The following is a 229,805-nucleotide window of genomic DNA, read 5'->3' as shown; positions in this document are numbered from 1 at the left end:
GGTCGACACCTCCCTGCGGGCCGAACCCGACGCCGAAGCGGTCCGCCTCACCCCGGCCGACGTACCGGAGATCCTCGACCTGATCGCCCGTACCGAACCGGGTCCCTTCCTGCCCCGTACCGTCGAACTCGGCACCTACCTCGGCATCCGGCGCGAGGGCCGGCTCATCGCCATGGCGGGCGAGCGGCTCCACCCGCCCGGGTGGCGGGAGATCAGCGCGGTCTGCACCGACCCCGCCCACCGGGGCCAGGGCCTCGCCACCCGGCTGGTCCGCGCGGTCGCGGCGGGCATCCGCGAGCGCGGCGAGACACCGTTCATGCACGCGTCCGCCGCCAACACCAACGCCATCCGGCTCTACGAGTCCATCGGCTTCACCCTGCGCCGCCGGTCCGCGTTCCTCCTGGTCCGCACCCCGGCGGGGGTGGCAGGTCCCGCCGCCTCGCCGGCACCCGTGCGGCCGGCGGAATGACCCGGGGCCGGGCTCCGGCCTTCCCACACTCGTGAGGCCGTCACGCGTGACCGTTGTCCGACGTGCTCTCCACGGAGAGGTTGGGCACGATACGGCTGAGGCGGGCGGGGAGCGCCCAGTTGACGGGGCCGATCACGTGCATGAGGGCGGGGACCAGCAGGCCGCGGATGACCAAGGCGTCCACGAGGACCGCGAAGCCCAGCCCGAACCCGAATTCCTTGAGGACGAAGCTGTCGCCGATGAGGAAGGATCCGAAGACCAGGATCATGATGCCGGCGGCCGCCGCGATGATCCGCCCGCTCTTGGCCTGACCGAGGGTCACCGCCTCGTGGTTGTGGCGCACGGCACCCGGCTTGAGTTCCGCCGCGTCCCCGTGCGCGGTGCGGCGCTGGTGGTGCCACTCCTCCTGCATCCGGCTCACCAGATAGACCTCGTAGTCCATCGAGAGTCCGAACAGCACCGAGAACAGCAGGACGGGGATGAAGGCGTCGATGGGTCCGGTGGTCGGCAGGCCGAAGGCCGAACCGCCCCATCCCCAGGTGAACACCGCGGTCAGGGCGCCGAGCGCGGCCCCCACGGAGAGGAGGTTCATGATGGCGGCCACCAGCGGGATCAGCAGACTGCGGAAGACCATCACCAGGAGCAGGAACGCCAGGATGACGACCACGGCGATGAAGAGCGGCAGTTTGTCGCTCAGCACGCGCGAGAAGTCGATGTTGCTGGGGGTGGCGCCGCCGACATGCACAGCGGGGTGGCCGGGGCCTTCGGCCTTGGGCGCCAGGTGCCGGACGGTGGAGACCAGGGTGACGGTCGCCTTGTCGCCCGGAGCGGTCGTCGGATAGAGGATCGCCAGGGCGGCCTCGCCGTTCGGGGAGGTCACCGGAGGTGTCACCCGGGCCACTCCGGGGGTGTGGGCGGCGTCGGCCAGGAAGCGTTCGAACGCCTTCTTGTCGTCCGGCGACGAGACCGCGCTGACGAGCTGGAAGGGACCGTTGAACCCTGGCCCGAAGCCCCTCGCGAGAGCGTTGAACGCCTGGTGTGTGGTGGAGGAAGTCGGATCGGCGGCGGCGCCGGACGATCCGAGGCGGAGGCTGAAGAGCGGCAGGGCAACCACGATCACGACCGCCAGGGAGGTCGCGGCCACGAGCCATCGGCGGACCTCGATGAACCTCGCCCACCGCAGCCAGAAACCAGTGGCGTCGGTGGAGAGGGGACCTTTCTCCTCAAGAGCGGCACGCTCCCGGCGGGAAAGGACCTTCTCTCCGAGGAACCCGAGCATCGCGGGCAGGAACGTCAGCGAAGTCGCCATGGTCAGCGCGACCGTGATCGCCGAGGCGGCGGACAGCCCGTAGAGGAAGTCGACCCCCAGCGCGAACTGACCCAGCAGCGCGATGCACACCGTGATGCCCGCGAACAGCACCGTACGCCCGGAGGTGTTCACGGCCTGCTCGGCCGCCGCCCGGTAGCCGAGCCCCGATTTCACCGCGCTGCGGTGCCGGCTGATGATGAACAGGCCGTAGTCGATGCCCACGCCGAGGCCGATGAGGATCGCGAGGTCGCTGGAGACGCTCGGGGTGTCCATCGCGTGGGACAGCAGGCTGATGATCGCGTGGCCGATGAACAGGGCGACGATCGCGGTGATCAGCGGCATCAGGGAGGAGAAGAGCGCTCCCCCGAAGACGATCAGCAGGATGACCAGCGCGGCGACCACGCCGACGGCGATGGACAGGCCGGGGCCCGATGCCTCCTCGTTGGAGATGGACTGGCCACCGAGCGAGATGTGGACGTCAGGACCGTCGGCGGTCTTCGCGGCGTCGATCAGATGCCTGGCGTCCGTCTTGGTGACGTCGGCGGCCACCTTCGACCAGGTCACCCGGGCGAACGCCACGGTGCCGTCCCGGCTGATCTGCCCCGCGCCCTGCTTGCCGTACGGGCTGATGACCGATGCCACGCCGGGGACACCGGCCACCTTGGCGAGCGCGGCGGTCACCGGGTCCTTGACCGAGGCGGACCGTACGGTGGTGCCGTTCCGCGCCTCGATGACCACCTGGTCGTTCTCACCCGACGCCGTCGGGAAGCTCTTCTTGAGGAGCGACACCGCCGCCTGGGAGTCCGTACCCGGCAGGCTGACACTCTCGTTGTACGAACTGCCGATCGACTGGCTGATCCCGAGGAGGACCACCAGGGCCAGCAGCCAGGCACCCACCACTCTGCGGCGGTTCTTGAAGCACCAATTGGCCAATTGATTCACGGGAGCAAGGTCTACTCGTCCGGAGGACCCCGGCTCGGGAGGTCACCCCAATGAGGGCGCGTCGTACGGCTGACGGGTAAGTTCCGCCGCCGCGGGATTCCCACCCCAGGTCAGCGGGGCTCCGTCGCGGCCAACGGATAGGTTGGAGACGCGGCTTGGGAGCGGGGCGAAGGGGGTGGGGCCGGTGGCGGAACGCTCGCGGGAGTGGGTACGGGTGCCGGTGGGGGACGAAGCGAGCCGATGGGCCACTCGGGGGCGCTGCCGGCGTGTGCTGCTGGTCGTGCACAACGTCACGGCCGCGACCCGCCTCCTCGACGTGCTCCCCCTCTTCCGGGACGATCTGCGTGTTCAGCTGCTCGCGACGTGCACGGGTTCGTCGCCCTTCCAGAGCGGCGTAACGGAACTGCTCGACTCGGTCGGCGTGCCGGTGCTGCCCTGGGAACAAGCCGTGAGTACGCCGGTGGACCTCGCCATCTCGGCGAGTCTCGGTGGTCAACTTGCCGAGATCCGTGGGCAGTTAGTCATCGTTTCACATGGAATTGGATACAATAAGACGCTCCGGCCGACGACCGGGAGTCCCTCGCTCGGCGATCCGCTGTTCGGGCTGGCTCCGGAATGGGTGTTGGCCGACGGCGTGCCGCTGGCGGACGCGATGGTGTTCTCGCATCCCGAGCAGATCGAGCGGTTGGGCGCCGCCTGTCCTGAGGCCGTTCCGGCGGCGGTGCTCGGTGGCGACCCGTGCTTCGACCGGATTCTGGCGGCCCGGCACCACCGGGAGCGGTACCGCAGGGCGCTGGGGGTGCGGCCGGGCCAGCGTCTGGTGCTGCTGAACTCCACCTGGAATCCCGACTCGTTGTTCGGGGACCGTGGATCCGACGACGTACTGCCCCTGCTGCTGCGAAAGTTGGCGTCGGACCTGCCCGTGGACGAGTACCGGACCGCGGCCGTGCTCCACCCGAACATCTGGGCCGCGCACGGCCCCGGGCAGGTGCGGCTGTGGCTGGACCGGGCCGCACGGGCGGGTCTGGCGCTGGTGGATCCGCTGGACGGCTGGCGGCAGGCCCTGATCGCGGCGGATCTGGTGATCGGTGACTTCGGCTCGGTCAGTTACTACGCCGCGGCCCAAGGCACCCCCGTCCTGCTCGGGTCAGCGTCCCTGGACGGCCTCGGGCCCACCTCGCCCGTCGCCGAGTTCGTCCGTACCGCTCCCCGGCTCGACCCGTACGCGCCGCTGCTTCCGCAGGTGGAACACCAACTGGCCACTCACCGGCCGCTCACAGCACCGGCCGAGATGACCACGTCGGCGCCGGGCCGGTCGGCGGCGCTGCTGAGGGAGCTGTTCTACGGCCTGATCGGCATCCCGCAACCCCCCGGGCCCGCGCTGCTCGACCCGCTGCCCCTGCCTCCCTACGCACCCGCCCCGCACACTGCGCCCCTACGCGTCATCACCCGGGTCCGCGACGACGGCGTGATCGAGGTCCGCCGCTTCTCCGAGCCCGTCGCCGAGCCCGGCGGCCCGGGTGACGGCCATCTGGCCGTGCACGAGGACACCCTCGATCCCGGCATGCTGGATCTCGCCGACGTCATCTGGCGCCACGGCGACCCGTACGACCCCCGCCTCGGCACACCGCAGCAGTGGGCGGCCGAGGTCCTCGACCGATACCCGGGCTGCTCACTGGCCGCGTACGTCATGGGTCCCGATGCCTGTACGGTCCGGCACCGCGACGGTCCGACGGGCGAACTCACCGCCCGTCCCGACGCCGATCCGGCCCTGTACGCGTCAGCGTTCCTCGCCCACCTGGCCACCGGCGCGTCCGACGCGACGGGCGGCATCATCGTCCGCACGGGGGCGGCCGAACACCGGATCCGATCACGCCTGACCGGCCAGGCACTCCCGGCGGATCAGGTCGAGGGAGTCCAGGTGACCGGTGGCCTTCTGGGCGCCGAGGATCGCGGCAGCCTCCTCGACCAGCCGTAGGGCGGCGGCGTAGTCGCCCGCGTCGCGCTCGGTCTCCGCCTGATCGGTCAGCACCCGGGCCTCGTTGTACGGCTCGGCGGTGGCCGGGGCGCGGAAGAACTCCAGCGCGGCAGCGAGCCGTTGCCTGGCCGGCGCGAACCGGCCGAGACCGCGCAGGGCCCGACCACGGTGGCGTTCCAGCAGGGCACGCGCCCGGGGCAGGTGCTTCGCGTCCCGGTCCGTGGCGGCGATGCCGTCCAGCAACCGGCCCGCGGCGTCGAACGACTCCAGGGCGGCGGCGAACCGCCATTGACGCAGCCGCAGCAGACCCAGCGACTCGATCACGGTGGCCTGGCCCCTGAGGTGGCCGGCCCGTTCCTCCGCTGCGGCCGCCGCCTCCAGTTCCCGTTCGGCCTCGCCGTACCAACTCGGTGTCTCCATCAGCGCGAAAGCCAGTTGGGTGTGCATCCGGCCCGCCATCTCCGTGCCGGGGAAACGCGCTTCGGCGGCGCGGGTCCCGGCGCGCAGCGCGGGCAGCACGGCCTCGTGGCGGCCGGCCTTGAGCTGTACGGCCCACAACGCCTCGGTTCCGCGGCAGGCGGTGCCGAAGTCCCCGAACTCCTCGGCCGCCAGCACGCTTTCCACCAGGTTGCCCAACTCGGCGGTCAACGCGGCGATCGCGGCGCCCTCGTCCTCGTACTCGCCCGGACCCAGTTCGTCGAAGAGCGGGTCGACGTGCGGGCGTTCGCGCAGCGCCGCGAAGTCGACCCGGACGGCGAGGCGTACGTAGTACTCCACGGTCCTGGCCACCGCGGCGGCGCATCGCGCGAGCCCGTCCTCCCGGGCGGCGGCTTCGAGCGCGTGCGCGCGAATGGCGGGGCGGAAGCGGTATCTGACGTCGGCGAGTTCCTCCAGCAGCTGCCGCTCGGCCAGCTCCGCCAGCATGCGGGCCGCCTCCTGCTCACTCACCCCCGCCGCGGCGGCGACCGGCGCGGCGGTCATGGCGGGCCAGGGCCGTAGCGAGGCCATGCGGTACAGGCGGGCCAGCTCGGGCGACAACTGCCGGTACAACTGCTCGGTGACCGACCGGAGCGGATCCCCGTCGGCAGCCGCGTCGGCGACAGGCACGGGAGGCGGAGCCGCGAGATACGGGGCCATGGCGCGGAGCGCGAACGGCGACCCGGCGCACCGTTCCAGCACCGCCGGAAGCGTGGCACGGGCGGCCGCCAACGTCTGCTTGCTCACCAGCTCGCCGAGCAGCAGCCGCGCGTCCCGGTCCGCCAACGGCCCCACCGGGACCGGCACCGCGTCCAGACCGGTCAGCGGACGTGCGGCCACCACGATCGTGAACACGCCGGGGGCTCCGGTGATCAGAGGTCGGACCTGGGCGGCGGACTGGGCATGGTCGAGGACCACGAGTAAGCGCCGAGAGCCCAGGAGCGTACGGAAGTATTCGGCCCGGTCCTCCGTGGCGGGTGGGATGTGCTCCGCCGCCACGTGCAGTTTCAGGAGGAAGTCCCGCAACAGGACCGACGCGGTCGGGGCCGTACCGGCCGACGCGCCACGCAGATCGGCGTACAACGTGCCGTCGGGGTAGAGCTTGGACTCCTGGGCGCCGAAGTAGGCGGGGATCTCACTGCTGCCGTAGCCCGGGGCACCGAACACGACCGCCACACGCGGCCGGCCGTCCGCCTTCCGCTCCGCCTCCTTGCGCAACCGCGCCAGCGCTTCCCTGCGGTCGGTGAAGAACCGGACCGGTGCCCGCAGCGACTGAGGGGCCGGCCCTTGCGCGGTACGGGGATCCGGCAGCCCGCTCATCAACGACCCCAGCAGCCGGGCCTGCCCCGGATCGCGCCGGGCCTCCGCCACCAGGACCCGGGCAACGGCCTCCCGATCCGCCGGCCCGCCCGGAGCCGTGACCTCCCGCCCCGCGACCCGGGCCACCATCCCGCCGACAGCCTCGTTCAGCCGCCGCCCGTACTCGTTCGCCATCCCCGCGCCGACCGCCCCGAGAAACGCCACTACCGCCGACACCGACAGCGGATCAATCACGCCACAACCCCCGACTCCTCCGACAACTCCGGACCACGGTAGCCCGCGACGACCCTCGACGACCCTCGACGCGGGAAGATGCCCGCCCAAAGCCACGGGCGCCGCGCCCAGTTGCCAAGGCGCAAGGTCCACCCAATCAACCCAACAACCCAACAACCCAACAACCCAACCCAACCCAACCCGGCTCGACGCGACGCAACGCGTTCGACCTGACCCGGTTCGTGATCACCAGCATCGGCAGATACGGCACCGACAACGAGCACCGAGCACCACCCGGCACTTACGGGAATCCGTCCGCACGGGAATCAAGAGCGGATCGCCCGTGATCGCCACCACCCCGCCAAGACCTCCGAAGCCGAGCTCGGCACTGAACGCCGCGAACATCCGCCCCCGGCCCAAGCGGCCTCACGACAGCGCTCCACAGGCCGCGTCTCCGCAACCACCACAGCAAACGAGCGGACACGCGGGTCCCGCCCCTCGCCAAAGACCCTGGGCAGCATCTGAACTGATCAGGGGCCCACAGAGCCCCAGGGGCCCGCCTGCCGAACACCAACTACCCAAGACGGGAGTGGTGCGCGCTGAGGTCTGACACGATGTCCTGATGCGAACAAACCTAAGCAAAGAAATGGCAAAGCCCTCCTGAAGCCACAGGTCAAGAAGGGTTCTTCCCGCGCGAGCGGGGGTGTTCCGATCTCTGCCAGGAGGAGCCCCAGCAGGTACTTGTTCTTCCCGCGCGAGCGGGGGTGTTCCGCCCTCCCCGCCGACGAGGAGTCCGCGTAATGAGTTCTTCCCGCGCGAGCGGGGGTGTTCCGGCCACCCACTCGGTGGTGACCTTCTCCAGGCCGTTCTTCCCGCGCGAGCGGGGGTGTTCCGTCGCCACGGTGACCGGCCAGCCGTACGCCACCGTTCTTCCCGCGCGAGCGGGGGTGTTCCGCAGCTGGGCGCCTCGGTGGCCGCGACGGAGAAGTTCTTCCCGCGCGAGCGGGGGTGTTCCGCGCGCTACCTCGATCCTCGGGAAGTTCGCGGAGTTCTTCCCGCGCGAGCGGGGGTGTTCCGCGGGAAGGCGCACCGCGCGGGGTCAGCCTGGAGCTCTTCCCGCGCGAGCGGGGGTGTTCCAGTGCCCGTCGGCGAGGGACTTGGCGAGGAGCCGTTCTTCCCGCGCGAGCGGGGGTGTTCCGAACGCGAGCATCCCGGGGTTTCGGCAGATGATGTTCTTCCCGCGCGAGCGGGGGTGTTCCGCCGGCCGGCGGGGGCTACTTCGGCAAGCGCGCGTTCTTCCCGCGCGAGCGGGGGTGTTCCGCTCCTCAACCAACACTCCTGACCACAGATCCCGTTCTTCCCGCGCGAGCGGGGGTGTTCCGTCGGCGGTGATGAGCGAGTACCCCGGCATGACGTTCTTCCCGCGCGAGCGGGGGTGTTCCGCTCGCGAGCATGGTCGACCTCACCGAGCGGGAGTTCTTCCCGCGCGAGCGGGGGTGTTCCGGCCACCGCCCCGGCCGCTTCCGGGGAGCCGGTGTTCTTCCCGCGCGAGCGGGGGTGTTCCGGCGAGGCTCTTCACGGTCGGGGTCGACGTGGGGTTCTTCCCGCGCGAGCGGGGGTGTTCCGCATTCGCACCCGCCGAACTTCGGCCGCCACGTGTTCTTCCCGCGCGAGCGGGGGTGTTCCGGGTGGGCTGCTCATCCTTGACTGGCCCGTCTCGTTCTTCCCGCGCGAGCGGGGGTGTTCCGGCCGCCGCCGACCTCGCCTGTGGCCACCGCCCGTTCTTCCCGCGCGAGCGGGGGTGTTCCGTCGAAGCCGGGCGCGTGGTCCAGGGCGAAGGCGTTCTTCCCGCGCGAGCGGGGGTGTTCCGTGATGCACTGTGTAGGACGACCGGTACAGGCCGTTCTTCCCGCGCGAGCGGGGGTGTTCCGCAGCCCGCGTTCACTCTGACCAACGCGATGGAGCTCTTCCCGCGCGAGCGGGGGTGTTCCGCCACCATCGCAGACGACGCGTTCCTGACCCCGGTTCTTCCCGCGCGAGCGGGGGTGTTCCGACGTCCGGCTTCCGCGACAACCCTCGCCGTCTGTTCTTCCCGCGCGAGCGGGGGTGTTCCGTGGATCACCTTGAAGACGAATCTTATCGGGCGGTTCTTCCCGCGCGAGCGGGGGTGTTCCGCCGCACTGGAGCGCTTCCGCCGCATGGCCGCCGTTCTTCCCGCGCGAGCGGGGGTGTTCCGGAGTCCCCTTCGTTGAAGTACGCGGCGCGCACGTTCTTCCCGCGCGAGCGGGGGTGTTCCGCGTACCCGGGGTTTCCCCCCGTCAGACAGTGGGTTCTTCCCGCGCGAGCGGGGGGTGTTCCGGAGCACCACATGTTCCGCGAGACCGTGACCGCGTTCTTCCCGCGCGAGCGGGGGTGTTCCGACCGGTGGCCAATGAGCGGGGCAGCAGTTCTGGTTCTTCCCGCGCGAGCGGGGGTGTTCCGGACCCCGCCCAGTGGCCCTGCAACCCTACGACGTTCTTCCCGCGCGAGCGGGGGTGTTCCGGCGCTGACCCTGACCGGATTCCACTACGCCTCGTTCTTCCCGCGCGAGCGGGGGTGTTCCGATGGCCGACTCCACCGCCATCCCGCGCGTCGAGTTCTTCCCGCGCGAGCGGGGGTGTTCCAGTCCCAGACGACGACAGCCGTCCCGTTCGGGGTTCTTCCCGTGCGAGCGGGGGTGTTCCGTCCACATTGATGGCGCCCCGGGGGCACATGCGTACTCCCCCGCCCGAGAGCGGGGGCTGCCGGTTCCGAGGTCGCCCAGGCGAAGTCACGCGGTTCCGGGAGGCGACACCAAGGGGCGGGACGGTGGTTCGTTGGTTCCAGGTCGTGCCGTACGGGGGCGTTGGATCGATAATGGTTGAGCCGCGTCATCACCGGGTGCGGTGTCTGCGGTGGCAGCAGGAGTGCCTGGGACCGCCAAGATCGAAATACTGGGCTTGTGGGGTGTGACCTGCAAGTATTCCGGTCAGAGAAACAGCCGCTCACCTTGGTAGGAGGATCACATGAAGATGTTGATCAACGTGCCCGAGACCGTGGTCGCCGATGCTCTTCGCGGGATGGCGGCGGCGCATCCCGAGCTGACCGTGGATGTCGAGAATCGCGTCATCGTGCGGGGAGACGCGCCCGTCGCCGGGAAGGTGGGGCTGGTGTCCGGCGGAGGGTCCGGGCATGAGCCCCTGCACGGGGGATTCGTCGGGCCGGGAATGCTGTCCGCCGCCTGTCCCGGTGAGGTCTTCACCTCCCCCGTGCCCGACCAGATGGTCCGGGCGGCCGCGGCCGTCGACAGCGGGGCCGGGGTGCTGTTCATCGTGAAGAACTACACCGGTGACGTGCTGAACTTCGACATGGCCGCCGAGCTGGCCGAAGAAGAGGGCATCAGGATCGCGAAAGTCCTGGTCAACGACGACGTGGCGGTGACCGACAGCCTCTTCACCGCGGGGCGGCGCGGTACGGGCGCCACGCTGTTCGTCGAGAAGCTGGCCGGCGCCGCCGCCGAGGAGGGGGCGCCCCTGGACCGGGTCGAGGCGATCGCCCGGCAGGTGAACGAGAGCGCGCGTACCTTCGGCGTCGCCCTGAGCGCGGTCACCACGCCCGCCAAGGGCACCCCCACCTTCGACCTGCCCGACGGCGAGCTGGAGCTCGGCATCGGCATCCACGGAGAGCCTGGGCGCGAGCGGCGCGCGATGATGACGTCCCGCGAGATCGCCGACTTCGCCGTGGACGCGGTCCTGGAGGACCTGCGGCCCAAGGGGCCCGTACTGGCCCTGGTGAACGGCATGGGCGCAACCCCGCTGCTGGAGCTGTACGGCTTCAACGCGGAGGTCCAGCGGGTGCTCGCCGAGCGGAACGTCACCGTGGCCCGCACCCTCGTCGGGAACTACGTGACCTCGCTGGACATGGCCGGCTGCTCCGTGACCCTCTGCCAGGTCGACGGCGAGCTGCTGCGCCTGTACGACGCGCCGGTCGAGACCGCCGGCCTCCGCTGGGGCCGGTGAGGGAGGAGTGAGAGGTGGCCCGGGCCGTCCGCCGGGGACTTTCCGGCAGGCCGATAGGTTCGGGGCAAGGCGTTCACGGACGCGACGCGCGCGCGAGGAGTTCACATGTCCGATCAGGAATCCGGCCGCACCCTCGACGGCGACTTCTTCCGCCGCTGGCTGACGACCGCGGGCGCGGCGGTGGAGCGCGAGGCCGACCGGCTCACCGAGCTGGACTCGGCCATCGGTGACGCCGACCACGGCGCGAACCTCCAGCGCGGTTTCCGGGCCGTCACGGCCACCCTGGAGAAGGAGGGGCCGCTGGCGCCCGGCGCCGTGCTGACTCTGGCGGGACGGCAGCTGATCTCCACGGTGGGCGGCGCCTCGGGGCCGCTGTACGGCACGCTGCTGCGCCGTACGGGCAAGGCGCTGGGCGACGCGGCCGAGGTCACGCCCGCGCAGTTCACCGAGGCGCTGGCCGCCGGGGTGGCGGCGGTGGCGCAGCTGGGCGGGGCGAAGGCCGGGGACAAGACGATGCTGGACGCGCTGGAGCCCGCGGTGGAGGCACTCGGTACGTCGTTCGCCGCGGGCGCGGAGGCGGCGGAGGCCGGAGCGCTGGCGACCGTGCCGCTCCAGGCGCGCAAGGGCCGGGCGAGTTACCTGGGCGAACGGAGCGTCGGCCACCAGGACCCGGGGGCCACGTCCTCCGCCCTGCTCCTCGCGGCCCTCGCCGAGACGCTGGAGGCGACGGCATGAGCATCGAGAAGCCGGTGGGGATCGTGCTGGTGTCGCACAGCGCGAGCGTCGCCGATTCCGTCGCGGAACTGGCCCGGGGCCTGGCGGGCGGCGGCCCCCTCGCCCCGGTCGCCGGTGCGGGCGGCACTCCGGGCGGCGAGCTGGGCACCAGCTCGGAGCTCATATCCGCGGCGGCGGCGCGGGTGGACCGGGGCTCCGGCGTCGCGATCCTGGCGGACCTCGGCAGCTCCGTACTGACCGTGAAGGCGCTGCTCGCCGAGGGTGACGAGCTGCCCGAAGGGACACGGCTCCTGGACGCGCCGTTCGTGGAGGGCGCGGTGGCCGCCGTGGTCACCTCGTCCGCGGGCGGGGACCTGGACGCGGTGGAGGCGGCCGCCGCCGAGGCGTACTCGTACCGGAAGGTGTGACGGCGCGGAAGGGGGAGGGGGCCGGTGACGGCGCGGAAGGATGCGCGGAAGGATGAGGGGGCCGGCCACCGCCGGTCGGCGCACGCCGCGTTGCTGATCGCCGCTTCGGGGCACACGCTCACCCTATGAGGGACGTATCTGATCAGGACGAGAACCAGGGACCGGCGGCGCCAGGCCTGCGCTGCCTCGTGACCGGCGCCACCGGCTACATCGGCGGCCGGCTGGTCCCCGAGCTGCTCGGCGCCGGACACACGGTGCGCTGCCTGGCCCGGACCCCGGACAAGCTGCGCGACCACCCCTGGGCGGGGCGGGCGGAGATCGTACGGGGCGATGTCACCGACCCCGAGTCCCTCGGGGCGGCCCTCCGGGGCATCGACGTCGCGTACTACCTCGTGCACGCGCTCGGCACCGGCCGGGACTTCGCCGCCACCGACCGCCGCGCCGCCCGCACGTTCGCCGACCGGGCGAAGGCCGCGGGCGTGCGGCGGATCGTCTATCTGGGCGGGCTCACCCCCGCCGGCGTGCCCGAGGGCGAGCTGTCGCCGCACCTGCGCTCGCGCGCCGAGGTCGGCCGTATCCTGCTGGACTCCGGGGTGCCGACCGCCGTCCTGCGCGCCGCGGTCATCATCGGCTCGGGCTCGGCCTCGTTCGAGATGCTCCGCTACCTCACGGAGCGGCTGCCCGTGATGGTGACGCCGAGCTGGGTGCGGACGTCCCTCCAGCCCATCGCCGTACGGGACGTGCTGCGCTACCTCGTCGGGTGCGCGCGCCTGCCCGACGACGTCAGCCGGGCGTTCGACATCGGCGGCGCCGACGTCCTCACGTACCGGGACATGATGCAGCGCTACGCGGCCGTCGCCGGACTCCCCCGGCGCCTCATCGTGCCCGTACCGGTGCTGACCCCGCGCCTGTCGAGCCACTGGGTCGGCCTGGTGACCCCGGTCCCGGCGTCCATCGCCCGGCCCCTGGCCGAGTCGCTGCGGCACGAAGTCGTGTGCCACGAGAGGGACATCGCGCGGTACGTCCCCGATCCGCCCGGCGGACCACTCACCTTCGACCGGTCCGCCGAGCTGGCGCTGCGCCGCATCCAGGAGGCGCAGGTGTCCACCCGCTGGACGTCCGCCTCGGTGGCCGGCGCCCCGAGCGACCCGCTGCCCACCGACCCGGACTGGGCCGGCGGCAGCCTCTACACGGACGAGCGCGAGCTGACCGTGGACGCGCCCCGGGAGTCGCTGTGGCGGGTCATCGAGGGCATCGGCGGGGAGAACGGGTGGTACTCGTTCCCCCTGGCCTGGGCGGTACGGGGCCGCCTCGACCGGCTCGTCGGCGGGGTGGGGCTGCGCCGGGGCCGGCGGGACGCGCAGCACCTGCGGGTGGGTGACTCGCTGGACTTCTGGCGCGTGGAGGAGATCGAGCCGGGGCGGCTGCTGCGGCTGCGGGCCGAGATGCGGCTGCCGGGGCTGGCCTGGCTCGAACTGCGCGCGGACCGCGACGAGAAGGGCGTGACGGTGTACCGGCAGCGGGCGCTGTTCCATCCGCAGGGGCTGCTGGGGCACGCGTACTGGTGGAGCATCTCGCCCTTCCACGCCACGGTGTTCGGCGGGATGGCGCGCAACATCACGCGGACGGCGGGTGGTTCGGCCACGGGCCGGCGGGAGCCGACCCGGGTCGGCCGCGGTTGATACGTGAGCCGTGGTGACACGTGACGCGGGCCGACCGGATCGGGCCGGCCCGCCATGAGGCTCCCCAATGTTTCTACACTGTTGTAGATTTTCGCTACGGCACCAACACGGCTCAGGAACAGCTCAGGAGGAGCAGCGTGGGAGTTTCCCTGTCCAAAGGCGGCAATGTCTCGCTCAGCAAGGAGGCGCCGGGGCTGACAGCCGTCCTGGTCGGCCTCGGCTGGGACGTACGGACGACCACCGGCACCGACTACGACCTGGACGCCAGCGCCATTCTGGTCGGCGACTCGGGCAAGGTCGGCTCGGACCAGCAGTTCGTCTTCTACAACAACCTCACCAGCCCCGACGGGTCCGTGGAGCACACCGGGGACAACCTCACCGGTGAGGGCGAGGGCGACGACGAGGCCATCAAGGTGAATCTGGCGGCCGTGCCCGCCGACGTCACCAAGATCGTCTTCCCGGTGTCGATCCATGACGCCGAGAACCGCGGGCAGAGCTTCGGCCAGGTCCGCAACGCGTTCATCCGGGTGGTCAACCAGGCGGGCGGCGCGGAGCTGGCCCGCTACGACCTCAGCGAGGACGCGGCCACCGAAACCGCCATGATCTTCGGTGAGTTGTACCGCAACGGCGCGGAGTGGAAGTTCCGCGCGGTCGGCCAGGGGTACGCCAGCGGCCTCGCCGGGATCGCGTCGGACTTCGGCGTCGGGGTCTGAGGACGGGTGTGACGGACGCGGTGGGGTACGGGGGGCCAGGGCCTGTCCGGCGGATCTTCGCGGGCCCTGACAGGCCCTAGGGTCTGTCAGGCCCCTAGGCCGCGCCCCGTACCCCGCCGCTCTCCTCCGGTGCCTCGGGTGCCGTGACGGCCCCCGGCACCCGCGCCGCGTCCTTCGGCTTGCGCCCCCGGGTCACCCGGCGTACCAGCGGTTCCGTCCAACGGGCCGCCAGCGGGCCGAGGATCACCAGGATGAGGACGTAGGCCGTCGCCAGCGGACCGATGCGGGGCTCCGCGCCGACCGCGAGCCCGGCGATGACGATGGAGAACTCGCCGCGCGCCACCAGCGTGCCGCCGGTGCGCCAGCGGCCCGCCGTCCGCACCCCGGCGCGGCGTGCCGCGTACCAGCCGGTGCCGATCTTCGTCGCGGTGGTGACCAGCGCCAGGACGAGGGCCGTGAGCAGTACGGGCGGGATGGCGGCCGGGTCGGTGTTCAGGCCGAAGAAGACGAAGAAGACCGCGGCGAACAGGTCGCGCAGCGGCGCCAGCAGGTGGTGCGCGCCCTTCGCGACCTCTCCGGACAGGGCGATCCCGACGAGGAACGCCCCCACGGCGGCGGAGACTTGAAGCTCCTGGGCGATCCCGGCGACCAGGACGGTCAGGCCGAGGACCACGAGGAGCAGCATCTCCGGGTTGTCGGAGGAGACGGCCCGGCTGATCAATCGGCCGTGGCGCAGGGCCAGATAGAGGACCGCGCCGACCGTGCCGAGCGAGATCAGCAGGGTGACGGAGCCACTCGCCAGGCTCAGTCCGGCCAACAGGGCCGTCAGCAGGGGGAGATAGACGGCCATCGCGAGGTCCTCGATGACCAGCACGCCGAGGATGACGGGTGTCTCACGGTTGCCGAGCCTGCCGAGGTCACCGAGGACCTTGGCGATGACGCCCGAGGACGAGATCCAGGTGACGCCGGCCAGCGCGACGGCGGCGACCGGGCCCCAGCCGAGGAGCAGCGCGGCGACGGCGCCGGGCACGGCGTTCAGGACCAGGTCGACGATCCCCGAGGGGTACTGGGTCTTGAGGTTGGTGACCAGTTCCGAGGCGCTGTACTCCAGGCCCAGCAGGAGCAGCAGCAGGATGACGCCGATCTCCGCGCCCGTGGCGACGAACTCCTCGCTCGCGTCGAGCGGGATCAGGCCGCCGTGGCCGAAGGCGAGCCCGGCGAGCAGGTAGAGCGGGATGGGTGAGAACCCGATCCGTCCGGCGAGCCGGCCGAGGATGCCCAACCCCAGGATGATGGAGCCGAGTTCGATGAGCAGCGGGGTGGTGTCGTGCACGGCTGGCTATCCTCCGGTGATCAGTTCGGCCACGGCGTCGACGCCTTCGCGCGTCCCGACGACGACGAGCGTGTCGCCGAGGGCGAAGCGGAAGTCGGGGGCGGGTGAGGGGAAGGCGTCGGTACGGCGCAGGACGGCGACGATCGAGGCGCCGGTGCGGGTGCGGGCCTGGGTGGCGCCGAGGGTGCGGCCCGCGTACGGGGACCTCTTGCCGACCGGGATGTGCTCCGTGACCAGGTCGATCTCCAGGTGCTGGTGGAGATGGGCGACGGGGTCGGGCGTCAGGAGCGCGGAGAGCGCGGTCGCCTCGGACGGCGCGAGAGCGGCCGCGTCCTTGCAGGCGTCGTCGTCCTCCGGGTCGTGGAAGGAGATGATGCGCCGGCCGTCCTGGTGCACGACGACCGAGAGGTGCGCGCCCGCCTCGGTGTTGAGGTCGTAGCGGGTACCGACGCCGGGCAGGGCGGTTTTGCGGACATGAGCGGCGGGTTTCATCGGAACGCTCCCTGGGGACGGGTCGGCGGGCGTACGGGCGGCGGCTGCTCCCGCCGCCACCCGAACACACATTCTCCCTCATGGGGCGCGGGGGCCGCCGGACGCCGCGGCCGCCCCGGCCTGCCGGGCACGTGCCCGGGGCCGCGACGGGGGCGGAGCCGTGACGCGGGCGGGCACGGCGGGAGTCCGCGGGCTCCCGGATGGGCAGAGAGTGGGTGGCGACCGCACACACATCCGTACGGACGTCCTGTACCGAACATCGCACCGACACGAGCGGAACGAGGCGAGGCATGGACTCGAGCAACAGCTGGGAGTTCACGGACGACCGTGGCCATCTGACCGTGACGCCCGGTCACCCTGCGCGGGTGGCCGCGTACATACAGGCCGGCGCGACGCTGTGGGACCACGGGCTGCGTCCGCTGGGCATCTTCGGCTCCCATCACGACGGCGGGGCGCCCGACCCCGCGAAGGCGGGCGACCTGCCGCTCGCCGGGCTGCTCTCCTTCGGCGCGGGCAGCGCCGTCGATCTGGACGCGCTGGTCGCGGCGGAGCCCGATCTGGTGGTCGCCGTCAGCTACGGGGGCGGTCAGGTGTACGGCATCGACCCCGAGGCGGCCAAACACCTGGAGGAGCAGATCCCGGTGGTGGTCCTGGACGTGGGCAAGGACCGCTCCCTCGGCGGGATCAGGGACCGGTTCACGGAACTGGCCCGCGCGCTGCGCGCCCCGCACGGCCCCGCCGAGGCGGAGTTGGCGCGCGCGGAGGCCGCCGTACGTACGCTGACGGGCCGGGCCGACGGCCCCCGGGTGCTGGCCCTGTCCGCGGCGGGACCCGAGACGGCCTACCTGGCGCGGCCGTCGACCTGGCCCGATCTGCGCGACCTCACCGAGCTGGGCGTGTCGCTGATCGATCCGGCGGAGGGCGCGGGCACCAACTGGCGCACGGTCGAGTGGGCGGAGGCGGCCGCTCTGGAGCCGGATGTCGTCCTGGTCGACATACGGGTGAACGCGGCGCCGCGCGAAAGTCTGCGGTCCCATCCGGCCTGGCGTGCCCTGGAGGAGCGGGCGCGGATCGTGGCGTGGAACCCGGAAGCGCCGTGCAGCCACCGCGCGCACGCGCGGTTCCTCGACGCGGTCGCGGCCGCCCTGTAGCCACGGGGGCGCACCGGGGGCACCGGCCCGGCGTCGGCGGGCTGTCGGAGGCGTGTCGGCGCGGGCTGCCAGCGTGACCCGTATGACAGAGAACGCAGACAGGCCGCCCGCCACCGGGCCCCGGGCACTGCCCGTACGGACCGTCGAGGTCACCGGTGTCGTACGGCTCTCCCCGCACATGGTCCGGGTCACCTTCGGTGGCCCCGACCTCGCCGATTTCGCCCCGGCCGGCCCCGACCAGCAGGTGAAGCTGTACTTCCCGAGGGCCGGGCAGCGGGTCCCCCGGCTGCCCGCGAGCGGGGCGGCGGGCCCGGAGCAGGACGTGATGCGGTGGTACGGGGCCTTCCAGGCGATCCCGGAGGCCGAGCGGCCCTGGGCGCGCAGCTACACGATCCGCTCGCACGACCCGTCCCGGGGCACGATCTGCGTCGATTTTGTGCTGCATGGGGACGGTGGCGACGGCGACGGGACCGAGGGCGGAAGCGGGGGCGGGCCCGGGGAGGCAGGCCCGGCGACGCGGTGGGCCCGGTCGGCCGCACCGGGCGACGTGCTCGGGATGTTCGGCCCCTCCGCGTACTTCGCGACGCCCCTGCCGCTGGGAACGGCGGACTGGATGCTGCTGGCCGGGGACGAGTCGGCGCTCCCCGCGATCGGCACGATCGTGGAGGCGCTGCCCGCCGGGGCCCGCGCGGTCGTCTTCGTCGAGGTCGTGGACGCGGCGGAGGAGCAGCGGTTCGAGACGGCGGGGGACGTGACCGCGCACTGGCCGCATCGCGGCCGGGCGCCGTCCGGGCCACGGGGGCCGTTGGTACGGGCGGTACGTGACGCGGTGTTCCCGGAGGGCTCGGTGCACGGCTGGCTCGGCGGTGAGGCCGGTGCCGTACGGGCGCTTCGGCGCCATCTGGTCGAGGAGCGCGGGTTCGACCGGCGGGCGGTCGACTTCACCGGGTACTGGCGGCGCAGCCTCTCGCAGGACGACGCCCCGACGGAGGCGGATCTCGCCGAGGCGCGCGAGCGGCCGGCCGACGCGGGGGTCGCCGCCGGGCCCCCCATCTCGGAGGAACCGCAAGGTTCCTGACGAACCGTCAGTTCATGTCGTCGTCAGAGCCGTCAGATGAGGGCCGCGGCCTCCTCCACCGTGAGGTCCCGGCCCTCGGCGTGGGCGCGGGCGTAGGCGGGCCCGTCCAGTGCCGCCCGTACGACCGCCTCCGCGTGCTGCTGGATCTCGGTGTCGGAGGCCGGCGGGAAGGGGTGCAGGCCGATGCCCTCGGGCAGTTCGGTGTGGCGTGCGTGGGCGCCCAGCAGGCGCGCCCCGGCCTCCGCCTCGCCCAGCCGCGTCTTGGCCCAGGCGGCGCTGGGGAGCTGACTGACGATCAGGTGCGGCGCGACGAGGAACACCAGCCGGTCAAAGCGCGCCACGGCCAGCCGCAGATGGTCCAGGGCCCGGTCGAACTCCCCTTCCAGGCAGTCCAGCCAGCCGTGCAGACCGGCGACCATGCCGCCGAAGAGGGCCCGGCCCGCGTGCGGGTTCTCCGCTTCCAGGGTGCGGAGCTGCGCGCGTGCCAGGTCGGTCCGTCCGGTGCGTCCGTAGCGTCTGGCCAGCAGCAGCCGGGACGTGCCGGCGGTCTGGCCGAAGTACTCCGCGTTCTCGCCGACCGCTTCGACCAGCAGTTCCTCGGCGCGCCGCTCGGCGTCCCGGTCACCGGCGGCGCCGGCCGAGTCGAGCCGTACCGACGCCAACCGCGCCTTGAAGAGCGGGATCTGGGCGTGGGCCCCGATGCGTGCGCAGCAGTCCATCGCGCGTTCGAGGTCGGCGGCGGCCTCCCCGTACCGGCCCTGGCGTTCGTGGGTCTCGGCGCGCGCCGACAGCGATTCGGCGATGGCGTACAGATCGCCGGCCCGCTCGAAGAGGGCGAGTGCCTCGTCGGCGTCGAGGCCGGACCGGATCAACCCTTCCGTACGGTCGTTGAGGAGTTTCGCGCGCAGCATCAGCGCCAAACCGAGATGCCAGCTGTCGCCCTGGGCCCGGGAGGCCAGGACCAGTTCCTCCATCGTCTCCGTGATGCCGGGGAGGTCTCCCGTCATCAGCCGGGCGAAGAACCAGGTCGTGCCGGGCTGGCGGCAGTTCTGCGGCAGTCCGGGGCCGTAGGCCGACACGATCGCGCGCAGCCGTGACCGGACGCTGGGCCGGTCCGGGGTGAGGGCGCCGTCGTCGGAGCCCGCGAGGAAGATCAGCCGTATCCCCCGGCGGCCTTCCCACAGTTGTTCCTCCGACCAGGGCGGTGGCAGGGCCGTGCACGGCTCGGCCAGCGGCACGGCGGGCCGTACGGGCTCCTCGAAGGGATCGGGGCCGAGGGCGGCGACGGCGGAGGACCAGGCGAGGGCGTCGCCGCGGTGGTTGCGCAGCTGCCAGAACCAGCTCATGGCGAGGACGAGGCAGAGCGCCTCCTGCTCCTCCTTGTGGTCCACGGCGGTGCGCAACGCGGCCCGTACGTTGTCGTGTTCGCGCTCGAAGACACCCAGCCAGTGGGTCTGTCCGCGCCCCCGCAGCTCCGGGTCCCCGACCCGGACCAGTTCGCGGAACGCGGCGAGGTGGCGGCGCTCCACGGCCGCCCGCTCGCCCGACTCGGCGAGGCGTTCGGCGGCGTACTCGCCGACGGTCTCCAGGAGGCGGTAGCGCATCCCGGCGGGGGCCGGGCCGGTCCGGGATCCGGGGGCGGCGACGACGAGGGACTTGTCCACGAGAGAGGCCAGCAGGGACAGTGTGTCGGGGGTGTCGCACACCGCCTCGGCCTCGGCGAGGGCGCAGCCGCCGGAGAAGACGGACAGGCGGCGCAGGACCGCCCGCTCGTCCTCGGCGAGCAGGTCCCAGGACCAGTCGACGACAGCCCGCAGGGTCTGCTGCCGGGGCAGGACGGTCCTGCTCCCGGTGCCGGTGCCGAGCAGGCGGAACCGGTCGTCCAGGCGGTCGGCGATCTGCCGGGGGCCGAGCACGCGCAGGCGGGCGGCGGCCAGTTCGAGGGCGAGGGGCAGGCCGTCGAGCCTGCGGCAGATCTCGGCGCAGGCGTCGGGGTCGTCGGTGACGCGGAAGCCGGGGCGGCCGGCGGCGCCCCGTTCGGCGAGCAGCCGCAGGGCTACGTCCTGGGGCAGTGGCTCCACGGGGCGTACGGACTCGCCCGGCACGCCGAGCGGTTCGCGGCTGGTGGCGAGGACGGTGACGCCGGGGCAGCGGGTGAGCAGGGCCTCGACCAGTTCGGCGGCGGCGCCGATGACGTGCTCGCAGTTGTCCAGCAGGAGGAGCATCCGGCGGTGCCCGCAGTGCTCGGCCAGCTGGCCGAGGGGGCCCGCCGGGGGCGCCCCGGCGGCCGTGCCCCGTACCCCGGGCGACCCCTGTACGACGGTTTCGCGGGCGCCCAGCACGGTCAGCACGGCTTCGGGTACGGCCGAGGCCTCGCGTACGGGCGCCAGCTCGACGACCCACACCCCGTCGGGCCACGCCTTCCCGGCCCACGCCGCTTCGGGCCGGCCGCCGTCGGGCCACGCCGTGCCGGCCCGTGTCACGTCGGGCCGGCCGCCGTGAGGCCTGTCACCGTCGGGCCTACCGCTGTCGGGCCTACCGCCGGCCGGGCCCGGGACGGGCCGCGTTCGGGTGGCGGCCGCGCGGGCGGCCTCCAGGGACAGCCGGGTCTTCCCCGCGCCGCCCGCGCCGATCAGGGTGACCAGCCGCGCGGTGGCCAACTCGGCTTCGAGGGCGGCCAGTTCGCCTTCCCGGCCGAGGAAGGAGGTGAGCCCGGCCCGGAGATTGCCGACCGGGGTGGTGCGGGGGGCGGGGGTCGGGCGCGGAGGTGCGTCGTCTCCCGCCAGCAACTCGGCGTGCAGGGAGCGCAGTTCGGGGCCCGGGTCGGTGCCGAGCCGGGCGGCGAGAACGGTCCGTACCTCGTCGTACGCCTGGAGCGCCTCGGCGGGCCGGCCCGCCGCGCGCAGTGCCCGGATCCGCAGGCCGTGCAGGGGCTCGTCCAGCGGCGCCCCGGCGGCGAGGGCCGCGAGACCGGCCAGTGCCCGCTCCGGCCGGCCCCGGGCCACCTCGGCGGCCAGCCGGTCGCGGCGGGCCGCGGCACGGCGCTGTTCGGCCCGTACGGCCAGGGGGTCGGCCACCCGGCCCGGGAGGTCCGCGAGGGCCGGCCCGTCCCAGAGCGCGAGGCCCTCGTCCAGCAGCGCCAGGGCGCGTTCGGGGTTGTCCTCCCGCAGGGCGGCGGCGCCGTCGGCGGCGAGCCGCTCGAAGCGGAAGAGGTCGACGCTGTCGCGCCCGGCGACGAGCTGGTAGCCGCCCGGCACGGAGGCCACGGCCTCGCCGCCCAGGGCCCGCCTGAGCCGCCCGACCAGGGCTTGCAGCGCGCCCGGCGCGTCGGCGGGCGGCTCCTCGTCCTCTCCCCACACCTGGGCGACCAGCTCACCGGTGCCGACCGGGCGCCCGCCGGCTCCGGCGAGGGCGGCGAGCAGCGCGCGCAGCCGCGCCCCGCTGAGCCGTACCTCCGTCCCGTCGGGACGCAGGGCCCGGGTGGCGCCGAGGACGCGATAGCGGTAGGTCACCCGCCCATTGTCCCCGCTCCGGGGCGGCCGGCGGCGGGACGGGGCCACGGGCGGGGAACCGCCGGCCTACCGACCGCCGTGGTGGGCCAGGCCCAGAGCCAGGACGGCGGCCGCGGTGGCGAGGAACACGATCCCGCCCACGATGTTGCGGGAGCCCACCCGCAGGTGCGCGATGATCGCGCCGATGAAGTACAGCACGAGGCCGGAGGCGGCGAGGGTGCCCAGGAGCGGCACGGCGAGCCCGGCCAGCAGCCCCGCGGTGCCCGCCGCCAGCAGCCCGCCCAGCGCCGGCACCCACTTCCGGGGTATGCCCTTCATGTCCGCCTGGGTCTTGGGGTATTCGTGGCCGATCAGATAGGTGACGGCGGCGGCACCGTTGAAGACCGCGCCGAGGATGGTGACCGTTACGTAGGCGGCGAACACGATTTATCCGTTTCTGCGGGGAGCGGTGTTGCTCGGCACTCCCTCGTGGGATGCCGTTCCCCTGAACGACGAACCGGAGACTCGGTTTTGTGACATCGGCCGGCGGCCGGGCGTGCCGGTGGTGTCGGTGGTGTCGGTGGTGTCGGTGGTGTCGGTGGTGTCGGTGGTGTCGGACATCTGTTGGCCATGGAGCGACCCCGCGCGGGGCGGCACCGGCGCCGGCCCTGGCGCTGTCCCGCGTCAGCAGGCGAGAAGGACCGCCTGTACGGTCTTGCCGCCGCCCGGGGTGCCCAGGATCGAGAGGCGGCGGGAGAGTTCGCGTACCAGCGTCATTCCCCTGCCTCCCTCGGCCATCGTGTCCGCCGTGGAGAACCGGGGGCGCAGGGGGCTGTTGTCGTGGACCTCGACCGTGACCTGCCCCCGGTCGACGCTGAGTTGGAGCCGGCAACCGCTCCGGCCGTGCCGGGTGGCGTTCGTGACGAGTTCGGAGACGACCAGTGTCGCGTCGTCCACCTGGTCGCGTGAGACCTTCTCGCCGCAGCCGTGGTTCAGATAGGCGGCCGTCAGGTGCCGCGCCCAGCGGGCGGACGAGTCCGACAGCGGCAGGCTGTACGTGGCGCGTGCGGCACGCCGTCGGGCATGCCCGTACGCACGCATCGAAACCACTCCCTTCGTGAGGGACCGGCGCCTGCCCCTCACGGGACGGCGGGCCGCTGCGTCTGCGCGGCGACCGGTCTGTCACCTTCTGATTCCCGGACACCGTGATCGGCAATCACCGCCCGGTCGGCCGGTCCCGCGCGGCGTGAGAAACGCGCGGGTGTGGTGCAGGTGTTCCTCGACCAGGCCCCGCATGAACGCGCGGTCCGGGAAGTCGCCCCGGAGGATCCGCAAGGGGCCCGCCACGAGCGAGAGGTGCTGGGCGAACCGGTAGAAGCGGAGCCGGTCCTCGTCCAGCCCCGGCCGGTGCAGGGCGGGGTAGCTGTCGCCGAAGCGGATGCGCAGGAAGACGTGCTCCCACTCGACGTCGAAGTACATGAGGCCCTCGATGTCGATGAGCACCGGCCGCCCGCTCGGGTCGATCAGCACGTGGTCGGGGCCCAGTTCGCCGTGGATGAGACCGTACGTGCCACGGGGCCCGACGGCCCCGGCGAGCTCCGCCGCGACCTCGGTGAGGGGCTCGCGCAGCTCCGCGAGTCGGGGGTCCAGGGCGGCGCCCTCGGCGAGGTCGCGCACCACCCGGTCCAGGACGGTCCGTTCGGCCGTACGGTCCCCGGGGGCGACGCCGTCCCCGGCCGCGACCACCGCGACCTTCCCGAGCACGGGGCTCGGGCTGCCGTGCAGCACGGTGAGCATCTCGCCGAGCCGCGCCATCACGGCACCGGCCGCGTCGCGGTCCCGGTCGAGGAGGTCGTCCAGCGTCTCGCCCCGGAGGTCCTCCACCACCACGAAGTCCGCCGGGAACAACTCCCGGCTGTCATCGGCCAGCCGGACCCGGGGAGCACGTACCCCGAGGCCGGTCAGGGTCCGGTGCGCCGCCACGAACAGGTCGTAACCGGTGGCGTCGGAGAACGGATCCTCGCGTTCGTCCGGCGAACCGGCCCGCGCCGGCCAGTAGTTCTCGCTCGCGGCCCAGCTGTACAGCACCGCGCTGGAGGCGTCGCCGAAGGTGAGCCGGTACACGCCCTTCTTGCTGCCGCCCCGCAGCCGGTCCACCCGGACAGGACCGCGCCCGGACCCGAACGCGGCCCGTACGACGCCGGCCACGTCCTCCGGGGTGACCTCCCCACGCGTTGTCCCTGTCATCTTGTCTCTGCATCCCGTGTTCCGCCGAACCGAAGAGGTCGGCGTCAACCTAGCCGCGTAGCGACTTCTGCGCCCAGCCATTAGCGTCGTTACGCCCGGATTGATAGCATCCTTCCATGACCACGCGTACCCGCATCCTGGAAGTGGCCGCCGAGCTGCTGGCGAAATCGCCCAACGGCGACATCTCCACCCGCGCGGTCTGTGAGGCCGCGCAGATCGGCGCCCCGGTGCTCTACCGGCAGTTCGGCGACAAGAACGGGCTGCTCTCGGCGGTCGTCGACCACGGCTTCGACACGTATCTGGCGGCCAAGCGGGAGCACGTGCCGGGGGCCGACCCGGTCCAGGACCTGCGGGAGGGCTGGGACAGCCACGTCGCCTTCGCCCGCGCCCACCCGAACCTGTACCGGCTGATGAACTCCCCCGCCATGCGGGAGCCTCCCGCCTCGGCCCTGGAGGCGCACCGGATCCTCACCCGCGACCTGGAGCGGGCGGCCGCCGCGGGGAAGCTGCGGATCTCGCCCGACCTGGCCGCGCAGATGGTCATGTCGGCCAATGTCGGCGTGGCCCTGATGCTGGTCGCCCGGCCCGCCACGTTCACCGATCCCGGCATGTCGCGGCGGGTACGGGACGCGGTGCACGCCTCGGTCCTCACCCACGGGGCGATGTACGGCGATCCGGACGCCGGCGGGACGGACGGGACGGTGGAGGGCGGGTCCGACGACGGTTCCGGCACGGCTCCCGCCGTCGCCGCCCGGCTGGGGGCGCTGCTGCGACGGTCGCCGCCCGAGGCGCTCAGCGGCGCCGAGGGCGCGCTGCTGACGGAGTGGCTGGAGCGGGTGTCGGACGCGCCGGGGGCGGCGTCGTCGTTCTGAGGGCCGTGAGGGCCGTGGCCCGGGTGTCACGCGGCATGGGGGCGCAGGAGGTCCGCCAGGCCGATCCGCCCGAGGAACTGCGCGCGGACGCGGTCCGCGACGTCGCTGACCTCTTCCGAGCCGTCGTCCGCCGGGTCGACGTGGACCCTGAACGGCCGTTCCCCGTACGGCGCTTCGACCACCCGGACGATGGCGTCGGCGACCTGGCCCACGTCGGCGCCGGCGGGGGCCAGCGCGGCGAGGCGGGCGGACACCTGGTCCGTCAGGCCCGCGTACCGCCGCTCGTACGCCGTCACCACACCCTGGTCGGCGGGGTGTCCGCCGGTCACGAAGTGGTTGGTCCCGGTGGTGAAGGAGCCGGGCACGACGATGGACGTCTCGACGCCGAAGCGCGCCAGCTCCGCCGCGTAGCTGACCGCGAGAGAGTCCATGGCGGCCTTCGCCGCGAAGTACGGGGCGAGGTACGGCGGGGCGCCGCCCCTGGTGCTGGTCGAGCCGATCCAGATCACCAGCCCGCGGCGCCGGTCCCGCAGGTGCGGCAGGGCGGCCCGGTTGACCCGCTGGGTCCCCAGGACGTTGGTGTCGTACACGGCGGCGATCTCTTCGGGGGTGAACGCCTCGGCCGGCCCCGTGACCATGTGCCCGGCGTTGTGTATCAGGACGTCGAGCGTCGGCCGCTCGGCCAGCACGGTGGCGATCGCCGCGTCCGCCGACTCCTGGGACAGCACGTCCAGTTCGACGGTCCTGAGGTCCACGCCGTGCTCGGCGGCGTACGCGGCGGCCTCGGCGACACGGGGCGCGTTGCGTCCCTCCGTGTCCCGCAGGGCCGCGTAGACGGTGTGGCCGGTACGGGCCAGGGCGCGGGCCGCGAGCGCTCCGAAGCCGGAACCGGCGCCGGTGATGAGAACGGTACTGCCCATGAGGGGGCTCCTTCTGACGGTCCGTGAGGGGTGACGGGCGGTACGAGAGGTACGGCCCCGGTCAGATGACCCCGCCGTTGACCCGCAGCACCTGCCCGTTGACCCAGCGGGCCGGTCCCGCCAGGAAGGACACCACCTCGGAGACGTCCTCCGGGGTGCCGAGGCGCTCCAGCGGCGACTGGCCCCTGAACCAGGCGAGGGTGTCCTCGTCCTTGCCGTCCAGGAACAGCGCGGTCGCGGTCGGCCCCGGCGCCACCGCGTTGACGGTGATGTCACGTCCCCGCAGCTCGCGGGCGAGGATCAGGGTCATCCCCTCGACGGCGCCCTTGGTCGCGGCGTAGGCCGTGTAGCCGGGCAGGGCGAGGCCCAGCACGGAGGACGAGAAGTTGACGATCGCGCCGCCGTTCCTGAGCCGGCGCGCGGCCTGCTGGTCGACCACGTACGCGCCGCGGATGTTCGTACGGACCATGCGGTCGAAGGCGGCCAGCTCCGTCTCGGCGATCGGGGACACACTCATGACGCCCGCGGCGTGGACGACCACGTCGACCCCGCCGTAGGTCTCCGTGGCGGTGTCGAAGAGCGCGGCCACGGCCTCCTCGTCCGCCACGTCGGCCCGGACGGCGGTGGCCCGGCCGCCCGTGGCGGTGATCGCGGCGACGGTCGCGTCGGCCTCCGCCTTGTTCCCCGCGTAGTTGACGACCACCGCCAGGCCGTCCGCCGCCAGCCGCTCGGCGCTCCGCCGGCCGATGCCGCGGGATCCGCCGGTGACGATGGCCACCCGGCGGGTCGTGTTCTCCGTCATGCCGTCACTCCGTCTTCCGGTTCGGGACACGCTCTCCGCGACCCACTGGAGCAACGTTAACACTTTTACGTTAGTGGCGATACGGCCGCCTCCGTAACGCTGTTTCGCGCACCCTCCCCCTGCCGTCAGATTCTGAATCGACCCCTCCCCAACTCGCCCCGGACAGCGCGCAGATGCCCACAATCGGCGCGTCCTGCCGGTTATTTGTTGATGACACGAGAACCCGGAGCGGACGGTTCGCGCACAACTCTTGACGTGTACGAAACACGGGGGAAGCATCTGCTCTACCCAGAGAGCGCTCTCCGACTATCTGCCCCCCACGCACGCACCCACGCACGCACCCGTGCTTGCCCTTTTCTGATGACTCAGGAGACATGCCCATGCACGCTCCTCCGCTCGCTTCGCCGGTACCGGCGTTCCGGAGATCCACGCCGGACCGACGGCGGGGACTCGCCGTCTCCGTCGCCGCCACCCTGATCGCCTCCTTGTTGCTCCTCATCCCCAGCACGAAGGCGGACGCCGCCCCGACCCTGCTCTCCCAGGGCAAGCCGGTGACGGCTTCCAGCGTGGAGAACGCCGGCACCCCCGCCACGGGCGCCAACGACGGCAATACCGGAACCCGTTGGTCGAGCGCCGCCTCCGACCCGCAGTGGATCCAGGTCGACCTCGGCTCCACCGTCGCGGTCAACTCGGTGGTCCTGAACTGGGAGGCGGCGTACGCGAAGGCGTACAAGATCGAGCTCTCCACCAACGGCACGAGCTGGACGCAGGCCTACGCCACCACCACGAGCACCGGTGGCGTGCAGACCCTCACCGTCTCGGGCAACGCCCGCTACGTCCGGGTGACCGGCACCGTCCGGGCGACCCAATGGGGCTACTCCCTCTGGGAGTTCCAGGTCTTCGGCGGCACCGACGGCGGCACGGGCAACCCGCTGCCGGGCGGTGGCGACCTCGGTCCGAACGTGATCGTCTTCGATCCGTCGACGCCCAACATCCAGGGCAGGCTCGACCAGGTCTTCCAGCAGCAGGAGTCGGACCAGTTCGGCTCGGGCCGCTACCAGTTCCTGTTCAAGCCGGGCACGTACAACGGCCTCAACGCCCAACTGGGCTTCTACACCTCGATCTCCGGTCTTGGCCTGTCGCCCGACGACACCAACATCAACGGTGACATCACCGTGGACGCCGGCTGGTTCAACGGGAACGCCACGCAGAACTTCTGGCGCTCCGCCGAGAACCTCGCCGTCAACCCGGTCAACGGCACCAACCGCTGGGCCGTCGCGCAGGCCGCGCCGTTCCGCCGGATGCACATCAAGGGCGGGCTCAACCTGGCGCCCAACGGATTCGGCTGGGCCAGTGGCGGCTACATCGCCGACAGCAAGATCGACGGCACCGTCGGCCCGTACTCCCAGCAGCAGTGGTACACCCGCGACAGCTCCGTCGGCGGCTGGACCAATGGCGTCTGGAACATGGTGTTCTCCGGCGTCGAGGGCGCGCCCGCACAGGGCTTCCCGAACCCGCCGTACACCACGCTGAACAACACCCCGACCTCGCGGGAGAAGCCGTTCCTGTACCTGGACGGCAACACCTACAAGGTCTTCGCCCCGGCCAAGCGCACCAACGCCCGCGGCACCACGTGGGGCAACGGCGCGCCGCAGGGTACGTCCGTGCCGCTCGACCAGTTCTACGTCGTCAAGCCGGGCGCGACCGCCGCGACGATCAACCAGGCGCTCGCGCAGGGGCTCAACCTCCTGTTCACGCCCGGCGTGTACCACATCAACCAGACCATCAACGTGAACCGCGCCAACACGATCGTCCTCGGTCTCGGCCTCGCCACGATCATCCCGGACAACGGGGTGACCGCGATGAAGGTCGCTGACGTGGACGGCGTGAAGCTCGCCGGCTTCCTGATCGACGCCGGTCCCGTCAACTCCCCGACCCTGCTCGAGGTCGGACCCCAGGGCGCGTCCGCGGACCACTCCGCGAACCCGACCACCGTCCAGGACGTGTTCATCCGCATCGGTGGCGCGGGCCCGGGCAAGGCCACCACCAGCATGGTGATCAACAGCGATGACACGATCATCGACCACACCTGGATCTGGCGGGCCGACCACGGCGCCGGCGTCGGGTGGGAGACCAACCGCGCCGACTACGGTCTACGGGTCAACGGCGACGACGTCCTCGCCACCGGCCTGTTCGTCGAACACTTCAACAAGTACGACGTGGAGTGGTACGGCGAGAACGGCAAGACGATCTTCTTCCAGAACGAGAAGGCGTACGACGCGCCGAACCAGGCCGCCATCCAGAACGGTTCCACCCGGGGGTACGCCGCCTACAAGGTGGCCGACTCGGTGAACAACCACGAGGGTTGGGGTCTGGGCAGTTACTGCAACTACACGTCGGATCCGAACATCATCCAGGAGCACGGCTTCCAGGCGCCGGTCAAACCCGGTGTGAAGTTCCACGACCTATTGGTCGTGTCCCTCGGTGGGATGGGTCAGTACAACCACGTGATCAACGGTCTGGGGTCGGCCACGTCCGGCACCAGCACGGTCCCGTCGACGATCACCTCGTTCCCGTAGTCCGGGGAACCACTGATCCGGTGATCTGACAGCGGGTACACAGAGCAGGGCCCCTCCTCGATCCGAGGAGGGGCCCTGTTCGCCGTGGGACGTACCGGCGGGGACGTTCCGGCGGACGTACCGGCGCGTCAGCGCCGTCCGCGCAGCTTGCCGAACAGCTTGCGCGCCTGCTCCCGCTTGCGCGGGTCGGCCGAGGCACGCCGTACCTGCTCCGTGACGCGCTGCCCCTGCGGGCTGCGGGTGAACTGCTTGATGCGGTCGAGCATGCCGGCCATGTTGTCTCCTGTGGACGCGGGAACCATGGCTTCCGAAGCCGTGGGCGGGTCGATCTGCCGTGCGCCTACCCCGTGACGGGCCGTCCACGCCTCGGACCGTCCACGCGTCGGACCGTCCGGACGCCGGACCGTCCTGGAAGCCGGACCGTCCCGGACGCCGGCCGTGCCCCGCACGGCTCATCAGTTCGGGCGGAGTGACACGGGAGCGCGCAGACTTGACGGCATGCCGGGCAAGCGCAGCGCGGGACTTCTCGTCCACCGGGTCACCGACACCGGTGTCGCCGTGCTGCTCGGGCACATGGGCGGCCCGTTCTGGGCGGGGCGCGAGGACTCCGCCTGGTCGATCCCCAAGGGGGAGTACGGACCGGAGGAGCCCGCCGAGGCCGCCGCGCGCCGGGAATTCCAGGAGGAGCTGGGCCTGCCGCCGCCCGAGGGGCCCTGGACGCCGCTGGGCGAGTCACGCCAGCGCGGCGGCAAGATCGTCACGATCTGGGCGGTCGAAGGGGATCTGGACCCGGCGCTCGCCGTGCCCGGCACGTTCACCATGGAGTGGCCGCGGGGCAGTGGTGTCCTGCGGGAGTTCCCCGAGATCGACCGGGTGGCCTGGTTCGCCCTGCCGGAGGCGGCGCGGCGCCTGGTGGCGGGTCAGCGGGTGTTCCTGGACCGGCTGGCGGACCGGCTGGCGGGACAGATAGCGAACGACGACCGTCCGCTTCCCCCTCCGCCGGGCGAGTAAGGCCTCGCCGCCGGAAACCCGCCGCCAGGAAAAGGATCGGCCCATGGCTCGTCGTCCCCGTGTTCTCGGCACGGTCGGTACCGCCCTGCTGGCCGCGGCCCTGCCCGCGACCGTGCTTCCCGCCGAGGCGATGTCCCTCGTCCCCGCCGGCCCCCCGGCGGGGACGGGCGGGCCGCCCGGCGAGCGGCGGGCGCCGGACCAGGAGGGCTCGGTGGAGGCGGCGGACCTGCTGGCCGCGACCGGCGCCTGCGCCCCCGTGTCGAAGGGGAAGTACCGCACCGACGAGGGCGCGGCGGCCACGGTTCCGGTCTGCGGCGCGACGGGCGCGGTGTTCTGGAAGGCCGACATGGACATCGACTGCGACGGTCAGGTCACGGCGCACTGCAACACGACGACCGACCCCTGGTTCCAGGACACCACCGCGTTCTCCCAGTCCGACGGCAAGCCGCTGAACTCGGAGAAGCTGCCGTTCGTCGTCGTTCCCGCACCGAGCGACCGGTGGAACCACACGGCGTCCGGCATCCGCGGGGGCGGCGTCGTCGCCGTCGTCCACGGCGGGCGGGTGCAGTACGCGGTGGTCGGCGACACCGGCCCGGTGGGCATCATCGGGGAGGCGTCGTACGCGACGGCGGACGGCCTGGGCATTCCGGCGCATCCCCAGCGGGGCGGCGTGGCCTCGGGGGTGACGTACATCCTCTTCAAGAACACCCGGGTCTCCCCCATCGAGAACCACGAGGAGGCGGTCCGGCTCGGGGACACGCTGGCGAGGAAGTTCGTACGGGAGAACGGGAGGACGGGAGCGAAGTAGGCGGCCCCGCCCCTGTCCCGGGACGGGGCCGCCTTCCTGCCGGTCCTGCCGGTCCTGCCGGTCCTGCCGGTCCTGCTAGACGATCCCCTCGGAGATCTCCGACTGCTCGCGCGCGTTCCCGTACGACTGCGGGGTGCTGTACGAGCCACGGGCCACGTACCACCACACCGTGGCGAGCACGAGCACGACGGCGAGCGCGACCACGGCGTAGTTCATGGAGTCGACGGTCACCGGGCTCGCCTGCGGGAGGCAGAAGAGGACGGTCACCCCGGCCACCCACGTCACCGCGATCCAGCCGACCGGCTTGCTCCAGCGGCCGAGGTTCCAGGGGCCCGGCTCAAAGCGCTTGCCCGCGCGCAGCCGCAGGTAGATCGGGATGGCGTACGCGGGGGTGATGCCGATGACGTTGATGGCGACGACGGCGTTGTACGCGGTCGCGGAGTACAGCGAGGGCAGGGCGAGCAGGCAGGCGACGACGACCGACAGCCATACGGCATTGACGGGGGTCTGCGTACGGCTGCTGACGCGCCGCCACAGCGCCGAGCCGGGCAGCGCGTTGTCGCGGCTGAACGCGAACACCATCCGGCTGGCGGCGGCGACCTCCGCGTTGCCGCAGAACAGCTGCGCGACGATCACGACCAGCAGCATCGCGGTGGCGCCGTTCGTGCCGAGCGCGTCGATGAGGATCTGTGCGGGCGGCACGCCGGTGGAGCTGTTCAGGGCGCCGGTGTAGTCCTGGATGGCGAAGGTGAGGCCGGCCAGCAGCGCGAAGCCGGCGATCCAGGAGACCCAGATGGCGCGCACGATGCCGCGCGCCGCCGTGACGGAGGCGTTCGAGGTCTCCTCCGAGAGGTGGGCGGAGGCGTCGTAACCGCAGAAGGTGTACTGCGCCAGGAGGAGCCCGACGGCCGCCACGTACAACGAATTGTGCCAGCCGGTGTTATTGACGAACTCGGTGAAGACATAGCTCGGCGACTGGTGGTGGGAGGGCACGATCGCGAGGGCGCCGACGATGACGGCGACACCGCCCAGGTGCCACCACACACTGACCGAGTTCAGCACACTGACCAGCCGTACGCCGAACAGGTTGAGCACGGCGTGCAAGAGCAGGATGCACATGAAGATGACCATGGTCCAGCCCGGGGTGGGCTCGAACCCGAAGCGCAGGTTGAGGAAGGCGCCGGTGAACAGCGCGGCGCCGTAGTCGATTCCGGCGATCGCGCCCAGCAGCCCGAGCAGGTTCAACCAGCCCGTGTACCAGCCCCACTTGCGGCCGCCCAGCCGGTCCGCCATGTAGTAGAGGGCGCCGGAGGTCGGGTAGGCGCTGGTCACCTCGGCGAGCGCCATGCCGACGCAGAGCACGAACAGGCCGACGCCCGCCCAGCCCCAGAGCATCACCGCCGGACCGCCGGTCTTCATGCCGAAGCCGTACAGGGTCATGCATCCGGAGAGGATGGAGATGACCGAGAAGCTGATGGCGAAGTTGCCGAACCCGCCCATCCGGCGGGCGAGGACGGGCTGGTAGCCCAGCTCCCGCAGCCGTTGCTCTTCGTCCTTCTGCGGACCGAGGCCGGAGTTCGACCAGGCCGGCGGGGAAAGGGACACGGGATACCTCCGGGGTTGGGGGGACGCGGGGACCGCTGCGGACATGCGGAGTGGGGCGGGGCGGGGCGGGGTGCGGACGCGGGTGCGGAAGTACGGAGCCGGCGTGCCGGAGTCGCGCCGCCGGACCCGGCGGACCGGCCGGGGGCCCGGCTCAGCCCGGCGGGTCGCCCCGGGCCTCGCGCGCACCGGCGAGTGAGCGGCTCCGGGCGCGGAGGAACATCTCCTCCGCCTGCGCGGGGTCCCGGGCGCGGTAGGCCCACGGCAGGGTGGCGTAGAACGGCCCGAGCGCCTCGAACACCCGTGCCGCCGACTCGAATTGGAGCGATCCCCAGAGGGCGTGCGCGAGATGGCTGAGGTCGAGCAGCGAGGCCTCGGCCAGGACCGCCCGGTCGAACCACAGGTCCAGCGCCCGCGCCGCGTCCCGGGTGGCGTCCTCCGTGACCCAGTGCAGGTCGAGGGCCTTCTCCTGCCCGTTCTCGCGGCGGTAGCGCTCCACCCGTACGTACAGCGGCAGTACGTGCAGCGCCGAGCCCGCCGGCGCCGTGGAGGCCGCCCACTGGGCGAAGTTGACGGCCTCGGCGAGCGAGCGGGAGCCCCTGCGCGCGTACACGAACTGGAGCATGCGGTGGTACGCCTCGCGGTTGTACGGGTCGCGCCGGTCGGCCTCGGACAGCAGTTCCCAGGGGCCCGGGAACAGCATCGGGCCCGGCGGCGCGAGCCGGTGCTCCTCCAGCCTCTGGCGGGAGTCGAGTTGGGACAGCGCGAGCAGGCACACCCACGGCACGGGGTCGTCGGGGGCGATCCTGGCCGCGGCGCCGCACGCCTCCCACCCCAGCTGCCACAGCTCCTTGGTGCGCGGATGCCCTTCCCGGTGTGCCCGCAGGGCGCGTTCGACCACGACGCGGGTGTGCATCACCGTCGCGGCGACATTCGAGGGTTCCTCCGCGCGCCAGGTCTGGACGGCGTCCGAACCGGCGGCGACGGCCGCGAGCACCTGCGTCCGCTGGGTCCACAGGCCCCAACCGGGCGTGTCGGCCAGCAGGTTGCGCATCGACACCCAGCGCCCGGCCTTCAGGTCCTGTACGGCGGCGCGCAACTCGCTGTCGTGGCCGGCCGGGTGGTAGACGGGGCGTATGTGGTCGCCCGCCATCAGCCCGGCCCTGGTGGACCCGGAAGGCGCGTGCGCCGGGTGTGCGGGGTGCGGCGGAAGCGACACCCGGATAGGCATGTGGTCGTCATGGATCCTCTGGCGCTGTGGGGGGTGCGAAGCGATCCGCCGCTGTTCGGGCGATTCGAGGGCGCCCTGCCGGTGCTCGGCGATCATTGTAGGTCTCACCCTGTTGAAATCCGGTCGCTCAGCCGACTTTTTGCAACTCGTCACACGCGCCACGGGAGTTTCGTACGGATCCGCCCGGCGCGCGGGGTCATTCCCGTGCTCCCCGGTCCGCCGTTCCGCCCTTGACGCCGTCTCCAGCCTGCTCCACCCTTTCGCAGAGCGATCACGACCTCCTGCGAGCGAAGAACGGGGACATGCAACCGGCCCAGCACTCCCTCCCCGGCATTCCCGGGCCCGCCTCCCGGCCGGTGCTCGCCGTCGACCAGGGCACGTCGTCCACCAAGGCGCTGGTCATCTGTCCCGAACGGGGCGTGATCGGCACGGGATCGGCCCCGGCGGCCCCCCGCTACGGCCCCGGGGGCACGGTCGAGGTGAACCCGGCCCTGCTGCTCTCCTCCGTCGTCGACGCGGGCCGCCAGGCCCTCGCGGACGCGGGTGAGCCCGTCGCGGCCGTCGGACTGGCCAACCAGGGCGAGACGGTCCTGGCCTGGGATCCGGAGACGGGCGCCCCGCTGACCGACGCGATCGTCTGGCAGGACCGGCGGGCGGAGTCGCTCTGTGCCGAACTGGGCCCGCACGGGGCCCGGTTGACGGAGCTGACCGGTCTGCCCGTCGACCCGTACTTCGCCGCGCCCAAGATGGCCTGGATCCGGCGCCGGCTGACCCGCGAGGGAGTGGTCACCACCAGCGACTCCTGGCTGGTCCACCGGCTGACCGGCGCGTTCGTCACCGACGCCGCGACCGCGGGACGGACCCAACTCCTCGACCTGGACCGCGTGGAGTGGTCGCGGGAGGCCCAGGCGCTGTACGGACTGGCCGACGAGGCGATGCCCGGGATCGTCGACGCGGCGGGACCCGTCGGCATGACCACCGCGTTCGGGCCCGAGATCCCGCTCACCGGCCTGCTGGTCGACCAGCAGGCGGCGCTGCTCGCGCAGGACGTGACGGAGCCGGGCACCGCCAAGTGCACGTACGGCACGGGGGCGTTCCTGCTCGCGCAGACCGGGCACCGGCCGCGCAGGGGCACCTCGGGCCTGGTCAGCTGTGTCGCCTGGCGGCTCGGCGGACGGACGAGTTACTGCCTGGACGGGCAGGTCTACACCGCCGCCTCCGCCGTGCGCTGGCTCACCGATCTCGGGGTGATCTCCGGTGCCGGTGACCTGGATCCGGTCGGCCTGTCCGTACCGGACAGCGGCGGGGTCACGTTTGTCCCGGCGCTCGCCGGGCTGGCCGCGCCGTGGTGGCGGGGCGACCTGCGGGGCTCGGTGACCGGACTGGGGCTCGACACCGGCGCGGGGCATCTGGTCCGCGCCCTGTGCGAGGGGATCGCCGCCCAGGTGGTGGAGCTGGCCGACGCGGTGGCCGCCGATCTCGGGGTGCCGCTGACCGTGCTGCGGGTCGACGGCGGTCTGACCCGGTCGGCGCTGCTGATGCAGACCCAGGCGGACCTGCTGCAACGGCCCGTAGAGGTGTCCGCGCTGCCGGACGCCACGGCCCTGGGCGTGGGCGCCCTGGCGCGGCTGGGACTCGACCCGGGCCTCTCGCTGCCCCAGGTGGTGCCGCCGTGGAAGCCCGCGGCCGTCTACGAACCACGGATCGGCCCGGCCGAGGCCGCCGGCCGGCTCGGGGTCTTCCGCGCGGCGGTGGCCGCGCTGGTGGACCGTACTCCCCCACCCGTCGCGGCCCCCTGAGCCTGGAGCACCATGACTGTCACCACATCGGGGGTTCTGCCGGACGACGTGTACGACGTCGTGGTCGTCGGCGCCGGGGTGGTCGGCGCGGCCATCGCCCGTGAACTGACGCGGTACGACGCGCGGATCGCCTTCGTGGACGCGGCCGACGACGTCGGGGACGGCACGTCGAAGGCCAACACGGGCATTCTGCACACCGGTTTCGACGCCGTGCCGGGATCGCTGGAGTCCCGGCTGGTCCGTGAGGGACAGCGGCGGCTGGCCGCGTACGCCGAGGAGAGCGGCATTCCCGTCGAGCCGCTCGGCGCCCTGCTCGTGGCGTGGGACGAGGAGCAACTGGCCGTGCTGCCACGGCTCATGGAGAAGGCCGAGCGCAACGACTGCCACGACACGCGCATCATCGGCCCCGAGGAGGTCTACCGGCGCGAGCCGGCCCTGGGCCCCGGGGCGCTCGGCGCGCTCACCGTGCCGGGCGAGAGCGTCATCTGCCCGTGGACGACCACGCTCGCGTACGCCACCCAGGCGGTGCGCGGCGGAGCCGACCTGCACCTCAACTGCCGGGTGGAGGGGGTCAGCAGCGGCTCCCCGCACGAACTGACCACCGGCCGGGGCCGGTTGCGTACCCACGTACTGATCAACGCCGCCGGGCTGTACGCGGACGACCTCGACCGGCAGCTCGGCCACACCGACTTCACCGTGACCCCGCGCCGGGGCCAGCTGATGGTCTTCGACAAGTTCGCGCGGGACCTGGTCCGGCACATCCTGCTGCCGGTGCCCACCGCCCTCGGCAAGGGGGTGCTGGTGGCGCCGACGGTGTACGGCAACGTCCTGCTCGGCCCCACCGCCGAGGACCTCACCGACCGGACCGCCACCCACTCCTCGGCCGGGGGACTCGACTTCCTGCGGGCGAAGGGCCGGCGGATCGTGCCCGCGCTCCTCGACGAGGAGGTGACGGCCGTGTACGCGGGGCTGCGCGCCGCGACCGAGGAGGACGACTACCGGATCCGCTGCCACCCGGGGCAGCGGTACGTGACGGTGGGCGGGATCCGTTCCACCGGACTGACCGCGTCGATGGCGATCGCCGCTCACGTGGTCGAGCTGCTGACGGACGCGGGCGAGGAGCTGGGCGAACCCCGCGCGCTCGAACCGGTGACCATGCCCCACCTCGGTGAGACCTCCCCGCGCCCGTACGAACGTCCCGGGCTGATCGCGGCCGATCCTGAGTACGGCAGGCTCGTCTGCCACTGCGAGCGGGTCTCGCGCGGCGAGATCCGCGACGCGCTCACCGCCACGGTGCCGGCCCGCTCGCTCGAAGGACTGCGGCGGCGCACCCGGGCGCGGGGCGGCCGGTGCCAGGGATTCCACTGCGGCGCCGCCGTGCGCGCGCTGCTCACCGCCGACCGCCCCGTCGGCCCCAGCCCCAGCGCCCACGTCATGTCCGACGGCGGCGGACCCCCTCTGCGGCCGGAGGCCGGACCATGAACGCGACAGCTGACAGCGGCGGGCTGCCCGGCGCCGCCCGCCGGGAGCGCTCGGTCGACGTGCTGGTGGTCGGCGCGGGCCCGGCGGGTCTCGCGGCGGCGGCCCGGCTGGCCGCGACGGGCGCCGGCACGGTCGAGGTCGTGGACCGTGAGGAGCAGGCAGGCGGGGTCCCCCGGCACTGCTACCACGCGGGGTTCGGCCTGCGGGACCTGCGGCGCCCGATGAGCGGCCCCGCGTACGCCCGCCACTGGTCCGACACGGCCGCGGGGGCCGGGGCCCTGGTCCGTACGGGCGTCTCCGTGACCGGCTGGGCCGGTCCGCTGACCGTGGACACCACCAGCCGCGACGGACTGGAGCGGCTGACGGCCGGGGCGGTCGTCCTGGCGACGGGCGCGCGCGAACGGCCGCGCGCCGCGCGGCTGGTGCCCGGCACCCGGCCGGCGGGCGTGTTCACCACGGGCGAGCTCCAGCAGGCCGTCCATCTCCATCACCAGCCGGTCGGTGCCCGCGCCGTCGTCGTCGGGGCCGAGCCCGTCAGCTACTCCGCGGTGCGCACGCTGCGCGGCGCCGGGGTGGAGGTCGCCGCCATGGTCACCGACCAGCCGCGCCATCAGTCGTCGTGGCCGGCGGGGTTCGGGGCCCGGCTGCACCGGCGCGTACCGCTCCTCACGGGCACGACGGTGACCGAACTGTTCGGCCGGGGCCGGCTGACCGGGGTCGCGCTCCGGCACACCGACGGCAGGACGGTCACCCTCGGCTGCGACACGGTCGTCTTCACCGGCGACTGGATCCCCGACCACGAGCTGGTCCGCCTGGGCGGCATCACGCTGGACCGGGGCACCCGGGGCCCCGCCGTCGACACCGCGTTCCGTACCGGCACGGCGGGGGTCTTCGCCGTCGGCAACCTGCTGCACGCCGTCGAGCCGGCGGGCACCGCCGCCCGGGAGGGCCGGCTCGTCGCGGGCCCGGTGCTGCGGTATCTCTCCGACGGGCGGTGGCCGGACGGGCAGCTGGCGGTGGAGGTCGACGCGCCCCTGCGGTGGGTGGCGCCGAACCGTATCGACCCCAGGGGGCCGCGCCCGCCGCTCGGCCGCTTCGCTCTCCGTACGGCACGGCCCGCGGGCCGGTTGTCGGCGCTGGTCGTCAGCCAGGACGGCCGGGTGCTGCACCGCGAGCGCCTGCGGCGCGGCGCGCTGCCGAACCGCCCGCTGTACGTCTCCGCCGACTGGATCGACCGGGCGGATCCGGGCGGGGGCCCGGTCGTGATCACGGGCCAGGGCGACTGAATCCCGTCCCGGGGGGGGCGGATCCGTGGGGGCGGAGGCGTGAGGCGGCATGAAGCGGCCCCACCGGCAAGGGGGGGTAGCCGGTGGGGCCGGGGCACGCACCGGCAAGGGGGTGGCCGGTGGGCCGAGGACCTCGGCGGCCCGGGGGGACGGGCCGCGAACTCGGGTCGAAGATGCGTGTGCCCGGTGTCCCACGGCATATGCGTACGGACCGAAAAGTTTTTTCGGCGGACCTGTCGATCCTGTCGTGCGAGGCGCGTCGTACTGATGTAGGACGACCCAGAGGCACCATCCGCCCCAGGAGGAACCATGAAATATCTGCTGCTGATCTGCACGGACGACTCCGTCACCATCGACAACCCGGCGGAACTCGACGCCCAGGCCTGGGTGGACGAGATGGACGGCCGGGGCGCGCGCCTGATGGGTGACCGGGTGCGGCCCGCCGAGGACGTCACGACCGTACGGGTGCGGGAGGGCTCGCTGCTCCTCACGGACGGTCCCTTCGCCGACTCGAAGGAGCACATGGCCGGCTTCGACGTCATCGAGTGCGCGGACCTGGACGAAGCGGTCGAGATCGCGTCGAAGCACCCGATGGCCCGGTTCGGCATGGTCGAGGTGTGGCCGTTCTGGACGGAGTGAACGACGGGGTGAGCAGCGCGGTGAGCGACGCGGTCGCCGCCGCGTACGCCGAGGAGTGGGGCCGGATCGTGGCGTCCCTGATCCGGTTCACCGGCGACTGGGACCTGGCGGAGGAATGCGCGCAGGACGCCTTCGCCCGGGCGGTGGAACGCTGGCCGCGCGACGGAGTGCCGCGCCGCCCCGGCGCCTGGCTCACCACCACCGCCCGCAACCGGGCGCTGGACCGGCTGCGCCGCGCGCGGACCGAGGCCAGGGCCGTACAGGAGGTGGCCGGCCTGGCGGACCGCGCGCCGACGGCCGCACCGACGGGACAGGAGGACGGGATGGACGGCGACGGCGCCCTGCCCGACGACCGCCTGCGGCTGATCTTCACCTGCTGCCACCCCGCGCTCGTGCCCGAGGCACGCGTCGCCCTCACCCTGCGCTCGCTCGCCGGGCTGAGCACGGCGGAGATCGCCCATGCGTTCCTGGTCTCCGAGTCCACGATGGCCCAGCGCCTGGTCCGGGCGAAGAACAAGATCCGGCACGCGCGGATCCCCTTCCGGGTGCCGTCGGCCGCCCAGCTGCCGGAGCGGACGGCGGAGGTGCTGAGTGTGCTGTACCTGCTCTACAACGAGGGATACGGCGCCTCGGCCGGCGCGGTGCCCGTACGCCGTGAACTGACCGCCGAGGCCATCCGGTTGACCCGCGTGCTGGCCGGACTGCTGCCGGACGACACGGAGGTACGGGGCCTGCTCGCGCTCATGCTGCTGCACGACTCCCGGCGTGCCGCGCGGGTCGACGCCTCCGGGGAGCTGGTGCCGCTGGAGCGGCAGGACCGCGCGCTCTGGGACCGTGACCGGATCGCCGAGGGACTGTCCGTCCTGGAGGACGCGCTGCTGCGGCGCAGGCCGGGGCCGTACCAGGTGCAGGCGGCCGTCGCGGCCTGCCACGCGACGGCGTTCGACGCGGCGGAGACGGACTGGCCCCAGATCGCCCTGCTCTACCGCGAGTTGGCCAGGTGGTCGCCGGGGCCCGTGGTGGAGCTGAACCGCGCGGTGGCGGTTGCCATGGCCGAGGGGCCCGAGCGCGGTCTCGCGCTGGTGGAGAGCCTCGCCTCGGCGGGGGAACTGGCCGGCTACTTCCCGCTGTACGCCACCCGCGCCGATCTCCTGCGCCGGCTCGGGCGCTGGGACCGGGCGGTGGACGCCTACCGCGAGGCGGTCGCGCTGGCGCCGACGGACGCGGAGCGGCGCCATCTCGCCCGGCGCCTCGCGGAGGCGGAAGCACAGGGTGAGCAAGGGCCGGAGCGGTGAGGTGCGGTCGCACGCCCGGCCCCTGCCGGCCGGGCGTGCGGGGCGCGCTACTTCTTCGCGGCCTTGGGCACGAACATCTTGATGTCGGTCAGGCTCGCGCTGCCCTCGTACACATTGGTGTACAGGTCCCCGATGACAAAGGAGTCCGGGTACGCGGATCCCGCCGGCCACTGGTTCGGCCAGGTGGCGCTTCCGTTGTTGTCGTTCTGTGTGAGCGTGTTGTTGAAGCGGCCGTCGTACTCACTGGGCTTGACGTTGTAGTGCCAGATGGGCTTGTTGTCGACGATGAAGGGCCGGTGGAACCGCAGCGTCTTCTGCCCGGCGCGGGCGAAGTTGCCGCTGGCCTCCAGCGTGTAGCCGGTCGCGTCACGCTCGATGGCGAAGACGTAGTCCTGGTTCGGCATCAGCTCGGGCTGGAGCTCGGCGGCGGAGGACAGCTGCTGCTCGGCGACGCCGCCGGAGCAACTGGTCATGAACCACTGCGAATTGCCCGCCAGACCGCCCTTGCCCGGGTTCCAGTTGGGCAGGCCGCTGATCCACATGTTGACCGTGTTGAAGCTGCTGTCCTTGTAGTCGTAGTACGTGTTCGTCGCGGAGTTGCAGACCCGGCCGCCGGTGCCGGTGCCCACCCGGTCGGGGTGCTGGGCGAAGGAGTCCATCAGGACCTTGCGGCGGTAGTGCCAGAAGTGGTTATTGCGCGGGGCGGGGTTCGCGAAGTCGACGATCGACAGGTAGTGGAAGCCGTTGTAGCCGTACTTTCCGGCCCGGACGTCCTGCCACTCGCAGTACGGCGCCGACGCGTCACCCTCCCAGCCGGGGCTGTTGGAGCCCTCGCCCCAGGGGTGCTGCGTCTTGCAGCCGTCCTTGCTGTAGCCGTTGACGCGGTTGCCGTAGTCGATGGTGCCGTTGCGCTTCCCGCCGAAGTCCAGCGTCTTCAGGCGGTATTCGATGCGGTACTGGTCGGGCAGCGCCTGGGTCGGGCGGAAGATGGCGCCGCCGGTGTGGTCGGGCACCTTGAGCTGGGCGACGGTCTTGCCGGCCGCCCTGCCGTTGGTGATGGAGGGCGCCTTCTCGATCTGCCCGTCCTTGTTCCAGTCGCGGGCCGACAGCGAGGCGGTGAGCCAGCCGCCGTCGCCGACCTTGAACTCCTTGCGGTAGGTGGCGAAGGAGTTGAACGCGGTGTCCCAGGCGGGTCCGTAGTCGTTGCGGTACCACTGGCCATTGTCTTCCATGATGGTGTCGAACGGCTGGTTGTAGGTCTCGCGGGTCCAGGGGGTGCGGTTCGGGTCGAGCGGCTTGCTGAAGTTCTCCGAGTGCAGTAATTGCCAGGCCGGTGCCTTGGGCGCGGCGGCCGCGGGCGCGGCGGCCGGGGTGGCCGCCGTCGCCCGCGTGCTCCCGTCCTCGTCCGGCGCGGCCGAGGCCGTACCGAGCGTGAGGGGAACGACGAGTGCGCCGCAGACCAGGCCCGCCAGCGCGTAACGATGAGTGCGGGTCATCAGAAATTGCCTCCCGGATCGTAGTAGTTCTGGGCGTTCTCCTTGGTGACACGAGGGGACGGGACGACCGTGTCCTTCTCGGTCTTCTTTCCGTCGAGGATGTCCACGGTCCTGTCGAGACCGAGGCCGCCGATGACGTCGGCGTCGTTGAGTCCGGTGACCAGGTAGTTGGTGCCGTCGAGGATGGCCTTGAGCGCTTCCGCCTGGCCGTCCACTCCGGCCAGCACGATCTCCTTGTCGCGGCCGGCGTCCTTGATGGCCCGCTGGGCGCCCAGGCACATGGCGTCGTTCTCGCAGAAGACGGCGTCGAGGTCGCTGTGCGAGGCGAGCAGGCTCTCCATGACGGTCAGGCCGCCGTCCGAGCTCCAGTTGCCGAAGTCGGGCGCCTCGACGATCTTGATGCCGGGGGCGCCCTCCAGCGCCGACTTCACCCCGTTCGTACGGGCCTGGCCGATGCTGTTGTCGGCGGGACCGCCCTTGACGAGGGCGACGGTGCCGCCCTTGGTGAGCCGCTCCACGAGGAACTGGCCGTTCTGCTTGCCGATGGCCTCGTTGTCGGGGCCGATCCAGCTGCTGTACGTGCCGGTGCGGAACTTGCGGTCGACCAGGACGGCGGGCTTGCCCGCGGCCTTGATGGAGTTGAGGACCGCGGGCGCCGACTCCAGCGGGCCGCCCGAGACGATCACGGCGTCGACGTCCTTGCTCAGCAGGTCCTCCACGTTGGAGGCGAGCTTCGCCGCGTCGCCGCCGGCGTCGGTGCTGACGGTTTCGACGCCCTTCTTCTTCGCCTGCGCCTTGATGGCCCGGTCCATCCCGTTGAAGTAGGGACCGCTGAGCGTGAAGTTGGCGATGCCGACGGTGTAGGAACCGTCGCCCTTGCCTCCCGTACCGCCGTCGGAGGAGCAGCCGGCGAGGGACGCGGCGAGCGCTCCGGCCACCAGGACCCCGGACGCTTTTTTCGTGATCATGAGGTTCGTGCCTTTCCGCTGCGCTGGACGAGGATGACGGCGACGATGATCAGGCCCTTGAGCACCTGCTGCCAGAAGCTCTGCACGTCGTAGAGGTTGAGGAGGTTGTTGATCAGCGCGAGGACGAGGACACCGGCGAAGGTGGCCCGTACGGAGCCCTTGCCGCCGGCCAGGCTCGCGCCGCCGATCACGCAGGCGGCGATCGCGTCGAGTTCGAAGGCGGTGCCGACACTGGGCTGGGCGATGCCGACGCGGCTGGCGAGGATGACCCCGGCGAGGCCCGCGCAGGCGCCGCTGATGGTGTAGGCGAGGACGATGTGGCGGCGTACGCCGATGCCGGCCAGCCGGACGGTCTCCGCGCTGCCGCCGATCGCCACGAGGGAGCGGCCCGCCGGGGTGCGGCTGAGGAAGATCCCGCCGAACAGGAAGACGCCGAGCATGATCAGGGTGGAGACGGGGATCGGGCCGAGGACGGCGGACCCCAGCTCGAAGAAACCCTCCTTCTCGGGCGCCACGGGCGTCTCCGAGTAGACGAACGCGAGTCCTCTGATGGTGGTGAGCGCGGCGAGTGTCACCACGAACGGCGCGAGCTGGAAGCGGGCCACCAAGGTCCCGTTGACCAGCCCGAAGGCCATCCCGGAGACGATGCCGACCAGCATGGCGAGGGGGACGGGGAGCCCGGACGACAGTCCGGCGGCGACGATGCCGGAGAAGGCGACCACCGAGCCGACGGAGAGGTCGATGCCGCCGGTGAGGATGACGGTGAGCATGCCGTAGGCCAGCAGGCCGGTGGTGACCATCTGCTTGAGCAGATTGGTGATGTTGCCCTCGGTGAGGAAGGCGTCGGTGGTGGAGCCCGCGACCGCGATGAACGCGATCAGCAGCACGGCGAGCCCGGCCTCCAGGGTGAGGTCGCGCCCGGCGACGATCAGCCTCGGCGTCCGCCGCGCGGGCGTCGCGTCCCCGGCCGGCCGCGTCGGCTCGCCGGGACCGTTCGACTCGGGGGGCTTGGTCAGTTGGTCGGTCATGCGGCGTGTCCGATCGCGTGGGCGAGGACGGTGTCCTCGGTCGTACGGTCCGAAGGGAGGTCCGCGGCGATCCGGCCCTCGTGCATCACCAGCACCCGGTCGGTGGCGCCCAGCACCTCGGTGAGGTCGGAGGAGATCAGCAGGACGGCGAGCCCGTCCCTGGCGAGCCGGTCGAGCATCCGGTAGATCTCGGCGCGGGTGGCCATGTCCACGCCCCGGGTGGGCTCGTCCAGCAGCAGCACCCGGGGTCCGGTGAGCAGCCATTTGGCGAGGACGGCCTTCTGCTGGTTGCCGCCGCTGAGCGCGCGGACGGGGAGTTTCGCGGAGTGCGCGGGCCGGATGTCCAGCTGCCGCACCATCGACTCGACCTGGCGCCCGCGTTCACCGGTGTCGAGCAGCGGGCCCTTGGTGAAGGCGCGCAGGGTGGTGAGGCCGATGTTCTCGGCGGTGGACAGGCCGAGGACCAGGCCGGTGCGTTTGCGGTCCTCGGTGACCAGGGCGAGGCCGGCGGCGATCGCCTCACGCGGGGTACGGAAGCGGTCGGCGGTGCCGCCGGCCGTTCTGACGGTCCCGGAGCGGGCGGGTTCGGCGCCGAAGACACAGCGGGCCAGTTCGCTGCGCCCGGAGCCGACCAGGCCGAACAGTCCGGTGATCTCGCCCGCCCGCAGGGTGAAGGAGATGTCGGCGAACTCCCCCGGGCGGTGCAGTCCGGAGACGGTGAGCAGCGGTGCGCCCGGGTCGTGGCGGCGGTCCGGGTAGAGCTGTCCCGGCCGGCGGCCTGCCATCAGGCGGATGAGTTCGTTCTCGTCGGTGCGGTCGGGCGTGGTGGTGGCGACGGCCCGGCCGTCCTTGATCACCACGATGGAGGTGGCGAGTTCGGTCACCTCGGCGAGGCGGTGGGAGACGTACACGATGAGGACGCCGCGCTCCTGTAAGCGGCGGATGAGCGCGAAGAGCGCCTCCAGGTCGTTGCCCGCCAGCACGGCGGAGGGCTCGTCGAGGACCAGCACCCGGGGCTCGCCGCCTTCGCTGACCAGCGCTTTGGCGATCTCGACCATCTGTTGTCTGGCGACCGTGAGGCGGCCCGCCCGGGTGCGGGGGTCGATGGCTCCGTAGCCGATGGACTCCAGCAGGTCCCGGGCGCGGGCATGGGCGGCCCGCCAGTCGATGAAGCCGCCCAGCTTGCGGGGGAAGTGCCCCATGAGGAGGTTCTCGGTGACGGACAGTTCGGGTACGAGGGTCAGTTCCTGGTGGACCGTACGGATGCCGTGGAGGTGTGCGTCGTGCGGGGAGCGCAGGTCGACGTGGACGCCGTCGAGCAGGAGTTCACCGGCGCTCATCCGCTCGGCGCCGGCCAGGATCTTGATCAGGGTGGACTTGCCGGCCCCGTTGGCGCCGACCACCGCGAGGACCTCACCGGCGTGCCCGGTCAGGTCGACGCCGTGCAGCACCTCGGTGGCGCCGTACGCCTTGCGCACCCCGCGGATCTCCAGGGCGGGCGGGGCGGACGGCCGGGGGGCCGGGGGTGTACGGGTCGTGCTGGTCACCCGAGGGCCTCCATCACCACGATGGTCTTCTGGCGGGTGAACTCCAGCGCCGTGTCGTGCAGGCCCTCGGCGGAGCCTCCGGTGTCCTTGGGGCCGCCGAAGGGCAGGTTCTCGGCGCGCAGCGCGGTGGAGCCGTTGATGACGACCCCGCCGACGTCGAGCCGGTGGGCGAGCTGGAAGGCGCGCCGGATGTCCTGGGTGAAGACGGCGGCCTGGAGTCCGTACGGCGATTCGTTGGCCATCCGTACGGCGTCGAAGGGGTCGGTGAACCGGGCGACGGGCGCGACCGGGCCGAAGATCTCGGCGGCGAGCGCCGGGCTGTCCGCGGGGACGTCGACGAGCACGGTGGGATCGCTGAACGCGCCCCGGCGGCCGCCTCCGGCGGCCTTGCGCGCGCCGTCGGAGACGAGCGCGGCGACGGCGGCCTCGACACGTTCGGCCGCTTCCTCGCTGATCAGCGGTCCGACGTCGGTGCCGTCGGCCAGCTGGTCGCCGACGGTGAGTTTGGCGGCGCCCGCGAGGAGGGCGTCCACAAACGCGTCGTGGATGCCGTCCTGGACGTACACCCGCTTGACCGCGCAGCAGATCTGGCCGTTGCCCCGGGCCAGCCGGCCGAGGACGACGGCTTCCGCGGCGGCCTCCACGTCGGCGTCGTCGCAGACGATCAGGGCGTCGTTGCCGCCGAGTTCGAGGTGGACCTTCTTGAGGGTGTCGGCGGCGCGGCGGGCGATCTCGCGGCCGGCGTGGGTGCTGCCGGTGAGGCTGACGGCGGCGGCGCCGGGCCGGGAGGCCAGTTCCTGGGAGACGTGGACGCCTCCGGTGAGGAGCTGGTGGGCGCCTTCGGGAGCGCCGGCGCGGGCGACCAGTTCGGCGATGCGCACCAGGGCGAGCGGGCAGCGTACGGGCGGGTGGACGAGCACGGCGTTGCCCGCGGCGAGCGCGGCGGCGGCCTTGTGCGCGTAAAGCTCGACCGGGTAGTTGAACGGCACCAGGGCGGCGACGGGGCCCAGGGGTTCGCGGACGGTCACGGCGAGGTGGCGCTCCAGCCCGGGCACGGCGTCGAGGGGGATCTGCCGGCCGAAGAGCCGGGTCGCCTCGCCGGCGTACCCGCGGAAGATCCGGATCGCCGCCTTGACCTCCTCGGTCGTCTGGAAGAGGGGCTTGCCGTTCTCCGCGGCGAGCAGCCGGGCCAGGCCGGCGGCCTCGGACTCGATCAAGTCGGCGATACGGAGGAGCAGTTGGGCCCGCTCGTGGGCGGGCAGGGCGGCCATGGCGCGCTGGCCGCGTTCCGCGGTGGCGAGGGCGGCGGTGAGCTGTTCCGGAGTGCTGTCCTCGATCTCGCCGAGGAGCTCGCCTGTTCCTGGATTGTGCACGGGCAGCGGTGCGGTACGGGTCGACATGCGTCGCTCTCCCTGTACTGGCTTTGGCAGTTGGTCATTTCTGCGGAAAGTCGCTGCGATGCTGGCGCACCCTCCGTAATTCGTCAACAGATAAAACAAAATGGCTGGACCACAGGGGTCGTGATCGTTCGGGCACGGACGGGGGTCCGATCGGCGGGGCGGGAGTCCCGCGCGCGGCGCGTCTTCCCCCGGCGATGAACGGGGAGTGACCGGCTCCGGTACAGCGCGGGAGGGCCCGGCGACGGTTCGCCGCCGCCGGTGATCCCTGTGCGGTGATGGGTGTCGAGCGTTGGAACGTCGTTCACGCGCAGGCCACACCCGGTGCCAACCATCAAGGAGTAGCCAGGGGGCCGACCCCCGGCACGCTTGCTGATGCGTTCGCACTCGGGGAGACCGCACCATGACACGCATACGCTCCGCAGTCACCGCTGTCGACCGCCGGTCCTTCCTCACCGCCACCGGGGCGGTCGGCGTCTCGGCGGGAATCGGACTCGCGCTCGGCGCGGGCGGCGGCTCGGGCGAGGCCTCGGCGGCGGCCGCGCCGACCGCCCCGGCCGTCCCCGCGACCCGCCCGCCGGCCTCCCCCGTTCCCGTTCGCCCGCGGCCCCTCCCCGCCCGCACCACCCTCGACACGGTGGCCTCGCCGCGCGGCGCGGCCGTACCGTACCGCCGCCTGGGCGACGGGCCCGGCTGGCGCAGGGTCGTACGGGACGATCTGGCCGCTCCCCGGTCGGGCCGCGAGGGACGGCGTACCGTTCTCAGCTCGTTCGTCCAGCTCACGGACCTGCACCTGGTGGACGTCCAGCACCCGGTGCGCACGGAGTACCTGCGCTCCACGGACCTGTCGTCGTGGCGCCCCCAGGAGGCCCTGACCGTGCCGGGCGCGGTCGCCCTGGTCGAGCAGATCAACGCCCTGCGCGACGGGCCCGCCACCGGCGCCCCGTTCTCCTTCGCGGTGACGACCGGCGACAACACCGACAACAACTCCCGGGCGGAGCTGGACTGGTTCCTGACGGTGATGAGCGGGGGCCGCGTCACTCCCAACACCGGGGACCCCCAGCGGTACGAGGGCGCCCAGAACTCCGGCGAGCGGCTGTTCTGGCACCCGGAGGACGCCCGCCCGGACACGGACAAGAAGCTCGGCTACCCGCGGATGGAGGGGTTCCTCGCGGCGGCGGTCCGCCCGGTCAACAGCCCCGGGCTGCGGATCCCGTGGTTCTCCACCGTCGGCAACCACGACACGCTGGCGAGCGGCGCCATGGCCGGCCGGGGCGGATTCCTCGCGGACTTCGCGGTCGGGGGGAAGAAGCTGTACGGCATCTCCGACAGCGACGCCGCCACGCTGCGGCAGACCCTGAAGAGCGGCAGCCGCCCGGCCGGCGGCGGACTGGTCGACCTGCTGCGGGCCTCCACGCGGTCGATGCGCTCGATCACGCCCGATCCGGGCCGGGCGCCGTTCGGCCCGCGCGAGTACCTGACCGCGCACCTCGACCCGGCACGCGCGGGGGCGGGCCCCGCGGGACACGGCTACACGCCGGACAACCTCGACAGCGACACGCTTTACTACATCTTCCCCATGGGCGAGAACGTCACCGGCATCAGCCTGGACACCACGGACCGGGGAGGCCACTTCCTCGGGTCGCTCGGCACGGAACAGCTGACGTGGCTGGAGCGCACGCTCACCGCCCACAAGGACCAGTACGTCGTCGTCTTCAGCCACCACAACAGCTGGACGATGACCAACACCCACCGTGACCCCGCCAAGCCCGGCGAGGCCCGGCACACCGGTGACGGGGTGGTCGCGCTGCTCAAGAAGCACCGCTCCGTGCTGGCCTGGGTCAACGGGCACAGCCACCGCAACTCGGTGCTGGCGCACGGGAGTTTCTGGGAGATCTCCACCGCCTCGCACATCGACTTCCCGCAGCTGGCCCGGGTGGTCGAGATCGCCGACAACAACGACGGCACCCTCTCCCTGTTCACCACGCTCATCGAGTCGTCGGCCCCGCACCGCACCGACTTCCACGACCTGTCGCAGACCGGACTCGCGTCCCTGTACCGGGAGTTCTCGTTCAACGCACCGGGCGCGGGCAAGGCCGGCGCGGGCACCTCCACGGACCGCAACACCGAGCTGGTGCTGCGCCGTTGAGCGTCCGGCGGGCCAACTAGACAGGATCCGCAGGGGTGATGAGGCGCTGGAGGCCCGGCGCGTAGAGGTCCGCCAGGCGCTCGTCGGTGGACTGTCCCGCCGCGCCCGTGCGGTACAGGCTGAGCGTCACGCCGAGGCCGAGAACCTGGGCCGCGATCAGTTCGGCGCGGAGGCCGGCCTCCGCGCCGGGCAGCAGCGCGGCCAGGCGCTGGGTGAACTGGGCGTCGAAACGCTCCCGCAGCAGCATCCGTTCGTCGTCCTTGCCCAGCGAGAACACCACCCGCAGCAGCGGGTCGGACTGCTGCGCCCGGCGGCTGCTCAGCAGGGCCAGCACCAAGTGGCGGCCGAGCGAGGCGGGCGGCGCGGCGAGCAGGGCGTCGGCCGCGGGGCCGAAGTCGGCGACGGTGTTGAACAGCCGCTCCTTCGTGCCGAAATGCTTGACGATCAGGGAGGGGCTCACCCCCGCGTCGGCGGCGATCGCCCGCATGGTCACCTCGGCGTAGGGGCGGAAGGCGAACGCGCGCCGGGCGGCGCGCAGGATGGCCTGGCGGCCCGTTCCCGTATCGGCGCCCCCAGTCGTCGTATCACCACCCTCCCCCGTGTCGCCCCCGTCGGTGGTGCCACCGGTGACGTGGTCGGTCTGCTGCCCGTTCATGCGCCCTCCTGGGCGAGCGACGTCGGCGGGCGTCCGCCCTGGGCCGCCCTGTCCCGCCCGACGGTACCGGTGGCCGTAGGGCGCTGACGCGGCAGACACAGGGTGACGGCCAGCGCGAGCAGCGCCGCGCCCGCCGCGATGAGGAAGACGAGGAGATACGCGTGGAGGGTGGGGGCGGTCCGCCCGTCCACCTGGAAGGTGACGTTGGCGAGCACCGCGGCGACCACGGCACTGCAGAACGCCTGCCCGACCGACCGCATCAGGGTGTTCAGCCCGTTCGCCGCGCCCGTCTCGCTCACCGGCACCGCGCGCATGACGAGCGCGGGCAGCGCCGAGTAGGCGATGGCCGTCCCGGCCGCGACGACGGTCGCGCCGAGGATGATCGTCCAGAGCTGGTGGCTGGTGAAGAACCGCACCACATAGCCGACGGCCAGGATGGCGGCGGCGAGTGCCAGGGCCGTCTTGGGTCCGTACTTCGCGGAGATCCGCGCGGACACCGGGGACAGCGCGACCATCGCGAGCCCGCCGGGCAGCAGGCACAGCCCGCTGACGACGATCGACGCGCCGAGACCGTAACCGGTGCTCTTCGGCTCCTGCACCATCTGCGCGGTGGACAGGGAGTTGGCGTAGAAGGCGAAGCCGATCAGGAGGGCGGCGATGTTCGTCAGCAGGACGGCGGGCTTCGAGGACACCCGCAGGTCGACCATGGGGCTGGTGGTACGGAGTTCGTACGCGCCCCAGACCAGTCCGATCAGGACGGCGAGGACGAGCAGACCCAGCGTGCGGACGGACGTCCAGCCCCACGAGCCGCCCTGCGTGACCGCGAGCAGCAGGCTCACCAGGGCGGCGGACAGCCCCAGCGCGCCGAGGGCGTCGAAGCGCCCGCGCGAGCGCACCGGCGATTCCGGTACGACGAGCAGGACGAGCACCATGTCGAGCAGACCCAGTCCGGCCGACGCCCAGAACATGGTGTGCCAGTCGTAGTGCTCCACCACCAGCGCGGCGACCGGCAGACCGATGGCCGCGCCGATGCCGAGCGTCGAACTCATCAGCCCGATCGAGGGCAGGACCCGGACGGGCGGCAGCTCGTCGCGCATGATGCTGATGCCGAGCGGGACGACCGCGAGCGCCGCGCCCTGGAGGGCGCGGCCCGCGATGAGCACGGCGATCTGGGAGCTGATCGCGCACAGCACGGATCCGGCCACCAGCACCCCGAGGGAGGCGAGGAGCACCCGCCGCTTGCCGTACATGTCACCGACGCGCCCGAGCACGGGGGTGCAAACGGCCCCGGTGAGGAGAGTGACGGTGACCAGCCAGCTGGCGGCCGTCGGGGTGGCGCCGGTGAGCTGGGGGATGTGCGGCAGCAGCGGCACGACCAGGGTCTGCATGACGGCGACGACCACTCCGCAGAAGGCGAGCACCGCCACCAGGAAGCGGGCGTGCGGTGCGCGGGCGGGGGCGGACATCACTTCTGACATCCGTACGGGCGGGCCGGCGGCCGGGTCGCCGGGTCGCCGGGTCACAGCAGGGGTGCGCAAGGCAGGGGTGCACAGGCGTTCACCCCTCAGAGTAAACACCCGTGCACCCCCACCGGCACCCCGGGGTGCACAGATGTTCACCACACCGCTCCCCCGGCCGCCGGGAGGGCTTGCACCGCCCGGCACACTGGTACCGGCGGTTCCGGGTCCGGTTCGCGCCCGACAACCGCCGTGGGAGACGCGATGGCGCTACAGATCAGCGCGACCAATCCGGAGCAGCCCGCCGTGCTCCTCGACCTGCCCTGGAACACCCCGCTCGACGAGTGGCCCCCAGAATGCCTCGTCGCGCTCCCGCGCGGCATCTCGCGTCACGTCGTCCGCTTCGCGTCGGCGGGGCCCGACGTGGTGGCGGTCAAGGAGATCACCGAGCGGGCGGCGGTACGGGAGTTCGGGCTGCTGCGGGACCTGCACCGGCTCGGCATACCGGCCGTGGACCCGCTGGCGGTGGTGACCGGGCGCGTGGACGCGGACGGCGAGCCGCTGGAGTCGGCGCTGATCACCCGCCACCTCAAGGGATCCCTGCCGTACCGCTCGATGTTCGAGTCGACGATGCGCCCGTCCACCGTCAAGCGGCTCATGGACGCGCTGGCCGTGCTGCTCGTACGACTGCACCTGGCCGGTTTCGCCTGGGGCGACTGCTCGCTGTCGAACGCGCTGTTCCGGCGGGACGCGGGCGCGTACGCGGCGTATCTGGTCGACGCCGAGACCGGCCAGATCCAGCAGAACCTCAGCCGGGGCCAGCGGGAGTACGACATAGAGCTGGCCCGGATGAACATCGCCGGGGAGCTGATGGACCTGGAGGCGTCGGGGGCGCTGCACCCGTCCGTCGACCCGATCCCGTTCGGCGCGGCGATCGTCCAGCGGTACGAGGACCTCTGGCACGAGCTGACCCGCGAGTCGGTCTACCCGGTGGGCAAGCGGCACTACATCGACCGGCGCATACGGCGGCTCAACGACCTGGGCTTCGACGTGGCCGAGATGCAGATCGAGCGCTCACCCGTGGGGGACACGGTGACCTTCCTGCCGAAGGTCGTGGACGCCGGCCACCACCAGCGACAGCTGCTGCGGCTGACCGGTCTGGACGCCGAGGAGAACCAGGCGCGGCGGCTGCTCAACGACCTGGAGAGCTGGATGGCCGGGGAGGACGACTACGTGCCGGGGGATCCTCTCGGGGCCCGGCCCGAGGTGCTCGCGCACCGCTGGGTCCGTGACGTGTTCCGGCCGACCGTGCGGGCCGTTCCGCTCGAGCTGCGCGGGGAGATGGACGCGGCGCAGATCTACCACGAGGTGCTGGAGCACCGCTGGTACCTGTCGGAGAAGGCGGGGCGCGACGTGGGGCTGGAGGCGACCATCGAGGACTATGTCGCGCACGTCCTGCCGCACGTGGTGAGCGCGCTGACCGTCCAGGCCGCGGACGAGTCGGCGGGCCTGTCGCCCTGACCGGTGCGCGGGGCGTCCTGTCACGCGCGTACGGCCCCCTCACTGCAACGCCCGCACCGCCGCCGCGAAGACCGACGGCAGGCGGGCCGCCGCCGGGACGATCAGCCGGGCGCCCGCCGGGCGCCCGGCGACCCGCACCAAACCCTCCGTCAGCAGCCGGTGACGCCGGGAGAGCCTCAGCCACTCACGCTCGTACCGCTGCGGGCGGCCCGCCCGCAGGCACCGTACGGCCGCCTCCGCCGACGCCAGCGCGAGCGCGACCCCCTCGCCGGTGAGCGCGTCGACGTATCCCGCCGCGTCCCCGACGAGCAGCACCCGCCCCGCCGTCCGGCGTCGCACCCGCTGCCGCAGCGGGCCCGCCCCGCGCACGGAGGTCGCGGGCGGCCCGTCGAGCCGGGCGAGCAGGTCCGGGAAGCCGGCGAGATGCTCGTCGTAGCCGCGCCGCAGGGTGCTGAGGACCGCCACCCCCACCATGTCCTCGCCGACGGGGGTCACATACGCCTCCCCCGCCTCCGACCAGTGCACCTCCACGAAGTCCGTCCAGGGCTTCACGTGGTAGTGGCGCCGCAGGCCGTACCGCCGGGGCCTGCGGTCGGGCAGGTCCAGGCCGAGCCCGCGCCGTACCGGCGAGTGCAGCCCGTCCGCCGCCACCAGCCAGCGGGCCCGCAGCCCCGCAGCCGTGACGGAGTCCTCGCTCTGCCCGATCTCGCCGACGCGGTCCGTCACGATCTTGACGCCGGCCTCCTCGGCGCGCCGGGTGAGGGCCGCGTGCAGTTCCGTACGGCGTACCCCGAGCCCTGCCCCGTCGGCGAAGGGCGCCTCGGCGTGATGGGGGCCGCGTACATACCGGATCCCGCGCAGGGGGTGACCGGGCGGGAGTTCCAGACCCAGGGCGCGCAACGCCCGTACGCCGCTGGGCATCACGCCCTCGCCGCACGCCTTGTCGACCGGGGAGGGGCGTGGCTCGACCACCACCGCCTCCATCCCGGCGAGGGTGGCGTGCACCGCGGTCGCCAGTCCCGCGGGTCCGCCCCCGGCGACAAGGAGGTCGATCACGTCGTGGCGCCGACGGCGACCGTGTCGAGGGCGCGGTTCTCGCACCTTATGCGGACGGTCAGCAGCCAGGCGTTGAGCAGGGTGAACACGAGCGCCGTCGTCCAGGCGGTGTGCACGAGGGGCAGCGCGATCCCTTCGGCCACCACCGCCACGTAGTTGGGGTGACGGAACCACCGGTACGGTCCGCCCGTCACCAGCGGCAGCCCCGGGACGACCACCACCTTGGTGTTCCAGCGCGGGCCCAGCGTGCGGATGCACCACCAGCGCAGCCCTTGCGCGGCCACCGCGACGGCGAACATCGACCAGCCGAGAACGGCGTCGAACGGCCGGTCGGCCAGCCACACCTCGGCGAGGCAGCCGAGCAGCAGGCCGGTGTGCAGGACCACCATCGGCGGATAGTGCCCCTGCCCCCGCTCGACCCCTCCGCGCTCCAGGCTCCAGCGCAAGTTCCGCTTGGCGACGACCAGTTCGGCGAGGCGCTCGGCGCCGACCGCCAGGATCAGCGCGGTGTACCAGATCATCTCGTCCTTCCCTCTACCAGCGCAGCAGGACCATCTCGGAGCAGAAACCCGGCCCCATGGCGATCAGCAGTCCCGCGCTGCCGGCCGGCGGCCGGCGCTCGGCCAGCGTGTCACGCAGGACGTGCAGAACGGAGGACGACGACAGATTCCCGGCCGCCGCCAGCGAACGCCACGTCAGGTCCAGCGCCCCGTCCGGCAGTTCGAGGACGTCCTCCATCGCCTCCAGCACCTTCGGCCCGCCCGGGTGGCACACCCAGGCGGTGATGTCGTCGCGGGTGAGGCCGTGGTCGGCGAGGAAGGAGTCCACTTCCGGCGCCAGGTTCTTCCGTACGAGGTCGGGGACGACCGCGTCCAGCACGATCCGGAAGCCGGAGCCCGTGATGTCCCAGCCCATGACCTCCTGGGTGTCCGGGTACATGTGGCTGCGGGTGTCGACCACGACCGGCCCCGCCCCCCGGCGCCTGGCGCCGGTGGCGACCAGGGCCGAGGCGCCGTCCCCGAAGAGCGCGGAGGCGACCAGGTTGGCGCCCGACATGTCGTCACGCTGCAGGGTCAGCGAGCACAGCTCGACCGAGAGCAGCACCGCCACGTCGTCGGGGCGTCCCCGCAGGTAGTCGTCGAGCCGCGAGATGCCCGCCGCCCCGGCGACACACCCGAGACCGAAGATCGGGACCCTCCTGACATCCGGCCGCATCCCGAGCAGTCCCACCAGCCGGGCGTCCACGGAGGGGGCCGCGATGCCCGTGACCGAGGTGAACATCAGCAGGTCGACGTCGCGGGGGGACAGGCCCGCCTCGTCCAGCGCGGCGCCGACGACCTCGGCGCCCAGCGGCACGGCCGCGGCGATGAAGGCGTCGTTGCTGGCCCCGAAGTCCTTGAGATCCCCGTACGCCTCCAAGGGCAGTGCCGTGTGGCGGGTGTCCACCCGTGCGCCGCGGTGCACCCGGTCCAGGACCCGGCGGTCGGCTCCCACCGGCAGACACGTCTTCGCGACCATGTCGGTGAGCTCTTGTTGGCTGTGCTGATGCGGAGCCAGGGCTCCATGGACGGCTGCGATGCGAGTCATCTGCGGTCCGAGGCTGGGGGATGTGGGACGTGCCATTCCTGCCCCCGCTCCGCGCCGCCACACCCGAAGTCGCCTGTACGGCCCCGCGAAAGCCCCTGGGCGGCCGCCTGGGGGGTCTGGAGACCCGTCACCCGTACAGCCCTCCGGTGACGCGCCCCCAACCCGCCTGCGGGCGGCCTACGATGAGGACGTGGACGCGATCGAGCGAGCAGAGGCAGGGCCCGGGACGGCGGCCGGGGCAGAGGCCCGCACGCCTCTCGGCGACGTGCCCGGCCGGTGGTCGCGCGGCACGGTGGCCGGGCTGCTGAGGGCCTGTCACCCCGGCCCCACCGTGGCGGTCACGCTGCTCGTCACCGGGCTCGCGGTGGCCGCGGGGCAGAACGCCGCCGGCACCGCGCTGGCGGCCGTCGCCGTGCTGGCGGGACAGTTGTCGGTCGGCTGGAGCAACGACGCGGTCGACGCCGCACGCGACACCGCGACACACCGCGGCGACAAGCCGGTGGCGGACGGGACGGTCGACGCGCGGACCGTGGGCGTCGCGGCCTGCGCCGCCCTGGTCCTGTGCGTCCCGCTGTCCCTCGCGTACGGGCTGCTCGCCGGGGCGGTCCACCTGGTCGGTGTGGGCGCCGCCTGGGCGTACAACCTCCGCCTCAAGCGGACCGTCGTCTCGTGGCTGCCGTACGCGGTCGGGTTCGCGTCCCTGCCCGCCTTCGTGACCCTCGGCCTGCCGGGCACCCCGGCGCCCGCGTGGTGGGTCGTGACGGCGTCCGCGCTGGTGGGGGTCGGCGCCCACCTGGGCAACGTCCTGCCGGACATCGACGACGACCTGGCCACGGGCGTACGCGGCTGGCCGCAGCGGCTCGGCCCCGCGGCGGTACGGCTGCTGCTGCCCGCCCCGCTGGTGGCGGCCACGGTCCTGCTGGCGGCCGGACGTCCCGGCCCGCTCGGGATCGCCGCCGTCGCCGGGGCGCTGGTGGCCGCGACGGGCGGGTCGGTGCTGGGGCGCCGGTGGCCCAAGGTGCCGTTCCGGGCGGCGATCCTGGTCGCCGGGGTCGATGTGGCGCTGCTGCTGTGGCAGGGCGCGGGCCCGTCCTGAGCCGCCCGCCTGACACCACGTCAGGTTTCGGTACGCGCCGGAGGACTGAACCGCGCGGCCGGGGGCACCCGGGTGCCACGGCACGACCACGGCGTTCCGCCGCGGCCGGCCTTCGGAACACCGGGAGAAGACAGATGCTCGGCTTCATAGCGGCGGCGCTCTTCGCGATCGCCTTCATCATCAACGGCACCGAGACCTCGGTGGACCACGCCATCTTCACCCCGACGAGCCTGTCGCTCCTCGGCCTGACGCTGCTCGCGCTGCACGTCGCGGGACTCGGTACGGGCTGGGCGCCGCGCCGCCGTCGCCGCTGACCCGCTCGGCGCCGGCCCGCCTCCACGCGCACCGGACCCCGCACCCCGCGAAGATCCGAGAAAATTCCACCTGGTTTTCTGTTGTCCGGCACCGCGCCGCGCCGTCTCCTGAGTGACGGACGAGAACAAGGTGGAGCGTCGTGTACCGAAGTGACCGCAATGGACCCGATCGTGCCACGGTGCTCGCCGCCCGTGGAGGTGATCCGCGGGCGCTGGACGCCTTGGTGGCGGCCGGCATGCCGCTGATCTACAACATCGTGGGGCGGGCGCTCGACGGCCACAGCGATGTGGACGACGTGGTCCAGGAGACCCTGGTCAGGATCGTGCGGGGGCTGCCGGGGCTGCGCGATCCCGACGCGTTCCGCTCCTGGGCGGTGGCCATCGCGGTACGGCAGGTGCGCGACCGTGAGCAGCACCGTGCGGCGGCCCTGGACCGTACCGCGTCCTTGGAGGCGGCCGATCAAGTCGCCGACCCCTCCTCGGACTTCGCCTCCGTCACCATCCTGCGCCTGGGCCTCACGGACCAGCGGCGGGAGGTCGCGGAGGCGACGCGCTGGCTCGACAAGGACGACCGCACCCTGCTGTCCCTGTGGTGGCTGGAGGCGACCGGCGAGGTCAGCCGTACCGAACTGGCCGAGGCGCTCGGGCTGTCAGGACGGCACGCGGCGGTACGGGTGCAGCGCCTCCGGGAGCAGATAGAGGTGTGCCGGGGCATCGTACGGGCGCTGGCAGCCGACGCCGGGAAGGAACGGTGCCACGGACTGGACTCCCTGACCGAGCGGTGGCCCGGGGAGCCGGGTCCGCTGTGGCGCAAGCGGTTCGCCCGGCACCTGCGCGCGTGTGCGGTCTGCGGCGCGGGGGACGACCAGCGGGTGCCGGTGGAACGGCTGCTCGGCGGGCTGCCGCTGCTGCCGCTCCCGGCCGACGCGGTCTCCTGGAGCGCCTCCGCCGCCGCGGGCCTGGACACGAACGCGGCGTCGGCGCACGACATCACGGTCCTCGGGAACGCGGACCGGGGGACCGGCCGGGACGGTACGGGCGGGCGCGCCGGGCGCCGCCGGGCCGCCCGCAGGACCGTACAGCGCAGGCGTGGTCTGACCGTGAGCCTCGCGGCGGGGGCGGTGGCCGCGGCGGCCCTGCTCGTGGTCGCGTTCCTGCCCGGTGAGTCGCCGGCCAAGGACACCGCCGTGACCACCGCGGACGCACCCGCCGCCGCCCCCGCCGCGTCGTCGGCGTCACCACGGCGGCCGGCCTCGCCCTCCCCCTCGGCGTCCCGTTCCCCCAAGGCCAAGGCCAAGCCCAAGGCGAAGCCCCAACCGTCCGCGAAACCCACCCGGCGCGCGGCCGCCCCGCCGCCCAGGACCGCACCGGTCGCGTCGGCCCGCAAGGGAGTGGGGGTCTGGAACTGGAACGGCGGTGCCACCAAGGCGCTGAGCGACTCCGGAGCCGGGTGGTACTACACCTGGGGCACCGACCACTCCTTCGTCGGCTCCGGCTCGGCCGAGTACGTCCCGATGATCTGGGGCAAGGACTCCGTCGACGCGGCGAATCTCGCGCGGGCGCGCGCGGCGGGACCGTACCTCCTCGGCTTCAACGAGCCGGACATGGGCGCCCAGTCGAACATGACGGTCGATCAGGCCCTCGCGCTGTGGCCCAAGTTGCAGGACAACGGCAAGATCCTGGGCAGCCCCGCGGTCGCCTTCGGCGGGGACACCGCCGGGGGGTGGCTGGACCGTTTCATGAGCGGCGCCACGTCCCGTGGCTACCGCGTCGACTTCATCACCCTGCACTGGTACGGGGGCGACTTCCGTACGGAGGCGGCCGTCGGCCAGCTGCGCTCGTACATCGAGGCGGTCCACGCGCGCTACGGGAAGCCCGTCTGGCTGACGGAGTTCGCGCTCACCGACTTCTCGCAGGCGACGCCGCGCTTCCCCACCGAGGACCAGCAGGCGGCGTTCCTGGCCTCGGCGGCGAAGATGCTCGCGGGCCTGCCGTACGTCCAGCGCTGGGCGTGGTTCGGCCTGCCCGCGTCCGACACCGGTCCCAGCACCGGCCTGTACCGCAGCGGGCCGGCCATCACCCCTGCGGGGCGGGCGTTTCGCGACGCCCGGTGACGGCCGGCCCGCTGCTCCGGCGTCACCGCGGGAGCAGCGGGCGAGGCCGGAAGGCCGGGGTCAGACCGCCGGGTCGAGCTGGGCGTGCAGGAAGTCGAGGGTGCGCGACCAGGCCAGTTCGGCGGCTTCGGCGTGGTACGCCTCGGGGCGGCCGTCGTTGAAGAAGGCGTGGCCCGCACCGGCGTACAGGTGGAACGTCGGGACGATGCCGGAGCCCCCGTCTTCGATGGCCGCCTCGATCGGGACGAGGGACGACGGCGGCACACCCTCGTCCGACTCCCCGTAGTGGCCCAGGATCTGCGCCTTCAGATGGGAGAAGTCCGGGACTCCGTCGCGGTTGACGCCGTAGAACGGGACGGCGGCGGAGACCCGTTGGTCCGCTGCGGCGAGGCTGAGGACGAACCCGCCGCCCATGCAGAAGCCGACGGCGCCGACCGTGTCGCCGCGTGTCTCCTCCCGGGAGAGCAGGTGGCTCACGGCGCCTTCGAGCAGTTCGACGCCCCGGGCCGTGGGCAGTTCGTTCATCATGCGCAGCGCCTCGGCGGAGTCGTGCGCCACCGTCCGCCCGTAGAGGTCCGGTGCCAGGGCGACGAAGCCCTCGCGCGCGAGGCGGTCGGCGATGTCCTTGATGTGGTCGGTCAGCCCCCACCACTCCTGGATGACGATGACGCCGGGGCCGTGTCCGGCGGGCGGCAGGGCGAGATAGCCGTAGGCGGTGGCGCCGGCGCTCGGGAACTCGACGTTGTGCGGGGCGGGATCAGTGGGCATGGGGACTCCAGGTGCAGGAAATGACGGTGCTCACGAAGGGCGGCTGGCCGCCTCCGTCAGAAAAGTATGGATGTCGTTCAGTTCGCCTTCGCCGATGGCGTGGCCGAGGGCGGGGTAGACCCGTTCGGCCAGGTCGGCGCCGGACTTCTCGCGCAGCCACTCCCCCGTGCGGACCACCAGGTCCGCCGGGATCACGGTGTCGGCGTCGTCGCGCCCCCACAGGACCCGTACCCCGGCCAGCCGGCCGGGTTCGGTGGGCAGTCCGGCGTCCCAGGGCAGGGTGCCGGAGAGCAGCACGGCGGAGGAGAAACGTTCCGGCCGGGCGAGCAGGAGCCCGCCCGCCATCGCCATGCCGCCGGAGAAGCCGAGCACGCTCACCGAGGTGTGCCGGGCGGCCACCGTGTCGAGCCAGTCGAGGACCTGTCCGGCGGAGCCGGCGATCGACTCGGCGACGGGCCGCCCGATCCCCCGGTTGGTGAACCAGGCGTAGCCGCCGCCCTCCGCGATCGGGGCGCGGACGAACGCGATGGTGATGTCCTCGGGGAGGTACGGGGCGATCCCGGAGAAGGCCCGCTCGTCGGAGCCCCGGCCGTGCAGCGCCACGAGCAGGGGCGTATCGTCCCGGTCACCCTCCGCGCGCGACCAGCGGACGACCAGGGGGGACACCGGGGACTGTTCTGCGTGGGGCATGGCGGCGGCTCTTCTCGTCCTTGTACGGGGCGGCCCGGCGCGCACGGGCGTGCGCGGGCTCCGGCCGGACGCCCGAGGCGGTCCCGCACCCTCCAGCACACTACGCCTCGTCATTGAAGCTTCAAGCAGTGCCCTCCCTTGTCCACATCACCCGTTCGGCGGGCACGCCACAGACGCCCCGGACGTTGACCGGGCAGGTGTAGACGACACACGAGGAGAGATGGCGCCATGGCTCTGTGGGACCGCTTCAAGGAATCCGCCGCGACGATGCAGACGCAGCTCACGGCGAAGAAGAACGACCTCAAGAGCGGTGCGTTCCGCGATGCCAGCATGGCGATGTGTGCCCTGGTCGCCGCGGCGGACGGCTCCGTCGACCCGTCCGAGCGCCAGCGGGTCGCGTCGCTGATCGCGAGCAACGAGGTGCTTCAGAACTTCCCGGCGGCGGACCTCCAGCGCCGCTTCGACGCCGCCCTGGACAAGCTCGCGGCGGACTTCGCGTTCGGCAAGGTCGGCATTCTCCAGGAGATCGGCAAGGCGAAGAAGAAGCCGGCCGAGGCGCGCGCGGTCATCCAGATCGGCATCGTCATCGGGGGCGCCGACGGGGACTTCGACAAGGACGAGCAGGCGGTCGTGCGTGAGGCCTGCTTCGCGCTGGACCTGGCACCTCACGAGTTCGATCTCTGAGACGAGCGGCACGGCCTATCGCGCCCCGCGCCGGCCGCCTCGCGGGGCGGCCGGCGCGAGGCGCGTCGGCCCGGTGGTCGGCTCACCCCTGGGCCGTGGGTCTGATGACCATTTCGCTGACGTCGACGTCGGCGGGCTGGCCGACGGCGTAGGCGATCGCCTCGCCCACGGCCGAGGCGGGGATCGCGATCTCCATCATCCCCTCGACCGCCCCCCGTACGCCGGAGTCGGTGATGCCGTCGGTCAGTTCGCTGCTGACCAGGCCGGGCGTGATCACCGTGACACGTACGTCACGGCTCTCCTGCCGCAGCCCCTCCGAGACCGCGCGGACCGCGAATTTGGTGGCGCTGTAGACGGCCGCGGTGGGGTCGACGCGGTGACCGGAGACCGAGGCGACGTTCACGATGTGCCCCGAGCCCTGCTCGCGCATGAGGGGCAGGACGGCCGCGATGCCGTACAACACCCCGCGCAGATTGACGTCGATCATCAGGTCCCACTCGTCGACCTTCAGCGCCTCCAGCATCGACAGGGGCATGACCCCCGCGTTGTTGACGAGGACATCGATCCGCCCGTACCGGTCCCGCGCCGCCCGGACGAACGCCCCCATGCTCTCCCGGTCGGTCACGTCCAGTGCGTGGTGGCCCGCGACTCCCCCGGCGGCCTCGATGTCCTTGGCGACGGCGGCGATGAGTCCGGTCCGCCGGGCACCGAGGAAGACCCGGTGCCCCGACGCGGCCAGCCGCCGGGCGGTGGCCTCGCCGATTCCGCTGCTCGCTCCGGTGATCAGGACGACCTTGCTGGTGGGGGTGGCGGACTCGACAGTCATGAGAACCCGTTCGGTGAGGGTGGGGCGGGGAGGCGGGAGAAGCGCGGCGGTGAACCGCCGGCCCTCACCAGCCTGCGCCGGACCGGGCCGTTGAGGCAGGGCGGGACTTCCTGGGTGTGCCACTCCCTGGCTGGACGCCGGGACCGGGCGGCGGAGCTGGACGGCGGGACCCGGGCGGCGGAACCCGCCGACGTAGAATTTGTGGATGAGCGGCTATGAGCTGGGCGAGTTCCTGCGGGCACGGCGGGCCCGGCTGACCCCGGAGGACGTGGGCATGGCCCGTTCCGGGTCCCGCCGCGTCGCCGGGCTGCGCCGCGAAGAGGTCGCCGTCCTGGCGGGCGTCAGCGCCGACTACTACGCCCGCCTGGAGCAGGGCCGGGAGAGAAGCCCGTCCGGTCCGGTGATCGACGCCCTCGCCCAGGCCCTGCGCCTGGACAGCGACGCGCGCTGGCACGCGTACCGGCTGGCCGGCCTCGTACCGAAACCGGAGACCCCCGGCAGCGCCGACGAGGTCGACCCCGCGCTGCTGGGGCTCATGGACAACTTCCCCACCGCCGTCGCGTACGTCGTCAACCGCCGCCTGGACGTCCTCGCCTCGAACGCGCTCGCCGACGCGCTGCTCTCCCCGCTCGCGGACCGCCGCCGCATGGTCCGCTCCCTCTTCCGCGACCCCGCCGCCCGCGAGCTGTTCGCCGACTGGGACACCGTGGCGCGGGACACGGTCGAGGCGCTGCGGCTCGGCGCGGGACACCACAGGAGCGACCCGGGGATCGCCGAGGTGGTCGAGGAACTCCTCGCCGGCAGCGAGGAGTTCGCCGCGCTGTGGCGCGATCACCGCGTCAGCGCCCTCGGCCGCAAGTCCAAGGTGTTCAACCATCCGGACGTCGGCAGGATCGAGCTGACCTACCAGACCTTCGACGTCCAGGGCGCGTCGGGACAGTACCTCCTGGTCGGCACCGCCGGGCCGGGCACCGCGGACGCCGACTCACTCGCCCTGCTCGGTTCCCTGCACGCTGTCGGCCACGCGCGCGGGCCGGGGCCGCGACACGGCTGACGTACCCGACACGGCTGACGTACCGGCACGGCTGACGTACGAGCCGGGCACCGCACCGTCGACCTCCTACAGACGGCCTGCCGCAACCCGCCCCGCGCCCGCCCTCAGGCCTCCATCAGCCGCGCCGCCAGCGCCTCAATCCGGGTCTGCCAGGCCGCCGAGGCCGCCGTCGTGTCGAAGTCCTCCGGGCCCGTCTGGGTGAGCACGAGGCGGGCGCCGTAGCCCGTCCCCTCGGTCAGCTCCCAGTCGACCGTCCCGTGCGGCTGCCAGGTGTACGTGAGGGACCTGGGCGCCCGTACCTCGGTGACCGGCCCCGCCGGGACCTTCTCCGCCGTGAAGCCCTCCGGCACGGGCAGCCCCGCCACCGGCTCGATGCCCGCCGACAGGATCTCCCACACGGTCTCGGCCGGCCGCACCAACTGCCGCTCGAAACGCACCCGCCGGCCGCCCGGCACGGTCTCGGCGACCCCGCGGTCCAGGTCGAACAGGTGCACGTACGACTCGTGGAGCCCGCCCGTGTCACGGCCCACCGCGCCCGGCTCACCGTCGAGCAGCCGGCCCAGCGCGATGACGCACAACTGCCAGCCCGAGGCGAAACTCGCGGCGCCCGCCCGGTCGTCGAAGGTGTGCACCAGCGTCAGCGACGACCCGTCCCCGTCCGGGGTGACGGTCCAGCTCAGGTGCTCGCTCCCCCACGTGTACGCGAAGACGCGGGGCGCGTCGAAGCCGGTGACCTCACCGGCCATCCGCGGCCCCTCGGCGCCGGGACCGGGGCCCGGGAAGCGGAACGTCATCGCACCGCCCGGGCGCGGCTCCACGGAGACCTCGGCGGGGAACCACTGCCCCAGGCTCGCCGGTTCGGTGATCGCCGCCCAGACCCGCTCCGGGGGATGCGGGAGCCGGCGCTCCATCCGCACGACGGACCTGCCGTCGGCGGTGGTGGTGAGGGAGTCGGGCCACGGGGTCGTGTTCATGGGGAGTTGTCCTCTGTCGCGTCGAGATGCCGTTCGAGCGCGCCGAGCGCGCCGGACCACAGGTGCCGGTACTGGTGGAGCCAGGAGTCGAGTTCCGCGAGGGGTTCGTGCCGGAGTGCGTACCACCGCCGCTGGGCGTCCTGCCTGACCCGGACGAGCCCGGCCTCCCGCAGCACCCGCAGATGCTTGGAGGTGCCCGGCTGGCTCAGCCCGAGGCGCTCGGTCAACTCGCCGACCAGGTGCGGGCGCTCCAGCAGGAGATCGAGAATCCTCCGGCGGCTCGGGTCCGCGAGAACGTCGAACGGTATGGGCATTCGGCGAACATAGCCCATCGGCTATATAACCCGTGGGCGATCGGCCGAGAATTTCGGCCATCACGTCGGGGAATTCACCCGAACTCTGGCCAGAACAACGTGGTGACTGCACATCAGAAATGAACATAATGGCAAGTTGGGCGACCACAGATCAATGACGAGCTCTCCCATGAATCGCCCTGCGAGACACCGTACAGCGTCACCGCGAAACACCAACGACCAGGCCTCCGGCCTCCACAGAACGGCGCGAGGAGAGCGGCCGTGCATGACGAATTCCTGTGCCATGTCACCGCATACGGGGTCTGCGGCGGCGAGCGTATCGGCGTACCCCTCGGCACCTATCGCGCACCCACTCTGACTCTTGCACTGTGGTGGTTGCGGGACCGGGCGACCTGGATCGCCGAGCGACTCGATCCCAGTCCCGAGAGCGATCATTTCCCCGCCTCCGCGCTCACTCCGGTCGGACCGAGCGTGCCGGACGTTCCGCATACGCTGCGCGCCTGGCGGGACGATGTGACCCATCAGAATATCGTCGGTGAACATTTGGCCGCGGGGCGGCTCATTCGAGTCGCCACGCACGACGACACCACCGAATACGAACTGCTCGCGGAATCGGTGGACGCCATGAGAATGGACCGCGCGATTCCGGTTCTCATCAACCCGGCGGCAATGCCGGGGCCCGCCCGCCGGGAGGGTGTCAGGAAAAGCGCGGCGGGCGTGTGGTGGAATGCGGGCGAACCCGCCGCCGACACCGTGCGGTTGGGCGGACCTCTCGGCGGAGGTGGTTGAACGGGGGCGTGGGGCCACACGATTGACGGTACGAACGGCCGCGCGGCGGCGGGATCGGAGCCGGCGGGATCAGCCGGCTTCCCCGTCGTCGAGCAGCGCGCGCAGCAGTTGCTCGTCCTCGTCGTTGAGCTGGGAGACGAAGCGGGCGAGTACGGCGCCGCGGTCCTCGTCCTTCGCCAGCTCGGAGTGCATCCTGCGGGCGGTCAGCCCGGGAGCGTCCTCCGTCGGCGCGTAGGCGTAGCCGCGGCCCGACCGGGTCCTGCCGACGGTGCCCTTCTCATGGAGCCGGGAAAGGATCGTGGTGACCGTGGTGCGGGCCAGCGGTACCCCGAGCGCCTTCTGGACCCGGCCGGGCGTGAGCGGCTCCCCCGCCGCCCACAGGGCGGCCAGCACCTCGGCCTCCAGCTCGCCGGCCGGCCGGCGTTCCCCGCTCTCGTCGCCCATGGGGACGCTCCTCCCGGTTCCTCGTCCACCCGCGACAGCGGACGGTCTACGACACTGTAGTCAACAGCGCGCAGGACCGGGAGGAACAGGCGCACGCGACCGGTGCACGCCGGCTCCGGCCCGGTCAGCCCTGAGGGCCTGGCGCCGCGGCCGCAGCCCGCAGGGGCGCTCCCGCGTCGTGGAGGCTCTTGAGCGCCTGCCGGTAGGAGTTGATCAGCCCGGTCTCCAGATAGCCGATGTTGTGCTCCTGGCAGAAGCGGGCGACGATCGGCTGCGCCTTGCGCAGGTGCGGGCTGGGCATGCTCGGGAACAGGTGGTGCTCGATCTGGTAGTTCAGCCCGCCCAGCACGAGGTCGGTGAACCAGCCGCCGCGCACGTTGCGCGAGGTGAGGACCTGGCGCCGCAGGAAGTCGGGGCGGTCCTCGCCGGTCAGCGTGGGCATGCCCTTGTGGTTCGGCGCGAAGATGGAGCCCAGGTAGAGGCCGAACAGGCACTGGTGCACAACGAGGAACAGCACGGCCTTGCCGGGGGGCAGGACGACGAACAGCGCGCCCAGGTAGAGGGCAAAGTGCGCGAAGAGCAGGAAGCCTTCCTTCCTGCGCTGCTTGAGCGTGCGGTCGGCGAGCGCCCGTACCCCCGCGACGTGCAGGTTGAAGCCTTCGAGCGTCAGCAGGGGGAAGAACAGGTACGCCTGGAGGCGGCCGATGAACTTGGGCAGTCCGGTCGCCTCGCGCGCCTGCGCCTGGGACCACACGAAGATGTCGGGGTTGACGTCCGGGTCCAGCTCTTCGTGGTTCGGGTTGGCGTGGTGCCGGGAGTGCTTGTCCTGCCACCAGCCGTAGCCCATGCCGATGCCCAGGTTGCCGGCGATCCGGCCGGTGCGCTCGCTGGCCTTGCGCAGCCGGAACACCTGGCGGTGCCCGACGTCGTGGGCGACGAGCGCCACCTGGCCGAAGACGACCGCGAGGAGCGCGGCCACGGCCAGCGTCCACCAGCTGTTCCCGACGACGAGGAAGGCCGCCCAGGCGGCGCCGTACGACAGGGCGACGAGGGACATCCTCACCGCGTAGTACCAGGGCCTGCGACGCATCAGGCCGGCCGCCGTGATCGCCTTGGAGAGCCGGGAGAAGTCACTGCCGGCGGTGCCGGTCTCCCGCCGCTGTTGCACGACGGTGGGTTCACCAGTGGTGTGGACGGACATTCAGCCACGCCTTTCGGGTCGTTCACGACCGCCTTGTGCCGACGTGATGACCGCAGGCAGGGTGGCTCGGTGGATGCACGGGGACGTACAGCCGCGGATGTTCCGACGGGAGATCGCAGGGACGTGCTTCTGCTGCCGACCGGGAACAGGTGAGCAGCGGGATCACACAGCGCGCTGTCTGCTGGGTGCGGTCCAAGGTCCACTGCGTGACGCGACGAGTACTGCTGCCCGGGTCCGGGGACAGCGGGAAGCCGGGGTCTGAGGCATCTTGGGGCCAGTGTAACCGTCCGGTCGGCGGGCAGGCGGGTACAGACCCGATCGGGGGGTCCGGGGTCCCGGCCAGGTGCGGGGCCGTGAATAGCGGGTATTCGGTACAGGAACGACCTTTGCGGGCACCACTGGACCAGGGCTGGACAAGAAGGCGGATCACTCGTGTTCGAGGCTGATGACATCCGGGAATGGCGGGGCCACGACGTGGTCGACGCGGACAAGAAGAAGATCGGCACGCTCGAAGCCGTGTACGTCGACACGGCGACCGACGCCCCGTCGTTCGCGACCGTGACCATCGGCATGCCCATGAAGCGCCGGCTGGTCTTCGTGCCGCTGGCCGAGGCCACGGTCGGCCCCGGCTATCTGAAGGTCCCCTGGGACAAGAAGCTGGCCAGGGAGGCGCCCTGGATCGACGCGGACGGCGAGCTGCTCGCCGAGGACGAACCGCGGGTCTTCTCGCACTACGGGCTGCCGTACAAGACGGGCGCGGGCGGCGAGCGCCGCCTGGGCCGCCGCTGACGGTCACCGCCGGGGATTCAACCGTCAGGAGTACGCCGTGTTGTCCCTGACGGTGGGGGCCGGGCGGTTCATACGGTGATCTGCGTGGCGGCTCCCGGCGCGAGCCAGGTGAGGGAGGTACGGACCTCGGGCGGCGCGTGGGAGAACTCCCGCGCCACCGCGATCCGCCCCTGCCGGAAGTGCGACCAGCCCTCGTAGTGCACGGGCACGGTGGTGTGCGGGCGCAGCAGCCGGCAGAGCTGTACGGCGTCCGCGGCGGTCATGGAGTGGCGGGCAGGACCGGTGGCGGGGTGCCGGGCAGCGCCCAGGTGGAGGAGCGCCGTACCGATGTCGAGGCGCCGCGCGATCTCCCGTACCCCCCGGTACAGCACCGTGTCGCCGGAGATCCACAGCTCGCCGTGGCGCTGACCGCTCCAGCGCAGGGAGAAGCCGGTCACCTCGCCGGACAGCCGTCCCGACAGCGGGGGCCCGTGGCGGCAGGGGGTGGCGGTGATCTCGATCGGCGGGCGTCCCGGGCCCTCCAGGGTCGTGGTGCCCCAGGGGCGCAGACCGTGGACCGTTCTGCGCAGCCGCCGGGCGCAGGAGCGGGTGGTGACGACCACGCCGGCGGACGCGAGCACCCCGCGTCCGGTGGTGTCGAGGTTGTCGGGGTGCTGGTCGTGGCTGAGCAGCACGGCGTCGATGGGCGGCAGGTCGGCGACGCCGATCGAGGGCCCGGTCGTCTTGCGGGCCGACATCCCCCGGCCGAAGGGGTACTTGTGGCCGGGGGCGTCGAACGCGGGGTCGGTCAGGAGCCGCCAGCCGCCGAACTCGATCAGCGCCGTGGGACCGCCGACGTGGGTGATGCGTACGTTCGTCATCTGGCGTCGATCCTCTGCACCACTGGCCGGCGGGGCGGGTGAACGGGTACGGGGCGGCTGGGGCCTGTCCGGGTCGCTGGGGCCTGTCCGGCGCCGGCTCAGCGCGCGAGGAACTCCAGCAGGTCGGCGTTGAACTCGTCGGCGAAGGCGCCGTACAGACCGTGGGGGGCGCCCGGGTAGACCTTGAGCGTGGCGTCCTTGACCAGCTCGGCGGTCCGGTGCGCGGACGCGTCGATGGGCACGATCTGGTCGTCGTCGCCGTGCGCGATCAGCGTGGGGACGTCGAACTTCTTGAGGTCCTCGGTGAAGTCGGTCTCCGAGAAGGCGCGGACGCAGTCGAGCGCGCCCTTGAGCCCCACCTGCATGCTCATCAGCCAGAACGCGTCGCTGACGCCCTGGGAGACGGCCGCCCCCGCGCGGTTGAAGCCGTAGAACGGCACGCTGAGGTCCCGGTAGAACTGCGAGCGGTCGGTGCGCACCCCGTCGCGGATCGCGTCGAAGGCCTCGATGGGGAGCCCGCCGGGGTTGGCGTCGGTCTTGAGCATCAGCGGCGGTACGGCTCCGAGGAGGACGACCTTGGCGACGCGCGCGGTGCCGTGCCTGCCGATGTAGCGGGTGACCTCGCCGCCCCCGGTGGAGTGGCCGACCAGCACCACGTCGTGCAGGTCGAGGGTCTCGATGACCTGGGCGAGGTCGTCGGCGTAGGTGTCCATGTCGTTGCCCTGCCAGGGCTGGGCGGAGCGGCCGTGCCCGCGCCGGTCGTGGGCTATCGCGCGAAAGCCGTGGTCGGCGACCAGCTTGAGCTGGCCGTCCCAGGCGTCGGCGTTCAGCGGCCAGCCGTGGCTGAAGACGACCGGCTGTCCGCTGCCCCAGTCCTTGTGGAAGATGTCCGTGCCGTCGGTGGTGGTGACGATGCCCATCGAACGCTCCTCGTGCGCTGTCCTCGCCGGTCCGGGTGGGACCGGCGCAGGGCCCCGGGGGGCCTCCCCGGATGCTCGCAGCGGTACACACGTCCGAATCTGCTCAGCGTGCTGACTTCTCGTCCTGGTGTGCACGGTGTCGCGCCCGCCGCACGACCGGGCCCCGGGAGGCGTACTGCCCCCCGGGGCCCGGCGATTCTGCTGGTGATGCGATGAAGGATCAGGCCGGGAGGATGTGGTACGTCTGCCCGGCGGTCGTCTGGACGGTGATCACCCCGTTCGCCGTGGTGAACGGCACCGCGGCGCCGCTCGTGTTGGTCACGGTGAACGTGCCGCTCCCCCAGGGGTTCTTCAGCTTGAGCGTGCCGCCGGCCTTGGCCTGCACGTCGACATAGCTGACGCGGTCGCCCTGCTTCGCGCTCGACACGACAAACGCGCCCTTCTGGCGCAGCTGCCAGAAACTCGCGTCCTTGCCCGCGGGCCAGACCGGGAAGAGGCTGATGATCCCCTGGTCGCTCTGGACCAGCATGCTGTTGACCGCCTCGGTGGCCCCGGACTTCTCGATGCCGTGGGACGGGTCGGCGATCCGCAGGTTGGGCGCGATGCGGGAGGTGATGACCTGCTTGAACTTGTCGATCAGCGACTGCGCCGGGTAACCGACCCTGGCCGCCTGGCTGAACACCTTGGGGAAGCTGTTGTCCTGGCCCCAGGAGTTCATCGCGTCGACGGTGTCGACGCCGATCCGCAGCTTCGCGGGATCGGAGTTGATGCCGAGCTGGTCGGCGGGCTGGATGAATTCGAGGTTGATCGTGTTGTCGCCGGGGTGGATGTCACGGGTGTCGGACCCCTGCATGGTGCCGGGGCTGACCAGGGAGTACACCGTCTTCCCGTTGAACACCGTGGTCGGCTGCGCGGGGAGGTTGGCGAGGATGGTCTGCCAGGTGGCGCGGCGGCCGGCGTCGACGTTCAGCTTCTGGCTGGCCGCGATCAGCGTGGACAGGGTCTGCTTCAACAGCCCCAGGTCCGCCGAGGAGTTCTGGCCCCACGTGCCCTCGTGCGGTCCGCTCCACAGCGAGTAGCGCCCCGCGGAGTCGCGCTCCAGGTAGCTCTCGAAGAACGACGCGACCTGGCTCAGGAAGGGGTACGCCTTGTTCCTCAGGAAGTCGGTGTCCTGGGTGTACTCGTAGTACGCGACGAACTGCGAGGCGGAGAAGAGGGAGTTGGACACCTGCTGGTGGTACTGGTCGTCGGTGGTCGTGCCGTACGGGCCGATGCCCACGGGGAAGAGCACCCCGGCCGGCACCCCGCCGCTGGGGAAGCGCCGGCTGATGTAGTCGGGCTTCACGCGGTTCAGGTCCTGCTTGGCGCGACGCTGCGCCTCGGGCACGTACGCGAGGATCGTCTCGTGGAACGGCAGTGACAGCTCGGGGCGGTTGCTGGAGTAGACGCCGTAGAACGGTCCCTGCGCGTTGTAGTTGAGGTGGTAGTCGCCGTTGAACTGCGGGTTGTCGGTGGTGGTCCAGATCCCGTAGAGGGCGGGGGCCGTCTTCCCGGCCCGGCTGGCGGCCCCGATGAAGTACTGGGCGGCGTAGTAGTACTTCTCCAGGACGGCGTCACCCAGCTCGACGCCGGACTGCATCCAGTAGGTCTTCCACCAGTCGGCGCGCTGGGTGTCCAGCGTCGCCAGTGAGGCCGCGGTGTGGGTACGGACCTGTGTCACCGCGTCGTTGTGCGGGGCGGCCGGGTTCTGTCCGCCGCCGCCGATCTGGGTGACCAGCCGGACCGTCGCGCCGGCCGGGAGGGTGAAGACGGTCCTGGCCGTCGCGCCCGAGACGGTCGGGGGCTGGACGGCGCTCGCGCCGAGGACGGTGGTCGCCAGCGCGCCCCGGGAGACCCAGCGGCTGCCGGCGGCGGTGGCGCGTTCGGCCCACATGACCTGGCCGTCGACGCCCGCGGAGTTGCTGTAGGCGGAGTTGGGGGCGGTCGCCCCGGCGTAGGTGGACGCCTGGAGCTGCACCGGCTGGGAGCCGGTCGAGGTGACCGAGGTGACCAGGACGTTACGGTCGGCGGCGAGCCAGGTCTTCATCGACACCGGGGTGTTGCCCAGCGACATCGACGTGGTGACCGTGCCGTCCACGATGTTCTGTTCCTCGCGGAACGGCGCGGCGGGCGGGGGTGTGGTGCCGCCCTGCGCGTACAGCTCGATCTGGCCGATCCTGGCGCGGGGGTTCTGCGTCGAGTCGGGGGTGGTGCTCTGGGTGGGCTCGGTGATGTTCAGCCGGACGTAGCGGGTCGACACGGCGGAAACCGTACGGTCGATCACGTCGGCGGTGTTGTTGGTGACCGTGTCGACGCTGTTCCAGGTGGAGCCGTCGGAACTGGTCTGGAACGCCACGTTCTTGGTGTTGAAGGCGGCGTTGCCGGGGCGTGCCGCGTTGTCGTTGCGTACGACGTAGCGGGCGACGCTCTTGACGGCGCCGAGGTCGAGGGTGATCCACTGCGGCTTGCCTACCTGGGACACCCATCCCTCGTAGCCGTTGGTCCACTGGCCATTGACGGCGCGGTCGGGGGTGAACGACCCCTCGGTGCTGCTCGCGGTGGCGCGGGCGCCGAGGGCGAGGTTCCCGGTGGGCTGGGCGGTGGTGCCGGTGAGGGTCACGCCGCCGATGGGGGCGGGCCGGGGTGTGGGGTTGGCGTTCCAGAAGTCCCCCTTGGAGACGAGGAACGTCTTGACGCCCGTGCTGCCCGCCGAGGTCACACCGACGTCGCCGTTGCCCAACAGCGCGGTGTTCGGCATGGTGTTGGACACGGCGCCCGCGTAACTCTGGTCGGTCCAGACGCCCTTGATGCCGGTCAGTTTGGCCTTCAGCGTGTCCCACTGCTGTGCGGCCGTGGGCGGTCCCGCCGCCACCGCCGTACCGGGGACGACAAGCGGTGCGGCGACGGCGAGCGCCGCCACCACCGCGTATCCGCGTATCCGCCGCAATCCGCGGATCGCCCTCCGCGTTGTTCTCTTCTGCCCCATCGCGGCTCTCCTTTGAGTCGGGGGTGCTGGGTGCTGGACAATCGGGGGGTGCTGAACCATCGGGGGCGTACCACCGGTCCGGGGTTCTGACAACGATGTCATCAGGGGCCGTGCCGAGACCCGGCCCGTCCGTCCCGGCGGGCTCCCGCTACTTGGCGGCCTTGTCCCAGCTCTCGTCGAACGAGGCGAGCTGCCCCTTGACGTCGGAGCTGGTGAACAGCTTCTGGGACAGGGCGTTGAACTGCTCGACGACACCGGGCGGCAGCGCGTCGTCGTTGTTGACCTGGCCGAACGCGCTGACCTTCGCGTTGTCCTCGGTCACGAGCTTGAACCCCTCCGTGTAGACGGGGGTCACCTTCGCGCCGAAGTCCTCGAAGGGGACGTTCTTCAGCATGGGGAAGGCGCCGTCGGTCTCGATGAGGGTCTTGAGGTTGGGCTTGGACAGCGACCACGCCTCGGCGAACTTGGTCGCGTCGGCGACATGCGCGGACTTCGCGCTGACCGCGGTCGTCCCCCCGGTGTTGAACGGGACGATGGTCTTGCCCGTGCCGCTCGGCAGCAGGAAGGTGCCGAAGTCGGCGGCGTCCGCGGCCGGGATCTGGCCGATGAACCAGCTGCCCATGGGGTACATGGCGCTGCCGCCGTCGAGGAACTGCTTGTTGGCGTCGGCGTAACTGACGCTCAGCGCGCCCTTGTCGAAGGCCCCGGCCTCGACGAGCTGCCGGTACTTGCCGACGGCCCCGGTCATCGCGGGGTCGGTGAACTTCACCTCGCCCTTGTAGCGCTTCTGGATCCACTGCGGGTCGGCGCCGAGCACGTCGGCGCTGATGAGGCCGGCCAGCGGCAGGGCCGCCGACCAGGGCTCGCCGCCCGCCATCTCGACGGGGGTGACACCGGCCTTCTTGAGGGTCTTGACGACGTTCAGGTACGCCTCCCACGTCGTGGGGACGTCGAGGTGGTGCTCGGCGAAGATCTTCTTGTTGTAGAAGACCATCGGGATGATCTGGGAGTTGGTCGGCGGGATGTACGACTTGCCGTCGATCCGGTTGCCGTCGGGGTCGGTGAAGTTGGCGTCCAGCCACTTCTGGTCGAGCGGCTGGAGGAGCCCGGCCGCCGTGAAGTCCTTCGGGTTGATGGAGGAGAGGATGTCGGGGAACTGACCCGACGCCTGCAACTGCTTGGCGTACGCGGTCCGGTCCGCGTCCGGCGACACGATCTTCTTGATCTTGACCTCGGGAACGGCCTTCTGCGCCTCCGTGATGGAGGTGTCCCAGAACGTCGCGGTGAGCGCCGGCGTCTCGAAGGTCATGAAGGTCAGACTGCCACCGCCGCCACCCCCGGACGTGCCGCTGGTGGAGCAGCCCGTGACCGCCAGGGCGCTCACCAGACCGGTGGCCGCCGCCGTGAGGGCAGTTCTGCGCTTCATGTCGTCCTCCTTGATGCTTCACGTGACACGGCCGGCTCCGGCCGCCGTGCGCCGCCCTGCGGACCCCGGCAGGCCCGCTCCGGTCCGATCCGAGACAACGTTATTTCGTATACTTTTCAGAAGAGTAGCCAGCATCGGAAAACAGTCAATACCCGTACCGACCTTTACCGAAGTGGGACCGTCGGACGGACAGGAACGCACAGGAGCGCACGAAAAAATACAATCGGTGGGCGAGGAACCACCGGCGAGGCACCACAGGCGACACCCAGGAGCAGCACGATGGCAGTCATCCCCACTCCGCGGCGGCAGGCGCTCGCGGAGACCGCCTACGACACGATCCGCCGACGGCTCGTCGACCACGACATCGAGCCGGGGTCGAAGCTGAACATCAACACGCTCGCCCAGGAGTTGGAGATCTCACCGACCCCGCTGCGGGAGGCGCTCGCGCGGCTGGAGGCGGACGGCCTGGTGGTGAAGCGGTCGCTGGCGGGATACACCGCCGCGGCGCTGCTCAGCGGGCGTGGCCTGCGGGAACTGTTCGAGGTACGGCTGCTGCTCGAACCGGCGGCGGCCTCCGCCGCGGCGTCCCGGGCCACCCCGGCGGATCTGCTCCAACTCGCTGATCAGCTGGCGGAGATGAGGGGCGCGGCGGGCGATTTCGCGAGCCGGTCGACCCTGCTGCTGTACCTGCACCACGACGCCGTCTTCCACGACCGGATCGCGGGCCTGAGCGGGAACGTGTTCCTCCGCTCGACGCTGGAACGGTTGCACGCGCACACACATCAGTACCGGCTGTCGTTCCGCGAGGGGTGGGCGGAGGAGACCTGCCGGGAGCACGAGCGGATCCTGGAGGCGATGGGCGAGAACGACGACGAGACGGCCGCCGCGCGCATGCGTACCCATCTGCGCAGGGCGCAGGCGCGGTTGACGGAGGCGGCGCGGCAGTAGCCGTGCGCGGGCCCGGGCCGGGCGCCGGGACCCAGGACCACGGAGCGTCAGAGCCAGCCGTTGCGCCGGAACTGCCGGTGGACGCCGAAACAGACGGCGGCGATCACTCCGACGACGAGCGGGTAGCCGTACGTCCACCGCAGCTCGGGCATGTGCTCGAAGTTCATGCCGTAGACCCCGCAGACCATGGTCGGTACGGCGATGATCGCGGCCCAGGCCGTGATCTTGCGCATGTCCTCGTTCTGGGCGACGGTCACCTGCGCGAGGTGGGCCTGGAGGACGGAGTCGAGCAGGCCGTCGAACGCGGCTATCTGCTCGGTGACCCGTGCCAGGTGGTCCGAGACGTCCCTGAAGTACTTCTGGATCTCCGGGTCCACCAGCCGGCTCGGCTCGGTGGCCAGCTTGCGCAGCGGGCGGTCCAGCGGCGCCACCGCGCGCTTCAGCTCCAGCAGTTCCCGCTTGAGCTGGTAGATCCGGCCCGCCTCACCGCGGGCCGCCTGGCCGGAGAAGACGCCGGTCTCGACCGCGTCGATGTCGTCCTGGATGGCGTCCGCGACGCCGAGGTAGTCGTCGACCATGTGGTCCGCTATCGCGTGCAGCACGGCGGCGGGACCCTTCGCGAGCTGCTCGGGGGACGCCTCCAGGTACTCCCGGAGCGGGCCCAGCGAGCCGTGGCGGCCGTGCCGTACGGTGATCACGAAGTCGGCCCCCGCGAAGACCATCAGCTCCCCGGTGTCGACCACCTCGCTGGTCGCGGTCAGCTCCTCGTGCTCGATGTAGCTGACGGTCTTGAAGACCGCGAACAGCGTGTCGTCGTACAGCTCCGCCTTGGGCCGGTGGTGGGCGGTGACCGCGTCCTCGACGGCGAGCCTGTGGAGGCCGAACAGCTCGGCGACCCCGGCGAACTCCTCCCGGTCCGGCTCGTGCAGCCCGATCCAGACGAAGCCGGTACCGGCCCGGCGGACGCGCCGCAGCGCCTCCTCCGCCGCGCAGTGGTCGAGCTGCCGCTCCCCGTCGCGGTAGACCACGCAGTTCACCACCGCGCTGCCGAGCGGGGAGCGGGCCGGGTGGCTCAGGTCCACGGTGCGGCGATAGGCCCTGCGCACGGTTCTGCGGAGGTTGCGGATCATCGACACGGTGGGCTCCTTCGGCGGATCGGCCGTCAGTGTGCCACGAACGGGCGAACGCCCAGGGCCGGGTCCGCCCCTCGGGTCAGCTCCAGGTCACGGGCCGGACCGCCGCTCGCGCCCCGGGTCCGGTCGGGCATGATGCGACGCATGCTCATCGAACATGACGGGGTGTCGCCCACCGTGCATCCGTCCGCGTACGTCGCCCCGAACGCGACGCTGAGCGGGGACGTCCGGGTCGGCGCCGGGTGCCGGATCCTCTTCGGTGCCGTCCTGACCGCCGAGGGCGGCCCCGTGGAGCTGGGCGAGGGCTGCGTCGTGATGGAGAACGCGGTCCTGCGGGGCGTCCGCCGCGATCCGCTGCGGCTGGGGCGTGCCGTGCTCGTCGGCCCCACCTCGTACCTGACCGGCTGCGCCGTCGAGGACGAGGTCTTCCTCGCGACGGGTACCCGGGTCTTCAACGGCGCCCGGATCGGGACGCGTTCCGAGGTGCGGATCAACGGGATCGTGCATCTGCGCACGGTGCTGCCCGCCGGCTCCACGGTCCCGATCGGGTGGGTGGCCGTCGGCGATCCCGCGCGGGTGCTGCCGCCCGGGGAGCACGACGCGATCTGGGCGGTGCAGAAGGAGCTGGACTTCCCTGGGTACGTCTTCGGCCTGCCACGCCCCCCGGAGGGCGAGAGCATCGTGCCGGCGCTCTCGGAGCGGTTCGGACGGGCGCTCGGCCGCCACCACGACGACCGGATCCTGTGACCGTACGGTCCCCCGGCCCCCTGGACCTCTGACGGTCGTACGGTAGCTCTGGGCGGGGTGGCCGAACCGTGGCCAGTCATCGGCACCCATCCGGGGGCCCTGGACGCGACACGGCCCGCTCCGGGGTAGTAGACGACATATGACCCGAAAGCGTTTCGGTGTGGAGAGGCACGCGCACCGGCTCCGGGACCTGTACCGCAGGATCATGGACTCTCCTGTCGCGCTCACCGTGAGCCGCAGCAGCGAGACGGAACTGATGCACCGGGCCATGTCCTTCGCCGCGCTCGGTTTCCTCACGCTCGTTCCCCTGCTGATCCTCGTCGCCGCGGCCGACCCGGCCAGCGGTCAGAGCTTCGCCCGCTGGCTCGCCCAGGGCGTCGGCGTCTCGGCGTCGTCGCAGGGCGAGATCGAGCAGCTGTTCGGCAAACCGGGCGAGGCGCTCCAGCGGACGACGGCGTTCGGTCTCGCCGCGCTCGCGGTGTTCGGTCTGACCTTCGGGTCGGCGGTGCAGACGGGGTACGAGAAGGTCTGGGAGCTCTCCACGGCGCGCTGGCACCAGGTGTGGCGGCACGTGGTGTGGCTGGCGGTCCTGGTCGGGTTCCTCGTCGCCTTCGTCAACACGCAGGTCCGCGCCCAGTCCGTCCTCGACACGATCCTGGTGACCTCGGCCGACGTCGTCGTCACGTTCCTGTTCTTCTGGTGGTCCCAGCGGCTGCTCCTCGCGGGACGGGTCCGCTGGCGGGCACTGATCCCCGGCTCGGTCGCGACCTCGCTCGGGCTGCTCGGCCTGCGGGGCTTCTCCCGGCTGGTGTTCTCGCCGCTGATCGCGTCGAACGCCGTCACGTACGGCCCGTTCGGCACGGTCCTCGTCCTCCAGTCGTGGCTGGTCGGGGTGGGTTTTGTCGTCTACGGCGGGGCGCTGGTGGGGCGGATCTACCACGAGTACGTGTTCGTGCGGCGGATGGCGCGGGAGCCGGAGGGCCTGCGGGAGGAACACGACGGTTCCGGCGGAGGGGACGGACCGGTACGGTGATCGTCCCCGTGTGAGCCGCCGCTGTCTCCGCGCCCCCCGTCCGCCGGAGACCCGCCCCCATGACCTCGCCGATCGCCGCCCCCGCCCTCGTACCCCGCAAGGCGTGGGCGACCGATCTGCCGGTCCTGCTGATCGCGGTCGTGTGGGGCGCCAGCTACCTGGCGGCCAAGGGTGTCACCACCCCGGCGACCGTCGTCGCGGTCCTGGTGCTGCGTTTCGCGGTGGTCCTGCCCGTCCTGGCCGTCGCCGGGTGGCGGCGGCTGCGGGCGCTGACGGCGGCGCAGTGGCGCGGCGCCGGCGTGCTGGGGCTGATCATGAGCGGGATCTTCCTGCTGGAGACGTACGGCGTCGTGCACACCTCGGCGACCAACGCGGGGCTCATCATCAGCCTCACCATGATCTTCACGCCGCTCGCGGAGTCCGTGGTCACCCGGACCCGCCCGCCGGGGTCCTTCGTGGCCGCCGCCGGGCTCTCGGTCGCCGGGGTGGTGCTGCTGACCCAGGGCGGCGGCTTCACCGCGCCCTCGGCGGGCGATCTGCTGATGCTGCTGGCCGCGCTCGCCCGTACCGTCCATGTGCTGGCCATGGCGCGGATCAAGGCGGTGCGCACCGCCGATTCACTGTCGCTCACCACCGTCCAGCTCGGCGGTGCGGTCGCGGTCTTCGCCGTCCTGGCCTCGGTGCCGGGCACGGGCCCTTCGCCCTGGTCGGTGGCCGCCGGTTTTGACGCGGGCGACTGGGCGGCGCTGCTGTTCCTGTCGGTGTTCTGCACACTCGCCGCGTTCTTCGTACAGATGTGGGCGGTACGGCGCACCTCGCCGTCGCGGGTGAGCCTGCTGCTCGGTACGGAACCGCTGTGGGCCGCCGCCACCGGGATCGCCCTCGGCGGTGAGCACCTGGGCGTGCTCGGCGCGCTGGGCGCCGGGCTGGTCCTGGCGGGCACGGCCTGGGGGCGCGGGGCCGCCGACCGCGGCCAGGGCGTGTCCGCGAAGTCGGGTCGCTCGCCCGACGAGCCGGACACCACTTCGCGGACACGCCCTGGGGCGTCCTTTACGTCTCGGTGCGGCGCGCCTGGTGGCGACGGGCCTTGAGGCGGTTGCCGCACGTGGTCATGGAGCACCACCGGGCGGTGTTGGAGCGGCTGCGGTCGAGCAGGAAGAGGGCGCACTCGTCGTTGGCGCAGGGGCGCAGCCGCCCCGGCATCCGCTGGGACAGCGCGGCCCAGGCCAGCACGATCCGGGCGGGGAGCGCGCGCTCCGGGGGCGCGTACAGCTCCCACCGCAGGCCGTCGCCGTCGATCACCGGGTGCTGGCCGACGTCCGCCAGCACCGCGTTGAGGATCCCGGCGGGCTGCTGACCGCGTACCACCGCCTGGAGGTCCCGGCGCACCGCCCGCAGCGCGGCCAGTTCCGCGGCGCCGCCGGTCCCGCCGCCGTGCGCCGTCAGCCACGCGCCGGCCGCGGAGTCCTCCGCGAGCAGGTCCACCGTGCTGCCGTCGACCACGGGCGTGGTGTTGAGCAGTTCGACTATGACGCTCTCCTCCATGCCGCCACTCTCCTCCTGTCCGGCTCTCTCCGGCTCCGCCGACTTCTCGCTAACCACCTTACAAGCTTGACACGGTTAGCACCGCCTGCTTGGCTGAACTAACCAGCTTGAACTACATAGGAGGTTAGTCATGTCCCCCGTGCATCACCGCACCCTCGACGTCGACGGCCGGAAGGTCTTCTACCGCGAGGCGGGCGATCCCACCGCGCCCACCGTCGTACTCCTGCACGGCTGTCCGGCGAGTTCCTTCATGTACCGCGACCTCATCCCGCTGCTGGCCGACCGCTACCACGTCGTGGCCCCCGACCTGCTGGGCTACGGCTACAGCGACGCGCCGCCGGTCGAGGAGTTCGACTACACCTTCGACGCCCTGGCCGACTCGGTCGAGGGCCTCCTGCGCGCGACCGGCACCGAGCGGTTCGCGATGTACGTCCAGGACTACGGCGCGCCGGTGGGATGGCGGCTCGCGCTGCGCGACCCGTCCCGGATCACCGGGATCGTCACGCAGAACGGCAACGCGTACGTGGAAGGCTTTGTGGAGCCGTTCTGGAAGCCCCTCTGGGAGTACGCCGCCGACCCCACCGAGGAGAAGGCCGCCCCGCTGCGCGAGGGGCTGACCCTGGAGCAGATCCGGTGGCAGTACACCCACGGCGTGCCGGACGTGAGCCTGGTGAACCCCGACGCGTGGGCGCACGACCACGCCATGGTCAACCGCCCCGGCAACCCCGAGGTGCAGCTCAAGCTCTTCCGGGAGTACCCGACGAACGTCGCCCTGTACGAGGACACGCACGCGTACTTCCGCTCCTCGCAGGTCCCGCTGCTCGCCGTCTGGGGCCGCAACGACGAGATCTTCGGCCCGGACGGGGCGCGGGCCTTCGCCCGCGACCTGCCGGACGCGGAGATCCACCTCCTGGACGGCGGCCACTTCCTGCTGGAGAGCGAACTCACCGCCGTCGCCGCGCTGATGACGCCGTTCCTGGACCGCGCGTTCGGCTGAGAAACGCCGCGCGATCCCCCGGCGGCGGAGTGAGAACGGAGCGGGGCACGAATCTACAACACTGTAGAAGTTTGCCGCCGTACCCCGGGCCGCGCCCCGGTGACCCTGGTTAGGATGCCCCGGCACCAGGTCGCCTGGCGCGGCAGCGTGGGAGGAGGCCGTTTCGTGGTCGGGAACGCCGGAAACACCGTGAACGCCGGGAACGGAAACACCGTGAACGCCGGGAACGGGAACACCGGGAACACCGGGAACGCGGACAACGTCGAGAAGACCGACGAACGCGGGCAGGAGTCCCGTACCCGCAGGCGGGGCCAGGGCCAGCTCGAAGCGCAGGTGCTCGCCGTGCTCGGCTCCGCGACCGGCCCGGTGGCCGCCACCTGGGTGCAGGAGCGGCTGGACGGCGACCTCGCGTACACGACCGTGATCACCATCCTCACCCGCCTCCTCGACAAGCGGGCCGTGACCCGCACCCGGTCGGGCAGGTCCTTCCTCTGGACCCCGGTCGCCGACGGGGCCGGGCTCACCGCGTTGCGGATGCGAAGGCTCCTCGACGAGCGGGACGACCGGGACGCGGTGCTCGCCGGCTTCGTCTCGGCCCTCTCCCCCCACGACGCGCGGGTGCTGCGCGCCCTCCTCGCGGACGCGGGCCCGGAATCCGGCGGGGCGCCCGACGACGGCGCGGAAAGCTGACCTGCGGCTTCTACACGCCTGTAGAGTCGGTCCGTCGCAGACAGCGACGGCCGGCCCGGAGGACGGACCGGACGGGGAGCGGGGCACGGAGGACCAGGTGGGGACGGAAACCAGGAGGCGGCGGCCCGGCGCCGCGAGCAGTGGCCATCGCAGAGGCGCCCGGACGGGCCGGACCAGGCTCACCCGGCGCGGCCGCGTGGCCGTCTGGGTCTGCGGCGCTCTGGCCGTGACGGCCCTGGGGGCGGGCGGCGCGGGCACCTGGATCTACCAGCGCCTCGACGGCAACATCCACGGCGCGGACATCGACGGCAAGATCGGCGGCGGCCGGCCGGTCAATTCCAGCCCCGGCTCGCAGAACATCCTGGTCGTGGGCTCCGACTCGCGTACGGGCGCCAACGCGAAGTACGGCAGCGACCTCACCACCATGCAGTCCGACACGCTGATGGTGCTGCACATCGCCGCGAACCGGGACTGGGCCACCGTCGTCTCCCTGCCGCGCGACTCCTGGGTCACCATCCCCGCCTGCGACCGCGGGAACGGCAGCGAGTCGGGTCTCCACCACTTCAAGATCAACGAGGCGTTCGCCATCGGCGGGACGAGCGGGGACGTGGCCGGGGCCGCCGCCTGCACCATCAGGACCGTGGAGCGCAACACCGGGCTGCGCATCGACCACTTCATGTCGGTCGACTTCCAGGGCTTCAAGGGCATGGTCAACGCGCTGGACGGCATCGAGGTCTGTCCGGAGACCGCGATCCACGACAAGAAGGCGCACCTCGACCTGGAGGCCGGCTGCCAGACCGTGCGCGACGAGAAGGCGCTCGGGTACGTCCGTACGCGCTACAGCGTCGGGGACGGCTCCGACCTGGGCCGCATCGGCAGGCAGCAGGAGTTCATGGAGGCCGTGGCCGCCAAGGCGCAGAAGAAACTGACCAGTCCGAAGGCGCTGTACGGATTCCTGGACTCGGCCACCAAGTCGCTGACGACCGACGAACCGCTCGCCGGGATCAAGCCGCTGTACGCCCTCGCCTCCGAGATCAAGGGCATCCCCAAGGACCGGCTGGCCTTCCTGACCGTACCGAACTACCCGCGCGAGGCGGACGTGCCGGCCGACCGGGCCAATGTGGTGTGGCAGTACCCGCAGGCGTCCGACCTCTTCACCTCCCTGGCCCGGGACAAGGAGGTCAGCAAGAAGAAGCTGGAGGCGGCCGCCAAGACCCCGCTCTACGCCCACACGGTCCGCGTCCAGGTCCTCAACGGCACAGGCACGGCGGGGAGGGCCGCCGCCGTCGCCGAGACCCTCCGTACGGCCGGCTTCACCGTCGCCTCCATCGGCAACGCCCCGGAGACCACGGCCAGGACGTCGGTCGAGTACCCCGGCGACCTCGGCCCCCAGGCCCGGGTCCTCGCCTCGCGCCTGCCGGACGCCACCGCCCGGGAGTCCGCACAGGCCGCGCCGGGCGTCGTGACCCTCACCGTGGGGACGGATTTCACGGACGTCCGGTAGGGAGTGCCGGGCCGACCGGTCCGTGCTGGACGCCACATTGCTTTATTTTGCGACTCCTTTACTATTGAGCGACGTGGGACGGCGTGGCCGTCCCGCCCCGCATCGTTGGTCAGCGTAAGGAGCTGCGGTCCCCCCATGGGTGAACCTCCCAGTACGAGCCGTGCCATTCCCGTCCCGCCACACCCGGGGCCGGAGGTGGCACGGTGACCGAAGTGCTCCTGCTGTTGCTCGCTCTCGCGCTGACGTTCGCCTGCGCGGTTTTTGTCGCCGCCGAGTTCTCCCTCACCACCGTCGAGCGCGGTGAGCTGGAGCGCGCCACCGCGGCCGGCGAGCGCGGGGCCGCGAGCGCCCTGGCCGCCGCCAAGCGTCTGACGTTCCAGCTCTCCGGTGCCCAGCTGGGCATCACGGTGACCTCGCTGGTCATCGGCATGCTCGCCGAGCCGTCGCTGGCCGTGCTGCTGCGCGGCCCCCTGGAGGCCGTGGGGCTGCCCGGGGGCGCGGTGTCCACCGTCGCCACCCTGCTCGGCGTGGTGGTGTCCACGGTCGTGCTGATGGTGATCGGCGAGCTGGTCCCGAAGAACTGGGCCATCTCCCGCCCCCTGGCCGTCGCGAAGGTCGTGGCGGGACCGCAGCGCGCCTTCACCGCCGCCTTCGGCCCCCTGATCCGCCACCTCAACAACACCGCCAACCGGCTGGTGCGGCGCTTCGGCCTGGAGCCCGCCGAGGAGCTGGCCTCCGCCAGGACACCCGAGGAACTGGTCGCCCTGGCCCGGCACTCGGCGCGCGAGGGGGCCATCGAGGCGGACTCCGCCGAGCTGTTCGTACGGACCCTGCACCTCGCCGACCTGTCGGCGGAGAACGTGATGACGCCGCGCGTGGACGTCCGGGCGCTGGAGGCGCACGCCACCGCGTCGGACGCGGCGCGGCTCACCCTGGCCACCGGCCTCTCCCGCTTCCCCGTCTACCGGAACAGCCTGGACGAGGTGATCGGCACGGTCCACATCCGGGACGTCCTCGCCCTGGACGAGACCCTGCGCGACCGCACCCCGGTCACCGCGCTGGCGACGAAGCCGCTGCTCGTCCCCGACTCCCTGCCGGTCGACCGGCTGCTGCGGCGACTGCGCCAGGCGCGCACGATGGCGGTGGTGATCGACGAGTACGGCGGGACCGCCGGGGTCGCCACCGTCGAGGACATCGTGGAGGAGGTGGTCGGGGAGGTACGGGACGAACACGACCCGGACGAGACCCCGGGCCTGGTCCCCGTCACGGCGGGCCCAGAGGGCCGCAGCGTGTGGGAGGCCGACGGCAGCCTCCGGCTCGACCAGCTCGGCGAGATCGGCTTCACCGCCCCCGAGGGGCCGTACGAAACGCTCGCGGGCCTGCTCGCGACCCGTCTTGAGCGGCTGCCCGTAGCGGCCGACCGGCTGGACGTGGACGGCTGGCGGTTCGCCGTCCTGCGCGTCGAGCACCACCGGGCCGACCGGGTACGGATCACCTCCCCGCTCCCCGCCGCGCTGACGGAGGACGCCCGATGACCGGCCTGCAACTGACCATCGGCGCGCTGACCCTCCTGACGAACGCGTTTTTTGTCGGGGCGGAGTTCGCCCTGATCTCGGTGCGGCGCAGCCAGATCGAACCGGCGGCCCTCAAGGGCGGCCGGCGCGCGAAGACCACGCTGTGGGGCTTGCAGCACCTCTCCGCGGCCATGGCCACCGCCCAGCTCGGCATCACGATCTCCTCGCTGGTCCTGGGCGCGGTCGCCGAGCCGGCCATCGCGCACCTGCTGGAGCCGCCGTTCGAGGCGGTCGGGGTGCCCGAGGCGCTGATCCACCCGATCGCGTTCGTGGTCGCGCTGACCCTCGCGACGTATCTGCACATGCTCATCGGCGAGATGGTGCCGAAGAACATCGCGCTGGCGGCGCCCGCGCCGACCGCGCTGCTGCTCGCGCCGCCGCTGATCGCCCTCACCCGGGCGCTGCGGCCGGTGATCTTCGGGATCAACGCGTTCGCGAACCTGCTGCTGCGGCTGCTCGGGGTCGAGGCCAAGGACGAGGTGACGTCCGTCTTCACGGACGACGAACTCGCCCGGCTGGTCAAGGACTCGAGCGAGGCGGGGCTGCTGGACCCGGCGGACGGTGAGCGGCTGCGGGACGCCCTGGAGCTGGGCACCCGGCCCGCCGGCGAGGTGATGGTCCCGCTGGGCAGGACCGTCATGGTGGACCACGGGATCACCCCGCAGCAGCTGGAGCGGACGGCCGCGTCGTCCGGCTTCTCGCGGCTGCCGGTCACCGGCCCCGACCGTACCGTCCTCGGCTACCTGCACATCAAGGACGCCCTCGGCGCGGCCGACCGGACGCGGCCCTTCCCGCGCTCCGCCCTGCACACCATGGTCAGGGTCGAGATCGACACCCCGCTCGACGACACGATGACCGCGATGCGCGCCGCCGGCACGCATCTGGCCGCGGTCACCGGCGACCGGGGAACCGTCATCGGCTTTGTCACCATGGAAGACGTCCTGGACGAACTGGTCGGTCCCGCCGCCGGTGTCCAGGCAGCCGCCGGCTGACCGGGAGAACCGGACACGGCGGCAGAGGAGCGACCGGTGCCCCGCCCCGGGCACCGGCCGCTCCTCGTCCGCGTCCGTAATGGGTACCGCATTCGCGCCGGGAAGGGAACACGTCGGCCCGGAGCCGAAGGCGACGACTCGGTAACGGAGCGGAGCCGTCCGCGCGCCGGATCCGGCGCGCGGGGCCTGTCGCGAACGCCGCACCCCATTTCAGGGCTTGCGGGCCACGCCCACGTAGCAGGCCGCTTCCTTGTCGGTGGACCCGTCCTGGCCGTCGCCCGGGTCGGGACGCCACCGGTGGGACGCGGTGATCCCCGGGTCCAGCAGGTCCCAGCCGTCGAAGAAGCGGGCGATCTCCTCGCGCGTACGGGCCTGTCCCGGCGTACCGGAGGCGCGGTAGGCCTCGGTGAGGCGCGCGATGCCCTCGGGGTCGAACTCCGTCGTCACGTGGGCGATCGCGAGCGTGCTGCCGGAGGGCAGCGCGGCCTTGAGGTGGTCCACCAGGTCGTGGGCGCCGTGGTCGTCGGTCACGAAGTGCAGCAGCGCGTTGAGGCTGAGGGCGACCGGCCGGGTGAGGTCCAGCGTCGTACGGATCTCGTCGGCGGCCAGCAGCGCCTCGGGCGCGGTGACGTCCGCTTCCACGTACGCGGTACGCCCGGCCGGATGACTGTGCAGGAGTGCGCGGGCGTGCGCCAGCACGATCGGGTCGTTGTCCGTGTAGACGACACGCGCGTGCGGGACCTCCGCCTGCGCGACCTCGTGCAGGTTGGGTGACGTGGGGATACCGGTGCCTATGTCGAGGAACTGGTCCATCCCCGAGCGTGCGAGGAACCGCACGGAACGGTGCATGAAACGCCGGTTGATCCGCGCGGTCGCCAGGATCGAGGGGAAAGCGCTCATCGCGCGCGCCGCCCCCTCCCGATCGGCCGGGAAATTGGTCGTCCCGCCCAGGTAGTAGTCGTACATCCGGGCTGAATGCGCCCTGTCCAGCTCCAGGTCCACCGTGCTGCCGTCCGCCACCGCACGCCCCGCTTCCCACGTCCGCCCACTAGGAGGAACCACGGTACGAGACGCGTCAACTCCCCCTGCGCGGAGGGTGACGCGCAGAAAGTTTTTCGCCGAACCACTCCACCGCCACCACAGACATCCGGTTGACTGACCCCCGGAAGGAAATCCCTTCCTGACGGGGAAGTACCGAAAGGGCGGCACCTGATGGCCCGTGACAGCGACGGGGCCCTGGGCGTGGAGGTACGCGACCCGGCTCGGCCGGATCCGCGCGACCCGGCGGGACCGGATCGGACCGCGCCCGGCGTACGCCGGCACACGGACCGTTCCAGCCGCCGACTGGCCCTGACGTTCGACGCCTTCGCCGCCCACCACCACCGGCTGTGGCTGCGGTACGCCCACACCCAGGTCGGTTCCCGGCCCGCCGCCGAGAGGGTGGTCGAGTCGGCCTGCGCCCGGCTGCTGGAGCTCTGGCCGCACGTCCTGCTCCAGGAGTCCGTGTCGCAGTACGCCTGGGCGGTCCTCAAGGAGGAGGTCGCCCGGCGGCAGGACGCGCACGACGGACCGTCCGCCCTCGTCGACACCGCGGCGTTCGACGCGGCCGCCCGCAAGCTCCTCCAGCACGGGACACCCGATCAGTTCACGGTCCTGGAGAACGAGATCGGCCTGTACGGCGCCATCTCGCGGCTGCCCGAGCGGCAGTACGACGTCGTCGTGCTGCGCTACGTGCTGCGCGTCCCGGACGAAGTGGTCGCCGAGTACCTGGGCATCGAGGTGCCGACCGTCCGCTCGCACGTACGACACGCACGGCGACGGCTGGCCAGGGAGTTGGGACCCGCCCGGTGAGGGGCACCGAAGGCGCCCCGGTCGAGCTGCTGCTGGACGACGCGGAGGTCCTCGCGGGCACCTACGACAACTACGACACCGACAGCGCGCTGCGGCGTGCCGCCGCGCGGGCCGGGGAGCGGGCGGAGGCCGCCTCGCGGCCCCCCGGGAGCGGTGCCACGGCGCACGAACAGGCCGCCCGCGACCTGGACCTGGCCGTCGCGCTGGTCCTGAACGCCCCCGAGGCGGCCGGCTGCCTGGCCCAGCTGGTCGACCACGACCGGATAGACCCGCAGGGCGCCGTCGTCTTCGCCGCGCTGCTGCATCTGACGGGGCACCGGGACGCGGCCCAGTTCTGGTGGCAGTTCGCCGCGGGCGGCGGCAACCGGACGGCGGCGTTCTGTCTCTTCCTCGCCCACCAGCAGCGTGCCGAGTTCCGGGACGCGGCCCACTGGCGCGCCGAGTCCCGCAGGCTGGCCGAGCCCCGCCCCACCCCCGCGGACGCCGCGCCGTCCCCGGTCCCTTCGCTGTCCTCGCTGCTGCCCGAAGCCGTCCTCCACGACCTCATCGGCCAGTGCCACCGGGGCAGGCATCCCACGCTGCCCGCCGCGCTGGAGGCCGTCGTCAACCGGCTGCGCGTCGACAGCGCGGACGAGGACTACGGCGAGGTGCCGCAGCCCGACGAGACGCTGGTCACCTGGCCGGTCACCCAGCCGGCCACCCAGCCGCTCGCCCGGTCCGTCACCCGGCCGGGAACGGCGGCGGCCCGGCCGCGCTGAGCATGCGCGGTGCGGCGAGAACCCCTCGTATGCCGGTCCCGGATGGCGCAATCTCCGCACCAGGGCATTTCATGTAACAAAGCGTGCGCCGTAAGTGGTCGCACGGTGACCACCTGGGTGTGTGCCCGCCCGTGGAGTTCGGCAGAGGGAGCCGCGCCATGTCTCTTGACCCCCACCTCGATTCCGCCACCGAGGATCGCGACGAGAGCCGTCCGCGTCCGCCGGACGATGCCGCTCTCGCCGCCCTCACCGGCCTGACCGACACCGAGACCCTGTCCATGGAGCCCGGTCAGGAGCCGATACGGACCCTGCTCTGGACAGCCGCGACCGCCCGGCCGCTGGAGGAGGTCGCCGCGCTGGTCAGTCTGCTGCGGCGGACCGGTGAGGTGCCCAGCCCCGGCGACGAGGCGCTGCGGGCCGCCGCGGTGGCCCGTCCCCTGGAGGAGGTCATGCAGCTGGTCGCCCTGCTGCACGAGCCTCCCCACGAGTTCGACGAGGCCGACACGACGCTGCGCGCGGCGGCCGTGGGCAGGCCGATCGAGGACGTGGCCGAGCTGGTGAGCATCTTCGGCGGCGACGAGAGCGAGACCGCCAGGTTCATGGGGAGTCCCAGGCCCACGGCGGACGCCGTGGAGACGGACGCCACGGAGGCCGCTGACGACGCGGACGGGGACGACGGGCAGGAGGCTCCGGTGCGGGCGGTACGCCCGGCGGGGATCGCGGCGGCGTTCAGCCGCCCCGCCTCTGCCCCGGACCGGGCCCAGGTCCCGGCGGCAGCGGGTGCCCGGCCGCGTCGCCGGACGGGCAAGGCCGCCGTCCCCGCCCCCACCTCCGCACTGCGGTCGGTGCTGCGCTGGCCGGCCATGGCGGTGCTGCTCGTGTGCGCGGTGCTCCACCTGCCCACGGACTACACCCGTCTGGGTTCCGGCAGCGTCGCCGACGTGCTGGCCCTCGCGCTCACCGTGGTGTGTGTGGTGAGCGCCCTGTGGCTGGCGGTGCGGGACACCGTGCGCCTCTGGGTGGCGAGTGCCTCGGCGGCCCTGGCGGTGGTGATCGCGCAGGCCGTCTCGGCGGTCGCCGGCATGGACCTGCTGTCGAGCAGCGTGGGCAGGTTCCCGGGGGCCTCCGTGGTGGCGGTGGTGTGTGCCGTCGCCGCCGTGGCCCTCGGCGGTACGGCCCTGACGCTCCGCCGGCAGGCGGGGGCCGCTCGCGCGTAGCCGGGAGTTCCGCACGGGCCGCGCCCGTCCACGTACCGGATCTCCCGGCCCGTGGGCGGGCGCGGCCGTGGTGGTACGTACCCCTGCCGTGACCCTGCCGCGGCGGCTCGTACACCTGGGTCCGCTCTCCCCTACGAGCCCGCCGCCGCCTTCTTCTTCCGGTGTCCGACGATCACGTCGGTCACCGCCACGACGAGGGCCGCCAGCGCGAAGGCCACCGACACGACCAGGCCGTGGTCGTACGCCGACGCCCAGCCGTCCCGGGGGACCTGCGCGAAGAAGACGGAGCCGATGGCGGCGATACCGATCGAGGAGCCCACCCGCTGGCCCGTCTGGAGTGTGCCGCCCGCGCTGCCCGCGCCGGCGACCGGCACCTCGGCGAGGGTGAGGGTCTGGTTCGGCGAGATGACCAGGCCGCTGCCGAGACCGGCGAGCAGCAGGGGCCCGGCCATCGCCCACCCCGCGTGGTGGCCGGGGACCAGATGGACGGCGAGCACGGTGAGCGCCAGCCCGGCCACCACCATGGTCAGCCCGACGACGATCAGCGACCGGCCGAAGCGGCCGACCAGCCGTCCGCCGATGCCCGCCGACACTCCGGAGCCCAGGGCGAAGGGGGTGATGGTCAGTCCGGCCAGGAGCGCCGAGTAGTGCAGTCCGCTCTGGAGGAAGAGTGTGGTGATGAAGAAGATCGAGGTGAAGCCGCCGAAGTAGAACAGGATCATCAGACAGCCCAGCCAGAACGAATGGATACGGAAGAGGGCCAGGTTCAGGACCGGCTGGGTGCCGCCCTTCCTGCTGTGGGCCTCCCACCGTACGAAGGCCGTCAGCAGCGCGCCGGCGACCACCACCAGCAGCCACTTGCTGTTCCCGTGCCACTCGCGTGACTCCACGAAGGGCAGCAGGAGAGCCACCACCCCCGAACCGAGCAGCAGCACGCCGACCGGGTCGAGGTCGCGGATCCGGACGTGGCCCGCCGCCGGGGTGTCGGGCAGCAGACGGTGGGCCAGCAGAAGGCAGACGGCCCCCAGTGGCAGGTTGACGTAGAACACCCACCGCCAGCCGTCGTGCGCGCCGGCCGCCTGGATGATCAGCCCGCCGAGCAGGGGGCCGACGGCGGTGGAGATCCCGACGACCGTGCCGAACATGCCGAAGGCACGGCCGCGTTCCCGGCCGGAGAACATCTGCTGGATCAGGGCGGACACCTGGGGGGCGACGACACCGCCCGCGGCTCCCTGGATCAGCCGGGCGGTCACCAGCCACCCGCTGGACTGCGCGGCGCCGCAGGCCGCCGACGCGAGGACGAAGAGGGTGAGGCCCACCATGAACACCGGACGCCTGCCCCGGGCGTCGCCGAGGCGGCCCGCGGGGATCAGGAAGAGGCCGTAGACCAGGGCGTATCCGGAGACGACCCACTGGAGATCGGACTCGGGGGCGCCGAGCCCCTCCCGGATCGACGGCAGCGCGACATTGACGATGGACACGTCGAGCAGGGTCATGAAGGCCGCGACAAGACAGACGGCGAGCGCCTTCCAGCGCCGGGGGTCGGGGGGCTGCGAGGACACGGAGCCGTCTTCCTCTCTCTGGGCGTCCCCCCACGGGCAGGTCCGCCCATCATGCGGCCGGGCGGCGTCCCGGCACACGGCACCTCGCCGTGGGGGGCGCGTGACGAATCCTCACCACCCCGGCCGCACGGCCGCCCGGCGAAAACGGCCGGGCACGGGTCCCTCGCGTCGCGAACGCGAGGGGCCCGTGCCCGGGGAACCGCCTCCTGCTGGGTGTTACGCCGGGTCAGGCGACGCTGACGGCGCTCCACGCGGCGCCGACGGCCTTGTACTCGGCGCTGGTCGTGCCGTACAGCGCGCCGGCCGCGCTCAGCGTCGCGGTGCGCGCCTTCGCGTAGTTGGTGCTCGACGTCATGTACGTGGTGAGCGCCTTGTACCAGATCTGGATGGCCTTGTCCCGGCCGATGCCGGTGACCGTCGATCCGTTGGACGTGGGGCTGTTGTAGCTCACGCCGTTGATGGTCTTCGCGCCGCTGCCCTCGGACAGCAGGTAGAAGAAGTGGTTGGCCGGGCCCGAGGAGTAGTGGACGTCGAGGTTCTTCAGGGTCGACGACCAGGCGTCCTTGGAGGCGCCGTCCTTGCTCGGCTTGTCCTGGTAGCGCAGCGGCGTGCCGTTGCCGTTGATGTTGATCTTCTCACCGATGAGGTAGTCCCCCGGGTCGGTGGAGGTGTTGGAGTAGAACTCGACCGCGGTGCCGAAGATGTCGGAGGTGGCCTCGTTGAGACCGCCGGACTCCGCCGAGTACGTCAGCTTCGCCGTGGCCGCGGTGAGGCCGTGGCTCATCTCGTGGGCGGCGACGTCGATCGACGTCAGCGGGTTGGCGTTGCCCGAGCCGTCGCCGTACGTCATGCAGAAGCAGCTGTCGTCCCAGAACGCGTTCACGTAGCTGTTGCCGTAGTGGGCGCGGGAGTAGGACGCGACACCGTTGTTCTTGATGCCGTTGCGGCCCAGGACGTTCTTGTAGAAGTCCCAGGTCTCGGCCGCGCCGTAGGCGACGTCCACGGCGGCGGTCTGGCGCCCGCCGCTCCAGACGTCGTCGGCGTCGGTGAAGAGGGTGCCGGTGCCCGACGTCTTCTGGTTCAGGTCGTACGTCTTGTGGCCGCCGCGCGCGCCGTCGGTGAGGTTGTACGTGGTGCCGCTCTTGGTCGTCGTGAGCGGCACGGTGCCGTTGTACTTGCCGGTGCCGGTGCCCGTCTCGATGGCCTCGTCCCGGAACAGCTCCTTGCCGGTGGCCGCGTCGGTGACGACGTGCAGTTCGCTCGGGGTGCCGTCGGGCTGGAAGCCCTTGACGACGGTCTCCCAGGCGAGGACGGGCTTGCTGTCGGCCGCCCAGACGACCTTGCGGGGCGCGGTGCCCGTCTCGGCCTTGGCGGTCTTCTCCGCGGAAGCGGCCTTGAGCGCGGTCGACTTGGCGCCGGAGGCGGTGACCGCCGCGTCGGTGGTGGCCACGGCTATCTTGGCCGAGGTCGCCTTGGTGACGGTCTGCTTGCCGGCCGGGCTCTCGTGGACGACGAGGTCGCCGCCGAGCACGGGCAGGCCCGCGAAGGTCCGCTCGTACCGGGTGTGCACGGTGCCGTCGGCGTCCTTGATGACGTCCCTGACGACCAGCTTCTCCTGCGCGCCGAGACCGAGAGTCTTGGCCTCGCTCGCCGTGTCCGCCTGGGCGGACTGGATGGCGGTCACACGCTGGGCGGCGGTGAACGCCACGGCGACGGCGCCGCTGTCACGGGCGGCGTCGGGCTGGGCGACGGCCGGGCCGCTCTGGAAGGCGACGGCCACCATCGCGGCGGAGGCGACGAGCGCGCCGACGCGGACGGCGTTCTTGCGGGGGGTGGAAGCTACGAGTCTCACTCAGTCTCCAAGAGTGTCGGGCCACCGGTCGGCGGCCCTTGTGGGGGTGCGGCGGCGGCCGTGGGGTGGGCCGCCTTCCTGCTGATGGAGCTACACGTGGGTGCCACGTGGACCCACCGCACGGTCTACGCGCGGTGAGCCGTCCAGAGAGTGACATCGAAGAGGCTCGTTCGGACAGATACGAAACGAGGATTTGACCTTGTGTTGTCAGTTACATGCCACATACGGAGATCAAACGGACGTCCTGACAAGCGAATTGGGCGGCTCCCCCGAGGGGGGAGCCGCCCAACAGGGACGTGCGGAGGTCAGTGGGCGATGCTGTCGATCAGCTCGCGCGCGCCCTGTCGCAGGAGCGCGACCGCCACGGATGTACCGAGAGTCGCCGGATCCAGCCGGCCTGCCCACTCGTGGGCGTTGAGGACCGTTTTGCCGTCGGGGGTGAACACGCGGGCCCGCAGCGAGAGTTCGCCGCCGCGCCCGGCCTTCGCGTACCCGGCGATCGGGCTGTTGCAGTGGCCCTGGAGGACGTGGAGGAACATCCGCTCGGCGGTGGCCTCCCGGTACGTGTCCGGGTCGCCGAGGTCGCTGACCGTGTCGATGAGCTCCGTGTCGCCCTGGCGGCACTGGAGGGCGAGGATGCCCGCGCCGATCGGGGGGCACATCGTGTCGGGCGACAGGATCTCGGTGATGACGTCCTCGCGGCCGATCCGGCGGAGGCCGGCGGCGGCGAGGAGCAGCGCGTCGGCCTCGCCCGCGGCGAGCTTCTCCAGCCGGCGGTTGGCGTTGCCCCGGAACGGGACGCACTCCAGGTCCGGGTGGGACGCGGCGAGTTGGGCGACGCGGCGGACCGAGGACGTACCGATCCTGGTGCCGGCGGGCAGCTCGTCGAGCGTGAGGCCGCCGGGGTGGATGAGCGCGTCCCGGATGTCGTCCCGGCGCAGGAAGGCGGCGAAGACGGTGCCGGCCGGCAGCGGCCGGTCCGCGGGCACGTCCTTCACACAGTGCACGGCCAGGTCCGCCTCACCGTTGAGCAGGGCCGCGTCGACCTCCTTGGTGAACGCCCCCTTGCCCTCGACCTGGGACAGATCTCCCATCCACTTGTCGCCGGTGGTCTTGACCGGGACGACCTCGGTGGCGATACCGGGGTGGAGCAGGCCCAGTTCGGCACGGACTCGCTCCACCTGGGCGAGGGCCATGGGCGAGTCGCGGGAGACGATACGGATCAGCGCGGGAGCGGACATGGGACCACGATAGGCCGTCGCGGACGCCCCTCGTAACCGAACTTCTGTACCCACCGCCCCAAGCGCCCAAACAACAAGGACCGTCACGGCGGCTCCGCAGGTCACGCGCGTGACGGCGCCCGCGCCGGGTCAGACGACCTTTCTGCGGACCAGATGACCCAGCACCAGTGCGCCGGGGACCAGGGGCAGCCAGACCGTGATGATGCGGAAGCCGAGGACGGCCGAGGTGGCCACGGCGACCGACGCGCCCGCTGTCACCAGCGCGACGACCAGGGCGGCGTCCACCGAGCCGATGCCGCCCGGGGTCGGTACGGCGGCCGCCGCCACGCTCGCCGCGAGGTAGGCGATGGCCACGTGGATCGCCGGTACGGGCACGTGGAGCGCCAGCGCCACCGCGACCAGCCCGGCCGCCTGGAGGGCGGGGAAGGCGAGCGAGCCGCCCCACAGGGCCAGCGCGCGGGCCGGCCTGGTGTGCAGGCCGCGCGCCTCGGTCAGCGCGACGCGCAGGAAGTCGCGGACGAGGCGGCGCAGCGGCCGTACGGCGAAGAGCGCGAGGGCCACCGCGCCGAGCACCGCGCCCGCCGCCGCGGCGAGGGCCGGCCCGGCCCCGTCCGGGACGAGGCCGTCCAGCCGCAGCGCCCGGGGAAAGGCCGTCAGCAGGACGGTCAGGAGGACGACCCGCCCGATGGACTCGGCCAGCAGGTACAGCGCGAGGGAGGCGGAGGAGCGGGACAGCGGGAGACCGCAGCGGCGCAGGAAGCGCAGGTTGACGGCGCCCGCGCCGAGCCCGGCGGGCAGCAGGTGGTTGGCCGCGCCGGCGGCGAACTGCGTGGCGAGGAGCCGTCCGGCGGGCAGCCTCTCCAGGACGGTCCCCTGCCGGGTGAAGGACACGGCCACCCAGCCGAGCCCGGTGGCCGTCACGGCGGCGAGCAGCCAGGAGCGGTCGGCCGTGAGGAGTTCCCGGCCTCCGGAGACGATGAGCGGCCAGTGCAGGGCGACCCAGACGCCGACCGCCGCGACCGGCAGGACCATGAGGATCTGACGCAGCGGCAGCCGCCGCAGGAGGCCGCCGGGCGGGACGGACGGGTGAAGTAGGGCCATCGGCTCGGTCGTCCCTGGTCCGTGGTGCGCGGGCACCTGCCGGGAAGTGCTCTCGCCGTGAGTCTCTCAGGTGAGCGCGACGTCCCGGCGTCCTGGGGCGGGCCAGGAGACGACGGACAGGCGCTGTCCCGGTGCGGGACAGCGCCTGGGCCGCCGGCCGGAGGACCGGCTCGGGAAACGATCCGGACCTACGGAGTGATCCGCAGCGCGTCGATCATCCCCACCGCTGTGCTCCTGTTGATGACCTTGAACGTGTGCGTGCCCGACGAGAGTCCGGACTTCTGCCAGACCACTTGTTGGACCTGTCGCGCTCCCGACGCGTTCAGATTCACCGTGGCCTGGAGGACGTTGTCGATATAGACGTCCACCGTCCCCATGTCGCCGTTGCGCTCGGACAGGTACTGGATGCCGGTCCCGGTGAAGGTGTACTGCGCGACCGCGCCCACCGTGTTGCTGTGGTGGGTGTCGTCGTTGTAGTCGCCGTACCCTCGCGGGCTCGTGAGGTGCCAGTTGCTGTCGTACGTCAGCGCGGTGTTGTTGACCATGGGGTTCGACGTGCCGGAGATGCCCAGGGTGGAGGCCGTGCCGCTCAGCGCCTTGGAGCCCTGGTTGACCGTTCCGGTGAGCCGCGTGGTGGTGTAGTTGGACAGCGGCTTGGCGGTGCGCTCGACGACGTAGACCGTGTTGGCCGCCGTCGCGAACGTGATCTCGGCGCTGGTGGCGGTCGTGATGATCGCGTTGTCGGAGACCCGGCGGACCCTGACCTGCTGGGTGCCCCAGGGGTTCACGACGCGGGCGCTGTTGCCGAACTGGCTCTTGACGCCGACGTACTTGACCTCGCCACCTTCACGCTCCGAGCTGACCGTGAAGCCGCCCTTCGCCTGGAGGCTGAACTTGCCGACGAACGTCGAGTCCGTGGGCACGGCGGGAAAGACCCGGATCTTGTCGTTGTACGACTGGAGCAGCGACTCGTTCATCGCGGTCAGGTGCACCCCGAGGTACTCGAAGACACCGTTGGTGTTGGTCGTCATGCCGTTCGGGTAGTTCTGGTACTGCCGCAGCATGGTCTTCATGCCCTGGTAGGTCTGGTCCCCCAGGCCCAGCCGGGCCGCCTGCACGGCGTCGGGCGCCCAGACGTTCCCGTACGGGAAGGGCCGCGCGTTCCAGGTGTTGATCGCCTTCTGCTGGTCGGGGTAGCCGATGCCCGTGAGGTCGTACGGCCAGATCAGCTCGGAGGCGACGTTCTCGTTGTTGCGGGTCTGGGCGATCGGCGGGGTGTGCGGCAGATAGGTGTTGGCGTCCGCCGGGTACGGGATCAGGTTGTCGAGGATCGACTGCCACTGCGGGCGCAGGGTGGCGTCGAGGCCCAGCTGCGACCCCGCCTGGATGGCGAGCGGGAAGAGCATGCGGACGGCCGCGAGGTCGGTGATGGCGTTGGGCACGTTCCAGTACGTCTCGTGCGAGTTGGACGTCGCCACGTAGTACTGGCCGGTGCTCGCGTTGCGGGAGAGCTTCGCCTGGTAGAACTTGACGACCTCGCGCATGAACGGATACGCCGTGTTCCGCAGGTAGTTGGCGTCGTTGGTGTACTTGTACTGGAGGAACATGTTGTACGCGGCCTCGGCGCCGGTCGACCAGATGTTCTTCGTGTAGTCGCTGTTGACCGTGCCGCGCGCGTTGCCGTCCCAGCCCATCGTCTCCGGGACCCAGATGCCGTCCACGCCGTATCTGGTCTGGGTCGCCGACTTCAGCGCGTTGAAGTTGTCGCTGTACAACCGGTTGAACCCGTTGAGCAGATCACTGTGGTTGGACGCCAGGAACGAGTTGTAGACGTCGCGTTGGTTCCAGTACCAGTACGCATTGCTCCACTTCGTCGCGTCCCCGGTCGCCCGGAAGACACCGTTGATGAAGTGGAGGGGCTTGGTGCCGTACCCGCCGGCCGCGATCATGTACGTGCTCAGGTAGTAGATGTTCTCCATGTAGTCCGCGTCCTTGGACCCGTTGGAGTACTGGACGAACGACTTCTGCCAGAACGCGTGCCACCAATTGCGGTAGCTGTTGTACGTGTTGGTGTATCCCGTGCCCTTGACCGCGTTCAGCGCGTTCTTGGCCTGACTGACCGAGTTGTGCGACGGCGCGTTGAGCCGGCTGCTGGCGGTGAACCAGATGGTGTAGCTGGACGACGGGGTGATCGTGAGCCGCACCTTGCGGCCGTCCACGACCTGCGCGGTGTACGGCGCGCCCTCGACGGTCGCCGCCAGGGTGTAGCCGAAGTTCTGCGGGTCGGCCTGACCCCGGCTCAGTCCGGCGCCGGTGGAGTCCGCGTAGGTCGACACCGTCTTCCAGGTGTCGAGGTTCGGCACGTCCCCGCTGTTGCCCAGCGAGGAGACGTCCCAGAGGCTCAGGTCGAGGGAGATGTTCGAGATCCCGCCCCGGGTGTCCTCCACATGGACACCCATGACCTCGGAGTTCGGCGAACCCATCACGGTGACCGTGCGGTTGTTGTCGTACTTGGTGGTGAGCGTCCCGTCGTACAGCGAGAGGCGCTGCTGGTACGTGGAGTAGCCCGAGTCCATCGCGGGGGTGGTCCGCAGGTTGAGCAGGCCGGCACCGAACGCGGTCTGCTGCGAGGTGTCGACCCCGGAGACCTGCATGGTCAGGCCGTTCTCCTGCCACGCCATCGCGCCGGTCCTGCCGTTACCGACCGTCAGGCCCTGCACGGGGCTGGTGTTCGGCCGGTTGTAGACGATGTCGTGCTTGGAGAGATAGCTCGCGTAGTCCACGTCCAGGGCACCGGTCGAGGAGTTGAACGCGGCGTCGGTGGTCGACGCGGAGGCCGGCGCACCGGCGAGACCGCCGAACAGGCTGGCGAGGGCAAGGAGAAAGACGGGTAGTCGGGTGGCTCTCATGGTGTGTCACTCCCACGGGCGGCGAGGGGGAGGTGCGGGGGAACGTGCGGAGAACAGCGGCTGGTGGCGGAACCGGGCGGGGATGGAGGAGCAGCGCGAAGCAGCGACGTGACATGCGCGCAACACGCAGTGAACATCGGAGGTTTCTGGCCGTCAAGAGGTTGCGCACCAGTATTTCCGGCCTTCCCGCCATGGCTGGAGTTCTATTGATCGGACCTCCGCCGAGGACTCCCCCACCGGTCCCACCCGCCCGACCGGGCCGGGCATTCCTGTACGTGAACATCCCGTCCGGACGTGAACTCGGCACGCCCGGTGGAAAACCCGTACTCACCATGGACACGCAAAGGTCCGGACCTGAAGATGGGGGTCCCCACATACCGAGGAGTCGTTCACATGGATAGACGACACCTGCTCGCCGGCGGCGCCGCGCTCGCGGCGGCCGCGACCGTCCTCCCCGCCCCGGCCGCGTCGGCGGCCCCCGCACCCGCCCCCACAGCGGCCGCTCCCTCCCCCCAACTGCCGTCCAGGGCCGCGATCATCAGCGTGCTGCGCCGGGTCGCCGACCAGTGGATCGGCGCGCACGGCAACTCGGGCGACAACGGCTGGGCCAACGCCACCTTCTTCAGCGGTCTGCTCGCCGTGTACCGGCTGACCGGTGAGGCCCGCTACCTCACCTACGCCAGGCGCTGGGCGGAGAAGTACGCCTACGGCCTCAACGGCGGGGTCAACACCCGCCACGCCGACAACCACAACGCGGGACAGGCCTACCTCGACCTGTACGAGATCGAGCCCTCGGCCCAGAAGCTCACGGCCATCGAGGCGTCCCTGCGCCGCATGGTCTACACGGACCAGCCCGCCAAGAACGACGACTGGTGGTGGGACGACGCCCTGCACATGGCGATGCCGCCCTTCGCCCGCCTCGGCAAGCTGCGCAACGACACCCAGTACTGGGAGAAGCTCTACAGCCTCTACCACCACACCAAACACGTCCAGGGAGGCCCGGGTCTGTACGACGCGGCCACCGGCCTGTGGTACCGCGACGACCGCTTCCTGCCCGGCAAGATCGTCTCGCCGGGCGGCAAGCCGGTGGTGTGGTCACGGGGCAACGGCTGGGTGGCCGGCGGCCACGTCAAGACCCTCAAGACCCTGCCCTCCTCCGAACGCCACGTCGCCGAATACCGCACCGCCCTCACGCAGTTGGTCACGGCGGTGGCCAAGGTGCAGCGGACGGACGGCTTCTGGAACGTCAACCTCGCCGACCCCGCGCACCTGCCGGGACCCGAGACCAGCGGCACGTCCTTCTTCGTGTACGGCACCGCGTACGCCGTCGCCACCGGGCTGGTCGCCCGCACCGCCTACCTGCCGGTCGCGGCCCGCGCCTGGAACGGGCTGGTCGCCACCGCCGTGCACCCCGACGGTTTCCTCGGCTATGTGCAGAAGGTCGGTGACCGGCCGGAGTCGAGCCAGCCGGTGACGTACGAGAGCACCGCCGACTTCGGGGTGGGCGCGTTCCTGCTCGCCGGGTCGGAGCTGGCGGGGCTCGCCACCTGAGACCACCGCCCCACAGGACACAGCGGTCGCGCGGGCCCCTGCCGTACCCGCGCGACCGCAGTAGCGTGGTGGGCATGACTTTTCACGAGGAGGCGCGCGACGCGTTCCGGCGGGGCGACACCACCGTCGTGGAGCGGCTGAGCCGGCGCGAACTGGACCGGGCGCGCGGGGCGGGCGACCCCGCGGCCGAGGTGGACGCGCTCTGCATGCTGGCCCGGGTCCAGGTGCGCGGCGGCGATCTCGCCGAGGCCGGGCGGTGGGCCGCGCAGGCCCGCGAGGTGGCGGTGAGAAGCGGCGAGAAGCGGCTCGGATCGGGCCCCGCGCACATCCTCGCCGGAGTGGCCACGATGTCCGGCGACCTCGAATCGGCCCGGGTCCTGATCGGGGAGAGCGTCACGCTCCACGAGGAGATCGGCGACACCCGCATGGTCGCGGTCGAGCACCACAACCTGGGTTACGTGGAGCTGCGCCTGGGCCGGCCGGACCGGGCCAGGGACCTGTTCGCCGAGGTGCGCGCGCGGGCGCTGGCGGCGGACTGGCCCGACATGCTGCCGTACGTGACCGCCGACGCGGCCGTGATCGCCGACGTGGACGGGGACCACGCCCGGTCGGCCCGGCTGCTGGGCGCCGCCGTGGCCGCGTACCGGGCGGCCGGGCAGATCCCGGACCCGGACGACGCCGTCGAGCAGGACGCGCTGCGGGAGCGGTTGATCGCCGCGCTCGGGGCGGACGTGTTCGACGTCGAGTACACGGCGGGCGCGGCGCAGGACGCCCGCCGGGCCCTGGCGCTGCTGGCCGTCTGAGGGATCCCGCGCCGGCTCCCCCGGCGGCGGCCAAGCCTTGACGGGAACGATCATCGTGCGTTCTCCTCGGGAAGAAGCCGGACCGCGCACGTTCCGGACACCCGTTGTGGAAGGAACGACATGCCGGCTGCGTTCTTCTCGGCCCTGGACCGTCTCGAATGCTCCAGGACCGGAGTGGTGAGCGACCCCGACGTGGTCCAGGGGACCTCGGCGGTGGGCGCCCCGCTCCTGGCGCGCTACGACCTGGAACGGGTACGGGCCACCGTGACCCGCGAGGAGATCGCGGGCCGCGCCCCCGACCTCTGGCGCTACCACGAGCTGCTGCCCGTCCGCGACGCGCGCCACGTGGTCTCCCTCGGCGAAGGCATGACCCCGATGCTCGGCCTGCCCCGCTACGGCGCGAGCGTGGGGGTGCCCGGGCTGCGGATGAAGGACGAGGGGCTCATCCCGACCGGGAGCTTCAAGGCACGCGGCGCGGCCGTCGGTGTCTCCCGCGCCGCCGAGCTGGGCGTGACCGGGATCGCGATGCCGACCAACGGGAACGCGGGCGCCGCGTGGTCCGTCTACGCCGCCCGCGCCGGGATGCGCAGCCTGATCGCGATGCCGGTCGACGCCCCGGAGATCACCCGTACCGAATGTGTGGTGTCGGGCGCGGAGCTGTTCCTGGTGGACGGCCTCATCGGCGACGCGGGCAAGCTGGTGGCCGCGGCGGTCGCCGAGCGCGAGGGCTACCAGGAGGTCTCCACGCTCAAGGAGCCGTACCGCCTCGAGGGCAAGAAGACCATGGGGTACGAGATCGCCGAGCAGCTGGGCTGGCGGGCCCCGGACGTGATCCTGTACCCGACCGGCGGCGGGGTCGGGATCATCGGCATCTACAAGGCCCTGCTGGAGATGCGGGAGCTGGGCTGGCTGACCGGGGACCTGCCGCGGCTGGTCGCCGTGCAGGCGACGGGGTGCGCGCCGATCGTGGACGCGTTCGCGCGCGGTGACCGCGAGAGTGCGGCCGCCGTGGACGCCCGTACGGTCGCCTTCGGCATCACCGTGCCCAAGGCGCTGGGCGACTTCCTGGTCCTGGACGCCGTACGGGAGACGGAGGGCACCGCGATCGCGGTGACCGACGAGGAGCTGCTGGCCGCGCAGTCGGCGGTGGCCCGCGCGGAGGGCGCGTTCGTCTGCCCCGAGGGCGCCGCCTGCTTCGCGGCCGTGGAGCAGTTGCGCGCCTCCGGCTGGCTGAGCGGCGACGAGAACGTGGTGGTGCTGAACACGGGAAGCGGGCTCAAGTACCCGGAGACCGTCCCGGTGGACGTACCGACCCTGCCGGTGCACGGCCGGATCCCGGCGCGGGGCGCGTGAGGTGCGGGGGGGCGTGAGGTGCGGGGGGCGTCAGGGCGCCGCGCGCGTGAGGTGCAGCGGGCGCCGGGGCGTCAGGGCGTGATCGTACGGAGGGGCGCGCCCGCCCGGTAGGCGGCGATGTCCTCCACCGCGCCTCCGTAGAAGACGCCGTACGTCTCCTCGGTGACGTACCCGAGGTGCGGGGTCAGCACCGTGCGCGGCGCGGTACGGAGCGGGTCGTCGGCCGGCAGGGGCTCCACGTCGTAGACGTCGAGGCCGGCCCCGGCGATCCGGCCCTCGCGCAGGGCCTCGACGAGGGCGTCCGTGTCGACGAGCGGGCCGCGTGAGGTGTTGACGAGGTAGGCGCCGGGCTTCATGAGCGCCAGCTCGCGGTGGCCGACGAGGCCGGTGCTGCGGGCGCTGAGCTTGTAGTGCAGGGTCACCACGTCGGCCGTCGAGAACAGCGTCTCCTTGCCGACCGGTTCGGCGCCGCACGCGCGGGCGTGCGCGGGGTCGAGATGGGTGCTCCAGGCGATCACCCGCATGCCGAAGGCGTTGCCGACGGCGGCGACCCGCGCGCCCAGCCGCCCCAGGCCGACCACGCCGAGGGTACGTCCGTGCAGGTCACCGCCGAGGGTGTGCTGCCACTCCCCCCGGCGCATCCCGGCGGACTCCTCGGGGAGGTGCCGCATCAGGGAGAGGATGAGGCCCCAGGTCAGCTCGGGGGTGGCGTACGGCTTGCTCTCCGTACCGCAGACCGTGACGCCGTGGCGGTGCGCGGCGGCGACGTCGATGGAGGCGTTGGCGGCGCCGGTGGTGACGAGCAGCTTCAGGTCGGGCAGGCGCGCGAAGCGCTCCTCCGTGAACGGGGTGCGTTCGCGCATCGCGACAACGACGTCATGGCCGCGCAGGGCCTCGACGAGCGTGTCGGTGTCGGCGAGGTGTTCGTGCAGGAAGGTGACCTCGGCGTCAAGGCTGTGCCAGTCACCGAAGCGGTGAGCGGCCTTCTGGTAGTCGTCCAACACGGCGACGCGCACGGTCGTTCCTCCCTGCCTGGCTGCTGACGACCGAAGCCTACGCGGGCGGCTCCGGCGCGGCCCGCGCCGGGCACGGAGCCGCGCCCGGGGAGTGGTGCCGGTCCCCCGGGCGCGGCCGGTGCGCGGTGGTGGTACTCGCGCCGTGTCAGCTGCCTACTTGAGCAGGTAGGCCTTCACGACGGTGACGTCGTACGTGTAGCCCTTCGTGTCCGTCAGCTTCGCCTTGAAGGAGACCGAGGTGGCCTTCTTCGGGTGGCTCAGCGTCAGGCTCTTCTTCCCGTCCTTCGCGGTGGTGACCGGAGCCTTGGCCCACTTCGTACCGCCGTCGTACGAGACCTGTACGGACAGGGACTTGAAGCCCTTGCCCGCCGCCGGGCCGTCGATCGCCAGCGGGACGGTGAGCTTCTTGCCGGCGGCCGCGGTGCTGGCCAGGTCGAGCTTCGGGAGGAAGCGGACCGTGGACAGCGGGAGGTTCGCGCCTTCAGCGGACGGCCGCTTGGAGACGAACGACCAGGAGGCGACAAGGCGGGTGGTGACGCCCGCCAGCGCGGTGGAGCGGGTCGCGTCGGTGCTGACGACGTACCGCGCCGACGTGGCGGGCAGGTTCTCGGCGACCTGGCAGAGGTCCTCGCGCTTGTCGAGGATCTTCTTGCCGTCGGCGGTGATCACCGTGCGCTGCTTGGTCGCCGCGGACTGGCCGAAGTGCCCGGCCCCGTCGGTGAACTCGTCCACGCAGACCAACATGGCGTTGTCCTGCCGCGCGCCGCTGTACGGGCCCACCCGCGGGCTGAACACGCCTACGTTGTAGGTCTTCGTGTACGTCTTCTTCGCCTGATACGTCTTCGCACCGTCGGAGCCGAGGTACACGCCGTCCTCGTCCCCGCTCTGCTGCTGGCCCACGCCGAACTCCCACGTGAAGCCCTTGGGGACCGTGACGTAGGTCTTCGCCGTGGTGGGCAGGGCGAACAGCTGGGTCCCGATGCCTATCCCGTCGCCGTTCGCGCTCCAGAACGAGCTGACGTAGCCCGTGCGCTTCTTGGCCGAGGCGCCGATCTTGACGTTCACCAGGGCGAGTTCACCGGCGGTCGCCTTGTGGCTGAACCCGGTGTAGGCCGAACCGGCACGGTTGTAGAGCAGGTGGTAGTTCGTACTGCCCTGCTGCCAGAGAGCGCCCACCTGCGCGTTGAACTGCTTGGCGGGGAGCGCCGCGCCGATCTGGGCCGTGGAGACGCCCTTGAGGCTGTCCAGGAACCAGGTGGCGCCGAACGCGTAGGGCGTGTCCAGCAAGTAGCTCGTGTAGGCGGAGACTTCCTTCGCCTTGCCCGGTGGTGTGATGCTCAGCGGCTTCGCCTTGCGGGCGTCGAACGTGAGCGTGGCGTTCTTCGTGACGTCGTAGTTCGGCTGCACGAGCAGCGCGAAGGTCGGAGCCCCGCCGGTCTTCGGGCCCTCCACCGCCACGTCGAAGAGATACCTGCCCTTGGGCACCCTGACCTTCACGGTGCCGTCACCGTCCGCGTCGTACGGGGACTCCCAGAAGGGGGTGTTGTGTCCCACGACCTCGGCCAGGCTGTCCGTGGGCCTGCCCTGGACGTCGATGGACTTGAGCGTGAGGTCGTACGACTCCTCCTCACGGATGACGCCGAAGGACGTGAGAACGCGCTGTCCGCCCTCGGTGGCCGTGGCGACGACGGAGCCGGAATAGGCGCCGTCCGCTCCCGCGACGCGGGTGTCCGAGGTGAGGACGGCGTTCGCGGTGCCGCCCGCCGGCACGGTCAGCCGGCCGGTGTCCAGCCCGAAGGCGCCGGCCGGGGCCGCCTTGCCGTCGGGACCCGTGGCGGCCACGGAGAGGTCGAGGGTGACCGGGGTGTCGCCGTTGTTGCGGTAGGTGAGCGTCCGGGACCCGGGCTTGTCGTCGGCGTGCGGCCACTGCTGCACCCCGAAGCTCACGGAGGTCTCGTCGCTCACGACCGACTGCGTGACGGCCCGGGCCACGTCCACCCGGCCGGTGCCCTGCTGGTACGCGGAGAGGCCGGCGCCGGGCGCGGTGGAGGCGGTGAGCGCCTGCTTGATCCGCGCGCCGGTCCAGTCCGGGTGCTCCTGGGACAGGATCGCCGCGGCTCCCGCCACGTGCGGGGTCGCCATGGACGTACCGGACAGGGCCACGTATCCGTCGGCCGCCGGGTCGCCGATCTGCCCCTGGGCGGCCTTGGCGGCCACGATGTCCACGCCGGGCGCGGTGAGGTCGGGCTTCAGCGTTCCGTCGGTCGCCGGTCCGGTGCTGGAGAACTCGGCGAGCTGGTCGGCGTGGTCGACGGCGCCGACGGTGAGGGCCGCCGCCGCGCTGCCCGGGGAACCGACGGTGCGTGCGTCAGGTCCTTCGTTGCCCGCCGCGACGACGAAGAGGATGCCCTTCTCGGCGGAGAGCTTGTTCACCGCCGCCTCGATCGGGTCCACCTCCGGGTAGTCGTGCCCGCCGAGGCTGAGGTTGGCCACCTTCGCGCCCTGGTCGGCGGCCCACTGCATGCCGGCGACGATCCCGGACTCGTCACCCGAGCCGGAGTCGTCCAGGACCTTGCCGTCGAGGATCCGCGCGCCGGGCGCGACGCCCTTGTACTTCCCGCCGGACTTGGCCCCGGAGCCCGCCGCGATGGACGCGACGTGCGTGCCGTGGCCCACGTGGTCGACGGTGTTCCCCGACCCGGAGAAGTCCTTCTGCGCGATCTCGGTGCCCTGGAGATCGGGGTGCGTCTCGTCGACCCCGGTGTCCAGTACGGCGATCTTCACGCCCTTGCCGTCGTACCCGGCCTGCCAGGCGGCCGGCGCGCCGATCTGCGCGACGCTCCTGTCCAGGCTCGCTTCGCGTTTGCCGTCGAGCCAGACGCGTCCGATGCCCGCCCCGGCGACACGCGCCGAACTCCCCTGCGTGCCAGGGGCGGTGAGCGCCTGCCACACCTCCGAAGAGGCCGCCTTCGGTGCGGTCACCGCCTCCGCGGAGAGCACCGGCAGGCTGCGGCGCACCGACACGTCGGCCGCCGCGAAGGCCGACTTCGCCCGCGCCTTCTGCTGGGTGTACGACACGATGAGCGGCAGCGTCGTACGGTGCGCGTCGTCGTACCCGTCCGCGATCAGGCCGGTGATGTCGAAGAGCCGGCGGTCCAGCTTCCCCTGGGACACCAGTTTCGCCGCGTCGGCCGGCAGGACGTACGTCCGCCCCTGGAACTGGCGTACCGCCATGGCGATGTGGCCGCGGCCCTCGGCGGGCCGCACCCGGCTGACCCGGCCCTTCGCGTCCGCGTAGACCCGGTCACCGGTGACCAGGGTGATGACGGAGGACGCGCCGCCGGTCCGCGGCGCCTCTCCCGCCGGAGTCCCGACGGTGTGCGGTGCCGCCGCGGTCACGCCCGTCGTGAGGCCCGCCGTGAGCAGGGCCGCGACCATGGCCGCGCCCGCCCTCGTTCTCTTGCTTCTGAGCAAGTCTCCCCCAGCGCTGAAGTGAGTTCCGACCTCAACTGGACTTATTTGAGCTTTAGTTGAGGTCCACGCGATCAGTTGAGGCCGCGTTTGAACAGAAGAGGCGATTTCCGTGCGACGGGTTCCCCCGGAGTCGACATTCGCCGGGAACGCGCCAGGAACACGTCCGAGAATCACACCCAGACTTGATGTGGACATGGCATACTTGCCGCCGACGCTGGTCACGTCACTCGTATGGGATCCGCTCCATCACGTTCCGACACCTCCGAACGAGAGAGATGCGCGCATGCGTCACAGACGAGAGCGACTCCGCTGGGTGACCGGGCTCCTGTCGGCACTCGCCCTTCTGGGGCCGGCGGTGACCATGTCACCGGCCGTGGCGGCCGACGCCCAAAAATCCACGCGCGTAGCGGACGGCCCGGTCTCCTGGTCCCCCGACCTGTCCCGGGTCGACGCCGACGACGTCAACGTCCGCTTCGTACAGGGCGCGTTGGGCCTCCGCCGTACGGACGTCCCCGCGACCGCCACCACGGCAGGCGAGCGGGGGTACGGCTCCCAGGTCCTCGCGCCGAGGACGCTCGACCGTCCCGTCAACCGGGTCAGGGCCGAGCTGTCCGCCCGTACCCCCGCCGGCTCACGGGTCACCGTCGAGGTCCGGGGACGGTCCGCCGACGGCACCTGGACCGAGTGGCGCGAGGTGGAGGGCACCACCGCCGCGGCCCTGCCCCGTACGGTCGGCGCCGTACAGGCCCGCCTCACGCTGTGGGACGGGGACGGGGACGGCGACGGGCACGCGCGGGTCGACGGACTGCGGCTGACCGCCGGCCGCGGCCCCGAGCCACGGGCCACCGGGGCGGCCGCCGCCGTCAGCGCCCGGGTCTTCGCGACCCGCGAGGGGCTCGTCGGCCGGACGACGGCCAACGGCCATGTGATCCAGCCGGACGACCACTTCGTCGCCCTGCCGTCCCGGCGCGGCCTGTCGCCGAACGGCAGCGGCCAGTACTCCGTACGGGTCTGCGGCCCCGCCCGCTGCGAGACGGCGCCGGTCTGGGACGTCGGGCCGTGGAACACCCGGGACGACTACTGGAATCCGTCGTCGGTCCGGGAGAGCTTCAAGGACCTGCCGCAGGGCAGGCCCGAGGCGCAGGCGGCGTACGAGAGCGGTTACAACGGCGGCCGCGACGGCTCGGGCCGGCTGGTGGCCAACCCGGCCGGGATCGATCTCGCGGACGGCACCTTCGCCAACATCGGCCTGGCGGACAACGGCTGGGTGACCGTCACCTACCTGTGGACCGGCGCCTCGACGGGCACGTCCTTCCCCACCTGGGGCACGGACGTACGCGTCCGGGAGCAGCCGACCACACAGTCCCGCGAGGTGTCACGGCTGCCGGGGCCCACCCGGGTCACCGTCTCGTGCCAGGTGCACGGCGAGCGGATCACGGTGGAGGGCATCACGAACGACGGCTGGGCCTACCTGCCGGACCACGGCGGCTATGTCTCCAACATCTTCATCGATGTGCCCGAGGCCTGGCTGCCCGGAGTCCCGGCATGCTGACCGTCCCCGTCCCTCCCCGGCGAAGGAGCAGTCCCATGCGGCACGAGCGCCTCTCCCGGCACCGGCGGCTGTGGTCCGTCCTCGTCACCGTGCTTCTCGCGGCGGTCGGCCTCACGGCCGCTCCCGCGCAGGCGCGTACCCCGGCCGGGGACGGCCCCCGTACCGCCCGCCTGCTGGCACCGAACTTCAAAGCGCCCTTCCCCTGCGGCCAGCGATGGACCCTGAGCCACCATTCGGCCGAGGTGCGCCGCGCCCTGGACTTCGTACGCGCCGACGGCGGCGCCACCGCGGGCACCCCGGTCCTGGCCTCCGCCGCCGGCACGGCGACCCGCATGTCACAGCCCGCCGGGGCGGGCAACTACATCGTGATCGACCACGGCGGCGGCTGGCAGACCTACTACTTCCACCTGGCCTCCTACTCGGTGGCGAGCGGCGCCTCCGTGGGCCAGGGGCAGCAGATCGGCGTCACCGGCTCCACCGGCAACTCCTCGGGCGCGCACATCCATTACGAGCAGCTGCTCAACGGCACGGGCCAGAACATCGTCATCAACGGCGGCGCGCTGCCCTACCTGTCCCAGTACAACCAGTCCTACCTGACCAGCGACAACGGCTGCGGGGGCGGCGGCACCAACTTCCGTACCTGGGGCACGGACATCCGGGTCCGGGCCGACGCCTTCCTCACCTCGCCCGTGGTGACGGTCCTGCCGGGTCCGACCAACGTGTTCGTGGTCTGCCAGAAACAGGGGGACACCGTCAACGCCGAGGGCTACACGAACCGTTGGTGGAGCAAGCTGCGCGACCAGGGCGGTTTCCTCTCCAACATCTACATCGACCATCCCGCGGCCCAGCTCCCCGGCGTTCCCCTCTGCTGACCGCCCTCACACCGCCTGGCCCACCCCCACCCACCGCCCCGGCCGCCTCAGCGCGCCGGGGCGGCCGGGGTCTCCGGCGGGCGCAGGGACGCCCAGAGGAGTGCGGAGGCGTAGGAGCGGTACGGCGACCAGGCGGCGGTGCGCCCTTCGACGTCCCGGGGCGTGGGGAGCGTGTCCAGGCCCCAGCCGCGCTCCACGGCCCGCCGGATCCCGACGTCGCCCACGGGCAGCACGTCGGAGCGCCTGAGCTGGTGGAGGAGGAACATCTCCGCCGTCCAACGGCCCAGTCCGCGTACGGCGGTGAGGGCCGCGACGGCCTCGGCGTCGGTGAGGCCGTCCAGCCCGTCCACGTCGATCAGACCGCCGAGCCGGCTCTCGGAGAGCGCCAGCAGGTACGACGCCTTGGCGTGCGAGAGCCCGCAGGCGCGGAGCCGTTCGGGGCCCAGCGCGACGATGCCCGCGGGGTCGGGCAGGGCGCCGATCGCGGCCCGGATCCGGTCGAAGAGCACAAACGCCACCGCTGTGGAGATCTGCTGGCCGGCGATGTGCAGCACCAGGGCCGCGAACCGGTCGCCCTCCGTCCGTCCGCCGTCGTCCCAGCGGAACGGGTCGGGACGGCCGTACGAGGCGGTCAGACGAGCCAGTACCGGGTCCAGGCGGGCGAGTTCGCCGTACGGGTCGCCGGTGGCCGTGGTGGGTCGTGTGCTCACGGTGTCTCCTGGTCGCGCGGGTCGGTGAGGGGCGGGTTGCGCGGGTACGGGGCGACCGTTTCGGCGAGCACCGGGACCGTGGTCCTGACGACGTGGCGCGGGTTGAAGCGCACCCGCCGCCCCGTGCCGCCGTCGTCGCCGGGCACCCCCGGCGCGGTCCAGTCGACGGCCGCCGTGCCGGACAGCTGGAGGGTCGTGCCGGTGGTGAAGTCCAGGAAGAGGAGGGCGGCGGTGCTGTCGGCCGCCAGATTGCCCAGGCTGTTGAACATGTTGTTGCCCGGATAGTCGGGCCACCACAGGCCGTCACGGTCGGCCCGGACGAAGCCGGGCGTGCCGCCCCGGTGGGAGGCGTCGGCTCCCCGGGTCGGGTGGGCGGTGCCCAGGAAGAAGGTGTCGGCCACCCGGACCAGCCTCACGTCGTCCGCGTCCAGCGTGTCTCCCGGCCACACCTCGGCGACCGGGGTGCCCGCGCGGCCCGGCGGGCGGTGGAGGTGGCGCCGCTGGATGTACTGGGGGCAGTTTCCGTACGCCTGGTCGACCTCGACCGTGAACCCGGACGGGCCGACCCCGGCCAGGGAGCCGTTGATCCGCAGCCGGCGGCGGGTGGCGAAGTCGATGGCGATCATGCCGGCCGGCTGCCCCGCGGCGAGCCCGGCCAAGGGGTCCCCGGGGGCCGGCAGGGCGTGGACATCCAGGGACTGGTCGTGGGCGGCGAGGAAGCCGGGGGCGCCGGGCAGGGGCGAGGTCCAGAGCAGACCGTCGCGGTCACGGGCGGTGAGGACGGCCAGGTCACGGTCGCGCAGGAAGATCGCCGCGCCCCCGCTCAGGTCGGGCGGGGCCAGCATGCCCGCCAGGCGGGCGGCCGGGCCGCCGACCCCGGCGCGCCGCTGCACCGCCAGCTCGCCCTCGTGGAAACCGGTCGGAACGCCCATTCCACTCACCCCTAACGTTTGACGCGCACCTTTACCATTAGGTGCGCGTCAAGAGAACCACGTATGGCCGGGCTCGTCAAATGGATGGGACGATCGACAGCCATTAGGGTCCCGGTTAGGCTGAGGACATGGAGAGCACCGATCCCCCCGCCGCCCCACCGGGCGCCCCGCCCGCGCCCCTCGGCGAGCCCCTCCCGGTGGAGCTGATGAACACCCTCTGGGCGGACCGGGAGGGTGTGTACGACGCGCTGGTGGACGCGGGCGACCTGGCGCGGTGGCTGCGCGCCGTGGAGGCGCGCTTCTCGCCGCGCCTGGAGCTGGACGGGGCGGAGGCGGGGGCCGCGTCCGATTCCGGCCGGCCGCCCGTGGAGCGGTTCCGGGAGCTGCGCGACGCGCTCCGGCGGCTGGCCGCCGTCGCTACCGGGGACACCCGTCCGGCCGCCGCCTCCCCGGTCCCCGACCTGGCCCCGGCCGTCGCCGCCGTGAACCGCGCCTGCGCGTACGCACCCACCTGGTCGCAGCTGGCCTGGAACGAGGACGAGCCGCCGGCACGCGCCGACGGCTCGTCGTACAGCCCGGAGGCCCGGGCCCTGTCACGGATCGCGGAGGAGTCCGTACAGCTGTTCACCGGGCCTGACGTGGCCGAGCTGCGCGCCTGCCACGCGCCCGGCTGTGTGCGGTACTTCGTGCGGGCCCACCCGCGCCGGGAGTGGTGCTCGGCGGGCTGCGGCAACCGCGCCCGCGTCGCACGCCACTACCGGCGCCACCACCCGGGCGCGGTGTCCTGACCTGTCGGTCAGGCCGGCCCCGCCTGGCCTGTCGGTCAGGCCGGCCCCGCCGACGTGCGGCGGGCGCACTCCGCGACCATCTCGCGCAAGCTCCCGGTCCGCTCGAACAGTTCACGCTGTACGCGGGCGCCGTTGCCCGTCTTGAACAGGTGGGCCACCCCGTTCTGGACGGAGATCAGGTCCCCGCTGTCGTCCAGCGCCTCACGGACATGGGCGAGCAGCGCCCCCACGACGGACTCCGCGCGATCCGGTTTCATGGTCTCGGGGTTGATCAGCTCGTCGTCGAGACCGGACCGGCCCGCCCGCCAGGCCGCCAGCCTGAGCAGACCGACCCCCGGGTCCACCACCGGCTTGCCCGCCCGCCAGTCCCGGGCCGCCGTCTCCACCAACGCCCTGACCAGCGTGGCCACCAGCACCGTGGTGGAGGCGTCCAGGCAGACGTCCGCCACCCGGATCTCCACCGTCGGCCAGGCCGCCGAGAGGCGGGCGTCGAAGTAGATCATCCCGGTGTCGCGCAGGGCGCCGGTGCCGACCATGGCGTCGACCTGGGCGTGGTAGCGCTCGGCGGAGCCGAACACCTCCACGGGTCCCGCCGACGGCCACCGACCCCAGACACGGCTGCGGTAACTGCTGTACCGGGTGTCGTTGCTCTGCCAGAAGGGCGAGTTCGTGCTCATCGCGAGCAGGACCGACAGCCACGGCCGGATCCGGTCGAGCACCGCCACACCCTCGTCGTCCGACTCCACCGCCACATGGACGTGGCAGCCGCAGGTGATCTGTTCCTGCGCGGTCAGCCCGAACTGTTCCTTGAGCCAGTCGAAACGCTCGCCCGGGTTGATGGACGGCCCCACGGTCAGCGGCGAGGTCGCCAGCGCGGCCACCGCGGCGCCGGCGTTCGCCGCGTGATCGGCCGCCTCGGCGCGCCACCGCATGATCTCCCGCGACAGTTCCCCCATGTCCGTCTGCGGATGGGTGGCGAACTCCAACTGGGATCCGTGCAGTTCCAGCTCGAACACGTCCGCGTCACTGCTGTCCTGGGAGGCGAAGGCCAGGACCGCCGCGGACAGCGCCCGGGGCTCGCCCGTCGAGGCGTCCACGAGCAACAGTTCTTCCTCCACACCGACACTGCGCACAACGACCGCCTTCCTTGAAATACGGCACGTTCGCGCCGGGTGCTGCGTGTGCCCCGGTTCCGCGTCGCCGAACGTGGCAAGCCCGAAAAGGCGGAGCTCAAGGGCTGTCCCGCGCCGGGATCGTGCGCCGTCCGGCGGGTCACCCGTCGTTATCCACGGTAACCCGGGATGATGAACCGAACGTCTGATCGCAGGGACCGATGTGGAGGAGTGGGCACATGCCACACGAACGAGCGGGACAGCCGGCGCGTCCGGAGGATCTCACCGATGTCGCCCGCCTGGTGACCGCGTACTACGCCCTCCATCCCGACCTGGACGAGCCGGGTCAGCGGGTGGCGTTCGGCACCTCGGGACACCGCGGGTCGTCGCTCGACACCGCGTTCAACGAGGACCACATCGCCGCGACCAGCCAGGCGATCTGTGAGTACCGCGCCGATCAGGGCACCGACGGCCCCCTCTTCCTCGGCATCGACACCCACGCGCTCTCCGAGCCGGCCCGGGTGACCGCCGTCGAGGTCTTCGCCGCCAACGGTGTGACCCTGCTCCTCGACACGGCCGACGGCTACACCCCCACCCCTGCCGTGTCGCACGCGATCGTCACGTACAACCGCGGGCGCACCTCCCACCTCGCCGACGGTGTGGTGGTCACCCCGTCGCACAATCCGCCCCGCGACGGCGGGTTCAAGTACAACCCGCCCAGCGGCGGCCCCGCGGGGTCCGACGCGACCGGCTGGATCCAGGACCGGGCCAACACGATCATCGCGGCCGGCCTCAAGGACGTACGGCGCCTGCCGTACACCCGCGCGCTCGCCGCGGAGACGACCGGACGCTACGACTTCCTCGGCGGTTACGTGGCCGACCTGCCCGCCGTCCTCGACCTGGAAGCGGTCCGCGCGGCGGGGGTACGGATCGGCGCCGACCCGCTCGGCGGCGCGTCGGTCGGCTACTGGGGCCGGATCGCCGAACAGCACCGGATCGACCTGACCGTGATCAATCCCCTGGCCGACCCCACCTGGCGGTTCATGACGCTGGACTGGGACGGCAAAATCCGGATGGACTGCTCGTCGCCGTACGCGATGGCCTCGCTCATCGAGGGGCGCGACCGGTTCGCGATCACCACCGGCAACGACGCCGACGCCGACCGGCACGGCATCGTGACCCCGGACGCCGGGCTGATGAACCCCAACCACTACCTCGCCGCCGCCATCGGCTACCTCTACGCCCACCGCGACCAGTGGCCGGCGGGCGCGGGCATCGGCAAGACCCTGGTGTCCTCCGGGATGATCGACCGGGTCGCCGCCGATCTCGGCCGCCGGCTGGTGGAAGTCCCCGTCGGCTTCAAGTGGTTCGTGGACGGGCTGTCCGACGGATCGATCGGCTTCGGCGGGGAGGAGTCGGCGGGCGCGTCGTTCCTGCGGCGCGACGGTGCGGTGTGGACCACCGACAAGGACGGCATCATCCTCGCCCTGCTCGCCTCCGAGATCCTCGCGGTCACCGGCAAGACCCCCTCCGAGCACTACACCGCGCTCACGGCCCGCTTCGGCGAGCCCGCCTACGCGCGCATCGACGCCGCCGCCACCCGCGAGGAGAAGGCGATCCTGGGGCGGCTCTCCCCCGACCAGGTCACGGCCGACACCCTCGCGGGAGAGCCGGTCACCGCGGTGCTCACCGAGGCGCCCGGCAACGGCGCGGCCATCGGCGGCATCAAGGTGACCACGGAGAGCGCGTGGTTCGCCGCGCGCCCGTCGGGCACGGAGGACGTCTACAAGATCTACGCGGAGTCCTTCCAGGGCCCCGACCACCTCGCGCGGGTGCAGGAGGAGGCGAAGGCCGTCGTCGCGGCCGCCCTCGCGGGCTGAGACACCGCACAGGACAGCGCCGGGCCGCCCCCGACCGGGGCGGCCCGGCGCTGTCCGTCGTGGACCGCCCACGTCCCTCTCCCGGGTGAAAGTTGTCCCGCGTCGCGAGCGGTGGACGCCGGCACAACTCGGCGCCCCCACAAGGCGGGCGGGGCATACCGGTGGGCCATACGCGACGCGCCGGGAATGAGGCGGTGTCACCCGCCCGGTGAATCCGCCGCCATGCTGCTTGCCGAGTCCACCCGCGACCGTCGAGCCGGAGGAGAGCGTCGCAGTGACGACGATGGGCACGGAAGGGTCGGCCGAGGCCGACGAGAGCTACCAGAACGAAAAGCCGGTCGTGCGCAAGCGGCCCGGTTATATCATCGTGGGCTGGCTCACCACCACCGACCATAAGACGATCGGTTCGTTGTATCTCATTACCTCATTCGCGTTTTTCATCATCGGCGGGGTGCTGGCGCTCTTCATGCGCGCCGAACTGGCCCGCCCCGGCATCCAGATCGTTTCGCACGAGCAGTTCAACCAGGCATTCACGCTGCACGGCACCATCATGCTGCTGATGTTCGCGACCCCCCTGTTCGCCGGGTTCACCAACTGGATCATGCCGCTCCAGATCGGCGCGCCCGACGTGGCGTTCCCCCGGCTCAACGGACTCGCCTACTGGCTGTACCTCTTCGGTTCGCTCATCGTCGTCAGCGGTCTCCTGACGCCCAACGGCGCCGCCGACTTCGGCTGGTTCGCCTACTCCCCGCTCACCGACATCGTCCGCTCGCCGGGCATCGGCGGAGACCTGTGGGTCATGGGTCTGGCGCTGTCGGGCTTCGGCACGATTCTCGGTTCCGTCAACTTCATCACCACGATCATCTGCATGCGCGCCCCCGGCATGACGATGTTCCGGATGCCGATCTTCACCTGGAACGTGCTGCTCACGGCGCTGCTGGTGCTGTTCGCCTTCCCCGTCCTGGCGGCGGCGCTGCTCGCCCTGGAGGCGGACCGCAAGTTCGGCGCGCACGTCTTCGACCCGGCCAACGGGGGCGCGCTGTTGTGGCAGCACCTCTTCTGGTTCTTCGGTCATCCCGAGGTGTACATCATCGCCCTGCCGTTCTTCGGGATCGTGACCGAGATCCTGCCCGTCTTCAGCCGCAAGCCGGTCTTCGGCTACATCGGGCTGGTGGCGGCGACCATCTCGATCGCGGGCCTCTCGATCACGGTGTGGGCCCACCACATGTTCGTCACGGGCGGGGTGCTGCTGCCGTTCTTCTCGTTCATGACCTTCCTGATCGCCGTACCGACCGGGGTGAAGTTCTTCAACTGGATCGGCACGATCTGGAAGGGCTCACTGTCGATGGAGACACCGATGCTCTGGTCGATCGGATTCCTGGTCACGTTCCTCTTCGGCGGACTGACCGGCATCATCCTGGCCTCGCCACCACTGGACTTCCACGTCTCCGACTCGTACTTCGTCGTCGCGCACTTCCATTACGTGGTGTTCGGCACCGTGGTGTTCGCGATGTTCGCCGGATTCCATTTCTGGTGGCCCAAGTTCACCGGGAAGATGCTGGACGAGCGGCTCGGCAAAATGACCTTCTGGACGCTGTTCTGCGGTTTCCACGGCACGTTCCTGGTGCAGCACTGGCTGGGCGCGGAAGGAATGCCCCGCCGGTACGCGGACTATCTCGCCGCCGACGGGTTCACCGCGCTCAACATGGTCTCCTCGATCAGCGCGTTTGTCCTCGGCCTGTCGATGCTGCCGTTCTTCTACAACGTCTGGAAGACCACCAAGTACGGCAAGAAGGTCGAGGAGGACGACCCGTGGGGCTACGGCCGCTCGCTGGAGTGGGCGACCTCCTGCCCGCCCCCGCGGCACAACTTCCTGACCCTGCCGAAGATCCGCTCCGAGTCCCCCGCCTTCGACCTCCACCATCCGGCCATCCGGGCCCTGGAGGAGGAGAGCAACCGGCCCGTCGACTCCACGACCGTGGCGCCCGGGGACAAGCAGCGGTGAAGCCGGAGGAGGACAGCGTCCGGGGGCTGGTCCAGTTGGAGGGCTACCTCCTGTGGAGCGCCGAGATCGAGGAGATCAACCGGCGGGCGGCCCTGTTCACCGCGCAGTTGCCCTGGCTGACCACCGCCCAGCGGGAGGACGTGGAGCGTGTGTACACCGCCGACCGGATCGCGGTGTCCAAGGCGGTGCTCGTACGGATCGCGGAGCGCGCCCACGAGTTGCGCGGCGAGTACACGGAGCGCTACGAGCAGCTCAGGACGCGCTGTGTGGCCGCCGCGCTGGTGGCCGCCGGCGCGGCGACGGGCACCTGCGCGGCGTTCACCCTGCTGGTCCGCTGACGCGCCGGCCGTCCGCCCCGCCGAGCAGGGCCAGGTCGGCCGGGTCGAGGACGACGGCGGACGCCGCCATGTTCTGCTCCAGGTGGGAGAGCGAGGCGGTGCCGGGGATCTGGACGATCGAGGGCGACCGCGCGAGGCCCCAGGCGATCGCCACCTGGTGCGCGGTCGCCCCGTGGCGTTCGGCGACCGCGTGCAGGTTGTTGTCGGCGAGGGTGCCGTGGCCGCCGCCGAGCGCGAAGAACGGCATGTACGCGATGCCGGCGGCCGCGCAGGTGTCGACCAGCGCCCCGTCCTCCTGGTCGAGCACACCGAAGCGGTTCTGCACCGCGGCGACCGGGGCGACGGCCCTGGCCTCGGCGAGCTGCCCGGCGGACACGTTGCTGACACCGAGGTGGCGGATCAGCCCTTCGTCCCGCAGCGCCGCCAGGACCGCGAAGCGCTCGGCGAGCGGCGGGCCGCCCTTCGCGGAGAGCCGCCCCACCCGCAGATACACCAGGTCGAGGACGCCGACGCCCAGTTCCCGCAGGTTCCGCTCCACCGCCGGACGCAGTTGCTCGGCGGTGGCCTCCCCGTACATCTCGCCGTCCGGCTTCCGCAGCGGGCCGATCTTGGTGGCGATCGTCAGATCGGCGGGGTACGGATACAGCGCCTCGCGCAGGAGGTCGTTGGCGCGCACGTCGCCGGAGAAGTAGAACGCGGCGGTGTCCAGGTGGCGGGCGCCCAGCTCGACGGCCCGGCGCGCGACCGCCAGCGCGGCGTCCCGGTCGTGGACGGAGCCGTTCCGCGCGACCGGCAGCTGCATCGCGCCGAAGCCCAGCCGGGGGATCGTGGTGGTCCCGCCGAGCGGGAAGTCTCGCCGGGGGGCGGGCCCGGGTGTGGAGGAGGGAGTCATGGCGGCAGCATGCTCACGGGAGCGCGGGACGATCAAGTCCGACGTCCGCGCGGTGCGTGGGATTTCCTCCCAACAGGCCGTGCTCAGCGGCATGTTGCTGTGGCAGACTGCCCGGCGGCGCGTCCGCGAAGCTGGGGGGTGGAGTGTGAGCGAGCCACGGTCCGCACCGACGGTCGGTCAGCTCGTCCTCAGCAGGCGGCTGCGTGTGCTGCGGGAGAAGGCCGGCCTCACCCGTGAGCAGGCCGGTGCGTTACTCCGGGTCACCGCCGCCACCGTCCGCCGGATGGAGGCGGCCGAGGTCGGGCTCAAGATCCCGTACGTCCAGATGCTGCTGCCCGCGTACGGCGTCCCCGAGCCGGAGATCGCGGTGTTCCTCCAGCTGGCCGACGAGGCGAGCCGGCCGGGCTGGTGGCAGCACTTCCACGACATCCTGCCGGACTGGTTCAGCGGTTACGTCAGCCTGGAAGAGGCCGCCAGGACCATACGGACGTACGAACCGCACTTCGTGCCCGGACTGCTCCAGACCGAGGAGTACGCCCGGGCGATCCTCGCGCCCGGCGCGCTGGGCCGGGCGAGCACCCCGGCACGGATCGAGCGCCAGGTCGCGCTGCGGCTGGAGCGCCAGACGCTGCTCACCCGCTCCGACGCCCCGGTCGTCTGGGCCGTGCTGGACGAGACGGTGCTGCGCCGGCCCGTCGGCTCGCCCGCGCTGATGCGGGCGCAGATCGACCGGCTGCTGGAGGCCTCCGAACTGCCCAACGTGACCCTCCAGATGGCGGAGTTCGCGGCCGGTCACCACCCCGGGACGTACAGCCCCTTCACCCTCTTCCGCTTCGATCTCCCCGAACTGCCCGACATGGTCTACATCGAGCACCTGACCGGGGCGCTCTACCTCGACGGGCACGCCGAGGTGACGGCGCACATGGAGGCGATGGACCGGATGGTCGCGCACGCGGAGTCCGCGCACCGCACCCGGCGGCTCATCGCCGGGATCCGCGCGGAGCTGTGAGCCGGCCGCGGGCGCGATTCACCGTCCGTGGAATGCGCGCGGTGTATCAGAACCGGGGCAGCTGGAACTGCCGGTAATACGCGACGGTTTGAAAGCCCATCCGCGAATACAGCCGCTCACCGTCCACGCTGGCCTGGAGGGTGCCGATCCGCAGGCCCCGTTCACGGCCGGCCCGCAGGGCCACGAGCGTCAGGAAGGCACCGATGCCGCGCCCCCGGCAGGCGGGTTCCGTACTCACGACGTAGACCCCCGCGACGCCGTGCCGGTCGAGCAGCGCGGAGGTGCCGACAACACGTCCGTCGAGCCGGGCGGCGAACCGGACCAGGCTGCCCGGTTCGTCGGCCCGGTGGGCCTCGTTGGCCTGGTTCCCCGTGACCTGTTCGGGTGTGAGGCCGAAGGACGGGGAGTACGAGGCGACCCATGCGGCCAGCTCCTGCGGGCCGTTGACCTCCTCGACCCGTACGCCGGGCGGGGCGGCCGGCACGGCGAGCCGGTCGATCTCGGCGGCCATCAGGGGCAGCACGCCGACCTGTGCGGCCCCCCGGGCGAGGAGTTGGTCCGCGAGCCCGGCGGAGCTGTCCGCCCCGACCCACCAGAGCCACGGGACGGGGTCCAGCTCGGCGTGGGCCCGCGCGATCGCCGCGTCGAGTCCGCCCCCGCCACGGGTGTACCGGAGCACTCCATTGCGTCGCGGCTTCATGAGATGACTGCGGTAGATCATGAATTCGGGATCGTCGGAACGCTTTTTGTCGCCGTATCCGAAGTAGTAGTCCCGCGAATTCGCGAACTGGGGTGCGGAATCGTGGATCGATTCGACAACGCTCATGGGCGGATTGTAACCACGGGAATCCGGTCGGGCCCGGCAGATGTGCGGGTGCGTATCGGCACGGGGCGCGAATGGCTCGTAAACTGGGGAAAGAGAAGCAGGGCGCCGAATCACCGAGAGGGGCCGCCCATGTCTCGCGCGTCCCGTGCCGCGGACGACGTGGTCGCCCGGCACCACGCCTCCGGTCACACCTTCCGGGCCGGTGGGATCCGCGGCTTCACACTGGACCAGGGCGAGGGTCCGCCCGTGGTGTGTCTGCACGGCGTGCCCACCAGTTCGTTCCTCTACCGCAAGCTCGTGCCGGAGCTGGCGGCCCAGGGGTTCCGCGGCGTCGCCTTCGACTTTCCCGGGCTCGGCCTGGGGGCCAGGCCGCTCGCGTTCGACTACACGTGGAGCGGTCTCGCCCGGTGGACCGACCGGGCGATGGACGCGCTCGGGATCGACCGCTGCCATCTGGTCGTCCATGACATCGGCGGGCCGGTCGGCTTCGAATGGGCGATCACCCGGCCCGGGCGTGTCCTGTCACTGACGGCACTCGACACATTCGTCGACGTCGCCGCGTACCGGCCGCCCCCGTCGATGCGGCCCTTCACCGTGCCCGTCGCGGGCGAGGCCTGGCTCCCCATGCTGCGCCCGCCGGTCTCCCGGCGGCTCTTCCGGCGGGTGGGGCTCGCCGACGGCTCCTCGCTGACCGACGCGGAGGTGGACGCCCATTTCGCGCTGGTCACGCGGCAGGACGCGGGGCGCGCCTTCCTGAAGATCATGCGCGGGTTCGAGCCGACAGCGGCCAAGCAGGCCTTCTACTACGAGGGCCTCGCGTCCCGGCCGTACCCCGCCCAGGTGGTCTGGGCCCGCGACGACCCGATCCTGGGGCTGCCCCGGCTGCGGGCGGTGCTGGACGCGCTCGGGGCCGGTTTCCCGACCGTCCTCGCGGGCCGGCACTACCTCCAGGAGGAGCAGGCCCCGGCCATCGCCGCGGCGGTCGCGGAGCTGGCCGGGGCGTGAGCGGGCCCGGTGCGCGGGTCCGCGCGGGGGCCCGCCGCGACACTACTTCAGCGTGACGGCGTCGCCGGTGGCGACGACCTTCATCGTGGTGGTCGTACCGAGGAAGGCCCAACGCCAACTGCCCGCGGCGGTCGCCTTCACCGTGGCACGGAGGTGGCCCTTGCTGTCGGTGGTCGCCGTCTTGACGGTGCCGTAGGCGCCGCCGGGCTTCTTGTACTGGAGCTTCACCACCTGCTTGGTGAACGCGTGGTACTTCAGGTCCGTCCAGTTGGCCCGCGACAACTTACCGGTGACGGTCAGCGTGCCCCCCTTCTTCACCGGCTCGGGAGTGGCGTCGGTGGTGAGGGTCGCGGCGCGCTTCACCTTGAAATCGGCGATGCGGTCCGAGATCCAGTAATCGCCGTCATTGGCCTGGACCGTGGCGTTGACCTGCCAGTTTCCCGCCACCGCGTTGGCGTCCCAGCCCTCGTTCCCGCTCCCGTAGCTGTCGATCCACGCCGGGTCCATCTGCATCGTCGCGGTGCATACGGAGGTCGTCGTGCCCGTCTTCTTGCACGTCGTTCCCAGGTAGTCCACGGGCCCGTGACCATTGGTCGTGTTGAACGCGGACACGTGAGCGACCTTCTTCACCCCCGAGTTGTCCTTGACCGTCATCGCGATCGTGAACCGCTTGACGTCCTTGATCCCGACGATCACACTGCTCCCGCCGTTCACGACGGTCTTGGTGACACGGATGTCACCCCGTCCTTCCGCGTGCGCGGCCGGCGCCACCACGATCCCGGCGACCACCGCCGCCACCACGGAGGCCACGGCGCTTCTTCTGTGCATGTCCCACCCCTGTTCACCCCGCCTCGTGGCAGGGGGGAACAGAGTAGCGACCGGCGAATCCGATCAGGTGATCAGGTGATCACCGGGAGGGCGGGGCCGGCCGAGCGGCCTCCATGGCGGGGGCGGGCTCGGCGGCGCGCCGCCGTCAGCCGGTGATCTGCATCAGCGACACGCCGTCGTCGGCCACGACGAAGGTGAAGTCGGACGGGCCGTTGAAGCCGTCCCCGCCGACCACCGTGCTGACCGTGACCCGATCGCCCGATCGGTTGACGCCGGTCACGTCGAGACGGACGTTCACGCCGATGAACTCCTTGTCGCTCCAGCCGCGGATCGCGTCCCGGCCCCCGAAGACACGGCCCCAGTCGTCGACGGCTCCGTCGAGGGTGAAGGCGTCGAGGAACGCCTCGGTGTCGGCGTTGTTCGCGGCGTCGAGGGCCCGCTGGACCGCTGCGGGAACGGACATGGTGCTCATGCTGGCCTCCAGGGGTACGGGGTGGGACGTGGAAGCTGTGCCGCCGGTCGCGCGCCGCGGGGGGCCGTCGTCCGGTCCCGCGATTGACCGGCCTCCGCTCATACTGGCACGGCGTTCCGGCCCCGGCCGTCCCTGCCCGGAGCGCTCGCGGATCAGCCGAGTGTCCCGTCGGCGGCGAGTTCCCCGTTGAGGAGCGCGATGCCCAGGGGTGTGACGTGGTGCCGGACGGATCCGCCCTCCCGGCGTGTGTCCAGCAGTCCCGCCTCGCGCAGGACGGACGTCTGGCGGCTGATGACCGGGAGCGCCACCCCGACCCGGACCGCCAGCTCCGTCGTCGTCCCGCCGGCCGTCGCGGCGTCCAGCACATGGGCGCGGGTCCGGCCGAGCAGGGCGACGATCGGGTCCATGCCGCCCTGGTCCCCGGCCGCCGCGGCCGGCCTCAGCCAGCCCAGGCGGGGTGAGAGCGGGTACACCAGCACGGGCGGCCGGTGGGGGTCCATCAGGGTGATCGGCTGGATGCGGCAGAAGAAGGACGGGACGAGCACGAGGCCGCGGCCCTCCAGATACACGTCCTGGTCCGCGTAGACCGGGATCTGGAGCACCGGCGCCTCCCACCGGACGCGGGGGTGCAATTCGGCGAGCAGCCGCTCCACCCCGCCGTTCAGCAGGGCGAGGCCGCGCCGGGCGCGGTCCGCCTCCGCGTGCGCCCGGATCTGGTCCTGGTACGGCGCGAGGGCGACCCGGTGGTAGGCGGTCAGGGTGTCGCCCAGGCGGGCCATGACCTGGTGGTCCCCGCCGTCGAGTTCGCGGATCCACGGAGTGGGCCCGCTCTCCTCGGCCAGGATGGACAGTTCGGCGGAGAGTTGGGTGCGCGGCGTGGACAGGACGTCCTCCAGCTGGTGGGCGAAGTCCGCCTCTCCCCGGCCGGGCGTCAGGAAGTCGGGCGAGTAGCCCCAGGGGCGGGCCAGTTCCAGGAGAGGGCGCACGGACGGCATCCGTAACGCCCGTGTCCTGCGCCGCCATTCACTGAACGCCAGCGAACGGTCGGGCTCCTGGACCATGTGGAGGCTGAGCAGGACGTCCCACAGAGGATCCGAGCGGGCCGCGACCGTCACCCGGGTCAGATCCTCGCCGGTGAAGTGAATGCGCAACACGCCGACCACCTTCCGCTCAGCACCCTAGGCAGTGCCGGCGAACGAGGAAAGAGCACAACTCGCCTTATTGTGTCAGCCGTTGACGCATATCGTGCGTTCGCGATCCACTTCGGTCCATCACGCCCGCCGTACGCGGCCTCCCGTATTCGACCGAAGTGCCGAATCGCCCGACACCGCCCGCGTCGGGTGGTCACCGATAAACTGGACGCCATGGTCGCCGCTCTTCCTCCCGCCCGCTCACCCCTGGGGCGGGGGCTGTTGACCGGCCTCCCGGTCCTGGCCGCGCTCCTCGTACTGCTCGTCCCCTCCGTGACCGCGGGAGCCGCGCCCGCGCGGATCCCGGCGGCGTACGGCAGCACGACGGTCCCGGACGTCAGCGTGCCGATGAGCGACGGCACGGCGCTGGTGGGGGACGTCATGTATCCGGCGGACCGTCTCACCGGGGAGCGCGCCGGGGGGACGTTCCCCGTCCTGCTCTCGCAGAATCCGTACGCCTGCGACACCACGGCCGGGAACCTGCACGGGCTGGGGCAGGCGGCCCTGGGCGACCCGGCCTACTTCGTGGAGCGCGGATACATCTACGCGTCGGTCTGTGTGCGCGGTACGGGCCGCTCCGGGGGCGCGTTCGACCTGTTCGGGCCCCGGGAGCGCCGTGACGGGGTCGAGCTGGTCGCGTGGGCGGCCCACCGGCTGGCCGGGTCCGACGGCACGGTCGGCCTGACCGGCTGTTCGTACCTGGGCATCAACCAGCTCCTCACCGCCTCGCTCCTCCCGCGCGGCTCCGCCGTGAAGGCCATGCTTCCGGCGTGCGCCGGGGCCGAGACGTACCGGGAGGCGATGAACTCCGGCGGGATGCCGACCCAGACACGGAATTACTTCACCCACCTCCGTACGCAGATGGGCCCGCGCGCCGGCGCGTACGGCACGGCCCTCGCCCAGGCCGTGCAGCAGGGGGGCGACCGGGCGTACGCCGGGGCGTGGACGAAGTCCCGTACCCCCGGGGACCTGGCCGCCGCGATCGTACGGGCGGACATCCCGACGCTCCTGTGGAGCGGGAACCTGGACCTTTACGCGCAGGGCTCGCAGGAGATGTACACCTACCTCCAGAACGCGTACTTCCACCGGCCCGTGCACACGAGCCCGGCACCCGGAACGCGGACGACCCCGCGCTACCAGGCCGTCGTCGGCCCGTGGGCGCACGGCGAGGGCCTGGACCGCGCCGTGGCGCTCGACTGGTTCGACACGTGGCTCAAGGGCAGGCACACGGACATCGGCTCCACCACCACACCACTGCACCTCTACCAGCAGGGCACGCGCTCGTGGCTCCACACCACGGCCTTCCAGCAGGTCCGCACCTACACCCCCTACTACCTCGGCCCCGACGGCACCCTCGGCCCGACCCCGCCGCGCGGCGCCGACGCGGGCGCGGACAGGATCACGTACACCGAACCGTCCGCCGCCGACGGGCGGCTGACCTACACGACGGAACCGTTCCGCCGGGGCGCGGTCCTGGCCGGTCCGCTCAGCGCGCGCCTGTCGGCCGGTTCGAGCGGTACGAACCTCACCCTCATCGCCCAGCTCGACGACATCGCCCCCGGCAGAGCCGCCACGAAGATCACGTCGGGCTCCCTCGTCGCGAGTCTGCGCGCCCTCGACGCGGACCGGTCGTGGCGCGACTCGAAGGGGGTGGTCGTCCGTCCGTACGGCACGTTCGCCGCGGACCGGTTCCTGCGGCCGGGACAGGTGTACGACCTGACGATCGGCCTGTCCCCGCGCGTCGCGCGGCTCGCCCCCGGGCACGCGCTGCGGCTGACCCTCACCACCCGGACCCCGGAGGCGGACTGCTCGGCCCTGGTGGGCGTGGACCCGTGTTTCCCCACCGACCCTCAGCTGCGGACCCTGCCGGGCACCTATACGGTCCACCGCTCCCCCACCGCGCTCTCGGCGGTCAACCTGCCGCTGGTCGGAGGGCCCGGTTAGGCTCCTGACATGGCGACACCCGACTTCATCCGTACGATCCGCGCCTCGGCGGGCCACCAGCTGCTCTTCCTGCCGGGAGTGAGCGCGGTGGTCCTGGACGACGACGGCAGGGTCCTGCTGGCCCGCCGCGCCGACACCGGCGCGTGGTCGTTGGTCGGAGGCATTCCCGAACCGGGCGAGCAGCCCGCGGTGGCGGCCGTGCGCGAGGTGGAGGAGGAGACCGCCGTGCGCTGCCGCGCGGAGCGGGTGGTGCTCGTCCAGGGACTTGAGCCGGTCCAGTACCCCAACGAGGACCGGTGCCAGTTCATGGACATCACGTTCCTCTGCCGTGCGACGGGCGGCGAGGCCCGCGTCAACGACGACGAGTCGCTGGACGTGGGGTGGTTCTCGCTGGACGCGCTGCCCGATCTCTCCGAGTTCTCCCTGATGAGGATCAAGCAGGCGCTGGCCGGCGAACCGACGTGGTTCGATCCCGGCGCACCGGGCGGCCTGGACGCCGGCCGGGGCGGAACCGCCCGGTAGCGGGCCTCACCTCACGGGCGGCCGGCGGGCACGGGCTCGAGCGAGGGCCACCGGGCCAGCATGTTCCGGCGCAGGTCCGAACTGACGGCGTGCAGACCGTGCAGGTCGGGGCGGTCGGCCGTCATCCCCGCGACCACGCCGAGCCGGTGGGCCAACCGCTGCCGGGCCGTCGCCGTACCCCACGTCCAGTCGCGGTCCGGGATCCTGGCCAGGTGGTCCACCGTCTCGCGGTGGGCCCGCTCGACCAGCGCGTCGCCGCGCAGGAGCCAGCCGGCGCACGCGTCGGCCAGGTCTCCCCCGGGGTCGGTGCCGGTCAGGGTCGTCCAGGTGGTGCGGTACGCGGTCTCGGCGCGGTCCAGCACCGAGGGGTCCGCCTTCGTGACACACCAGCAGGTGGGGAAGCCGATGCGCAGGTACGCCAGCTCCACCAGGCCGTTTCCCAGGGACGCCTGTTCGAAGTCGATGAACTTCACGCCGTCGTCCGTGTGCAGGTCGTTGCCGGGGCACGGATCGCCGTGGAGCAGCGCGTGTCCTCCGGCCCGGTCGAGCCGGCCCACGAGCGCGGCGAGTTCGGCCGGGACCCCGGGCGCGACGGTGACTCCCAGCCTCTCGGCCAGGTGGACGAAGGAGTCGGCGTCGTCCCGCGTCGGTCCGCTCCAGGCGGGCAGGAGGCCGGCGTCCGCCGGGAAGGCGGTGGCGTGCAGCCGGGCCAGGGCCTTCGCCCAGCCGACGATCCAGTCGCGGGGCGGCGGGCGGTGTTCCACGTACGCCAGGACCAGGACGCGCTTGTCGGGGTCGGTGCCCAGCAGGGCGGGCGCCACGGCCGGCTCGGCCCGGGCGGCGAGCCGCAGCGCGGCCACCTCGCGTCCGTAGCGCTCCGCGGCGCCGGGACCCTCGACGAACTGTTTGACCACCGCCGGCGCCCCGGCCAGCTCGACACGCCACACCCATGAGCGTGGGCTGCTCTCCAGCCTGCGGGGTCGACTCGGCGCGCCCAGCCGGGCGCGCAGTCCCGCCCCGAACGGCACCCGTGGCCGGATCACCGGCGCCGGGCGCGTACCGCCAGGATGGCCACCCGGCCCAGGCCGCCGAGGGCGACCGCCACCAGCAGCCCTTCCGGGAGGGTGCCCATGCGGGTGGCGGGGGTCAGCGAGGAGCGCAGCGGCACCGTGTCGACCAGGGTGTCCGGGGTGAACATCTTCGTCTGCTGGACGATCGTCCCGTCCGGCCTGATGATCGCGCTGACGCCGCTGGTGACGGGGACCACCACCGTCCTGCTGTGCTCGACGGCGCGCACCCGTGACATCGCCAGCTGCTGGTACGTCATCTGGCTGCGGTCGAAGGTCGCGTTGTTGCTCGGTACGGAGATGAGCTGGGCGCCGCCGGTGACGGTGTCCCGCACCGCCCAGTCGAAGGCCGCCTCGTAGCAGGTGGCGAGGCCGACCTTGGTACCCGCCATGTCGAAGACCCCCGTCTTTGAACCGCGGCCGAAGTCGCGGGCGACCATGTCGGCGTAGCCGGGGCTGATGGTCTTGATCAGGGAGCGCAGGGGGAGGAACTCCCCGAACGGCTGGATCTGGCGTTTGTCGTAGGTGGCCGTCGGCCCCCGCTTCGGGTCCCAGAGGATCTGGGTGTTGCGCAGCGGCCCGGTGTCCGGGGTGAGCACGGCGCCGACCGAGATCGGCACCCCGATCGCCTTGGCCGCCTGGTCGATGACCTGGCGGGCGTCCTCGTTGCGGTACGGGTCGATGTCCGAGGAGTTCTCGGGCCACAGCACGAAGTCGGGCTGGGGCACCTTGCCCGCCTTGACGTCGGCGGCGAGCCGGAGGGTCTCGCGGACGTGGTTGTCGAGGACCGCGCGGCGCTGGGCGTTGAACTCCAGGCCGGCGCGGGGCACGTTGCCCTGGACGGCGGCGACGGTCGCGGTGCCGTCCTCGGCGGCGTCGGACACGAGCGGCAGGGCGGCGAGGGCCCCGAGCACCGGCACGAGCACGGTGGCCGCCGCGACGGCGGCGGCCCGGCGCGGCAGCCGGCCCGTGCGCCGGTACGCGAGGCCCTGGCGGACCGCCTCGTACAGGCCGAAGCCGCACAGGACGACGGCGAAGCCGAGCACCGGTGTGCCGCCGACCGCGGCCAGGGGCAGGAACACACTGTCCGCCTGGCCGAAGGCGATCTTGCCCCAGGGGAACCCGCCGAACGGCATCCGGGCGCGGACGGCCTCGCCGAGGATCCAGACGGCGGCGGCCCACACCGGCCAGGCGGGCAGCCGCGAGACGGCCGCGATGCCCATGCCGACGAAGGCGATGAAGACCGCCTCGACGGCCGCGAGGGCGAGCCAGGGTCCCGGGCCCACCTCGGCGCCGGTCCAGATCAGCAGCGGGAGCAGGAAGCCGAGGCCCGCGAGGTAGCCGAGGCCGAGTCCCGCGCGCGGGCGGCGGCCGTGCAGGCTCCAGGCCATCAGGGCGAAGCCGGGCAGGGCCAGCCACCACAGGGGGCGGGGCGGGAAGCTCGCGTAGAGCATCAGGCCCGACAGCGCGGCGGCGCCGGGCCTGACCAGTCGCCTCTCGCGCCGGGCGGAGGGGGCGGGCGGCGGGGTCTCGACGGGGGCGATGGTGGTGCTCACCGGGCGGAGTCTACGGTGGGTGTCTGTGTGGAGGGGAGTGCGTCCCCGCGTGCTGTCGGTCAGGGTGACGGTCGCGCCGGCGGACGTGTGCCGGGGCGGGTGCGGCAGCGTTCCTTCGCAAGGTGTCCACAAATCCCCCTTCTTGCCGTTAACGTGTGCGCCAGCCTTTGCCACCTGGCCGGATCCGGCTGCTGTGGGACGGGGTTCGCACAGGTCGAAGGGGTCGACGGAATGGTCGACAGGATGGCTGTACCGGCAGAACGGGCCGCCGTACGGGAGCGGGGCAGCGCGCCCGACGTCGTGGGCGCCGTGGTGCTCGGCGCCTGCGCGGTGTGGGCGGTGATCAGCGCGGCGGCCGGCGGGGGCCGGCCCGAGGGGATACTCCTCGCGGTGCTCGCCGTCGCCGCGGGGTACGCCTGCGGCCGGATCAGCGGGGGCTCGGTGCCGGTGGCCGCCGCCTCGGTGGTGGCGCTGGCCGCGCTCGCCGCGGCGATCGCCTCGGGCCGGGACACGCCGGCGGCCGCGGTGGCCGTCGCCACCCCGCAGGGTGATTCCGGCGCGGTCGCCGCGCTGCTGGCGCTGGCGGCGGGTGCGGCGTGCTGCGCGGCCACGGCGGCGCGGCGCCCCCGGTCGCGGGTGGCGCTGCGGCTGCTGGCGGCGGGGATCGGCGTGGCCGCCCTGCTGCTGGGCTCCGTCGCGGGGTTCGTGGCGGTGCTCGGGGTGCTGCTCTGTTCCTTGGCGGCGGCCCGGATGCGGCGCAGGTCGGCGGCGCTGGCCGGTCTGGCGCTGGTCGCGGCGCTGGTGGTGGGCGGCTCCTGGGCGGTGGCGGAGGGCGGGCTGCCGGAGGGCCTGTCGGTGTCGCTGGAGGGGCAGCTGACCACGAACCGGGTGCAGCTGTGGCACGAGGCGGTCGACCTGGCGAAGGAGCATCCGCTGCTGGGGGTGGGGCCGGACCGGTTCGGCGACCTCAGCCCGACGGCGCTCCAGTCGCTGGACACGGACGGCAAACCGCACTCGGCGCCCTTGCAGGAGGTGTCCGAGCAGGGGGTGGTGGGACTGCTGCTGCTGGCCGCGGTGTTCGGCTGGCTGCTCTACGGACTGGTCCGCTCGCCCTGCTCCACTCCGGTGGTCCTGACGGCGGGGGCGACCCTGACGGCGCTGGCGACCCTGGCGAGTGTCGGGAACGCGCTGAGCTTCGCGCCGGTGACGGCGGGGGCGGGCCTGCTGGCGGGGCTGGCGACGGCCCGGCCGGCCGGGCGGCTCGTACCGCGGGCGCTGCCGGCGCTGGACCGGGCGCCGGGCTGACCGGGGGGTGCCGGGCCGAGATCAGGTGCCGGGCTGACCGGGGGTGCCGGGCTGATCAGGTGCCGGCCGCGGCGCTTCCCGGGCGGCCGAGGACCAGGCGGTCCCGGATGATCCGTACGGCGGCTTCCGCGTCGTCCACCGTCACGGTGAAGGTCCTGCCGTCGCCCAGGCGCAGGACAAGTCCCTCACCTCTGCGCACGACCACGCCCGTGCCCATCTCGGGGCGCCAGCGGTAGCCCCAGCCGCCCCACTGGCGCGGGTTGACCTTGGGGGCGAAGTCCGCGTCCACGACGTGGGCGAGCAGGATCCGGCGGCGCGGCAGCCCCATGTGGCCGCAGCGCACCTCCAGGCAGTCGCCGTCGACCCGGACCGCCACGTGGACGAAGGCCAGGGTGCCGAAGAGGATGAGCAGCCCGGCGGCGACACAGCCGATGACGGACATCAGGAGGGCGGCGAAGCCGGAGGTCCAGTTCGACTGGACGGCCAGCACGACGCCGAGCGCGATACAGGCGAGTCCCACCGCGGCGAGCAGCCACTGCGCACGGTTGGTGGCACGGCCGGTCCAGATCTCGGGCAGGGGTTCCACGGTGTCGCCCTCCTGCCGGGGGTGCTCCGTCATGCCAAGCAGAGTACCCACGTTCCGCGCGGACGGAAGTCCTCCGCCGGATCCGTGACACCGGACACGTGGTCAGCCCGGTTGGGTGACGGCGGCGAGCAGCCGCCCTTCGGAGTAGCCGAGCGCGCGCACGGGAAGATCGCCTTCGCGACCGCTGAGCAGCACGGTGAGGCGGGGGTCGGCGGGGGCTGCCGGGGCTCCCGGGGTAGGGACGTCACCGAGGCGGCGCAACGCCTGGGCGGCGACCGCGTCGGCCGAGCCGTGCAGGACGAGCGGCGGCAGGTCCGGCCGCTGGACTGCCGTACGGATGCGTTCGGCGACCAGTTCGTAATGGGTGCAGCCCAGGACGACGGCCCTTACCCCGCGAGGGGTGAGAGCGGCCGCGGCGGCCACCGCGCGGTCGATCGCGTCCTCGTCGGCCGATTCGACGGCCTGCGCGAGTCCGGGGCAGGGGACCTCGGTGACCTCGGCGGAGTCGGCGAAGTCACGGATCAGCCCCCGCTGGTAGGGACTGCCGGTGGTCGCCGGGGTGGCCCAGATGGCGAAGGGGCCGCCGACGACCGCCGCCGGCTTGATCGCCGGGACGGTGCCGATGACGGGCAGGCCCGGCTCCAGCGCGGCGCGCAGCGCGGGCAGGGAGTGCACGGAGGCAGTGTTGCAGGCGACGATCAGGGCGTCGGGCCGGTGGGCGGCGGCGGCCCGTGCGACGGCGAGCGCCCGTTCGGTCACGTCGTGCGGAGCGCGGGGGCCCCAGGGCATGCCGTCGGGGTCCAGGGACAGGACAAGATCGGCGTCGGGCCGCAGCCGGCGTACCGCGGCGGCGGCGGCGAGCAGGCCGATACCGGAATCCATGAGCGCGATCTTCACCCGGTCACCATAGTCGACGGCGCTCGCGGCACCGGAGTTGTGGTGCAGACTGCGGCGGATGAGCGCCATTGCCTGGATCGCGTTGAGTTCGCTGGCCGCGTGGGGCTGGCTGTCGCTGGGTCAGGGTTTCTTCTGGCGGACGGACCAGCGGCTGCCCACACCCGCGTCGCCCGGTCCGTCCGTGCTGCCCGGCCCATCCGTGCTGCCCGGTGCGGCCGTGCCGCCGGGCTCGTCCGTGCTGCCCGGTGCGGCCGCGCTGCCGAACGCGCCCGGCACGGCCGGCCCGGCGGGAGGAGACGAGGGCACCTGGCCGTCCGTCGCCGTCGTCGTACCCGCGAGGGACGAGGCCGACATGCTGCCGGAGAGCCTGCCGTCGCTGCTGGCCCAGGTCTATCCGGGCGCCGCCGAGATCTACCTGGTCGACGACGGGAGCACGGACGGCACGGGCGAGCTGGCCCGTGACCTCGCCGTCCGGTACGGCGGGCTCCCGCTGACGGTCTCCTCGCCGGGTGAGCCCGAGCCCGGCTGGACCGGCAAGCTCTGGGCGCTGCGGCACGGCATCGCGCTGGCCCGCGGCGGCCCGAAGGATCCCGAGTACCTGCTGCTGACCGACGCCGACATCGCCCACGAGCCGGACAGCCTGCGGGAACTGGTCGCCGCCGCCCTGGGCCACCGGCTGGACCTGGTCTCCCAGATGGCCCGGCTGCGGGTGGCGAGCGGGTGGGAGAAACTCGTCGTCCCGGCCTTCGTCTACTTCTTCGCGCAGTTGTACCCATTCCGCTGGATCAACCGTCCCGGCGCCAGGACGGCCGCCGCGGCGGGCGGTTGTGTCCTCCTCCGTACGGAGGCCGCCGTGCGCGCGGGGGTGCCCGAGTCGATCCGTCAGGCGGTCATCGACGACGTGTCGCTCGCGAAGGCGGTACGGGACAGCGGCGGGCGGCTCTGGCTGGGGCTCGCGGAGCGCGTCGACAGCATCCGTCCGTATCCGCGGCTGGGCGACCTCTGGCGCATGGTGGCGCGCAGCGCGTACGCACAGCTGCGGCACAATCCGCTGCTGCTTCTCGGTACGGTGGCCGGCCTCGCGGTGATCTATCTGGCACCGCCCGCCGCACTGTGCGCCGGGCTGTTCGGCGGGGACACGGCGGCGGGGTGGCTGGGCTTCGCGGCCTGGGCGGTGATGGCGGGGACATACCTCCCCATGCTGCGGTACTACCGGCAGTCCTCGTGGCTGGCTCCGCTGCTCCCCTTCACGGCGTTCCTCTACCTGTTGATGACCGTCGACTCGGCCGTACAGCACTACCGGGGCCGGGGCGCGGCCTGGAAGGGACGTACGTACGCCCGTCCCGGGAGCGAGCCCCGTCCGCAGTAGCCGTCCGCAGGTGCGTGGGTCACTTCCTGCCGGGCGTCCAGTTCATGCCCCAGCCATAGGCGTAATCGATGGTGCGCTGCGGGCTGACTCCGCGATCCGGTACGAGAAAGCGCGCTTCACGCTGGACGACGAGGTCCGATCCGGTATTGGTGATCAGTGCCAGCGCGCAGACGGTCGAGGGCACGGTGCATTCACCGAGCGAGAAGTCGACGGGGGCGCCGTGCTGCGGCTGGAGAGTGACGGTCGCGTCGAGATCGGCGAAACTGCGGGCGCCTTCGTAGATGGTCACGAAGATGACGACACGGCGCAGCTGATCCTTGTGGTCGAGGTTGATCGTGAGGTTCTCCCCGCTGGAGAGCGCGCCCGTACGGTCGTCGCCGTCGAGATGGATGTACGGCGGCCGGGAGAGCGAGCCGAAGGCATTGCCGAGTGCCTGGACGACGCCTTTGCGTCCGTCGGTCAGTTCGTAGAGTGCGCACAGGTCGAGGTCGAGATCGCTGTGGGCGGCGACGGCGCGGCCGAGTTTGGCTCCCCAGCCCTTGAACTGTTTACGGACCTGCCAGTTGAGGTTCACGCGCATGATGCCCGACGTGCCGCCCTGTTTGGTGAGCGAGACGGAGGGCGCGTCCTTCGTCAGCGTCACCTTGCTCAGCCGGACGGGGGTGGAGGCGGGCGCCGGGGGCGGTGCGGGGGCCGCCGGGGGCACGGGCGGCGGCGGGGCGGCACGGAGCGGTGGGGCGGGCGCGGCGGCGGGTGCCGGGGACGCGGGCGCCCGCGGCGGTTCGTCGACCGAGATGCCGAAGTCGGTGGCCAGTCCGGCGAGTCCGCTGTCGTACCCCTGTCCCACCGCCCGGAATTTCCAGCTCCCCTGACGCCGGTACAGCTCGCCGAGGACAAACGCCGTCTCGACGGTGGCGTCCTGGCTGTCGTACCGCGCGATCTCCGCGCCGGACGCGGCGTCCAGCACCCGTACGTGGAGTCCGGGCACCCGGCCGAAGGTTCCGCCGTCGGACGACGCCGCCAGCACGATCCGTTCGACCTCGGGCTCCACCCGGGCCAGGTCCACCGCCAGGGTGTCCGTGACGGCGTCCCCCGCGGGCCTCTTGCCTTCGTGGCGTACGGCGCCCGAGGCGTGCGCGGGCTGGTTGTAGAAGACGAAGTCCGCGTCGGAGCGCACTTTCCCGGTCACCAGCAGCAACGCCGAGGCGTCGACGTCCGGCGTTCCCGCCGCTGAACGCCATCCCAATTCGACGCGGACGGCGGGCGCCGCCACCGGAAGATTGGCCCCTTTAAGCATGGACATGCTCGCCCCCATCACGAGTCGGGGTCCCGAAGATTCCCTCCTGCCAAACCTAATCCCCGCAAGGCCGTTCCGACCCCCCGGGACCCGCCGGTACCCACCGGAAACCCGCCACCAACCTGCCCTTTACACGATCCGTACACAGCTGGGCGACCGTTTTTCCCAAGTTCGCTCGCATTGGGGATCCGAAGTAACCCACAGGTCCCGAAAGAACCCTCTTTTCGGACTCCCCAACCGGCACACGGTGGGCTTAACTTTGTTCCATGACCTCCCCCCGCGCCACCTACGGCGGCGGTTACTACACCGCGCCGTCGTTCCCGGACACCCCGATCTACGACTCCTTGGTCGCGGAGCGGGGCACGCCTCAGATCGCCCCGATCCGAGTGCCTTCCGCCTACGACACGGGCAACAGTTATCTGCCGGCACTGCCCTCCGCCCTGCCGGCCCTCCCCGCGGGTCCCTCCGCGCCTTCCCCGGCGTACGGCGGATATCCCCAGCAGATGCCGATGCAGCAGCCCGTCCCGCTGCAACACGCGCCGGCGCCGTACATCCCGCAGCAGGCAGGCGCGCCCCGCGGCTACCAGAGCGCGCCGCCCCAGCAACAGCAGCAGCGCCCGATGCCCGGCACCGGGTACGAGGCGATGCGTCCGGCGGCTCCGCGCCCCGCGCCGCCGCAGACCGGTCCGTACGACGACCCGTACAACCGGCCGTACCAGAACCGGGGGTACTGACCGCCCCTGAGCCCCGTACCACGACGTACCAGGGTGGAGGTCCTACCCGTACTTCTCCGTGCCCCCGATTCCCCCAACTCCCGTTCCGCACCCGGGAGCAGGGGAGCCGGGGGCACACGTCCTCCTCCGCGCGCACTCGCCCCCGCCGGGAACTCCGGACCGTGGCAGGCACGTTGAGTGCATGGGACACCGAAGTGAGTTTGCTCTCTCTCCGCGTCCGCCGGGCATCACGCGAGCCGTCCCGGGCTACAACGGATAAGGAAGGGGGTGCGGGACTGTGCGATCGATCGTCGGACTCTGGCGCTGGCGCAAGAATCCCCTGCGCCGGGGCACCGATCTCATGGAGGCGTGGGTGGCGCTGGTCGCGGCGCTGCTGCTCGCCCTCGCCACGCCGGCCACCGGCTGGATCTGCGGATCACGTATCAACTCCTCGTTGCAGCACACGGTGCGTCTGCAACGGGAGGAGCGGCACCGGACGGCCGTCGCGGTCACCGGTCAGCCGAAGGAGCACCACCACAACGCCTTCGACGCCGAGTCGGCCGCCGGCCACGGCGGCGGCAGCCGGGTGCTCGCGACGTGGTCGGCCGCGGACGGCACGCGGCGCACGGGCACGCTCACCGCGCCGGGACGCCGGGTGACCCCCGGCGCGACGTTCACCATCTGGACCGACCCCCGGGGCAAGCCGGTCAAGGGCCCGATGAACGGCGACTGGGCGCGGCTCAACGCCGTGCTGGCGGGGGCGGCCACGACGCTGGTGGCCGCGGTGCTGGTGGAGCTGCTGCGGCGGCTGGTCCTCTGGAGACTCGTACGACGGCGGTACAGCAGGCTCGACCGCGCCTGGGCGAAGGCCGGTCCCGACTGGGGCCGTACGGGCGCGGGCAGTTGAGACTCCGCCACCGCGCGTGAGCACCGGCGGGTGCCCGGACCCGCGGGGCCGGGACGAGACCCGCGCTTGCGTCAACCCAGCGCTGCCGCGCGCGCTACGGTGGTGCTTCCCGGTCCGCTGTCTCGGCCGGGGCGGGCCCGGGGCAGGGCCCCGGAACGGATCGTCACGCGCACACGCACGAGGTGGGGGCACAACAGCGCCATGGCACAGGGCACGGTCCAGGTGACGCACACCGGAACATCCCGTTGGCGGCGCCGCACGGGCGAATACGCCTCCCTCGCCGCAGCCCTGGAGGCCGCCGCCGACGGCGACATACTCACCATCGCCCCGGGCACCTACCGGGAGAACCTGATCGTCTCGCGCGCCGTGACCCTGCGCGGGCCCGAGGGCTCGCTCGGTTCGGTGCGGATCGCGCCGGTCGACGGCGTACCGCTGACCGTCCGCGCGTCCGCCACCATCCAGGACCTCCATGTGGAGGGCCAGGACACGACCGCGCCCGCCGTGCTCGTCGAGGACGGCACCCCCGAGCTGCTGGACCTGCGGGTCGTGACCCGCTCCGCGGCCGGGATAGAGGTGCGGGGCGGCGCGGCCCGCCCCACCGTCCGCCGCTGCACCGTCGACAACCCCGCCGGGGTCGGCATCGGGATAATCGACGGGGCCGGCGGGGTGTTCGAGGAGTGCGAGGTCGTCGCCGCCGGGCAGTCCGGCATCTCGGTGCGCGGCGGCGCGCACCCACGGCTGGAGCGCTGCCGCGTCCACCACGCGTCGGGCTCCGGCCTGTCCGTCACCGGCGAGGGCAGCGGCCTGGAGGCGTTCGGCTGCGAGGTGTACGAGATCAAGGGCACCGGCGTCCAGATCGCGTCCCGCGCGGCGGCCCATCTCACCGACTCCTCCGTGCACCGCACCTCGGCCGACGGCATCACGCTCGACACGGACGCCGTGCTCACGCTCTCCGACTGCGACATCCACGACATCCCCGAGAACGCGATCGACCTGCGGTCGCGTTCGGTGCTGACGCTGACCCGCTCGACCGTCCGGCGCTTCGGCCGCAACGGTCTTTCCGTGTGGGACCCGGGCACCCGGGTCGACGCCAACCAGTGCGAGATCCACGACAGTACGGGCGACTATCCGGCGGTCTGGATCAGCGACGGCGCCACCGCCGTGCTCGACTCGTGCCGCCTCCACGACGTCCCCGACGCGCTCTTCGTCCTCGACCGCGGCTCACGCGTCGACGTCGTCGACAGCGATCTCTCGCAGGTGCGGAACACGGCGGTGTCGGTGAGCGACGGCGCGACCGCGCAGCTCGACGACTGCCGCATCAGGGAGGCCTCCACCGGCGCGTGGTTCCGGGACCACGGCAGCGGCGGCACGCTGAACTCCTGCACGATCGACTCCGTACAGACGGGTGTCATCGTCACCAAGGGCGCCGACCCGACCATCGAGCGCTGCACGGTCACCTCGCCCGCCGAGGCCGGTTTCTACGTCTCCGCCGAGGGGCGGGGGACGTTCCACAACTGCCGGGTCACGGGCAGCGGGGGCTACGGCTTCCATGTGATGGACGGCTGCCGCTCGACGCTGACCCGCTGCCGTACGGAGCGCTGCGCGCGCGGCGGATACGAGTTCGCGGAGGACGGCCCCGTCGCGGAGGACTGCACCAGCGACGAGAGCGGGGTGCTGACCCCGCCCGTGGAGCCGCTGCCCGTCCTGACCGCGACGCACTCCGGCGGAGTGCTCGGCACCGTACCCCCGCAGCCCACCGCCGCCCCGGCGGCCGGTGAGCCGCCCGCGACACCGCCGCGCGCCTCCGAGGCGGTCCTCGGGGAGCTGGACACGCTGGTCGGCCTGGAGAGCGTCAAGCGGGAGGTCCGGGCGCTCACCGACATGATCGAGGTCGGCCGGCGCCGCAAGGAGGCCGGGCTCAAGGCCGCGTCCGTGCGCCGTCACCTGGTCTTCACCGGGTCCCCCGGCACCGGCAAGACGACGGTGGCACGGCTGTACGGCGAGATCCTGCACTCGCTCGGGGTGCTGGAGCGCGGCCATCTGGTCGAGGTGTCCCGGGTGGACCTCGTCGGGGAGCACATCGGCTCCACGGCGATCCGTACGCAGGAGGCGTTCGACCGCGCGCGGGGCGGCGTGCTGTTCATCGACGAGGCGTACGCGCTGTCGCCCGAGGACTCCGGCCGGGACTTCGGCAAGGAGGCCATCGACACGCTGGTGAAGCTGATGGAGGACCACCGGGAGGCGGTCGTGGTGATCGTCGCCGGGTACACCGTCGAGATGGAGCGGTTCCTGACGGTCAACCCCGGTGTGGCGTCCCGTTTCTCACGGACCATCACCTTCAGCGACTACGTCCCCGAGGAACTGCTGCGGATCGTGGAGCAGCAGTCCGAGGAGCAGGAGTACCGGCTCGGCGAGGGCACGGGCGAGGCGCTGCTCAAGTACTTCACGGCGCTGCCGAAGGGGCCGGCCTTCGGCAACGGCCGTACCGCACGCCAGACGTTCGAGTCGATGGTGGAGCGGCACGCGGGCCGGGTCGCCCAGCTGCCGCAGACCAGCACGGACGACCTGACGCTCCTCTACCCGGACGACCTGCCCGAACTGCCCTGATCACGCGGGGACTTCCCGCGCGGAGCCTTTTCGCGCCGGGGCGTCCGGCGCGGGGACGCCTGGCGCGGGAGCGGCGCGGGCGGCAACCGGTCGAGCAGCGCGTCCCGTTCCTCGGTGAAGACCGGGTCGGTCTGGTAGGCGGAGTGCCCCAGGATCGGCTCGGGCAGCGGATGGCGCGCCGAACGGCCGTACGCGAGCGGGTCCTTGAGCGGTCCGCGGTCCACTTCGGGCCTGTCCCCGTCGGCCGGGATCCTGACCGGGCCGCCGATCGGGTCGGTGGCGCGCCACAGGTTGCGCCAGCAGTGCACCTCCTTGCTCAGTCCGGCCAGGGGGCCCGCGCCGAAGTAGGCGGGGAACCAGCGGCCGTAGAGACGCTCCAGCGGTGAGCCGTACGTCAGCAGCGCCACGCGGCGGCGGGTGGCGGGCCGCAGCTGCCAGACGGCGGAGGCGGCGAGCACACTGCCCTGCGAGTGTCCGCACAGGACGAGCCGCCCGCCCGTACGGGCGGTCCAGGAGGCGATCCGCCAGGTGAGGTCGGGCACGGCCCGCTCGGCGTAGCAGGGCGGCGCGAAGGGGTGGGCGGCGCGCGGCCAGAACGTACCGACGTCCCAGAGGATGCCGATCGTGCGGCGGGCCGACGGGTCGCGGTAGGCCCTGCGGCCCCACGTGACGAACAGTATGAAGCCGAGCCCTATCAGCCAGGAGCCGAGCGCCTGGGCGGTGTCGGCGACGGACTCCAGCAGGGAGTTGCTGCCCTCGGCCGCCTGTCCCGGCACCGCGCCGCTCAGCCAGGAGCCGGCGACGGCGGCGGCGCCGAGCAGCAGGGCGGCCCCGGAGAGGGTGCCGACCAGCCACGGGGCCGCGTCGGTCAGCGCGGCCCGCGCGCGGGCGTCCGCGATCTGGCGGGTACGGAGGGCGTCGACGGTCACGTGGTCGTACTCCGCCTCCACGACCGGGGCCAGCCGGCGGCCGGCACGGACCGTGCGGACGGCGAGGACCGTCAGCGGGACGAGGAGCAGCACCAGCAGCACGGGGATGGCGGCCGCCTGCCAGCTGAGCAGCACGGGCGGCCCGACCATGGCACCCTCGCCCATGCCGGGCGTGGCGCCGCGGTCGAGCCAGTCGGCCACGCGCTGGGCGATGCCGCCGGTCATCACCCCGGCCAGGCCGCAGGCGAGCATCGCGACGGCGGGGCCGCCGAGGCCCCGGAGGGCGGTCCTGGCGTGCGGGGCCCTGCGGTGCAGGGCGCACGCGGTGACCAGCAGGGCGAGGATCAGGGCGACCTGGGCGAGGACGATCACCCGGAAGGTGAGATCGCTGGGGAGCGCGCCGGAGGAGACCCAGTGGGGGCGGGACCAGCCGGCGTAGAGCATCGCGGCGGCCAGCAGCAGGAGGGAGGTGGCGGGCAGCCAGGTGACCAGTGCCCGGTCGAGGGTGGCGTCGCGCCGGCGCTCGCTGCGGCCCCTGCTGCACACCACGCGGACGACCACGACCGCGCAGACGAGCAGCGCCGCCTGGAGGAGCCGGCCGAGGAGGTCGGCGGGAGCGCCGGCCACCGTACGGTCATGGTGGGCGGCGGCGCCGACGAGCGCGGTGGCGACGGTGAGGAAGCCCGCGGCGGTGTGGGCGGCGCGGAGGCGGGCGACGAGGCGGCGGCCGTACCAGAATCCGGGGCGGCCGAGGGCGGGGCGGACGGTGGGGATTTCCGTCCCGACGACAGGTGTGGTGTCGGTCGCGGTGTCCGTCGTGGTGCCGGCCGCCGTGCCGGTGGGGGTGCCGGCCGCCGTGTTGTGGTCGGCCTCGGCCTCCGGGAACCCGCCCGGGCGGGCTTCGGTGGGGGGCCGCTGGGACTCGTACGCGCTCCAGGTCCGATTGGAGAGGTACCAGAGCAGTCCCACCAGCGCGGTGGGCACCAGGGAGGCCAGGGCCAGGCGGCGGCCCGGCTGTGCCCACCAGCCGTGCCCCTCCGGGGAGAGGAATCCGAGCCAGGACCGGTCGGCGACGCAGTGTGCGGAACCGGCGCACTGCCAGGCCGTGAGGTCGAGGGCGACCTCGGAGGCGGCGGCGGTCAGCAGCACCGTGAGGGTGAGGGCGACCAGCCGTACCAGTACGCCGTACAGCCGTTGGGACTTCATCAGGCCCTTGGCCGCCGGGCGCATCCAGTGCGCCAGATTGACGACCATGAAGGGCAGGAGTAAGAGCCACAGGGCCCGTGAGCCGTTTCCCGACGTGAGGTTGCACCAGACGTACGCCTCCGGGACCGGCCGGTCCTTGGCCTTCACGTCCCCGGCGTTCGCGTCCCCGGCGGTCCGGTCCTCGGCGTTCACGTCGTCGGCGCGGCGGAAGACCGCCGCCGTGTTGTCGCCCGTGACCCGGACCGTACGCGGATCACCGAGCATCTCCTGCGGTGTGGTGCCACCGACACCGTGCACGAGCAGTTCGAGCGCGGGTCCGCCACGGTGCGGAACAGGAGTCTCAGGGGGCACTTCGGTCACTCACCCTCCGGATGCCAGGATCGGCCGGCACGTCGGCCGGCACATCGGCCGATACGGGGAATCTCCCCGGGCGCCACCGCCGCCAATCCCCGCCGCACGGGTCACAGGCGCGTGGGAGGATGAAACAGGCGTGCCGAAGCGGAAGGACTGCTCCCGTGGTGAGCGACAACCAGAACCTCCTCGCGGAGCAGCGTCGTGCCGTGATCCTGGACGAGGTGCGCCGGCGCGGCGGGGTCCGGGTCAACGAGCTGACGCGCAGGCTCAATGTCTCCGACATGACCGTGCGCAGGGACCTGGACGCGCTCGCCCGGCAGGGTGTGGTCGAGAAGGTGCACGGCGGCGCGGTCCCGGTGGTCGAGGCGAGCGCGCACGAGCCGGGATTCGAGGCGAAGTCGGCGCTGGAGCTGAGTGCCAAGGAGGACATCGCGCGGGCGGCCGCGGCGCTGGCCGTGCCCGGCAGTGCGATCGCACTGTCAGGTGGTACGACAACCTATGCGCTGGCCCAGCAGTTGCTGGACGTACCGGACCTGACGGTGGTGACCAACTCGGTGCGGGTGGCCGACGTGTTCCACGCGGCGCAGTCGGCCGGGGCGGTGGGCGGCCGGCGGCCCGGCGCGGCCACGGTGGTGCTGACGGGCGGGGTCCGGACCCCGTCGGACTCGCTGGTGGGCCCGATCGCCGACCAGGCGATCCGCTCGCTGCACTTCGACGTGCTGTTCCTCGGGGTGCACGGCATCTCCGTGGAGGCGGGTCTTTCGACACCGAATCTGGGGGAGGCGGAGACCAATCGGCGGTTCGTGCGGTCCGCACGCCGGGTGGTGGTCGTCGCCGACCACACCAAATGGGGCACGGTGGGGCTCAGTTCGTTCGCGACGCTGGATCAGGTCGACACGCTGGTGACGGACGCCGGGCTGTCGGCGGGGGCCCGGGAGGAGATCGCCGAGGTGCTGCCCGGCCTGGTGGTGGCGGGTGAATCCGCGGCGGGCGAGCCGTCCGTGGCGGAAAAGCCGTCCGTGGCGGGAAGGCCGTCAGCCGCGGGAAGACCGGAGGAGGACGGGCCCGGATGACCACGTTCCGTATCGATCGCACCACACCGCTCGCCGCCGAGGAGGCCTGGCGGCGGCTCACCGACTGGCCGGCGCACGCGGAGCAGGTGCCCCTGACGGCGATCTCCGTCCCCACGCCCGGACCCACACGGGTCGGTACGGTTTTTGTCGCCCGGAGCGCGCTCGGAGGTGTCGGGTTCGACGATCCGATGGAGGTTGTCCTCTGGGAACCGCCCGTCGCGGGCGCGCCGGGCCGCTGCCGGCTGGAGAAGCGGGGCACGGTGGTGGTCGGGTGGGCCGAGATCCACGTACGGGCAGAAGGCACCGGGTCGTCCGTGTCCTGGGAGGAGGACCTGCGCCTGCGCCGGCTGCCCCGGTCGTTCGGCCCGCTCACCGCGCGGACCGGACGGCTGGTGTTCGGCCGGGCGGTCGACCGCCTGCTGCGGGGTTGAGGAGCTTCCCCTCGGTCAGGCCGGCCAGACCCCGGTGTCCAGGAAACGTTCGAGCGTGACCGTGTACGGGTCGATGTCCAGGCCCTGTCCGGCGAGCCAGGTGTCGGAGTAGTACTTGTCGAGATAGCGGTCTCCGGGGTCGCAGAGCAGGGTGACCACGCTCCCCCGGTGGCCGTCGGCGACCATCTCCGCCACGATCCGCAGCGCGCTCCACAGTCCGGTGCCGGTGGAACCGCCGGCCCTGCGCCCGATGACCCGTTCCAGGGTGCGTACGGCGGCGACGCTCGCCGCGTCCGGGACCTTCATCATCCGGTCGATGGCGCCGGGCACGAAGCTCGGTTCCATCCGGGGGCGGCCGATGCCCTCGATCCGGGACCCGCGGTCGGTGCTCGCGGTGGCGTCACCGCGTGTCCAGCCGTCGAAGAAACAGGAGTTCTCCGGGTCCGGCACACAGATCCGGGTGTCGTACTGCATGTAGTGCACGTAGCGGGCGATGGTCGCCGACGTGCCGCCCGTACCCGCCGTGGCGACGATCCAGGCGGGCTCGGGATGACGTTCCAGCCTGAGCTGCTGGAACATCGATTCGGCGATGTTGTTGTTGCCCCGCCAGTCGGTGGCCCGCTCCGCGTAGGTGAACTGGTCCATGTAGTGGCCGCCGCTCTCCGCGGCGAGGCGCGCCGACTCCGCGTACAGCGTCCGTGAGTCGTCGACGAAGTGGCACCGCCCGCCGTGGAATTCGATGAGCCGGCACTTCTCGTGGCTGGTGGTGCGCGGCATCACCGCGATGAAGGGCACGCCGATCAGTTTCGCGAAGTACGCCTCGGAGACGGCGGTCGAGCCGCTGGAGGCCTCGATCACCGGTTTGCCGGGCCTGATCCAGCCGTTGCACAGCCCGTAGAGGAAGAGGGAGCGGGCCAGCCGGTGCTTGAGGCTGCCGGTCGGATGGGTCGACTCGTCCTTCAAGTACAGGTCCACGCCCCATGCTTCGGGCAGGGGGAAGCGCAACAGGTGGGTGTCCGCCGAGCGGTTGGCGTCGGCCTGGACCTTCCGTACGGCTTCCTTGAGCCAGGCGCGGTAGCGGGGGTCGGTACGGTCCACGTCGACGGTCACGACGCGTGTGTCCGGCCCGGCGCCGGGCGCCGCCGCGCTTCCGGCCGACCCGGCTCTGTCCTGTTCCGTCATGCGCGCCGTTCCTCAGCTGTTGTCGGCTCCGGTCCCCGGTCCGTCACGCTACCGCCACCACCTGCGCCAACGATGACTTTGGGTATCCATGGCACCAGCTTCTGGCACCGACCGGCATACTGGGTGAGGACCACGCTCAGGTCAGTGGCACGGAGGGGGCTGAGAGGCCATGGCAGAGCCCGATTTCAGCGCGCGCGGGGTGCGAATAGAGCGGTGGCCCCGCTCACTCACCCGGGCCGGGCAGGTACTGATCCAGGACGGCAGGCTGGCGCTGCTGACCAGCTACGGCCGGGTGATCGACAGTGCTCCGCTCCGGGCGGTCCAGGCCGCGAGGCCGTGGTTCGCGGGCAAGGGCAGCACGGTCGCCACCGTCAACGGCACGCGCTACCGGCTGACCATGGGCCAGCGGAGCGGCGGGCGCAGGCCGGACGCGTCGGCGCTGGCGGGCCGGTTCCTGGAGGCCGTGAGCCGGGCTACCACCCGTACGAAGGGCTGAGGCGGCGCGGAGCCTTCCTCCGCCGCCTCCCCCACCTCCTCCGACGTCTCCCCCGCCGCCTTCCCGGCTGTCCGCGAGTTGCGGAGCCGTGTCCCCTGGTTCACTCTGGTCTCACCCCTCACTCAGGGTGAACCGGTGGTGACGCTGTGATCCAGCCCCGCCGGGCGGGAACAGCAGCGAGCCAGTTGCTGGATCCGATCCTTCGTCTTCTTCCGGACCTCAATTCGGGGAGTCGCAGCCGTGATCAGCCAGCCAGGCAGGCACTGCACGGTGGAGCTCCAGGCCCTGCCGTCGCGGATCGGTCAGGTCCGCAGAATCATCTCCGCGCAATTGCGCTACTGGCATCTCGATCCCTTGATCGATCCCACGGCACTCGGAGTCACCGAGCTGCTGACCAACGTCCACCGGCACGCACAGCCGGACAAGATGTGCACCGTCGACATCGCGTTGCTGCTCGACCGGCTCACGGTCTCGGTCAGCGACCACGACCCCCGCGTGCCGACGGTCAACGACGCGGAACTCCTCGACACCGGCGGCCGCGGTCTGGCCCTGATCGCGGCGGTCAGCGAGAGCTGGGGCATCCGCCCCGAGGGCGAGCTGGGCAAGAGCATCTGGTTCACCCTGCCCGCACCACCGGCCGCCCTGGCCCTGCCACCCCGCCCTGTGTACGGCGCGACGACGGACGGCCCCTTCCGGGGGACGGAACTCAGCGCGGTGATCAGGGAACACGGGCACACCGAGGCCCGTTCGGCCGTCGTGGGCTGAACGGGCGTACGGACCGGAGTGGGTCCGGAGTGGGCCCGGAGTGGGCCCGGAGTGGGCCCGGATCCACTCGAACGGTCCACCGCCATCCTCCGGAGTACGGCCAGGGGCCGCCCCGATCCCGGGGCGGCCCGTAGCCCTCGCTGGATTCTGTACCTACTAGTATGTACATTCGGTCCATGAACACTTCGGAACGGCTGGTCGAGGCCACCCGGGAACTGCTGTGGGACCGGGGCTACGTGGGCACCAGCCCCAAGGCGATCCAGCAGCGGGCGGGCGCCGGGCAGGGCAGCATGTACCACCACTTCGCCGGCAAGCCCGAACTGGCGCTGGCGGCGATCGAGCGGACGGCACAGGGCATGCGGGCGGCGGCGGAGGCCACGTTCTCGGGCGGCGGCCCGGCGTACGACCGGATCTCCGCGTATCTCCTGCGCGAGCGGGACGTGTTGCGCGGCTGTCCGGTCGGGCGGCTGACGATGGACCCGGACATCATGGCCGACGCCTCGCTGCGCGCGCCGGTCGACGCGACGATCGGGTGGCTGCGGGGACGGCTCGCGGAGATCGTCGAAGAGGGCGTGGTGAGCGGGGAGTTCGCGGCCGGTCTTGACCCGGTGGAGGTCGCCTCGACAGTCGTCGCGACGGTGCAGGGGGGATACGTGCTGGCCCGCGCGTCGGGGTCGCCCGCGGCGTTCGACGCGGGGGTGCGGGGGCTGCTGGCGCTCCTGCGGCCCCGCGCCGCCGCCACGTCCTGACACCGACCGGGAGGACCCCGCATGCATGCCATGCAGTACGAGATCACCCTGCCCGCCGACTACGACATGAGCATCATCCGGACCCGCGTCGCCACCAAGGGCCATCTGCTCGACACGTTTCCGGGGCTGGGCCTCAAGGCGTACCTGATCCGTGAGCGCGGCGAGCGGTCGGCGGTGAACCAGTACGCGCCGTTCTACCTCTGGGCCGCGCAGGACGGCATGAACGCCTTCCTGCTGGGAGCCGGATTCGACGGCATCGTCAGGGACTTCGGCAGACCCGAGGTCCAGCACTGGACCGGTCTCGCCTTCGAGGAGGGGCCGGCGAGCGCGAGCGTCGCGCGCACGGCCGTACGCCGCCGTCACCGCATCCCCGAAGGCGCCCCGCTGCCCGCCCTGTTGGCGGAGGCGGTCGAGGAGACCCGGCGGCTGTCCGGGGTCGGCGGGGTGGTGTGCGCGGCGCTCGCGCTCGATCCGCGCCGGTGGGAACTGGTCCACTTCACGCTGTGGGACCACGACACCCCCCGCGTGGTGGGCGACCGCTTCCAGGTACTGCACGTGTCACAACCGGAGCGCGCGGCACTCGCCTCGGGCGCCCCGCGGTGAACGAGGCCGGCGACCGCCAACTCCCGTTCTACGGCGCGAGCGCGCCCAAGGGGTCGTCCAGGACCGGCTGCCAGGCCACTTCCGCCGCTCCGACCAGGCTGTTGTGGTCCAGGGTGCAGGCCAGGATCGGGACTCCGCCGCTGCGGCCCCAGAGGCTGCGGTCCGCCACCACGGCGCGCAGGCGGTCCGGGTCCGCCTCGAGTAGTTCCTTGTGCAGGCCGCCGAGGATGATGCGGTCCGGGTTGAGGATGTTGACGAGGCCGGCGAGGCCGAGGCCGAGGCGGTCGATCAGTTCCTCCACGGCTCTTCGTACCGTCGGGTCCGTGCCGTCCGTGCGGAGCAGGTCGCGTGACTGCTGCAACAGCGAGACCTCCGGGCCCGGTTCCCGGCCCGCCGCCGTGAGGAAGGCCAGGGGATCGGCCTCGACGTCCAGGCAGCCCTTGCCGCCGCAGTAGCAGGGCCGGCCCTCGGGGTTGACGGTCAGGTGGCCCACTTCGAGCGCGAGGCCCGAACTGCCCGTGTGCAGGCGGCCGTCGAGGACCAGCGCGCCGCCCACCCCCCGGTGGCCGGTCGCGACGCAGAGGAGATGCTGGGCGCCGCGTCCGGCGCCGTGGCGGTGTTCGGCGAGGGCGGCGAGGTTGACGTCGTTGCCCGTGAACGCGGGGCCCTCGATCCCCGCCGCGCTCACCCGCTCCGCGAAGATCTCGCGGACCGGGGCGCCGGCCGGCCACGCGAGGTGCAGCGGATTCAGGGCCGTACCCTCGGGCTCGGCGACGGCCGACGGCACGGCCAGTCCGGCGCCCACGCAGCGCCGCCCGCCGGCGCGCAGCAGCCCGGCCCCCACCTCGACGACCTCGCCCAGCACTTGGGCCGGGTCGGCCGTGACCGTGCCCCGGGCGGGGGCGGTGGCGACGATCCGGCCGCCGAGCCCGACCAGCGCGGCCCGGAAGCCGTCGGCGTGGATCTGGGCGGCGAGCACGACCGGGCCCGTGTCGTCCACGGACAGCCGGTGCGAGGGACGGCCCTGGGAACCCGCCGCCGCCCCGGGGCGCGAATCGACCCGGATCAGCCCCAGCGCCTCCAGCTCCGCCGCGACCGCGCCGGCCGTGGCACGTGTCACACCCAGCTCGGCGGTGAGGACGGCGCGGGTGGGCGCCCGTCCCGTGTGGACCAGTTCCAGTGCCGGGCCGAGCGCGCCACGGCCTCTCTCCAGCTTCGCCCGGGTGGTCGCCTTGCCGTTCATGGGGGCGAGTCTCCCATGATCCGGAGGGGCGGCGAACGCCTTGTACGGAACGGGCCACCGCCCCTATCCTCCTTTTGTGCCGTTCCGAAACAAAGTAAGCCCCGCCCCGCCCCCGCCGGCCTCGCCCGCGCCCACTCCGCCCACCGCCGCGTCCTCCCTGTCCGCCCTCCGTACCGCCCTCACCCTCTTCTTCGCCCTGGACGGCTTCCTGTTCGCCGGCTGGGTGGTCCGCATCCCCGCGATCAAGGAACAGACCGGAGCCTCCGCGAGCCACCTCGGCCTCGCGCTCCTCGGGGTGTCCGCGGGCGCGGTCGTGACCATGACCCTCACCGGACGGCTGTGCCGCCGCTTCGGCAACCATCCCGTCACCGTCGTCAGCGTGACGCTGCTCTCGCTGAGCATCGTCCTGCCGCCGCTGACCCACTCGGCGCTCGCCCTCGGCCTCGTGCTGCTGCTCTTCGGCGCGGCCTACGGCTCCACCAACGTGGCGATGAACAGCGCGGCCGTCGACCTGGTCACGGCGCTGCGGCGGCCGGTGATATCGAGCTTCCACGCCGCGTTCAGCCTGGGCGGCATGGCCGGTGCGGGGCTCGGCGGGCTGCTCGCGGGCGGCCTCTCCCCCACCGTCCACCTGCTCCTCCTGGCCGGGCTCGGCCTGGCCGTCACCGCCGTGGCGGGCCCCGCGCTGCTGCGCCACCCGGCGCCGGTCCCGGGGCCCACGGAGCGGGCCCGGCCGGCGGCGGACCTCCCGCGACGACCCTCGGGGGCGGCCGGGCCGGTGAGGCCCGACCGGCGCACCCGCCGCGCGGTGGTCGTCTTCGGGGTCATCGCGCTCTGCACGGCGTACGGCGAAGGCGCGATGGCCGACTGGAGCGCGCTGCACCTCACGCAGGACCTCGACGCGTCCGCCGGCCTCGCGGCGGCCGGGTACTCGCTCTTCGCCCTCGCGATGACGGCCGGACGGCTCTCCGGCACCCTCCTCCAGGAGCGGCTCGGCCAGACCCGCGCCCTGGTGCTCGGCGGCGCCACCGCCGCGGCCGGCATGCTGGTCGGTGCCCTGGCGCCGTCCGTCTGGCTCGTCCTGCTGGGCTTCGCCGTCGCGGGTGTGGGCCTCGCCAACATCTTCCCCATGGCCATCGGCCGGGCCGGCGCGCTGGCGGGCCCCGGCGGGGTCGCGACGGCGTCCACGCTGGGCTACAGCGGCATGCTGCTGAGCCCGCCCGCGATCGGCTTCCTCGCCGACTGGTTCTCGCTGCCGCTCGCCCTGACCACGGTGGCCGTGCTCGCCGCCGCCGCGTCCGTCATCGGCTACGCGGCACGCGACAAGCCGGCCGCGCCCGGCGCCTCCGCCGGCCCCGCGTCCCCGGTCGCGGACGACGTACTCCCGGCAACTGAGTAGGCGTACTCAGGCACATCCGTTCGGTCCGCCGCATCCTGAAGGGGCATCACTTCACGCACGTCGCGTACCGATGGGGACCAGGGAGAACGACATGATTTCAGGACGGCTGACCGCGCTGGCACGGCTGACCTTCGGCACCCTCGCCTCGCGGGTCTACCTCGGCCTGGTGGCCGCGGTGACGGTGTTCGTCGCGGTCGACACCCTCTTCGTCCAGCACCAGGACGCCTCGTTCGCCGGGGTCTGGCTCTTCTTCCTCGCCGCGCCGACCGTCTTCGTCTTCCTCATGGGCGGCGGAGTGTTCGGTGACGCGGTGACCGGGTCGGCCCCGTTCGCCTACGCCGCGCTGATCCTGTCGGTCCTGATCCAGTCGGCCGCGCTCGGCGCGTTCGTACGGCTGCTGCGTGACCGGCCGCGCCCCGTACACCCCCGCGAGGCCTGATCCCGCCGGGAGCCGTCGGCTCAACTCCCTTGCCCAGGACCTCACATGCGGTGAAACTGGGCAGATGGAGACACGGAGCCGAGCGCAACGGGACGCCGACACCGTCGAGATCGGCTACGCGCTGGTGAGTGCCGGCTTTGTCGCCGGCCTCGTGTACTGCGGTCTGTACGGCCCCGTGTGGTTCTTCGACCTGCCGCGCGGTCTGGCCCGCGTCGCGGCCGTGGCCGCGGGGATCACGTTCGTGGTGCGCGTGGTGAATGTGCTGTGGCGCTTCCCGCGCGACCCGGCACTGAGCGACCCCGGGCCGTACGACCCGGCACCGTACGACCCCCCGTACGACCCGGCGCCTGGCGAGGATCCCCCGTACGGGGATCAGCCCAGCCAGCCCGGCCGTACGAGCCCCGACTCGTAGGCCAGCACGACCAGCTGGGCCCGGTCCCTCGCGCCCAGCTTCACCATCGTCCGGCTCACATGGGTCTTGGCGGTGAGCGGGCTGACGACCAGCCGGCGGGCGATCTCGTCGTTGGACAGTCCGATGCCGACCAGGGCCATCACCTCCCGCTCCCGCTCGGTGAGTCCGCCGAGACCCGGATGGTCCGCCGGGGCCTTCGAGCGGGACGCGAACTCGGCGATGAGCCGGCGGGTCACCCCCGGCGAGAGCAGCGCGTCCCCGCCGACCACCGCCCTGACCGCGCGCAGGAGTTCGTCCGGCTCGGTGTCCTTGACGAGGAATCCCGAGGCGCCGGACCGGATGGCCTCGAAGACGTACTCGTCGAGTTCGAACGTGGTCAGCACCACCACCTTCACCCCGCCGAGCCCCTGGTCGCCGGTGATCCCGCGGGTGGCGGCGAGACCGTCCAGGCGTGGCATGCGGATGTCCATCAGCACGACGTCCGGGCGCAGTTCACGCACCCGGCTCACGGCCTCCTCGCCGTCCGACGCCTCGCCCACGACCTCGATGTCCGGCTGCGCGTCGAGCAGCGCGCGGAATCCCGCCCGTACGAGCGACTGGTCGTCGGCGAGCAGGACGCGGATCACGGGGTCTCCTCGGTCGTCAGGGGAATCGTGGCGTGGACGCGGAAGCCGCCGTCCGGGCCCGGGCCGGCCTCGATCGTGCCACCGAGCGCGGCCGTCCGCTCCCGCATGCCGACCAGGCCGTTGCCACCGCCGCCCGCGTCCCCGTGGGTGGCGGGTCCCGCGTCGTCGACACGGAGACGGAGCAGACGGGGCGCCCGGCCGGCCACCGCGTCTGGCGGACCGGCCGTCCCGTCCCGCCGCCCGGACGTCCCGCGCTCGTAGCCGAGCGTGATCCGTGCCGTACGGGACACCGAGTGCCGTACCACGTTGGTCAGCGCCTCCTGGATGATCCGGAAGGCCGCCAGATCCGCCCCGGGCGGCAGCGCCACCGCCTCGCCCTCGCGCCGGACCTCCACGGTGAGACCGGCGCCCGCGGCCTGTTCGACCAGCTCGGGCAGCCGGTCGAGTCCGGGGGCGGGGGCGCGCGGGGCGTCGCCCGGTGTCCTGAGGGTGTCGAGGACCTGGCGTACCTCGCCCAGGGCCTCCTTGCTCGCCGCCTTGATCGTCGTGAGCGCCGAGCGGGCCTGTTCGGGGTCGGCGTCGAGCAGGGCGAGTCCGACGCCCGCCTGGACGTTGATGACCGAGATGGAGTGGGCCAGTACGTCGTGCAGTTCGCGGGCGATGCGCATCCGCTCCTCGTCCGTCCTGCGCCGCTCGGCGGCCTCGCGCTCGGCGCCCGCCCTGGCCCACTGCTCCCTGCGCACCCGGAGCAGTTCGGCGGCGGCGCAGACGGCCACCACCCAGGCGGCGATCACCACTTCCTGTCCCCAGGGCGCGGCGTGATCGCCGGACGGCGGGAGCCACCGGTAGAGCCAGTGCGTGAGCAGGACGTGGCCCGCCCAGAGCAGGCCTACGGCCCACCACGCCGCGTACCGGTGTCCCGCCGCGATGGCGGCGAACGCGGCCACGACGACGGTGACGAAGACCGGTCCGTACGGATAGCCCGCGCCGAAGTACACCAGCACCGTGGCCACCACCCCGTACACGGCGACGACGGGGTGCCGCCACCGGAACAGCAGCAGGGCGGGACCGGCGAGCAGCAGCAGGAAGGCGTAGACGTCGAGGCCGGCCCGGTGCTGGTTGCGCCCGGCGAAGACCGTTCCGACGACGAGGAGGACCGTCAGCAGGAGGGTGGAGGGCCAGGGGACGCGCCGCTCCCGCCCGCCGGCCCCCCGGGCGCGGAGGAATCCCGGGCGGCCGCTGCCCCGGTCACGGCGGGTGTGCTGGTCTTCCATACCGGCCACGCTAGACCGGGTGGCGCGGTCCGGGCGTCGGCCGGGCGAGGTGACCCTCCGTACTCCCCGGGGAGTACGGCCCGGCGGGGGCGGACCGGCACGAGAGGGGCGGCGGGATACGCTCGGGACATGACGGACGGAATACGCGTGGCGGGCATACGGTTCGAACTGCTCGGCCCGCTCAGGGCCTTGCGGCCGGACGGCGAGGTGCCGCTGGGGCCGCCGCTGCAACGGTCCGTGCTCGCCGTCCTGTTGCACCAGGACGGCGGGGCGATGCCGTACGACTCGCTCGTCGATGCCGTCTGGGGTGCCGAACCGCCCTCGCGGGCCAGGACCTTGGTCCAGAAGTACGTCTCCGGCCTGCGCCACGCCCTGGCGTTCGGACCAGGGGCCGGCAGGCCGGGAGCCGCCCCCGAACTGGCATGGACCGGCCGGGGTTACCGCCTGGCCGGCGCGACCATCGACGATCTGCGCGAGCGGCACGCCCTGCTGCGCACGGCCGGGGCGGCGCGCGAGTCGGGGGATCTGCGCAGCGCCGGTGAACTGGCCGTGCGGGCCGAGTCGCTGTGGCGCGGCGCGTACGCGGAGGGGCTGGCGGGGCCGTATCTGGAGGCGGAGCGGCGGCGCTGGGCGGAGGAGCGGGCGCTCGAACGGGAGGCCCGGCTGGAGGGCGAGATCGAGCGGGGGCGCGCGCGGGAGTGCGTGGACGAACTGACCCGGCTGGTGGCCGCGCATCCGCTCCGTGAGCCGCTCGTGGGGCTGCTGGCGCTGGCGCTCCACCGGGGCGGGCGCCCGGCGGAGGCGGCGGTGGCGTACGAAGAGGCGCGGGTCAGGATCGCGGAGGCGACGGCGGGGGAGCCGGGGCCCGCGCTGCGCGCCCTGTACGAGGGCGTGCTGCGCGAAGACGTACTGCGCGAGAGTCCGGCCCCGCTGCGGGGATCCCTGCCGACGGCCTGAGGCGGGGATCCCCGGCGACGGCCTGACGCGGCCCGTCAAAGAAGTCCGACGTCGTGGCCGAGGCGTCGCGCGGCGTGGGCGAAAAACGCGGCGCGGTCGTCCACCACGGCGTGGAACTGGCCGAACAGCTCGAAGGAGATCAGCCCGAAGACCTGCGCCCAGGCCGCGACCAGGGCCACCGCCACCTCGGGCGGGATGTCCGGGGCGAACCGCTCGACCATCTGCCGGCCCTCGGTGCGCAGCCGTTCGGTGAGCGGCGGGATGGCGACGCCGTTGTCGCGATGGGCGTCACGCGCGACGGAGATCAGCGCCAGGCCGACGCGCGCGGCGGGGGCGATGGTCAGCTCGGGCGCGGAGTAGCCGGGTACGGGCGAGCCGTAGATGAGCGCGTACTCATGGGGGTGGGCCAGGGCCCAGTCGCGTACCGCCACGCAGATGGCGGTCCACCGTGCCGGGTGGTCGGTGGGACCGGCGGCGGCGAGGGCCTGTTCCGCGGCGGCGCCGACCGCGTCGTACGCGTCGACGATGAGCGCGGTCAGCAGGTCGTCGCGGCTGGGGAAGTAGCGGTAGAGCGCGGAGGACGCCATGCCCAGTTCGCGGGCGACGGCGCGCAGCGAGAGCTTCGCGGCGCCCTCGGCGGCGAGCTGCTCGCGGGCCTCGTCCTTGATCGCCGCGGTGACTTCGGTGCGGGCTCGTTCCCGTGCTCCCCGGATGGTTTTCATGGAGAGCAGTGTACCGGGATTCAGATCAGTGACCAGATTCGAGAGCGGTGCTCTTGCATGGGAGCACGCGTCGGTGCACACTGATCTCAAGCGAGAGCACTGCTCTCGAAATAGCGGTCCTCCGCGCCGTCCTCACCGCGGTTCTGATCACAGGGGAGTCACCATGTCGCAGCCGTACTACCTCCAGGGCAGCCGGTTCACCGTCCGCATGAACAGCGTCATCGGCTGGCTCGCCCGGCACGGCGTGAGCATGCTCGGCACGGCCGAGCTGTCCGTACGGGGCCGCAAGAGCGGCAAGATGCAGCGCGTCCCCGTCAACCCGCACCCCTTCGAGGGCGCCCAGTACCTCGTCTCCGCCCGCGGCCACTCGCAGTGGGTCCGCAACATGAGGGCGGCGGGCGGCGGCGAGCTGCGCGTCGGCCGCAAGGTCCGCACCTTCACCGCCACCGAGATCCCCGACAGCGAGAAGCCCGTGATCCTGCGCGCCTACCTGGAGCGCTGGGGCTGGGAAGTGAACCAGTACTTCCAGGGCGTCACCGCGAAGTCCTCCGACGCGGAGATCGTCGCGGCGGCCCCGGACCACCCCGTCTTCCTGATCACGACAAACTGACCGCCCCGCCCGTCAACCAGGCGGGGCGGTCGGGAGCGCGCCCTACGGAGCGCCCACCTCCGGCGCCTTGGCCTCCGTGGCCCCGGCCTCCGTGGCGCCCGGCTCGGCCCCGGCGGCGGCCGCCGCGGCAGCCGCCTGCCTGCGGTCCAGGACGTCCAGCGCGCGCCGGGCCAGCGGATGGGTCCGTACGAGCCCGGCCAGCGACGTCGAGCCCCGGGCGATGTCCGCGAACGCGTTCCACGCCGGGCGCAGGCCCGTGATCGCCGCGTGCAGCAGCCCGGGACGGCGCTCGAAGATGCCGAGCATCCGCCGGCCGACGTTCATCTCCACGCCGAGACCGGCCTTGATGGCGAACGCGTAGTTCAGCGCCTGCCTGCGGGCGTCCACCGCGTCGTGCGACTCGGAAATCCTGACCGCCCACTCCCCCGCGAGCCGTCCCGACCGCAGGGCGAAGGAGATCCCTTCCCTGGTCCACGGCTCCAGCAGCCCCGCCGCGTCCCCGCACACCAGCACCCGGCCGCGCGACAGCGGCGAGTCGTCGCTGCGGCAGCGCGTCAGGTGCCCGGACGAGACGGACGGTTCGAACCCGGCGAGACCGAGCCGGGCGATGAAGTCCTCCAGATACCGCTTGGTCGCCGCGCCCTCGCCCCGCGCCGAGATCACCCCGACGGTGAGCGTGTCCCCCTTGGGGAACACCCAGCCGTAACTCCCCGGCAGCGGGCCCCAGTCGATGAGGACCCGTCCCGCCCAGTCCTCCGCGACCGTCTCCGGGACGGGGATCTCCGCCTCCAGGCCGAGGTCGACCTGGTCCATCTTCACGCCCACGTGCGCGCCTATCCGGCTGGCGCTGCCGTCGGCGCCGACCACGGCCCGCGCCAGCACCGTCTCGCCGTCCGAGAGGACGACCGCGACCGTACGGCGGTCGGGCACGGCCGGGCCGTGCTGCTCGACCCGGGAGACCGTCGCTCCCGTACGGAGCACGGCGCCCGCCTTCTGCGCGTGTTCGACCAGACTCGCGTCGAACTCGGGGCGGTTGATGAGCCCGAAGAGCATGCGCTTCGACCGGCGCGTCCTGGCCAGCTTGCCGTTGAGGGAGAAGGTGACCGCGTGCACCCGGTCCCTGAGCGGAAGCTCGAAGCCCGGAGGCAGCGCGTCGCGCGAGGGACCGATGATGCCTCCCCCGCAGGTCTTGTAGCGGGGCAACTCGGCTTTCTCCAGCAGCAGCACCTGACGGCCCGCGACCGCCGCGGCATAGGCCGCCGACGCTCCCGCCGGCCCTGCTCCGACCACGACGACATCCCACACCGGCTCGTCGTGCTCGCTTCCGGCGTCTGCGTTCTCGCTGCTCACGATGTGCTTCTGCTCCTGATCCGACCGGTGGCCCCTGTTGTCGAACGGCATCCTACGGCGCGTGGGCCCCGGAACCGCTGTGGGAGGATCTGTGGTGCCTTCGCCGTACCACTCACGTTCTCCCACCCGGAGAACGTCGCACCCACGAGGAGCGTGCCCATGACCGCCGATCCGATTGCCGAAACCGTCGCGTCGCTGATGCCCCGCGCCCGGGCGGAGCTCGCGGAACTGGTGGCCTTCCGGTCGGTGGCGGACCCGGCGGTGTTCCCGAAGAGCGAGTGCGAGGAGGCGGCCGCATGGGTCGCCGACGCGCTGCGTACCGAAGGATTCCAGGATGTCGCGGTCCTCGACACCCCCGACGGAAGCCAGTCCGTCTACGGTTTGCTGCCCGGCCCCGAGGGCGCCCCGACGGTGCTGCTCTACGCCCACTACGACGTACAGCCGCCGCTGGACGAGGCGGCGTGGCTGTCCCCGCCGTTCGAACTGACCGAGCGCGACGGCCGCTGGTACGGGCGCGGGGCCGCCGACTGCAAGGGCGGCTTCCTGATGCACCTGCTGGCCCTGCGCGCCCTGAAGGCGAACGGCGGGGTGCCGGTGAGCGTCAAGGTCATCGCCGAGGGCTCGGAGGAGCAGGGGACGGGCGGCCTGGAGCGGTACGCGGAGGCGCACCCGGAGCTGCTGACCGCCGACACGATCGTGATCGGCGACACGGGGAACTTCCGGGTGGGCCTGCCGACCGTCACGGCCACCCTGCGGGGGATGACGCTCCTGCGCGTCCGGGTCGACACCCTCGAAGGGAACCTGCACTCGGGGCAGTTCGGCGGCGCGGCCCCCGACGCGCTCGCGGCGCTGATCCGGGTGCTGGACTCGCTGCGCGCCGAGGACGGTTCGACCAGGGTGGACGGGCTCGCGGCGGACGCCGTGTGGGACGGGCTCGACTACCCGGAGGCCGACTTCCGTACGGACGCCAAGGTGCTCGACGGGGTGGAGCTGATCGGCGACGGAACGGTCTCCGACCGGATCTGGGCACGCCCGTCCGTCACCGTGATCGGGATCGACGCCCCGCCGGTCGTGGGCGCCACGCCCTCGATCCAGGCGGGGGCGCGGGCCACGGTCAGCCTGCGGGTGCCGCCGGGGCAGGACACCGGCGAGGCGACGAAGCTGCTGACCGCGCACCTGGAGAAGCACACGCCGTGGGGCGCGCGGGTCGCGGTGGAGCAGATCGGGCAGGGGGCGGCGTTCCGCGCGGACACCTCCAGCCCCGCGTACGCCGCGATGGCGGAGGCGATGCGGGCCGGCTATCCGGGCCAGGACATGCAGACCGCGGGCCAGGGCGGGTCCATCCCGCTCTGCAACACACTGGCCGCGCTGTACCCGAGCGCCGAGATCCTGCTGATCGGGCTGAGCGAGCCATCGGCGCAGATCCACGCGGTGAACGAGAGTGTCTCGCCGGAGGAGTTGGAGCGCCTGTCCGTCACCGAGGCGCACTTCCTGGTCAACTACGCGGAGTCGAAGCGGGGTTGAGCCGTACGGGCCGGACCGGCCGCCCCGCGGGCCCCCGGGGCGTGCGGGGCGGCGGGCCGGCGGGCGGCGGTGGGCGGTTCAGCGGACAGCGAAGATCGCCCGAAGCGTAGAGGGGCGCGCGTGCGGGGTGCGGGTGCCTACGGTCGTCGTATGGATCTCATCGACATCGTCGAAATACGCCCGCGGCTGCACCTGTTGCGCTTCCCGGTCGGCCAGGCCCATCTGTGGCGCGACGGTACGGAACTGACCCTGATCGACGCCGGGCACAGCGGAGCCGCGACGGAGATCGAGGAGGCGGTCACCCGCCTGGGGCACGACCCGGGCGCGCTGCGCCGCATCGTCCTCACCCACTGCCATCGCGACCACGTGGGCTCCGCCGGGGAGCTGGCGCGGCGGCACGGCGCGGAGGTGGTCGCGCACCGGCTGGACGCCCCGGTCGTCCGGGGTGATCTGCCGGTGCCGGAACCGGTGTTGCTCGACTGGGAGATCCCGCTGTACGAGCACGGCCTGACCGTGCCGCCCGCGCCGCCCACCCGCGTGGACCGGGAGGTGGAGGACGGCGACGACCTGGGCTTCGGCGACGGGGCCCGGGTGGTGCACACGCCTGGGCACACCGAAGGGTCGATCGCGGTCCATCTGCCGTACCACGGTGTGCTGTTCACCGGGGACACCCTGGCGTCGGTGAACGGCATCACCCTCGGTGTCTTCCACGTGGACCGTGAACGCGCGCAGGAGTCGATGGACCGGTTGCTGACACTGGCGCCGTCCACGGTCTGCTACGGGCACGGGGATCCCACTGCGGGCTTCGGGGAGCCGGTCACCGGGCCGGTGCCACCGGCCCGGTGACCGGAGCGGCACCGGCCGCGGTTCACCCGCCTGGATCACCTGCCGCGGTTCACCTGCCTGGGTCACCGGCCCCGTTGGCCGGCCGCGTCAGCCGACCGGGACGCCGTCCTCCAGGTTGAGCACGATCCCCCGCTCACGCGCCCGCAGGGCCCAGCGCAGCCGCTCGAAGCGGGCGGGCGGCAGCAGGCCGGCCGCCTCCTCCTCACCGACGAAGCGCCAGTCACGCAACTCGGGCCCCGGCAGCCGCACTTGCCCGGCCAGCCGGGCGGGCAGCAGCCCACCGTCGAACAGCAGGCGCAGCCCGCCGTAACCCGGCGGCCGGGGTGGTTCCCAGTCCATGACCAACAGCTTGGGCACATCGGTGAGTTGGATGCCTATCTCCTCCTCGACCTCCCGGATGCCGGCCCGCGCGGGCGCCTCGCCCTGCTCCACCACACCGCCGGGGAACTCCCAACCGGGCTTGTACGTGGGGTCCACGAGCAGCACCCGGCCCCGCTCGTCGAAGAGCAGCACCCCGGAGGCGAGGGTCTCGGCCGTGGGTTCGGGGGTCTGTACGATCGCGCAGGCGCGCGCCCTGCCGGTCCGTACCGCGTCCGCGAGGCACTCGGCGCTCTCGCGGGCCGTCAGGGCGTTGGTGTCGACGACATGGGCGTCGCGGGTGAGCCAGTGCAGCGCGGTGCGGTACTGCTCGATGTGTTCGTCACACCACTGACGGTCGCGCTCGGCGGCCTCCCGGTTGTGGTCCGGGACCTCCCGGGCCGCTATGCGCCCACGCAGGATCGTTTCATCAATTGCCAGCAGCACATGCCGGACCGGGATGCGCCGGGCGGCCAGTCCACCGAAGATCTCGTCGCGGTACTGCTGTCGCAGGAGGGTCATGGGGACGACCAGCACACCGCCGACCTCCGCCAGCAGGGCGGCCGCGGTGTCCACCACCAGGCGGCGCCAGATCGGCAGGTCCTGGAAGTCGGTGACGTCGGCGAGCCGCTTCTGCGGGAGCAGCCGCGCCAGTTCCGCACCGGTGAGTCCAGGGTCGTAGAGCGTGCTGTTGGGAATCAGGTCGACCAGTTCGCGTGCGGTGCTGGTCTTGCCCGCTCCGAACGCACCGTTGATCCAGACGATCACGGTTCCCCCTCTTCCGTAGCCCCCAGTGGATTGCCCGCAACACCCTGCCACGGAAACCCCCGAGGGCATCGGAGAGCCCGTCCGGACCGGCTCCCGGAGATCCGGATGTGTCCTGGCCGTTGCCGATCTGTTTCCGTTCCGCTTCCGTTTCAGCAGGACAGCGGCCTACTGTACGAACCGATGTCCGTGCCGGGCGTAACACAATCCCGAGGAACATCGTTGGAACTCGATGTGACAAGGGGGTACACGATGCGCCGTACGGTGCTGGAGAAATTTCCCGCGGGTGGGCCGCGTGGCAGCTGGCCCGCGGAGGAGTTCGCACGGGCCCGGAGGGACGAGGGCACACCGGCCGAGGTGGTTATGGACCTCGCCTCGGACTTCTTCCTGGTGGTGGTCCCCCAACAGGCGACGGAAGCGGCGACGTAGGCGATTCCGCGCCGGGGGGCCGTGCGGGTGCGGCGCGGAGCGGACGTGGGTCCGGTGGCGGCCCGTGTGCGCGTCGTACAGGATCCGGTGGCATGGGGAGCGCCGGACTGTGCGGACCGGCCCCACCAGCGCCCGTGCGCCCGCCCCAGCCGCCGTACGACCCGGAGAGCCGACATGCCACCCGTTCCGCCCACGCCCCGCGCCCCGCGCCCGCACGCGCACGCGCGCCGCTCCGCCCTGACGCTCGCCCTGGCGGGGGTGGCGGTCTCGCTCACCGCGACGCCTGCGGCGGCCGACAGCAGCGCGTGCACCCACCACTTCTCCGGCCCGCAGATCTGCGTCCGGCTGGACGGCCGGGGCGCCACGAACGCGGTCACCGGCATCTGGACCAATCCGCCGGCGAACCTCGCCTCGCGTGAGGTGTCGCTGTACCGGAACGGCCGGCTCGCCGACACGGCGACGGCCACCCGCTCGGGCAAGGCGCTGATGTACACGTGGCCGACGCACGACACCGGTACGGACACGGAGCTGTGCGTGAAGTTCCGCGGCAGCCAACGCACGGCGTGCCAGACGACACGCTGAAGCGGGTCGCCCGGGAGCACACGAGAACGTCAGCCGCTGACCGTCGCCGACTCCTCGTCGCGGGTGCCGAGTGCGGCCGCCGCCGCCGCGCCCACCAGGCCCGCGTCCGTACCCATGAGGGCCGGGGCCACCTTGATCTGCTGGACGAAGGAGAGCGTGGCGTAGTCGCGCAGAGAGCGGCGCAGCGGGGCGAAGAGGACCTCGCCGGCGTTCGCGACGCCCCCGCCGACCACCGCGATGCCGATCTCGACCAGCGTGGCCGTCGCGGCGATGCCGGCGGCCAGGGCCTGGGCGGCGCGCTCGAAGGACGCGATCGCGACGGGATGGCCGGCGCGGGCGGCGGCGGCGACCGCCGCCGCGGACGTGTCCCCGTCGGGGCCCGGCTGCCAGCCGCCCTCCAGTGCCCGGCGGGCGATGTTGGGCCCGCTGGCGATCCGCTCCACGCACCCGCGCCCCCCGCACGGGCAGAGGTCCCCGTCCAGGTCCACGCTGATGTGGCCGATGTGCCCGGAGTTGCCGGTGGGCCCCGGGTGGAGCGTGCCGCCCAGGACGAGCCCGCCGCCCACCCCCGTCGAGACCACCATGCACAGCGCGTTGTCGTAGCCGCGGGCCGCGCCCTGCCAGTGCTCCGCCGCGGTCATGGCGACCCCGTCGCCGACCAGCGTCACCGGCAGGCCGCCCGTCGCCACCCGTACCCGCTCCACCAGCGGGAAGCCACGCCAGCCCGGGACGTTGACCGGGCTGACCGTACCGGCGGAGGCGTCCACCGGGCCCGCGCTGCCGATGCCGATCGCCGTGGCTCCCGGCCAGAGCGGCGACGCCGCGACCTCCGCGAGGACCTCCTCGACGGCGCGCATCACACTCTCGCCGTCCTCCCGCGCGGGAGTCGGCCGCTGTGCCCGTACGAGGATCCTGCCGTTGCCGTCGACCAACGCGCCGGCGATCTTGGTGCCGCCGATGTCGAGTGCGGCAACGCGGTCGATATGCATCGGTGTCGGATCTCCAGGGGACGAGGTATCCCCGCCCGTGCGGGGAATGACCGGACCTGCGCTTCGATGAACAGTCTCTATTCACCTGACAACGTTGTCCAGGGCCTATGCTCGTCGCCACAGCCTTGAATGGCAAACCGGCGGCAATATCCGCAGCGAACCCGGATCCGCCCCGGTGTACGCGGACGTGTGTATACGCGTACACACTCGCACCCGGACGACGACAGGACAGCGCACTGTGGCCGACACCTCCCGCCGCCCCGAGAACCGCTACGGCAATCGGCCCACCATGAAAGACGTCGCCGCGCGCGCCGGGGTGGGGCTGAAGACGGTGTCCCGGGTGGTGAACGGCGAGCCGGGGGTGACCCCGGACACCGAAAGGCGGGTGCAGGAATCCATCGACGCGCTGGGATTCCGGCGCAACGATTCCGCTCGTGTCCTGCGTAAAGGCCGTACGGCGAGTATCGGTCTGGTCCTGGAGGATTTGGCCGACCCGTTCTACGGTCCGCTGAACCGCGCCGTCGAAGAAGTGGCCCGCGCGCACGGCGCGCTGCTGATCAACGGGTCCAGCGCCGAGGATCCGGACCGTGAGCAGGAGCTGGTGCTGGCGCTGTGCGCGCGCCGGGTGGACGGGCTGATCGTGATCCCCGCCGGTGACGACCACCGCTACCTGGAGCCGGAGATCAAGGCCGGGGTCGCGACGGTCTTCGTGGACCGCCCCGCCGGGCGCATCGACGCGGACGTGATCCTCTCCGACAGCTTCGGCGGCGCCCGCTCGGGAGCCGCGCACCTGATCGGGCACGGTCACCGGCGTATCGGCTTCATCGGGGACCAGCCTCGGATCCATACGGCGATCGAGCGGCTGCGTGGCTACCGGACCGCCATGGCGGACGCGGGGCTCGCCATCCACGACGACTGGGTGGCGCTGGGCACGACCGCGCCCGACCGGGTACGGGACGCGGTGGCCGCGATGCTCGGCGGGCCCGAGCCGGTCACGGCGATCCTCACGGGCAACAACCGGGTGACGGTGACGGCGGTACGGGTCCTGGCCGCGCACCACCGGCCGGTCGCGCTGGTCGGCTTCGACGACATCGAGCTGGCGGATCTGCTGGAGCCGGGGGTCACGGTCATCGCGCAGGACGCGGCGACCCTGGGCCGTACGGCCGCCGAGCGGCTCTTCCAGCGCCTCGACGGGGCGGCCGACGCCCCGTCGAGGGTGGTGCTGCCGACCCGGCTGATCGCCCGGGGCTCGGGCGAGATCCCGCCGCCGGCGGACCGGTAGTCAGGACAGTCAGGACTCAGGCACCCGCGGCTCAGAGGCCGTTGGTCGCGCGGCGCGGGACCGCCAGGGCCTCCAGGTCCTGGCGGGTCAGGCCGGTGAGGAGGGTCACCTCGTCGTCGTCCACGGCGCCGCAGTCCAGGCCGCGCAGGAGATAGCCGCTGAGCGCCTTGGCCGTCGCCGGTTCATCGAGCACGGCGCCGCCCGCCTTGGTGACGTACGCGACCAGCCGGGCCGCGGCGGCCGCCATGCCCTCGCGGTAGAAGGCGTAGACGGCGGCGTAGCGCGTCGGCAGCTGGGCCGGGTGCATGTCCCAGCCCTGGTAGTAGGCGCGGGCGAGGGCCCGCCGGGTGAGGCCGTAGTGCAGCCGCCAGGCGTCGTGGACCTGCGCGGTGGGGCCGACCGGGAGCACGTTGGTGGAGCCGTCGCAGACCCGTACGCCGGTGCCGGCCGCGGCGACCTGCATCACGGCCTTGGCGTGGTCGGCGGCGGGGTGGTCGCTGGACTGGTGGGCGGCGCTGACGCCGACGCAGGCGCTGTAGTCGAAGGTGCCGTAGTGCAGACCGGTGGCGCGGCCGTCGGCCGCGTCGATCATCCGGGCCACGGTCGCGGTGCCGTCGGCGGCGAGGATGGACTGGCTGGTCTCGATCTGGATCTCGAAGCCGAGCCGCCCCGGGGGCAGGCCGCGGGCCGTCTCGAACGCCTCGGCGAGTTGCACCATCGCCTCGATCTGTTCCGGATAGGTGACCTTGGGGAGCGTCAGCACCAGCCCGTCGGGCAGGCCGCCCGCCTCCATCAGCCCGCTGAGGAAGATGTCGAGGGTGCGGATCCCCCGGTCGCGTACGGCCGCCTCCAGGCACTTCATCCGGATGCCCGTGTACGGGGCGGCGGTACCGTCGGCGTAGGCGGCGTGGACCAACCGGGCGGCGCGGGCCGCGTGTGCGTCCTCGTCGGCGTCCGGGTGCGGGCCGTAGCCGTCCTCGAAGTCGATCCGCAGGTCTTCGACCGGTTCGCGCGCCAGCTTGGCCCGTACGCGCTCGTGCACCGGCCCCGCCAGTTCGTCGGGGAGGCCGAGGACGGCGGCCAGGGCGGCGGCGTCCGGGGCGTGTTCGTCGAGGGCGGCGAGGGCCTGGTCGCCCCAGGAGCGGACGGTGCCGGCGGCGAAGGCGTCGGCCGGGACGTAGACGGTGTGGACGGGCTGCCTGGTCCCGGGGTCGCCGGGATAGCGGCGGGCGAGATCCGCGTCGACCGAGGCGAGCCGTGCGGCGATGTCCTCGCCGACCGCGCTCGCCAGGCTGGTGGTCACCGTCTCCTGCTGCGCCATCCGCGTACCTTCCTCGTGCCCGTCCCGTACGGGTCGCCCGTACAGCCAACTTTTCCGCTCTACGGAATCAACATTCCGCAGAAAGGAAGTCCATCGAAGTTAATCGGGGCGGTCGAGCCCCGTCAACGGTGTCCCGTCAGCCACACGAATGACGCAGGGCCACACGGTGGGGTGACCGCGTGGCCCTGGATCGCAGACTTCCGACGGCTGTCAGCCCTTGCGGGCCTTGACCTCTTCGGTCAGCTTCGGCACGACGTCGAACAGGTCGCCGACGACGCCGTAGTCGACCAGGTCGAAGATCGGCGCCTCGGCGTCCTTGTTGATGGCGACGATGGTCTTGGAGGTCTGCATGCCCGCGCGGTGCTGGATGGCACCGGAGATGCCGGAGGCGATGTAGAGCTGCGGGGAGACCGACTTGCCGGTCTGGCCGACCTGGTTGGCGTGCGGGTACCAGCCGGCGTCCACGGCGGCGCGGGAGGCGCCGACCGCCGCACCCAGGGAGTCGGCGAGGGCCTCGATGACGGCGAAGTTCTCGGCGCCGTTGACGCCGCGCCCGCCGGAGACCACGATCGCGGCCTCGGTCAGCTCCGGGCGGCCCGTCGACTCACGGGGGGAGCGGGAGACGATCTTCGTGCCGGTCGACTTCTCGCCGAAGGTGACGGCCAGCGTTTCGACGGCGCCCGCGGCCGGGGCGGCCTCGACGGGGGCGGAGTTCGGCTTGACGGTGACGACCGGGGTGCCCCGGGAGACGCGGGTCCTGGTGGTGAAGGCGGCGGCGAAGACCGACTGGGTGGCGACGGGTCCGTCCGCGCCCGCTTCCAGGTCGACGGCGTCGGTGATCAGACCGGAGCCGATACGGACCGCCAGACGGGCGGCGATCTCCTTGGCCTCCGCCGACGACGGCAGGAGCACCGCGACGGGCGAGACGGCGTCGTAGGCGGCCTGGAGGGCGTCGACCTTGGGGACAACGAGGTAGTCGGCGAACTCGGGCGCGTCGGCCGTCAGCACCTTCACGGCGCCGTGCTCGGCCAGGACGGCGGCGGTGGCCCCGGCGCCCGCGCCGAGGGCGAGCGCGACGGGCTCGCCCAGGCGCCGGGCCAGGGTCAGCAGTTCCAGGGTGGGCTTGCGGACGGCGCCGTCCACGTGGTCGACATAGACGAGAACTTCAGCCATGGTGCGGGTCTCCTGCGCATGCGAAGTAGCTGGGGATGGGGTGGGTGACCGGGGCCGGGCCGGTGTACGGCCGGACCGTGGCGCGGGTCAGATGAACTTGCGCTCCGCGAGGAACGCGGCCAGCTGCTTGCCGCCCTCGCCCTCGTCCTTGACCACCGTGCCCGCGGTACGGGCCGGGCGCTGGGTGGCGCCGTCGACCGCGGTCCAGGCACCCGCCAGGCCGACGTCGCCGGGCTCGATGTCCAGGTCCTCCAGGTCGAAGGACTGCACCGGCTTCTTCTTCGCCGCCATGATCCCCTTGAAGGACGGGTAGCGGGCCTCGCCCGACTGGTCCGTCACCGACACGACGGCCGGCAGGGACGCCTCCAGCAGCTCGCTCGCGGTGTCGCCGTCCCGGCGGCCCTTGACCAGACCGCCGCCCACGGACACCTCGGAGAGCAGCGTGACCTGCGGGACCCCGAGCCGCTCCGCGAGGATCGCGGGCAGCACGCCCATCGTGCCGTCCGTCGAGGCCATCCCGCAGATGACCAGGTCGTAGCCGGTCTTCTCGATGGCCTTGGCCAGGACCAGCGACGTACCGAGGACGTCCGTGCCGTGCAGCGCGTCGTCCTCGACGTGGACGGCCTTGTCGGCGCCCATCGACAGCGCCTTGCGCAGCGCGTCCTTGGCGTCCTCGGGACCGACGGTCAGCACCGTGATCTCCGCGTCCTCCGCCTCGCCGGCGATCTGGAGCGCCTGTTCCACCGCGTACTCGTCGAGCTCCGACAGCAGGCCGTCCACGTCGTCCCGGTCCAGAGTCAGGTCATCGGCGAAATGCCGGTCTCCGGTGGCGTCGGGCACGTACTTCACACAGACAACGATCCTCAGGCTCACGCCGGCTCTCCTACCGCATCGTCATTTCTGGGCTGCCTTGTTGCACGCAGCATAGGCGCCTTATGGGACGGTTTCCGGTCCGGAGACCGGCGCACCGGAGTAAATATTACTCGTCAGTACATCCAGAGCCTGCCCACTGAGCAAGCGCTTCGCACTGTGACCTTCCCGACGCGCCCCAGAAGATGTCCGGGGAACTCCCAGTCGTGCGCCCGGGGAACGCTCAGTCGCGCAGGGCGTTGAAGCGGCCCTGGTGGTAGAGGAGCGGCCGGCCGGCGCCCGCGGGGTCGCCGACGACGGCCTGGGCCACCACGATGCGGTGGTCGCCGGCCGGGACGCGGGCCACGACACGGCAGACCAGCCAGGCCAGTACGCCGTCCAGCACGGGCACGCCCTCGGGTCCCGTACGCCAGCCCGTGGGCGGCGCGAACCGGTCGGCGCCGCTGCGCGCGAACGTGGCGGCCAACTCCTCCTGATGGTCGCCGAGTATGTGGACGCCGAGGTACTCGGCCTCGGCGATCACCGGCCAGCTGGACGACGACGTGCCCACGCCGAAGGAGACCAACGGGGGTTCGGCGGCGACGGAGTTGAGCGAGGTGGCGGTGAAGCCGACGGGCCGGCCGCCGGAACCGTCGCCGCCCCGCGCGGTGATCACCGCGACGCCCGCCGCGTGCCGGCGGAAGACGGAGCGGAAGAGTTCGGGGGTGGCCGACCGGGGAGTGCTGAGCTCGGGCGTCGCCGTCATGCGTCGTCCTTCCGGAAGAGTGGGGAAACGGGTCCGTGGGTGCTCAGACACCCGGACAGCGCGCGCTCGCGTGGCGGGCCAGGTCCACATCGGCCCGCCCGTACAGAAGAAGCTCCCGGGGCACGACGTCAGCCTGCCGACGGGCCCGGGTCGCGGTCAAGGGCGCCCCTCGGGACGCGGTCGAGGCGCACCTCACACGGCCTCGCCGAGTGCGGCGATCACGTCCGCCTTGCGCGGCTGGCCGGCGGCCCTGCGGACGATGCGGCCCCCGGCGTCCAGGACGAGGACGGTCGGGGTCTTGAGGATGCCCAGCTCCCGTACCAGCTCCAGCCGCTCCTCGGCGTCTATCTCCACGTGGGAGACCCCGTCGACCATCTCCGCGATCTCGGCAAGCGTCCGCCGGGTCGCCCGGCAGGGCGCGCAGAACGCGCTGGAGAACTGGACGAGCGTCGCCCGCTCCCCCAGCCCCGCGCCCAGCTCGGCCGCGCCGAGCCGCTTCTCGCCGTCCCGCCCGCGCATCCTCATCCTTCCGTCGCCGCGCCGGTGCCACAGCCCGAACACGGCCGCCACGGCGAGTACCGCCGCGCACACGATCAGTCCTGTAGTGGTCATCCTCAGCGGCAGCGTTCACACGACTGCAAAATATTCCGCGACCGCGCCGGTCCGCGGGCGGGAGATGCTGAGGGCATGGACCTTGACATCAGGGGGCCGCGCTTCGGGGCGGCCGTCACCACCGTCGTACTCGCCGTGGTCCTCGTCACGGGCAGCGGCGTTCTTCTCGCCTGGCAGACGCTCGCCTTCGCGGCGGGCGCGATCGGGGGCGTCCAGCGCTCCCCTTACGGCTGGCTGTTCCGTACGGTCGTCAGGCCGCGCCTGGGACCGGCGGTGGAGTTCGAGTCCCCGGCGCCGCCGCGCTTCGCCCAGGCCGTCGGGCTGCTGTTCGCCGTGGTCGGCCTGGTGGGGTATTTCGCCGGCCCGGAGTGGCTCGGGCTGGCGGCCACGGCGTGCGCCCTGGCCGCCGCGTTCCTCAACGCCGCGTTCGGGTACTGCCTCGGCTGCGAGATGTACCTGCTGCTGCGCCGGACGACGGCGGCGGTGCGCTGACACGAGGACGGGCACGAGCAGGGGTACGGAGGAGGGGCCGGGGTACGTGACGTGGGCGGCGGTGCGCCGACGTGACGAGAATCTCGCCCCGCGCGCAGACCAGGACTGGCCACGGCGCCCCGTATGGGGCACGATCGGCGCATTGCCGAAAACCTACGGCTGCGTAACTTCCGCCGGGAGAACCCTCCCCGGAACAGAAGGGTCCACTCCAGATGGCAGAGCTCGTCTATCGGCCGGTCATCGGCGCCGCCCGCACCATGTTCAAGGCGCTGGACCTGAAGATCGACACGCAGGGGTCGGAGAACATTCCGCGGACCGGCGGAGCCGTGCTCGTCAGCAATCACATCAGCTATCTGGACTTCATCTTCGCGGGCCTCACCACGCTCCCCCAGAAGCGCCTGGTGCGCTTCATGGCGAAGGAAGCGGTCTTCCGGCACCGGATCTCCGGGCCGCTGATGCGGGGCATGAAGCACATCCCGGTGGACCGCAAGCAGGGTGAGACGGCGTACGCGCACGCGCTGGACTCGCTGCGCGCCGGGGAGATCATCGGGGTCTTCCCCGAGGCCACGATCTCCCCGTCCTTCACGCTCAAGAGCTTCAAGTCGGGCGCGGCCCGCCTCGCGCAGGAGGCCGGCGTCCCGCTGATCCCGATGGCGCTGTGGGGCACCCAGCGGCTGTGGACCAAGGGCCGGCCGCGCAACTTCCGGCGCAGCCACATCCCGGTGACGATGCGGGTGGGCGAGCCGATGGAGGCCCCGGCCGACCAGTACGCGGGCGCCATCACGCGGCGGCTGCGGGACCGGGTGCAGGAGTTGCTGGAGGCGGCGCAGCGCGCCTATCCCGTACGCCCCAAGGACGCGAACGACACCTGGTGGGTGCCCGCGCACCTCGGCGGTACGGCGCCGACGGCGGCAGAGGTCCGGGAGGCCGAGACCGGCCGTCCCACCACCACCGCCTGACGGCTTGTCCGTCGCCTTGTCCGTCGCGGCCGGATTTCCCGTCGGAAGCCCGAACGCTCGCCGGGCGCTGCCCGAACCGCCTCAGCACAGTGTGGTGGGCAGCGTCCTGACCAGGTGGTCGAGATCAGGGGCGGCCCGGAGCGCGCGCAGGACCACCGGATGCGGGGCCTCGAACAGGACCGGGTGGTCCTTCTCGTCGAACTGCGGCTCGGGGGCGAAGGCCAGCCGCTCGCCGTCCAGGGAGAAGTGGGCGTCCACCCCCGGCTTGTTGCCGCGCGCGTCCTGCCGGTCCCAGCGCTCGCGGCCCGGCAGCCGTATCGCGACCAGCCCGTGGACGACGTCGAACTCCTGGTAGCAGAGGGCGGTGGGGATCGACTCCGCCCGCAGCAGCGCCGCCAGGGCGTGGGACTTGGCGTAGCAGATGCCGGTGCGCTGTCCGATCACGTCGGAGGCGCGCCACGTGACCCGCTGGTCCCCCGTGTCGCAGGAGTGCGGTATCTCGTCGCGGACGAACTCGTAGGCGGCTTTCGCGTATGCGTATGCACCGCCTTCCGTGGTACGGAGACGCGCCGCCGTCTCCCGTACCAGCGGGTGGTCGTGATCGATGGCCTCATCGGCCGCCAGATAGGCGGAGAGATCAGGGTTGCGCTGGATCAGCTGCATACCCGTCACTTTAGGGAACGCACGGCCAGCGATCCACTGAATATCCGGATTGCTACATAACTATGCGGCGAGTTCTTCCTTCAGGGCGTACAGGAAGCGGTCCACGTCGTCCTCGGTGGTGTCGAACGAGCACATCCAGCGGACGTCTCCGGCCTGCTCGTCCCAGAAGTAGAAGCGGAAGCGCTTCTGGAGCCGTACGCCCACGTCGTGCGGGAGCCGCGCGAAGACCGCGTTGGCCTGGACGGGATGGAGGATCTCGACCCCGCCGAGCGCGCGCACGCCCTCCGCGAGCCGCCGCGCCATGGCGTTGCTGTGGCGGGCGCTGCGCAGCCAGAGGTCTCCCGCGAGGAGTGCCTCCAGCTGGACCGAGACGAACCGCATCTTGGACGACAGCTGCATGGACAGCTTGCGCAGCCGCTTCATGGCCCGTACGGCGTCGGGGTCGAGGACCACGACGGCCTCGCCGAAGAGCATGCCGTTCTTCGTCCCGCCGAAGGAGAGGACGTCCACGCCCGCCGCGTTGGTGAAGGTGCGCATCGGGACGTCCAGCGCGGCGGCGGCGTTGGCTATCCGCGCGCCGTCGAGGTGGACCTTCATGCCCAGACCGTGGGCGTGGGCGCAGAGGGCCCTGATCTCGTCGGGGGTGTAGAGCGTGCCCAGCTCGGTGCTCTGGGTGATCGACACGACCTGGGGCATGGCGCGGTGCTCGTCGTCGAAGCCGAAGGCCTGCCGGTCGATGAGTTCCGGCGTCAGCTTGCCGTCCGGGGTCGGTACGGTCAGCAGCTTGAGGCCGCCCATCCGCTCGGGGGCCCCGCCCTCGTCGGTGTTGATGTGGGCGGACTCGGCGCAGATGACCGCGCCCCAGCGCTCGGTCATCGCCTGGAGCGCCACGACGTTGGCGCCGGTGCCGTTGAAGACGGGGAACGCCTCCGCCGTCGCGCCGAAGTGGCTGTGCATGACCTGCTGGAGGTGGCCGGTGTAGTCGTCCTCGCCGTAGGAGACCTGGTGGCCGCCGTTGGCGACGGCGAGGGCGGCGAGGATCTCCGGGTGCGCGCCGGCGTAGTTGTCGCTGGCGAAGCCGCGCACCTGGGGATCGTGGTGCCGGCGGGCGTCCGTACCGCCGGCCGCCGCAAGGGATTCCGGCCGGCCGGACTTCACGACTCGGGGGTCAGCCACAGGCGCTTTCCGTTCACATCCTGGGCGGGCCTGTCCCAGACACCGGCGATGGCCTCGGCCAGGTCGGTGACGTCGGTGAAGCCCGCGAACTTCGCATTCGGGCGCTCGGCGCGCATGGCGTCGTGCACCAGTGCCTTGATGACCAGGATGGCAGCCGCCGAACGCGGCCCTTCCCCGCCCCCCGCCTTGCGGAAGGCGTCGGCCAGCGCCAGGGTCCACGCCTCGGCGGCGGCCTTGGAGGCGGCGTACGCGGCGTTGCCCGCGGTGGGCTTCGAGGCGCCCGCGGCGCTGATGAGCAGGTAGCGGCCGCGGTCGCTGCGCAGGAGTCCGTCGTGGAAGGCGAGGGACGTGTGCTGGACCGTACGGATCAGCAGCTTCTCCAGCAGGTCCCAGTCGGCCAGGTCGGTCTCGGGGAAGGTGGCGCTGCCGCGCCAGCCGCCGACCAGGTGGACCAGGCCGTCGATCCGGCCGAACTCCTTCTCGGTCTTCTCGGCCCAGACGCGGGTGGCGTCGAGGTCGAGCAGGTCGACGGTGTCACCGGTGACCGTGGCCCCGCCGTGCGCGTACCGGGCGGCGTCGACCGCCTCGGCGAGGCGCGCGGGGTCCGCGTCCGAGCCGACGACGGTCGCGCCGGCCTCGGCCAGCCTCAGCAGGGCGGCGCGCCCCGCCGGGCCCGCGGCCCCGGCCACGGCGATCACGGCGCCGTCCAGCCTGCCGCTGCCCTCGATCCACCAGCTCGCGTCAGGGTCGCCGCTCGCGTCGCCGTTCTCGTCCATGACCGTCGCCTCCGGCTTGCGAGGGCTCACGCTGCCACTCGCTCGGTGCTCGTCGCGGTGATCCCCTTGGTTGAAGCGATCACGTTCTTCAGCTTCTTGGACAGCGCCTCGTAGAACATGCTGAGCGGGAATTCGTCCGGCAGCACGTCGTCCACCAGTTTACGGGGCGGCTGGGTCAGGTCGAGCGCGTCGGGGCCCTTGGCCCAGCGGGACCCGGGGTGCGGGGCCAGGTAGGTGGAGACCAGGTCGTACGCGGCGAACCAGTGGACCAGCTTGGGGCGGTCGATGCCCGCCCGGTACAGGTCCTCGATCTCCGCGCAGAGCCGCTTGGTGACCTCCGGGGCGCGCTCCCAGTCGATGCGCAGGGTGTTGTCGGTCCAGCGCACCACGTCGTGCCGGTGGAGGTAGGAGAAGAGGAGCTGGCCGCCGAGGCCGTCGTAGTTGCGCTCACGCGCTCCCGTGACCGGGAAGCGGAACATCCGGTCGAAGAGGATCGCGTACTGCACGTCGCGGCCCTGCGGGACGCCGTCGGCCTCCAGCTGGACGGCCTCGCGGAAGGCGGTGAGGTCGCAGCGCAGTTCTTCGAGGCCGTACATCCAGAACGGCTGGCGCTGCTTGATCATGAAGGGGTCGAACGGCAGGTCGCCGTGGCTGTGGGTGCGGTCGTGGATCATGTCCCAGAGCACGAAGGCCTGCTGGCAGCGGTCCTGGTCGGCGACCATCTCCCGGATGTCGTCGGGGAGTTCGACGCCGAGGACGTCCACGGCGGCCTCGGTGACCCGGCGGAAGCGGGCGGCCTCGCGGTCGCAGAAGATGCCGCCCCAGCTGAACCGCTCGGGGGCTTCGCGCACGGCGATGGTCTCGGGGAAGAACACCGCCGAGTTCGTGTCGTACCCGGCCGTGAAGTCCTCGAAGGTGATGCCGCAGAACAGCGGGTTGTCGTAGCGCGTGCGCTCCAGCTCGGCCAGCCAGTCGGGCCAGACCATGCGCAGCACGACGGCCTCGAAGTTGCGGTCCGGGTTGCCGTTCTGCGTGTACATGGGGAAGACCGCCAGGTGCTGGAGGCCGTCCACACGGTCGGCGGCGGGCCGGAAGGCGAGGAGCGAGTCCAGGAAGTCCGGCACTGCGAAGTCACCGCCGGCCCATTTGCGCAGGTCCGCGACGAGCGCGGTGTGGTACGCGGCGTCGTGCGGAAGGAGCGGGGCGAGCTGCTCGACAGCGGCGATCACCCGGTCGACGGCGGCCTCGGCCTCGGTACGCGTCGGCGCACCCTCGGCGTCGAAGTCCACGGAGCCGTTCTTGGACTGCCAGGGGCGGATCTCCTCGACGGCGCTCTTGAGCTCCGGCCAGGCCGGGTGAGCGGTCACCGGGGCATCGCCGAATATGCGGCGCCCAGCGGGGTCCTGCTCAAGAATTTCCGTCATGTCACTTCCTCCACAGGAGAATCTTGCGTCAAGACAGCGTATATGTAGGAAGTTCTCCTATACAAGGCAACCAAGGGAAATTATCCTGCCCCACCCCCATGGTCGCCGCAGTTTTTCCGGTCCGCCACTGGCGCGGCACGGGCACGGCACCGGCACGGCACGGGCACGCCCTCCGCCGGCCCCCGGACCACTAGGCTGCCGCCGTGCCGCGTGAGCACCGCACGCCGCGCGGCGGCCGCCGTCGACGGAAGCGAGACGACCGTGAACTTCGAGATCATCGGCCACCGCGGGGTGATGGGGGTCGAGCCGGAGAACACCCTCCGTTCCTTCCTGCACGCCGAGCGGGCCGGCATGGACGCCCTCGAACTCGACCTGCACCTGAGCAAGGACGGCGCCCTGGTCGTCATGCACGACACGGACGTGGACCGTACGACCGACGGCACGGGCGCGATCGCGGAGCGGACCCTCGCCGAGCTGCGCGAGCTGGACGCCGGGGGCGGGGAGCGGATCCCCGTCTTCGAGGAGGTCCTGGACGCCGTGGGGACCCGGATCCAGGCGGAGATCAAGGACGCGGCGGCGGCACGGGCGCTCGCCGGGGTGATGCTCCGGCGGGACCTGGCCGGGCGGGTCGAGGTGTCGTCGTTCCACGACGAGGCCGTCGCCGGGATCGCCGCGCTCGTGCCGGGGGTACGGACCGTGCTGATCGCCAGCCGCTGGGGCGCGGACGTGGTCGACCGGGCGAAGGCGGTGAGCGCGGCCACGCTGGCCCTGAACATCCGCCGGCTCACGCTGGAGACCGTCGAGCGGGCGCACGCCGAGGGCATCCGGGTGATCGGCTGGGTGGTCAACACGGAGGAGCAGTTGCGGCTCGCGCGGGCGTTCCGACTGGCAGGTGTCACCACGGACTTCCCCGAGATCCGGCGCATGGGGAATACCACCGCCTGAATCAGATCCGTGGTAATTGAACCGAAACCGTCGGCGGCCCGTACCCCTGACGGCGGCCCCCACTTCCGAACCGGGTCCGCCGTGCCCTCAGCGGGCCTCGCACGGAAGGATCCCCGGGTTGCCTCTCTTCACGCACTCCCGTCAGCGGCCGGACACCCTCACGACCACCACCGGTGACGGTCCGGCAGCACCGGACGGCACCGGCGGCGGCACCGGCGGTGGTGGCGGCCGGTGGTTCCGGCACCCGGCCGTGGCGCGGGTCCTCACCGTCCTGTCCGCCCTGCTGGTGCTCACCGCCCTGCTGCTGCCCAACAACCTCGACCGCCTCACCCCCGGCGCGTTCGGCCGCATTCCGGTGGAAGGCCTCCTCGGCGCGGTCGTTCTTGTCGTCCTGCCGCCGAGGCCGCGGCGGGTGGCGGCGGTTCTGTTCGGGCTCGGCCTCGGGCTGCTGACCCTCCTCAACTTCCTCGACATGGGCTTCTACTCGAACTTCGACCGGCCGTTCGACGTCCGGCTCGACTGGGTCCTGTTCGACGACGGCGAGGCGTTCGTCCGGGACTCGGTCGGCGGGGCCGCCGCGATCGGCGCCGTGATCGGGGTGGTGGTCCTCGTGGTCGCCGTGCTCGTCCTGATGACGCTGGCGGTCGTCCGGCTGAGCGGTCTCCTGGTCCGGCACCGCGGCGTGACGATCCGTACCACCGCCGTGCTCGGTACCGCCTGGATCGCCTGCGCGGCCCTCGGCGCGCAGATCGCCGGCGCGCCCGTCGCCGCCAGGAACGCCGCCGCGCTCGTCGACCACCACGCGCGGCTGGTGGGCGAGAGCTGGCGGGACCAGCGGGAGCTGTCCAGGGCCGCCGCCGTCGACGCGTTCGCCGACACCCCGCCCGACCAGCTCCTGACCGCGCTGCGCGGCAAGGACGTCATCTTCGCGTTCATCGAGAGCTACGGACGCAACGCGATCGAGGAACCGCAGACGTCGTCGGAGGTCGGGGCGATGCTCGCGGACGGGACGGAGAAGCTGCGCAAGGCCGGGTTCTCCTCCCGCAGCGCCTTCCTCACCTCACCGACGTACGGCGGCGGCAGCTGGCTCGCCCACTCCACCTTCAACACCGGTCTGTGGATCAAGAACCAGCAGGGCTACGATTCCATCACCACCAGCGACCGGATGTCCCTCACCAGCGCCTTCAAGCGCACCGACGCCTGGCGGACGGTCGGCATCATGCCGGGTGTGACCCAGTCCTGGCCGGAGGGGAAGTTCTACGGCCTCGACCACGTCTACGACTCCAGCCACCTCGGCTACCAGGGGCCCAAGTTCGGCTGGTCGCCCATCCCCGACCAGTACAGCCTGTCGGCCTTCGAGCAGTTGGAGCACGGCAAGAAGGACCGCGAACCGCTGATGGCGGAGATCATCCTCGTCTCCAGCCACAACCCGTGGGCGCCGCTGCCGAAGACGATCGGCTGGGACCAGGTCGGGGACGGCTCGGTGTACGAGGGGATCAAGGCGGAGGGCAAGACCCGCGCCGAGGTGTGGAAGGACCCCAAGCAGGTGCGCGCCGAGTACGCGCACTCCGTCGAGTACTCGGTGAGCAACCTCGTCGACTACGTCGTGAAGTACGGCGACAAGAACACGGTGCTCGTCTTCCTCGGCGACCACCAGCCCGTCCCGACGGTCACGCACAACGACTTCGGCCGGGACGTGCCGATCGCGATGGTCGCCCACGATCCGAAGGTGCTCGACCGGATCTCCGGCTGGGGCTGGCAGGACGGGCTCAAGCCGGGTCCTGACGCGCCCGTCTGGCGGATGGACCAGTTCCGCGACCGGTTCCTGACCGCGTACGGGTCGACGCCGACCCCGTGAGGGTCCTACCGGGCGGGGCTCCGCGGGGCCGGCTCAGCCGAGCGTCTTGACCAGCAGCTCGAACTCCAGGTCGTCGCGCTGCGGGATGCCGAAGCGGTCGTCGCCGTACGGGAAGGGTGTCATCTTTCCCGTACGGCGGTAGCCGCGCCGCTCGTACCAGGCGATCAGTTCCTCACGCACCGAGATGACCGTCATCTGCATCTCGGTCACCCCCCAGGTCTCCTGGGCCACCCGCTCGGCGTCGGACATGATCTGCTTGCCGAGGCCGCCGCCCTGGGCGGTGGGCCTTACGGCGAACATCCCGAAGTAGGCGACCTCGCCCCGGTGTTCGAGCTGGCAGCAGGCGACCGTCTCGCCGTCCCGCTCGAAGACCAGCAGCCGTCCCGCGGTCGATTCGATCACCGCGAGCACCCCCTGAGGGTCCGTGCGCTGCCCGTGGAGGATGTCCGCCTCGGTGGTCCACCCGGCCCGGCTGCTGTCGCCCCGGTACGCCGACTCTATGAGGGCGACGAGGGTCTCGGTGTCGGACGCCGTGGCGTCCCGGTGGGTGAGGGCTGCGGTGTCCATGGGCACGTGCTCCGTATCTGCGTCTGCGCTGCGGGTCGAACGTCCGCAGCCTAACGCGGCCGTTCCCCACCCCGTCAGGGGCGGGGAACGGCCGCGCGCTCACTCCCCGGCCACCGGCGCGAAGTGCGCGGTCACCGCGAGGTCGGCGGTCACGTCGAGGGTGACCTCGGCGCCGCCGGGGACCTCCTCGCCGTTCACGGTCCACCGGACGAAGCGCTGTCCGGCCGCCGGCACCGCCGTGGCGGTCACCTGGCTGCCCTTCTCGTAACGGCCCGGCTCGGACTCGTTGCCCCCGAGCCGTACGGTCCCGGCCCCGGCGGGCTCGGCGGTCGCGCTCACCGACTGCTGGACCATGTTGATGGCCATGACGTTGTAGAGCTTCGCCTTTCCGCTGCTGGTGGCGCCGTTGTAGCGCATGACGTTGACCGCGGTGACGTCCCCGCCCTCCGCCTTCACCGTGAATCCGTCGGCGCCGAGGTTGTCGGTGCCCAGGTTGAAGGCCCGTACGTCACCGGACGTGACGACCAGACCGTGGTGGAAGCCGTACGCGAAGGCGTTGAACACCGTGAGCCGGGTGGCCCCGTCGACCGTCACGATCTGCGCCTGAAGCCGCATCGGATCATCGATGACCTGCGCGAAGATGTCGCTCTCCAGCACCCAGTTCGGCAGCGCGTACCCGACGCGCCCGACGGCGTTGCCGTTGTTCAGCACGCCCTCGATCCGGCCCCGGTCGCTCTTCCCCACGCCGATCGCCCGGTTGAAGACCGCGCCCGCCAGCTTGCGCACGGTGAAGCGGTCGTTGCGGTGGGCGGCCATGTCGACGCCGTTCCACGCGTTGGGCAGACCGAGGTCGATCGCGTACGTGCCGGTCCCGGCGCCGCGCACGGCGTACGGGTAGGGCACGGGGCTGCCGTCCTCGCCGGGCGCGGTCTCGGCGGGGTTGTTCTCCGGGTACAGGACGCGCAGCCCGCGCACCCCGGCGTTCTTCCCGCCGAGGGTGACCAGGGCGGTGGCGGTGTCGGGCCGCGGGGTGTTCCTGCCCTCGTACGCCATGAGGACCGTGCCGCCGCTCGCGCCGTTCAGGTCGCGGTTCGGTACGGCGGAGGCCCCGCGCAGCTCGACCCCGGCGGGGACCCTGAGGTGGCTGTCGATCCGGTACCACCCGGCGGGCAGGTAGACCGTGCCGCCGCCGTCCTGTCCGGCTCGGTCCAGGGCCCGCTGGATCCGGGCGGTGGCGTCGCGCGTGGGCGGCACGCCGTGCCCCGCGGGCGCGGCGAAGGGGGCCTTCGTCACGTCGTACAGGGCCGCGCGGGCGGGCCTGGGGAGCGCCGTCTGGTCGTAGCGCGGGACGGCGCCCGCCATCTTGTGGACGATGCCGGAGACCTCGCCGGTCACGTCGGTGTCGGTGAGCTTCACATAGGCCTGGGCCTTGTTGCGTACGGCCGCCTCGCTGCCCTCCAGGGTGCTCGCCGCGAACGACAGGCCCCAGCGCGAGTCGAAGCTCTCCGCCTCCACGGCGACGTCCGTGCGGCGGATGTCGGCCTGGAGGAAGGTGCCGGTGAAGGAGGCCCGCTGGCCCGGCACGATGTGGATGCCGGTCCGGTAGTCGGCCGCCTTGATCCGGTAGAACTGGTCCCACTCCAGGTCACCGAGGACGAAGCCGGTGCCGTGGGCGCGGGTCCAGGTGTCGAGCACGGCGCGTTTCGGCGGGTGGTAGGCGGCCGGCGCCTTCGCCCAGTAGCCATTGTCGAGGGTGATGTTCTCCCACGTGCCGACGTCGGCGCCGTTGTAGGCGCGGAAGCCCTCGGAGAGGACCGTGCCCTTGATGTTCCGCAGGGTGGTCGACTCGTGGACCTGTCCGGCGCTGGGCGCGAGGCCCTGGTCGTTGGGCATCGTGCTGACGCCGACGCCCCGGTAGGAGTTGAGCATGGTCACGTCCGCGACGGTGGCCATCATGTAGTTCTCGTTGCCGATCCACGCGTCGCCGGGGATCTCGAAGGTGGAGTTGTACGGCACGGGGTCGGCCGCGTTCTGCCGGGGGTAGTAGGTGGTGACGCCCATGACCCCGGCGCTGCCCCCGATCCGGAAGAGGACGGGCCCGTCCGCGCCGGGCGGGAAGTCCGCGGAGACGACGGTGCCGTAACTCCCCGTGCCCACATCGGGATCGCGCCGGTCGCCGCGCAGGGTGCAGAAGGAGTGGACCTCGACGGACGTGGTGACGCGGTACGTCCCCGACGGCAGCCAGACCGTGCCGCCGCCCGCGTCGTAGCAGTCGTACAGCGCCTGCTGGATCGCCTTGGTGGAGTCCTTCACGCCCCGGGGGTCGGCGCCGTAGTCGCGGGCGTCGAAGTCGGCGACGACCGGCGACTCGACAGGGTGAACGGTCTTGACGAGGCGGGGTTCGGGGCGGACCGTGCGCTGCCGCCGGACCTCCACCTCACCGACCGTGACGCTCTTCGAACCGGCGGAGTAGCCGGTCACGTTCAGCCGGACGTAGCGGGCGCTCAGCGGCTCGAAGGCGGTACGGATCGTCTTGCCGCCGATGGCCCCGTTGTGGCCGACGGTGGTGAAGTCCTTCCCGTCGCGGGAGACTTGCACGGTGTAGTCGGGTGAGAAGGCCGAACCCCAGGCGATTTTGACCTCGTTGACCGTGAGGGCCTTGCCCAGGTCGGCCTGGAGCCATTCACCCGCGCCGTCCTCGCCGCTCGTCCAGCCGTTGCCCGCGTCGCCGTCGGTCACCGCCTGCGGCGAACCCGCCGAGGTGCTGCTCGCGGTGACCTTCGCCGTACGGGCGAGGTTGGTGGTCAGTGCCGCGCCGCGGAAGGTCCGCAGCGCCGCGTCGAGGGTCAGCAGCGCGGCCTTGAGCTGCGCCTCGGTGGTGTCCTGGCCGTCGGCCGTCCGCTGCGCGGCGGCGATCGCGGCGGCCAGGGTGGCCTTCGCGCCGGCCGGGAACTGGCCGTCCCTGGTGCCCTCGCGGGCGGCCGTGTGAACACGCCGCGCCTCGGCGATGAGGAGTTCCAGGCCCTCGGTGGGCTTGAGTTCGGCCGGGATGACGGTGATCCGGACGGCGGCGACCTTGAGCTCCGCTGCCGAATCGGCCGTGTGGACACGGAAGTCGGAGCCGTTGGAGCGGTTGGTCATCAAGGCGTCGTCGAGCGTGAACGTGTGGGTCTTCCAGGTCTTGGTGTCGCCGTAGGCGAAGACCTCGGAGGACTTGAACATGTCGGGGATGGTGTCGCCCGGTGAGTCGTAGTGCAGGGCGAGGCTGCCGCCGCCCTCGTCGAAGTAGTCGACGCTGACGAGGACGGTGTCGGTGGTGTTGTAGAGGAACGTGTCGGCGACGTTCATGTAGAAGAAGTTGAGGCCGGGTGCGGGCGCGGCGCGGTTCGTCCGCCAGTAGCCGCGGCCGTCCTGCTCGCCGGTGACCAGGCCGGTGGAGGCGTCCCCGGCGCGGGGGGTGACGCCGTCGGACCGTACGGCGGCGCCCAGGGCGACGGACGCGCCGGGGGTGCCGACGCGTACGGCGGCGACGGTGATGTCCCTGGCGCTGTCGCTGTCGTCGGCTCTGCCGCTGAGCCGGAGCGGGCCCGCCCCGGCGTCGGCGGTGGTGAGGTCGAAGGTGCTGGTCCGCCAGGCGCCGGTGCCGGTGAAGGCCGTGCGGGCGGGTGTGCCACCGGTGGCCGGGCGCAGTTCCAGGGAGCCCGTGCCGGTGTCGCGGTAGGTGACGCTGAAGACGGCGGTCGTGGTGGTGAGCCGCGCGAGGTAGTCGGCGGCGAGGGCGAAGTCCAGGTGGCCGGTGCCGGCCGCGTGGTCGGTCTGCCAGTAGGTCCTGCCGTCCACCTCGCCGGTGACCAGGCCCGCCGGGTCGTCGCCCGCGGTGGGGGTGACGCCGAGCGTCTTCGGGGTGGGTCCGAGATCGGCACCGACACCGTGCGGGTACATGTCGGGGCCCGCGGCGCGGGGTGCGGCGGTCGCGCCGGTGGGCGCGACCAGCGCGATGATCATGAGCAGTAACAGCGGTAGCGTCCGGTGAGATCTGCGCCGGACGGCTCTGTCGCGGGCGGCTCTCTGACGGAACATGACGACCTCCGGGGTCAGGGGCGTGCGCGGCGTCAGGCGGGGCGTTGTGCCACGTACTGCTGGACCCAGTACTGGGTCCGCTCGATGTACGCCGTCTCGGCGGCGGCCCCCGTCTTGCCGTACGCCCCGTTGTACGTCTGGTAGGGGAGGACGGACGGCGGGGTGGCGCTGGCGGGCTCGATCTGGCTGCCCTCGTGCCACTCGTTGAACGAGGTGATGCTGACCCAGGCCGGCGGCCTGCCGGTGGCGCCGCTGGTCAGGGTGTGCTGCCACACCCGGTCGTACGTCGTGCCGTTCGCGCGCCCGACGGTCGGCGTGGTGTTGCCGGGCACGGCGCGGTCGTCGATGTACCCGGGGCCGAAGGACGGCGACCAGACCAGGCCGTTCGCGGTGCAGAAGCGGTCGACACCGCTCCAGTTCGGCAGCGAGGCGGCGGCGATGCCGTCGTAGGTGTACATCCCGCCGAAGTGCGCGGCCTTGGACGTGTCGGTGGTCTGGGTGAGCACGATGCCGAGGCTCTTGACCGCCTCGATCGCCGTCCAGTCGGGGATGTTGAGGCTCTGGAAGACGTAGAAGGCGTTGCGGTTGCCGTGGGCGGCGTCCCGGTAGTACGCGGGGTGGCTGCCGTAGGTGTTGAGGAGGTAGCGGACGTCGTCCGCGACGGAGGCGGCGGTGCGGCCCCCGTACGGTTCGATGTGCCAGGCGACCTTGAGCCCGGCCGCCGCGGCGGCGTCCAGGACGAGCCGGGACAGCGACTCCTCGTAACTGCCGCGCCCCCACCAGCTGGTGACGAGCACCCCGGTGCCGGCCGCGCGCATCCAGCGCATGTGCTGGTCGACGGCTCCGGCGCGGTCCCCGGAGTCGTACGCGCCGAGCTTCGGGTAGAAGTCGGAGGACAGGGCGTTCGGCGGGGTGAGGTTGCCCTGCTGCCAGTGGCGCCAGGAGCCGTGGACCTTCGGGGATCCGTACCACGGGTAGTAGAAGATGTGGACGTTGGTGCTGAGCGCGGCGGCGGCGGCCGTCACGGACTCGGCGGCCCCGGCGGTGGGGACGCCGAGGACGGTGGCTCCGGCCGCCGCGGCGCCGGCGAGAAAGGTCCTGCGGGTGGGGGAAAGCCTGCGACGTGGGGTGGCAGACATCAGGTGTCTCCTCTGGGGATGGTGTCTTCGGTGGGGGAAGAAGGACCGGCGCGCCAGCCGAACCGGGGGACGTACCCCAGCAGCCGGGCGCAGGCCGTGCTGTCGAACAGCGAGGTGTGTTCGCCCAGTTCGGCGAGGACGGGCACACCGGGGTGGTACTCCTCCATCAGCGCCGCCGTCGTCAGTGGGGATGACGTGTCGGGTGCGGCGACGTTGAGAATGTGGCATCCGCGCAGCTCGGCGTGGAGCGCGCGGCGGATCGCGGCGGCCGCGTCCCGGGTGTCGAGCCAGCCCCAGAGGTCCATCCGGTGGGCGGCGGGATCGTCCCGTACGGCGGCGAGCTGGAGGGTGAGCCGCTCGCCGGTGCCGGTGAAGGGGAAGCGCATGCAGACGACGTCGGTGCCGTAACGCCGGTGGGTGGCGCGGGCCGTCTCCTCCAGCACGACCTTCGAGAGGCCGTACGGGTCCTGCACGAGGACGGGGTGTTCCTCGTCGAGCGGCACATAGCGCGGCGACTGGGGCACCGGGGACCAGGCGAGGCCGACGGCGGAGAGGCTGGAGGCGGCCACCACGCGGCGGATCCCGGCGCGGCCGGCCTCGTCCAGCACGCGGTGCGCGGTGAGGCAGTTGGTGGCGAACAGGGCACCGTCGTCGTCGCTGTGGGGGTGCGGGATCGCGCCCAGGTGGACCACCGCGTCGGCGCCGTCCATGGCCTTGCGCACCAGGTCGCGGTCCTGGAGGTCGCCGGTGTGGACCGACGCGACGCGGGGGTCCTCGACGGGTACGAGATCGAGGGCGGTGATCTCGCACCCCCGGGTCAGGAGCTCGTCCAGCACGTACTGCCCGATGTGGCCGGCGGCTCCGGTGACCAGGACGCGCATCAGCCCTTCACCGCCCCGACCAGGCCGTTGACGAAGTACCGCTGGAGGCTGAGGAAGAGGATGATCACCGGGATGACCACGATGAGGGCACCGGCCATCAGGTTGTTGTAGTGCGGCACGTTCTCCGCCGAGAGTGTCTGGAGCCCGAGGGGCAGGGTGTACGTGGACGGGTCGTTCAGCGAGACCCGGGTGAGCAGGAACTCGTTCCAGGTCGGGATCGCCGTCAGCAGCCCGACGGTGATCAACGCCGGTCTGGCCAGCGGCAGATAGACGCTGGTGAAGATGCGCAGCTCGCTCGCGCCGTCGACCCGGGCGGAGTCACGCAGTTCCAGCGGGACGGCCAGGAAGGCGCCGGTCATCAGCAGGATCGACAGCGGGGCACCGCCGTTGACGAACGGCAGCACCAGCCCGAAGTGGGTGCCGAGGATGCCCATCTTGTTCTCCAGCAGCACGATCGGCAGCATCACCGTGATGCCGGGCACGAACAGCAGGGAGACGAAGAGCTTCTGGAGCAGGCCCCGGCCGGGGAAGCGCAGGACGGCGAAGGCGTAGCCGGCCGCCGCGTAGACCACCAGGGTCAGCACCACGGTGTAGAGCGTGACGAGCAGGCTGTTCAGGAAGAAGTCGAAGAAGTGCAGTTCGTTCCAGGTGTCGACGAGCGTGTCGAACGTCGGGTTCTGCGGGATGAGATGGCCGCCGCGCACGACCTCGATCTGGTCCTTGAAGGCCGCGGACACCATCCACAGGAACGGGTAGACGCTGACGAGGCCGTAGAGCGCCAGCAGCACCCCGACGACCACACGGGCGGCGCGCCTGCGGGTCCGTGCCCTGCTGTCGTCGGTGGCGCCCGGCCGGGCCTTGACGGATATCGATGTCATGTCTTGCTCCGCAGCGCTCGCAGGTTGATCAGGGCGAGGACCAGGGCGGCGGCGAACAGGATCCAGCCGAGCGCGCTGGCGAGCCCCAGGGTGGGCGCGAGGTTCTTGAGGAACGCGAGGCGGTACGCCTCCAGGCCCAGCACGTTGGTGTGGTCCCCCGGGCCGCCGTTCGTCATCACCAGGAAGGTCTGGAAGCCCTGGAGGGACTCGCGCAGGTTGAGCAGCATGACGATGGCCGTGATCGGCCGTACGAGCGGCCAGATGACGGAGACGTTGGTGCGCCACCAGCCGGCGCCGTCCAGTTCCGCGGCCTCCAGCACGCTGCGGTCGATGCCCTGGAGTCCGGTCAGGTACAGCAGCATCGCGACCGGTACATGGCCCCACACCGTGACCGCGATCATGGTCGGCATGGCGGTGGACGGGTTGCCGAGCCAGCCCTGCGGCTGGCTGAGGGAGCCGAGGCCGACGCTGTCCAGCAGGTAGTTGATCGCGCCGTCCGGCTGGAGGATGTACTGCCAGGCGAAGAAGACCGCGACACCACTGGTGACGTACGGCAGGAAGTACACGGAGCGCAGGACGGACTGGAGCCGCCTGACCCGGTTGAGCAGGACGGCCAGCGGAAAAGACACCGCGACGGTCAGGGCGGGCGAGGCGATCATCACCCAGAGGGTGTTCAGGGCCGCGTGCCGCACGCGGGGCGCGTAGACGGGGCTGCGCCAGAGCAGGTCGGCGTAGTTGTCGAGGCCGACCCAGGTCCAGTTCGGCGTGAAGCCGTTCCAGGTGGCGAAGCTGAGCGCGAAGCCGTACCCCACGGTGTACAGGCCCATGACGCAGAAGAGGATCACGGCGGGGCCGACGAAGAGATACCCGGTGAGCGTCTCGTACGAGCGGGGGCGCCGGCTCTTCCTCGGGCCGCCCGTGCCGGGGGCGCCGGCGGGGGGCCGGGGGCTCTCGCCGCCGGTCCCCGCCGTCCCCGGCACGGTCTGTCGGGGAGCTGTGGTCACTGCCGCGCCGCCGCCCAGTAGGAGGCGTTGAGCTCACGGAGCTTCTGGGCCGTCGTCTCCACGGACTGCTGCTTGAGCGGGGTCAGGTCGGCGAGGATCGCGCCGGCGTCGTCCTGCTCGTAGCCCGGGGCGCGGAACTCGTTGCCCCGGCTGGGGTCGTACGTGGTGCGGGGGGTGCCCTTGAAGCTGTTGACCAGGGCGGAGAGTGTGGGGCCGAGGACCGTGGCGGCGTCGGCGCCCAGCTCGGTGGCCGGCACGTCGGAGGCGTCCTTCGCGAACTGCGCGGCGACCTTCTGCTGGGAGAGGAACTCCATCCACTTCTTGGCGTTGTCGGGCTGCTCGCTCGTCGCGGTGAGGCTGAGGCCGGTGAGCGCGAGCGCGCCGAGCGCGCGGTGCGGGATGGCGCCGCCCTTCGGGGAGGGCAGGCCGAAGGCGAGCACGTCGTCCGGCTTCATGCCGTTCTGCTGGAGGAAGGCGAGGGTGAAGGTGCCGCCGACGTCGAAGGCCGCCTTGCCCTGGGCGAAGGCCTGGTCGGCCTGGTCGATGGTGAGGGTCTGCGAGCCCGGCATCCAGTACGGGGTCAACTCGTTGTACATGCGGAGGACCTTGAGGCCGTTGGGCGAGGCGAAGTCGGCGTTCTTGTTCTCGCCGAACAGGCTCTCGTAGCCGGTCTGGCCCAACTGGCTGAACGCGAGCGGCTGGAGGACCCAGTTCAGTCCGGTGGACTGGACCTTGAGGCCGAGGGCGAGGCCGCCGGTGGTGGGGTTCTTGGCCTTGGTCACCTGGAGCGCGTCGAGGAAGCCCTCCCAGTCGGCGGGGGCCTTGTTGATGCCCACGTCGGCCAGCATCTTCTTGTTGGCGTAGACGATGCCGAAGGTGCCGACGGTGAGGGGGACGCTGAAGCGCTGGCCCTCCTTGATGCCGTGGTCCTTGGCGGAGGTCGGCTGCGAGTCCTTGAAGCGCTGTGCGGTGACCAGTCCCGACTGCTGCACGGGCTGCTGGATGCGCCCGGCCCAGTCGCCCTTGAAGTCGCCCTTGAGGTCGGAGAGGATCCCCGCGGCGCCGAGCACGCGGTCCTCGCCGTCGGAGTGCACTTCGAGCACGTCCGGCAGGTCCCCGGTCTTCGCCGCGCTCTGCACCTTGGTGGTGTACGCGTCGTCGGGGGTGTAGGCCTCGACCTTGACGGTGATGCCCGTCTGCTTCTTGAACTCGGCGGCCGCGGTGCGCAGGGCGCCGACGTGGGACTGCTTGAAGGTCCACATCTCCAGTGAGTTCGCGTCACTGCCGGAACCCGAGGAGCCGCTACAGGCGGACAGGCCGGTGAGTGAGAGGGCGGTGGCCGCGGCGACCGCCGCGAGCCGGACATTCCGCGTGAAAGGTATGCGCATGGCCCCTACCTAAGGATCAACCGTTCAGAAGGCCGAATGGCGTTGGAGTGACTGAATTTATGGTCGTAGTGATATAGCGTCAAGACGCACGTCGAGATTCGTGCTGACCGGATCGCCGAGGGGCGCCGGTGCGGGAAGCGGAGGTTCCGTGGAATCGGTGGCAGCAGCAGCGCGCGGGCGCAGGCCCGAAGAGGTCAAGTCCGCCGCTCGGGTACTTGAGGTGCTCGAACTACTCGGCGCGGAGGGCGCCCGGCTCTCGCTGGCCGAGATGGCCGGCGCGATGGCCGTGCCCAAGAGCAGCCTGCACGCGATCCTGCGCACGATGGAGGCGCGCCGCTGGGTGGATCTGGACGCCTCGGGCACCCGCTACAGCCTGGGCCTCAAAGCCCTGCTGACGGGGACCGCCTATCTGGAGGGCGACGACGTGGCGAGCCTCGCGGGGCCGGTGCTCGACGCCCTCGCGGAGGAGACGGGAGAGTCCGTACACCTGGGCAGGCTGGACGGTACGGACGTCGTCTACCTGGCCAAACGCGAGTCGCGGCACGCGCTGCGGATGTATTCGGCGGTGGGGCGCCGGCTGCCGGCACACGCCACCGCGCTGGGCAAGGCGATGCTCTCCCAGTACGACGCGTCGGGGGTGCAGATGCGGCTGAACTGGCCGCTGGAGCGGCTGACCCCGGACACCGTCACCGACCCGGACGAGCTGCTCGGGCAGCTGGCGGAGGCGCGGCTGCGGGGCTGGGCGATGGACGACGGGGAGAACTCCCCGGACATCCGGTGTGTGGCGGTGGCGCTCGGTACCGCCCAGGGCGGCGGCGACGCGATCAGCTGTTCCGCCCCCAAGAGCCGGATGGACGACGCCCGCGCGGAGGAGGTGGCCAGGGCCGTGACGGAGGCCGCGCACTCGCTGCGCACCCTCCTCAAACGGCTCGGTCAGCACTGAGGACGAGCCCTACGCCATTTGGTAGAGTCGTTGACAAATAGATTGACAATGAATTCAGGTCTCCGTACGTTCGGATAGCGGTACATCATCCTGCTATCTGTACGCTGGAGTTCGCATGGCTCAGCCTGATGCCCGCTCCGAGATCCTCGCTCCCGCTCCCTGGGTCGAGGAACGCGGCGCCAAGATCCGCATCACGGCCGTACGTACGTTCCTGACGGCCCCGCACGGCTGTCCCCACCTCATCGTCCGCGTCGAGACCAATGAACCGGGGCTGTACGGCCTGGGCTGTGCGAGCGATCCGCAGCGCACCCTCGCCGTGCGATCCGTCCTGGACGACTATCTGGCCCCGATGCTCGTCGGACGCGACCCCGACGACATCGACGACATCCACCGCCTGCTGCTCAACAGCGCCTACTGGCGCGGCGGTTCCCTCACCGGGAACGCGCTGGGCGGCATCGACGTCGCCCTCTGGGACCTCAAGGCCAAACGGCTCGGGGCCCCGCTGTACTCCCTGTTCGGCGGCCGGGTCCGGGCGTTCGCCGAGGCCTACACCCATGTGGACGGCGCCGACGCCGCCGAGATCGCGGACCTGGTCATGGCCGCCCGCGAACGCGGCTACCGCCATGTCCGGATCCAGGCGGCGGTCCCCGGCTCCGACACGTACGGCACGAAGGCGGCCGGCGCCGCCGACGCCCGGGCGCTGCGCACCCGTTCGGTGCCGTGGGACTCCGCCGCGTACGTACGGACCGTGCCCGGCGTCCTCACCGGGGTGCGGGAGCGTGTCGGGGACGGGGTGGAGCTGCTGCACGACGTGCACGAGCGGCTCGACCCGCGGCAGGCCCGGGACTTCCTGCGCCGCGTCGAGGACGCGGGGCTGTACTTCGTCGAGGACCTGCTGGCCCCGGAGGACGCGTCCCACTTCGCGGGACTGCGGGCCAACTCCTCCGTACCACTCGCGGTGGGTGAACTGTTCAGCGACATCGGGCAGTTCCTCCCGCTGCTCGACGGGCCCGCCATCGACTTCGCCCGGATCCGCGTCCCCACACTCGGCGGACTCACCCCGGCCAGGAAGCTGGCGGCCTACTGCGAGCTGCGGGGTGTACGGCTCGCTCCGCACGGGCCCGCCGACGTGAGCCCGGTGGCCCAGGCCGCCACGCTGGCGATGGACATCAGCAGCCATGCCTTCGGCGTCCAGGAGGCGGCGGTCTTCAGGCCGCCCGTCCACGAGGTGTTCCCGGGCACGATCACGGCCCGTGACGGCGGCCTCGTACCGCATGAGACCCCCGGTCACGGCGTCGACTTCGACGAGGCCGCCGCGCGCCGGTACCCGGTGCCCGAGCCCCTGGAGCACGACCGCTGGGCCCTGCTGCGCAACACCGACGGGAGCGTGCAACGACCGTGACGTACGGGACATCCGACGCCAGGAGGGCCCTGGTGGTGCGGGGCGGCTGGGAGGGGCACGACCCCGTGACGATCACGGATCTCTTCCTCCCCTTCCTGCGGGAGCGCGGGTTCGGCGTGACAGTCTCCGACTCCCTGGAGGTCTACGCCGACGCCGGACTCCTCGCCGCCACCGACCTGGTGGTGCAGTGCTGGACGATGGGCGGCCTGACGCCGGAGCAGAGCGCGGGGCTGGTCACGGCCGTACGGGCCGGGACGGGGCTGGCGGGCTGGCACGGCGGGATCGTGGACTCCTTCCGCGGCGACGTCGGCCACACCCTGCTGACGGGTGGTCAATTCCTGATGCACCCGCCCGGGTTCTCCGACCACACGGTCACCCTCGCCAAGGACCGCTCGGACCATCCGGTGATCGCCGGACTCGGCGACTTCCAGGTCCACACGGAGAAGTACTGGCTGGCCACCGACCCGGACATCGACGTCCTGGCGACCACCGTCTTCGAGGCCTCGGAGGACCGGCCGCGGAGCGTCACCATGCCCGCCGTCTGGACCAGGACCGCGGGCGCCGGGCGGGTGTTCGTCTCCACGATCGGCCACAAGGCGGACGACTTCGACGTACCCGAGGTACGCACACTCACCGAGAGGGGTCTGCTGTGGGCGAGCCGCTGAGGATCGGCATGGTCGGCGCGGGCAAGATCAGCGGCGCCTATCTGGACACCCTGGAGCGGCTGGAGAACGTCCGGCTCACCGCCGTGACCGACCTCGACGCGAGCCGCGCCAAGGCCGTGGCGGCACGGGCGCCGGGCGTGGAGGTGGCGGGTTCGGTCGCGGAGCTGGTCGTACGGTCCGACGTGGACGCGGTCCTGAACCTGACCGTGCCCGCCGTGCACGCCGAGGTGGCGCGGGTCGCGCTCGCCGTCGGCAAGCACGTGTACGGCGAGAAGCCGCTCACCGCCACCCGCGAGGAGGCCGGCGCGCTGCTGGCCTCGGCGGAGGCCGACGGGCTGCGGATCGGCTGCGCGCCGGACACCGTCCTCGGCACGGGCGTCCAGACCGCGCGCAAGGCGGTGGACGACGGGCTGATCGGCCGGCCGGTCGCCGCGACCGCCTTCATGACCACGGCCGGGCACGAACGGTGGCACCCGGACCCGGAGTTCTACTACCGTCCGGGCGGGGGCCCGCTGCTCGACATGGGGCCGTACTACCTCACCGCGCTCGTCCACCTGCTCGGTCCTGTCGTACGGGTCACCGGCGCGGCGTCCCGGCCGCGCGCCGAGCGGGAGATCGGCAGCGGGCCCCGGGCCGGCGAGCGGTTCGCCGTCGAGGTGGACACCCATGTCACCGGGATTCTGGAACACGCGGGCGGCGCGCTCACCACACTCGTCATGAGCTTCGACATCCACGCCGCCCGGCTGCCGCGCATCGAGGTGCACGGCACGGAGGGCTCCCTGTCCGTCCCGGACCCCAACGGTTTCGACGGACCCGTCGGCCTGCACCCCGCGAACGGCACGTGGGGGACGCTCCCTGTGTCGGCGGGCCGGGTCGGGGCGGGGCGCGGGGAGGGCCTGTCCGACCTGGCCGACGCGATCGCCACGGGCCGGCCGCACCGGGCGTCGGCCGAGGTGGCCCGTCATGTCCTGGACGTGATGCTGACGCTCCTCGACTCCGCGCGGGAGGGCACCGCGCTCCCGGTGGAATCGACCTGTACGCGCCCCGATCCCGTACCGCTGCGACCGTAGCCGGGACCGCGTATTCCCTTTGTCCGCCAGGCCATTCGTCAGGGCACTTAATTTCCGTCCACTTCACTTCTCGGAAAATTATTTACCTGACACACCCTCTCGCAGCCCCCTGTTCACCAGTACCGCGAAGGAAAGGCGAAAGCCGTTGACTTGATAACACTCTTGGTTTTACATGGCGGTTACTGGCTGGACAGGGAGGGCCGCCCATGCATGACCGCAGGAAGTCCGGTGAGGCGCGAATAGCCCATTTTCTCGCCGACCGTTTGCGTCCCGCGCTGTATACCGGCCGGCTCCCCATGGACGTGGGCGCCTGGCACATCCCGGGCGAGCCGGTCCCTGTCGAAGTCGCCCTGCGCGCGGAGTACGCGCCCTTCGTCGTCGGTGACTCCTGGGGCGGGCCGTGGTCCACCACCTGGTTCCGGGTCCGCGCGGACGTCCCGGAGCGCTGGGCGGGCCTGCGGGTCGAGGCGATCCTCGACCTGGGGTCCGCCGAGGGCCTCGTCCACGACGAACTGGGCACGCCTCTCCAGGGATTGCACGCGCGCAACCGCTCCGTCCTGCTCTCCACCGCCGCGAGCGGCGGCGAGCCCGTCCATCTCCTGGTCGAGGCCGCCGCCAACCCGCCGATCGACGCGGCGGCGGGCACCGGCACGCACTACGGCGACCCGCTGACGGTCGGCGACGAACCGCTCCACCGGCTGGTGCGCGCCGATCTCGCGGTCCGCGACGAGGACGTCTGGCAGCTCATCCATGACATCGATGTCCTGAACGGGCTCATGCTCGCGCTCCCCGCCGGACTGCCGCGCCGCCACGCCCTCCTGCGCGCTCTGGAGGACGCCGTGGACGCGGTGGACCCCCGTGACGTCCCCGGGACGGCCGCGCGGGCCCGCACGGTCCTGGCCCCCGTGCTCGCCCGCCGCGCGTACGACTCCGCGCACACCGTCGCCGCCGTGGGCCACGCCCCTCCCCCGACGGCCCGGCTGTGGCCGGCGCGGGAGAGCGTCCGCAGGAGCGCCCGTTCCTTCAGCAGCATGACGGCGCTGGCCGAGGAGTATCCGGAGCTGACCTTCGCGGCCTCCTCCGCGCAGCGGTACGCCTGGATGAGGGACCACCACCCGCACGTCTTCGAGCGGGTGCGCAAGGCCGTCGCCGACGGCAACTGGGTGCCGGTCGGCGGGATGTGGGTGGAGCCGGACGGAAGTCTGCCGGGCGGCGAGGCGCTGGTACGGCAGTTCGTCCACGGCCGCCGCTTCTACCGCGAGGAGCTGGGCGCCGACACCGACGGCGTCTGGCTGCCGGGATCCTTCGGGATGAGCGCCGCCTTCCCACAGCTGGCCGCGCTCGCCGGTGCCCGCTGGTTCCTCTCCCGCCGGCTCCCGGACCAGGACACGAACGCCGTGCCCCACCACACGTTCTGGTGGGAGGGGATCGACGGCACCCGGATGTTCAGCCACTTCCCGCCCGCCGGCGAGCACGGCGCGGCGCTGACCGGGGGCGAGCTGGCCGACGCGGTCGAGGCGTTCGCCGACAAGGGCGGCGGCACCCGCTCGCTGATGCCCTTCGGCGACGCCGACGGCGGGCCGACCCGCGAGATGCTGGAGCGCGCCCGCAGACTGGCCGACCTCGAAGGCTCCCCGCGCGTCGAGATGGTCCCTCCCTCGCACTTCTTCCGTGACGCGCTGGACGAGTACCCGGACGCGCCGGTGTGGCGCGGTGAGCTGGACCTGGCGGCCCACCACGGTACGTACACCAGCCAGGCCCGCACCAAGCGCGGCAACCGCCGCGGTGAATCCCTGTTGCGTGAGGCCGAGTTGTGGTCGGCGACGGCGGCCGTACGGGACGGCATCCCGTATCCGTACGACGAACTCGAATCGCTCTGGAAGAAGGTCCTGCTGCACCAGTCCGACGACGTCCTGCCGGGGACGTCGATCGCCTGGGCGCACCAGGAGGCGGAGCAGACGTACCGCGAGGTCCACCGCAGGCTGGAGCATCTGATCCGGCGGGCCGTGGGCGCGCCGGACGCCGTCTCCGTGTCCGAGGTCTCCGTCTTCAACGCGGGACCGCTCCCGCGCCGCGAGATCGTCGTCCTGGACGGCGACCGGCCCGCGGACGGCGGCCAGTTGCTGTCCGACGGGCGGATCGCCGTGCTCGCCGAGGCCCCCGCGCTGGGCCAGGGCCCGGCCGGGCTGCCGCAGGGGGACGTCGTGCCCGTGACGGTCGTCCCCGCCGAGGGCGGCGGCCACACGCTCGACAACGGCCTGCTGCGTGTCCACGTCGACGCGGAAGGGCTGGTGCGCTCCGCGCTGGACCTGACCACCGGCCGCGAGGCCATCGCCCCCGGGGCCGCCGGCAACCTCCTCCAGCTGCACCGCGACGACCCGGCGCGCTGGAGCGCCCGGAACCTGGACCCGCGGCCCCGCGCCGGCTGCCGTGACCTCGACGGGGCCGGTTCGGTCGAGGTCACCGAGCACGGACCCCTGCTGGCGGCGGTCAAGGTCGTGCGGTCCACCGGCCGGTCCACCGTCGAGCAGGAGCTGTCGCTGAGCGCCGGGAGCCGGGTCCTCACCCTCGACACCGAGGTCGACTGGCGGGAGCGGGACACCCTCCTCAAGGCGTCCTGGCCGCTGGACGTGCACGCCGAACACAGCAGGGGCGAGATCCAGTTCGGCCATGTCGAGCGCCCTACGCACGACAACACCGCCCGGGACGCGGCCCGTTACGAGACCTGGGCGCACCGCTGGATCCATGTCGGCGAGCACGGCTGGGGGGTGGCGCTGGCCGGGGACTCCACGTACGGGTACGACGTGTCGCGCACGACCCGCGCGGACGCCGGTACGACCACGACCGTACGGCTCTCCCTGCTGCGCGCCGCCCACAGCCCCGACCCGCACGCGGACCGCGGTCCCCAGCGCTTCCGGCACACCCTGCGCCCCGGCGCGGACGTCGGCGACGCGATCGCCGAGGGGTACGCGCTCAACCTGCCGCTGCGCCCGGGGCCGGCGGGACGGGGCGCGTCCCCGCTGGTCCGGGTGGACAGCCCCGGCGTGGTGGTGGAGGCCGTCAAACTCGCGGACGACCGCTCGGGTGACGTGGTGGTCCGGCTCTACGAGTCGCGCGGAGGCCGGGCCCGTACGACCCTGACCGCGGCCTTCCCGGTCGTGGCGGTGCACGAGACCGACCTGCTGGAGGAGACCCTGACCATCCGTCAGCACCGGGCCGGGGCGGTCGGGCTGACCCTGCGGCCGTTCCAGATCCTCACCCTGCGGCTGGTGCGCGGGGACGGCCGGCGGACGGGGGACACCGGTGCGTGACGCGCGTCCGGCCGACCGGGCGGCCGGTATTCCGTCCGACCGGGCGGCCGGTGCGCTGTCGGCCGAGCACCGGGCCGTCCTGCGGCGCTGGGAGACGGCGGGCGGGGCCCTGGCCACCCGCGCGAGTGTGGTCCTGCTCGCCGCCGACGGGCTGCGGGACGCCGAGATCTCGCGGCGGCTCGGGGTGTCCCGGCAGACCGTGGGCACCTGGCGGCAACGGTGGACGAGCGCGGGGATCGACGGCCTGGAGCAGCGGCCCCGTACCGGCAGACCGGCGACGGTGGACGAGGCGGAGGTCGTCACCCGTACGCTGCTGGCGCCCGGCGGCAGTGGCGCGTCCCGCGCCGTGGCGCGGGAGTTGGGCCTCTCGCACGCGACGGTCGCGGGGATACGGCGGCGCTGGCGGCTCTCCCCGGACGAGGCCGCGGCCCCTTCCGTACCGGCCAGGCCGCCGCTGCCCGGCGCCGACGTGTGGGTGATGGGTCTGTACGTGGACCCGGAGCGGGCGGTGCTGCTGGCGGGGACCCGCCGGGGCGCCGAGCGCCGGGGCGCGGGGCCGCAGGCCGCAACGGGCACGGTGATCGGCGCCGACGTGCTCGCCGGGCTCGACCGGGCGCTGGACGCCGTACTGGCCGCCGCGCCGGGGCCGGGGGCGGACGCCGCCTCCGCCGGGCCGGGTCCTGGGACGGACCGAGCCCCCGCCGCGTCGGAGCCGGGGACCGGCGGCGCTTCCGCCGCGCTCCGCGCCGACCTGGCCGGCTATCTCGCGGAGGCGAGCCGCAGCCATCCGGATCTGCTGCTGCACGCCATCACGCTCTGGGAGCCGTCCGGCGGGACCGTACAGGAGCCGCCGGACCCGCACCTGACGCTCCATCACATACCCGCCCGCTCCACCTGGCGGACCTTCCTGCGGGCCATGATCGCGCTGGACAGCACCAGCCATCCGGAGTCCTCGCGCCGTGTGTACCTCGATCTGGCCGCGGAGTTGAAGCGGTACGCGGCGGCACGCGCCGACCGTCCGTGCGCGGCCGTCCGCTGGCTGCGGGAGAACGTCGCCGGGCACCTGCGCGCCGAGCGGGCCCCGGACGGCCCGGCGCCGAACCTGTCGTGGAGCGGGGTCAACCAGATCGACCTCGGCTCGTTCAACGAGTGTGTGGTCATCGAGACCGTACGGCTGTCGGGCACCATCACCCGCGGGGAGATCGCCCATCGCACGGGCCTCACCCAGCAGTCGGTGTCCCGCATCGCCCGCTCGCTGCTGGACCGGGGCATCCTCATCGAGGACGCGCAGCGGCGTGCCACCTCGGGCAAGCCCCGTACGCCGGTACGGCTCTCGGGCACGGCCGCGCACGCCCTCGGCATCCACATCGACCCGGAGGTCCTGACCGCCGTGGTCATCGATCTCGACGGGGCGATCGTGTGCACCCGCAGCAGGCCGGTGACCGCCGACACCGATCCGGCGGAGTTCGTCGAACGGGTGGCCGCGCTGGGCCGGGAGACGCTCGCGGAGGCGCGCGGGGCGGTGCGCGAGGACGGCTTCCTCGGGATCGGGGTGGCCGTGCCTGGTCCTGTCGACATCGCGTCGGGCACGGTCCTCGGGCCGCCGCTGATGTCCGCGTGGGGCGATCTGCCGCTGCTTTACCTGCTCAAGGACCATTTCCCGTGCCCGGTCCTGATGGAGAAGGACTCCACCGCCGCGGCGGCCGGGGAGCGGTGGATCGGCCGGGACCGCAGGGCCAGGGACTTCGCGTACCTCTATCTCGGTACGGGGGTGGGCACCGGTCTCTATCTGAACGGTGACCTCTACCGGGGGATCAGCTCCAACGCCGGGGAGTTCGGGCAGTTGTGCGCCATCGCGCTGGGGCGCGTGGACAAGGACGGCCGGCCGGAGATGGTGCCGGAGTGCAACCCGCCGGTGTCCGTGCCCGATCTGGCGCTGCGGGGCGGGATGCGGCGTGTGGCGGGGGACTCCGCGTCCGGCCGCGGGCCCGGGGGCGCCGACTCCGGCAGTACGGCCGCCTACCTGGCCGTGGGCGAGGCCGCGGCGGCCGGCGATCCCGCGGCGGCGGCCGCCGTACGGGAGGTGGCCGAGGCGGTGGGGCGCGGGGCGCTCGGTCTGGTCGACCTGCTGGACATCGACCTGATCGTGCTCGGCGGCCCGTTCTTCACGGCGGACGTCGCCGACTTCTACCTGGACGAGATCACCCGTACCGTCAACGAGTTCCCGACGGCCAGGCGGCTGCGGCGGGTCGAGGTCGAGCCGTCCGTGCTCAGCGCGGAGGCCGCGGCGGTGGGCGCCGCCTCGACCCTCTTCCACGCCACGTTCACCCCGCGCCTGCGGGGTGAACGCAGGCCGCCGGGTGCGTCCGGCGGCCTGCGCGCTTGAGGGGCACCGCCCGGCGCGCGCGTGCGCGCGGGCCGGGAGGGCGCGGGTTGACGGAACGTCAGACGCGAGGCTGTGTCGGCCGGTTGGCCGTCAGCGCGATCTGCTTCTTGAGCATCCTGCCGCCGTCGCCGGTCAGCCGGAGGTAGTAGTCGGACGAGCAGCCCGTACCGTCCTCGTCGAGCGCGTAGATCCCCGACCCGGAGGGCACTTCGGCACCGGTCTCGGCGGTCTTGGCGATCTGGTTGCCCTCGTTGTACTCGTCGTACATGGAGATGTAGATCCCCTGGGCGCCGACCCGGACCATGTTGTAGAACTGCCGCCACATGAAGTCGCCGTGCGCGCGCTGCCGTTCCTGGAGGTCGCCGGGGAGCACGCAGGGCTGGTAGTCGATGCCGTGGGCGTTGCAGTCGGCCTGGTCGGGCGTGTTGACGGAGGTGAAGAAGCGGTCGGTGTCGCTCACGTTGCCGATGCGGCCGACCATCCAGGGCGAGATCATGTTGAACGCGTGGTACACGTCGGCGAATCCGGGCCGCGAGTCCTCGTTCCCGCTGCGCCAGTGGGTGGGCACCCCGCCGATCACGTAACAGCCCTGCGCCTTGAACCAGTCGACGACGTCCTTGCACGGGCCCGGCGCGAACGGCCGTCCGTCGTCGTTGAAGCCGAAGCCCCAGATGCAGACGACCGGCTTGCCGTTCTGTACGGCGTAGGCGCCGGACGCGGTGTGCGCCTTCATCTTGTTCGTCCAGTCCTGCTTGATCTCCGACTGCATGTTCGTCCAGCCGGTGACGTCGTACATGATGTAGAACTTCCGGCCGTTGGCCTCCGCCGACTGCCGCACCCGCTGCGCCATCACGTCGCGCGTGGGGCCCTCGCCGCCGAACGGGTTGAACCGCTGGAGCGCGGCGGTGTCGATGTTGTTCTCCCGCATCCACCGGAAGTGGGTGTCGACCGTCTGCTGGTCGTACGACGAGAAGAGGGTCGCGGGCTGGCCCCCGTTGGTGTTCGCGTAAGCGGTGCGGTAGGTGCGGCTGTACTCCCGCATGTCCGGCCACGACTTGATGGTGGTATTGCTCGGCGACGGGGGCTGGCCGGCATTCCTGCTCCAGTGCCACCAGCTATTGATGGGGGCTCCGTCACCGATGCAGGCGAACCATCCCTGATAGCCGACGGTGATTTTCCCGACGACGTCGCCGGGGGGACTCGCGGCGGGTGCGGCGCCCGTGAGGGGGCGGGCCTCGGACGCCATGGCACCCCGCTGGGCAGCGAGAACGCCGCCCACGGAAGCGGATGCGGCCAGCGCGGACGCGATGACCGACCGTCGTGAAATGCTCACGGAGGATATCCTCCCGGTAGTTGTCTGCCAGAAACCTGCGATTCCCTCGGGAGTGGGGGGAGTTATGGGACGGTGGCAGTCCGACCGGCCCCAAGGGCACGCCTGTGCAAGGTAGTCGGGCCCGACATCCCGCACAAGGTGCGTTGTGCATGCATTCTGTCAAGAATGTGCGAAGGTCTGTCAGTTCATTTACTTGCCACTTTCCGTTTCCGGCGAAATGCGGAAAAGCGCGCGGGGAGTTCCGGCAGCGCCCGGCACGCCCGGCGCGCTCCCCTCATGACCCTTTGCGCTCGCTTGCGCACCGAGCGTGCCGGGCATCATCCGGTCGATGGTCGACCTCGTTGAAGGTCGAGGGGGTCAACGGGGGGAGGTGCGCGGTGCACGGACCGGCGACGGCCGGCTGGCTGCTGGTCGCGCTTTGCGCGGGAGCCGGGGGCTACTGCCTGCTCCGCATGCGCGCCGTCGCGGGTGAGGCGCGCGGTACGGCGGGCGGCGAAGCGCTGATGGGATTCGGGATGGCCGCCATGGCCGTCCCCGCGGTGGCGCTGTCACCGCCGCGGTGGGTGTGGTTCGCGTACGCGGCGGTGTTCGGCGCGGCCGCGCTGGGGACGGCCGCCCGGGCGAGGGGCTCGGCGCACCACGCGCACCATCTGCTGGGAATGCTCGCGATGGTCTACATGGCGGGGGCGATGGCCCTGACGCCGGGCGGGGCGCACGGCGTCCACACGGCGGCCGGCGCGCCGCTGGTGACCGGCGGGCTGCTGCTCTACTACACGGTGTACGTGCTGTGGGCGGGCGCCCGCCTGCTGCCGCTGCCGGCCCCGGCGGACGCCGGGGACGCCCGGGGCGGTGGCCCACCCGGCGGCGCGGCCGGGGCGGTGACCGCCGGCTGGGGGGACCGGCCGGAGTTGACGCTGGTCTGCCGGCTCTCGATGGGCCTCGCGATGCTGGCGATGCTGCTGGGCCTGTGAGCGGGGCCGTACCGGCTGAGCCCCCCGTACGGCACCACCTAGGGCGTCTCCGCGAAGTGGCGTCTGGCCCGCGACGCACCTCGCACGGCAGCAGGCACAAAACGTGTCCTGAGTCACATGGGCCGCCGGACCGTACCCCGTCCGGCGCCGCCCTCATAGTCTGGTGACCATGATGGTCTCCTTGGCGCTGCTGCTGCTCGGTGCGCTGGCCGCCGTCGTCGCCCCGAGGCTCCTGGCCCGCGCCGACTGGCCGGAGCGCGAGCCCGTCGTGGCGCTGTGGGTGTGGCAGTGCGTGGTCGCCGCCGTCCTGCTGAGCTTCACCCTCTCCATGACCTTCAGCGCGGCCGCCGCCTGGCAGGCCGTACGGGGACACGTCTTCGCCCCCGCCCCGCGCGGCGTGATGGAGGCGTACGCGCTCGGCACCCACCGCCCGTGGTCCGCCGTGATCGCGGTGGTGCTCTTCGGCGGTGGGCTGTGGACGGCGGCGATGCTGACCCGGGAGATCCACCGTTCCCGCGCGCGGCGCAGGAACGACCGTACGGAACTGCTCCTCCGCTCCCCCGCCCTGCCCGGCGAGGAGTCCGGCGCCGATCCGCTCGTCGTGCTGGAGGGCGAGCGGCCCGACGCCTGGTGGCTGCCGGGCACCGCGCCCCGGCTCGTGATCACCACGGCCGCCCTGCGCCGGCTGAAAGGCCGTCAGCTCGACGCCGTACTGGCCCACGAGGAGGGGCACGCGCGCGCCAGGCACGACTGGCTGCGGCACTGCTCGGCCGCGCTCGCGAACGGCTTTCCGCAGGTGCCGGTGTTCGCGGCGTTCCGCGACCAGATGCACCGGCTGGTCGAACTGGCCGCGGACGACATGGCCTCGCGGCGCTTCGGCCGGCGCACGACCGCCCTCGCGCTGGTCGAACTGAACGAGCACCGCGGGGTGTTCGGGCCCGGAACCACCCCTGACGCGCAGCTGCCGCAGCGGGTGAACCGGCTGCTGGCGCCGGGTCCCCGGCTGACCGTGAGCCGCCGCCTGTGGCTGACCGCCACGGCCACACTGGTCCCGGCAGTCCCCCTGCTGGTCGCCTTCGTACCGGCGCTGCGCGCCCTCGGATAGCTTGGCAGCCTTTCCATCGGCAAGGATCACCCCATGCACTCGCCGCCGATCCACTCCCCCGCGCCGACTCCCCCGGCCCCGCGCCCACTCGTCACCCCCGCGCGTACGGCCGCCGTCCTCGCCGCCGCCTCGGCCGTCCTGGCGGGGCTCGTGGCCGCGGAGTGGGGGCCGCTGCTCTCCTTCGACCGGACCTCCGCCGAACGGCTGCACCGCTGGGCGGTGGCCGAGCCCGGTCTCACCCACACCAACCGGGTGCTGACCGACTGGGTGTGGGATCCGTGGACGATGCGGATCCTCACGGCGGTCGCGGTGATCGCGCTGTGGCTCCAGGGCGCCCGGCTGCTCGCCGCGGCCGTCGTCGTGGGCGCCGCCGTGACCACCGCCCTCCAGCAGGGCCTCAAGGCCGTCGTGGGCCGCGAACGCCCCACCTGGCCCGACCCGGTGGACTCGGCCCACTACGCGTCCTTCCCGTCCGGGCACGCCATGACCGCCACCTTCACCCTGGGGCTGTTCCTGTGGCTCCTGCGGCGCGCCGGTGCGAACGGGTGGCTGTGGGGTACGGCGGTGACCGTCGCGGTCGTCTCCGTGGTGGGCGTGGGCCTGACCCGGCTCTGGCTGGGGGTGCACTGGAGTTCGGACGTGCTGGCCGGCTGGCTGCTGGGCGGGTGCCTCGTCGCACTGTTCATCACCACGTACGGGCGTCTGGCCTTGTCGCGGGGGCGCTGACCCCGGAAGGATCGGGTCCATGACGTTCAAGGGTGTGCTCTTCGACTTCTCCGGAACCCTCTTCCGTATCGAATCGGCGGGATCCTGGCTGCGCGCCGTGCTCGACGAGGCGGGCGCCGCCGTACCGCCCGACGAGGTGCGGCGGTACGCCATGGCGCTCGCCGTGTCCGGGGCGCTGCCGGGCGGCCCCGCGCCGGAGCGGGTCCCGCCGGACCTCGCGGGGCTGTGGGCGACCCGCGACCGGAGCGCGGCGGAGCACCGCGCCGCGTACACGGGGCTGGCCCGTCAGGTGGAACTGCCCGACCCCGCGCTGTACGACGCGCTCTACGAACGCCACATGACCCCGGAGGCGTGGCGTCCGTACGCCGACGCGGGCGCCGTGCTCGGCGCGCTGCGGCAGGGCGGGGTCGGGGTGGCCGTGGTGAGCAATATCGGCTGGGACCTGCGGCCCGTCTTCCGGGCCCACGGCCTGGACGCGCTCGTCGACGCGTACGTGCTGTCGTTCGAGCACGGCGTGCAGAAGCCCGACGAGCGGCTCTTCCGGGCGGCGTGCGAGGAGTTGGGGCAGGACCCGCACGACGTGCTGATGGTCGGGGACGACCGTGCGGCGGACGGCGGGGCGGCCCGGCTGGGGTGCGCGGTGCACTTCGTGGACCATCTGCCGGTCGAGGAACGGCCCTCGGGTCTGCGGCCGGTGATCGCGCTGGCGGGCTGCGGACCGCTCGTGTAGGGGGCGCCGGGGACCTGCGTACGCCTGCCGGACCCGTTCACCCGTACAGGCCGGATCCGTCCACACGTGCAGAGTGAATATGTCCGCGCGGACGGGCCGGACATGGCAGCACGTACAGAAAAAGCCGTCTGCCTCGGGCGATCCCCCGCGTCGCCCAAGGCAGGCGGCAGCCCCGCTGACCAGGCACGAAGAGGCCTGGGACAGGACGCCCTGAGTATACTGGTTGAAAGCCAGTCAACGCAGGAGTCCAGCATGTCCCCGCGGAGCGCATCGGTCAATGAAGAGCTGCGTCGGCGATCCCGGGATCGACTGCTGCAAGCCACCGTGGAGTTGGTCGCCGAGCACGGTTACGAGGCCACGAAGCTCGCCGACATCGCCGACCGGGCCGGTGCCGCGCGGGGTCTGGTGTCGTACTACTTCCCCAGCAAGCGCCAGCTCTTCCAGTCCGCGGTCCACCGGCTGATGCACCGCACGCTGGAGGCGGGGCTGGAGCGCGAGCCGCGTACGGACGACGGCCCCGAGCTGCTGGCGCGCGCGATCGACGCGATCCTCGGACTGGCCGTCGACAGCCCTGTCCTGATGCGGGCCCACATGGCCGGAATTCTCCAGGCCGAGGGCTTCGTACAGTGCCCGGAACAGCAACGTCTCGCGCAGTTGCTGCGCGAGACGGTGGTGCGGTACGGCTCACCGGACGTGGACAGCGACTATCCGCTGTTGCGTGCCCTGCTGATGGGCGCGGTCTTCGCCGTCCTGATACCGGGGGCTCCCATGCCCCGGCAGCGGCTGCGCGACGAGCTGTTCACGCGCTACGGGCTGGCGTGGGAGCTCGGCGTCCCGCCGGGCGGCTGACCGCCCGGCGGAACGGATCGGGGCATCACCCCGCGGCGACCTCAGTCGTCGTGGCGGTCGTGGTGGTCGTGGTCGTCGTCGAAGTAGTCGGGCTGCGTCTGGACGTTGAGCTCGTCGATGCGCACGCGCTTCGCGGGATCCGTCCTGCGGTCGTCGAGCTTCAGGACGTCGAAGCCCTTGGCGATGTCGTTGGAGTAGATGTAGCCGTTGTAGTAGTACGCGGACCAGGAACCGCCGGTCGCGTTGGTGGTGGCGGAGAGGGGACCGCGCTCGAAGTAGCCGATCTCGGTGGGACGCGACGAGTTGGTGAAGTCCCAGACGGATATGCCGCCCTGGTACCACGCCTGGACCATGATGTCGCGGCCCTTGACCGGGATGATCGAGCCGTTGTGGGCGACGCAGTTCTCGGTGCTCCCCTGGTAGCGGGGGATCTTGTAGTAGCTGCGGAAGACCAGCTTGCGGTGGTCGCCGCGGCCCACGATGTCGTAGATGCCGTCGGCGCCCTTGTTCGGGCCGATCGCCTCGTTGCAGGTGGCGGCGCCGCCGCCGCCCAGCTCGTCGGTGAAGACGACCTTGTCGGCGTCCTGGTTGAAGGTGGCCGAGTGCCAGAACGCGAAGTTGACGTTGTCCTGGACGCGGTCGATGACCTTGGGCCGCGCCGGGTTCTTGATGTCGAGGAGGATGCCGTCGCCCATGCAGGCGCCGGCGGCCAGGTCCTTGGAGGGCAGCACGGTGATGTCGTGGCAGCCCGAGGTCGTGGAGACGCCCGGGTTGGTGGTCCCGCCCGGGTTGCCGCCGTCCGGGAAGAGCAGCGGGAAGTTCACGATCGACGACTTCTCGGGGGCCTTGCGCGGCACCTTGATGACGGTGATGCCGTCGTGCGGCGGCTGGCAGTCCGGGAAGCTGGCGCTGGGCGAGTACGAGGAGACGTAGACGTACACGTCCTTGCGCTCGGGCACCAGCGTGTGCGTGTGCGAGCCGCACGCGGTCTCGACGGCGGCGACGTACTTCGGGTTCCGCTTGTCGCTGATGTCGAAGATCTTCATGCCCTCCCAGGAGGACTTCTCCGAGGCCGGCTGCGTCACGCTGGAGCAGGAGTTGTCACTGCGTGAGGAGTCGGTCGACAGGAAGAGGAGATCCCCGGAGACGGTGATGTCGTTCTGGGAACCGGGGCAGAGGACCTGCGCGACGGTCTTGGGGGCCTTCGGGTTGGTGAGGTCGAAGATCCGGAAGCCGTCGTAGTTGCCCGCGAAGGCGTACTTGCCCTGGAACGCGAGGTCCGAGTTGGTCCCGGCGAGCGCGTCCTTGGGGGTGTTGCTCAGGTGCTCGATGTTGCTGCTGTGGACGATCTCGTCCACGCCCGGTATCTCACCGCTCTTGATCGCGGCGCTCGCGTCGGCGATGGCGGCGGCGGAGATCTTCGCCGGAGCGGGTGCGTCACCTGGGTCGGGTGTGGCGACCGCGGGTCCTGCTGCGAGCAGGGTGGCGAAAAGCCCGGCTGCGGCTGCCGCCACGCCCAGACGTCTCCGCCGCACGCGGGTGGTGTGCAACGAGGTCACTGCGTCCTCCCTTTCGTCCGTTCAGAGTTGAACGGCTTACAGACCACGGCAGTATCGTCCCTCCCATGTACATCTCAACAGATGGCAACAGAGACGTAATGAAAGTTTTTGATCACTTGGTCGCGGAAGCGTGTTAGTACGGAGTCTCTTCTAGTCTCTTCTTCGTCTCTTCGAGATCATGTGCCGCAGGAGGTAGCTGTGTTGATCCGCCGCAGGAACCCGCGTTCCCGCGTGGCCGCCGTCGCGACGGCCGTCGCCGTCGCCGTACTCGCCCTGGGAGCCTGCGACTCGGGCGACGACAGTGCTTCCGGTGCGTCAAAGACCAAGGGTGACAAGGGACTTGGGGTGGTGGCACCGGGCAGGCCGGGCGAACCGGCGAAGACCTTGTCGCCCGAGGAGGCGCTCAAGGCCGCACCGGACGACAGCCCCAACTCGGCTGATTTCGCCTATGCGCAGATGATGATCGTGCATCACACGCAGGCGCTGAAGATGACCGAACTTGTCCCGAAGAGGGCAGCTTCGACCTCCGTGAAACGGCTGGCCGAACGCATCGCCTCGGCTCAGAAGCCCGAGATCGACGCGATGGCCGGATGGCTGGAAATCAACGGTGGGGCAAAGAAGACGTCAGGACATGACCATGGCTCGATGCCGGGCATGGCGACCGAGGCGCAGCTGGACCAACTGCGTGCGTCGAAGGGCAAGGCGTTCGACGAGCTCTTCCTGACGCTGATGATCACGCACCACCAGGGGGCGATCACGATGGCGACGGAGGCGTTGTCTTCGGGAAACAACGTGCTGGTCGAGGAGATGGCCGGCGATGTCATCGCGCAGCAGACATCGGAGATGGCGCGGATGCGGGCGCTCTGATCGGGCGGGGTGGGTGTCGTGCGGCGTCCTGTTGCGCCCTGCCGCGTTTCTGCCGCGTCTCGTCGTGCCCTGACGCGTCTCGTCGTGCCCTGTCGGCGTCCTGTCGTGTCCTGACACGTCCTGCCGGTCAGCGGCGGTGGTGACGGGGCGACAGGTGTCCCTCGTCGCGGGCGCCCGCGATCAGCCTGAGTGACTTGCGGCGGCTGAATCCGGTGGCGGACATGACGGCGAGCACCGGGTCCAGGCCGTCGCGCTGGGCCGCGCGGTAGATGTCGGCGACGGTACGGCGGCCGGTGGCGCCGCGGGACGCGGCGGGGTCGGCGCGGTGGCGGCCGGGACCCTCCGGGGGCTCGGCTTCCGGTTCCGGTTCAAGTTCCGGTTCACGTGAGGGTGCGGCTGTCGGGGGGTCGGACACGTCGAGTACGGGCGGCTCCACGGCGGCCGGCTCCGGGGTGGGCCAAGGCTCCGGCGCGGGAAGCGGCTCGGGCGCCGGCGGCGCGTCCTGCCCGGCCACCACCTTGCACGCGTCCTGCAACGGCGCTTCGATCACGCCCGCGAGAGCCGCGAACCCTTCCAGGGCCAGCGGGGGATCGGCCTGCGCGTCCTCGATGGCGATCCGCCCGTCGTGCACCACGGCCAGCACGTCGATCCGGGCGCCGTCGGCGAAGGTCAGCCGGATGTCCACCCACGGGGGGCGGATCTCCCGCCGGGCCGGGCCCACGAGGGGATCTCCGGCCGTGGTGACGGTGCCGTATCCCTGCACTTCCCAGACGGGCCACGCGCCTGTCTCGGACTCGCTCGGTTCGGATCCATCGGGTTCCTGGGCGGACATCCATTTATGTTCCGACACATTCACAACTTAATCAGGCAATCCGTCCTTATTGCCACGGCACGCACGGGGTGGCCGTGACGGCACCCTGTCGGCGCATCGCTCCGCGTGGGGGCGCGGCTTACTGATTGTCCTCAATCGCCGGACGGGCTTGGTTGTGCCCGCTGCGGCCCGGTGGCCTGGTGCGGGTTGTTGCCGGGGGCCGGTCAGGGGTCGTGTCCTGCACTGCATGTTTTACGTCGCGTTCAGCCACACGTTTTGATTGACGATCGCCATGCGACACAAAACACGCTCTACGTTCCGGACACGACCCCTGCCCGTCCCCCTTCCAGGCCCGCGCCAAAACAACCCGGCCCACCCCGGGGCGGGGGAAGTCGTCTCCGCTACCGGGCCCGCGTTGAGGCGTCGGCCCACCCCGGTGCGGGCGGGGTCGTTCAGTCTCCCGTCCGGCGTGAGGGGGGCGGGGTCGGAGGAGGCAGGGGTGTCCGGACGTAAAGCGTCGCAACTCGCGCGAAGCGCGGTGAGGATAGCAGTCCGGACACCCCTGCCTCCGGAGGCCCCGCCCCCCGCCACCACGACAAACCAAGCCCGTCCGGCGATTGAGGACATCAGTAACCGCAACGGACAACGGGCAGACGCAAGCCGCTCAGCTCCCGCCAAGCCGCGCCGTTTGGGCGGACGCGGCGCCCAGCACGCTGTCCAGCAGCCCAGGGAACAGCGCGTCAAGATCCGGCCGCCGCAGCCCGTTCATCTTGGCCGTGCCCCGGTAGATCTGGTGGATCACGCCGTTCTCCCGCAGCACCCGAAAGTGGTACGTCGTCGTGGACTTGGTGATCGGCAGCGGGAACTGCGAACAGGTCAACTCCCCCTCCGCGCCCGCCAGATCCCTGACGATGCTCAGACGCAGCGGGTCGGACAGGGCGTGCAGTACGCCCTCCAGACGGATCTCCGCGCGCAGGGGATGAACCAGTTCGCGCGTGCTGCTCGCGGCACTCATCGGTGGCTCCACTTCGTCGGGAATCCCATTGTACGAGGATTCTCGTAGTTTGACATTCGCCTTACTACGATGCGTATCGTAGTAGCGGCCCGCCACCCGTCACGTCCCGACTGGAGTCCCCCGTGAGCGCACTGTTCGAGCCATACACCCTGCGGTCGCTGACCATCCCCAATCGCGTGTGGATGGCGCCCATGTGCCAGTACTCCGCCGAGGAGACCGGCCCGGACGCGGGTGTGCCCCAGGACTGGCACTTCGCCCACCTCGCCTCCCGCGCCGCCGGTGGTACGGGACTGATCCTCGTCGAGGCCACGGCCGTCAGCCCGGAGGGCCGGATCAGCGTCGCCGACGTCGGCATCTGGAACGACACGCAGGTCGAGGCGTTCCGCCGGATCACCCGCTTCCTCGCCTCGCAGGGCACGGTCTCCGGCATTCAGCTCGCTCACGCCGGGCGAAAAGCATCGACCGACCGGCCCTGGAAGGGCGGCGGCCCGGTCGCCCCCGACGCCAACGGCTGGGAGGTGCTCGCGCCGAGCCCCGTGCCGTTCGCGGATGGGCATCTGGTGCCGGCCGAGCTGACGGTGGAACAGATCCAGGCGATCGTGGAGCAGTTCGGGGCGGCGGCCCGGCGGGCCCGCGAGGCCGGGTTCCAGGTCGTGGAGGTGCACGGCGCGCACGGCTACCTGGTCGGCCAGTTCCTCTCCCCGCACAGCAACAAGCGCACGGATTCCTACGGCGGTTCGTACGAGAACCGCACGCGGTTCGCCCTGGAGGTCGTGGACGCGATCCGGGCGGAGTGGCCCGGGGATCTGCCCGTCTTCTTCCGCATCTCCGCCACCGACTGGCTCGACGAGGACGGCTGGACCGTGGACGAGACCGTACGGCTGGCGGACGACCTGCTGGCGCACGGCGTGGACCTGCTTGACGTGTCCAGCGGCGGCAACGCGGCGCACGCACGCATCCCGGTCGGCCCCGGCTACCAGGTGCCGTTCGCGGCCCGCGTCAGGGCGGAGACCCGGATGCCCGTGGCGGCCGTCGGCCTGATCACCGAGCCGGAGCAGGCGGAGAAGATCGTCGCCAACGGCGAGGCGGACGCGGTGCTGCTCGGCAGGGAGCTGTTGCGCGACCCCTACTGGGCCCGCCGCGCGGCACGCGAACTGGGCGGCACGGTGCGCACCCCGCCGCAGTACGCGCGCGCCCACTGATTTGCCGCCCCTCCTCGCCGGCCGGCCCGGGGAGCCGAGCCGTACGGTGCGTCAGGTCCGCACCGTACGGCGGCGTACGGGTCTTACCGCCGTTCAGGCCGTCAGGAAGTCGGTCAGCACCTCGTTCACCGTGTCGGGGCGCTCCAGATAGCCGTAGTGGCCGCAGTCGGGTATCTCGGTGTACCGGGCGCACGGAATCGCCTCGGCGAGTTCCCGTGACAGGTGCGGGCGGACGGCCAGGTCGTCCCGGAAGCCGATGACCAGGCAGGGGCGGTCGATCGCCCGGTAGTGCGCGAGGCGGTTCGGGATGACCTCCAGGCCGAGCTGCCGCCGGAGCGCCGCCGGGTCGGGCGCGGTCATCTCCAGTACGGCGAGCCAGTCCCGTAACTTCGCCTCGTCGTTCAGCGTGCGCGGGGCGAGGTTCTGCAGCGCGAGCTGGTACGCGGCCACGGCGGGCGGGAGCTTGACGCCGCCGCGCGCGAGTTCGAGGTCGGCGGCGGCCATGGCCCTGATCAGTTCGTCCGCGCGACCGCAGCTCGACATGAGGACCGCCCGGCTGACTAGGTCGGGGCGGGCCAGCAGAAGTTCCTGCACGATGACACCGCCCAGCGAGTGGCCGACCACCCGGCAGGGCCCCTCCCCCAGGTGCTCGATCAGGGCCGCGACGTCCGCGACCAGGTCGTCCAGGGTGAACCGACGGGCTCCGGCGACGGTCATCCCGCTGCCCCGGTTGTCGACGGTGATCACCCGGAGGCCGGCCTTCCGCAGCGCGGGCACCTGGTGGGCGCGCCAGACGCGGCCCGGCGCGCCCGTTCCGGCCACCATCACCACCGGTTCACCACGACCGTGGTCCTCGAACCAGAGATCCACTCCGTTGACGTGCGCCATCGGCATCGGTGTACTCCTTCCCCGCGCGTCGGCCGGAGGCCCGGCCCTGATCTCACCGCTCAGTCGGCCGGGGCGCGGCCCGCCGTCACGAGGAGCCCGCCGCGAACCTGCCCACCTTGCCGATCACATCGGCCCCGTACAGGCGCAGCGCCTGCTGGAGCGCGAACTCGGCCATGTACGCGCGGAAGGCGTCCACCGGCTCCTCGGCGAGGTTGAGCATGTGCCGGTTGACCAACACCGCCTCACCGTCGAGCCGCGCCAGGCTGCGTTCCACGGCGGCGTCCAACTCCTCGGGCTCCACGACCTCGTCGACCAGCAGCCGGGCCGCCGGTTCCGACGCCCGGACCCGGCGGCCCTCCAGGATGATCTGGCGGGACAGCCGTGGTCCCCCGGAGCGGCCGAGGCGGAAGTTGGCGACCCCGGGGACGATCCCCTCCTTCGCCGCCGGAAGGCTGAAGTAGGCGTCCGAGGCGGCGAGGACGTGGTCGAAGACCAGGAGCAGCTGCGCGCCGCCGCCGATCGCGAAGCCGTCGACGGCGGCGACCCAGGGCTTCTCCGCGTACGGCATGTGCCAGGCGGTGGGACCGTCGACCCGGATGCCACGGACCAGCTTGTGGACGTAGCCCAGCTCGCGGCGCAGCAGGAAGTCGACCAGGGAGATGCCGCCGGAGCTGAGGTTCTTCAGGTTGATGCCCGCGCTGAAGATCCGCCTGCCCCGGTAGCGGGGGTGGCTCATCTCGCCGCCCCGCACCAGGCCCACCCGGACTCCTGGGTCGAGCAGGGCGAGGTCGACGGCCGTCTCCATGTCGTCGACCTGCTGGTTGTCCTCCGCGTTGAGACAGTCGTCCCGGCACAGGGTCAGCCGGGCGACCCCGTCGCGGCGCTCCAGCCGTACCGCCTTCATCCGGACCGTTCCCGTCCGGCGGAACTCCGGCAGCAGGGCGAGTGCGCGGTCCGTGGGACGGAGCATGGACGCGAGGAGGTGGGGTCCGGCGACGGGCGAGCGCAGGACGGCCCGGAGGAAGATGCCCTGGTCGATCTCGTGGCCTTCCTTGTCGGCCTGCGGCCGGCCGTTCTCCCGCTCCAGCAGCTCCGCCGTCGGCACCAGTCCGGGATAGGCGGTCGCTGCCGCCGCGACCAGTTCGTCGATGCGCGGTTCGCGGGTACGTCCGTCGGTGAGGCGGTCGTAGACGGCGTCGGCGTGCCTCTGGAGGAACCCGGACCGCTCCGCGCGCGCCCGGTTCTTCGCGGCGTCGGCCACGGCCCGCTGCGCGGCGGTGCGCCGCGCGGGGGCCGGTAGCGGGGTCAGCGTCCTCTCCGCCTGTTCCACCGCCTCGGTCAGGGCGTGCCACCCGTCGAGCGTCGATCCGCGCAGGGGCGGCGCCGTCGTCATGCGGCCTCCTCGGCGGCGGCGGAGCGCCGCAAGGCACGGTCGCAGGCGGCCAGGTGGGGGCCGAGGGCATCTTCGAAGCTCGTGTGCTGCGCGTCGAACAACAGCTGGCGCCGGATGGCCAGTTCCTTGCCGGACAGCTCTTCGATCAGCTGCTCCGTGGCGGCGGCCGCCGCGTCCGGGCCTTCGGCCACTTCGTCGACGATGCCCAGCTCCAGCGCCTCGGACGCGGTAAGGGGATGGCCGAAGAGCACACTGCGGCGCACCCGGGCGGCCCCGGCGAGCCGGACGAGCCGGAAGGTGGCCATGCCGGGCCAGGTCGACTCCCCGTCGAAGGGCACGAGCAGCCGGGTGTCCGGGGTGGCGATGCGGATGTCGGCGACGAGGAACACGTCGAGGGCCACTCCGCCGCAGTCGCCGGTCGCGAGGGCGACCGTCCCGGCGGGCAGCCGCTCCAGCCGGCGCAGCACCCGCTCCCACTTTGTGACCAGCGCGACGTCCAGGGTGTCCGTCCAGCCCGGTCCCGGCGCTCCGGTGACGCGCAGGGTGACGGTCCCCCCGGTGTCCCGGTCCTCGGCCCGGTCGCACAGGACGGCCAGGTCCTTGACGGTGCCGGCCGTGAGCGGCCGGGTCCCGTCGACGGTCAGTGTCAGTACACCGCTCGCGTCGCTCACCGCACCCACCGCGTTCACAGCACTCACAGCACTCACGTCGCTCGTTTCTCGCATGGTGTTCTCCCCCGTCGTCACCACTGGACCAGCGCCGTTTCCAGCGTGGATCCCGGTCCCATCGTCATCAGCACGCCGTAGTCTCCGGGCCTGGTCACCCGCTCGTCGAGCAGCCGTTCGTACGAGAAGAGGAACGAGCCGCTCGACACATTGCCGTAGTCCCTGAGCACTCCGGTGGTGTGCCGCAGGTCGTGGCGGGTCAGCCCCAGATTGACGGTGACCGCGTCGATGACCTTCTTGCCGCCCGAGTGCACCAGCCAGTGGCCGATGTCGCTGCGGCGCAGGCCGGTGTCCGCGAGCAGGCGGTCGACGACGATCTCGGCGTGGGCGCCGACGACGTACGGGATCTGCGGGTCGAGGTAGAAGCTGAACCGGTCCAGCTCGCGGTCCCAGTCGTAGCGCATCGCGTCGATCGCCTCGGGAATGAGGCAGCTGGCGAACTTGAGGACGGTCGGCCCCTCCGTGACCCCCGACACCTCGTCACCGGCCCCCGACAGGAGGGCGATCGCCCCGGATCCGTCACCGAAGAGGCTGTTGACGACGGCCGTACGCATCGAGGAGTCCATCGCGTACGCGGCGGAGCAGGCCTCGGCGCAGAGCACCACGGCGAGTTCGCCGGGGTGGGCGGCGGACCAGCCGGCCACGACGTTCAGCGCGTTGAGGCCCGCGTTGCAGCCCATGCCGACGATGTCGCTGCGGCTGCAATGGCGGTCGATGCCCAGTTCGCGGATCAGCAGGGCGCTCAGGCCGGGGGTGAGGAAGCCGGTGGAGGACACGCAGCACAGGTGACGCAGGTCGGACAGTTCGGCGCCGGCCCGCTTCAGGCAGGCGCGCAGCGCCTCGGCGCCCATGCCGACGGCCATGGCCTTGTGCTTGTCCAGCAGGTCGCCCTGCGGCTCCGGGTGGCGGACGCCGTCGGCGCCGGGTTCGGGCAGGGTCAGATGGCGCCGGTCGATGGCGCTGTTGCGGAAGACGGAGCCGATCTTCGGGTCGGTGATGCCGAAGGCGTCGAGCACCTCCTGCTGGGTGTAGACGGTGGGCGAGGCGGCGGTGCCCACGCCCACGATCCGCGGCCGGTACTGCGTCTTGAGGGAGCCGTCCCCGGTCAGGGCCGGACGGTGTCCGAGCGACTCGGGCCGGTCGGGATCATCGAGCTGGTCGAGCTGGTCGAGGCTTGTGCTCATCGGAACGTCCATCCCCACATGCGCGGCTTGCTGCGCGGTTTCCGTGCGCTGATACCGGCCACTTGCCTTCGTCGCCTTTCCGTGCGGAAACGGTCGGAACATTGAATTTCGACGCGTTGATTTCGACGGCCAGGATCACACGATTTCCACCGGGGTCACAATGCTGTCCAACAGGCCGGAATGCACACTTGGACGGGGCTTGACGGCGAGTTCCCCACGCGACGGAAATGCCGTACGTTTTTATTGACCCTCAACTTCCGGCAGGCCGTGCGGCCACCTTGTGGAATGCCTGCCGCCGGATGGGGGCCGGGGCGGGGGCCGCGCACTCGGGCGGCGCCGCCGGCTCGGCGGCCCAGCCCTCGTCGCGGAGGATACGGAGCACGGGCGCCACCAGCTCGGGCGAGATCGGTACCCGTACCTCCAGCGCCCCGCCGGCCGCGTCGCCCCCGGCCGCCAGGACCACCGTGTCCTCCGGGATGACGCCGAACTCCCCCACCCGGCGCAGCAGTTCGGGCAGCGCACCGGCACGCCCCGGGACGGCCACCAGGATCCCGTCGCCGGTGGCCGCGCCGTCCGCCCGGTTCGCGGGCAGCTCGGCCACGCCCTCGACGCCTCGGTCGAGCAGATCCAGCAGCGTCCCCAGCCCGCGATCGGCACCGCCCCGGGCACCGGCAGCGGCACCGGCTTGGGCAGCGCCAGCGACATCGGCAGCGACATCGACACCAGGGCCGAGACCGGGTACGGGCACGGATACGGCTCCCGGAGCCGCTTCCGGATCCGCTTCCGCGAGCAGCTCGAACGCCGTCACCAGCCGGGACAGGTCGGCGTGCAACTCCCTGACGACCCCCACGATGGCCGGGGCGTTGGCCTGGAGAATGTCGCCCCACAGCCGTGAGTCGCCACCCGCGATCCGGGTGACGTCCCGCACCCCCTGCCCGGCGAACCGGGACATCCCGTCGGGCCCCTCGCGCAGACGCGCGGCCATCAGGCTGGCCACCAGGTGCGGCACGTGCGAGGTCAGGGCCACCGCGTCGTCATGGTCACGGCCGTGGGTCAGCACCGGGACCCCGCCGCACAGTTCGACCAACTCCCTGGCGAACCTCAGCGCCAGGTCCGAGGTGCACGCCGACGGGGTGAGCACCCAGGGCCGGCCGTGGAACAGGTCGGCCCGCGCGGCCAGCGGGCCGGAGCGTTCACGGCCCGCCATCGGGTGCCCGCCGACGAAGCGGGCAGGGTCGGGAGCCTGGCTGAGCACCATCCGTACCGGCAGGGACTTCACGCTGGCCACATCGGTGTAACTGCGGGCGAGAAACCGGCGCTGGGCCCGTGCCAGCACCCCGCCGACCATGCTGGGCGGCACCGCGAGGACCGCCAGGTCCACCGGTCCGACGGGCTCTTCCGCCAGCCCGGCCCCCAGCGCCGCCGCCGTCCGCGCGGCCACCGGGTCGCGGTCGGACAGGAAGACCGTCACCCCGCGCAGCCTCGCGGCCAGCGCCACCGACGTTCCGATCAGTCCCGTACCGACGACGGCCATCGTGCGGACCATGAACATCACTCCGTCCAAAAGGCGTCGACGTGCGAGTGAAATGCGGAACGAGTTTATGAACCAGCCCTGTCCGACTACCAGAGCGGAAGAATACCGGTACGGGTTCGCCCGATCCCTTTCTCTCCGACCACCACCATCCTTCCCGAGTGTCCGGCCCCGAGTGTCCAACCAATACCGCCCGGTGTTCGTGGCCCAATCCACGGGGCGCGTCCTACAGTGCAGAAAACTCGCTCCTTTTCCGTTTGGGGGACACATGCGGGACATATCGAGCACCGGGGCCGCCGATCCGCTCGGCGACCTCTCCGTCGACCACGTCGAGCTGTACGTCGGGCATCTGGAGGAGGCGGTGTTCGACTGGGTCGACCGGTACGCCTTCACCGTCGCCGGCACCGGCGGCTCGGCCGACCACCGCAGCATCGCCCTGCGCCATGGCCGGATCACACTCGTCCTGACCCAGGCGACCTCGGACCACCACCCCGCCTCCGCCTACGTCGCCGAGCACGGCGACGGCGTCGCGGACATCGCGCTGCGTACGGCGGACGTGGGAGCCGCGTTCGCCGCCGCCGTCGCCAACGGCGCCCGGGGCCGCCGCGGTCCGACCCGGCACGCGGACGGTGGCGCGGGCACGGCGGGGGGTCCCCGGGCCAGCGCCGTGATCAAGGGCTTCGGCGACGTCGTACACACGCTGGTACAGCGCGCTCCGGGCGAGGGCCCGGGGCTACCGTCGGGGTTCGTACCGGCGCTGCGCGCCCCCGACGAGGGCGCCGCTGACGTGGGCCTGCTGGACATCGATCATTTCGCGGTCTGCCTGAACACCGGCGACCTGGGGCCCACCGTCGACTACTACATGCGCGTGCTGGGGTTCCTCGACGTTTTCGAGGAGCACATCGTAGTGGGCGCCCAGGCCATGGATTCGAAGGTCGTACAGAGTCCGTCCGGCTCGGTCACCCTGACACTGATCCAGCCCGACGCGTCCGCCCAGCCCGGACAGATCGACGAGTTCCTCAAGGGACATCAGGGGGCCGGCGTCCAGCACGTGGCGTTCTCGTCCGGGGACGCGGTCCGCTCCGTACGGGCGCTGGGGCGGCGCGGGGTCAGCTTCCTGAACACGCCGTCCACCTACTACGACCTGCTCGGCGAGCGCATCCCCCTGTCCCCGGGCCGACTGGCGGACCTGCGGGCCACCCACGTGCTGGCGGACGCCGACCACGGGGGGCAGCTGTTCCAGATCTTCACCGCCTCCACCCACCCGCGGCACACCCTGTTCTTCGAGGTCATCGAGCGGCAGGGCGCCGAGACCTTCGGCAGCTCCAACATCAAGGCGTTGTACGAGGCCGTGGAGATGGAGCGAACGGGCCAGCGCGGCTTCCAGCCCTGACGCTCACCCGGCGGGGAACAGAACAGGGGAGAACGAACAGGGGCCGGGGGTACGGGGAGGCCGCCACGCGACATTCCGTGGCGGCCTCCCCGTACCCCCGGCCCCTGTTCCCGGTCCCACAGCGCCGGCCCTGAATTGCCGGCACCGAGTTCCCGGATCGGGCGGGAAACCCGGGCGTCCAACCGTCCGCTTTCGACACTCGGACGCCCGGTTCCCCGGCCCGATCAGCCGGTCTGCGGCACCTCGTCCCTGACCCGGACCGCGAACTCCGACCATAGGTCGGCGAACTGACGGGCCAGGTCGGCCACGATGTCCGTGCAGTGCGGAGGGACGTTGTTGACTATGGCATCCCACTCCTCCTCACGCACCGTGTGCAGCGCGAGGAGGCGCAGCAGGTTGCGCCCCGTGTCCGTGAACCGCAGGGCCGGGTCGGCCGTCAGGCGCCTCACGAGCGCGGCCCGGTCCAGGACCGGCCCCCCGTGGGGACGGCCGCCCGTGCGGGCGAGCCCCAGCGGCGCGGCCCTGGGCCGGTCGGCCAGGGTGTCCGCCGCTCCCCGGCGTCTGCGCGGCAGCGGGTCCTCGCCGTTGCGCAGTCGGTTGCGGACGTCGCGCGCCGTCTCCGGGGAGATACCCGCCGCATGGGCCACCTGACGCAACGACAGGCCCGGATTCTCGGCGAGCAACTCCTGTGCCTGGAGGCGCCCCACACTGCCGTCGACCGGTCGCAGCCGGCCGTCCTGGCCCAGTCGGCGCCCGCTCGGCCCGATGTCGGGGCTCATCCTGCGCCGGAGGTCGCCGACGGTCCCCGGGGAGATCCCGGTGACGGTGGCGACCCGTCGGTCCGACCACTGGGGATGCGTCACGATGATGCGGTCGGCGGCGCGTTTACGGTCCGACAGGGTCAGTGGCAGACCGTGGGCGACGTTCAGTTTCACCGCCAGGACGAAGGCCGCCGCCTCGTCCCCGTCGAAGAACCTGGCGGCGATGGTGTGTTCGCCCCGAAGGCGGGTCGCCTTCAGCCGATGGAAGCCGTCGATGACACGCATCGTCGACCGGTGCACCGTAATGGGCGGCAGCGGATCCTGGACCGCGGCCAGGATCTGAATGTGATCCGGCCTCTCTCCGGCCAGTCGTGGCGAACCCGACAGGTCGAGCGTGTCGATGTCGATGTCCACGACGGGCTGCTGATTGAGTTCCTCCTCTTCGGGTTCCATCCCGGCGCCTCTCAATCGCCGTCGCCGGGACGGCCGAAGGCCGCCGCCGGCGCGAGGTCTTCGTGCCGCGGCACCCCGTGTGCGGCACCTTCACGGCGCTTTGTCTGGGATCTCAGGAACCAGCCAGTTTCCAATGCTCTCGACTCCCCCTTGACGATGTGGTGCAAAAGATCTCAGCGGTTGTCGTACTTCCGCTGATGTGTCCGAAATTAACAGCACCTGCGGCACATCGACACCCCTGCTCGCAAAGCCCGAGCGACCCTTACGCCCCCTGTTTCCTAGGGGGGTGTAAGGGTCGGGCGAGCCACGAGCAGGAGCGATGCCCCGGCCGGGCGGGGGTGGCCGGCAGGGGCACCGCCGTATCAGGTGGTGGCCAGGGCCTCCGTGGGGGGCAGCCGGGCGGCGCGTACGGCCGGGTAGAAGCCGGCGAGACCGCCGATGACAAGGGTGGCGGCGACGCCTCCGACCATCGCCCAGACCGGCACGACGGACGGCAGGCCCTGGTAGCCGGCGTAGCCCGCCGTGACACCGATGCCGAGCAGCACGCCGCCGAGTCCGCCGAGCGCGGACAGGAGCAGTGCCTCGGACAGGAACTGGGTACGGATCTGGCCCCGGGTGGCACCCAGGGAACGGCGCAGGCCGATCTCGGAGCGGCGCTCCAGCACGGAGATCACCATCGTGTTGGCCACACCGACACCGCCCACCAGCAGGGCCACCCCGCCGAGTCCCAGCAGCAGTCCGCTGAGCGCGTCGTCGGTGGCCTCCTTGGCGGCCAGGGCGTCGGAGGGGCGTGAGACGTTGACGCCGCTGGGGTTCTGGGGGTTGGCGGTGGCACCGAGGACGGCCTGCACGTCGGCGACCGCGGATTCGTCGGTACGGGTGTAGACGGCCGTCGGATACCCGTCGAAGTTCAGGAGTTCCTCGGCGACCGGCCATCCCACGAGGGCCGCGGAGTCCAGCTCCGGCAGAAGTTCGTTGGCGGCGAGCAGGCCGACCACCGTGAACCAGCGTCCGCCGATCCACACCTGGACGTCCTCGCCGGCCTGGTGCACGCCGAGCTGCTGGGCCGCCTTGGCACCGAGGACGGCCGCCGGATAGCGGCTGTTGGCACCGTTCAGCCACCGGCCGTCCACCATCTCCGCCCCGGTGCTCTTCGGCAGGTCCGTACGGGCCGCGTTGACGGTGAGACCGCCGGTCTCCTCCTTGGGGATGTGGTCGTTGCGGTAGACCTTCGCGCTCGTCTTGCCGATGGCGGACACCGACTCGACGGCACCGATCTTGCCGATCATGCCGATCGACTCGTCGGGCAGGTGCGCGGTGTCGCCGCTGATCGACTGCCCGGGGGTGACGGTGAGCAGGTTGGTCCCGAGGGCGGCGAGCCTGCGGTTGAGCCCCTCGGTGGACGAGCTGGAGATGCCCACCACCGAGACCATGGCGGCGATGCCGATGGCGATGCCGAGCGCGGACAGGAAGACCCGCATCGGCCGGGACCGCAGACCGGAACCGCCCACGCGCACCACGTCCGCCGGGCCCATCCTGGCCGGCTTGGGACGGACGGGCGGCGGCAGCGCCGGCGAGTCCAACTCCTCCGCCACCGGCTCGGTGTGGAGCGTGCTCATGACGTGATCTCCTGGGGGGCTCTGCCGGCGAGTGCCGCCGGGCGGCCGGAGTCGTACTCGATCAGGCCGTCCCTGACCCGGACCTCGCGGGGCAGGGACGCGGCGATGTCGTGGTCGTGCGTGATGACCACCACTGTCGTACCCGCCTCGTGCAGTTCGTGCAGCAGTTCCATCACCACGGCGCCCGAGCGGGAGTCGAGCGCTCCTGTCGGCTCGTCGGCCAGCAGCAGCGGCGGATCGCCGAGTACGGCGCGGGCGATGGCCACCCGCTGTTTCTCACCGCCGGACAGCTGGTGCGGCTGGTGGTCGAGCCGGTGGCCGAGGCCGACCCGGCGCAGCGCGGCCTCCGCCTTCCGGCGGCGCCAGGCGCGCGGCCTGCCGCCGTAGAGCAGCCCGTCCGCGACACTGTCCACCGCCGGTACGCCCTGGGCCAGGTGGAACTGCTGGAAGACAAAACCGATGGTGCGGGCCCGTAGCGCGGACAGTTCACGGTCGGTGAGGTCGTCCGTGAGATGTCCGTCGATGCGGACCGTGCCCGCGGTGGGCCGGTCGAGGGTGCCCATGATGTTGAGCATCGTGGACTTGCCCGAGCCGGAGGGGCCGACGATGGCGAGCAGTTCGCCGCGCCGGATGACCAGGTCGGCGCCCTGGAGGGCGTGGACCTCGCCGTATGCCTTGGTGACCCCGCTCAGGTGTACGACGGGGTGGGCCGGACCGGTCACTTGGGAACCCCCACGACCATGCCTTCCTTGACGGCCGCCCCGGTCACCTCGACCAGGTTGCCGGCGAACATGCCGAGCTTGACCGGGACGTACTCGACGCCCTTGTCGGTCACGGCCTCCAGCGCGTAGCCGCCCCGCTGCGCGGTCAGCGCGTTCACGGGGACGGCGAGGACGTTCTCGCGGGTCTCGGCCTTGAGGACCACGTCGACCTGCGCGGCCTGGTACCGCCCCAGCTTCTTCTGCTCCTTGATCTTCAGCTGTACGGGGATGGTGGCGGTGTCGCTGCCGCCCTCGGCCTGCTGGCCCGCGTCGCCGCCGGAGCCGCTCTGCGCGGGCGGCGGGGTGCCGACGTCGGTCACCACGGCCTCGACGGTGGTGTCGTCGGGGAGGGTGACGGTCGCCTTCGTGCCCTCCTTGACGAGGTCCTCGAACTGCGGGTCGAGGTCGACGTTCACCACGCGCGAGGTGCCCGTCAGGGACAGCAGGCTGCCGCTGAGCAGGGCGCCGGGCACCGACTTGACCTCGGCGACGCGGCGGGGGCCGGAGGCCACGACCGCGTCGCCGACCTGGACGGTGCCGGTCTCCTCCCGGTCCAGGTCCTCCTGCCACTCCTCGACGGCTTCCGCGGTGCTGGACGTATAGGTGTCGTCAACGGTGAAGCCGGTGTAGCCGAGGGCCTTCAGGTTCTTCTCAAGGATCTTCACGTCCTCGCCCTCGTTCCCGGTCTCCAGGGTGCGGTACAGGGGAATGGAGCCGTAGAGCAGCGGCACCTTCTCCTGTCCCACGCGGTAGACGGTGTCGCCTCGTTCAAGGACGACGCCGTCGCTCGGCAGCCAGGTGATGACCCCGGCGCCGGTATCGCCGGAGCCCTGCTGGCCGCCGCCCGAGCCGGCTCCGCCCGAGGCGGCCGCGGCCTGTACGTCGGTCGCGTCGCCGTAGCTGAGGTTGCCGTCCACCGTCTCGGTGTCGGTCAGCGTGGTGCGCTGCACCTTGGTCGTGGCGGGCGGCCCGGAGGGGGCGGCGCTCGCGACGCTCTCTCCGTCGCTGCCGAGGACTCCGGAGGCGGCCATGCCCGCGGCCGCGGCCACGGCGACCGCGATCGCGATGAGCAGTACCGTACGCAGCGGGCGGCGCCTTCGCCCGCCGCGGCCCGACTCCTGGTCGCCGTCGCCGGATCCGCCGTCGTCGCTCCTGGCGGCGAGGGGCCCGCCGGTCCCCTCGGACGCGGGGACCGCCGGCGTGCCGGGTGTCCTGCGTTCCAGGGCGTTCGGTTCTTCGCCGCGCACGGCGAGTTCGGTCTCGTCGGAGGTGGTCACTGACCCGGCCCCGGTCCCAGCATCAGGCCACCGCCCGGGTACTTGTCCTGGCAGGCCTGCTGCGCCTGCTGGAACTCCTCGGGCGTGATCCCGGCGGCCTTGGGGTCGATCGTCATGTTGCCGCCGTTGATCTCCGGGTCGGGCAGCTTGGCGAGACCGTTCTCCCGGAGGCACTTGGCCCACTCGGCGACCTTGGCGGAGTCGAGCTGGCCGCCGCCACCACCGGGGCCGCCCTGGCCTTGTGGCATCTTCTCGCGGCAGGCCGACTCCGCCTTCTGGTAGCCGGCGGAGTTCGGGTCGACGTCACCGGGGCTGATCCGGACGCCGCCGCTGTCCTGCTGCGGGTCGGGGAAGCCGGGGACGCCGTTGGACCGCATGCACTCGGCGTAGTCCAAGGCCTTGTCGAAGGGACTGGTCGGGGAGGCCGCCGCCCCTGCGCCGACGTCGCTGCCGACGGTGTCGCTCTTGCCGTCGTCGGAGCAGCCGGTCAGGCAGAGGGCGACGGCGAGCGCCGACGCGGCCAGTGCGGTGTGCGAGAGAGCTCGCTTCTTCAGAGAGAACATGCGCTCAGTTCTACGCAGCGACCGGTCACACGGCGGACACAGAAGAGGGCACCAGCACCACCCATGACATCCAGGACGCCGAGAACACGAAGAGGCCCGGTGGGGCGGCGGGACGAATCGGTCTCGTCCCGCCGCCCCACCGGGCCACGGGTGTACGTACGTGTCGCGTCCGTCAGGCGGCGCTGCCGGAGACCGAGGCCACCGCTCGGGCGCTCTCGGGCTCTACGGGCGTGACGCCGGCGAGCGACGCCAGCATCGAGACGAAGTCCGACAGGGTCGGGTGCTCGAAGACGGTACGCAGGTCCAGCTCGACCTGGAAGGCGTCCTCGACGTCGGTCAGGACGTTCAGCGCCGCCAGCGAATGCCCCCCGAGGGCGAAGAAGTCGTCCGTGTCGCCCACGTCGGGCACACCGAGTTCCGCGCACCACAGGGAGACGACAAAACGGCGTACGTCCCCCGGGCCCCCCTGGCCCGCGTTGTCCTTGGTCATGTTCTCTCCCTCGTGTTCATGGCGTCCCCTTGCCGTTCATGGAGCGTGATCGCGCCCGAGGGGCATCGCTTCGCGGCCCCCCGCACCGATCCGGTCAGCCCGGCGCCCGGCACCGGGATCTTGAGCAGGACCTTGCCGTCGTCGTCCGACTGGTCGAAGACCACGGGCACGAACAGCACGCACATCCCGCCGCCCACGCATCTGCCGCGGTCGACCTCGATCTCCAACTGTCCGTCCATGCGCCCTTCTTCTCCCCCTCCTCCGCTCGCCTCTCCGCTCGCTCCTCCGCTCGTCCCCCCGCTTTCTGTTTGTCTTCCTCTCACCAGGCGACCGGCAGCCGTTCCAGCCCGTAGGCGGGCGAACGGACCCGGAAGCGCACCTCGTCGGCGGGGACCGCCGGGCGCAGCCCGGGGAAGCGCTCCACCAGGGCCGTGAGTGCGACGCGCAGTTCGATACGGGCCAGCGCGGCGCCCAGGCAGTGGTGGATGCCGTGTCCGAAAGCGACGTGGGGCACCGGGTCGCGGCCGGGGTCGAAGCGGTCGGGGTCCGGGGTGAGCGCGGGGTCCCGGTTGGCCATCGGCAGGGAGCACACGACGTTCTCACCCGCGCGGACCAGCTCCCCGCCGATGACGATGTCCTCCCGAGCGATCCGGGGGGTCGGGGCGTGCGGGACGGACAGGTAGCGCAGCAGTTCGTCGATGACGCGGTCGGCGGTCCCCATGTCCTGGCGCAGGGCGGCCAGTTCGGCCGGGTGTTCCAGCAGGACCAGCGTGCCCAGGCCGATCATGCCGGAGATGTTGTCCAGTCCCGCGAGCATCAACAGGACGCACAGTCCGCGCAGTTCCTCGTCGGTCAGCTCGTCGCCGTGGTCGCGCACGAGAGCGCCGAGGAAACCGTCGTCCGGCTCCTTGCGCTGGCGTTCCACCAGACCGGAGAGGTAGCGCAGGAACGACTCCCCGGCGGCGGCACGGCGCTGTCTGCCCCGCGCGGCCTCCAGGTGCGCTTGGCCCCGGCGCAGGAAGTCGTCACGGTCGTCACGGGGCACTCCGATCAGCTCGCACAGCACCGCGCCCGGCACGGGCGACGCGAACCTCTCCACCAGGTCGGCCGGCGGCCCCACCCGTTCCATGGCGTCCAGGCGCTCCGCCACGGTCCGGGCGATGTACGGCTCCATCCCGCGCAGGCGGCGGAGGGTGAACTCCGGCGTCAGCATCCGGCGCAGCCGGGTGTGCTCGGGCGGGTCGTAGTCCATCAGCTGGCCGACGGCCAGCTCCGGCCGGTCGGGGCCCGGCGCGTCCGGTGGTCGCGCGGGGCCGGTGCGGCGGCGGGTGGAGAAGCGGGTGTGGTCCCCGAGGACCTGGCGCACCTCCTCGTACCCGGTGACCAGCCAGACGGGCCGTCCGTCCGTGCCGGGGCCCACGGGCAGGCGCACGACAGGGCGTCCGCCGGTGAGCGTACGCAGGTCGTCCGCGGGGTCGAAGCGTGTCCGGCGGGTGTGTACGGGCACGGCCGGCGTTTCGCGTGGCATGCCGCCCCCTACCAGGTGACCGGCAGCGCGTCGACGCCGTAGTTGGGGGCCAGTGTGCGGTAGCGCAGCTCCTCCGGCGGGACGGCCGGTCGCAGCTTGGGGAAGCGCGCGAGCAGGGCGGGGAAGGCGATCCGGAGGGTCAGCCGGGTGAGCGGGGCGCCCAGGCAGTAGTGGATGCCGTGTCCGAAGGCCAGGTGGGAGGTGATCTCGCGGGTGATGTCGAGTTCTTCGCGCGAGGGCTGTGGCGGCTCCGTGGGCTCGAAGCGGTTGACCGCCATCAGGGAACACACCACGGTCTCCCCCGCCTTGACCTCGTGCCCCTCGATGGTCAGGTCCTCCAGCGCGGTGCGCGGCGAGGCCGTGGCGATGACGGAGACGTACCGGATCAGCTCCTCGACGGCCCGGTCGACCACCTCGGGACTGTCCTGGAACAGGGCCAGTTGATCCGGGTGCCGCATCAGCGCCAGGGCGCCGAGGCCCAGGGTGCCCGCGACGTTCTCGAACCCGGCCGCCATGGTCGTGGCGGCCGTCCCGACCAGTTCGTCGTCGGTGATGTCGTCGCCGTGCTCCCGGATCAGTCTGCTGAGCAGGTCGTCGCCGGGGGCCCGCCGCTTCTGTCCGATCAGCTTGTGCATGTACGCCATATAGGCCTTGCCCGCCGCCTGTTGCTGTTCGCGGCTGCGGTTGGTGGCGCGGGTGACATCAAGGTTGCGGGCCAGTTCGGCGTGGTCGTCGCGGGGGATGCCGAGCAGCGCGCAGCTCACCAGTCCGGGCACGGGCCAGGCGAAGTGCCGCATGAAGTCGGCGGGCGGACCGGCCAGTTCGAGGGCGTCGAGGCGGTCGGCCACGATGTCCGCGATCAGTGGTTCCAGCCTGCGCATGCGGCGCAGCGTGAACTCCGGTGTGAGCAGCTGCCGGAGCCGGGTGTGCTCGGGCGGGTCGTACTGGAGGAGGTTGCCCGGCTGGATGAGCCGGCGGGAGTCCTCCTTGCTGTCCGCGGGCGGCAGGGTGCTGAACCGCGCGGCGTCGCCGAGGACCGTACGTACCGTCTCGTTGCCCGACGCGAGCCAGGCACGGGCCGAGGTGCCCGGCGCGGGGGTCTCCGCGAACGGGCACTCCCGGCTCGTACGGCCCAGTTCGGGCAGCGGATCGAGTCCGACCCGGCGGTTGTGCAGAGGGATTTCCGGGGGCTTCGGCATCGGCGGTTCCCTTTCGTCATTTCTCGCTGCGGGATCCGTGGCGCCCACCGTCTGATTCTGAAATCGACCGGGCGTGGACGTCAACGAATGTCCAACTGACCAATTTCGCAGGAGAACCGCCGGTGTCGATCACCGTCCGGCCGGCTCAGTCTTTTTCCCCGCCGGAAAGCCGTTCCGGAAGGCCTTCCCACGGCTTTCCGAAACGGCCTACCCGGAACGGCTTTCCGGCGGTGCTCCGTGCCGTTCCGCCGCTGTTCCGCCGCTGTTCCTTGCCGCTCCGGCCCTGACCGGAGCCGTTACGGCGCACTCGGAGACGTTTCTCCCTACTCGGAGCCGTTCCGAGCCGCTCCGAGCTTCTCCGTGAGCACGCGCCCGATGTGGGCGGCCGGTGTGGGCTTCAGCATTTCCTTGTGGCGGGCGGCGATCTCGTGGGACTCGACGTTTCCGGATACGTACGGGTCCCAGGTCGCGACCGCCTCCGATACCGGCCTGTCCTTGGGCCGGTCCACCGTCGCGGCAAAGACGAGCAGGTCGCCCCGGAAGTGACGCGGTGTGTAGTCCGGCATGAATCCGGCCGTGTTCTGGATGACCTTCTTGACGTTCTCCAGCGCGGGACCGCTCACGCCGGTGATGTCCTGGCCGCCGGGACCACGTTGCATTCGCCGGCCGCTGTCCCGCCCCTCGGCTGTCTCCTCGTCGTCGTAGGTGTACAGCGACGTACCGACGCCGTGCTGGGGATAGGCGTCGAGCACCGCGAGCAGGGCCACCTCCTCGCCCAGTTCCTCCAGCCGGGTGGCGACGGCGTGGGCGAGGACTCCGCCCAGGGACCAGCCGAGCAGGTGGTACGGGCCGGTGGGCTGCACCGAGCGGATCTGCTCGGCGTAGTCCGCCGCCATCTCCTCGATGCCGTCCGCCGGCGGTTCGGCGCCCGTCAGACCGCGCGCCTGGACTCCGTAGACCGGCAGGTCCTGCGGCAGGTACTGGAGGAGGGCCGCGTAGATCCAGCTCAGGCCGGTGGTCTCGTGCAGGCAGAACAGCGGCGGCCGGCCGCCGCTCGCCCGCAGCGGCAGCAGCACCTCCAGCTCCCGGCTGTCGGTGACCGTACGCCGGGCCCGGGAGCCCCTGTCGCGCTCCTCGCCCGGGTCACGCAGCGCCAGCAGCCCGGCGGGGGTCCGCCGCGCTCGTTCCCCGGTGCGCAGCATCCGCTCACCCGGGCCGCCGTACGGGAGGGCCACGAACCGTTCCGCGGTCAGTGACGACCCGCCCGCGATCCCACGGGACAGCGGGGTCCCCGTCACGTACACGTCACCCACGACACCCGGCGGAACCGGGCGCAGCAGGTCGTCCAGGACAAGCGCCCGGCTGCCGTGCACGGGCCGTCCGGCCGGGAGCCGTACCGGGGCAGGGTCGCCCGGCGACAGCCGGTGTTCGAGCCACGGTCCCGCCGTGCCGACCGCGGTGACGCTGCTGACCAGCGAGGTGTCCGGGTGGAGGTCCTGCCACTCACGGGTCTCCTCGGCGCCGACCGGCCGCCCGGACTCGACCACCGTGACCTCGGCGAACGGACGGTGTCCCGCCTCCGATCCGATGATCTTCCGCAGCCGGTCCCTGGTGGTGACCAGGGTCGTCTCAGCCGGTTCCGCCGCGGTGGCGATGGCCACGGCGTCCTCTCCCGGCACGACGAATCGAACGCCGCCGCCCGCGCCGAGGGACGCGAGCAGCGGTACGAGGAAGGCACCGACGGGGGCCCGCGCGTCGAGCAGGGCGGGGGCGCCGTGCGCCGCGACGGTCCGCAACCGGTGCGCCGTCTGGCGCAGCAGCGCCCGGTGGTCGACGACCGAGCCGGGAGCGGACTCGTCCGCTCCGAGGGCGTCGAGGACGACGGCCGCCTGAGCGGGCCGGGACGCCGGCGGCGCGGCGGCGGTCGGGGTGGCGGCGGGCGCGAACTCGGCGTCCTCCTCCAACAGGTCGTCGATCCACAGCACCGGAATCCGGCTGTCCGCGTTCATCCGTCCCGCCATGGCCGCCGTGCAGACCAGTGCGGCGGGCCGGCTGCGCGGTCCGGGGCCGTCCGAGCCGCCGACGAACGGCCGGGTGGGGTCGACGAAGGAGCACACCCCGCCGGCCTTGAGCACCCCGATCAGAGCGACGGTGAAGCCGGCGCCGGGGGGCAGCATCACGATGACCCGCTGCTCGGTGCCCGCGCCCCGCCGGGAGAGCCGGCGCGCGAGCAGATCGGTCACCGAGTCCAGCGCACGGTAGGTGAGGGACCCGTCCTGGCCCTTCACGGCGAGGGCGTCCGGTGTGCGGGCCACCTGATCGGCGAGCAGGCCGAGGACGGTGTCGTGACCGAGAAGCGTGTCGCGGAGGGGCGTTGGGCCGTGGACAGGATCTGTGCCGTGAACAAGGTCATCGGCCGGATCGACGCCCCCGCCCAGGAGCTGACGGCGTTCCTCCTCGCCGAGCAGCACGTCCACCTCGCTGACTCGCAACTCCGGTTCGGCGGCCACCTGTTCCAGCACGCGCACGAGGCGGCCCGCGAGCGCGGCCGCGGTGGAGGCGTCGAAGAGTTCGGTGGCGTAGCGCAGCACCCCCTCGATGCCGTTGGGTGTGCCGTCGCCGTGGGTGCGTTCGTTGAGCGCGAACCACAGGTCGAGTTCCGTGTCCCCGCTGACGCCGTCCAGCCGGGTGGTGCGCAGACCGGGCAGGTCCGCCGCGTCCAGCTCCTCGACGCTCAGGTCACCCACTTCGAGCAGGACCTGGAAGACCGGGTGGCGCGCCGCCGAAGCGGGGTGCCGGAGCACGTCCACGAGCCGTTCGAACGGCAGGTCCCGGTGGCGCAGGGCTTCCTGGTTCACCTCCTGGGCACGGCGCAGCAGTTCGCGGTAGGTCGGGTCACCGGAGGTGTCGGTCCGCAGCACGAGCGGGTGGGTCAGCGGCCCGACCACGCCCTCCAGATCGCCTTCCTCGAAGCGCCGCGACAGCCGGGTGCCGAGCACCACGTCGTCACCGGCACCGAGGCGGGTCAACAGCAGGGCGAGGGCCGCCTGTACGGCCACGAACACCGGGGCGTCCTCGGCTTCCGCCGCGTCCGCCAGACGGTCGTGCGCGTCCGCGTCGAGGCTCAGCGGCACGGAGCCGGTCCGGTGGTCGGCCAGCACCGGACGCGGCCGGTCGAAGGGGAGCGGCAGTTCGGGCTCCAGGTCGGCCAGCCGCTCCTTCCAGTAGGTGAGCTGATCGCTGATCAGACTGTCCGACTCCTCCGTGCCTCGCAGCAACTCCCCCTCCCACAGTGCGTAGTCGGCGAACTGGAGTGACAGCGGAGCCCGTTCGGGCTTGCGGCCCTCGCGCCGGGCACCGTAGGCGGCGGCGAGGTCACGGACGACGATGTCCAGCGACGCGTCGTCCCCGGCGATCCGGTGTACGACGAGCAGCAGCACGTGCTCCGTGTCCGACAGCGCGAACAGGTCGGCCCTCCAAGGCAGTTGACGTGCGAGGTCGAACTCGCGTCCCGACCGGTCGGCGAGCAGTCCGGCGAGTTCTTCCTCTCCGGCGGAGGTGGCGGGGGTCACCGACAGTGCGGGCCTGGCCGCGGGATCGTCGGCGTCCAGAACGTGCTGACGCAGGTCGTCGGCCCGTTCCCCGGTGAACCGGGTCCGCAGGATCTCGTGCCGTACGGCGACGTCCCCGAGGGCCGCCTCCAGTGCGGCCCGGTCCAGCGCGCCGGAAAGCCGCAGGGCGATCGAACTCCGGTGGGCGGCGCCCGACTCCTCGGCCAGCCCGCTCATCAGCCAGGTGCGCTGCTGCTCCACCGAGACCGGCATCTCCTCGGAACGCTCGGCCGGCCCGAGTTCGGGCCGCGCCTTCGCCGCGAGCATCCGGGCGACACCCACAGGCGTCGACGCGCCGAAGAACTGACGCATACTCAGATCTGCACCCAACTCCTCGCGGATACGGGCAGCCAGGCGCATCGCCAGCCCCGAGTCACCACCCAGGTCGAAGAAGTTGTCGTCGACACCGACCCGTTCCAGCTCCAGGACCTCGGCGAACAGCGCGCACAGCTTCTCCTCCGTCTCCCCGACCGGCGTCCGGTCCGACACCCGCCCGGCGAAGTCCGGGGCGGGCAGGGCGCCCCGGTCGACCTTGCCGTTCGGTGTCAGGGGCAGGGCGTCCAGTACGAGGAGCGCGGCGGGGACCATGTACTCCGGCAGCGCGTCGGCGAGGTGCTCCCGCACCTGCCGCATGTCGATGTCCTGAGTCTGCGGTACGACGTAGCCGACGAGCTGCTTGTCGCCGGGGCCGTCCTCGCGGGCCACAACAACCGCCTGACCGACGGCAGGATGGGCGGAGAGGACCGCCTCGATCTCGCCCAGCTCGATACGGAAGCCACGCACCTTCACCTGCGCGTCGGCCCGCCCGACGAACGCCAACTCCCCCTCACCGTTCCAGCGCGCCAGATCACCCGAGCGATACATCCGCCCACCGGTCGCGAACGGACACGCCACAAACCGCTCCGAGGTGAGATCAGGACGGGCGACGTAACCACGAGCCAGCCCCGCACCCGCCACATACACCTCCCCGGTGATGCCGGGCGGAACCGGACGCAGGAAGGAATCCAGCACGAAGAGACGGGAGTTTGACAGGGGACGACCAATACCCGGCGCCTCACCAGCCGGCGTGACGTCCTCGGCCACGGGCCCGGCGGTGACCATGACGGTCGCCTCGGTCGGCCCGTACGTGTTGACCACCTTCGCCCCAGGCACCCACCGGGCAGCGAGATCCGCGGTCAGGCGCTCAGCACCCAGCACCCAGGTCTTCACCCCCGACACCTGCTCGGGATCCAGAACCCCGAGGAGAGAGGGCACCACGCTGGCCGTGGAGACACCGTGGGCCGCGATCATCCCCGCCAGCGCACCTGGCTCCGCACGCTCCTCACCCGTCGCGATCGCCAACGTGCCCCCTGATCCCAGAACCACCGCCACATCCAGGATCGCCGCATCGAAACTGAACGACGCGAACTGCAACGTCACCACACCAGGCCCAGCCCCCAACGCCGGAGCCATCGCCCCCACCAGGTTCACCACACCCCGATGCCCCACCGCCACACCTTTGGGCCGACCCGACGACCCAGAGGTGTAAATGACATACGCGAGCTGGTCCGCATCGGCGACACCTGGAAGATCTTCGGCCCCCGTGGTAGCCGGAACCTCCTCAAGCAGAACAACGCGGGCAGGACCCGAAGGCACCCGGGCCAACGTGTCCGCCGTAGCCAGGACCACACCCGCACCACTGTCCCCGATCATGTACCGCAACCGATCGGACGGATACTCAGGATCAAGCGGTACGAAGGCCCCACCGGCCTTCCATACGGCCAGCTCCCCCACGACCACATCCACCCCACGCGGCAGGCACAGACCCACCACTCCCTCACGCCCCACACCCACGCTCGCCAGGAATCTGGCCAACCGGTCCGACCGCTCATCCAACTCCGCATACGACAAAACCTCAGAGCCCGACCGAACCGCCACCGCCCCCGGACTCGTACGAGCGTGCGATCCGAACAACTCCAACAACGACCCCTCCACCACAGGCCGCCCCGTGTCGTTGAACGCCCCGACCACAAGCTCCCGCTCGCCCTCCCCCACCACATCGATCCGCCCCACCGCCACCGACGGATCAGCCACCACCTGCTCCAACACCCGCATCACCCGACGGAAGACCGACTCCGCGGTGGCCCGGTCGAACAGGTCGGGACGGTAGTCCAGCTTGAAACGCAGGCGCGGACCAGGGGTGACAACCAACGTGATCGGATAGTGGGACGCGTCGCGCGACATGCCCGACGGCCTGATGGACACGGCGTCGGGAACCGCCGGCGCGGCGGGCGGTGCCGGGAAGCTCTCGTACAGTACGAGCGAGTCGAACACGGCGCCGGGACCGGACAGCTTCTGGATCTCGGAAAGGCCCATGTACTGGTAGGACATGAGTCCGGTCTGGCGTTCCTGCAACCGCTCCAGGGTTTGGAGCATCGACTGCGTACCGTCGAGTTCGACCCGTACCGGCAGTGTGTTGATGAGCAGTCCCACCATCGATTCCACGCCCGGCAGCTCGGCCGGCCGGCCGGCCACCGTAGCGCCGAAGACGACGTCGTCTCGCCCGGCCAGCCGCGCCAGTACCAACGCCCACGCACCCTGCACCACCGTGTTCATGGTGAGGCCTTGGCTGCGGGCGAGGTCGCTCAAGGCTCGAGTGGTGTCCTCGGGGAGTTCGCCGAAGACGTGGGCCGGGAAGGCTGGGGCCCGGGTGGGGTCCGCCGGGGCCACGAGGGTCGGCTCGTCGGCGCCGGACAGTTCCGTACGCCATGCGCTCCTCGCGTCCTCCTTGTCCTGGCGTGACAGCCATGCCATGTACTGGCCGTAGGACGGGGCCCGCCGTAGGCGTGAGGCGTCACCGTCGGCCGCGTAGATCGTGGAGAGTTCGCTGAGCAGGACGGGCATGGACCAGCCGTCCATCAGGACGTGATGGAACGTCATCACCAGGCGGTGCCGGTTCTCGCCGAGCCGGATGAACAACAGTCTCAGCAGAGGCGCGGCGGCAAGGTCGAACCGTACGGCCAACTCGCCGGCCGCCAGGCGTTCCACCTCGGCCGCCGCTTCCGGTTCGGTCAGCTCGCTGACGTCCGCCTCGGTCCAGGGCAGTTTCACCTCGCGGGCGATGACCTGGACCATCTGGCCTCCGCTCACTTGGCGGAAGCAGGCGCGCAGCGCCGCGTGACGGGCGGCGAGCGCCTGCCAGGAGGCTCTGAAGCGGGCCGCGTTCACGGGTCCGCCGATGTCCAGGGCGGACTGGACGGTGTAGACGTCGGGGCCTTCGTTGTCGAAGGCGGCGTGGAACAGCATGCCTTCCTGCAACGGCGACAGCGGCCACACGTCTTCGACAAGGGATCGGGTCATTGAACTCTCTCCTCACAGAGGCTTGCGACTGTGGCTACTGCTGGTCGCCGGCGAGGCCGGCTTCAAGTTCCTCGATCTGGTTCTGCGCCAGGCTCAGGAGGGGGAAGTCGGAGGGGGTGTGTCCGCCCGCGGTGGGGGCGTCGGTGTGGGCGGCGAGTCCGGCGAGCAGATCAGTCCAGGCCGCGCCCAGCGCCTCCGCGTCGGCCGCCTCCAGGACTCCGTCCGGCCAGCTCAGCGTGAGCGTCAGCTCCGGACCCTCAGCCGTGTCACGAATGACAGCACCCGCCTCGACCACATGCGTGACCGGCATATCAGGATCGGCGGAACCACCCACCGCACTGTCCCCGGCCATCTGCCACGCCCCCACCGAAGCAGAACGGCCGGACACAGTAGCCGCCGCGAACCGACCCAGATAGTTGAAACCAATCTGGGCCACCGGCGCGTTCTTGAGCACCTCCGCCGTCTCCGGGTTGAGATGGCGCAGCAGTTCGTAGCCCATCCCGTCGCCCGGCACGGCACGGGCCTGCTCCTTGACCACTTTCACCAGGTCACCGGCCGCGGCCCCACCCTCGGCCACCACATCCAGGTCGATACCGGTCACGTCCAGCCGTACCGGCTGCACGCTGGTGAACCACCCCACCGTCCGTGACAGTTCGGTGCCCTCCAACGGCTCGCGGCCGTGCCCCTCGATGTCCACCAGGACGCTGCTCGTGCCCGGCCGCCAGCCGCCGACCGCCCCGGCCAGCGTCGACAGCAGCACCTCATGTACTCCGCAGTGGAAGGCCGCCGGAGTACGGCCCACCAACGTGGCCGCCTGCCCGGCCGGCACCACCCACTCACGGCCCCGCAATGTCCGGGCCAGATCCACCTCGGGATCCAACGGCCGACGGCCCAGGGTCCGGGTCTCCTCCCCCAACAGGGCCAGCCAGGCGTCCAGTTCCGCGATCCGCTCCGGGCCGGTGGCTTGCTCGGCCAGTACCCCCGCCCAGCGGCGGAAGGATGTCCCCACCGGGTCGAGTACGGCAGTACGGCCGCCGGCCAGATCCTCGTACGCACGCTCCAAGTCCGGCAGCAGGATCCGCCACGACACTCCGTCCACCGCCAGGTGATGCACCACCAACACCAGCCGACCCACCCGACCAGGCCCCGCATCCACCCACACCACCTGAACCATCACCCCAGCCGCGGGATCCAACCGCCCCACAGCCCCACGAGCCACCCGCCCCGCCACCACATCAAGGCTTTCACCACCAGCACCAGCACCAGCACCAGCACCAGCACCAGCACCAGCCTCGACCCGGGTGATCAGGCTCGCGGCATCCACCGACCCCGGCTCACCCACGATCAGCTTCGGCTCGCCACTGACCACGCGTGCCCGCAGCATCCCGTGCCCGTTCAGCAGCACACTCACCGCTTCGGCCAGAACCTGCGGATCCAGGTTCGCGGGAGCCCCCGTCACCACCCATTGCGCGAAATCGGGTCGTACGATCCGGTCGCCGAGCGTCCGCATGACGGGCGTCCACGGCACTTCTCCTTCCGCCACGTCGTCCACGGCGCCGACCGCCCGGGGGTCCGCCGACTCGACGACGTCGGCCAGTCGCTCGACGGTCTTCTCCTCGAAGACCTGCCGAGGGGTGATCGCCAGACCGGCCTTGCGCGCACGTGATGCCAGCTGCATCGACATGATCGAGTCGCCGCCCAGCTCGAAGAAACTGTCGTCGGCGCCGACCCGTTCAAGCCCCAGGGTCTCGGCGAACAGCGTGCACAGCAGTTCCTCCAGCTCGCCGACCGGCGGTCGCCCGGCGACCCGTTCGGCGAAGTCGGGCGCCGGCAGCGCGGCCCGGTCCACCTTGCCGTTCGGTGTGAGGGGCAAGGTGTCGAGGACCATCACGGCCGTCGGCACCATGTACTCCGGCAGACGGTCGCGCAGGAAGTCCACCAGCACGGTGGTCAGTTCGCCGCCCCGCTGCCCGGAGTCCGTGGTGGGGTCGGCCACCGCGTACGCGATCAGCCTCTCGTCTCCGGGACGGTCCCGGCGTACGGTGACCGCCGCCTGGACCACGAAGGGATGGGTGGCCAGGACGGCTTCGATCTCGCCCAGTTCGATACGGTGGCCGCGGACCTTGACCTGGTCGTCGGCCCGGCCGACGAAGAGCAGGTCGCCGTCACCGGTCCAGCTGACCAGGTCCCCGGTGCGGTACATCCGCTCACCCGACGCGAACGGAGAGGCCACGAACCGACCCGCCGTCAGACCCGAACGCCCCAGATACCCCCGCGCCAATCCGGCCCCGGCCACGTACAGTTCACCGCTCGTGCCGGGCGGTACCGGTTGTAGGAACGGGTCCAGGACGAAGGTCCGTACGTTGGAGATCGGGCGCCCGACCGGCACCACGTCCGCACCCGGCGACAGCGGCGCGCTCATGCTGGCGCACACGGTCACCTCCGTGGGGCCGTAGGCGTTGATCATGCGGCGGTCCCGTGACCAGCGGTCCGCGACACCCACCGGGCAGGTCTCCCCGGCCACCACGACTGTCGCCAGTTGCGGAGGGATCTCGTCCTCGACTGCGAGAACGCTGGGCGGCACGGTGACATGCGTCGCGCCGGTCTCACGCAGGGCTTCGGAGAGAGACACCTGCGGCGGCAGCCGGTCCGGTGTGGCGACGGCCACCGACGCGCCGGAAAGCAGGGCCATGCACAGTTCGGAGACGGCGGCGTCGAAGCTCACCGACGCGAACTGGAGAACCCGGGACTCCGGTCCCACGGCGAAGCGTTCGATCTGCGCCCGCGCCAGATTCCCGAGCCCCGCGTGGGGGACGGTAACTCCCTTGGGTGTGCCTGTCGATCCGGACGTGTAGATGACGTACGCGGCGTGATCGGGCCGCAGCGCAGACAACCGCTCCCCGTCCCCGACCGCGCCACCCTCGAGTTCCGCCAGCCGGGCGAGCACCGAAGGATCATCCAGCACGACCACCTCGCCACCGAACCCCGCCGGCACCACGCCCCGCGTCCCCGACGTGCA

193 protein-coding genes, 1 pseudogene and 1 CRISPR repeat array (1 of these 195 running past the window's edge) are annotated in these 229,805 nt (G+C 72.0%); of the genes and pseudogenes, 91 read left to right on the top strand and 103 right to left on the bottom strand.

From position 1 onward, the window contains the following. Positions 1-469 carry the 3' portion of a GNAT family N-acetyltransferase gene (locus ACIO1C_RS11950; protein WP_401861500.1) on the top strand. The gene continues 332 nt to the left of window position 1, outside the view, so the window shows 469 of its 801 coding nt (coding positions 333-801); the start codon falls outside the window, past its left edge; its stop codon occupies positions 467-469. Between the two features lie 40 nt (positions 470-509). Here the strand turns inward: ACIO1C_RS11950 and ACIO1C_RS11945 are convergent, their stop codons facing one another. Beyond that, positions 510-2,720, bottom strand: a complete 2,211-nt coding sequence (locus tag ACIO1C_RS11945; RefSeq protein ID WP_401861497.1) for an MMPL family transporter — start codon at positions 2,718-2,720, stop codon at positions 510-512. Between the two features lie 184 nt (positions 2,721-2,904). Between ACIO1C_RS11945 and ACIO1C_RS11940 the strand changes: the two genes are divergently transcribed. Next, entirely contained in the window at positions 2,905-4,698 is a 1,794-nt protein-coding gene (locus ACIO1C_RS11940) for a hypothetical protein (protein ID WP_401861494.1), read from the top strand. Here ACIO1C_RS11940 and ACIO1C_RS11935 read toward each other — a convergent pair. Then, positions 4,591-6,729 (bottom strand): tetratricopeptide repeat protein, encoded by a 2,139-nt coding sequence (locus ACIO1C_RS11935; RefSeq protein WP_401861492.1) that lies wholly within the window; start codon positions 6,727-6,729, stop codon positions 4,591-4,593. The two genes, ACIO1C_RS11940 and ACIO1C_RS11935, sit on opposite strands and share 108 nt — an antisense overlap. 661 nt (positions 6,730-7,390) lie before the next feature. After that, positions 7,391-9,432: direct repeats of the CRISPR family, unit length 29 nt; unit sequence GTTCTTCCCGCGCGAGCGGGGGTGTTCCG. A gap of 320 nt (positions 9,433-9,752) precedes the next feature. Between ACIO1C_RS11935 and dhaK the strand changes: the two genes are divergently transcribed. The 5 genes from dhaK to ACIO1C_RS11910 all read left to right on the top strand — a co-directional run bounded on the left by dhaK (position 9,753) and on the right by ACIO1C_RS11910 (position 14,282). Then, positions 9,753-10,745 (top strand): dihydroxyacetone kinase subunit DhaK, encoded by a 993-nt coding sequence (dhaK, locus tag ACIO1C_RS11930; RefSeq protein ID WP_401861489.1) that lies wholly within the window; start codon positions 9,753-9,755, stop codon positions 10,743-10,745. 105 nt (positions 10,746-10,850) lie between these two features. Then, a complete protein-coding gene (gene dhaL / locus ACIO1C_RS11925) occupies positions 10,851-11,480 on the top strand; it encodes a dihydroxyacetone kinase subunit DhaL (protein ID WP_401861486.1) in 630 nt (209 codons plus the stop codon). Then, positions 11,477-11,887, top strand: coding sequence for a PTS-dependent dihydroxyacetone kinase phosphotransferase subunit DhaM (locus ACIO1C_RS11920; RefSeq protein WP_401861484.1), 411 nt, complete (start codon positions 11,477-11,479; stop codon positions 11,885-11,887). Before dhaL ends, ACIO1C_RS11920 begins: the two co-directional genes overlap by 4 nt. A 125-nt stretch (positions 11,888-12,012) precedes the next feature. After that, entirely contained in the window at positions 12,013-13,569 is a 1,557-nt protein-coding gene (locus ACIO1C_RS11915; RefSeq protein ID WP_401861481.1) for an SDR family oxidoreductase, read from the top strand. A gap of 137 nt (positions 13,570-13,706) precedes the next feature. Beyond that, a complete protein-coding gene (locus tag ACIO1C_RS11910; RefSeq protein ID WP_327238120.1) occupies positions 13,707-14,282 on the top strand; it encodes a TerD family protein in 576 nt (191 codons plus the stop codon). A 94-nt stretch (positions 14,283-14,376) separates the two neighbouring features. Here the strand turns inward: ACIO1C_RS11910 and ACIO1C_RS11905 are convergent, their stop codons facing one another. Both ACIO1C_RS11905 and ACIO1C_RS11900 read right to left on the bottom strand, forming a co-directional pair. Further along, positions 14,377-15,615, bottom strand: a complete 1,239-nt coding sequence (locus ACIO1C_RS11905; protein ID WP_401861479.1) for a cation:proton antiporter — start codon at positions 15,613-15,615, stop codon at positions 14,377-14,379. 6 nt (positions 15,616-15,621) lie between these two features. Continuing rightward, positions 15,622-16,107, bottom strand: coding sequence for a TrkA C-terminal domain-containing protein (locus tag ACIO1C_RS11900; protein ID WP_327238118.1), 486 nt, complete (start codon positions 16,105-16,107; stop codon positions 15,622-15,624). Between the two features lie 290 nt (positions 16,108-16,397). On the opposite strand from ACIO1C_RS11900, the gene ACIO1C_RS11895 reads away from it, so the two are divergent. Both ACIO1C_RS11895 and ACIO1C_RS11890 read left to right on the top strand, forming a co-directional pair. Then, the gene (locus ACIO1C_RS11895) at positions 16,398-17,258 is read left to right on the top strand and encodes an ABC transporter substrate-binding protein (RefSeq protein WP_401861476.1); all 861 of its coding nucleotides are present in this window, start codon (positions 16,398-16,400) and stop codon (positions 17,256-17,258) included. A gap of 82 nt (positions 17,259-17,340) precedes the next feature. After that, positions 17,341-18,336 (top strand): siderophore-interacting protein, encoded by a 996-nt coding sequence (locus ACIO1C_RS11890; protein WP_401861473.1) that lies wholly within the window; start codon positions 17,341-17,343, stop codon positions 18,334-18,336. 32 nt (positions 18,337-18,368) lie between these two features. Here ACIO1C_RS11890 and ACIO1C_RS11885 read toward each other — a convergent pair whose 3' ends face one another. From ACIO1C_RS11885 to ACIO1C_RS11865, 5 genes are all read right to left on the bottom strand, one after another. Further along, positions 18,369-21,848, bottom strand: coding sequence for an ATP-binding protein (locus ACIO1C_RS11885; protein ID WP_401861471.1), 3,480 nt, complete (start codon positions 21,846-21,848; stop codon positions 18,369-18,371). Between the two features lie 66 nt (positions 21,849-21,914). Next, positions 21,915-22,271, bottom strand: coding sequence for a DoxX family protein (locus ACIO1C_RS11880; protein WP_401861469.1), 357 nt, complete (start codon positions 22,269-22,271; stop codon positions 21,915-21,917). A gap of 3 nt (positions 22,272-22,274) precedes the next feature. After that, a complete protein-coding gene (locus tag ACIO1C_RS11875) occupies positions 22,275-22,448 on the bottom strand; it encodes a hypothetical protein (RefSeq protein WP_401861466.1) in 174 nt (57 codons plus the stop codon). 63 nt (positions 22,449-22,511) lie between these two features. Further along, positions 22,512-22,928, bottom strand: a complete 417-nt coding sequence (locus ACIO1C_RS11870) for an ATP-binding protein (RefSeq protein WP_401861463.1) — start codon at positions 22,926-22,928, stop codon at positions 22,512-22,514. An 81-nt stretch (positions 22,929-23,009) separates the two neighbouring features. Continuing rightward, positions 23,010-24,074, bottom strand: coding sequence for a phosphotransferase family protein (locus ACIO1C_RS11865; protein ID WP_401861460.1), 1,065 nt, complete (start codon positions 24,072-24,074; stop codon positions 23,010-23,012). Positions 24,075-24,190: 116 nt separating this feature from the next. Here ACIO1C_RS11865 and ACIO1C_RS11860 point away from each other — a divergent pair, with 116 nt between their 5' ends. Next, the gene (locus ACIO1C_RS11860; protein ID WP_401861458.1) at positions 24,191-24,946 is read left to right on the top strand and encodes a TetR/AcrR family transcriptional regulator; all 756 of its coding nucleotides are present in this window, start codon (positions 24,191-24,193) and stop codon (positions 24,944-24,946) included. A gap of 26 nt (positions 24,947-24,972) precedes the next feature. On the opposite strand, the gene ACIO1C_RS11855 is transcribed toward ACIO1C_RS11860, so the two are convergent. Both ACIO1C_RS11855 and ACIO1C_RS11850 read right to left on the bottom strand, forming a co-directional pair. Beyond that, a complete protein-coding gene (locus ACIO1C_RS11855; protein WP_401861455.1) occupies positions 24,973-25,866 on the bottom strand; it encodes an SDR family oxidoreductase in 894 nt (297 codons plus the stop codon). 61 nt (positions 25,867-25,927) lie between these two features. Further along, positions 25,928-26,668 carry an SDR family oxidoreductase gene (locus ACIO1C_RS11850; protein WP_401861453.1) on the bottom strand — a complete coding sequence of 247 codons (741 nt, stop codon included), beginning with the start codon at positions 26,666-26,668 and terminating at the stop codon, positions 25,928-25,930. Positions 26,669-27,048: 380 nt separating this feature from the next. Between ACIO1C_RS11850 and ACIO1C_RS11845 the strand changes: the two genes are divergently transcribed. Further along, positions 27,049-29,247 carry a discoidin domain-containing protein gene (locus tag ACIO1C_RS11845; RefSeq protein WP_401861451.1) on the top strand — a complete coding sequence of 733 codons (2,199 nt, stop codon included), beginning with the start codon at positions 27,049-27,051 and terminating at the stop codon, positions 29,245-29,247. A gap of 128 nt (positions 29,248-29,375) precedes the next feature. On the opposite strand, the gene ACIO1C_RS11840 is transcribed toward ACIO1C_RS11845, so the two are convergent. Next, the gene (locus ACIO1C_RS11840) at positions 29,376-29,522 is read right to left on the bottom strand and encodes a hypothetical protein (protein ID WP_202532907.1); all 147 of its coding nucleotides are present in this window, start codon (positions 29,520-29,522) and stop codon (positions 29,376-29,378) included. 223 nt (positions 29,523-29,745) lie between these two features. On the opposite strand from ACIO1C_RS11840, the gene ACIO1C_RS11835 reads away from it, so the two are divergent. After that, positions 29,746-30,258 (top strand): NUDIX domain-containing protein, encoded by a 513-nt coding sequence (locus ACIO1C_RS11835; protein WP_401861447.1) that lies wholly within the window; start codon positions 29,746-29,748, stop codon positions 30,256-30,258. 43 nt (positions 30,259-30,301) lie between these two features. Further along, the gene (locus ACIO1C_RS11830; RefSeq protein ID WP_401861444.1) at positions 30,302-31,066 is read left to right on the top strand and encodes a glycoside hydrolase family 75 protein; all 765 of its coding nucleotides are present in this window, start codon (positions 30,302-30,304) and stop codon (positions 31,064-31,066) included. Between the two features lie 75 nt (positions 31,067-31,141). On the opposite strand, the gene ACIO1C_RS11825 is transcribed toward ACIO1C_RS11830, so the two are convergent. Further along, complete coding sequence (locus ACIO1C_RS11825; protein ID WP_401861441.1) at positions 31,142-32,716, bottom strand: amino acid permease; 1,575 nt, start codon at positions 32,714-32,716, stop codon at positions 31,142-31,144. A gap of 106 nt (positions 32,717-32,822) precedes the next feature. Further along, complete coding sequence (locus ACIO1C_RS11820; protein WP_401862170.1) at positions 32,823-33,821, bottom strand: hypothetical protein; 999 nt, start codon at positions 33,819-33,821, stop codon at positions 32,823-32,825. A gap of 380 nt (positions 33,822-34,201) precedes the next feature. Here ACIO1C_RS11820 and ACIO1C_RS11815 point away from each other — a divergent pair, with 380 nt between their 5' ends. From ACIO1C_RS11815 to ACIO1C_RS11795, 5 genes are all read left to right on the top strand, one after another. After that, the gene (locus ACIO1C_RS11815) at positions 34,202-35,698 is read left to right on the top strand and encodes an FGGY family carbohydrate kinase (RefSeq protein ID WP_401861439.1); all 1,497 of its coding nucleotides are present in this window, start codon (positions 34,202-34,204) and stop codon (positions 35,696-35,698) included. Positions 35,699-35,710: 12 nt separating this feature from the next. Further along, positions 35,711-37,180 carry an FAD-dependent oxidoreductase gene (locus tag ACIO1C_RS11810; protein WP_401861436.1) on the top strand — a complete coding sequence of 490 codons (1,470 nt, stop codon included), beginning with the start codon at positions 35,711-35,713 and terminating at the stop codon, positions 37,178-37,180. After that, positions 37,177-38,466, top strand: coding sequence for an FAD/NAD(P)-binding oxidoreductase (locus ACIO1C_RS11805; RefSeq protein ID WP_401861433.1), 1,290 nt, complete (start codon positions 37,177-37,179; stop codon positions 38,464-38,466). Before ACIO1C_RS11810 ends, ACIO1C_RS11805 begins: the two co-directional genes overlap by 4 nt. A gap of 309 nt (positions 38,467-38,775) precedes the next feature. Continuing rightward, positions 38,776-39,105 carry a YciI family protein gene (locus ACIO1C_RS11800; protein ID WP_401861430.1) on the top strand — a complete coding sequence of 110 codons (330 nt, stop codon included), beginning with the start codon at positions 38,776-38,778 and terminating at the stop codon, positions 39,103-39,105. Continuing rightward, on the top strand, positions 39,093-40,400 hold the full coding sequence (locus ACIO1C_RS11795; protein ID WP_401862167.1) for an RNA polymerase sigma factor: 1,308 nt from the start codon (positions 39,093-39,095) through the stop codon (positions 40,398-40,400). The genes ACIO1C_RS11800 and ACIO1C_RS11795 overlap by 13 nt, the downstream gene beginning before the upstream one ends. Before the next feature lie 47 nt (positions 40,401-40,447). Here the strand turns inward: ACIO1C_RS11795 and ACIO1C_RS11790 are convergent, their stop codons facing one another. From ACIO1C_RS11790 to ACIO1C_RS11770, 5 genes are read right to left on the bottom strand one after another with little or no spacing between them, the layout of a single operon-like run. Beyond that, positions 40,448-41,896 (bottom strand): mucin-5B, encoded by a 1,449-nt coding sequence (locus ACIO1C_RS11790; RefSeq protein WP_401861428.1) that lies wholly within the window; start codon positions 41,894-41,896, stop codon positions 40,448-40,450. Beyond that, complete coding sequence (locus ACIO1C_RS11785; RefSeq protein WP_401861425.1) at positions 41,896-42,864, bottom strand: substrate-binding domain-containing protein; 969 nt, start codon at positions 42,862-42,864, stop codon at positions 41,896-41,898. The genes ACIO1C_RS11790 and ACIO1C_RS11785 overlap by 1 nt, the downstream gene beginning before the upstream one ends. Continuing rightward, positions 42,861-43,892: an ABC transporter permease gene (locus tag ACIO1C_RS11780; protein ID WP_401861423.1), complete on the bottom strand. Its 1,032-nt coding sequence runs from the start codon at positions 43,890-43,892 to the stop codon at positions 42,861-42,863. The genes ACIO1C_RS11785 and ACIO1C_RS11780 overlap by 4 nt, the downstream gene beginning before the upstream one ends. Beyond that, positions 43,889-45,439 (bottom strand): sugar ABC transporter ATP-binding protein, encoded by a 1,551-nt coding sequence (locus tag ACIO1C_RS11775; RefSeq protein ID WP_401861421.1) that lies wholly within the window; start codon positions 45,437-45,439, stop codon positions 43,889-43,891. Before ACIO1C_RS11775 ends, ACIO1C_RS11780 begins: the two co-directional genes overlap by 4 nt. Beyond that, the gene (locus ACIO1C_RS11770) at positions 45,436-46,839 is read right to left on the bottom strand and encodes an aldehyde dehydrogenase family protein (RefSeq protein WP_401861418.1); all 1,404 of its coding nucleotides are present in this window, start codon (positions 46,837-46,839) and stop codon (positions 45,436-45,438) included. The genes ACIO1C_RS11775 and ACIO1C_RS11770 overlap by 4 nt, the downstream gene beginning before the upstream one ends. A 400-nt stretch (positions 46,840-47,239) precedes the next feature. On the opposite strand from ACIO1C_RS11770, the gene ACIO1C_RS11765 reads away from it, so the two are divergent. Then, positions 47,240-48,985 carry a TIGR03767 family metallophosphoesterase gene (locus ACIO1C_RS11765; protein ID WP_401861416.1) on the top strand — a complete coding sequence of 582 codons (1,746 nt, stop codon included), beginning with the start codon at positions 47,240-47,242 and terminating at the stop codon, positions 48,983-48,985. 16 nt (positions 48,986-49,001) lie between these two features. Here the strand turns inward: ACIO1C_RS11765 and ACIO1C_RS11760 are convergent, their stop codons facing one another. Both ACIO1C_RS11760 and ACIO1C_RS11755 read right to left on the bottom strand, forming a co-directional pair. Continuing rightward, complete coding sequence (locus ACIO1C_RS11760; RefSeq protein ID WP_401861414.1) at positions 49,002-49,640, bottom strand: TetR family transcriptional regulator; 639 nt, start codon at positions 49,638-49,640, stop codon at positions 49,002-49,004. After that, positions 49,637-51,106: an MFS transporter gene (locus ACIO1C_RS11755; RefSeq protein ID WP_401861411.1), complete on the bottom strand. Its 1,470-nt coding sequence runs from the start codon at positions 51,104-51,106 to the stop codon at positions 49,637-49,639. The genes ACIO1C_RS11760 and ACIO1C_RS11755 overlap by 4 nt, the downstream gene beginning before the upstream one ends. A gap of 255 nt (positions 51,107-51,361) precedes the next feature. Here ACIO1C_RS11755 and ACIO1C_RS11750 point away from each other — a divergent pair, with 255 nt between their 5' ends. Beyond that, complete coding sequence (locus tag ACIO1C_RS11750; protein ID WP_401861410.1) at positions 51,362-52,618, top strand: DUF4032 domain-containing protein; 1,257 nt, start codon at positions 51,362-51,364, stop codon at positions 52,616-52,618. Between the two features lie 39 nt (positions 52,619-52,657). Here the strand turns inward: ACIO1C_RS11750 and ACIO1C_RS11745 are convergent, their stop codons facing one another. The 3 genes from ACIO1C_RS11745 to ACIO1C_RS11735 are packed head-to-tail and all read right to left on the bottom strand — an operon-like array spanning position 52,658 to position 55,261. After that, a complete protein-coding gene (locus ACIO1C_RS11745; protein ID WP_401861407.1) occupies positions 52,658-53,674 on the bottom strand; it encodes an NAD(P)/FAD-dependent oxidoreductase in 1,017 nt (338 codons plus the stop codon). After that, a complete protein-coding gene (locus tag ACIO1C_RS11740; protein ID WP_401861405.1) occupies positions 53,671-54,195 on the bottom strand; it encodes an isoprenylcysteine carboxyl methyltransferase family protein in 525 nt (174 codons plus the stop codon). The genes ACIO1C_RS11745 and ACIO1C_RS11740 overlap by 4 nt, the downstream gene beginning before the upstream one ends. A gap of 13 nt (positions 54,196-54,208) precedes the next feature. Continuing rightward, complete coding sequence (locus ACIO1C_RS11735) at positions 54,209-55,261, bottom strand: type III polyketide synthase (RefSeq protein ID WP_401861403.1); 1,053 nt, start codon at positions 55,259-55,261, stop codon at positions 54,209-54,211. 190 nt (positions 55,262-55,451) lie between these two features. On the opposite strand from ACIO1C_RS11735, the gene ACIO1C_RS11730 reads away from it, so the two are divergent. The 3 genes from ACIO1C_RS11730 (at position 55,452) to ACIO1C_RS11720 (ending at position 58,785) form a co-directional block, all read left to right on the top strand. Further along, positions 55,452-56,357 carry a UbiA family prenyltransferase gene (locus tag ACIO1C_RS11730; protein WP_401861400.1) on the top strand — a complete coding sequence of 302 codons (906 nt, stop codon included), beginning with the start codon at positions 55,452-55,454 and terminating at the stop codon, positions 56,355-56,357. A 134-nt stretch (positions 56,358-56,491) separates the two neighbouring features. Beyond that, on the top strand, positions 56,492-56,671 hold the full coding sequence (locus ACIO1C_RS11725; RefSeq protein ID WP_327238085.1) for a hypothetical protein: 180 nt from the start codon (positions 56,492-56,494) through the stop codon (positions 56,669-56,671). 140 nt (positions 56,672-56,811) lie between these two features. After that, entirely contained in the window at positions 56,812-58,785 is a 1,974-nt protein-coding gene (locus ACIO1C_RS11720; protein WP_401861397.1) for a sigma-70 family RNA polymerase sigma factor, read from the top strand. A 60-nt stretch (positions 58,786-58,845) separates the two neighbouring features. On the opposite strand, the gene ACIO1C_RS11715 is transcribed toward ACIO1C_RS11720, so the two are convergent. Together ACIO1C_RS11715 and ACIO1C_RS11710 are read right to left on the bottom strand one after the other, a co-directional pair. Continuing rightward, positions 58,846-59,553: a dienelactone hydrolase family protein gene (locus ACIO1C_RS11715; RefSeq protein ID WP_401861396.1), complete on the bottom strand. Its 708-nt coding sequence runs from the start codon at positions 59,551-59,553 to the stop codon at positions 58,846-58,848. 30 nt (positions 59,554-59,583) lie between these two features. Further along, a complete protein-coding gene (locus ACIO1C_RS11710) occupies positions 59,584-60,243 on the bottom strand; it encodes an alpha/beta hydrolase (protein ID WP_401861394.1) in 660 nt (219 codons plus the stop codon). Positions 60,244-60,471: 228 nt separating this feature from the next. Between ACIO1C_RS11710 and ACIO1C_RS11705 the strand changes: the two genes are divergently transcribed. Continuing rightward, the gene (locus ACIO1C_RS11705) at positions 60,472-60,927 is read left to right on the top strand and encodes a TerB family tellurite resistance protein (RefSeq protein ID WP_327238081.1); all 456 of its coding nucleotides are present in this window, start codon (positions 60,472-60,474) and stop codon (positions 60,925-60,927) included. An 82-nt stretch (positions 60,928-61,009) separates the two neighbouring features. Here the strand turns inward: ACIO1C_RS11705 and ACIO1C_RS11700 are convergent, their stop codons facing one another. Next, positions 61,010-61,753 carry an SDR family oxidoreductase gene (locus ACIO1C_RS11700; protein WP_401861391.1) on the bottom strand — a complete coding sequence of 248 codons (744 nt, stop codon included), beginning with the start codon at positions 61,751-61,753 and terminating at the stop codon, positions 61,010-61,012. Positions 61,754-61,958: 205 nt separating this feature from the next. Between ACIO1C_RS11700 and ACIO1C_RS11695 the strand changes: the two genes are divergently transcribed. Beyond that, positions 61,959-62,807: a helix-turn-helix transcriptional regulator gene (locus tag ACIO1C_RS11695; protein WP_401861389.1), complete on the top strand. Its 849-nt coding sequence runs from the start codon at positions 61,959-61,961 to the stop codon at positions 62,805-62,807. Positions 62,808-62,911: 104 nt separating this feature from the next. Here ACIO1C_RS11695 and ACIO1C_RS11690 read toward each other — a convergent pair whose 3' ends face one another. Together ACIO1C_RS11690 and ACIO1C_RS11685 are read right to left on the bottom strand one after the other, a co-directional pair. Next, entirely contained in the window at positions 62,912-63,781 is an 870-nt protein-coding gene (locus tag ACIO1C_RS11690) for an SRPBCC family protein (RefSeq protein ID WP_401861388.1), read from the bottom strand. Then, positions 63,778-64,095: an ArsR/SmtB family transcription factor gene (locus tag ACIO1C_RS11685; protein ID WP_401861385.1), complete on the bottom strand. Its 318-nt coding sequence runs from the start codon at positions 64,093-64,095 to the stop codon at positions 63,778-63,780. Before ACIO1C_RS11685 ends, ACIO1C_RS11690 begins: the two co-directional genes overlap by 4 nt. Positions 64,096-64,356: 261 nt before the next feature. On the opposite strand from ACIO1C_RS11685, the pseudogene ACIO1C_RS11680 reads away from it, so the two are divergent. Further along, positions 64,357-64,764: pseudogene (locus ACIO1C_RS11680) on the top strand (hypothetical protein); the annotation flags it as partial. A 189-nt stretch (positions 64,765-64,953) separates the two neighbouring features. Here ACIO1C_RS11680 and ACIO1C_RS11675 read toward each other — a convergent pair. Both ACIO1C_RS11675 and ACIO1C_RS11670 read right to left on the bottom strand, forming a co-directional pair. After that, positions 64,954-65,328: a BlaI/MecI/CopY family transcriptional regulator gene (locus ACIO1C_RS11675; protein WP_401861382.1), complete on the bottom strand. Its 375-nt coding sequence runs from the start codon at positions 65,326-65,328 to the stop codon at positions 64,954-64,956. A 124-nt stretch (positions 65,329-65,452) separates the two neighbouring features. Then, entirely contained in the window at positions 65,453-66,529 is a 1,077-nt protein-coding gene (locus ACIO1C_RS11670; RefSeq protein ID WP_401861379.1) for a fatty acid desaturase family protein, read from the bottom strand. Positions 66,530-66,961: 432 nt separating this feature from the next. On the opposite strand from ACIO1C_RS11670, the gene ACIO1C_RS11665 reads away from it, so the two are divergent. Continuing rightward, positions 66,962-67,318 carry a PRC-barrel domain-containing protein gene (locus tag ACIO1C_RS11665; protein ID WP_401861377.1) on the top strand — a complete coding sequence of 119 codons (357 nt, stop codon included), beginning with the start codon at positions 66,962-66,964 and terminating at the stop codon, positions 67,316-67,318. 68 nt (positions 67,319-67,386) lie between these two features. Here ACIO1C_RS11665 and ACIO1C_RS11660 read toward each other — a convergent pair whose 3' ends face one another. From ACIO1C_RS11660 to ACIO1C_RS11645, 4 genes are all read right to left on the bottom strand, one after another. Beyond that, positions 67,387-68,178, bottom strand: coding sequence for an MBL fold metallo-hydrolase (locus ACIO1C_RS11660; RefSeq protein ID WP_401861375.1), 792 nt, complete (start codon positions 68,176-68,178; stop codon positions 67,387-67,389). 98 nt (positions 68,179-68,276) lie between these two features. Continuing rightward, positions 68,277-69,098, bottom strand: coding sequence for an alpha/beta fold hydrolase (locus ACIO1C_RS11655; protein WP_401861372.1), 822 nt, complete (start codon positions 69,096-69,098; stop codon positions 68,277-68,279). Between the two features lie 220 nt (positions 69,099-69,318). Continuing rightward, a complete protein-coding gene (locus ACIO1C_RS11650) occupies positions 69,319-72,123 on the bottom strand; it encodes a discoidin domain-containing protein (RefSeq protein WP_401861369.1) in 2,805 nt (934 codons plus the stop codon). 148 nt (positions 72,124-72,271) lie between these two features. Next, positions 72,272-73,549, bottom strand: coding sequence for an ABC transporter substrate-binding protein (locus tag ACIO1C_RS11645; RefSeq protein ID WP_401861366.1), 1,278 nt, complete (start codon positions 73,547-73,549; stop codon positions 72,272-72,274). A gap of 279 nt (positions 73,550-73,828) precedes the next feature. On the opposite strand from ACIO1C_RS11645, the gene ACIO1C_RS11640 reads away from it, so the two are divergent. Then, positions 73,829-74,497, top strand: coding sequence for a GntR family transcriptional regulator (locus ACIO1C_RS11640; RefSeq protein WP_401861363.1), 669 nt, complete (start codon positions 73,829-73,831; stop codon positions 74,495-74,497). 47 nt (positions 74,498-74,544) lie between these two features. Here ACIO1C_RS11640 and ACIO1C_RS11635 read toward each other — a convergent pair whose 3' ends face one another. Then, positions 74,545-75,627 (bottom strand): magnesium and cobalt transport protein CorA, encoded by a 1,083-nt coding sequence (locus tag ACIO1C_RS11635; protein WP_401862164.1) that lies wholly within the window; start codon positions 75,625-75,627, stop codon positions 74,545-74,547. A 147-nt stretch (positions 75,628-75,774) separates the two neighbouring features. On the opposite strand from ACIO1C_RS11635, the gene ACIO1C_RS11630 reads away from it, so the two are divergent. From ACIO1C_RS11630 to ACIO1C_RS11620, 3 genes are all read left to right on the top strand, one after another. Then, the gene (locus ACIO1C_RS11630; RefSeq protein ID WP_401861361.1) at positions 75,775-76,377 is read left to right on the top strand and encodes a gamma carbonic anhydrase family protein; all 603 of its coding nucleotides are present in this window, start codon (positions 75,775-75,777) and stop codon (positions 76,375-76,377) included. A 139-nt stretch (positions 76,378-76,516) separates the two neighbouring features. Continuing rightward, positions 76,517-77,410, top strand: coding sequence for a YhjD/YihY/BrkB family envelope integrity protein (locus ACIO1C_RS11625; protein WP_401861358.1), 894 nt, complete (start codon positions 76,517-76,519; stop codon positions 77,408-77,410). Between the two features lie 59 nt (positions 77,411-77,469). Beyond that, entirely contained in the window at positions 77,470-78,501 is a 1,032-nt protein-coding gene (locus ACIO1C_RS11620) for a DMT family transporter (RefSeq protein ID WP_401861355.1), read from the top strand. On the opposite strand, the gene ACIO1C_RS11615 is transcribed toward ACIO1C_RS11620, so the two are convergent. Next, positions 78,461-79,012, bottom strand: a complete 552-nt coding sequence (locus ACIO1C_RS11615) for a CGNR zinc finger domain-containing protein (RefSeq protein ID WP_401861352.1) — start codon at positions 79,010-79,012, stop codon at positions 78,461-78,463. The genes ACIO1C_RS11620 and ACIO1C_RS11615 overlap by 41 nt on opposite strands. 73 nt (positions 79,013-79,085) lie before the next feature. On the opposite strand from ACIO1C_RS11615, the gene ACIO1C_RS11610 reads away from it, so the two are divergent. From ACIO1C_RS11610 to ACIO1C_RS11590, 5 genes are all read left to right on the top strand, one after another. Further along, the gene (locus ACIO1C_RS11610) at positions 79,086-79,952 is read left to right on the top strand and encodes an alpha/beta fold hydrolase (RefSeq protein ID WP_401861349.1); all 867 of its coding nucleotides are present in this window, start codon (positions 79,086-79,088) and stop codon (positions 79,950-79,952) included. 213 nt (positions 79,953-80,165) lie between these two features. After that, entirely contained in the window at positions 80,166-80,642 is a 477-nt protein-coding gene (locus tag ACIO1C_RS11605; RefSeq protein ID WP_401862162.1) for a BlaI/MecI/CopY family transcriptional regulator, read from the top strand. A gap of 196 nt (positions 80,643-80,838) precedes the next feature. After that, on the top strand, positions 80,839-82,146 hold the full coding sequence (locus tag ACIO1C_RS11600; RefSeq protein WP_401861346.1) for an LCP family protein: 1,308 nt from the start codon (positions 80,839-80,841) through the stop codon (positions 82,144-82,146). 203 nt (positions 82,147-82,349) lie between these two features. Then, the gene (locus ACIO1C_RS11595; protein WP_401861343.1) at positions 82,350-83,681 is read left to right on the top strand and encodes a hemolysin family protein; all 1,332 of its coding nucleotides are present in this window, start codon (positions 82,350-82,352) and stop codon (positions 83,679-83,681) included. After that, the gene (locus tag ACIO1C_RS11590; protein WP_401861340.1) at positions 83,678-84,712 is read left to right on the top strand and encodes a hemolysin family protein; all 1,035 of its coding nucleotides are present in this window, start codon (positions 83,678-83,680) and stop codon (positions 84,710-84,712) included. The genes ACIO1C_RS11595 and ACIO1C_RS11590 overlap by 4 nt, the downstream gene beginning before the upstream one ends. A 210-nt stretch (positions 84,713-84,922) precedes the next feature. Here ACIO1C_RS11590 and ACIO1C_RS11585 read toward each other — a convergent pair whose 3' ends face one another. Then, a complete protein-coding gene (locus tag ACIO1C_RS11585; protein WP_401861338.1) occupies positions 84,923-85,732 on the bottom strand; it encodes an SAM-dependent methyltransferase in 810 nt (269 codons plus the stop codon). Between the two features lie 192 nt (positions 85,733-85,924). On the opposite strand from ACIO1C_RS11585, the gene ACIO1C_RS11580 reads away from it, so the two are divergent. From ACIO1C_RS11580 to ACIO1C_RS11570, 3 genes are all read left to right on the top strand, one after another. Then, a complete protein-coding gene (locus ACIO1C_RS11580) occupies positions 85,925-86,563 on the top strand; it encodes a sigma-70 family RNA polymerase sigma factor (protein WP_401861335.1) in 639 nt (212 codons plus the stop codon). Then, on the top strand, positions 86,560-87,321 hold the full coding sequence (locus ACIO1C_RS11575; protein ID WP_401861333.1) for a hypothetical protein: 762 nt from the start codon (positions 86,560-86,562) through the stop codon (positions 87,319-87,321). Before ACIO1C_RS11580 ends, ACIO1C_RS11575 begins: the two co-directional genes overlap by 4 nt. A 158-nt stretch (positions 87,322-87,479) precedes the next feature. Beyond that, positions 87,480-88,538, top strand: coding sequence for a hypothetical protein (locus tag ACIO1C_RS11570; protein ID WP_401861330.1), 1,059 nt, complete (start codon positions 87,480-87,482; stop codon positions 88,536-88,538). Positions 88,539-88,669: 131 nt separating this feature from the next. On the opposite strand, the gene ACIO1C_RS11565 is transcribed toward ACIO1C_RS11570, so the two are convergent. The 5 genes from ACIO1C_RS11565 to ACIO1C_RS11545 all read right to left on the bottom strand — a co-directional run bounded on the left by ACIO1C_RS11565 (position 88,670) and on the right by ACIO1C_RS11545 (position 97,203). After that, complete coding sequence (locus ACIO1C_RS11565) at positions 88,670-90,100, bottom strand: MFS transporter (protein WP_401861327.1); 1,431 nt, start codon at positions 90,098-90,100, stop codon at positions 88,670-88,672. Between the two features lie 226 nt (positions 90,101-90,326). Further along, entirely contained in the window at positions 90,327-91,952 is a 1,626-nt protein-coding gene (locus tag ACIO1C_RS11560; RefSeq protein ID WP_401861325.1) for a M4 family metallopeptidase, read from the bottom strand. A 305-nt stretch (positions 91,953-92,257) separates the two neighbouring features. Next, complete coding sequence (hemC, locus tag ACIO1C_RS11555) at positions 92,258-93,193, bottom strand: hydroxymethylbilane synthase (protein ID WP_401861322.1); 936 nt, start codon at positions 93,191-93,193, stop codon at positions 92,258-92,260. A 129-nt stretch (positions 93,194-93,322) separates the two neighbouring features. Further along, positions 93,323-94,294, bottom strand: a complete 972-nt coding sequence (locus tag ACIO1C_RS11550; protein ID WP_401861319.1) for a YbhN family protein — start codon at positions 94,292-94,294, stop codon at positions 93,323-93,325. Between the two features lie 188 nt (positions 94,295-94,482). Beyond that, positions 94,483-97,203: a glycosyl hydrolase family 95 catalytic domain-containing protein gene (locus ACIO1C_RS11545; RefSeq protein ID WP_401861317.1), complete on the bottom strand. Its 2,721-nt coding sequence runs from the start codon at positions 97,201-97,203 to the stop codon at positions 94,483-94,485. A 393-nt stretch (positions 97,204-97,596) separates the two neighbouring features. Here ACIO1C_RS11545 and ACIO1C_RS11540 point away from each other — a divergent pair, with 393 nt between their 5' ends. The 3 genes from ACIO1C_RS11540 to ACIO1C_RS11530 all read left to right on the top strand — a co-directional run bounded on the left by ACIO1C_RS11540 (position 97,597) and on the right by ACIO1C_RS11530 (position 100,910). Further along, positions 97,597-98,754 carry a glycoside hydrolase family 88 protein gene (locus ACIO1C_RS11540; protein ID WP_401861314.1) on the top strand — a complete coding sequence of 386 codons (1,158 nt, stop codon included), beginning with the start codon at positions 97,597-97,599 and terminating at the stop codon, positions 98,752-98,754. A gap of 74 nt (positions 98,755-98,828) precedes the next feature. After that, positions 98,829-99,557 carry a hypothetical protein gene (locus ACIO1C_RS11535; RefSeq protein ID WP_401861311.1) on the top strand — a complete coding sequence of 243 codons (729 nt, stop codon included), beginning with the start codon at positions 98,829-98,831 and terminating at the stop codon, positions 99,555-99,557. 120 nt (positions 99,558-99,677) lie between these two features. Further along, the gene (locus ACIO1C_RS11530) at positions 99,678-100,910 is read left to right on the top strand and encodes a threonine synthase (RefSeq protein WP_401861308.1); all 1,233 of its coding nucleotides are present in this window, start codon (positions 99,678-99,680) and stop codon (positions 100,908-100,910) included. A 71-nt stretch (positions 100,911-100,981) separates the two neighbouring features. Here ACIO1C_RS11530 and ACIO1C_RS11525 read toward each other — a convergent pair whose 3' ends face one another. Then, the gene (locus tag ACIO1C_RS11525) at positions 100,982-101,926 is read right to left on the bottom strand and encodes a D-2-hydroxyacid dehydrogenase family protein (protein WP_401861306.1); all 945 of its coding nucleotides are present in this window, start codon (positions 101,924-101,926) and stop codon (positions 100,982-100,984) included. Between the two features lie 153 nt (positions 101,927-102,079). After that, positions 102,080-105,400 (bottom strand): S8 family peptidase, encoded by a 3,321-nt coding sequence (locus ACIO1C_RS11520; protein ID WP_401861304.1) that lies wholly within the window; start codon positions 105,398-105,400, stop codon positions 102,080-102,082. Between the two features lie 283 nt (positions 105,401-105,683). Between ACIO1C_RS11520 and ACIO1C_RS11515 the strand changes: the two genes are divergently transcribed. Further along, a complete protein-coding gene (locus tag ACIO1C_RS11515) occupies positions 105,684-106,952 on the top strand; it encodes a hypothetical protein (RefSeq protein ID WP_401861302.1) in 1,269 nt (422 codons plus the stop codon). Between the two features lie 35 nt (positions 106,953-106,987). Beyond that, positions 106,988-107,824 carry a M23 family metallopeptidase gene (locus ACIO1C_RS11510; RefSeq protein WP_401861299.1) on the top strand — a complete coding sequence of 279 codons (837 nt, stop codon included), beginning with the start codon at positions 106,988-106,990 and terminating at the stop codon, positions 107,822-107,824. 47 nt (positions 107,825-107,871) lie between these two features. Here ACIO1C_RS11510 and ACIO1C_RS11505 read toward each other — a convergent pair whose 3' ends face one another. After that, complete coding sequence (locus tag ACIO1C_RS11505; RefSeq protein ID WP_401861296.1) at positions 107,872-108,534, bottom strand: DNA-3-methyladenine glycosylase family protein; 663 nt, start codon at positions 108,532-108,534, stop codon at positions 107,872-107,874. Beyond that, a complete protein-coding gene (locus tag ACIO1C_RS11500) occupies positions 108,531-109,466 on the bottom strand; it encodes a pyridoxamine 5'-phosphate oxidase family protein (protein ID WP_401861293.1) in 936 nt (311 codons plus the stop codon). The genes ACIO1C_RS11505 and ACIO1C_RS11500 overlap by 4 nt, the downstream gene beginning before the upstream one ends. A gap of 128 nt (positions 109,467-109,594) precedes the next feature. Between ACIO1C_RS11500 and ACIO1C_RS11495 the strand changes: the two genes are divergently transcribed. Continuing rightward, entirely contained in the window at positions 109,595-110,254 is a 660-nt protein-coding gene (locus tag ACIO1C_RS11495) for a CGNR zinc finger domain-containing protein (protein ID WP_401861292.1), read from the top strand. A gap of 35 nt (positions 110,255-110,289) precedes the next feature. Here ACIO1C_RS11495 and ACIO1C_RS11490 read toward each other — a convergent pair whose 3' ends face one another. Beyond that, on the bottom strand, positions 110,290-111,387 hold the full coding sequence (locus tag ACIO1C_RS11490; protein ID WP_401861289.1) for a glutamate--cysteine ligase: 1,098 nt from the start codon (positions 111,385-111,387) through the stop codon (positions 110,290-110,292). A gap of 218 nt (positions 111,388-111,605) precedes the next feature. Between ACIO1C_RS11490 and pgm the strand changes: the two genes are divergently transcribed. The 3 genes from pgm (at position 111,606) to ACIO1C_RS11475 (ending at position 115,589) form a co-directional block, all read left to right on the top strand. Continuing rightward, positions 111,606-113,246 carry a phosphoglucomutase (alpha-D-glucose-1,6-bisphosphate-dependent) gene (gene pgm / locus ACIO1C_RS11485; protein ID WP_401861287.1) on the top strand — a complete coding sequence of 547 codons (1,641 nt, stop codon included), beginning with the start codon at positions 111,606-111,608 and terminating at the stop codon, positions 113,244-113,246. A 283-nt stretch (positions 113,247-113,529) separates the two neighbouring features. Continuing rightward, the gene (gene ctaD / locus ACIO1C_RS11480) at positions 113,530-115,251 is read left to right on the top strand and encodes a cytochrome c oxidase subunit I (RefSeq protein WP_401862160.1); all 1,722 of its coding nucleotides are present in this window, start codon (positions 113,530-113,532) and stop codon (positions 115,249-115,251) included. Continuing rightward, positions 115,248-115,589, top strand: coding sequence for a hypothetical protein (locus tag ACIO1C_RS11475; RefSeq protein WP_401861285.1), 342 nt, complete (start codon positions 115,248-115,250; stop codon positions 115,587-115,589). Before ctaD ends, ACIO1C_RS11475 begins: the two co-directional genes overlap by 4 nt. Here the strand turns inward: ACIO1C_RS11475 and ACIO1C_RS11470 are convergent. Beyond that, on the bottom strand, positions 115,570-116,481 hold the full coding sequence (locus ACIO1C_RS11470) for an aldo/keto reductase (RefSeq protein ID WP_401861282.1): 912 nt from the start codon (positions 116,479-116,481) through the stop codon (positions 115,570-115,572). The genes ACIO1C_RS11475 and ACIO1C_RS11470 overlap by 20 nt on opposite strands. 145 nt (positions 116,482-116,626) lie before the next feature. On the opposite strand from ACIO1C_RS11470, the gene ACIO1C_RS11465 reads away from it, so the two are divergent. Further along, complete coding sequence (locus ACIO1C_RS11465; RefSeq protein ID WP_401862157.1) at positions 116,627-117,490, top strand: helix-turn-helix domain-containing protein; 864 nt, start codon at positions 116,627-116,629, stop codon at positions 117,488-117,490. Between the two features lie 46 nt (positions 117,491-117,536). Here ACIO1C_RS11465 and ACIO1C_RS11460 read toward each other — a convergent pair whose 3' ends face one another. Then, positions 117,537-118,316 carry a GNAT family N-acetyltransferase gene (locus ACIO1C_RS11460; RefSeq protein ID WP_401861281.1) on the bottom strand — a complete coding sequence of 260 codons (780 nt, stop codon included), beginning with the start codon at positions 118,314-118,316 and terminating at the stop codon, positions 117,537-117,539. A 129-nt stretch (positions 118,317-118,445) separates the two neighbouring features. Between ACIO1C_RS11460 and ACIO1C_RS11455 the strand changes: the two genes are divergently transcribed. Next, positions 118,446-119,321, top strand: coding sequence for an alpha/beta fold hydrolase (locus ACIO1C_RS11455; protein ID WP_401861279.1), 876 nt, complete (start codon positions 118,446-118,448; stop codon positions 119,319-119,321). A gap of 42 nt (positions 119,322-119,363) precedes the next feature. Here ACIO1C_RS11455 and ACIO1C_RS11450 read toward each other — a convergent pair whose 3' ends face one another. The 3 genes from ACIO1C_RS11450 to ACIO1C_RS11440 form a co-directional block, all read right to left on the bottom strand. Continuing rightward, entirely contained in the window at positions 119,364-120,149 is a 786-nt protein-coding gene (locus tag ACIO1C_RS11450) for a hypothetical protein (protein ID WP_401861276.1), read from the bottom strand. Positions 120,150-120,294: 145 nt separating this feature from the next. After that, a complete protein-coding gene (locus tag ACIO1C_RS11445; protein WP_401861274.1) occupies positions 120,295-120,621 on the bottom strand; it encodes a nuclear transport factor 2 family protein in 327 nt (108 codons plus the stop codon). A 152-nt stretch (positions 120,622-120,773) separates the two neighbouring features. Then, positions 120,774-121,775 carry an ArsR/SmtB family transcription factor gene (locus ACIO1C_RS11440; protein ID WP_401861271.1) on the bottom strand — a complete coding sequence of 334 codons (1,002 nt, stop codon included), beginning with the start codon at positions 121,773-121,775 and terminating at the stop codon, positions 120,774-120,776. A gap of 210 nt (positions 121,776-121,985) precedes the next feature. On the opposite strand from ACIO1C_RS11440, the gene ACIO1C_RS11435 reads away from it, so the two are divergent. Both ACIO1C_RS11435 and ACIO1C_RS11430 read left to right on the top strand, forming a co-directional pair. Next, positions 121,986-123,755, top strand: coding sequence for a CocE/NonD family hydrolase (locus ACIO1C_RS11435; protein ID WP_401861268.1), 1,770 nt, complete (start codon positions 121,986-121,988; stop codon positions 123,753-123,755). Between the two features lie 9 nt (positions 123,756-123,764). After that, positions 123,765-124,277 carry an NUDIX hydrolase gene (locus ACIO1C_RS11430; RefSeq protein ID WP_401861265.1) on the top strand — a complete coding sequence of 171 codons (513 nt, stop codon included), beginning with the start codon at positions 123,765-123,767 and terminating at the stop codon, positions 124,275-124,277. An 11-nt stretch (positions 124,278-124,288) separates the two neighbouring features. Here ACIO1C_RS11430 and ACIO1C_RS11425 read toward each other — a convergent pair whose 3' ends face one another. Together ACIO1C_RS11425 and lnt are read right to left on the bottom strand one after the other, a co-directional pair. After that, entirely contained in the window at positions 124,289-125,317 is a 1,029-nt protein-coding gene (locus ACIO1C_RS11425) for an aminoglycoside phosphotransferase family protein (RefSeq protein WP_401862155.1), read from the bottom strand. After that, the gene (lnt, locus tag ACIO1C_RS11420; RefSeq protein WP_401861262.1) at positions 125,317-126,900 is read right to left on the bottom strand and encodes an apolipoprotein N-acyltransferase; all 1,584 of its coding nucleotides are present in this window, start codon (positions 126,898-126,900) and stop codon (positions 125,317-125,319) included. The genes ACIO1C_RS11425 and lnt overlap by 1 nt, the downstream gene beginning before the upstream one ends. 243 nt (positions 126,901-127,143) lie before the next feature. On the opposite strand from lnt, the gene ACIO1C_RS11415 reads away from it, so the two are divergent. After that, entirely contained in the window at positions 127,144-128,205 is a 1,062-nt protein-coding gene (locus tag ACIO1C_RS11415; RefSeq protein ID WP_401861259.1) for an O-antigen ligase family protein, read from the top strand. A 55-nt stretch (positions 128,206-128,260) separates the two neighbouring features. Here the strand turns inward: ACIO1C_RS11415 and ACIO1C_RS11410 are convergent, their stop codons facing one another. Beyond that, a complete protein-coding gene (locus tag ACIO1C_RS11410) occupies positions 128,261-128,824 on the bottom strand; it encodes a hypothetical protein (RefSeq protein ID WP_401861257.1) in 564 nt (187 codons plus the stop codon). A gap of 69 nt (positions 128,825-128,893) precedes the next feature. Then, a complete protein-coding gene (locus ACIO1C_RS11405) occupies positions 128,894-129,688 on the bottom strand; it encodes a glutamate racemase (RefSeq protein WP_401862153.1) in 795 nt (264 codons plus the stop codon). Positions 129,689-129,746: 58 nt separating this feature from the next. Here ACIO1C_RS11405 and ACIO1C_RS11400 point away from each other — a divergent pair, with 58 nt between their 5' ends. After that, the gene (locus ACIO1C_RS11400) at positions 129,747-131,057 is read left to right on the top strand and encodes a glycosyltransferase (protein ID WP_401861254.1); all 1,311 of its coding nucleotides are present in this window, start codon (positions 129,747-129,749) and stop codon (positions 131,055-131,057) included. A 19-nt stretch (positions 131,058-131,076) separates the two neighbouring features. On the opposite strand, the gene ACIO1C_RS11395 is transcribed toward ACIO1C_RS11400, so the two are convergent. Next, positions 131,077-132,360: a TerD family protein gene (locus ACIO1C_RS11395; RefSeq protein ID WP_401861252.1), complete on the bottom strand. Its 1,284-nt coding sequence runs from the start codon at positions 132,358-132,360 to the stop codon at positions 131,077-131,079. Positions 132,361-132,620: 260 nt separating this feature from the next. Between ACIO1C_RS11395 and ACIO1C_RS11390 the strand changes: the two genes are divergently transcribed. The 3 genes from ACIO1C_RS11390 (at position 132,621) to ACIO1C_RS11380 (ending at position 136,581) form a co-directional block, all read left to right on the top strand. Further along, on the top strand, positions 132,621-133,088 hold the full coding sequence (locus tag ACIO1C_RS11390) for a DUF6643 family protein (RefSeq protein WP_401861249.1): 468 nt from the start codon (positions 132,621-132,623) through the stop codon (positions 133,086-133,088). 277 nt (positions 133,089-133,365) lie between these two features. Further along, positions 133,366-133,974 carry a hypothetical protein gene (locus ACIO1C_RS11385; protein WP_401861247.1) on the top strand — a complete coding sequence of 203 codons (609 nt, stop codon included), beginning with the start codon at positions 133,366-133,368 and terminating at the stop codon, positions 133,972-133,974. 201 nt (positions 133,975-134,175) lie between these two features. Next, positions 134,176-136,581: a right-handed parallel beta-helix repeat-containing protein gene (locus ACIO1C_RS11380; RefSeq protein ID WP_401861245.1), complete on the top strand. Its 2,406-nt coding sequence runs from the start codon at positions 134,176-134,178 to the stop codon at positions 136,579-136,581. Here ACIO1C_RS11380 and ACIO1C_RS11375 read toward each other — a convergent pair. Further along, positions 136,551-139,067 (bottom strand): hypothetical protein, encoded by a 2,517-nt coding sequence (locus ACIO1C_RS11375; protein ID WP_401862150.1) that lies wholly within the window; start codon positions 139,065-139,067, stop codon positions 136,551-136,553. The genes ACIO1C_RS11380 and ACIO1C_RS11375 overlap by 31 nt on opposite strands. A gap of 167 nt (positions 139,068-139,234) precedes the next feature. On the opposite strand from ACIO1C_RS11375, the gene ACIO1C_RS11370 reads away from it, so the two are divergent. Both ACIO1C_RS11370 and ACIO1C_RS11365 read left to right on the top strand, forming a co-directional pair. Next, entirely contained in the window at positions 139,235-140,143 is a 909-nt protein-coding gene (locus ACIO1C_RS11370) for a DeoR/GlpR family DNA-binding transcription regulator (RefSeq protein WP_401861242.1), read from the top strand. After that, complete coding sequence (locus ACIO1C_RS11365; RefSeq protein ID WP_401861240.1) at positions 140,140-140,574, top strand: SRPBCC family protein; 435 nt, start codon at positions 140,140-140,142, stop codon at positions 140,572-140,574. The genes ACIO1C_RS11370 and ACIO1C_RS11365 overlap by 4 nt, the downstream gene beginning before the upstream one ends. 15 nt (positions 140,575-140,589) lie before the next feature. Here ACIO1C_RS11365 and ACIO1C_RS11360 read toward each other — a convergent pair whose 3' ends face one another. After that, the gene (locus ACIO1C_RS11360; protein WP_401861238.1) at positions 140,590-141,756 is read right to left on the bottom strand and encodes a PLP-dependent cysteine synthase family protein; all 1,167 of its coding nucleotides are present in this window, start codon (positions 141,754-141,756) and stop codon (positions 140,590-140,592) included. Positions 141,757-141,925: 169 nt separating this feature from the next. On the opposite strand from ACIO1C_RS11360, the gene ACIO1C_RS11355 reads away from it, so the two are divergent. From ACIO1C_RS11355 to ACIO1C_RS11340, 4 genes are all read left to right on the top strand, one after another. Beyond that, the gene (locus tag ACIO1C_RS11355) at positions 141,926-142,252 is read left to right on the top strand and encodes a hypothetical protein (RefSeq protein ID WP_401861235.1); all 327 of its coding nucleotides are present in this window, start codon (positions 141,926-141,928) and stop codon (positions 142,250-142,252) included. Positions 142,253-142,492: 240 nt separating this feature from the next. After that, the gene (locus tag ACIO1C_RS11350; protein ID WP_401861233.1) at positions 142,493-143,017 is read left to right on the top strand and encodes an ATP-binding protein; all 525 of its coding nucleotides are present in this window, start codon (positions 142,493-142,495) and stop codon (positions 143,015-143,017) included. Between the two features lie 161 nt (positions 143,018-143,178). Beyond that, positions 143,179-143,766 (top strand): TetR/AcrR family transcriptional regulator, encoded by a 588-nt coding sequence (locus tag ACIO1C_RS11345; protein ID WP_401861230.1) that lies wholly within the window; start codon positions 143,179-143,181, stop codon positions 143,764-143,766. Between the two features lie 21 nt (positions 143,767-143,787). Continuing rightward, complete coding sequence (locus tag ACIO1C_RS11340; RefSeq protein ID WP_401861228.1) at positions 143,788-144,369, top strand: DUF4865 family protein; 582 nt, start codon at positions 143,788-143,790, stop codon at positions 144,367-144,369. Positions 144,370-144,397: 28 nt separating this feature from the next. Here ACIO1C_RS11340 and ACIO1C_RS11335 read toward each other — a convergent pair whose 3' ends face one another. Next, positions 144,398-145,612, bottom strand: coding sequence for an ROK family protein (locus ACIO1C_RS11335; RefSeq protein WP_401861225.1), 1,215 nt, complete (start codon positions 145,610-145,612; stop codon positions 144,398-144,400). Between the two features lie 76 nt (positions 145,613-145,688). On the opposite strand from ACIO1C_RS11335, the gene ACIO1C_RS11330 reads away from it, so the two are divergent. The 3 genes from ACIO1C_RS11330 to ACIO1C_RS11320 all read left to right on the top strand — a co-directional run bounded on the left by ACIO1C_RS11330 (position 145,689) and on the right by ACIO1C_RS11320 (position 147,862). After that, positions 145,689-147,011 carry an MFS transporter gene (locus tag ACIO1C_RS11330; protein ID WP_401861222.1) on the top strand — a complete coding sequence of 441 codons (1,323 nt, stop codon included), beginning with the start codon at positions 145,689-145,691 and terminating at the stop codon, positions 147,009-147,011. 91 nt (positions 147,012-147,102) lie between these two features. Continuing rightward, positions 147,103-147,450, top strand: a complete 348-nt coding sequence (locus tag ACIO1C_RS11325) for an SCO4225 family membrane protein (protein WP_401861220.1) — start codon at positions 147,103-147,105, stop codon at positions 147,448-147,450. Between the two features lie 64 nt (positions 147,451-147,514). Further along, complete coding sequence (locus ACIO1C_RS11320; RefSeq protein ID WP_401861217.1) at positions 147,515-147,862, top strand: DUF6332 family protein; 348 nt, start codon at positions 147,515-147,517, stop codon at positions 147,860-147,862. On the opposite strand, the gene ACIO1C_RS11315 is transcribed toward ACIO1C_RS11320, so the two are convergent. Both ACIO1C_RS11315 and ACIO1C_RS11310 read right to left on the bottom strand, forming a co-directional pair. Continuing rightward, positions 147,823-148,488, bottom strand: a complete 666-nt coding sequence (locus ACIO1C_RS11315) for a response regulator (RefSeq protein WP_401861214.1) — start codon at positions 148,486-148,488, stop codon at positions 147,823-147,825. The genes ACIO1C_RS11320 and ACIO1C_RS11315 overlap by 40 nt on opposite strands. Beyond that, complete coding sequence (locus ACIO1C_RS11310; protein WP_401861211.1) at positions 148,485-149,762, bottom strand: sensor histidine kinase; 1,278 nt, start codon at positions 149,760-149,762, stop codon at positions 148,485-148,487. The genes ACIO1C_RS11315 and ACIO1C_RS11310 overlap by 4 nt, the downstream gene beginning before the upstream one ends. 129 nt (positions 149,763-149,891) lie before the next feature. Here ACIO1C_RS11310 and ACIO1C_RS11305 point away from each other — a divergent pair, with 129 nt between their 5' ends. Further along, positions 149,892-150,719 (top strand): BTAD domain-containing putative transcriptional regulator, encoded by an 828-nt coding sequence (locus tag ACIO1C_RS11305; protein ID WP_401861208.1) that lies wholly within the window; start codon positions 149,892-149,894, stop codon positions 150,717-150,719. A 35-nt stretch (positions 150,720-150,754) separates the two neighbouring features. Here ACIO1C_RS11305 and ACIO1C_RS11300 read toward each other — a convergent pair whose 3' ends face one another. Next, on the bottom strand, positions 150,755-151,441 hold the full coding sequence (locus ACIO1C_RS11300) for a TetR/AcrR family transcriptional regulator (protein WP_401861205.1): 687 nt from the start codon (positions 151,439-151,441) through the stop codon (positions 150,755-150,757). A gap of 163 nt (positions 151,442-151,604) precedes the next feature. On the opposite strand from ACIO1C_RS11300, the gene ACIO1C_RS11295 reads away from it, so the two are divergent. Next, a complete protein-coding gene (locus ACIO1C_RS11295) occupies positions 151,605-152,051 on the top strand; it encodes a nitroreductase family deazaflavin-dependent oxidoreductase (RefSeq protein WP_401861202.1) in 447 nt (148 codons plus the stop codon). A 42-nt stretch (positions 152,052-152,093) separates the two neighbouring features. On the opposite strand, the gene ACIO1C_RS11290 is transcribed toward ACIO1C_RS11295, so the two are convergent. Next, on the bottom strand, positions 152,094-153,401 hold the full coding sequence (locus ACIO1C_RS11290; protein ID WP_401861199.1) for a geranylgeranyl reductase family protein: 1,308 nt from the start codon (positions 153,399-153,401) through the stop codon (positions 152,094-152,096). 159 nt (positions 153,402-153,560) lie between these two features. On the opposite strand from ACIO1C_RS11290, the gene ACIO1C_RS11285 reads away from it, so the two are divergent. Together ACIO1C_RS11285 and ACIO1C_RS11280 are read left to right on the top strand one after the other, a co-directional pair. Continuing rightward, on the top strand, positions 153,561-154,925 hold the full coding sequence (locus ACIO1C_RS11285; RefSeq protein ID WP_401861196.1) for a dipeptidase: 1,365 nt from the start codon (positions 153,561-153,563) through the stop codon (positions 154,923-154,925). 150 nt (positions 154,926-155,075) lie between these two features. Further along, positions 155,076-155,771: an MBL fold metallo-hydrolase gene (locus tag ACIO1C_RS11280; protein ID WP_401861194.1), complete on the top strand. Its 696-nt coding sequence runs from the start codon at positions 155,076-155,078 to the stop codon at positions 155,769-155,771. A gap of 87 nt (positions 155,772-155,858) precedes the next feature. On the opposite strand, the gene ACIO1C_RS11275 is transcribed toward ACIO1C_RS11280, so the two are convergent. Then, entirely contained in the window at positions 155,859-156,896 is a 1,038-nt protein-coding gene (locus ACIO1C_RS11275; RefSeq protein ID WP_401861191.1) for an NUDIX domain-containing protein, read from the bottom strand. 219 nt (positions 156,897-157,115) lie between these two features. Between ACIO1C_RS11275 and ACIO1C_RS11270 the strand changes: the two genes are divergently transcribed. After that, the gene (locus tag ACIO1C_RS11270) at positions 157,116-157,322 is read left to right on the top strand and encodes a hypothetical protein (RefSeq protein WP_401862201.1); all 207 of its coding nucleotides are present in this window, start codon (positions 157,116-157,118) and stop codon (positions 157,320-157,322) included. A 174-nt stretch (positions 157,323-157,496) separates the two neighbouring features. Further along, on the top strand, positions 157,497-157,904 hold the full coding sequence (locus ACIO1C_RS11265) for a hypothetical protein (RefSeq protein ID WP_401861189.1): 408 nt from the start codon (positions 157,497-157,499) through the stop codon (positions 157,902-157,904). 29 nt (positions 157,905-157,933) lie between these two features. Here the strand turns inward: ACIO1C_RS11265 and ACIO1C_RS11260 are convergent, their stop codons facing one another. Continuing rightward, positions 157,934-158,893: an ROK family protein gene (locus ACIO1C_RS11260; protein WP_401861186.1), complete on the bottom strand. Its 960-nt coding sequence runs from the start codon at positions 158,891-158,893 to the stop codon at positions 157,934-157,936. Between the two features lie 238 nt (positions 158,894-159,131). On the opposite strand from ACIO1C_RS11260, the gene ACIO1C_RS11255 reads away from it, so the two are divergent. Next, entirely contained in the window at positions 159,132-160,175 is a 1,044-nt protein-coding gene (locus tag ACIO1C_RS11255; RefSeq protein ID WP_161313151.1) for a LacI family DNA-binding transcriptional regulator, read from the top strand. A gap of 31 nt (positions 160,176-160,206) precedes the next feature. Here the strand turns inward: ACIO1C_RS11255 and ACIO1C_RS11250 are convergent, their stop codons facing one another. From ACIO1C_RS11250 to ACIO1C_RS11230, 5 genes are all read right to left on the bottom strand, one after another. Continuing rightward, complete coding sequence (locus ACIO1C_RS11250) at positions 160,207-161,496, bottom strand: DUF6986 family protein (RefSeq protein ID WP_401861183.1); 1,290 nt, start codon at positions 161,494-161,496, stop codon at positions 160,207-160,209. Between the two features lie 210 nt (positions 161,497-161,706). Next, the gene (locus ACIO1C_RS11245) at positions 161,707-162,669 is read right to left on the bottom strand and encodes an electron transfer flavoprotein subunit alpha/FixB family protein (protein ID WP_401861180.1); all 963 of its coding nucleotides are present in this window, start codon (positions 162,667-162,669) and stop codon (positions 161,707-161,709) included. Positions 162,670-162,756: 87 nt separating this feature from the next. Next, positions 162,757-163,542, bottom strand: coding sequence for an electron transfer flavoprotein subunit beta/FixA family protein (locus ACIO1C_RS11240; protein ID WP_401861177.1), 786 nt, complete (start codon positions 163,540-163,542; stop codon positions 162,757-162,759). A 220-nt stretch (positions 163,543-163,762) separates the two neighbouring features. Continuing rightward, entirely contained in the window at positions 163,763-164,284 is a 522-nt protein-coding gene (locus tag ACIO1C_RS11235; protein WP_401861176.1) for a flavin reductase family protein, read from the bottom strand. A 192-nt stretch (positions 164,285-164,476) separates the two neighbouring features. After that, positions 164,477-164,896, bottom strand: coding sequence for a TlpA family protein disulfide reductase (locus ACIO1C_RS11230; protein WP_401861173.1), 420 nt, complete (start codon positions 164,894-164,896; stop codon positions 164,477-164,479). Positions 164,897-164,971: 75 nt separating this feature from the next. Between ACIO1C_RS11230 and ACIO1C_RS11225 the strand changes: the two genes are divergently transcribed. Together ACIO1C_RS11225 and ACIO1C_RS11220 are read left to right on the top strand one after the other, a co-directional pair. After that, positions 164,972-165,388, top strand: a complete 417-nt coding sequence (locus ACIO1C_RS11225; RefSeq protein WP_401861170.1) for a DUF4395 domain-containing protein — start codon at positions 164,972-164,974, stop codon at positions 165,386-165,388. A 212-nt stretch (positions 165,389-165,600) separates the two neighbouring features. Continuing rightward, on the top strand, positions 165,601-166,347 hold the full coding sequence (locus tag ACIO1C_RS11220; protein ID WP_401861167.1) for a lysophospholipid acyltransferase family protein: 747 nt from the start codon (positions 165,601-165,603) through the stop codon (positions 166,345-166,347). 81 nt (positions 166,348-166,428) lie between these two features. On the opposite strand, the gene ACIO1C_RS11215 is transcribed toward ACIO1C_RS11220, so the two are convergent. From ACIO1C_RS11215 to ACIO1C_RS11200, 4 genes are read right to left on the bottom strand one after another with little or no spacing between them, the layout of a single operon-like run. Next, positions 166,429-167,010: a transglutaminase family protein gene (locus tag ACIO1C_RS11215; RefSeq protein ID WP_401861164.1), complete on the bottom strand. Its 582-nt coding sequence runs from the start codon at positions 167,008-167,010 to the stop codon at positions 166,429-166,431. Positions 167,011-167,070: 60 nt separating this feature from the next. Further along, entirely contained in the window at positions 167,071-168,186 is a 1,116-nt protein-coding gene (locus ACIO1C_RS11210; RefSeq protein WP_401861161.1) for a threonine aldolase family protein, read from the bottom strand. Then, a complete protein-coding gene (locus ACIO1C_RS11205) occupies positions 168,165-168,962 on the bottom strand; it encodes an SDR family NAD(P)-dependent oxidoreductase (protein ID WP_401862147.1) in 798 nt (265 codons plus the stop codon). The genes ACIO1C_RS11210 and ACIO1C_RS11205 overlap by 22 nt, the downstream gene beginning before the upstream one ends. Positions 168,963-168,988: 26 nt before the next feature. Further along, complete coding sequence (locus ACIO1C_RS11200) at positions 168,989-170,386, bottom strand: DUF6421 family protein (protein WP_401861159.1); 1,398 nt, start codon at positions 170,384-170,386, stop codon at positions 168,989-168,991. 294 nt (positions 170,387-170,680) lie between these two features. On the opposite strand from ACIO1C_RS11200, the gene ACIO1C_RS11195 reads away from it, so the two are divergent. Both ACIO1C_RS11195 and ACIO1C_RS11190 read left to right on the top strand, forming a co-directional pair. Then, positions 170,681-171,331: a glycerophosphodiester phosphodiesterase gene (locus ACIO1C_RS11195; RefSeq protein ID WP_401862144.1), complete on the top strand. Its 651-nt coding sequence runs from the start codon at positions 170,681-170,683 to the stop codon at positions 171,329-171,331. Between the two features lie 118 nt (positions 171,332-171,449). After that, positions 171,450-173,189 carry a sulfatase gene (locus tag ACIO1C_RS11190; RefSeq protein WP_401861156.1) on the top strand — a complete coding sequence of 580 codons (1,740 nt, stop codon included), beginning with the start codon at positions 171,450-171,452 and terminating at the stop codon, positions 173,187-173,189. A 33-nt stretch (positions 173,190-173,222) separates the two neighbouring features. Here ACIO1C_RS11190 and ACIO1C_RS11185 read toward each other — a convergent pair whose 3' ends face one another. The 7 genes from ACIO1C_RS11185 to ACIO1C_RS11155 form a co-directional block, all read right to left on the bottom strand. Continuing rightward, the gene (locus tag ACIO1C_RS11185) at positions 173,223-173,756 is read right to left on the bottom strand and encodes a GNAT family N-acetyltransferase (protein WP_401861154.1); all 534 of its coding nucleotides are present in this window, start codon (positions 173,754-173,756) and stop codon (positions 173,223-173,225) included. A 99-nt stretch (positions 173,757-173,855) separates the two neighbouring features. Next, complete coding sequence (locus tag ACIO1C_RS11180) at positions 173,856-177,761, bottom strand: discoidin domain-containing protein (protein ID WP_401861152.1); 3,906 nt, start codon at positions 177,759-177,761, stop codon at positions 173,856-173,858. Between the two features lie 107 nt (positions 177,762-177,868). Then, positions 177,869-178,975, bottom strand: a complete 1,107-nt coding sequence (locus tag ACIO1C_RS11175; protein WP_401861150.1) for a glycoside hydrolase family 99 protein — start codon at positions 178,973-178,975, stop codon at positions 177,869-177,871. Continuing rightward, positions 178,975-179,856: an NAD-dependent epimerase/dehydratase family protein gene (locus ACIO1C_RS11170; protein WP_401861147.1), complete on the bottom strand. Its 882-nt coding sequence runs from the start codon at positions 179,854-179,856 to the stop codon at positions 178,975-178,977. Before ACIO1C_RS11170 ends, ACIO1C_RS11175 begins: the two co-directional genes overlap by 1 nt. Further along, positions 179,856-180,734 carry a carbohydrate ABC transporter permease gene (locus ACIO1C_RS11165; RefSeq protein WP_401861144.1) on the bottom strand — a complete coding sequence of 293 codons (879 nt, stop codon included), beginning with the start codon at positions 180,732-180,734 and terminating at the stop codon, positions 179,856-179,858. The genes ACIO1C_RS11170 and ACIO1C_RS11165 overlap by 1 nt, the downstream gene beginning before the upstream one ends. Further along, positions 180,731-181,738, bottom strand: a complete 1,008-nt coding sequence (locus ACIO1C_RS11160) for a carbohydrate ABC transporter permease (protein ID WP_401861141.1) — start codon at positions 181,736-181,738, stop codon at positions 180,731-180,733. The genes ACIO1C_RS11165 and ACIO1C_RS11160 overlap by 4 nt, the downstream gene beginning before the upstream one ends. Next, entirely contained in the window at positions 181,735-183,126 is a 1,392-nt protein-coding gene (locus ACIO1C_RS11155; protein WP_401861138.1) for an ABC transporter substrate-binding protein, read from the bottom strand. Before ACIO1C_RS11155 ends, ACIO1C_RS11160 begins: the two co-directional genes overlap by 4 nt. 157 nt (positions 183,127-183,283) lie before the next feature. Here ACIO1C_RS11155 and ACIO1C_RS11150 point away from each other — a divergent pair, with 157 nt between their 5' ends. The 6 genes from ACIO1C_RS11150 to ACIO1C_RS11125 all read left to right on the top strand — a co-directional run bounded on the left by ACIO1C_RS11150 (position 183,284) and on the right by ACIO1C_RS11125 (position 192,903). Next, positions 183,284-184,069 (top strand): IclR family transcriptional regulator, encoded by a 786-nt coding sequence (locus tag ACIO1C_RS11150; RefSeq protein WP_401861135.1) that lies wholly within the window; start codon positions 183,284-183,286, stop codon positions 184,067-184,069. Between the two features lie 115 nt (positions 184,070-184,184). Continuing rightward, complete coding sequence (locus ACIO1C_RS11145; protein WP_401861132.1) at positions 184,185-185,471, top strand: enolase C-terminal domain-like protein; 1,287 nt, start codon at positions 184,185-184,187, stop codon at positions 185,469-185,471. After that, the gene (locus ACIO1C_RS11140; protein ID WP_401861130.1) at positions 185,468-186,136 is read left to right on the top strand and encodes a ThuA domain-containing protein; all 669 of its coding nucleotides are present in this window, start codon (positions 185,468-185,470) and stop codon (positions 186,134-186,136) included. Before ACIO1C_RS11145 ends, ACIO1C_RS11140 begins: the two co-directional genes overlap by 4 nt. Further along, positions 186,121-187,206, top strand: a complete 1,086-nt coding sequence (locus ACIO1C_RS11135; RefSeq protein WP_401861128.1) for a Gfo/Idh/MocA family protein — start codon at positions 186,121-186,123, stop codon at positions 187,204-187,206. The genes ACIO1C_RS11140 and ACIO1C_RS11135 overlap by 16 nt, the downstream gene beginning before the upstream one ends. 206 nt (positions 187,207-187,412) lie before the next feature. Further along, complete coding sequence (locus tag ACIO1C_RS11130) at positions 187,413-190,517, top strand: alpha-mannosidase (protein ID WP_401861126.1); 3,105 nt, start codon at positions 187,413-187,415, stop codon at positions 190,515-190,517. Continuing rightward, the gene (locus ACIO1C_RS11125; protein WP_401861124.1) at positions 190,510-192,903 is read left to right on the top strand and encodes an ROK family protein; all 2,394 of its coding nucleotides are present in this window, start codon (positions 190,510-190,512) and stop codon (positions 192,901-192,903) included. Before ACIO1C_RS11130 ends, ACIO1C_RS11125 begins: the two co-directional genes overlap by 8 nt. Positions 192,904-192,961: 58 nt before the next feature. Here the strand turns inward: ACIO1C_RS11125 and ACIO1C_RS11120 are convergent, their stop codons facing one another. Further along, the gene (locus tag ACIO1C_RS11120; RefSeq protein ID WP_401861121.1) at positions 192,962-194,236 is read right to left on the bottom strand and encodes a glycoside hydrolase family 71/99-like protein; all 1,275 of its coding nucleotides are present in this window, start codon (positions 194,234-194,236) and stop codon (positions 192,962-192,964) included. Positions 194,237-194,613: 377 nt separating this feature from the next. On the opposite strand from ACIO1C_RS11120, the gene ACIO1C_RS11115 reads away from it, so the two are divergent. From ACIO1C_RS11115 to ACIO1C_RS11095, 5 genes are all read left to right on the top strand, one after another. Then, positions 194,614-195,207: a DUF5134 domain-containing protein gene (locus ACIO1C_RS11115; RefSeq protein WP_401861118.1), complete on the top strand. Its 594-nt coding sequence runs from the start codon at positions 194,614-194,616 to the stop codon at positions 195,205-195,207. Between the two features lie 169 nt (positions 195,208-195,376). Further along, on the top strand, positions 195,377-196,312 hold the full coding sequence (locus ACIO1C_RS11110; protein WP_401861115.1) for a M56 family metallopeptidase: 936 nt from the start codon (positions 195,377-195,379) through the stop codon (positions 196,310-196,312). 33 nt (positions 196,313-196,345) lie between these two features. Further along, positions 196,346-197,038, top strand: coding sequence for a phosphatase PAP2 family protein (locus ACIO1C_RS11105; protein ID WP_401861112.1), 693 nt, complete (start codon positions 196,346-196,348; stop codon positions 197,036-197,038). A 19-nt stretch (positions 197,039-197,057) separates the two neighbouring features. Next, the gene (locus ACIO1C_RS11100) at positions 197,058-197,768 is read left to right on the top strand and encodes an HAD family hydrolase (RefSeq protein WP_401861110.1); all 711 of its coding nucleotides are present in this window, start codon (positions 197,058-197,060) and stop codon (positions 197,766-197,768) included. Between the two features lie 252 nt (positions 197,769-198,020). Further along, positions 198,021-198,617 carry a TetR/AcrR family transcriptional regulator gene (locus ACIO1C_RS11095; protein ID WP_401861107.1) on the top strand — a complete coding sequence of 199 codons (597 nt, stop codon included), beginning with the start codon at positions 198,021-198,023 and terminating at the stop codon, positions 198,615-198,617. A 41-nt stretch (positions 198,618-198,658) separates the two neighbouring features. Here the strand turns inward: ACIO1C_RS11095 and ACIO1C_RS11090 are convergent, their stop codons facing one another. Then, entirely contained in the window at positions 198,659-200,176 is a 1,518-nt protein-coding gene (locus ACIO1C_RS11090; protein ID WP_401861104.1) for an LVIVD repeat-containing protein, read from the bottom strand. A gap of 198 nt (positions 200,177-200,374) precedes the next feature. Between ACIO1C_RS11090 and ACIO1C_RS11085 the strand changes: the two genes are divergently transcribed. Continuing rightward, positions 200,375-201,043, top strand: a complete 669-nt coding sequence (locus tag ACIO1C_RS11085; RefSeq protein WP_401861103.1) for a DUF305 domain-containing protein — start codon at positions 200,375-200,377, stop codon at positions 201,041-201,043. Positions 201,044-201,170: 127 nt separating this feature from the next. Here the strand turns inward: ACIO1C_RS11085 and ACIO1C_RS11080 are convergent, their stop codons facing one another. Both ACIO1C_RS11080 and ACIO1C_RS11075 read right to left on the bottom strand, forming a co-directional pair. Then, complete coding sequence (locus tag ACIO1C_RS11080; RefSeq protein WP_401861100.1) at positions 201,171-201,875, bottom strand: DUF6214 family protein; 705 nt, start codon at positions 201,873-201,875, stop codon at positions 201,171-201,173. A 643-nt stretch (positions 201,876-202,518) separates the two neighbouring features. Continuing rightward, positions 202,519-202,869, bottom strand: coding sequence for an ArsR/SmtB family transcription factor (locus ACIO1C_RS11075; protein WP_401861097.1), 351 nt, complete (start codon positions 202,867-202,869; stop codon positions 202,519-202,521). A gap of 122 nt (positions 202,870-202,991) precedes the next feature. On the opposite strand from ACIO1C_RS11075, the gene ACIO1C_RS11070 reads away from it, so the two are divergent. Continuing rightward, positions 202,992-204,071: an NADH:flavin oxidoreductase/NADH oxidase gene (locus tag ACIO1C_RS11070; protein WP_401861094.1), complete on the top strand. Its 1,080-nt coding sequence runs from the start codon at positions 202,992-202,994 to the stop codon at positions 204,069-204,071. 93 nt (positions 204,072-204,164) lie between these two features. On the opposite strand, the gene ACIO1C_RS11065 is transcribed toward ACIO1C_RS11070, so the two are convergent. The 5 genes from ACIO1C_RS11065 to ACIO1C_RS11045 all read right to left on the bottom strand — a co-directional run bounded on the left by ACIO1C_RS11065 (position 204,165) and on the right by ACIO1C_RS11045 (position 209,807). Continuing rightward, a complete protein-coding gene (locus ACIO1C_RS11065; protein WP_327237966.1) occupies positions 204,165-204,965 on the bottom strand; it encodes an alpha/beta hydrolase in 801 nt (266 codons plus the stop codon). A gap of 79 nt (positions 204,966-205,044) precedes the next feature. After that, positions 205,045-206,352 (bottom strand): (3,5-dihydroxyphenyl)acetyl-CoA 1,2-dioxygenase DpgC, encoded by a 1,308-nt coding sequence (gene dpgC, locus ACIO1C_RS11060; protein ID WP_401861092.1) that lies wholly within the window; start codon positions 206,350-206,352, stop codon positions 205,045-205,047. Then, entirely contained in the window at positions 206,349-207,050 is a 702-nt protein-coding gene (gene dpgB, locus ACIO1C_RS11055) for an enoyl-CoA-hydratase DpgB (RefSeq protein ID WP_401861089.1), read from the bottom strand. The genes dpgC and dpgB overlap by 4 nt, the downstream gene beginning before the upstream one ends. A gap of 44 nt (positions 207,051-207,094) precedes the next feature. Next, positions 207,095-208,261: a 3,5-dihydroxyphenylacetyl-CoA synthase DpgA gene (dpgA, locus tag ACIO1C_RS11050; RefSeq protein ID WP_401861086.1), complete on the bottom strand. Its 1,167-nt coding sequence runs from the start codon at positions 208,259-208,261 to the stop codon at positions 207,095-207,097. A gap of 250 nt (positions 208,262-208,511) precedes the next feature. Beyond that, a complete protein-coding gene (locus tag ACIO1C_RS11045; protein WP_401861083.1) occupies positions 208,512-209,807 on the bottom strand; it encodes a prephenate dehydrogenase in 1,296 nt (431 codons plus the stop codon). 253 nt (positions 209,808-210,060) lie between these two features. Between ACIO1C_RS11045 and hppD the strand changes: the two genes are divergently transcribed. Further along, positions 210,061-211,185 carry a 4-hydroxyphenylpyruvate dioxygenase gene (gene hppD, locus ACIO1C_RS11040; protein WP_401861081.1) on the top strand — a complete coding sequence of 375 codons (1,125 nt, stop codon included), beginning with the start codon at positions 210,061-210,063 and terminating at the stop codon, positions 211,183-211,185. A 224-nt stretch (positions 211,186-211,409) separates the two neighbouring features. On the opposite strand, the gene ACIO1C_RS11035 is transcribed toward hppD, so the two are convergent. The 11 genes from ACIO1C_RS11035 to ACIO1C_RS10985 form a co-directional block, all read right to left on the bottom strand. After that, positions 211,410-212,399: a streptomycin biosynthesis protein gene (locus ACIO1C_RS11035; protein ID WP_401861078.1), complete on the bottom strand. Its 990-nt coding sequence runs from the start codon at positions 212,397-212,399 to the stop codon at positions 211,410-211,412. A gap of 362 nt (positions 212,400-212,761) precedes the next feature. Next, entirely contained in the window at positions 212,762-213,934 is a 1,173-nt protein-coding gene (locus ACIO1C_RS11030) for an ABC transporter permease (protein WP_401862141.1), read from the bottom strand. A gap of 80 nt (positions 213,935-214,014) precedes the next feature. Continuing rightward, a complete protein-coding gene (locus ACIO1C_RS11025) occupies positions 214,015-214,740 on the bottom strand; it encodes an ABC transporter ATP-binding protein (protein ID WP_327237959.1) in 726 nt (241 codons plus the stop codon). After that, on the bottom strand, positions 214,737-216,056 hold the full coding sequence (locus ACIO1C_RS11020; protein ID WP_401861074.1) for a peptidoglycan-binding protein: 1,320 nt from the start codon (positions 216,054-216,056) through the stop codon (positions 214,737-214,739). The genes ACIO1C_RS11025 and ACIO1C_RS11020 overlap by 4 nt, the downstream gene beginning before the upstream one ends. Next, positions 216,053-216,619: a hypothetical protein gene (locus ACIO1C_RS11015; RefSeq protein ID WP_401861072.1), complete on the bottom strand. Its 567-nt coding sequence runs from the start codon at positions 216,617-216,619 to the stop codon at positions 216,053-216,055. The genes ACIO1C_RS11020 and ACIO1C_RS11015 overlap by 4 nt, the downstream gene beginning before the upstream one ends. Before the next feature lie 172 nt (positions 216,620-216,791). Continuing rightward, a complete protein-coding gene (locus tag ACIO1C_RS11010) occupies positions 216,792-217,109 on the bottom strand; it encodes a phosphopantetheine-binding protein (protein ID WP_401861069.1) in 318 nt (105 codons plus the stop codon). Beyond that, positions 217,106-217,348 (bottom strand): ferredoxin, encoded by a 243-nt coding sequence (locus ACIO1C_RS11005; protein ID WP_401861066.1) that lies wholly within the window; start codon positions 217,346-217,348, stop codon positions 217,106-217,108. Before ACIO1C_RS11005 ends, ACIO1C_RS11010 begins: the two co-directional genes overlap by 4 nt. Positions 217,349-217,428: 80 nt before the next feature. Beyond that, on the bottom strand, positions 217,429-218,637 hold the full coding sequence (locus ACIO1C_RS11000; protein WP_401861063.1) for a cytochrome P450: 1,209 nt from the start codon (positions 218,635-218,637) through the stop codon (positions 217,429-217,431). 8 nt (positions 218,638-218,645) lie between these two features. Continuing rightward, entirely contained in the window at positions 218,646-219,836 is a 1,191-nt protein-coding gene (locus tag ACIO1C_RS10995; protein ID WP_401861061.1) for a cytochrome P450, read from the bottom strand. Positions 219,837-220,159: 323 nt separating this feature from the next. After that, on the bottom strand, positions 220,160-226,786 hold the full coding sequence (locus tag ACIO1C_RS10990; RefSeq protein WP_401861058.1) for an amino acid adenylation domain-containing protein: 6,627 nt from the start codon (positions 226,784-226,786) through the stop codon (positions 220,160-220,162). 34 nt (positions 226,787-226,820) lie between these two features. Then, positions 226,821-229,805: amino acid adenylation domain-containing protein (locus ACIO1C_RS10985; RefSeq protein ID WP_401861055.1), on the bottom strand; the 2,985-nt coding region annotated here is incomplete at its 5' end.

Source organism: Streptomyces sp. NPDC087420, from assembly GCF_044744165.1.
Classification (GTDB): Bacteria; Actinomycetota; Actinomycetes; order Streptomycetales; family Streptomycetaceae; genus Streptomyces.
Note: the sequence above shows the minus strand (reverse complement) of the source record. Positions and strands in the feature narration are given on the sequence as shown.

Coding starts and splice junctions, on each gene's coding strand:
- ACIO1C_RS11700 (WP_401861391.1), bottom strand. CDS start 61,753: ATGACTGTCGAGTCCGCCACCCCCACCAGCAAGGTCGTCCTGATCACC.
- ACIO1C_RS11260 (WP_401861186.1), bottom strand. CDS start 158,893: ATGCATATCGACCGCGTTGCCGCACTCGACATCGGCGGCACCAAGATC.
- ACIO1C_RS11245 (WP_401861180.1), bottom strand. CDS start 162,669: ATGGCTGAAGTTCTCGTCTATGTCGACCACGTGGACGGCGCCGTCCGC.
- ACIO1C_RS11075 (WP_401861097.1), bottom strand. CDS start 202,869: ATGAGTGCCGCGAGCAGCACGCGCGAACTGGTTCATCCCCTGCGCGCG.
- ACIO1C_RS11320 (WP_401861217.1), top strand. CDS start 147,515: ATGGAGACACGGAGCCGAGCGCAACGGGACGCCGACACCGTCGAGATC.
- ACIO1C_RS11400 (WP_401861254.1), top strand. CDS start 129,747: ATGAGCGCCATTGCCTGGATCGCGTTGAGTTCGCTGGCCGCGTGGGGC.
- ACIO1C_RS11510 (WP_401861299.1), top strand. CDS start 106,988: ATGCGGCACGAGCGCCTCTCCCGGCACCGGCGGCTGTGGTCCGTCCTC.
- ACIO1C_RS11000 (WP_401861063.1), bottom strand. CDS start 218,637: ATGCCACGCGAAACGCCGGCCGTGCCCGTACACACCCGCCGGACACGC.
- ACIO1C_RS11310 (WP_401861211.1), bottom strand. CDS start 149,762: ATGGAAGACCAGCACACCCGCCGTGACCGGGGCAGCGGCCGCCCGGGA.
- ACIO1C_RS11105 (WP_401861112.1), top strand. CDS start 196,346: ATGCACTCGCCGCCGATCCACTCCCCCGCGCCGACTCCCCCGGCCCCG.
- ACIO1C_RS11790 (WP_401861428.1), bottom strand. CDS start 41,896: ATGACCCGCACTCATCGTTACGCGCTGGCGGGCCTGGTCTGCGGCGCA.
- ACIO1C_RS11640 (WP_401861363.1), top strand. CDS start 73,829: ATGGCAGTCATCCCCACTCCGCGGCGGCAGGCGCTCGCGGAGACCGCC.
- ACIO1C_RS11755 (WP_401861411.1), bottom strand. CDS start 51,106: ATGTCCGCCCCCGCCCGCGCACCGCACGCCCGCTTCCTGGTGGCGGTG.
- ACIO1C_RS11765 (WP_401861416.1), top strand. CDS start 47,240: ATGACACGCATACGCTCCGCAGTCACCGCTGTCGACCGCCGGTCCTTC.
- ACIO1C_RS11305 (WP_401861208.1), top strand. CDS start 149,892: ATGACGGACGGAATACGCGTGGCGGGCATACGGTTCGAACTGCTCGGC.
- ACIO1C_RS11200 (WP_401861159.1), bottom strand. CDS start 170,386: ATGACGGAAATTCTTGAGCAGGACCCCGCTGGGCGCCGCATATTCGGC.
- ACIO1C_RS11710 (WP_401861394.1), bottom strand. CDS start 60,243: ATGCCCCACGCAGAACAGTCCCCGGTGTCCCCCCTGGTCGTCCGCTGG.
- ACIO1C_RS11250 (WP_401861183.1), bottom strand. CDS start 161,496: ATGGCGCAGCAGGAGACGGTGACCACCAGCCTGGCGAGCGCGGTCGGC.
- ACIO1C_RS11750 (WP_401861410.1), top strand. CDS start 51,362: ATGGCGCTACAGATCAGCGCGACCAATCCGGAGCAGCCCGCCGTGCTC.
- ACIO1C_RS11725 (WP_327238085.1), top strand. CDS start 56,492: ATGCTCGGCTTCATAGCGGCGGCGCTCTTCGCGATCGCCTTCATCATC.
- dpgA (WP_401861086.1), bottom strand. CDS start 208,261: ATGAGCACAAGCCTCGACCAGCTCGACCAGCTCGATGATCCCGACCGG.
- ACIO1C_RS11455 (WP_401861279.1), top strand. CDS start 118,446: ATGTCTCGCGCGTCCCGTGCCGCGGACGACGTGGTCGCCCGGCACCAC.
- ACIO1C_RS11760 (WP_401861414.1), bottom strand. CDS start 49,640: ATGAACGGGCAGCAGACCGACCACGTCACCGGTGGCACCACCGACGGG.
- ACIO1C_RS11530 (WP_401861308.1), top strand. CDS start 99,678: ATGCCGGCTGCGTTCTTCTCGGCCCTGGACCGTCTCGAATGCTCCAGG.
- ACIO1C_RS11855 (WP_401861455.1), bottom strand. CDS start 25,866: ATGGGCAGTACCGTTCTCATCACCGGCGCCGGTTCCGGCTTCGGAGCG.
- ACIO1C_RS11205 (WP_401862147.1), bottom strand. CDS start 168,962: ATGGACGAGAACGGCGACGCGAGCGGCGACCCTGACGCGAGCTGGTGG.
- ACIO1C_RS11635 (WP_401862164.1), bottom strand. CDS start 75,627: ATGATCCGCAACCTCCGCAGAACCGTGCGCAGGGCCTATCGCCGCACC.
- ACIO1C_RS11625 (WP_401861358.1), top strand. CDS start 76,517: ATGACCCGAAAGCGTTTCGGTGTGGAGAGGCACGCGCACCGGCTCCGG.
- ACIO1C_RS11660 (WP_401861375.1), bottom strand. CDS start 68,178: ATGACGAACGTACGCATCACCCACGTCGGCGGTCCCACGGCGCTGATC.
- ACIO1C_RS11230 (WP_401861173.1), bottom strand. CDS start 164,896: ATGACCACTACAGGACTGATCGTGTGCGCGGCGGTACTCGCCGTGGCG.
- ACIO1C_RS11430 (WP_401861265.1), top strand. CDS start 123,765: ATGGCGACACCCGACTTCATCCGTACGATCCGCGCCTCGGCGGGCCAC.
- ACIO1C_RS11095 (WP_401861107.1), top strand. CDS start 198,021: ATGTCCCCGCGGAGCGCATCGGTCAATGAAGAGCTGCGTCGGCGATCC.
- ACIO1C_RS11395 (WP_401861252.1), bottom strand. CDS start 132,360: ATGTCCATGCTTAAAGGGGCCAATCTTCCGGTGGCGGCGCCCGCCGTC.
- ACIO1C_RS11685 (WP_401861385.1), bottom strand. CDS start 64,095: ATGCCCATACCGTTCGACGTTCTCGCGGACCCGAGCCGCCGGAGGATT.
- ACIO1C_RS11180 (WP_401861152.1), bottom strand. CDS start 177,761: ATGATCATCGCGCTGGTCGCGCCCACCGGCGCGACCGCCGCACCCCGC.
- hppD (WP_401861081.1), top strand. CDS start 210,061: ATGCGGGACATATCGAGCACCGGGGCCGCCGATCCGCTCGGCGACCTC.
- ACIO1C_RS11845 (WP_401861451.1), top strand. CDS start 27,049: ATGCACGCTCCTCCGCTCGCTTCGCCGGTACCGGCGTTCCGGAGATCC.
- ACIO1C_RS11010 (WP_401861069.1), bottom strand. CDS start 217,109: ATGACCAAGGACAACGCGGGCCAGGGGGGCCCGGGGGACGTACGCCGT.
- ACIO1C_RS11015 (WP_401861072.1), bottom strand. CDS start 216,619: ATGTTCTCTCTGAAGAAGCGAGCTCTCTCGCACACCGCACTGGCCGCG.
- ACIO1C_RS11030 (WP_401862141.1), bottom strand. CDS start 213,934: ATGGGCCCGGCGGACGTGGTGCGCGTGGGCGGTTCCGGTCTGCGGTCC.
- ACIO1C_RS11825 (WP_401861441.1), bottom strand. CDS start 32,716: ATGTCCGCAGCGGTCCCCGCGTCCCCCCAACCCCGGAGGTATCCCGTG.
- ACIO1C_RS11895 (WP_401861476.1), top strand. CDS start 16,398: ATGGACTCGAGCAACAGCTGGGAGTTCACGGACGACCGTGGCCATCTG.
- ACIO1C_RS11110 (WP_401861115.1), top strand. CDS start 195,377: ATGATGGTCTCCTTGGCGCTGCTGCTGCTCGGTGCGCTGGCCGCCGTC.
- ACIO1C_RS11460 (WP_401861281.1), bottom strand. CDS start 118,316: ATGAGCGTTGTCGAATCGATCCACGATTCCGCACCCCAGTTCGCGAAT.
- ACIO1C_RS11410 (WP_401861257.1), bottom strand. CDS start 128,824: ATGACGGAGCACCCCCGGCAGGAGGGCGACACCGTGGAACCCCTGCCC.
- ACIO1C_RS11235 (WP_401861176.1), bottom strand. CDS start 164,284: ATGACGGCGACGCCCGAGCTCAGCACTCCCCGGTCGGCCACCCCCGAA.
- ACIO1C_RS11335 (WP_401861225.1), bottom strand. CDS start 145,612: ATGAACGGCAAGGCGACCACCCGGGCGAAGCTGGAGAGAGGCCGTGGC.
- ACIO1C_RS11515 (WP_401861302.1), top strand. CDS start 105,684: ATGCGTCACAGACGAGAGCGACTCCGCTGGGTGACCGGGCTCCTGTCG.
- pgm (WP_401861287.1), top strand. CDS start 111,606: ATGCCACACGAACGAGCGGGACAGCCGGCGCGTCCGGAGGATCTCACC.
- ACIO1C_RS11900 (WP_327238118.1), bottom strand. CDS start 16,107: ATGAAACCCGCCGCTCATGTCCGCAAAACCGCCCTGCCCGGCGTCGGT.
- ACIO1C_RS11570 (WP_401861330.1), top strand. CDS start 87,480: ATGTCTCTTGACCCCCACCTCGATTCCGCCACCGAGGATCGCGACGAG.
- ACIO1C_RS11500 (WP_401861293.1), bottom strand. CDS start 109,466: ATGGGCGTTCCGACCGGTTTCCACGAGGGCGAGCTGGCGGTGCAGCGG.
- ACIO1C_RS11785 (WP_401861425.1), bottom strand. CDS start 42,864: ATGATCACGAAAAAAGCGTCCGGGGTCCTGGTGGCCGGAGCGCTCGCC.
- ACIO1C_RS11705 (WP_327238081.1), top strand. CDS start 60,472: ATGGCTCTGTGGGACCGCTTCAAGGAATCCGCCGCGACGATGCAGACG.
- ACIO1C_RS11080 (WP_401861100.1), bottom strand. CDS start 201,875: ATGTCCGCCCAGGAACCCGATGGATCCGAACCGAGCGAGTCCGAGACA.
- ACIO1C_RS11715 (WP_401861396.1), bottom strand. CDS start 59,553: ATGCCCACTGATCCCGCCCCGCACAACGTCGAGTTCCCGAGCGCCGGC.
- ACIO1C_RS11445 (WP_401861274.1), bottom strand. CDS start 120,621: ATGAGCACCATGTCCGTTCCCGCAGCGGTCCAGCGGGCCCTCGACGCC.
- dhaL (WP_401861486.1), top strand. CDS start 10,851: ATGTCCGATCAGGAATCCGGCCGCACCCTCGACGGCGACTTCTTCCGC.
- ACIO1C_RS11630 (WP_401861361.1), top strand. CDS start 75,775: ATGCTCATCGAACATGACGGGGTGTCGCCCACCGTGCATCCGTCCGCG.
- ACIO1C_RS11535 (WP_401861311.1), top strand. CDS start 98,829: ATGACTTTTCACGAGGAGGCGCGCGACGCGTTCCGGCGGGGCGACACC.
- ACIO1C_RS11860 (WP_401861458.1), top strand. CDS start 24,191: ATGACCACGCGTACCCGCATCCTGGAAGTGGCCGCCGAGCTGCTGGCG.
- ACIO1C_RS11735 (WP_401861403.1), bottom strand. CDS start 55,261: ATGACTCGCATCGCAGCCGTCCATGGAGCCCTGGCTCCGCATCAGCAC.
- ACIO1C_RS11470 (WP_401861282.1), bottom strand. CDS start 116,481: ATGACTCCCTCCTCCACACCCGGGCCCGCCCCCCGGCGAGACTTCCCG.
- ACIO1C_RS11220 (WP_401861167.1), top strand. CDS start 165,601: ATGGCAGAGCTCGTCTATCGGCCGGTCATCGGCGCCGCCCGCACCATG.
- ACIO1C_RS11805 (WP_401861433.1), top strand. CDS start 37,177: ATGAACGCGACAGCTGACAGCGGCGGGCTGCCCGGCGCCGCCCGCCGG.
- ACIO1C_RS11780 (WP_401861423.1), bottom strand. CDS start 43,892: ATGACCGACCAACTGACCAAGCCCCCCGAGTCGAACGGTCCCGGCGAG.
- ACIO1C_RS11815 (WP_401861439.1), top strand. CDS start 34,202: ATGCAACCGGCCCAGCACTCCCTCCCCGGCATTCCCGGGCCCGCCTCC.
- ACIO1C_RS11695 (WP_401861389.1), top strand. CDS start 61,959: ATGAGCGGCTATGAGCTGGGCGAGTTCCTGCGGGCACGGCGGGCCCGG.
- ACIO1C_RS11340 (WP_401861228.1), top strand. CDS start 143,788: ATGCATGCCATGCAGTACGAGATCACCCTGCCCGCCGACTACGACATG.
- ACIO1C_RS11325 (WP_401861220.1), top strand. CDS start 147,103: ATGATTTCAGGACGGCTGACCGCGCTGGCACGGCTGACCTTCGGCACC.
- ACIO1C_RS10990 (WP_401861058.1), bottom strand. CDS start 226,786: ATGACCCGATCCCTTGTCGAAGACGTGTGGCCGCTGTCGCCGTTGCAG.
- ACIO1C_RS11170 (WP_401861147.1), bottom strand. CDS start 179,856: ATGCGCGTCCTGGTCACCGGAGCCGCCGGCCACATCGGGCAGTACGTG.
- ACIO1C_RS11185 (WP_401861154.1), bottom strand. CDS start 173,756: ATGGACACCGCAGCCCTCACCCACCGGGACGCCACGGCGTCCGACACC.
- ACIO1C_RS11550 (WP_401861319.1), bottom strand. CDS start 94,294: ATGGCCCTACTTCACCCGTCCGTCCCGCCCGGCGGCCTCCTGCGGCGG.
- ACIO1C_RS11165 (WP_401861144.1), bottom strand. CDS start 180,734: ATGACATCGATATCCGTCAAGGCCCGGCCGGGCGCCACCGACGACAGC.
- ctaD (WP_401862160.1), top strand. CDS start 113,530: ATGGGCACGGAAGGGTCGGCCGAGGCCGACGAGAGCTACCAGAACGAA.
- ACIO1C_RS11495 (WP_401861292.1), top strand. CDS start 109,595: ATGGAGAGCACCGATCCCCCCGCCGCCCCACCGGGCGCCCCGCCCGCG.
- ACIO1C_RS11890 (WP_401861473.1), top strand. CDS start 17,341: ATGACAGAGAACGCAGACAGGCCGCCCGCCACCGGGCCCCGGGCACTG.
- ACIO1C_RS11390 (WP_401861249.1), top strand. CDS start 132,621: ATGACCTCCCCCCGCGCCACCTACGGCGGCGGTTACTACACCGCGCCG.
- ACIO1C_RS11610 (WP_401861349.1), top strand. CDS start 79,086: ATGTCCCCCGTGCATCACCGCACCCTCGACGTCGACGGCCGGAAGGTC.
- ACIO1C_RS11835 (WP_401861447.1), top strand. CDS start 29,746: ATGCCGGGCAAGCGCAGCGCGGGACTTCTCGTCCACCGGGTCACCGAC.
- ACIO1C_RS11355 (WP_401861235.1), top strand. CDS start 141,926: ATGGCAGAGCCCGATTTCAGCGCGCGCGGGGTGCGAATAGAGCGGTGG.
- ACIO1C_RS11435 (WP_401861268.1), top strand. CDS start 121,986: ATGGTCGCCGCTCTTCCTCCCGCCCGCTCACCCCTGGGGCGGGGGCTG.
- ACIO1C_RS11645 (WP_401861366.1), bottom strand. CDS start 73,549: ATGAAGCGCAGAACTGCCCTCACGGCGGCGGCCACCGGTCTGGTGAGC.
- ACIO1C_RS11620 (WP_401861355.1), top strand. CDS start 77,470: ATGACCTCGCCGATCGCCGCCCCCGCCCTCGTACCCCGCAAGGCGTGG.
- ACIO1C_RS11820 (WP_401862170.1), bottom strand. CDS start 33,821: ATGGCGGGCGACCACATACGCCCCGTCTACCACCCGGCCGGCCACGAC.
- ACIO1C_RS11655 (WP_401861372.1), bottom strand. CDS start 69,098: ATGGGCATCGTCACCACCACCGACGGCACGGACATCTTCCACAAGGAC.
- ACIO1C_RS11300 (WP_401861205.1), bottom strand. CDS start 151,441: ATGAAAACCATCCGGGGAGCACGGGAACGAGCCCGCACCGAAGTCACC.
- hemC (WP_401861322.1), bottom strand. CDS start 93,193: ATGTCCGCTCCCGCGCTGATCCGTATCGTCTCCCGCGACTCGCCCATG.
- ACIO1C_RS11675 (WP_401861382.1), bottom strand. CDS start 65,328: ATGGGCGACGAGAGCGGGGAACGCCGGCCGGCCGGCGAGCTGGAGGCC.
- ACIO1C_RS10995 (WP_401861061.1), bottom strand. CDS start 219,836: ATGCCGAAGCCCCCGGAAATCCCTCTGCACAACCGCCGGGTCGGACTC.
- ACIO1C_RS11450 (WP_401861276.1), bottom strand. CDS start 120,149: ATGCACAGAAGAAGCGCCGTGGCCTCCGTGGTGGCGGCGGTGGTCGCC.
- ACIO1C_RS11580 (WP_401861335.1), top strand. CDS start 85,925: ATGGCCCGTGACAGCGACGGGGCCCTGGGCGTGGAGGTACGCGACCCG.
- ACIO1C_RS11215 (WP_401861164.1), bottom strand. CDS start 167,010: ATGCAGCTGATCCAGCGCAACCCTGATCTCTCCGCCTATCTGGCGGCC.
- dhaK (WP_401861489.1), top strand. CDS start 9,753: ATGAAGATGTTGATCAACGTGCCCGAGACCGTGGTCGCCGATGCTCTT.
- ACIO1C_RS11690 (WP_401861388.1), bottom strand. CDS start 63,781: ATGAACACGACCCCGTGGCCCGACTCCCTCACCACCACCGCCGACGGC.
- ACIO1C_RS11005 (WP_401861066.1), bottom strand. CDS start 217,348: ATGGACGGACAGTTGGAGATCGAGGTCGACCGCGGCAGATGCGTGGGC.
- ACIO1C_RS11650 (WP_401861369.1), bottom strand. CDS start 72,123: ATGGGGCAGAAGAGAACAACGCGGAGGGCGATCCGCGGATTGCGGCGG.
- ACIO1C_RS11740 (WP_401861405.1), bottom strand. CDS start 54,195: ATGATCTGGTACACCGCGCTGATCCTGGCGGTCGGCGCCGAGCGCCTC.
- ACIO1C_RS11870 (WP_401861463.1), bottom strand. CDS start 22,928: ATGCGTGCGTACGGGCATGCCCGACGGCGTGCCGCACGCGCCACGTAC.
- ACIO1C_RS11670 (WP_401861379.1), bottom strand. CDS start 66,529: ATGTCCGTCCACACCACTGGTGAACCCACCGTCGTGCAACAGCGGCGG.
- dpgC (WP_401861092.1), bottom strand. CDS start 206,352: ATGACGACGGCGCCGCCCCTGCGCGGATCGACGCTCGACGGGTGGCAC.
- ACIO1C_RS11285 (WP_401861196.1), top strand. CDS start 153,561: ATGACCGCCGATCCGATTGCCGAAACCGTCGCGTCGCTGATGCCCCGC.
- ACIO1C_RS11265 (WP_401861189.1), top strand. CDS start 157,497: ATGCCACCCGTTCCGCCCACGCCCCGCGCCCCGCGCCCGCACGCGCAC.
- ACIO1C_RS11195 (WP_401862144.1), top strand. CDS start 170,681: ATGGGGGTCGAGCCGGAGAACACCCTCCGTTCCTTCCTGCACGCCGAG.
- ACIO1C_RS11545 (WP_401861317.1), bottom strand. CDS start 97,203: ATGAGAGCCACCCGACTACCCGTCTTTCTCCTTGCCCTCGCCAGCCTG.
- ACIO1C_RS11810 (WP_401861436.1), top strand. CDS start 35,711: ATGACTGTCACCACATCGGGGGTTCTGCCGGACGACGTGTACGACGTC.
- ACIO1C_RS11365 (WP_401861240.1), top strand. CDS start 140,140: ATGACCACGTTCCGTATCGATCGCACCACACCGCTCGCCGCCGAGGAG.
- ACIO1C_RS11155 (WP_401861138.1), bottom strand. CDS start 183,126: ATGCGCATACCTTTCACGCGGAATGTCCGGCTCGCGGCGGTCGCCGCG.
- ACIO1C_RS11875 (WP_401861466.1), bottom strand. CDS start 22,448: ATGTCCGACACCACCGACACCACCGACACCACCGACACCACCGACACC.
- ACIO1C_RS11035 (WP_401861078.1), bottom strand. CDS start 212,399: ATGGAACCCGAAGAGGAGGAACTCAATCAGCAGCCCGTCGTGGACATC.
- ACIO1C_RS11145 (WP_401861132.1), top strand. CDS start 184,185: ATGGCTCAGCCTGATGCCCGCTCCGAGATCCTCGCTCCCGCTCCCTGG.
- ACIO1C_RS11770 (WP_401861418.1), bottom strand. CDS start 46,839: ATGTCGACCCGTACCGCACCGCTGCCCGTGCACAATCCAGGAACAGGC.
- ACIO1C_RS11345 (WP_401861230.1), top strand. CDS start 143,179: ATGTACATTCGGTCCATGAACACTTCGGAACGGCTGGTCGAGGCCACC.
- ACIO1C_RS11850 (WP_401861453.1), bottom strand. CDS start 26,668: ATGACGGAGAACACGACCCGCCGGGTGGCCATCGTCACCGGCGGATCC.
- ACIO1C_RS11590 (WP_401861340.1), top strand. CDS start 83,678: ATGACCGGCCTGCAACTGACCATCGGCGCGCTGACCCTCCTGACGAAC.
- ACIO1C_RS11920 (WP_401861484.1), top strand. CDS start 11,477: ATGAGCATCGAGAAGCCGGTGGGGATCGTGCTGGTGTCGCACAGCGCG.
- ACIO1C_RS11360 (WP_401861238.1), bottom strand. CDS start 141,756: ATGACGGAACAGGACAGAGCCGGGTCGGCCGGAAGCGCGGCGGCGCCC.
- ACIO1C_RS11065 (WP_327237966.1), bottom strand. CDS start 204,965: ATGCCGATGGCGCACGTCAACGGAGTGGATCTCTGGTTCGAGGACCAC.
- ACIO1C_RS11045 (WP_401861083.1), bottom strand. CDS start 209,807: ATGGTCCGCACGATGGCCGTCGTCGGTACGGGACTGATCGGAACGTCG.
- ACIO1C_RS11915 (WP_401861481.1), top strand. CDS start 12,013: ATGAGGGACGTATCTGATCAGGACGAGAACCAGGGACCGGCGGCGCCA.
- ACIO1C_RS11130 (WP_401861126.1), top strand. CDS start 187,413: ATGCATGACCGCAGGAAGTCCGGTGAGGCGCGAATAGCCCATTTTCTC.
- ACIO1C_RS11280 (WP_401861194.1), top strand. CDS start 155,076: ATGGATCTCATCGACATCGTCGAAATACGCCCGCGGCTGCACCTGTTG.
- ACIO1C_RS11380 (WP_401861245.1), top strand. CDS start 134,176: ATGGCACAGGGCACGGTCCAGGTGACGCACACCGGAACATCCCGTTGG.
- ACIO1C_RS11800 (WP_401861430.1), top strand. CDS start 38,776: ATGAAATATCTGCTGCTGATCTGCACGGACGACTCCGTCACCATCGAC.
- ACIO1C_RS11840 (WP_202532907.1), bottom strand. CDS start 29,522: ATGGCCGGCATGCTCGACCGCATCAAGCAGTTCACCCGCAGCCCGCAG.
- ACIO1C_RS11225 (WP_401861170.1), top strand. CDS start 164,972: ATGGACCTTGACATCAGGGGGCCGCGCTTCGGGGCGGCCGTCACCACC.
- ACIO1C_RS11415 (WP_401861259.1), top strand. CDS start 127,144: ATGGCTGTACCGGCAGAACGGGCCGCCGTACGGGAGCGGGGCAGCGCG.
- ACIO1C_RS11175 (WP_401861150.1), bottom strand. CDS start 178,975: ATGTCTGCCACCCCACGTCGCAGGCTTTCCCCCACCCGCAGGACCTTT.
- ACIO1C_RS11540 (WP_401861314.1), top strand. CDS start 97,597: ATGGATAGACGACACCTGCTCGCCGGCGGCGCCGCGCTCGCGGCGGCC.
- ACIO1C_RS11295 (WP_401861202.1), top strand. CDS start 151,605: ATGTCGCAGCCGTACTACCTCCAGGGCAGCCGGTTCACCGTCCGCATG.
- ACIO1C_RS11100 (WP_401861110.1), top strand. CDS start 197,058: ATGACGTTCAAGGGTGTGCTCTTCGACTTCTCCGGAACCCTCTTCCGT.
- ACIO1C_RS11830 (WP_401861444.1), top strand. CDS start 30,302: ATGGCTCGTCGTCCCCGTGTTCTCGGCACGGTCGGTACCGCCCTGCTG.
- ACIO1C_RS11865 (WP_401861460.1), bottom strand. CDS start 24,074: ATGACAGGGACAACGCGTGGGGAGGTCACCCCGGAGGACGTGGCCGGC.